General features: G+C 63.6%; 216 protein-coding genes, 5 tRNA genes, 1 other RNA gene and 1 riboswitch (2 of these 223 running past the window's edge). Of the genes, 106 read left to right on the top strand and 116 right to left on the bottom strand.

Features of this window, described 5'->3' with window-relative positions:
- The 3 genes in view from Q0J57_RS01890 to Q0J57_RS01880 are tightly spaced (at most 4 nt apart) and all read left to right on the top strand, a layout consistent with a single transcriptional unit that may run on beyond the window.
- Positions 1–475 carry the 3' portion of a sulfite exporter TauE/SafE family protein gene (locus Q0J57_RS01890; RefSeq protein ID WP_297216374.1) on the top strand. The gene continues 269 nt to the left of window position 1, outside the view, so 475 of the gene's 744 nt are visible here — the last part of the coding sequence; its start codon lies off the left edge, out of view; its stop codon occupies positions 473–475.
- Positions 476–479: 4 nt separating this feature from the next.
- Positions 480–3,611: an efflux RND transporter permease subunit gene (locus tag Q0J57_RS01885; RefSeq protein WP_297216371.1), complete on the top strand. Its 3,132-nt coding sequence runs from the start codon at positions 480–482 to the stop codon at positions 3,609–3,611.
- On the top strand, positions 3,604–4,260 hold the full coding sequence (locus tag Q0J57_RS01880; protein WP_297216368.1) for a YkgJ family cysteine cluster protein: 657 nt from the start codon (positions 3,604–3,606) through the stop codon (positions 4,258–4,260). The genes Q0J57_RS01885 and Q0J57_RS01880 overlap by 8 nt, the downstream gene beginning before the upstream one ends.
- Positions 4,261–4,334: 74 nt before the next feature.
- Here the strand turns inward: Q0J57_RS01880 and Q0J57_RS01875 are convergent, their stop codons facing one another.
- From Q0J57_RS01875 to Q0J57_RS01855, 5 genes are all read right to left on the bottom strand, one after another.
- A complete protein-coding gene (locus Q0J57_RS01875) occupies positions 4,335–4,655 on the bottom strand; it encodes a multidrug efflux SMR transporter (protein WP_297216365.1) in 321 nt (106 codons plus the stop codon).
- 55 nt (positions 4,656–4,710) lie between these two features.
- Positions 4,711–5,586, bottom strand: a complete 876-nt coding sequence (locus tag Q0J57_RS01870) for a tRNA (adenine-N1)-methyltransferase (protein ID WP_297216362.1) — start codon at positions 5,584–5,586, stop codon at positions 4,711–4,713.
- Positions 5,587–5,742: 156 nt separating this feature from the next.
- The gene (locus tag Q0J57_RS01865; RefSeq protein WP_297216359.1) at positions 5,743–8,196 is read right to left on the bottom strand and encodes a PBP1A family penicillin-binding protein; all 2,454 of its coding nucleotides are present in this window, start codon (positions 8,194–8,196) and stop codon (positions 5,743–5,745) included.
- Between the two features lie 138 nt (positions 8,197–8,334).
- Complete coding sequence (locus tag Q0J57_RS01860) at positions 8,335–8,652, bottom strand: TusE/DsrC/DsvC family sulfur relay protein (RefSeq protein ID WP_297216355.1); 318 nt, start codon at positions 8,650–8,652, stop codon at positions 8,335–8,337.
- 179 nt (positions 8,653–8,831) lie between these two features.
- Positions 8,832–9,503 carry a CBS and ACT domain-containing protein gene (locus Q0J57_RS01855; protein WP_297216352.1) on the bottom strand — a complete coding sequence of 224 codons (672 nt, stop codon included), beginning with the start codon at positions 9,501–9,503 and terminating at the stop codon, positions 8,832–8,834.
- Positions 9,504–9,654: 151 nt separating this feature from the next.
- Here Q0J57_RS01855 and Q0J57_RS01850 point away from each other — a divergent pair, with 151 nt between their 5' ends.
- On the top strand, positions 9,655–10,845 hold the full coding sequence (locus Q0J57_RS01850; RefSeq protein WP_297216349.1) for a LarC family nickel insertion protein: 1,191 nt from the start codon (positions 9,655–9,657) through the stop codon (positions 10,843–10,845).
- Positions 10,846–10,906: 61 nt separating this feature from the next.
- Here Q0J57_RS01850 and Q0J57_RS01845 read toward each other — a convergent pair whose 3' ends face one another.
- The 4 genes from Q0J57_RS01845 to Q0J57_RS01830 all read right to left on the bottom strand — a co-directional run bounded on the left by Q0J57_RS01845 (position 10,907) and on the right by Q0J57_RS01830 (position 14,104).
- Positions 10,907–12,112 (bottom strand): FprA family A-type flavoprotein, encoded by a 1,206-nt coding sequence (locus tag Q0J57_RS01845; protein ID WP_297216346.1) that lies wholly within the window; start codon positions 12,110–12,112, stop codon positions 10,907–10,909.
- Positions 12,113–12,203: 91 nt separating this feature from the next.
- Complete coding sequence (locus Q0J57_RS01840) at positions 12,204–12,344, bottom strand: rubredoxin (RefSeq protein ID WP_297216343.1); 141 nt, start codon at positions 12,342–12,344, stop codon at positions 12,204–12,206.
- 30 nt (positions 12,345–12,374) lie between these two features.
- On the bottom strand, positions 12,375–12,755 hold the full coding sequence (locus Q0J57_RS01835) for a desulfoferrodoxin (protein ID WP_297216341.1): 381 nt from the start codon (positions 12,753–12,755) through the stop codon (positions 12,375–12,377).
- Positions 12,756–12,871: 116 nt separating this feature from the next.
- The gene (locus tag Q0J57_RS01830; RefSeq protein WP_297216338.1) at positions 12,872–14,104 is read right to left on the bottom strand and encodes a phosphodiester glycosidase family protein; all 1,233 of its coding nucleotides are present in this window, start codon (positions 14,102–14,104) and stop codon (positions 12,872–12,874) included.
- A gap of 145 nt (positions 14,105–14,249) precedes the next feature.
- Here Q0J57_RS01830 and Q0J57_RS01825 point away from each other — a divergent pair, with 145 nt between their 5' ends.
- On the top strand, positions 14,250–15,122 hold the full coding sequence (locus tag Q0J57_RS01825) for a methylenetetrahydrofolate reductase (RefSeq protein ID WP_297216335.1): 873 nt from the start codon (positions 14,250–14,252) through the stop codon (positions 15,120–15,122).
- 84 nt (positions 15,123–15,206) lie between these two features.
- Here the strand turns inward: Q0J57_RS01825 and Q0J57_RS01820 are convergent, their stop codons facing one another.
- The 11 genes from Q0J57_RS01820 to rpmH form a co-directional block, all read right to left on the bottom strand.
- Positions 15,207–16,217, bottom strand: a complete 1,011-nt coding sequence (locus Q0J57_RS01820; protein ID WP_297216333.1) for an inorganic phosphate transporter — start codon at positions 16,215–16,217, stop codon at positions 15,207–15,209.
- Positions 16,210–16,839, bottom strand: a complete 630-nt coding sequence (locus tag Q0J57_RS01815) for a DUF47 family protein (RefSeq protein WP_297216329.1) — start codon at positions 16,837–16,839, stop codon at positions 16,210–16,212. The genes Q0J57_RS01820 and Q0J57_RS01815 overlap by 8 nt, the downstream gene beginning before the upstream one ends.
- A 70-nt stretch (positions 16,840–16,909) precedes the next feature.
- Complete coding sequence (locus Q0J57_RS01810) at positions 16,910–17,902, bottom strand: pseudouridine synthase (RefSeq protein ID WP_297216327.1); 993 nt, start codon at positions 17,900–17,902, stop codon at positions 16,910–16,912.
- A complete protein-coding gene (locus Q0J57_RS01805) occupies positions 17,902–19,050 on the bottom strand; it encodes a GAK system CofD-like protein (RefSeq protein WP_297216324.1) in 1,149 nt (382 codons plus the stop codon). The genes Q0J57_RS01810 and Q0J57_RS01805 overlap by 1 nt, the downstream gene beginning before the upstream one ends.
- A complete protein-coding gene (locus tag Q0J57_RS01800; RefSeq protein ID WP_297216321.1) occupies positions 19,047–19,652 on the bottom strand; it encodes a 3'-5' exonuclease in 606 nt (201 codons plus the stop codon). The genes Q0J57_RS01805 and Q0J57_RS01800 overlap by 4 nt, the downstream gene beginning before the upstream one ends.
- 39 nt (positions 19,653–19,691) lie before the next feature.
- The gene (mnmE, locus tag Q0J57_RS01795; RefSeq protein ID WP_297216318.1) at positions 19,692–21,089 is read right to left on the bottom strand and encodes a tRNA uridine-5-carboxymethylaminomethyl(34) synthesis GTPase MnmE; all 1,398 of its coding nucleotides are present in this window, start codon (positions 21,087–21,089) and stop codon (positions 19,692–19,694) included.
- Position 21,090: 1 nt separating this feature from the next.
- Positions 21,091–22,806 (bottom strand): R3H domain-containing nucleic acid-binding protein, encoded by a 1,716-nt coding sequence (locus tag Q0J57_RS01790; RefSeq protein WP_297216315.1) that lies wholly within the window; start codon positions 22,804–22,806, stop codon positions 21,091–21,093.
- 121 nt (positions 22,807–22,927) lie between these two features.
- Positions 22,928–24,586: a membrane protein insertase YidC gene (gene yidC / locus Q0J57_RS01785; RefSeq protein WP_297216311.1), complete on the bottom strand. Its 1,659-nt coding sequence runs from the start codon at positions 24,584–24,586 to the stop codon at positions 22,928–22,930.
- 32 nt (positions 24,587–24,618) lie between these two features.
- Positions 24,619–24,867: a membrane protein insertion efficiency factor YidD gene (yidD, locus tag Q0J57_RS01780; RefSeq protein ID WP_297216308.1), complete on the bottom strand. Its 249-nt coding sequence runs from the start codon at positions 24,865–24,867 to the stop codon at positions 24,619–24,621.
- Positions 24,861–25,247, bottom strand: a complete 387-nt coding sequence (gene rnpA, locus Q0J57_RS01775) for a ribonuclease P protein component (RefSeq protein ID WP_297216305.1) — start codon at positions 25,245–25,247, stop codon at positions 24,861–24,863. Before rnpA ends, yidD begins: the two co-directional genes overlap by 7 nt.
- A gap of 34 nt (positions 25,248–25,281) precedes the next feature.
- Positions 25,282–25,416, bottom strand: coding sequence for a 50S ribosomal protein L34 (gene rpmH, locus Q0J57_RS01770; protein WP_297216302.1), 135 nt, complete (start codon positions 25,414–25,416; stop codon positions 25,282–25,284).
- A gap of 267 nt (positions 25,417–25,683) precedes the next feature.
- On the opposite strand from rpmH, the gene thrB reads away from it, so the two are divergent.
- On the top strand, positions 25,684–26,229 hold the full coding sequence (thrB, locus tag Q0J57_RS01765; protein ID WP_297216300.1) for a homoserine kinase: 546 nt from the start codon (positions 25,684–25,686) through the stop codon (positions 26,227–26,229).
- A 62-nt stretch (positions 26,230–26,291) separates the two neighbouring features.
- Complete coding sequence (locus tag Q0J57_RS01760; protein WP_297216298.1) at positions 26,292–27,674, top strand: MFS transporter; 1,383 nt, start codon at positions 26,292–26,294, stop codon at positions 27,672–27,674.
- Between the two features lie 128 nt (positions 27,675–27,802).
- On the opposite strand, the gene ldhH is transcribed toward Q0J57_RS01760, so the two are convergent.
- The 5 genes from ldhH to Q0J57_RS01735 form a co-directional block, all read right to left on the bottom strand.
- Positions 27,803–29,977, bottom strand: a complete 2,175-nt coding sequence (gene ldhH, locus Q0J57_RS01755) for an L-lactate dehydrogenase (quinone) large subunit LdhH (RefSeq protein ID WP_297216295.1) — start codon at positions 29,975–29,977, stop codon at positions 27,803–27,805.
- Positions 29,967–30,608 (bottom strand): lactate utilization protein, encoded by a 642-nt coding sequence (locus Q0J57_RS01750; RefSeq protein ID WP_297216293.1) that lies wholly within the window; start codon positions 30,606–30,608, stop codon positions 29,967–29,969. The genes ldhH and Q0J57_RS01750 overlap by 11 nt, the downstream gene beginning before the upstream one ends.
- A gap of 16 nt (positions 30,609–30,624) precedes the next feature.
- A complete protein-coding gene (locus Q0J57_RS01745; RefSeq protein WP_297216291.1) occupies positions 30,625–31,935 on the bottom strand; it encodes a (Fe-S)-binding protein in 1,311 nt (436 codons plus the stop codon).
- A gap of 9 nt (positions 31,936–31,944) precedes the next feature.
- Positions 31,945–33,333, bottom strand: coding sequence for an FAD-linked oxidase C-terminal domain-containing protein (locus tag Q0J57_RS01740; protein ID WP_297216288.1), 1,389 nt, complete (start codon positions 33,331–33,333; stop codon positions 31,945–31,947).
- Positions 33,334–33,542: 209 nt separating this feature from the next.
- Positions 33,543–34,007: an EVE domain-containing protein gene (locus tag Q0J57_RS01735; protein ID WP_297216285.1), complete on the bottom strand. Its 465-nt coding sequence runs from the start codon at positions 34,005–34,007 to the stop codon at positions 33,543–33,545.
- 299 nt (positions 34,008–34,306) lie between these two features.
- On the opposite strand from Q0J57_RS01735, the gene Q0J57_RS01730 reads away from it, so the two are divergent.
- Positions 34,307–35,950, top strand: coding sequence for a lactate permease LctP family transporter (locus tag Q0J57_RS01730; RefSeq protein ID WP_297216281.1), 1,644 nt, complete (start codon positions 34,307–34,309; stop codon positions 35,948–35,950).
- Positions 35,951–36,187: 237 nt separating this feature from the next.
- On the opposite strand, the gene Q0J57_RS01725 is transcribed toward Q0J57_RS01730, so the two are convergent.
- Positions 36,188–36,730 (bottom strand): hypothetical protein, encoded by a 543-nt coding sequence (locus Q0J57_RS01725; protein WP_297216277.1) that lies wholly within the window; start codon positions 36,728–36,730, stop codon positions 36,188–36,190.
- Between the two features lie 130 nt (positions 36,731–36,860).
- Positions 36,861–38,009, bottom strand: coding sequence for a hypothetical protein (locus Q0J57_RS01720; RefSeq protein ID WP_297216274.1), 1,149 nt, complete (start codon positions 38,007–38,009; stop codon positions 36,861–36,863).
- Positions 38,010–38,130: 121 nt separating this feature from the next.
- On the opposite strand from Q0J57_RS01720, the gene Q0J57_RS01715 reads away from it, so the two are divergent.
- Entirely contained in the window at positions 38,131–38,820 is a 690-nt protein-coding gene (locus Q0J57_RS01715; protein ID WP_297216271.1) for a DedA family protein, read from the top strand.
- A gap of 95 nt (positions 38,821–38,915) precedes the next feature.
- Here the strand turns inward: Q0J57_RS01715 and Q0J57_RS01710 are convergent, their stop codons facing one another.
- From Q0J57_RS01710 to Q0J57_RS01690, 5 genes are all read right to left on the bottom strand, one after another.
- Positions 38,916–40,430: an ATP-binding cassette domain-containing protein gene (locus tag Q0J57_RS01710; RefSeq protein WP_297216268.1), complete on the bottom strand. Its 1,515-nt coding sequence runs from the start codon at positions 40,428–40,430 to the stop codon at positions 38,916–38,918.
- Between the two features lie 113 nt (positions 40,431–40,543).
- Entirely contained in the window at positions 40,544–41,374 is an 831-nt protein-coding gene (locus tag Q0J57_RS01705) for a histidinol-phosphatase (protein WP_297216265.1), read from the bottom strand.
- Positions 41,375–41,438: 64 nt separating this feature from the next.
- A complete protein-coding gene (gene gltA / locus Q0J57_RS01700; RefSeq protein WP_297216262.1) occupies positions 41,439–42,854 on the bottom strand; it encodes an NADPH-dependent glutamate synthase in 1,416 nt (471 codons plus the stop codon).
- The gene (locus Q0J57_RS01695) at positions 42,844–43,683 is read right to left on the bottom strand and encodes a sulfide/dihydroorotate dehydrogenase-like FAD/NAD-binding protein (RefSeq protein ID WP_297216260.1); all 840 of its coding nucleotides are present in this window, start codon (positions 43,681–43,683) and stop codon (positions 42,844–42,846) included. Before Q0J57_RS01695 ends, gltA begins: the two co-directional genes overlap by 11 nt.
- 243 nt (positions 43,684–43,926) lie before the next feature.
- Positions 43,927–44,778, bottom strand: coding sequence for a hypothetical protein (locus tag Q0J57_RS01690; protein WP_297216258.1), 852 nt, complete (start codon positions 44,776–44,778; stop codon positions 43,927–43,929).
- A 237-nt stretch (positions 44,779–45,015) separates the two neighbouring features.
- On the opposite strand from Q0J57_RS01690, the gene Q0J57_RS01685 reads away from it, so the two are divergent.
- Together Q0J57_RS01685 and Q0J57_RS01680 are read left to right on the top strand one after the other, a co-directional pair.
- A complete protein-coding gene (locus Q0J57_RS01685; RefSeq protein ID WP_297216254.1) occupies positions 45,016–46,011 on the top strand; it encodes an OmpA family protein in 996 nt (331 codons plus the stop codon).
- A gap of 85 nt (positions 46,012–46,096) precedes the next feature.
- A complete protein-coding gene (locus Q0J57_RS01680) occupies positions 46,097–46,609 on the top strand; it encodes a translation initiation factor 2 (RefSeq protein WP_297216252.1) in 513 nt (170 codons plus the stop codon).
- 377 nt (positions 46,610–46,986) lie between these two features.
- On the opposite strand, the gene Q0J57_RS01675 is transcribed toward Q0J57_RS01680, so the two are convergent.
- The 3 genes from Q0J57_RS01675 to dut form a co-directional block, all read right to left on the bottom strand.
- Positions 46,987–47,208 (bottom strand): TraR/DksA family transcriptional regulator, encoded by a 222-nt coding sequence (locus Q0J57_RS01675; RefSeq protein WP_297216249.1) that lies wholly within the window; start codon positions 47,206–47,208, stop codon positions 46,987–46,989.
- A gap of 111 nt (positions 47,209–47,319) precedes the next feature.
- Positions 47,320–48,519, bottom strand: coding sequence for an aspartate aminotransferase family protein (locus Q0J57_RS01670; protein ID WP_297216246.1), 1,200 nt, complete (start codon positions 48,517–48,519; stop codon positions 47,320–47,322).
- 185 nt (positions 48,520–48,704) lie between these two features.
- Entirely contained in the window at positions 48,705–49,187 is a 483-nt protein-coding gene (gene dut, locus Q0J57_RS01665; RefSeq protein ID WP_297216243.1) for a dUTP diphosphatase, read from the bottom strand.
- Positions 49,188–49,229: 42 nt separating this feature from the next.
- On the opposite strand from dut, the gene trmFO reads away from it, so the two are divergent.
- From trmFO to Q0J57_RS01600, 13 genes are all read left to right on the top strand, one after another.
- Positions 49,230–50,744: a methylenetetrahydrofolate--tRNA-(uracil(54)-C(5))-methyltransferase (FADH(2)-oxidizing) TrmFO gene (gene trmFO, locus Q0J57_RS01660; RefSeq protein WP_363315447.1), complete on the top strand. Its 1,515-nt coding sequence runs from the start codon at positions 49,230–49,232 to the stop codon at positions 50,742–50,744.
- Between the two features lie 19 nt (positions 50,745–50,763).
- A tRNA-Val gene (locus Q0J57_RS01655) sits at positions 50,764–50,840 on the top strand.
- Positions 50,841–50,994: 154 nt separating this feature from the next.
- The gene (thrS, locus tag Q0J57_RS01650) at positions 50,995–52,947 is read left to right on the top strand and encodes a threonine--tRNA ligase (RefSeq protein WP_297216238.1); all 1,953 of its coding nucleotides are present in this window, start codon (positions 50,995–50,997) and stop codon (positions 52,945–52,947) included.
- Position 52,948: 1 nt separating this feature from the next.
- Complete coding sequence (infC, locus tag Q0J57_RS01645) at positions 52,949–53,479, top strand: translation initiation factor IF-3 (protein ID WP_297216235.1); 531 nt, start codon at positions 52,949–52,951, stop codon at positions 53,477–53,479.
- A gap of 94 nt (positions 53,480–53,573) precedes the next feature.
- Complete coding sequence (gene rpmI, locus Q0J57_RS01640; RefSeq protein ID WP_297216233.1) at positions 53,574–53,771, top strand: 50S ribosomal protein L35; 198 nt, start codon at positions 53,574–53,576, stop codon at positions 53,769–53,771.
- Between the two features lie 276 nt (positions 53,772–54,047).
- Positions 54,048–54,398 (top strand): 50S ribosomal protein L20, encoded by a 351-nt coding sequence (gene rplT, locus Q0J57_RS01635; RefSeq protein WP_297216229.1) that lies wholly within the window; start codon positions 54,048–54,050, stop codon positions 54,396–54,398.
- Positions 54,399–54,539: 141 nt separating this feature from the next.
- Complete coding sequence (pheS, locus tag Q0J57_RS01630; protein WP_297216226.1) at positions 54,540–55,574, top strand: phenylalanine--tRNA ligase subunit alpha; 1,035 nt, start codon at positions 54,540–54,542, stop codon at positions 55,572–55,574.
- Between the two features lie 34 nt (positions 55,575–55,608).
- Entirely contained in the window at positions 55,609–55,962 is a 354-nt protein-coding gene (locus Q0J57_RS01625; RefSeq protein ID WP_297216223.1) for a translation initiation factor IF-2, read from the top strand.
- Between the two features lie 30 nt (positions 55,963–55,992).
- The gene (gene pheT / locus Q0J57_RS01620) at positions 55,993–58,404 is read left to right on the top strand and encodes a phenylalanine--tRNA ligase subunit beta (protein ID WP_297216220.1); all 2,412 of its coding nucleotides are present in this window, start codon (positions 55,993–55,995) and stop codon (positions 58,402–58,404) included.
- Positions 58,405–58,506: 102 nt separating this feature from the next.
- Positions 58,507–58,851 carry a MerR family transcriptional regulator gene (locus Q0J57_RS01615; protein ID WP_297216218.1) on the top strand — a complete coding sequence of 115 codons (345 nt, stop codon included), beginning with the start codon at positions 58,507–58,509 and terminating at the stop codon, positions 58,849–58,851.
- A gap of 21 nt (positions 58,852–58,872) precedes the next feature.
- Positions 58,873–59,592, top strand: a complete 720-nt coding sequence (gene rpe / locus Q0J57_RS01610; protein ID WP_297216216.1) for a ribulose-phosphate 3-epimerase — start codon at positions 58,873–58,875, stop codon at positions 59,590–59,592.
- A gap of 23 nt (positions 59,593–59,615) precedes the next feature.
- On the top strand, positions 59,616–61,622 hold the full coding sequence (gene tkt / locus Q0J57_RS01605) for a transketolase (RefSeq protein WP_297216213.1): 2,007 nt from the start codon (positions 59,616–59,618) through the stop codon (positions 61,620–61,622).
- A 129-nt stretch (positions 61,623–61,751) separates the two neighbouring features.
- Positions 61,752–62,918 carry a phosphoglycerate kinase gene (locus Q0J57_RS01600; protein WP_297216210.1) on the top strand — a complete coding sequence of 389 codons (1,167 nt, stop codon included), beginning with the start codon at positions 61,752–61,754 and terminating at the stop codon, positions 62,916–62,918.
- A 626-nt stretch (positions 62,919–63,544) separates the two neighbouring features.
- Here Q0J57_RS01600 and Q0J57_RS01595 read toward each other — a convergent pair.
- From Q0J57_RS01595 to Q0J57_RS01555, 9 genes are all read right to left on the bottom strand, one after another.
- On the bottom strand, positions 63,545–64,222 hold the full coding sequence (locus tag Q0J57_RS01595; RefSeq protein WP_297216208.1) for a dimethylmenaquinone methyltransferase: 678 nt from the start codon (positions 64,220–64,222) through the stop codon (positions 63,545–63,547).
- A gap of 147 nt (positions 64,223–64,369) precedes the next feature.
- Entirely contained in the window at positions 64,370–65,530 is a 1,161-nt protein-coding gene (locus Q0J57_RS01590; protein WP_297216205.1) for a UxaA family hydrolase, read from the bottom strand.
- Between the two features lie 5 nt (positions 65,531–65,535).
- Positions 65,536–65,820 carry a UxaA family hydrolase gene (locus Q0J57_RS01585; protein ID WP_297216202.1) on the bottom strand — a complete coding sequence of 95 codons (285 nt, stop codon included), beginning with the start codon at positions 65,818–65,820 and terminating at the stop codon, positions 65,536–65,538.
- An 86-nt stretch (positions 65,821–65,906) separates the two neighbouring features.
- A complete protein-coding gene (locus tag Q0J57_RS01580) occupies positions 65,907–66,500 on the bottom strand; it encodes a FumA C-terminus/TtdB family hydratase beta subunit (RefSeq protein WP_297216199.1) in 594 nt (197 codons plus the stop codon).
- An 11-nt stretch (positions 66,501–66,511) separates the two neighbouring features.
- Entirely contained in the window at positions 66,512–67,393 is an 882-nt protein-coding gene (locus Q0J57_RS01575; protein ID WP_297216196.1) for a fumarate hydratase, read from the bottom strand.
- A 13-nt stretch (positions 67,394–67,406) separates the two neighbouring features.
- Positions 67,407–68,849: a cytochrome b N-terminal domain-containing protein gene (locus Q0J57_RS01570; RefSeq protein WP_297216192.1), complete on the bottom strand. Its 1,443-nt coding sequence runs from the start codon at positions 68,847–68,849 to the stop codon at positions 67,407–67,409.
- A complete protein-coding gene (locus Q0J57_RS01565; RefSeq protein WP_297216190.1) occupies positions 68,850–70,118 on the bottom strand; it encodes a 2Fe-2S iron-sulfur cluster-binding protein in 1,269 nt (422 codons plus the stop codon).
- Between the two features lie 11 nt (positions 70,119–70,129).
- Positions 70,130–70,465 (bottom strand): succinate dehydrogenase, encoded by a 336-nt coding sequence (locus tag Q0J57_RS01560; protein WP_297216187.1) that lies wholly within the window; start codon positions 70,463–70,465, stop codon positions 70,130–70,132.
- Between the two features lie 25 nt (positions 70,466–70,490).
- Positions 70,491–72,218, bottom strand: coding sequence for an FAD-binding protein (locus Q0J57_RS01555; protein WP_297216183.1), 1,728 nt, complete (start codon positions 72,216–72,218; stop codon positions 70,491–70,493).
- A gap of 79 nt (positions 72,219–72,297) precedes the next feature.
- On the opposite strand from Q0J57_RS01555, the gene Q0J57_RS01550 reads away from it, so the two are divergent.
- The gene (locus tag Q0J57_RS01550; RefSeq protein WP_297216180.1) at positions 72,298–72,507 is read left to right on the top strand and encodes a hypothetical protein; all 210 of its coding nucleotides are present in this window, start codon (positions 72,298–72,300) and stop codon (positions 72,505–72,507) included.
- A gap of 319 nt (positions 72,508–72,826) precedes the next feature.
- Here Q0J57_RS01550 and Q0J57_RS01545 read toward each other — a convergent pair whose 3' ends face one another.
- The 3 genes from Q0J57_RS01545 to Q0J57_RS01535 all read right to left on the bottom strand — a co-directional run bounded on the left by Q0J57_RS01545 (position 72,827) and on the right by Q0J57_RS01535 (position 76,946).
- Positions 72,827–74,170, bottom strand: a complete 1,344-nt coding sequence (locus Q0J57_RS01545) for an SLC13 family permease (protein WP_297216179.1) — start codon at positions 74,168–74,170, stop codon at positions 72,827–72,829.
- Positions 74,171–74,785: 615 nt separating this feature from the next.
- Positions 74,786–76,036 carry an SLC13 family permease gene (locus Q0J57_RS01540; protein ID WP_363315446.1) on the bottom strand — a complete coding sequence of 417 codons (1,251 nt, stop codon included), beginning with the start codon at positions 76,034–76,036 and terminating at the stop codon, positions 74,786–74,788.
- A gap of 154 nt (positions 76,037–76,190) precedes the next feature.
- The gene (locus Q0J57_RS01535) at positions 76,191–76,946 is read right to left on the bottom strand and encodes a sulfite exporter TauE/SafE family protein (RefSeq protein ID WP_297216175.1); all 756 of its coding nucleotides are present in this window, start codon (positions 76,944–76,946) and stop codon (positions 76,191–76,193) included.
- Between the two features lie 316 nt (positions 76,947–77,262).
- On the opposite strand from Q0J57_RS01535, the gene Q0J57_RS01530 reads away from it, so the two are divergent.
- The gene (locus Q0J57_RS01530; protein WP_297216174.1) at positions 77,263–78,891 is read left to right on the top strand and encodes a sigma-54-dependent Fis family transcriptional regulator; all 1,629 of its coding nucleotides are present in this window, start codon (positions 77,263–77,265) and stop codon (positions 78,889–78,891) included.
- 174 nt (positions 78,892–79,065) lie between these two features.
- On the opposite strand, the gene Q0J57_RS01525 is transcribed toward Q0J57_RS01530, so the two are convergent.
- The 4 genes from Q0J57_RS01525 to Q0J57_RS01510 all read right to left on the bottom strand — a co-directional run bounded on the left by Q0J57_RS01525 (position 79,066) and on the right by Q0J57_RS01510 (position 82,043).
- Positions 79,066–79,743 (bottom strand): amino acid ABC transporter permease, encoded by a 678-nt coding sequence (locus Q0J57_RS01525; RefSeq protein ID WP_297216173.1) that lies wholly within the window; start codon positions 79,741–79,743, stop codon positions 79,066–79,068.
- Position 79,744: 1 nt separating this feature from the next.
- Positions 79,745–80,497, bottom strand: coding sequence for an amino acid ABC transporter ATP-binding protein (locus tag Q0J57_RS01520; protein WP_297216171.1), 753 nt, complete (start codon positions 80,495–80,497; stop codon positions 79,745–79,747).
- 3 nt (positions 80,498–80,500) lie between these two features.
- Positions 80,501–81,193 carry an amino acid ABC transporter permease gene (locus tag Q0J57_RS01515; RefSeq protein WP_297216168.1) on the bottom strand — a complete coding sequence of 231 codons (693 nt, stop codon included), beginning with the start codon at positions 81,191–81,193 and terminating at the stop codon, positions 80,501–80,503.
- Positions 81,194–81,302: 109 nt separating this feature from the next.
- A complete protein-coding gene (locus tag Q0J57_RS01510; RefSeq protein ID WP_297216165.1) occupies positions 81,303–82,043 on the bottom strand; it encodes an ABC transporter substrate-binding protein in 741 nt (246 codons plus the stop codon).
- Between the two features lie 161 nt (positions 82,044–82,204).
- Between Q0J57_RS01510 and wbaP the strand changes: the two genes are divergently transcribed.
- Positions 82,205–83,605: an undecaprenyl-phosphate galactose phosphotransferase WbaP gene (gene wbaP / locus Q0J57_RS01505; protein ID WP_297216163.1), complete on the top strand. Its 1,401-nt coding sequence runs from the start codon at positions 82,205–82,207 to the stop codon at positions 83,603–83,605.
- Between the two features lie 68 nt (positions 83,606–83,673).
- Here the strand turns inward: wbaP and Q0J57_RS01500 are convergent, their stop codons facing one another.
- From Q0J57_RS01500 to Q0J57_RS01475, 6 genes are all read right to left on the bottom strand, one after another.
- Positions 83,674–84,312: a DNA-3-methyladenine glycosylase 2 family protein gene (locus tag Q0J57_RS01500; protein WP_297216160.1), complete on the bottom strand. Its 639-nt coding sequence runs from the start codon at positions 84,310–84,312 to the stop codon at positions 83,674–83,676.
- A gap of 333 nt (positions 84,313–84,645) precedes the next feature.
- Complete coding sequence (locus Q0J57_RS01495) at positions 84,646–85,107, bottom strand: type III secretion system chaperone (protein WP_297216157.1); 462 nt, start codon at positions 85,105–85,107, stop codon at positions 84,646–84,648.
- A 30-nt stretch (positions 85,108–85,137) separates the two neighbouring features.
- Positions 85,138–86,898: a hypothetical protein gene (locus Q0J57_RS01490; RefSeq protein ID WP_297216156.1), complete on the bottom strand. Its 1,761-nt coding sequence runs from the start codon at positions 86,896–86,898 to the stop codon at positions 85,138–85,140.
- A 324-nt stretch (positions 86,899–87,222) separates the two neighbouring features.
- Positions 87,223–88,608, bottom strand: a complete 1,386-nt coding sequence (locus Q0J57_RS01485; protein ID WP_297216153.1) for a PFL family protein — start codon at positions 88,606–88,608, stop codon at positions 87,223–87,225.
- Positions 88,609–88,679: 71 nt separating this feature from the next.
- On the bottom strand, positions 88,680–89,534 hold the full coding sequence (locus Q0J57_RS01480; protein WP_297216150.1) for a hypothetical protein: 855 nt from the start codon (positions 89,532–89,534) through the stop codon (positions 88,680–88,682).
- Between the two features lie 9 nt (positions 89,535–89,543).
- A complete protein-coding gene (locus Q0J57_RS01475; protein WP_297216147.1) occupies positions 89,544–90,107 on the bottom strand; it encodes an ACT domain-containing protein in 564 nt (187 codons plus the stop codon).
- 302 nt (positions 90,108–90,409) lie between these two features.
- Here Q0J57_RS01475 and lysS point away from each other — a divergent pair, with 302 nt between their 5' ends.
- The 8 genes from lysS (at position 90,410) to Q0J57_RS01435 (ending at position 101,811) form a co-directional block, all read left to right on the top strand.
- Positions 90,410–91,915 carry a lysine--tRNA ligase gene (lysS, locus tag Q0J57_RS01470; RefSeq protein WP_297216789.1) on the top strand — a complete coding sequence of 502 codons (1,506 nt, stop codon included), beginning with the start codon at positions 90,410–90,412 and terminating at the stop codon, positions 91,913–91,915.
- Positions 91,916–91,921: 6 nt separating this feature from the next.
- The gene (locus Q0J57_RS01465) at positions 91,922–93,163 is read left to right on the top strand and encodes a lipoprotein-releasing ABC transporter permease subunit (protein WP_297216144.1); all 1,242 of its coding nucleotides are present in this window, start codon (positions 91,922–91,924) and stop codon (positions 93,161–93,163) included.
- Positions 93,164–93,169: 6 nt separating this feature from the next.
- Positions 93,170–93,853 (top strand): ABC transporter ATP-binding protein, encoded by a 684-nt coding sequence (locus tag Q0J57_RS01460; RefSeq protein ID WP_297216141.1) that lies wholly within the window; start codon positions 93,170–93,172, stop codon positions 93,851–93,853.
- Complete coding sequence (bamA, locus tag Q0J57_RS01455; RefSeq protein ID WP_297216139.1) at positions 93,834–96,608, top strand: outer membrane protein assembly factor BamA; 2,775 nt, start codon at positions 93,834–93,836, stop codon at positions 96,606–96,608. The genes Q0J57_RS01460 and bamA overlap by 20 nt, the downstream gene beginning before the upstream one ends.
- A 457-nt stretch (positions 96,609–97,065) precedes the next feature.
- Positions 97,066–99,405: an N-acetylmuramoyl-L-alanine amidase gene (locus Q0J57_RS01450; RefSeq protein ID WP_297216136.1), complete on the top strand. Its 2,340-nt coding sequence runs from the start codon at positions 97,066–97,068 to the stop codon at positions 99,403–99,405.
- A gap of 123 nt (positions 99,406–99,528) precedes the next feature.
- Positions 99,529–100,062, top strand: coding sequence for an OmpH family outer membrane protein (locus tag Q0J57_RS01445; RefSeq protein ID WP_297216133.1), 534 nt, complete (start codon positions 99,529–99,531; stop codon positions 100,060–100,062).
- Positions 100,063–100,237: 175 nt separating this feature from the next.
- Positions 100,238–100,705 carry a 3-hydroxyacyl-ACP dehydratase FabZ gene (fabZ, locus tag Q0J57_RS01440; RefSeq protein WP_297216130.1) on the top strand — a complete coding sequence of 156 codons (468 nt, stop codon included), beginning with the start codon at positions 100,238–100,240 and terminating at the stop codon, positions 100,703–100,705.
- A gap of 5 nt (positions 100,706–100,710) precedes the next feature.
- The gene (locus Q0J57_RS01435; protein WP_297216126.1) at positions 100,711–101,811 is read left to right on the top strand and encodes a glycosyltransferase; all 1,101 of its coding nucleotides are present in this window, start codon (positions 100,711–100,713) and stop codon (positions 101,809–101,811) included.
- Between the two features lie 135 nt (positions 101,812–101,946).
- On the opposite strand, the gene Q0J57_RS01430 is transcribed toward Q0J57_RS01435, so the two are convergent.
- A complete protein-coding gene (locus tag Q0J57_RS01430; protein ID WP_297216124.1) occupies positions 101,947–102,429 on the bottom strand; it encodes a heme-binding protein in 483 nt (160 codons plus the stop codon).
- 160 nt (positions 102,430–102,589) lie between these two features.
- Here Q0J57_RS01430 and Q0J57_RS01425 point away from each other — a divergent pair, with 160 nt between their 5' ends.
- Positions 102,590–103,573: a class I SAM-dependent methyltransferase gene (locus tag Q0J57_RS01425; protein ID WP_297216121.1), complete on the top strand. Its 984-nt coding sequence runs from the start codon at positions 102,590–102,592 to the stop codon at positions 103,571–103,573.
- Positions 103,574–103,818: 245 nt separating this feature from the next.
- Here the strand turns inward: Q0J57_RS01425 and Q0J57_RS01420 are convergent, their stop codons facing one another.
- The 6 genes from Q0J57_RS01420 to Q0J57_RS01395 form a co-directional block, all read right to left on the bottom strand.
- Positions 103,819–104,586 (bottom strand): TSUP family transporter, encoded by a 768-nt coding sequence (locus Q0J57_RS01420; protein WP_297216117.1) that lies wholly within the window; start codon positions 104,584–104,586, stop codon positions 103,819–103,821.
- 1 nt (position 104,587) lies between these two features.
- On the bottom strand, positions 104,588–104,935 hold the full coding sequence (locus tag Q0J57_RS01415) for a DMT family protein (RefSeq protein WP_297216115.1): 348 nt from the start codon (positions 104,933–104,935) through the stop codon (positions 104,588–104,590).
- A 56-nt stretch (positions 104,936–104,991) separates the two neighbouring features.
- Positions 104,992–105,067, bottom strand: a tRNA-Thr gene (locus Q0J57_RS01410).
- Between the two features lie 194 nt (positions 105,068–105,261).
- Complete coding sequence (gene yjgA, locus Q0J57_RS01405; RefSeq protein WP_297216112.1) at positions 105,262–105,801, bottom strand: ribosome biogenesis factor YjgA; 540 nt, start codon at positions 105,799–105,801, stop codon at positions 105,262–105,264.
- Positions 105,802–106,665: a 4-hydroxybenzoate octaprenyltransferase gene (locus Q0J57_RS01400; protein ID WP_297216108.1), complete on the bottom strand. Its 864-nt coding sequence runs from the start codon at positions 106,663–106,665 to the stop codon at positions 105,802–105,804.
- Positions 106,666–106,671: 6 nt separating this feature from the next.
- Positions 106,672–107,463: a MogA/MoaB family molybdenum cofactor biosynthesis protein gene (locus tag Q0J57_RS01395; protein ID WP_297216106.1), complete on the bottom strand. Its 792-nt coding sequence runs from the start codon at positions 107,461–107,463 to the stop codon at positions 106,672–106,674.
- 98 nt (positions 107,464–107,561) lie between these two features.
- Here Q0J57_RS01395 and queF point away from each other — a divergent pair, with 98 nt between their 5' ends.
- The 35 genes from queF (at position 107,562) to Q0J57_RS01220 (ending at position 129,677) form a co-directional block, all read left to right on the top strand.
- Positions 107,562–108,068, top strand: coding sequence for a preQ(1) synthase (gene queF, locus Q0J57_RS01390; protein ID WP_297216103.1), 507 nt, complete (start codon positions 107,562–107,564; stop codon positions 108,066–108,068).
- Between the two features lie 30 nt (positions 108,069–108,098).
- A complete protein-coding gene (murJ, locus tag Q0J57_RS01385) occupies positions 108,099–109,760 on the top strand; it encodes a murein biosynthesis integral membrane protein MurJ (RefSeq protein ID WP_297216100.1) in 1,662 nt (553 codons plus the stop codon).
- Positions 109,761–109,802: 42 nt separating this feature from the next.
- Entirely contained in the window at positions 109,803–110,840 is a 1,038-nt protein-coding gene (locus tag Q0J57_RS01380) for a hypothetical protein (protein ID WP_297216097.1), read from the top strand.
- A 441-nt stretch (positions 110,841–111,281) separates the two neighbouring features.
- Entirely contained in the window at positions 111,282–112,760 is a 1,479-nt protein-coding gene (ftsY, locus tag Q0J57_RS01375) for a signal recognition particle-docking protein FtsY (RefSeq protein ID WP_363315451.1), read from the top strand.
- Positions 112,761–113,522: 762 nt separating this feature from the next.
- A complete protein-coding gene (rpsJ, locus tag Q0J57_RS01370) occupies positions 113,523–113,840 on the top strand; it encodes a 30S ribosomal protein S10 (protein ID WP_297216090.1) in 318 nt (105 codons plus the stop codon).
- Positions 113,841–113,852: 12 nt separating this feature from the next.
- Positions 113,853–114,482, top strand: a complete 630-nt coding sequence (gene rplC, locus Q0J57_RS01365; RefSeq protein WP_297216088.1) for a 50S ribosomal protein L3 — start codon at positions 113,853–113,855, stop codon at positions 114,480–114,482.
- Positions 114,483–114,492: 10 nt separating this feature from the next.
- Positions 114,493–115,125: a 50S ribosomal protein L4 gene (rplD, locus tag Q0J57_RS01360; protein WP_297216085.1), complete on the top strand. Its 633-nt coding sequence runs from the start codon at positions 114,493–114,495 to the stop codon at positions 115,123–115,125.
- A 2-nt stretch (positions 115,126–115,127) separates the two neighbouring features.
- The gene (gene rplW, locus Q0J57_RS01355; RefSeq protein WP_297216083.1) at positions 115,128–115,418 is read left to right on the top strand and encodes a 50S ribosomal protein L23; all 291 of its coding nucleotides are present in this window, start codon (positions 115,128–115,130) and stop codon (positions 115,416–115,418) included.
- A gap of 2 nt (positions 115,419–115,420) precedes the next feature.
- The gene (gene rplB / locus Q0J57_RS01350; protein WP_297216080.1) at positions 115,421–116,251 is read left to right on the top strand and encodes a 50S ribosomal protein L2; all 831 of its coding nucleotides are present in this window, start codon (positions 115,421–115,423) and stop codon (positions 116,249–116,251) included.
- A 9-nt stretch (positions 116,252–116,260) separates the two neighbouring features.
- Complete coding sequence (gene rpsS / locus Q0J57_RS01345) at positions 116,261–116,545, top strand: 30S ribosomal protein S19 (RefSeq protein WP_297216077.1); 285 nt, start codon at positions 116,261–116,263, stop codon at positions 116,543–116,545.
- Positions 116,546–116,554: 9 nt separating this feature from the next.
- The gene (rplV, locus tag Q0J57_RS01340) at positions 116,555–116,893 is read left to right on the top strand and encodes a 50S ribosomal protein L22 (RefSeq protein ID WP_296304682.1); all 339 of its coding nucleotides are present in this window, start codon (positions 116,555–116,557) and stop codon (positions 116,891–116,893) included.
- A gap of 3 nt (positions 116,894–116,896) precedes the next feature.
- Complete coding sequence (gene rpsC, locus Q0J57_RS01335) at positions 116,897–117,538, top strand: 30S ribosomal protein S3 (protein ID WP_297216072.1); 642 nt, start codon at positions 116,897–116,899, stop codon at positions 117,536–117,538.
- On the top strand, positions 117,538–117,951 hold the full coding sequence (rplP, locus tag Q0J57_RS01330; protein ID WP_297216069.1) for a 50S ribosomal protein L16: 414 nt from the start codon (positions 117,538–117,540) through the stop codon (positions 117,949–117,951). The genes rpsC and rplP overlap by 1 nt, the downstream gene beginning before the upstream one ends.
- A gap of 32 nt (positions 117,952–117,983) precedes the next feature.
- Positions 117,984–118,172, top strand: coding sequence for a 50S ribosomal protein L29 (gene rpmC, locus Q0J57_RS01325; protein ID WP_297216785.1), 189 nt, complete (start codon positions 117,984–117,986; stop codon positions 118,170–118,172).
- 12 nt (positions 118,173–118,184) lie between these two features.
- A complete protein-coding gene (gene rpsQ / locus Q0J57_RS01320) occupies positions 118,185–118,448 on the top strand; it encodes a 30S ribosomal protein S17 (protein ID WP_297216065.1) in 264 nt (87 codons plus the stop codon).
- Between the two features lie 11 nt (positions 118,449–118,459).
- The gene (rplN, locus tag Q0J57_RS01315; RefSeq protein ID WP_297216062.1) at positions 118,460–118,828 is read left to right on the top strand and encodes a 50S ribosomal protein L14; all 369 of its coding nucleotides are present in this window, start codon (positions 118,460–118,462) and stop codon (positions 118,826–118,828) included.
- Between the two features lie 11 nt (positions 118,829–118,839).
- Positions 118,840–119,172 carry a 50S ribosomal protein L24 gene (gene rplX, locus Q0J57_RS01310; RefSeq protein WP_297216059.1) on the top strand — a complete coding sequence of 111 codons (333 nt, stop codon included), beginning with the start codon at positions 118,840–118,842 and terminating at the stop codon, positions 119,170–119,172.
- A gap of 9 nt (positions 119,173–119,181) precedes the next feature.
- Positions 119,182–119,721, top strand: a complete 540-nt coding sequence (gene rplE / locus Q0J57_RS01305; RefSeq protein ID WP_297216056.1) for a 50S ribosomal protein L5 — start codon at positions 119,182–119,184, stop codon at positions 119,719–119,721.
- 9 nt (positions 119,722–119,730) lie between these two features.
- Positions 119,731–119,916: a type Z 30S ribosomal protein S14 gene (locus Q0J57_RS01300; RefSeq protein WP_297216054.1), complete on the top strand. Its 186-nt coding sequence runs from the start codon at positions 119,731–119,733 to the stop codon at positions 119,914–119,916.
- Between the two features lie 344 nt (positions 119,917–120,260).
- Complete coding sequence (rpsH, locus tag Q0J57_RS01295) at positions 120,261–120,641, top strand: 30S ribosomal protein S8 (RefSeq protein WP_297216051.1); 381 nt, start codon at positions 120,261–120,263, stop codon at positions 120,639–120,641.
- Positions 120,642–120,651: 10 nt separating this feature from the next.
- A complete protein-coding gene (gene rplF / locus Q0J57_RS01290; protein WP_297216048.1) occupies positions 120,652–121,191 on the top strand; it encodes a 50S ribosomal protein L6 in 540 nt (179 codons plus the stop codon).
- A gap of 16 nt (positions 121,192–121,207) precedes the next feature.
- Positions 121,208–121,567: a 50S ribosomal protein L18 gene (rplR, locus tag Q0J57_RS01285; RefSeq protein WP_297216046.1), complete on the top strand. Its 360-nt coding sequence runs from the start codon at positions 121,208–121,210 to the stop codon at positions 121,565–121,567.
- A 1-nt stretch (position 121,568) separates the two neighbouring features.
- A complete protein-coding gene (rpsE, locus tag Q0J57_RS01280) occupies positions 121,569–122,078 on the top strand; it encodes a 30S ribosomal protein S5 (RefSeq protein ID WP_297216043.1) in 510 nt (169 codons plus the stop codon).
- A gap of 2 nt (positions 122,079–122,080) precedes the next feature.
- Positions 122,081–122,257: a 50S ribosomal protein L30 gene (gene rpmD, locus Q0J57_RS01275; RefSeq protein ID WP_297216040.1), complete on the top strand. Its 177-nt coding sequence runs from the start codon at positions 122,081–122,083 to the stop codon at positions 122,255–122,257.
- Positions 122,258–122,282: 25 nt separating this feature from the next.
- Positions 122,283–122,747, top strand: a complete 465-nt coding sequence (gene rplO / locus Q0J57_RS01270) for a 50S ribosomal protein L15 (RefSeq protein WP_297216037.1) — start codon at positions 122,283–122,285, stop codon at positions 122,745–122,747.
- 111 nt (positions 122,748–122,858) lie between these two features.
- Positions 122,859–124,172 (top strand): preprotein translocase subunit SecY, encoded by a 1,314-nt coding sequence (gene secY, locus Q0J57_RS01265; protein ID WP_297216034.1) that lies wholly within the window; start codon positions 122,859–122,861, stop codon positions 124,170–124,172.
- A 22-nt stretch (positions 124,173–124,194) separates the two neighbouring features.
- Positions 124,195–124,989 carry a type I methionyl aminopeptidase gene (gene map, locus Q0J57_RS01260; protein WP_297216031.1) on the top strand — a complete coding sequence of 265 codons (795 nt, stop codon included), beginning with the start codon at positions 124,195–124,197 and terminating at the stop codon, positions 124,987–124,989.
- Between the two features lie 145 nt (positions 124,990–125,134).
- A complete protein-coding gene (gene rpmJ / locus Q0J57_RS01255) occupies positions 125,135–125,248 on the top strand; it encodes a 50S ribosomal protein L36 (RefSeq protein ID WP_005027799.1) in 114 nt (37 codons plus the stop codon).
- A 15-nt stretch (positions 125,249–125,263) separates the two neighbouring features.
- Complete coding sequence (rpsM, locus tag Q0J57_RS01250) at positions 125,264–125,632, top strand: 30S ribosomal protein S13 (RefSeq protein WP_297216028.1); 369 nt, start codon at positions 125,264–125,266, stop codon at positions 125,630–125,632.
- A 39-nt stretch (positions 125,633–125,671) separates the two neighbouring features.
- Positions 125,672–126,061 (top strand): 30S ribosomal protein S11, encoded by a 390-nt coding sequence (rpsK, locus tag Q0J57_RS01245; protein ID WP_297216025.1) that lies wholly within the window; start codon positions 125,672–125,674, stop codon positions 126,059–126,061.
- 47 nt (positions 126,062–126,108) lie between these two features.
- Complete coding sequence (gene rpsD, locus Q0J57_RS01240; protein ID WP_297216020.1) at positions 126,109–126,735, top strand: 30S ribosomal protein S4; 627 nt, start codon at positions 126,109–126,111, stop codon at positions 126,733–126,735.
- Positions 126,736–126,747: 12 nt separating this feature from the next.
- Positions 126,748–127,791 carry a DNA-directed RNA polymerase subunit alpha gene (locus tag Q0J57_RS01235; RefSeq protein WP_297216016.1) on the top strand — a complete coding sequence of 348 codons (1,044 nt, stop codon included), beginning with the start codon at positions 126,748–126,750 and terminating at the stop codon, positions 127,789–127,791.
- Positions 127,781–128,176 carry a 50S ribosomal protein L17 gene (gene rplQ, locus Q0J57_RS01230; protein ID WP_297216013.1) on the top strand — a complete coding sequence of 132 codons (396 nt, stop codon included), beginning with the start codon at positions 127,781–127,783 and terminating at the stop codon, positions 128,174–128,176. The genes Q0J57_RS01235 and rplQ overlap by 11 nt, the downstream gene beginning before the upstream one ends.
- Positions 128,177–128,329: 153 nt before the next feature.
- The gene (gene selD / locus Q0J57_RS01225) at positions 128,330–129,388 is read left to right on the top strand and encodes a selenide, water dikinase SelD (protein WP_297216009.1); all 1,059 of its coding nucleotides are present in this window, start codon (positions 128,330–128,332) and stop codon (positions 129,386–129,388) included.
- Positions 129,389–129,593: 205 nt separating this feature from the next.
- Positions 129,594–129,677: transfer RNA gene (locus Q0J57_RS01220), tRNA-Leu, on the top strand.
- 180 nt (positions 129,678–129,857) lie between these two features.
- Here the strand turns inward: Q0J57_RS01220 and Q0J57_RS10145 are convergent.
- The 5 genes from Q0J57_RS10145 to Q0J57_RS01205 all read right to left on the bottom strand — a co-directional run bounded on the left by Q0J57_RS10145 (position 129,858) and on the right by Q0J57_RS01205 (position 132,757).
- The gene (locus Q0J57_RS10145) at positions 129,858–130,217 is read right to left on the bottom strand and encodes a tyrosine-type recombinase/integrase (RefSeq protein ID WP_363315450.1); all 360 of its coding nucleotides are present in this window, start codon (positions 130,215–130,217) and stop codon (positions 129,858–129,860) included.
- Complete coding sequence (locus tag Q0J57_RS10140; RefSeq protein WP_363315449.1) at positions 130,214–130,510, bottom strand: antirestriction protein ArdA; 297 nt, start codon at positions 130,508–130,510, stop codon at positions 130,214–130,216. Before Q0J57_RS10140 ends, Q0J57_RS10145 begins: the two co-directional genes overlap by 4 nt.
- Before the next feature lie 541 nt (positions 130,511–131,051).
- A complete protein-coding gene (gene terL / locus Q0J57_RS01215; RefSeq protein WP_297216007.1) occupies positions 131,052–131,747 on the bottom strand; it encodes a phage terminase large subunit in 696 nt (231 codons plus the stop codon).
- A gap of 82 nt (positions 131,748–131,829) precedes the next feature.
- Positions 131,830–132,087: a hypothetical protein gene (locus tag Q0J57_RS01210; protein ID WP_297216004.1), complete on the bottom strand. Its 258-nt coding sequence runs from the start codon at positions 132,085–132,087 to the stop codon at positions 131,830–131,832.
- 475 nt (positions 132,088–132,562) lie between these two features.
- Positions 132,563–132,757: a hypothetical protein gene (locus Q0J57_RS01205; protein ID WP_297216000.1), complete on the bottom strand. Its 195-nt coding sequence runs from the start codon at positions 132,755–132,757 to the stop codon at positions 132,563–132,565.
- A 191-nt stretch (positions 132,758–132,948) separates the two neighbouring features.
- Between Q0J57_RS01205 and tig the strand changes: the two genes are divergently transcribed.
- The 4 genes from tig (at position 132,949) to lon (ending at position 138,933) form a co-directional block, all read left to right on the top strand.
- Entirely contained in the window at positions 132,949–134,283 is a 1,335-nt protein-coding gene (gene tig, locus Q0J57_RS01200) for a trigger factor (RefSeq protein ID WP_297215997.1), read from the top strand.
- Positions 134,284–134,422: 139 nt separating this feature from the next.
- Positions 134,423–135,025, top strand: coding sequence for an ATP-dependent Clp endopeptidase proteolytic subunit ClpP (clpP, locus tag Q0J57_RS01195; protein WP_297215994.1), 603 nt, complete (start codon positions 134,423–134,425; stop codon positions 135,023–135,025).
- A 1-nt stretch (position 135,026) separates the two neighbouring features.
- Positions 135,027–136,307, top strand: a complete 1,281-nt coding sequence (gene clpX, locus Q0J57_RS01190) for an ATP-dependent Clp protease ATP-binding subunit ClpX (RefSeq protein ID WP_297215990.1) — start codon at positions 135,027–135,029, stop codon at positions 136,305–136,307.
- A gap of 187 nt (positions 136,308–136,494) precedes the next feature.
- Complete coding sequence (gene lon, locus Q0J57_RS01185) at positions 136,495–138,933, top strand: endopeptidase La (RefSeq protein ID WP_297215987.1); 2,439 nt, start codon at positions 136,495–136,497, stop codon at positions 138,931–138,933.
- A gap of 290 nt (positions 138,934–139,223) precedes the next feature.
- Here lon and Q0J57_RS01180 read toward each other — a convergent pair whose 3' ends face one another.
- From Q0J57_RS01180 to guaB, 9 genes are all read right to left on the bottom strand, one after another.
- Positions 139,224–139,547: an SMR family transporter gene (locus Q0J57_RS01180; protein ID WP_297215985.1), complete on the bottom strand. Its 324-nt coding sequence runs from the start codon at positions 139,545–139,547 to the stop codon at positions 139,224–139,226.
- Entirely contained in the window at positions 139,544–139,924 is a 381-nt protein-coding gene (locus Q0J57_RS01175; protein WP_297215983.1) for an SMR family transporter, read from the bottom strand. Before Q0J57_RS01175 ends, Q0J57_RS01180 begins: the two co-directional genes overlap by 4 nt.
- Positions 139,925–140,575: 651 nt before the next feature.
- The gene (gene hisA, locus Q0J57_RS01170) at positions 140,576–141,313 is read right to left on the bottom strand and encodes a 1-(5-phosphoribosyl)-5-[(5-phosphoribosylamino)methylideneamino]imidazole-4-carboxamide isomerase (protein WP_297215980.1); all 738 of its coding nucleotides are present in this window, start codon (positions 141,311–141,313) and stop codon (positions 140,576–140,578) included.
- Positions 141,310–141,972 (bottom strand): hypothetical protein, encoded by a 663-nt coding sequence (locus Q0J57_RS01165; RefSeq protein WP_297215977.1) that lies wholly within the window; start codon positions 141,970–141,972, stop codon positions 141,310–141,312. The genes hisA and Q0J57_RS01165 overlap by 4 nt, the downstream gene beginning before the upstream one ends.
- Positions 141,972–142,562, bottom strand: a complete 591-nt coding sequence (hisB, locus tag Q0J57_RS01160) for an imidazoleglycerol-phosphate dehydratase HisB (RefSeq protein ID WP_297216781.1) — start codon at positions 142,560–142,562, stop codon at positions 141,972–141,974. The genes Q0J57_RS01165 and hisB overlap by 1 nt, the downstream gene beginning before the upstream one ends.
- A 7-nt stretch (positions 142,563–142,569) precedes the next feature.
- On the bottom strand, positions 142,570–144,198 hold the full coding sequence (gene tatC, locus Q0J57_RS01155; RefSeq protein ID WP_297215974.1) for a twin-arginine translocase subunit TatC: 1,629 nt from the start codon (positions 144,196–144,198) through the stop codon (positions 142,570–142,572).
- The gene (locus tag Q0J57_RS01150) at positions 144,195–144,635 is read right to left on the bottom strand and encodes a twin-arginine translocase TatA/TatE family subunit (RefSeq protein WP_297215971.1); all 441 of its coding nucleotides are present in this window, start codon (positions 144,633–144,635) and stop codon (positions 144,195–144,197) included. Before Q0J57_RS01150 ends, tatC begins: the two co-directional genes overlap by 4 nt.
- Before the next feature lie 220 nt (positions 144,636–144,855).
- Positions 144,856–146,400: a glutamine-hydrolyzing GMP synthase gene (gene guaA / locus Q0J57_RS01145; RefSeq protein WP_297215968.1), complete on the bottom strand. Its 1,545-nt coding sequence runs from the start codon at positions 146,398–146,400 to the stop codon at positions 144,856–144,858.
- A 198-nt stretch (positions 146,401–146,598) separates the two neighbouring features.
- Positions 146,599–148,056 carry an IMP dehydrogenase gene (guaB, locus tag Q0J57_RS01140; RefSeq protein ID WP_297215964.1) on the bottom strand — a complete coding sequence of 486 codons (1,458 nt, stop codon included), beginning with the start codon at positions 148,054–148,056 and terminating at the stop codon, positions 146,599–146,601.
- A gap of 391 nt (positions 148,057–148,447) precedes the next feature.
- Here guaB and Q0J57_RS01135 point away from each other — a divergent pair, with 391 nt between their 5' ends.
- On the top strand, positions 148,448–149,944 hold the full coding sequence (locus Q0J57_RS01135) for an outer membrane homotrimeric porin (protein ID WP_297215960.1): 1,497 nt from the start codon (positions 148,448–148,450) through the stop codon (positions 149,942–149,944).
- A gap of 653 nt (positions 149,945–150,597) precedes the next feature.
- Here the strand turns inward: Q0J57_RS01135 and Q0J57_RS01130 are convergent.
- Both Q0J57_RS01130 and Q0J57_RS01125 read right to left on the bottom strand, forming a co-directional pair.
- Positions 150,598–152,661: an elongation factor G gene (locus Q0J57_RS01130; protein WP_297215957.1), complete on the bottom strand. Its 2,064-nt coding sequence runs from the start codon at positions 152,659–152,661 to the stop codon at positions 150,598–150,600.
- Between the two features lie 220 nt (positions 152,662–152,881).
- Positions 152,882–153,310: a thioesterase family protein gene (locus Q0J57_RS01125; protein ID WP_297215954.1), complete on the bottom strand. Its 429-nt coding sequence runs from the start codon at positions 153,308–153,310 to the stop codon at positions 152,882–152,884.
- Between the two features lie 48 nt (positions 153,311–153,358).
- Here Q0J57_RS01125 and Q0J57_RS01120 point away from each other — a divergent pair, with 48 nt between their 5' ends.
- The 4 genes from Q0J57_RS01120 to rbr all read left to right on the top strand — a co-directional run bounded on the left by Q0J57_RS01120 (position 153,359) and on the right by rbr (position 157,265).
- Positions 153,359–154,483 (top strand): MltA domain-containing protein, encoded by a 1,125-nt coding sequence (locus Q0J57_RS01120; RefSeq protein ID WP_297215951.1) that lies wholly within the window; start codon positions 153,359–153,361, stop codon positions 154,481–154,483.
- An 11-nt stretch (positions 154,484–154,494) separates the two neighbouring features.
- Positions 154,495–155,493 carry a UDP-glucose 4-epimerase GalE gene (galE, locus tag Q0J57_RS01115; RefSeq protein WP_297215948.1) on the top strand — a complete coding sequence of 333 codons (999 nt, stop codon included), beginning with the start codon at positions 154,495–154,497 and terminating at the stop codon, positions 155,491–155,493.
- An 86-nt stretch (positions 155,494–155,579) separates the two neighbouring features.
- Positions 155,580–156,608: a bifunctional methionine sulfoxide reductase B/A protein gene (locus Q0J57_RS01110; protein ID WP_297215945.1), complete on the top strand. Its 1,029-nt coding sequence runs from the start codon at positions 155,580–155,582 to the stop codon at positions 156,606–156,608.
- Positions 156,609–156,689: 81 nt separating this feature from the next.
- Positions 156,690–157,265, top strand: coding sequence for a rubrerythrin (gene rbr, locus Q0J57_RS01105; protein WP_297215942.1), 576 nt, complete (start codon positions 156,690–156,692; stop codon positions 157,263–157,265).
- Between the two features lie 327 nt (positions 157,266–157,592).
- Here rbr and Q0J57_RS01100 read toward each other — a convergent pair whose 3' ends face one another.
- From Q0J57_RS01100 to Q0J57_RS01090, 3 genes are all read right to left on the bottom strand, one after another.
- Positions 157,593–158,264 carry an adenylate kinase gene (locus Q0J57_RS01100; RefSeq protein WP_297216779.1) on the bottom strand — a complete coding sequence of 224 codons (672 nt, stop codon included), beginning with the start codon at positions 158,262–158,264 and terminating at the stop codon, positions 157,593–157,595.
- 140 nt (positions 158,265–158,404) lie between these two features.
- The gene (locus Q0J57_RS01095; protein ID WP_297215939.1) at positions 158,405–161,755 is read right to left on the bottom strand and encodes an AsmA-like C-terminal region-containing protein; all 3,351 of its coding nucleotides are present in this window, start codon (positions 161,753–161,755) and stop codon (positions 158,405–158,407) included.
- Between the two features lie 124 nt (positions 161,756–161,879).
- Positions 161,880–162,209 carry a hypothetical protein gene (locus Q0J57_RS01090; protein WP_297215936.1) on the bottom strand — a complete coding sequence of 110 codons (330 nt, stop codon included), beginning with the start codon at positions 162,207–162,209 and terminating at the stop codon, positions 161,880–161,882.
- A gap of 132 nt (positions 162,210–162,341) precedes the next feature.
- Here Q0J57_RS01090 and Q0J57_RS01085 point away from each other — a divergent pair, with 132 nt between their 5' ends.
- Positions 162,342–163,706: a radical SAM protein gene (locus Q0J57_RS01085; RefSeq protein ID WP_297215933.1), complete on the top strand. Its 1,365-nt coding sequence runs from the start codon at positions 162,342–162,344 to the stop codon at positions 163,704–163,706.
- Between the two features lie 229 nt (positions 163,707–163,935).
- A complete protein-coding gene (locus Q0J57_RS01080; RefSeq protein WP_297215931.1) occupies positions 163,936–164,382 on the top strand; it encodes a flavodoxin in 447 nt (148 codons plus the stop codon).
- Between the two features lie 282 nt (positions 164,383–164,664).
- On the opposite strand, the gene Q0J57_RS01075 is transcribed toward Q0J57_RS01080, so the two are convergent.
- Positions 164,665–165,357 carry a helix-turn-helix transcriptional regulator gene (locus Q0J57_RS01075; RefSeq protein WP_297215928.1) on the bottom strand — a complete coding sequence of 231 codons (693 nt, stop codon included), beginning with the start codon at positions 165,355–165,357 and terminating at the stop codon, positions 164,665–164,667.
- Positions 165,358–165,605: 248 nt separating this feature from the next.
- On the opposite strand from Q0J57_RS01075, the gene Q0J57_RS01070 reads away from it, so the two are divergent.
- The 6 genes from Q0J57_RS01070 to rny all read left to right on the top strand — a co-directional run bounded on the left by Q0J57_RS01070 (position 165,606) and on the right by rny (position 170,216).
- Complete coding sequence (locus Q0J57_RS01070; protein ID WP_297215925.1) at positions 165,606–165,845, top strand: molecular chaperone DnaJ; 240 nt, start codon at positions 165,606–165,608, stop codon at positions 165,843–165,845.
- Between the two features lie 345 nt (positions 165,846–166,190).
- Entirely contained in the window at positions 166,191–167,546 is a 1,356-nt protein-coding gene (gene glmU, locus Q0J57_RS01065) for a bifunctional UDP-N-acetylglucosamine diphosphorylase/glucosamine-1-phosphate N-acetyltransferase GlmU (protein WP_297215921.1), read from the top strand.
- A 133-nt stretch (positions 167,547–167,679) separates the two neighbouring features.
- On the top strand, positions 167,680–167,931 hold the full coding sequence (locus tag Q0J57_RS01060) for a cell division protein ZapB (RefSeq protein WP_297215918.1): 252 nt from the start codon (positions 167,680–167,682) through the stop codon (positions 167,929–167,931).
- Positions 167,928–168,209 carry a cell division protein ZapA gene (gene zapA, locus Q0J57_RS01055; protein ID WP_297215915.1) on the top strand — a complete coding sequence of 94 codons (282 nt, stop codon included), beginning with the start codon at positions 167,928–167,930 and terminating at the stop codon, positions 168,207–168,209. Before Q0J57_RS01060 ends, zapA begins: the two co-directional genes overlap by 4 nt.
- Positions 168,208–168,386, top strand: a non-coding RNA gene (gene ssrS, locus Q0J57_RS01050) — 6S RNA. The genes zapA and ssrS overlap by 2 nt, the downstream gene beginning before the upstream one ends.
- A gap of 270 nt (positions 168,387–168,656) precedes the next feature.
- Positions 168,657–170,216, top strand: coding sequence for a ribonuclease Y (gene rny / locus Q0J57_RS01045; RefSeq protein ID WP_297215913.1), 1,560 nt, complete (start codon positions 168,657–168,659; stop codon positions 170,214–170,216).
- A gap of 266 nt (positions 170,217–170,482) precedes the next feature.
- On the opposite strand, the gene pdxT is transcribed toward rny, so the two are convergent.
- The gene (gene pdxT / locus Q0J57_RS01040; RefSeq protein ID WP_297215911.1) at positions 170,483–171,076 is read right to left on the bottom strand and encodes a pyridoxal 5'-phosphate synthase glutaminase subunit PdxT; all 594 of its coding nucleotides are present in this window, start codon (positions 171,074–171,076) and stop codon (positions 170,483–170,485) included.
- Positions 171,076–171,957, bottom strand: coding sequence for a pyridoxal 5'-phosphate synthase lyase subunit PdxS (gene pdxS / locus Q0J57_RS01035; protein ID WP_297215907.1), 882 nt, complete (start codon positions 171,955–171,957; stop codon positions 171,076–171,078). The genes pdxT and pdxS overlap by 1 nt, the downstream gene beginning before the upstream one ends.
- A 254-nt stretch (positions 171,958–172,211) precedes the next feature.
- On the opposite strand from pdxS, the gene Q0J57_RS01030 reads away from it, so the two are divergent.
- The 7 genes from Q0J57_RS01030 to ilvC all read left to right on the top strand — a co-directional run bounded on the left by Q0J57_RS01030 (position 172,212) and on the right by ilvC (position 177,942).
- Positions 172,212–173,138 carry a hypothetical protein gene (locus Q0J57_RS01030; RefSeq protein ID WP_297215904.1) on the top strand — a complete coding sequence of 309 codons (927 nt, stop codon included), beginning with the start codon at positions 172,212–172,214 and terminating at the stop codon, positions 173,136–173,138.
- Positions 173,135–173,782, top strand: a complete 648-nt coding sequence (locus tag Q0J57_RS01025) for an HAD-IA family hydrolase (protein WP_297215901.1) — start codon at positions 173,135–173,137, stop codon at positions 173,780–173,782. Before Q0J57_RS01030 ends, Q0J57_RS01025 begins: the two co-directional genes overlap by 4 nt.
- A 2-nt stretch (positions 173,783–173,784) precedes the next feature.
- Positions 173,785–174,087, top strand: a complete 303-nt coding sequence (locus Q0J57_RS01020; RefSeq protein WP_297215898.1) for a YggT family protein — start codon at positions 173,785–173,787, stop codon at positions 174,085–174,087.
- Positions 174,088–174,136: 49 nt separating this feature from the next.
- On the top strand, positions 174,137–174,367 hold the full coding sequence (locus Q0J57_RS01015; RefSeq protein WP_297215895.1) for a YdcH family protein: 231 nt from the start codon (positions 174,137–174,139) through the stop codon (positions 174,365–174,367).
- 20 nt (positions 174,368–174,387) lie between these two features.
- On the top strand, positions 174,388–176,079 hold the full coding sequence (gene ilvB / locus Q0J57_RS01010) for a biosynthetic-type acetolactate synthase large subunit (RefSeq protein ID WP_297215892.1): 1,692 nt from the start codon (positions 174,388–174,390) through the stop codon (positions 176,077–176,079).
- A 145-nt stretch (positions 176,080–176,224) separates the two neighbouring features.
- A complete protein-coding gene (gene ilvN, locus Q0J57_RS01005) occupies positions 176,225–176,716 on the top strand; it encodes an acetolactate synthase small subunit (protein ID WP_297215889.1) in 492 nt (163 codons plus the stop codon).
- Positions 176,717–176,940: 224 nt separating this feature from the next.
- On the top strand, positions 176,941–177,942 hold the full coding sequence (gene ilvC / locus Q0J57_RS01000) for a ketol-acid reductoisomerase (RefSeq protein WP_297215886.1): 1,002 nt from the start codon (positions 176,941–176,943) through the stop codon (positions 177,940–177,942).
- A 323-nt stretch (positions 177,943–178,265) separates the two neighbouring features.
- Here ilvC and Q0J57_RS00995 read toward each other — a convergent pair whose 3' ends face one another.
- From Q0J57_RS00995 to Q0J57_RS00925, 15 genes are all read right to left on the bottom strand, one after another.
- Positions 178,266–179,231 (bottom strand): radical SAM protein, encoded by a 966-nt coding sequence (locus Q0J57_RS00995; protein WP_297215883.1) that lies wholly within the window; start codon positions 179,229–179,231, stop codon positions 178,266–178,268.
- 314 nt (positions 179,232–179,545) lie between these two features.
- Complete coding sequence (locus tag Q0J57_RS00990) at positions 179,546–180,049, bottom strand: cob(I)yrinic acid a,c-diamide adenosyltransferase (RefSeq protein WP_297215880.1); 504 nt, start codon at positions 180,047–180,049, stop codon at positions 179,546–179,548.
- 73 nt (positions 180,050–180,122) lie between these two features.
- Positions 180,123–180,722, bottom strand: coding sequence for a bifunctional adenosylcobinamide kinase/adenosylcobinamide-phosphate guanylyltransferase (locus tag Q0J57_RS00985; protein ID WP_297215878.1), 600 nt, complete (start codon positions 180,720–180,722; stop codon positions 180,123–180,125).
- Positions 180,709–181,623, bottom strand: a complete 915-nt coding sequence (gene cbiR / locus Q0J57_RS00980) for a cobamide remodeling phosphodiesterase CbiR (protein WP_297215875.1) — start codon at positions 181,621–181,623, stop codon at positions 180,709–180,711. The genes Q0J57_RS00985 and cbiR overlap by 14 nt, the downstream gene beginning before the upstream one ends.
- A gap of 29 nt (positions 181,624–181,652) precedes the next feature.
- Complete coding sequence (cobS, locus tag Q0J57_RS00975; RefSeq protein WP_297215872.1) at positions 181,653–182,396, bottom strand: adenosylcobinamide-GDP ribazoletransferase; 744 nt, start codon at positions 182,394–182,396, stop codon at positions 181,653–181,655.
- Positions 182,397–182,513: 117 nt separating this feature from the next.
- Positions 182,514–183,497, bottom strand: a complete 984-nt coding sequence (cbiB, locus tag Q0J57_RS00970) for an adenosylcobinamide-phosphate synthase CbiB (RefSeq protein WP_297215869.1) — start codon at positions 183,495–183,497, stop codon at positions 182,514–182,516.
- Positions 183,494–186,124, bottom strand: a complete 2,631-nt coding sequence (locus Q0J57_RS00965; RefSeq protein WP_297215865.1) for a cobyric acid synthase — start codon at positions 186,122–186,124, stop codon at positions 183,494–183,496. The genes cbiB and Q0J57_RS00965 overlap by 4 nt, the downstream gene beginning before the upstream one ends.
- On the bottom strand, positions 186,121–188,133 hold the full coding sequence (locus Q0J57_RS00960; RefSeq protein WP_297215862.1) for a cobyrinate a,c-diamide synthase: 2,013 nt from the start codon (positions 188,131–188,133) through the stop codon (positions 186,121–186,123). The genes Q0J57_RS00965 and Q0J57_RS00960 overlap by 4 nt, the downstream gene beginning before the upstream one ends.
- Positions 188,134–188,226: 93 nt before the next feature.
- Positions 188,227–190,839, bottom strand: a complete 2,613-nt coding sequence (cobM, locus tag Q0J57_RS00955) for a precorrin-4 C(11)-methyltransferase (RefSeq protein ID WP_297215859.1) — start codon at positions 190,837–190,839, stop codon at positions 188,227–188,229.
- Positions 190,823–193,366 (bottom strand): cobalt-precorrin-5B (C(1))-methyltransferase CbiD, encoded by a 2,544-nt coding sequence (gene cbiD / locus Q0J57_RS00950; RefSeq protein WP_297215856.1) that lies wholly within the window; start codon positions 193,364–193,366, stop codon positions 190,823–190,825. The genes cobM and cbiD overlap by 17 nt, the downstream gene beginning before the upstream one ends.
- A gap of 65 nt (positions 193,367–193,431) precedes the next feature.
- On the bottom strand, positions 193,432–194,073 hold the full coding sequence (locus Q0J57_RS00945) for a precorrin-8X methylmutase (protein WP_297215853.1): 642 nt from the start codon (positions 194,071–194,073) through the stop codon (positions 193,432–193,434).
- Between the two features lie 42 nt (positions 194,074–194,115).
- A complete protein-coding gene (locus tag Q0J57_RS00940) occupies positions 194,116–195,294 on the bottom strand; it encodes a hypothetical protein (RefSeq protein WP_297215850.1) in 1,179 nt (392 codons plus the stop codon).
- Positions 195,291–195,992, bottom strand: a complete 702-nt coding sequence (gene cobI / locus Q0J57_RS00935) for a precorrin-2 C(20)-methyltransferase (RefSeq protein ID WP_297215846.1) — start codon at positions 195,990–195,992, stop codon at positions 195,291–195,293. Before cobI ends, Q0J57_RS00940 begins: the two co-directional genes overlap by 4 nt.
- A 215-nt stretch (positions 195,993–196,207) precedes the next feature.
- Positions 196,208–197,098 carry a sirohydrochlorin cobaltochelatase gene (locus Q0J57_RS00930; RefSeq protein ID WP_297215843.1) on the bottom strand — a complete coding sequence of 297 codons (891 nt, stop codon included), beginning with the start codon at positions 197,096–197,098 and terminating at the stop codon, positions 196,208–196,210.
- Between the two features lie 509 nt (positions 197,099–197,607).
- A riboswitch (cobalamin riboswitch) is annotated at positions 197,608–197,796 on the bottom strand.
- A 70-nt stretch (positions 197,797–197,866) separates the two neighbouring features.
- Positions 197,867–197,942, bottom strand: a tRNA-Ala gene (locus tag Q0J57_RS00925).
- A 197-nt stretch (positions 197,943–198,139) separates the two neighbouring features.
- Between Q0J57_RS00925 and Q0J57_RS00920 the strand changes: the two genes are divergently transcribed.
- The 8 genes from Q0J57_RS00920 to Q0J57_RS00885 all read left to right on the top strand — a co-directional run bounded on the left by Q0J57_RS00920 (position 198,140) and on the right by Q0J57_RS00885 (position 203,633).
- Entirely contained in the window at positions 198,140–198,799 is a 660-nt protein-coding gene (locus Q0J57_RS00920; protein WP_297215840.1) for an RlmE family RNA methyltransferase, read from the top strand.
- A gap of 126 nt (positions 198,800–198,925) precedes the next feature.
- The gene (locus tag Q0J57_RS00915) at positions 198,926–199,657 is read left to right on the top strand and encodes a YebC/PmpR family DNA-binding transcriptional regulator (protein WP_297215837.1); all 732 of its coding nucleotides are present in this window, start codon (positions 198,926–198,928) and stop codon (positions 199,655–199,657) included.
- 229 nt (positions 199,658–199,886) lie between these two features.
- Positions 199,887–200,411: a crossover junction endodeoxyribonuclease RuvC gene (gene ruvC / locus Q0J57_RS00910; RefSeq protein ID WP_297215834.1), complete on the top strand. Its 525-nt coding sequence runs from the start codon at positions 199,887–199,889 to the stop codon at positions 200,409–200,411.
- A gap of 22 nt (positions 200,412–200,433) precedes the next feature.
- Positions 200,434–201,030, top strand: coding sequence for a manganese efflux pump MntP family protein (locus Q0J57_RS00905; RefSeq protein WP_297215831.1), 597 nt, complete (start codon positions 200,434–200,436; stop codon positions 201,028–201,030).
- 312 nt (positions 201,031–201,342) lie between these two features.
- Positions 201,343–201,594, top strand: coding sequence for a DUF4177 domain-containing protein (locus Q0J57_RS00900; protein WP_297215829.1), 252 nt, complete (start codon positions 201,343–201,345; stop codon positions 201,592–201,594).
- A 369-nt stretch (positions 201,595–201,963) separates the two neighbouring features.
- Entirely contained in the window at positions 201,964–202,374 is a 411-nt protein-coding gene (locus Q0J57_RS00895; protein ID WP_297215826.1) for an OsmC family protein, read from the top strand.
- Between the two features lie 319 nt (positions 202,375–202,693).
- Positions 202,694–203,104: an OsmC family protein gene (locus Q0J57_RS00890; RefSeq protein WP_297215823.1), complete on the top strand. Its 411-nt coding sequence runs from the start codon at positions 202,694–202,696 to the stop codon at positions 203,102–203,104.
- Between the two features lie 118 nt (positions 203,105–203,222).
- On the top strand, positions 203,223–203,633 hold the full coding sequence (locus Q0J57_RS00885) for an OsmC family protein (RefSeq protein ID WP_297215820.1): 411 nt from the start codon (positions 203,223–203,225) through the stop codon (positions 203,631–203,633).
- A 129-nt stretch (positions 203,634–203,762) separates the two neighbouring features.
- On the opposite strand, the gene Q0J57_RS00880 is transcribed toward Q0J57_RS00885, so the two are convergent.
- The 3 genes from Q0J57_RS00880 to Q0J57_RS00870 are packed head-to-tail and all read right to left on the bottom strand — an operon-like array spanning position 203,763 to position 207,786.
- Positions 203,763–205,163, bottom strand: coding sequence for an aminopeptidase (locus Q0J57_RS00880; RefSeq protein WP_297215818.1), 1,401 nt, complete (start codon positions 205,161–205,163; stop codon positions 203,763–203,765).
- Complete coding sequence (gene selA / locus Q0J57_RS00875; protein WP_297215815.1) at positions 205,160–206,572, bottom strand: L-seryl-tRNA(Sec) selenium transferase; 1,413 nt, start codon at positions 206,570–206,572, stop codon at positions 205,160–205,162. Before selA ends, Q0J57_RS00880 begins: the two co-directional genes overlap by 4 nt.
- On the bottom strand, positions 206,569–207,786 hold the full coding sequence (locus tag Q0J57_RS00870; RefSeq protein ID WP_297215813.1) for a cyanophycin synthetase: 1,218 nt from the start codon (positions 207,784–207,786) through the stop codon (positions 206,569–206,571). Before Q0J57_RS00870 ends, selA begins: the two co-directional genes overlap by 4 nt.
- Positions 207,787–208,196: 410 nt before the next feature.
- On the opposite strand from Q0J57_RS00870, the gene Q0J57_RS00865 reads away from it, so the two are divergent.
- Positions 208,197–209,219 carry an alpha-hydroxy-acid oxidizing protein gene (locus Q0J57_RS00865; RefSeq protein ID WP_297215811.1) on the top strand — a complete coding sequence of 341 codons (1,023 nt, stop codon included), beginning with the start codon at positions 208,197–208,199 and terminating at the stop codon, positions 209,217–209,219.
- A gap of 243 nt (positions 209,220–209,462) precedes the next feature.
- Here Q0J57_RS00865 and Q0J57_RS00860 read toward each other — a convergent pair.
- From Q0J57_RS00860 to hisD, 5 genes are all read right to left on the bottom strand, one after another.
- Positions 209,463–209,554 (bottom strand) — tRNA-Ser (locus tag Q0J57_RS00860).
- A gap of 87 nt (positions 209,555–209,641) precedes the next feature.
- Positions 209,642–209,878: a hypothetical protein gene (locus Q0J57_RS00855; protein ID WP_297215809.1), complete on the bottom strand. Its 237-nt coding sequence runs from the start codon at positions 209,876–209,878 to the stop codon at positions 209,642–209,644.
- Positions 209,879–210,108: 230 nt separating this feature from the next.
- A complete protein-coding gene (locus Q0J57_RS00850) occupies positions 210,109–210,873 on the bottom strand; it encodes an enoyl-ACP reductase (protein ID WP_297215808.1) in 765 nt (254 codons plus the stop codon).
- A 91-nt stretch (positions 210,874–210,964) separates the two neighbouring features.
- Positions 210,965–211,861 (bottom strand): phosphoribosylaminoimidazolesuccinocarboxamide synthase, encoded by an 897-nt coding sequence (locus Q0J57_RS00845; protein WP_297215807.1) that lies wholly within the window; start codon positions 211,859–211,861, stop codon positions 210,965–210,967.
- A gap of 23 nt (positions 211,862–211,884) precedes the next feature.
- Positions 211,885–213,189 carry a histidinol dehydrogenase gene (gene hisD, locus Q0J57_RS00840; RefSeq protein WP_297215805.1) on the bottom strand — a complete coding sequence of 435 codons (1,305 nt, stop codon included), beginning with the start codon at positions 213,187–213,189 and terminating at the stop codon, positions 211,885–211,887.
- A gap of 150 nt (positions 213,190–213,339) precedes the next feature.
- Here hisD and grpE point away from each other — a divergent pair, with 150 nt between their 5' ends.
- Positions 213,340–213,960, top strand: coding sequence for a nucleotide exchange factor GrpE (gene grpE / locus Q0J57_RS00835; RefSeq protein ID WP_363315445.1), 621 nt, complete (start codon positions 213,340–213,342; stop codon positions 213,958–213,960).
- 107 nt (positions 213,961–214,067) lie between these two features.
- Here grpE and Q0J57_RS00830 read toward each other — a convergent pair whose 3' ends face one another.
- The 4 genes from Q0J57_RS00830 to Q0J57_RS00815 are packed head-to-tail and all read right to left on the bottom strand — an operon-like array spanning position 214,068 to position 217,644.
- Entirely contained in the window at positions 214,068–214,718 is a 651-nt protein-coding gene (locus Q0J57_RS00830; protein WP_297215802.1) for a PqiC family protein, read from the bottom strand.
- A complete protein-coding gene (locus Q0J57_RS00825; RefSeq protein WP_297215799.1) occupies positions 214,715–215,668 on the bottom strand; it encodes an MlaD family protein in 954 nt (317 codons plus the stop codon). Before Q0J57_RS00825 ends, Q0J57_RS00830 begins: the two co-directional genes overlap by 4 nt.
- The gene (locus Q0J57_RS00820) at positions 215,665–216,513 is read right to left on the bottom strand and encodes an ATP-binding cassette domain-containing protein (protein ID WP_297215796.1); all 849 of its coding nucleotides are present in this window, start codon (positions 216,511–216,513) and stop codon (positions 215,665–215,667) included. The genes Q0J57_RS00825 and Q0J57_RS00820 overlap by 4 nt, the downstream gene beginning before the upstream one ends.
- 3 nt (positions 216,514–216,516) lie before the next feature.
- Entirely contained in the window at positions 216,517–217,644 is a 1,128-nt protein-coding gene (locus Q0J57_RS00815) for an ABC transporter permease (protein WP_297215794.1), read from the bottom strand.
- 78 nt (positions 217,645–217,722) lie between these two features.
- On the opposite strand from Q0J57_RS00815, the gene polA reads away from it, so the two are divergent.
- Positions 217,723–220,419: a DNA polymerase I gene (gene polA, locus Q0J57_RS00810; RefSeq protein ID WP_297215792.1), complete on the top strand. Its 2,697-nt coding sequence runs from the start codon at positions 217,723–217,725 to the stop codon at positions 220,417–220,419.
- A 154-nt stretch (positions 220,420–220,573) separates the two neighbouring features.
- Here the strand turns inward: polA and Q0J57_RS00805 are convergent, their stop codons facing one another.
- The 3 genes from Q0J57_RS00805 to rplM all read right to left on the bottom strand — a co-directional run.
- Positions 220,574–222,313, bottom strand: coding sequence for a YcaO-like family protein (locus Q0J57_RS00805; protein WP_297215790.1), 1,740 nt, complete (start codon positions 222,311–222,313; stop codon positions 220,574–220,576).
- Positions 222,314–222,409: 96 nt separating this feature from the next.
- Positions 222,410–222,802, bottom strand: a complete 393-nt coding sequence (gene rpsI, locus Q0J57_RS00800) for a 30S ribosomal protein S9 (RefSeq protein ID WP_297215788.1) — start codon at positions 222,800–222,802, stop codon at positions 222,410–222,412.
- A gap of 12 nt (positions 222,803–222,814) precedes the next feature.
- Positions 222,815–223,079, bottom strand: the 3' portion of a protein-coding gene (gene rplM / locus Q0J57_RS00795; protein WP_297215786.1) for a 50S ribosomal protein L13. The gene runs 170 nt beyond the window's last position; the window shows 265 of its 435 coding nt (coding positions 171–435); the start codon falls outside the window, past its right edge; the stop codon is at positions 222,815–222,817.

Here is a 223,079-nt window from a genome sequence, read left to right as displayed (position 1 = left end):
CTATGTGCCCGGCAAATGGCTGGTCTGTCTGCTGGCCTGCATCATCATCTTTGCCGGCGTGGCGGCCGTGCGTCCCCAGAAGGAGGAGGGCGGCACGCGTTATGCCTTCTGGCACCGGCGCCGCGGCCTGTTCTGCATCGGGGCCTTCACGGGCTTCATGGCCGGCATGACCGGCGCCGGCGGTGCCGTGCTGTCCATTCCGTGGATGGTGGCCGTGGGCTATTCGCCGTTGATTTCCATGGGCGCGGCCATGCTCATGCAGGTGGGCATCATTCTGACGGCCACGGTGGGCAATGCCATGGCCGGGCACATGCTGTGGGGCGCCCTGTTCTGGCTGACCGTGGCCCTTGTGCTGGGCTTCTGGATCGGCATGCGCATTGTCATGTATCTGCCGGTGCGCACGCTGCGCATCATCATCGGCGTACTCTGCGTGGGGCTGGGCTTCTTCCTGCTGTTCCGCAATCTGCTGGGCTGAGTTCATGAACATCACCGCCCTTTTCATCCGGCGTCCCGTGGCCACGGTGCTCATCATGCTGGGGCTGCTCTTTTTCGGCATCACGGGCTATGTGAATCTGCCCGTCAACCAGCTGCCCAACGTGGACTTTCCCACCATTCAGGTGACGGCCGATCTTTCCGGGGCAGACCCGGAGACCATGGCCGCCTCTGTGGCGACGCCGTTGGAAAAGGAATTTTTCACCATTGCGGGCATTGACTCCATCTCGTCGGTCAATGCCACGGGGCGCACGCGCATCACCATCCAGTTTGCCCTGGACAGGGACATTGATGCGGCGGCGCTGGATGTGCAGGCGGCCATCGGCCTGGCGGAACGCCGCCTGCCCACCAATATGACCAATTCGCCCAGTTTTCGTAAGGTCAATCCCGCGGACTGGCCCATTCTCTACCTGCGGGTCAGTTCTCCCACCCTGCCGCTGTACGAACTCAACGAATATGCGGACACGCTCATCGGTCAGCGCCTTTCCATGGTCAAGGGCGTGGCCCAGGTGGTGGTCTACGGACAGAAGAAATACGCCGTGCGCGTGCAGCTGGACCCGGATGCCCTGGCCTCGCGCGGCCTGGGCATTGACGAGGTGAGCGATGCCATCATGGCCGCCAACAGCAAGCTGCCCACGGGTTCGCTGGACGGGGCACAGCGCTCGCAATCCATCAAAGCTTCCGGCCAGCTGGAAAATGCCCGGGCCTTCCGTGATGTGGTGGTAGCCTATCGGGACGGTGCGCCGGTGCGCCTGCGTGACATCGGCACGGTAGTGGACAGTGTGGAGCAGGACAAGCAGCTTGCCTGGAGCAATGACGGCGTGCCCAGCATCTCCCTGGCCGTGGAGCGCCAGCCCGGCGCCAATACGGTAGAGGTGGTGGACGCCATTCGCGCCCTGCTGCCCGAATTGCAGCGCCAGCTGCCGCCCTCCGTGGGTGTGGAAATTTTCTATGACCGTTCCGAATCCATCCGCGAGTCCGTGGCCGAGGTCAAGTTTACCCTGGTGCTCACGGTCTTTCTGGTGGTTCTGGTCATCTTCATCTTTCTGCGCAATCTGCCGGCCACCATCATCCCCAGCCTGGCCCTGCCCATGTCCGTCATTTCCACCTTTGCGGTTATGTCCGTCATGGGCTTCAGCCTGGACAACCTTTCGCTCATGGCCCTGACGCTGGCCGTGGGCTTTGTGGTGGACGATGCCATCGTCATGCTGGAAAATATCGTGCGCCATCAGGAAATGGGCAAGGACCCGGTGACGGCCGCCTATGACGGTTCGCGCGAGATCGGCTTCACCATTCTTTCCATGACCGTTTCCCTGGCAGCGGTCTTCATTCCCGTGCTGTTCATGGGCGGCATTGTGGGGCGCCTGTTCTACGAATTTGCGGTGGTCATCATCACGGCCATCCTGTTTTCCGGGGTGGTTTCCCTGTCGCTCACGCCCATGCTCTGCGCCTACTTTCTGCGGGCACAGCGTCAGCACCGGGCAGGCTATGAGGGCCTTTACGGCAAGATGGAGCGGGCCTTTGACCTGCTGGCCCAGGCCTATGCCCGCTCGCTGGACGTGGTGCTGCGGCACCGCCGGCTGACCCTGCTGGCATCCGGCGTGCTGCTGCTGCTCACGGGCTGGCTGGCCGTGATCATTTCCAAGGGCTTTCTGCCCTCGGAGGACATGAGCTTCATTGGCGGCAATACCGAAGCGGAACAGGGCATTTCCTTTCAGGGCATGGTACAGGCCCAGCATGCCCTGGACGCCCTGCTGCGGGACGACCCGGACGTGGCCATGTTCAGTTCCGTGGTGGGTATTGTGGGCAGCAGCCAGAGCATGAGCAACGGTACGCTCATGATTCGCCTCAAGCCCTATGATCAGCGCGAAGGGATCAACCAGGTGGCCGAGCGCCTGCGGAAAAAGCTCAATGCCTCGCCGGCGTTGCGGGTCTTTCTGCGTGTGCCGCCGTCCATCAATATCGGGGGGCGCGCGTCCAAGGCGTTGTATCAGTATACGCTTTTCGGTCCCAATATGGCGGAGCTGTTTGACTGCGCCCAGAAGGTGGAGGATGCCCTGCGGCTGGTTCCGGAAATTCAGGACGTGAACAGCGACCTGCAACTGCGCAATCCCGAATTGCGGGTGAATATCGATCGTGACCGCGCCGCGGCGCTGGGGGTCAGCGCCAGCCAGATCGAGCTGGCGCTGCAATCGGCCTACGGCTCGCGGGAAATTTCCACCATCTATGCGCCCAGCAATGACTATACGGTCTTTGTGGAGCTGCTCAAATCCTTCCAGCAGTCGCCGGATGCCCTGTCGCGCCTCTATGTCCGCGCCTCGTCGGGCGACCTCATTCCCCTTTCCACCCTGGCGCGGGTGGAAGCCGGCGTGGGGCCGGTCTCGGTGAACCATTCCGGGCAGTTCCCGGCCGTGACCATTTCCTACAATCTGCGTCCGGGCGTGGCCCTGAGCGAGGGCCTGGCCGCCGTGGAACGCACGGCCCTGCCCCTGCTGCCCGATTCCGTGACGGCCGAATCGCAGGGCACGGCGCAGGCCTTTCAGGATTCCCTGACAGGCATGGGCTGGCTGTTGCTGCTGGCCATTGTGGTCATCTATCTGGTGCTGGGCATCCTGTACGAGAGCTTCATCCACCCCCTGACCATTCTGTCCGGCCTGCCGTCCGCCGGTTTCGGCGCTCTGGCCACGCTCTGGCTTTTCAATCAGCCGCTGGATCTCTACGGTTTTGTGGGGGTTATCATGCTGCTGGGCATTGTGAAGAAAAATGCCATCATGATGCTGGACTTTGCCCTGGAAATCCAGCGTCATGACCCTGACTGCACGCCATTGCAGGCCATCACGCAGGGCTGTCACGTGCGTTTCCGTCCCATCATGATGACCACCATGGCCGCGCTCATGGGCGCGCTGCCCATTGCCATCGGCATGGGCGCCGGGGCCGAGGCCCGCCGCCCGCTGGGCCTGGTGGTGGTGGGTGGTCTGTGCTTCTCGCAGCTGGTGACGCTCTACATTACGCCGGTGTACTACTATTACATGGAAAAGCTCTCCCGCTGGCTGGGGCGGCATTTTGGCGGCCGCTTCCATGACACGGGCAGGGCAGGCCAGGAGGATGCGCATGCCTGAGTGCCATCGCTGCGGTGAATGCTGCCGCCGGGGCGGCCCCACCCTCATGCAGGAGGACGCACCGCTGCTGCGGGAAGGCTGGCTGCCGCTGGACGCCGTGGTCTGCCTGCGGGCAGGCGAATGGGCGCGCCATGACGGCGGCGGCAGCCAGACGACGGCCTCTGTGCCCGGCAAGGACAATGTGGCCCCCCTGTCCGTGGAAATGCTCAAGCTGGCTGGCGCCGGCGACAGCCTGCATCCCTGGCGCTGCCGCTATCTGGACAGCGCAGACGGCGTGAGCGTGTGCGCCGTACATGCCCATCGCCCCCTGCAATGCCGTACCCTGTTCTGCCGGGATACGGCACCGCTGGAGCAGCTCATGGAGCGGGGGAATTTCCTGCATCGGGAACAGCTTTTTGCCCTGCTGGCGGAACGTGAACCACGGGCCGCCCTGTGGGCGCAGCTGGCCCGGGCGCATGAAGAGGCCTGTTCGGCGGTCGAGTATTTTCGCTGCTGCGCCGAGACCTCGGATACGGCCCGTGCCCGTCGGGCGGAAATGGAACGATATGACAGGGCATTCCGGGAACTGTGTGTGGAGCGGCAGGCCCTTGCGCCTGACCTTCTGCCGCTGGTGCTGGGCCGGCCGCTGGCCGCGTTGCCCCGCCCCTGAACATTTTGCGGATGCTGGCCGAAGACGCCAAGCAAAAAGGAGGCTCCCTGGGGAGCCTCCTTTTTTTGTCATTGTCAGGCGGAAAGTTTGAGGATGATGACCCCCGCAAGCACCAGGCTTACGCCCAGAATGCGGCCCAAATGGAGGGGGTCCCCAAAGAAGACCGCCCCGATGAGAACCGTGCCCACAGCGCCCATGCCTGTCCAGACCACATAGGCCGTTCCCAGGGGAATATGCCGCTGGGCCAGAAAGAGCAGATAGCCGCTGAGCGCCATGCTGACCACGGAAAAGAGGATGCCCGGCCAGCGCCAGGAAGGCTGCTGGGCCAGCTTGAAGCCCACGGGCCAGCCCATTTCCATGAGGCCGGCACAGATGAGGGTGAGCCACGGATTCATTGCGTCTCCGTTATTGCCACGGCGGGAGCGTTATCCCTTTGGTGCTGCCGGCCGGCTACTTGCCAGCGGCATAGGGGTCTGCGCCGGCTTCGGCCAGACGGGCCTGCCGGGCCGCTTCCTGCTTGCGCTGGCGGGTGCCCAGCGGCACAAAGGATTCAAAGGCTTCGCTGCGTTCCTGATGCCGGCAGAAGACCAGAAAGCCCGTGTGCGCTGTCATGCGGTCTTCAGGGCGCAGGCGGTCGGCAATGGGCTTCCAGCGGCGGATGAGAATTTCGCAGACTTCCACTTCGGCAAAGGAGCGCTGCTCGATGCCCAGCAGCAGCTTGCTCACCTGCTCCACCGTGGGCAGCAGAAAGCCGAACATGCCGCCGGGGCGCACGGCGGCAAGGGCCTGGTCCAGGTATTCCCAGGGCGTGCGCACATCCAGAAAGAGGGCGTCGGCATTGCTGACGCAGAAGCCGTCGGCAACGTCGCGGTGGTGGATGGTCACATTGTCGCCCAGGCCGGCCCAGTCCAGATTGCGGCGGGCGAGCTTGGCAAATTCCTCGCGGGCTTCATGGCTTTCCACACGGCCCGTGGGGCCGCAGAACCAGGAAAGACCACAGGTCATGCCGCCGGAACCGCAGCCGGCCTCGATGATGGTGCGGCCGGGGCCGGCGCCGAGGCGAAGGGCAATATAGGCAATGTCCTTGGCGTAGATGACCTGTGTCTGGCGCTTGAGGCCCTGAAGGCGATCCATCAGGGTCGCTTCCAGTACGCGGATGGGCACATCCAGGCTGGTGAGCACTTCGCTGCCGAAGTCCACGGCATGCACCTGCGCGGCTGTGAGCACGCCGTCATTGCTGTGCCAGTCGTTGCCTTCTTCCAGTCGTTTGATGTAGCGCTTGCCCTTGGGGGTGACATAGACAACCAGGGAGCCGTAGGGAATCATGATGCGTCCTTTGCGGGGCGTTGCAGGCCGCCGGACCTTGCCGTATCCGGCGGCGGGTGAATGAATACGGAAACGAGCGGGCACCGGATGCCCTGCCGGCCTCAGCTACGGGGCGGCGGGTTTTCCCGTCCGCCGTGCGGCGGGAGGCCGGAGGCGCTAGAACAGCTGCCGCATGAGGGCTTCCCCCCCTGAGGAGGTATCGACGCTGCCGCCGTCGGCGCTGCTGTCCACGGCGCTGCCGTCCACGGCGGAAAGTCCGGGAACGGCTTCGCCCTGAAAGGCCAGCCCGTCGACCACGGTGATGCCGGGCGGCATGACATAGTCCTGCGGGCTGTCCTTGTACAGGTCTTCCACCGCCGTGCGGTAGTAGCGGAAAATGGGGGCAGCGGTGCGTCCGCCCTGTTCGCGGCGGCCAAGGGAGCGCACCTGGTCAAAGCCCACGTAGACCCCAGTGGCCAGGTAGGGCGAAAAGCCCACAAACCAGGCGTCGCGTTCCTCATTGGTGGTGCCGGTCTTGCCGCCGATATTGTCATGCCCGGGAACGCGGGCGCGGCCGCCGGTTCCGGTATTGACCACTTCCTTGAGCAGCATGGCCATCTGGTAGGCATTCTGAGGACTGATGGCCTGCCAGTGCTCGGGGTCCTGCCGGTAGAGTTCGCGGCCCTCGGCGTCCTTGATGGAGGTGATGATGCGGGGGCGCACACCCATGCCGCCGTTGGCAAAGGCGGCATAGGCCTGGGTGAGGTTGAGGGGCGTCACGTCCACGGCGCCCAGGCAGATGGCCAGCTCGGCCGGGAAATTGGGTTCAAGGCCCAGGGCCTTGGCACGCTGGATGACATTTTCTATGCCGATGGTGCTGGCCACGCGCACCGTGGTGGTATTGCGGGAAAGGGCCAGGGCGCGGTGCAGGGGCATGATGCCCTTGTAGCTGCCCTCGTAGTTGGAGGGACGCCACACTTCATTGGTCTGCGGATTCACGTAGACAAAGGGGCCGTCCAGCAGCTCGGAAGTGGGGGTGAAGCCCAGGTCCAGCGCGGCCGAATAGACAATGGGCTTGAAGCTGGAACCGGGCTGACGGCGGGCCTGCGTGGCGCGGTTGAAGTGGCTGTTGCCAAACTGGTAGCCGCCGATGAGGGCCACCACATCGCCGCTTTGCGGCTCGATGGAGGCCAGGGCACCCTGGACTTCGGGGATTTGTTGCAGATACAGGGGGATGGGCGTGCCGGGACGCACCAGGGAAGAGTCATAGGCGACGGTCTGGCGGCTTTTCTTCTTGGTTTTGGCGTCGGTTACGGTTGTCGTGCTTTCGGCGGCAGAGACCCAGATGAGGTCGCCGGCGCTGAGCGCCTGACGCGAGGAACGGCCGGCGCCGGAGGCGGCGCGCGTCACCACCTTGTTGCGTGCCCAGGCCATGTTGGCCGGAGGAATGACGCCCACGTAGCCCCTGCCCAGGGCAACCTGCACGCCCTGGGCATTGGTGCCGGTCACCAGCGCCTTGACCCAGCGGCTGCCCAGCAGGTTTTCCGGCACAAAGTCGCTCTTGTCCAGAAAGGCCTTCTGATCGGCGGTGGAGAGGTGGGAGATGGGACCACGCCAGCCCTGGCGCTTGTCCAGCTCTTCCAGGCCGCGCCGCAGGGCCGCGCCGGCGGCATCCTGCTGCACAGGGTCCATGGCCGTTTGCACGGTCAGGCCGGCTTCATACACATAGTCTTCGCCATAGCGGGGCGTCTTGACCCCCAGGGCCTCGAGATTGCGTTCCGTAAAGAATTCGATGAGCAGGCGGCGCGCCTCTTCCAGGTACCATTCGGCGGCGCCGTCGCGCCCGTCGGGCATGCTCCAGTAGACCAGCGGCTCAGCCACGGCCTGCTGGTATTCTTCCTCGCTGATCCATTGCAGCACGCGCATGCGTTCCAGCACATGGCGCTGGCGGGCCTGGGCCGCTTCCGGGTGCCGGAACGGATTGTAGGCACTGGGGGCCTGGGGCAGGCCGGCAATGACGGCACATTCGGCCAGGGTCAGATCCGAGGCATGCTTGCCAAAATAGGTACGTGCCGCGGCCTCCACGCCATAGGCATGCTGGCCCAGATAAATATAGTTGAGATAGGTGAGCAGGATGTCATCCTTGCTCAGGCTCTGTTCCAGCTTGTAGGCCAGCAGGGCTTCCTTCATCTTGCGGGTATAGCTGCGCTCGGACGTCAGCAGCAGCTGCTTGATGATCTGCTGGGTAATGGTGCTGCCGCCCTGTCCGGTATGCCCCTGCTGGAAATTGTGGATGGCGGCACGGGCAATGGCCACCACATCCACACCGGGGTGCCGGTAGAAATTGTCATCCTCCACGGCCAGAAAGGCCATGGGCAGATAGCGGGACATGTCGCTGAGTTTGATATTGTAGCGCCGCTCGTGGGCCAGCGTTCCCAGGATGGAGCCGTCTCTGGCCAGCACCACGGTGGCCTGGGGCGCATCGTAATGAATGAGCCTGTCCAGGTCTGGCAGGTCGCGGGAAGCCCAGTAGAACAGCAGCACCACGCCGCCAACGGCAGCGACGCCGCCCAGAAAGATGAGCAGGAGAAACGAGAGCAGGACGTTCTTGACGAGGCGAGAAAATTTCATGTCTGGGCGATACCGTTTTTTTTTCGTCAGGTAAAGTCCGCATTGCAGGCGGCGCATCCTGTCGCTGGCAGAGGAAAGGCGCGGGCAATAAAAAAGGCGGGACCGAAGCCCCGCCTTTTATTGAAGACGCAGTGTGGACTACACGCAGCCGGTGGGCTTGGGCAGACCAGCCATCTTGCAGGCGCCCTTGCCGGGGCCGGAGGGGAAGAGTTCGTACACTTCCTTCAGCTTGTAGCCGGTGTTCTTGGACAGGATGCGCACCATGGGAGCGATGCCGTTCTTGCGGTAGTAGTCCTGGAGGAAGTCAAGGATCTTCTGGTGGTCGGCGTTCAGCTCGGTGATACCTTCGGATTCCTTCACATATTCCATCCACTCAGGGCACCATTCGTCGAAGTGCAGCAGGAAGCCGTCTTCGTCGACTTCGAAAGTTTTACCCTTATACGTAATTTCAGCCATCGTGTCCTCCTTGAACATCTATTGACACTCGCTCGGGGGCGACATGCCCCAAAGCCCGCCAGCCGAAGATCGGCCGATTTCCCGTAGTTGGTCAGGACAGGTACTCGTGTCCTGAAGAAAGCTATTGCCATAAATTCGTATTCTTGGCAAGTGTTGCCACCGGTTTTTGAAGCCCGCGTCTACTTCACGGGATCGCAGTGCGAGAAGTCAAGAACCTTGGCCACACTGCGCAGGGCATCAATGGTGGCAGCCTCCTGGGCGGTGCCGTTTTCCATGGGCATGGTGCGGATGAAGACCTGGCGCTTGCCGCCGGTTTCGGGGTTGCGACTGAGGACGGAGCTGATGCGTGCCCCCTGTTCGCGCAGGGTGTCGAAAACCGGGCGCATGGCGCCGGGCTTGTCGTCCACTTCCAGGGCCACGTAGAGGCCGCCCAGACGTGCGCCCGTGATGTCGATGAGCACCTTGAAGATGTCCTGGTCGGTGATGATGCCCACCAGACGGCCGTCATCATTGACAACGGGCAGGCCGCCGATCTTGCGGTCAACCATGAGCACGGCCGCATTTTCCACCGTGGTGTCGGGTTTGACCGTGACAGGGGAGGGTGTCATGATGTCCTTGGCCTTGATTTCAGCCAGAAGATACTGCATTTCATGCACTTCCAGCGCTGTGGCCTTGGAGGGCGAGGCGCCCTTCACGTCACGGTCGGAGATGATGCCGATGACATGATTGTCGTCATCTACCACCGGAACACGGCGAATGTTTTTTTCCTTCATGAGGCTGCGACACTTGAGCAGCGACGTGTCGGCCTTGACGGTGATGACGTCATTGGTCATCCAGTGCTTGACGGACATGCATCCTCCTCGGCGTATGGGCGAGTTATAATGGTGAAGCGGGAGCCGGATGCCCCAGGCAATTGTCTGTAGCATACACCAAGCAAAAGTCCTGTACAAGTCTTGCGCCGCAGGGAGGGCAGCTGCCGAAATTCGTTGATAAGGTATTGAGATGAAAGAACTTTATATTGATTGTTCTCAGGGGATCAGCGGGGATATGACCCTGGCGGCTCTCAGCCATCTGGGGGTGGATTTTTCGCCGCTGCCCGCGCTGCTGGACGCTGCCGGCGTGGCGTGCTCCCTGACGAGCTGGCAGGAAAACCGGGCCGGAGGCCCCGGCATGCGGGTGGAGGTGGACTGGAAGGCCGAGGCCCAGCCCCTGCGCCACCCTGCGGACATTGCCGCCATCTTCCGGCGGGTGCAGGTGAAGGAGCGGGTGCGCGGGCGGGCGCTGGCCGTGCTGGAAGCCCTCGCTCTGGCCGAGGCGCACGCGCACCAGATTGCGGTGGAGGACGTGCATTTTCATGAGGTGGGCGCCGTGGACACCCTGGTGGACATTCTGGGCGTTTGCTGGGGGCTGGAGCAGCTGGACTGCGCCAGGGTGACGGCCTCGCCCCTGCCGTGGTTCGGCGGCAGCATCCAGTGCGCCCACGGCACGCTGCCCCTGCCGGCGCCGGCCACGGCCTGGCTCATGCAGGGCAAGCCCGTGCAGCCCACCACGGCCACCACGGAGCTGGTCACGCCCACGGGGGCGGCGCTGGTGCATACGCTGGTGGATGCCTTTGAGGCGCCCTGCGGCCGGCTGGGGCGCCTGGGCACGGGCTATGGCTCGCGTCCGGCACCGGCAGGGCTGCGCATCTGGGAAATTCTGGAATCCCGGCGCGGCAGCGGGGCACAGGAGCAGGGCGGCAGGGAGTCTGTCTGCCAGCTGGAATGCCATCTGGACCATCTCAGCGGGGAAGAGCTGGGCATGGCGCTGGAAGTGCTGGCTGCCGCACCGGAAGTGCTGGATGTGCTCTGGCTACCCGGCGTGGGCAAGAAGAACCGTCCCTCCGGCGCCCTGCGTGTGCTCTGCGCCCCGGAGGATGAGGCAGCGGCCGTGGCGCTGGTGCTGCGCCACACGCATACGCTGGGGGTGCGCCGTGCCCTGATGCAGCGATATGTGCTGCCCCGTGGTCAGTCCTCCTGCCTGCTGGCAGGCTGCGAGGTGCCGGCCAAGGCCTATGTCCTGGAAGGACGCTCCTATGTGCGCCCCGAGGCCGATGCCGTGCGGGAACGCGCGGCGCAGCTGGAGCTGGGGGCACCGGCCCTGCGTTTCAGCCGCTCCGATGCCGGGGATGAAGGGCAGGACGGCCAGGCCTGAAAACACAGCGGGGGAATGCCGTGCGACATTCCCCCGCTGTGGATGATGATCGGGAAGACGACTAGGCTTCCTCGCACTTTTTGATCAGGGCTTCGGCCACGGCCTTGCCCAGGTCATAGCAGGCCTTGAGGGCATCATGACCGGGCGCCCAGTTGCACTTCACAAAGGGCACGGGCATGTCCATGCCCATGGAAGCCAGCTGCTCGTGGATGATCTTGGCGGATTCGCCGGACCAGCCATAGGAACCGAAGGCGCCGCCTACACGATTCTTGGGACGCAGGCCCTTCATATAGGTGAGCTGTGCGGCCACCAGGGGCATGATGGTGTTGTTGTGGGTGGGGGAGCCGGCCAGCACGGCGCCGCAGTCGGCCAGTTCGGTCATGACCTGGCTGTGATGATTGCTCTTCACGGACATGATGCGGGTGGGCACGCCGGCATCTTCCAGGCCGCTGCAGGCAGCATAGGCCATCTTTTCCGTGGATTTCCACATGGTGTCATAGAAGATGAGGGCGCGCTTCTGGGGCTTCTGCTCAGCCAGAGTGCGGTAGAGGTCCACAATGCGGCGCACGGCAGCTTCGCCGCGGTGGATGAGGCCGTGGTCCGGGGCGATCATGTCGATGTCCAGCTTTTCCACCACGGGCAGGGTGGCCAGCACCTGCGGAGAATAGGGCAGGACGATGTTGTAGTAGTATTCCTTCACCGCGCGCAGGAAGTCGGCATCGTCATGCTCGTCCACAAAGCGGGCGGTGCTGGCAATGTTCTGGCCGAAGGCATCATTGCTGATGAGCAGCTTGTCCTGCGGGATGTAGGAGACCATGCTGTCGGGCCAGTGCAGCATGCGGGTTTCCTGAAACACGATGGTGCGCTTGCCGATTTCCAGCGTATCGCCGCTTTTCACCGCCACCACGGGCCAGTTCGAAATGTCATAGTAGCCCTGCATGGACTTGAGGCCGAGCGTGGAGCAGAAAATCTTTTCCGGCTTGCAGCGTTCCACCAGTTCGGCCAGGCAGCCGGCGTGGTCCAGCTCCATGTGGTTGCAGACGATGTAGTCGATTTTTTCCGGCGGCATAATCTTGGCAATGCGGCAGAGCATGCTGCCGGCCAGACCGGGAGAAACCGTGTCCATGAGGACGTTCTTTTCGTCCTTGATGAGATAGGCATTGTAGGTGGTGCCTTCGGGGGAGCGGGAATAGCCGTGAAAATCACGGTGGTCATAGTCGACATAGCCGACCCAGTAGATATCTTTTTTCAGTTCGACGGGCTGCATGGTGTCTCCGGCAGGCTAGGGTGGAAATGGAAATAGGAAACGCCTGCCCCGCAGCAGCGGGGCAGGCGGAGAATCCGGGTTTTTCTCCTGCTTATTCAGCGGGGGTGAACTGGTCCTTGCTCACACCGCACACGGGACACGTCCAGTCGTCGGGCAGCTGATCAAAGGGAACATTATCATTTTCGGCAGGATCATACTCATAGCCGCACACGCCGCAAACGTACTTCTGCATGGGATATTCTCCTTGAAGGTTGAAATGTCGTTAGTTTTCCGCTTTCCAGTGGCCGTGCAGGTTGCAGTATTCGCGGGCCGTCACCTTGGCGGCATCGGTCTTGAACACGGCTTCCGGCTTGTCCCCGGGCTTGAGGAAACAGGTCAGCACCTGGTTGTCGGCAATGAGTTCGATCCATTCCACATAGTGCTCTTCCTGCATGGGATGGGGCACGCTGCCCACGCTGACCTTGTAGCCGCCATCAATCTTTTCAATGACGGGCACATGCTTTTCCAGGGCACCGTCGGTGGAACCTTCGGCCATGAGCTTCATGGCTTCGCCACAGCACTGCAGCGGCGCTGCGCCGGCATGGAAGACTTCAACAATATTGCCGCAATGCGTGCACTTATAAATTTCGAGCTGCTTGGGCATGGCATCCTCGCTTGATCGTTATGGTGTTGCAGGCGTGTTTGCCTGTGAGAAATCTCTTCGCAACGGGCACAGTGTGTCCTATTCCCGGCGCGCTGTAAAGGGGTTTTGCGCGCTTATCAGTAATTTTTTTTATTAGAAATGTCGTCAGGGGCCGGCGTCTGCCCGGCGGCATCCGGCGTCTGTTCCCGAGGGCAGCGCCGCCGTGCGCCCAGCACATTGGGCAGGGGGGAGCGCAGATTGCCGGTGGCCAGAAAATCCGTGGCCTTGCGGCCGGCCAGCTCCCGGCGCAGCAGGCGGGAGCGCAGCAGCAGTCCGGCCTGTCCGCCGCCTTCCACATACATGACCGTGCGGACATCCAGCGGCATTTCCAGAAGGCCCCGGGCAAAGGTGGCGGCCTCTATGGGTTCGCGGCAGTGCAGAAAAAGGATATTGCCCTGGCCGTCCTGTCCGATGGCCGAAATGGAGTACCATGGCCCGCCCCGGTTCCAGAGCACCTGACGGTTGGCATCCACCAGGCGGTAGTTCTGGATGACCAGCCGGTAGTGCGACAGCATTTCCTTCCAGTCCGGGCGGGTCTTGTCAATGACGGTGGCGCGGGGCAGATCCTCCCTGTCGGGACCGGCCAGAAAGAAGGCGCCAAAGCGTTTTACCAGGCGGCCGTTATTGGTATAATCGCCATCACGCATGTAGCCGGTACTGGTGGTGCCGTCGGGCAGGTACATGCTGGCATTGATGGCTGCCACCAGATTCTTGCGTTCGCCCCATTCGCTGAGGGTCAGCGCCTGGTGCCCCTCCCGCCCGATGGCGCAGAGCAGAAAGTCCACCTTGTCGGGATGCAGGCGCAGCATGGCGATCTGCGGGCCTTCCTCCTCTCGGGGAAGCGGAAGGGGCAGCGAGGCATATTCCACGCCATCTTCCATACTGCGCCAGGGGGCGGTCTGCGCTGCGGGCGTCTGGCCTGGCGTGTCGTCCGTTGCCGGTGCTGCCGGCGGGGCCGGCTGTGCCGATGGGGGCGGTGTCGCTGCGGATGCCGCCGGCGGCTGCCCGGCGTCAGGCTTTGGCGAAGCCGTGGTGCTGCGCCGGTGCTGCGTGAGCGGCAGTCGCGAGGACTGGGGAGCGGCGTCATAGCCAAAGAGCGCGCTTTCGTCCAGACTGTCTTCGGGCCGGTTTTCCGAACGGACGGCCTCGGCACAGTCCCGCACGTGCAGGGAGCAGGTCGCCCCGGCCTGACAAGGGGCCGCAGGGTATGCCAGCAGCAGTGCCGCAAGGCAGCAGACCGGCAGCACGGCAGCAAGCACGAGGCGCAGAAAAAGGGCGGGCGTGGCGTGTCGGGCGGAGAAAAGGGGCATGTCCCAAAATAAAATGCCTGCCGGGCGAAGGCAAGGGTGCAGTGGGCGAAGGATGCAGCACGTCAGCGTGAACCAGGATATATTGACATATCAAGTTATATTGATATAAGCTGTGTTCAGCACATTTCGCCAGGAGGATCCCGTCATGACCATAGGTAATGCCCTGCGGCAGCGGCAGAAACCCTTTCTGTCCTTTGAATTCTTTCCCCCGTCCGATCCGGCGCATCTGCCGGCGTTTTACGCCACGGTGGACCGCCTTCGTGCGGTCAACCCGCTGTTTGCGTCGGTAACCTATGGCGCGGGCGGAAAAAAGCAGCAGAATACGCTGAATGTGACCACAGAGCTGGTCCGGCGCGGCTATCAGGTCATGGCGCATCTTACCTGTGTGGGGGCCTCGCCGGAGCGCATCACGGCCTTTTTGGATGACCTGCGTGCCGGCGGCGTGACGGACGTGCTGGCCCTGCGTGGCGATCCTCCGGCCGGCGATCCGAACTGGGACTGGAACGCCGGGCACTTCCGGCACGCGCTGGACCTGGTGCGTTTCATCCGCCAGCAGGCGCCCGACATGGGAGTGGCGGTGGCCGGCTATCCCTGTCCGCATCCCGAATCGCCGACCTTTGCCGACGACAGGCACCATCTGGCGGCCAAGATTGCGGCCGGGGCCGATTTTGTGGTCACCCAGCTTTTCTTTGATGTGCGCGAATACGTGGACCTGGTGCGCGGCCTGCGGGCGCAGGGTTTTACCACGCCGGTCATTCCCGGCATTCTGCCCATCCAGAGCTTTGAATCCCTGCGGCGGGTGCTCAGCCTTTGCGGCGCCAATATTCCCGGCAAGCTCTACCTCCAGCTGGAAGAGGCAGACCGGCAGGGCGGGGCCGAGGCCGTGCGCGAAGCAGGGCTGCGCTTTGCCGTGCGCCAGATTCGCCGCCTGCTGGACGAGGGGGCGCCCGGCATTCATCTGTACACGCTCAACAAGGCCGATCTCTGCCTGCGCCTGCGCCAGGAAACCGGCCTGTAACGCATACCTCAACACGGGCAACGAGAACGGGCATTTCCCCAGAGGGGAAATGCCCGTTCGCTTGTCATGCGTGACGGCTGCCGCTCAGCTCCAGATCAGATGCAGCAGCAGGTAGGAGAGAAAGCCCACCACGGCAGCAGCCGGCAGGGTGAGCACCCAGGCGGTCACCAGCTGTCCGGCCACGGTCCAGCGCACCGCGCTCAGGCGCTTGGTGGAACCGACCCCGAAGATGCAGGCCGAAATGGTGTGGGTGGTGCTGACCGGGGCGCCCAGCATGGACGCACCGGCAATGACGAGGGAGGCCGAGGACTCGGCGGCAAAGCCGTGCACCGGCTCCAGCTTGAAGATGCGGTGCCCCATGGTCTTGACGATCTTCCAGCCGCCGATGGCCGTGCCCAGAGCCATGGCGCCGGCGCAGCTGAGCTTGACCCAGAGGGGCACCTCCACGCTGCTGCTGTCAAGATAGCCGAAGATCATGAGGGCAAGGGTCACGATGCCCATGGTCTTCTGGGCATCGTTGAGGCCGTGGCTGGTGGCCATGAAGCCCGCCGACAGCAGTTGCAGCTTGCGGAAGGTTCTGTTGACGGTCTTGCGGGAAACGCGGGCAAAGGTCCAGTAGATGATCCACATGATCAGAAAACCCACCAGATAGCCGGACAGGGGGGAAACCACAAGGGGAATCAGCACCTTGCTTACAATGCCGCCCAGATTGAGGCCCTCCAGACCGGAATTGGCCAGCGCCGCGCCGATGAGGCCGCCGATGAGCGCATGGGACGAGGATGAGGGAATGCCGAAATACCAGGTGATGCAGTTCCAGGTAATGGCCCCCACTAGGGCCGCCAGCACCAGCACATGACTTCCCTCCACCACGGCGGGCAGCACAATGCCGCTGCCCAGGGTCTTGGCCACCTCGGTGCCCAGCAGGGCGCCCACAAGGTTGAGCAGCGCCGCGCAGCCCACGGCAAAGCGGGGGGTGACCACCTTGGTGGAGACCACGGTGGCAATGGCATTGGCACAGTCGTGCGCCCCGTTGGTAAAGTCGAAAACCAGGGCCACCACAACAATGAGAATAAGGAGCAGAGGTATCTCAAACATTTTTGAGGACCGCTTCTTCAAGGGTTTCTGCCAGGCTGTTCACGTTTTCCAGCAGCATGCTGATGCGGTCGTAGGCCTGGCTCCATTTGAGGATGTCCATGATGTCCCGGGCAGAGATGTTTTCCGGCTGGTCCATGAGTTCCGCCAGGCCCACGGCCAGCACCATGTCGCATTCATCGCGCAGCAGGCGGAAGGCATGGGTCTTGTGACAGTCCTGCCGGTGCGAGAGACCGTCCAGCATAAGCGACGTCAGTTCCAGCATGGAGCGGATGGCCCGGCTCATTTGCAGCATGGGAAAGCGCACTTCGTCAAATTCAAAGATGTGCAGCCGGGTGGTCAGGGTGTGGATGCCGTCCATGGCCTCTTCCTGCATCTGGTTGATGCGCAGGATGTCCTCGCGGTCAATGGGCGTGATAAAGGTCTGGGACAGGGCGCGGATGATGCGCACATGCAGGGCATCCCCCTGTTCTTCCAGCAGGGATATGCGCTTGTGGGCATCATCCATGCCGGTGGTTCTGTCCAGCATTTCCACCAGCAGGCCGGCCATGTGGCGCAACAGCTGATTCTGCTCCTGAAGCATTTCAAAGAAGGGGGCCGATTTCGGTAACAGGGCTGCGAACATGCGATCTCCTCGGGGCAGCGGAAAGGGTTGTGGGCCGGAAGGGCGGCGCGGGCCGCCCGTCATGTTGACGTTATTGGACAGGGGTTTCAAGCCAGTTGACAAGCAGAGAATGCTGTTGCGGGGAAAGATTCCAGTGCGGCGGCAGCGTCCAGTGCCCCCACGGGGTATGCAGCATGCCGTGGTGCAGCAGAAAGGACAGGGGAGACTGCTGGCGGAAGGCCGGATTATAGAGAGGGTCCCCCCAGAGCGGAAAGCCCAGCCATGCGGCATGGGCGCGTATCTGATGCCGTGCGCCGCACTGGATGCAGCAGCCGGCCAGGGTCAGGTCCGGTACGGAAGCGGGCAGGGCCACGCCGGGATACAGGGCCTGCAACAGGGCAGCGGCCTCCGGGCCGCGCAGCAGCAGCAGAGGGGTGAAGCGGGTCTGGCGCAGGCGCGGGGCGGGCCGGTCCAGCACGCGGCTTTGACGACGGTGGCAGGTATCCAGCAGGCGGTCTGCCGTCCGCTGTTCGGGCAGGGCGCCGTGCAGCAGGGCCACATAGCGCTTCTGGCACTGCCCCTGGGCCTCGGCCTGGCGAAAGGCCGTGGCTGCGCTTTCGTTCAGGGCAGCACAGACCAGGCCTGACGTGTCCCGGTCCAGACGCTGGAGCAGCACGGCCTGTGCGGCAGGGGCCGGCAGGGCCGCCAGCAGGGGCCGGCAGCAGTGGTCCAGGCTGGGGGCGGCATCGCCGGCCAGGGAAACGCTGTGCAGGCCGGCGGGCTTGCTGAGGCAGACGTAATCGCCCTGCCGCGACAGCAGGCGTACCTGGCGGCAGGCCGTCTTGTCCGCATCCGGCTGCCGGTCCGCCTGCGGCAGGCTGATGATCTGCCCCTGGCGCAGGCGCGTGGCGGCAGGGGCCGGTCTGTCGTTCAGCAGGATGCTGCCGCGCTGGATGGCGCGGCGGGCGGCGCGCAGGCTCAGCCCGGGGCAGAGGCGGCGCAGGGCCGTGTCCAGCCGTTCCCCTGCCAGTGCGTCATCCACGGTGTGGAGGGTTCTTTCCGGCGAAAGGAACGGGGCGTCCATCAGCGTTCTCCGCTACAGATGCGCATGAGAGCCAGGGCAACCTTGTCCGGGTCATGGCGCTCCGGGCAGTCGGCCCGCACCATGTCCACGTCAATGACCCGCAGGCCCATGTCGGCCAGTTCGGTGGAATTGCAGCCGCCTTCATAGTAGCCGTGCTGCCGGTCCACAAGCACGGCATGCAGCAGGTCCCGGGTGGGAGCGTCGGGGCAGTCCTCACGCAGGGTTTGCAGAATCATGCGGGCCTGGCCGGCCACGGACAGACCGAAGACTTCCTTGTCCTGTCCGGAATTGGGAATGAATATCTTGGGGCAGCGGGCCGCGCGTATGGCCTGTCCCACGCCGGCCGGCAGCAGATTGGCCAGCACGCTGGTGAAGAAGCTGCCCATGGGATAGCAGATGGCCCCGGCGCTTTGCAGATAGGCTGCCGCCGAGACGGACAGGGGCGGCCGGCACGGCGTGCGGTCCACGCAGTGGCGGTCCGGCTCATGCACGGTCAGATACAGGCGGCGGATGGGCTGCTCCAGACTGCTGAAAAGGTGCTGGCCCACGACGCGGCTGCCGTCATGCAGTTCGGCGGCCAGGTGCAGGCTTTCGTCCACAACGGGCATGACAACGCCACGGATTTGCAGCAGGCGGGAGAAAAAGGCCAGCACCGGCCCGAAGTCGCGCCGGTGCTCCAGATAGCCGCCGGCCAGCAGCAGATTGCCCAGGCAGGCCACCCGGGGGTCAAAATCGCGGGGCATGCGCCGCAGGAAAAAGGAAAGATACAGACGCATGGGAGCGGCAAAGACTTCGGGCATCTGCCGCCAGCAGGGATGGGCGCTCTGGCCCATGCGGAGCAGCTCCTGGCGCAGCTCCTGGGGGTCGCCCTCCTGCGGCAGGCGGTATTCCCAGAAGGCCAGCACCTCGGCCGGAACAATGTCCGTGTCGGCCAGCGCGGCAAGGCGGTTGCGCAGGTCGCCCACGGCGGGCATGGCAAAGGCGCGGCGCAGCGTGGCGGTGCTGCCGCCGGAATCAAAGGGGGTGACCAGATGGACGGAATTGTGGGTCAGGCGGGTAAGGCTGCGGCTGACGCCGCGCAGGGCCGTTCCGCCAGTAAAGAAGGCCAGTCTGGCTCCCAGTGCAGGCGGCGGCAGCGAGGGTATCATGCCGGCTCTCCGGTGAGTCCCAGTTCTTCCATGCGCAGATAGAGGGCGCGGCCCACCCAGGCGTCAGTGGCGGCATAGACGATCTGCCGCTGGCTCAGTTCCATGAGTCCCCAGTTGGAGCACTGCGGCCCCTTGGAAATGCGCCAGCCGAAAAGATGGGCGGCCAGGGTGCGCAGGCCCTGGCTGTTCATGTGATGGGCGCGGGCCAGCTGCCCCAGGTCTACCTGCCCGGCCGGGGCGAAGTCGTGCAGCTTGATCAGTTCCCGCATGTCGTCGCCAATGCCCACGCCTACCTTGAGCCGGCGCTCGTCAGCCAGCAGTTCGGCCAGATATTCCCCGAAAGGCAGCCAGGCCAGCTGCACCAGAAAAACGGCATCGGCCGTGGCCAGCTGCACCAGCGACGGGGCATTGAGCCGCCCCTTGCGGAAGGTGGGGCGGGTTTCCGTATCAAAGCCGATGATGCGCTCCTCCCGCAGGCGGGGCAGGGCCTCGCGCCATTGGGCTTCGGTGCGCACAAGATGGATTGGCCCCTCGTAATGGCGCAGGGGGAGGGCATTGATCTCGTCGCTGCTCAGGCGACGGCGCAGGTATTCCTGATTCATGATATGCGTGGTTTTGGGATCCTGGCTGCGGGCGGAAGATTACTTGCCGATGCAGAAATGTTCAAAGACGGCGTTCAGTACCTCGTCAGGACTGTTGCTGCCGGTTACCTCATCCAGATGGGCCGTTGCCGTGTCCAGACGTACGGAGCAGCAGTCATAGGGGCAGCCTGTCTCTATGTCCTGCCGCAGACGGCGCAGTTCGTCAAGGGCACGTTCCAGGGCCAGGGCCTGCCGGGCATTGGGCGCCAGGCCGTCTTCGGGGGGCAGCGCCTCGGCATCGTGCAGCAGCAGGTCGCGGAGCTGGCGCGTCAGCTCCTCCAGTCCCTCGCCGGAGCGTGCGCACAGGCGCACGGCCACATGTCCGGCGGCCCAGCGGGGCGGGAAAATTGCCGGATCGCAGCAGTCCACCTTGTTCCAGACCACCAGCAGTGGACAACGCCCGGCATGGGCCAGCACTTCGGCGGCAGCCGGGTCCGGACAGGTCGCTGCTGCGGCGCCGGTCTGGCCCAGACGCTCTCCGTCCAGCATGAGGACAATGGCATCGGCCCGGTCCAGCTGCTCGCGGCTCAGGGCCACGCCCAGCTCTTCCACGTGTTCAGGGCTTTCCCGCAGGCCCGCCGTATCCACCAGACGGACGGGCAGGCCGTCCAGGTCGCAGCCTTCCTCGATGAAGTCGCGCGTGGTGCCGGGAATGTCGGTGACCAGAGCGCGATTGCGCCCCAGCAGAGCATTCATGAGGCTGGACTTGCCCGCATTGACCGGCCCGGCCAGGACCACCAGCGCGCCCTGCTGCATGAGGCGGGCACGTTTCGTGCCGCGCAGCAGGAGCGTCACGGCATCTTCCACCTGACGGACTGCGGCGGCAAAGGCGGCGGGTGGCAGACTTTCCACTTCCTCGTCGGGAAAATCCACGGCCAGGCACATCTGTCCGCGCAGCGCTTCCAGCTGCTGGCGCAGATGGCTGATCCGGCGTCCCAGGAGACCGTCCAGGCGGTTGAGGCTCAGGCGCACGGCTTCGCGGGAAGGGGCGGCAATGAGTTCCGCCACGGCCTCGGCCTGGCTCAGGTCCATGCGTCCGTTGCAGAAGGCCCGGCGGGAAAATTCGCCGCGCTGTGCCGGACGGGCGCCCCGGCGCAGGGCGCTTTGCAGTACGGCCTGCACAAGAAAGGGGCCGCCGTGGCAGTGTATTTCGGCCACATCCTCACCCGTGAAGGTGCGGGGACCGGGCATGAAGACCACCAGGGCATCATCCAGCCGCTGCCCGTCGCCATCCAGCACATGCCCCCGGTGCAGTGTCCAGGGGCGGAAGCCGGCAAAGCTGGCGGACGACGGCCGGAACAGGCTTTCCAGAATGGCGCGGGACTGCGGCCCGGACAGACGGACGATGCCGATGCCGCCGGCTCCGGGCGGGGTGGCAATGGCGGCGATGGTCTCCATGTCAGTTCCGGGCTTCGCCGGACAGGGCATCGGGACGGGTGTCGTCAGCAGCAGGGACATGGGGCAGGGCATCCGTGGTGCTGTCCGGGGCCTGCTGCTCGGAAGCCCGGGTATCTGCCGGACAGGCGGCGGTGCTCCCGTCGGTGTCCGAAGCCTCGGCCGGGCAGGGCAAAGGCGGTTCACAGGGGGCAGCAGGCACGGGAGCGGGGGACGGGCTGTCCGCCGCCACGGTTGCCACCGGCGTGGCAGGAGGAGGTGTCATGCCGGGCATGGCCGGCGTCTCCACCGCTGTTTCCACCGGCCTGTCCGCCGGCATATCCGCAGTCATAAGCGGTGTCGGCACGACCGCCGGTGCAGCCTGAACCGGCGCGGGTCCGGCCGGGGACGGAACCTCGGCATCTGCCGTCTGTGTCGGCAGGGCGGCGTCCGCCGTGTTGCGCGGCCGCGATTCGCGGGGGGCGCGCCGGGAAGAACGCTCCTGCGGCGCCTCCTGCGGGTTCTGCCGGTCGGGCCGACGGCGCAGGATGACCACCCGCTTCATGGGACCGTCGCCTGTGCTGCGGGTTTGAATATCTTCCATCTCTTGCAGGCAGAGATGCACGATGCGGCGATGGTAGGAACTGAGGGGTCTGGTGGAATAGGAACGTCCGCTCTGGCGCACCTTGTCCGCCAGGGCCAGGGCCATGTCGCGCAGCTTTTCTTCCTGGCGCTGGCGGTAGCGGCCTGCGTCCAGTTGTACGCGCACAGCGGCATCCATGCCGCGCGAGACAATGCGCGAGGCAAGATACTGCAGGGCGGCCAGGGTCTGGCCTTCGCGGTCGATGAGCAGGCCGGAATCGTCGCCGCAGTCCACGGCCACACGAAGGCGGCCGTCCACAATGCTCACTTCCGGCGGGGCGGCCAGATCGCCCACCACGGGACGCACCAGAGCCGTCACGCACTGGCGGGCCAGCTCTTCCAGGCGTGCTCTGTCCAGTTCTTCCAGGGAACGGCTGGGCAGACCTTCTTCGGCCTCGTCCATCATGTCCTCGTCCAGGGATGCCGGACGGACCGACGTTTCCTGATCGGCCTCCGGTCGCGTTTCCTGGGCGGAACGGCGGCTGCGGGAGGAGCGGCGTTCCCGTTCCTGCCTGCCCGCGTTCTGCCGGGGGGCCTGGTCTTCCTGCCTGGGGCTATGTTCGTCGCCGTCGGGCGTGGTCAGAGGGGCGTTGTCCCGGCTTTCCGCAGCCTTGCGCTGGGGGCGCTGGGCCGTGGCGCGGCGCTCTTCCCGGCGGGAACGGTGTTCGCGCTTTTCGCCGTCATGCGGGGCAGCCTCGTCGTCCTTCTTTTCGTTCTTGCTGCGTTCGGCACGTTCGCTGCGTTCGGCACGGGGAGCACGTTCGCCAGCGGGCTTTTCCTGCCGGCGTTCCGCGCGGTCACGCTCCGTCCGTTCGCGTTCCGGCCTGTCAGATTTTTCCGGCGCAGGGCCGTCGCCCTCTTCGCGCAGGTGCATGCTGAGGCGGGTGCTCCGGCCCAGCACGCTTTCCACGGTTTCGCGCAGCGCTGCCCGGCGGGCGCGTATCTTGGCCTTGCGGGCGCCGACGATGCCGAAGATGCCGGACTTGGCATCCTGCACGATTTCGATTTCCAGCTTTTCGCGGGACGTATTGAAGTAGTCGCAGGCCTCGATGATGGCGGCATCGAGGCTCTTGCCCTGAAATTCCTTGAAACCTTCCATAACAACCCCGATAAGGCGGACGGCTTGCGCCGTCCGCCCGGTTGGGAACGCGTGACTGACCGGGCGGACCGGTCAGCAGGGAGGGATGCCGCGGCGGCAGGCGCTGCCGCGGCTGTCCGGCCTAGCCGTTGTCATCCAGCCGCTTGTTCTTGCGGTGCATGAGCCACTGCTGGGCAATGGACAGAATGTTGTTCACCAGCCAGTAGACCACCAGACCCGAGGGGAAGTTGATGAACAGTACCGTGAAGATGAGCGGCAGGAACATCATGATCTTCTGCTGGGTGGGATCCGTGGGCGGCGGGCTGAGCCGCTGCTGGATGAACATGGTGATGCCCATGATGATGGGCGTGATGTAGTAGGGGTCCTTGGTGGACAGGTCGGCCAGCCAGAGATGGTCCGTGAAGGGCAGATACTTGATGAGCACGGCGTGGCGCAGTTCAATGGAGGCCAGCAGCGCCTGATACAGGCCGAAGAAGACGGGAAGCTGGATGAGAATGGGCAGACAGCCGCTGGCGGGATTCACGCCATAGGTCTTGTACAGCGCCATGGCTTCCTTGTTCATCTTCTCCTTGTCATCCTTGTACTTTTCCCGGATGGCCGTCATCATGGGCTGGAGTTTCTTCATCTTTTCCATGGAGGCATAGCTCTTGGCCGTGAGGGGCCAGAAGACGGCCTTGATGAGCAGGGTCAGCAGGATGATGGCCAGACCCCAGTTGCCCACAAAGGAATAGAAGAATTCCAGCAGCCAGAGCAGGGCCTTGGCAATGATGCTGAAGGTGCCCAGGTCCACGCTGCTGGCCAGCGGTTCGGAAACGGCGCTGAGCAGCTTGCGCACCTTGGGACCCATCCAGTAGGAAACGCCCAGTTCCGTGCTCTGACCGGGAGTGAGCTGCACGTCCTGCTGTTCCAGGGCCACGCGGTACACGCCGCCGCGCAGCACGGCCTTGGCCGTGATGCCCTCCGGCTGCGCGGGCAGGGCCGCCGACAGGAAGTAGGTGCTCATGGGGCCGGCCCAGTTGATGTCGCCGGTGGCCGTCAGCCCCTTGGTCAGGTCTTCGGCATCGCTTTCCTGCGCCAGGGAGCCGTTGTTGTACCAGGCAATGCGCATGGCGTCATACTGGCCGCCGCCGGCATTGCTGGCATCGCTGGCAATGGTGTAGGCCACCCGCGCGGTGCGGGACTGTTCGTTGACAGGCGCAAGCTGAATCTTTTCCTGGATCAGGTAGCTGTCGGCACGGAATTGCAGCTCGCGCCGGATGCGCAGCCCGTTGACCTCGCCCACCAGCACAAGGCTGGTGCTCTGCCCGGCTTCCAGGGTGGTGCTGGGTTCCGTTTCCACGGCCCACTTGCCCAGGCTCCAGGTGGCGGCGCCGTCAATGACCAGACCCCAGGGAGCGGACGTGGCCGTGGTGTCATCCACCAGATTGACCAGGGGGGCATCGGGCTGGATGGTGGTGCGGTACTTCTTCAGCTTGAAGGAGCGCACAAAGCCCCCGCCGGTGTGGACGACAGCCTCGTACAGCGGCGTGGAAATGGTGATGTCGCGCCCCGGAACAGGTTCAAAGACCGTGAGGGGCATGGAGGTCTTTGCCTTTTCGGCGGCTTTCTCTGCCTTGGCCTGCTTTTCGGCCTCGGCCTGCTGCTGGGCCGTCACTTCCGGATCGGGCTTGGGCGTCCAGCCCATGTATTCGGAAAGATAGCTCCAGCCCACCAGAATGGCGAGGCACAGAGCGATGGCCAGGAGGAGATTAAGGGAACTGTTGTCTTTCTCTTGTTGCATCGGCGGAATTCTCCCGAGACGAAAAAACGGCGCTAGTGATGCTGCCGGGACGCCGGAACAGGCGGAACGGGATCATAGCCCGAACCGCCCCAGGGATGGCAGCGTGCCAGACGACGGAGAGTCAGCCAGCCCCCGCGCAGTACGCCGTGGCGGGTGATGGCTTCTATGGCATAGGCAGAACAGGTGGGAACAAAGCGACAGGACGGGGGCAGAAGGGGAGACAGGCAGTACTGGTACAGCCGGATGGGAAAAATGACCAGCGCGCGCAGCAGCTTCAGCATGCCGGGCACCCCGCCTGTCCAGGGAAACGCCGAAGACGCCGGAAGAGCGGCTCCAGCTCCCGGCCCACGGGACCAAGACAGAGGCCCGCCCCCCCGGCGTGTTTCTTGGCCACAATGACCACATCGCTTTCATGCGGCAAAAGAGCCTGATGCAGGCGATAAAATTCCCGCAACAGGCGCTTTATGCGATTGCGCACAACAGCCTTGCCCACCTTGCGCGAAACGGCCATGCCCATACGCAAGCAGGCCCCATGTTCACGGGGCCGGACAAAAACGAGGAAATGCTCGGTATGGTAACGCCTGCCCTGCGCGTAGCAGAGCGCATAGTCCGCATGGCGGCGGAGACGGCTCTGCTGCGGCAATGACTGGTCGGAATACATGGCGTTTGGCGGTAACGGGTTCCCCCGTGAAAACCTAGGCGCTCAGCTGCTTGCGGCCCTTGGCACGACGGCGGCGCAGCACGGCACGACCGCTGGGGGTGGCCATGCGGGCGCGGAAGCCATGAGTACGGGCACGACGAATCTTGCTGGGCTGGTACGTTCTTTTCATGGAAAAATCTCCTTCGTTGGGGACGGTGGCGGACTGGGCGCTCGGCCCTGCGCGAAAACGGCGCGACTACCGGGAGAGTGTCCGCCCGGCAGAAAGGCTGCTGCGGAAAGGATTCCGTCCGACAATAAATTGGGAAAATGCTTCATACATGGCGAAAGGCGCTTCGTCAAGTCCTGAAGGCCCTTTCCTGCCGGCAGGGCGGCGCACGGACCCGCCCCTGCTTGACAGAGCTGCGGCGCTTGTGCAAGCTGGCGCAAAGGAGATGCCATGTCCACATTCACTCCCTGTGCGGGAGATGCCAGAAAAATGCCGGCCATCACCCTTATCGGCATGGCCGGCGCGGGCAAGTCCACCGTGGGGCAGGCCCTGGCCCAGCTGCTGGGCTGGGCATTCATGGACGGCGACTACCTTATGGAGGCTCTCTACGCCAGCCGCCTGCAGGGCGTGACCGAGGCCCTGGACAAGGAGACCTTTCTGGACCTGGAAGGGACGGTGATCAGTCATATCCAGGCCTGCCGCACGGTCATCGCCACCGGCGGCAGCGTGGTCTACCGGGAAGGCGCCATGCGGCATCTGGCATCGCTGGGGACGGTGGTTTATCTGGAGGTCCCCTTTGCCCTCATCGAGGAGCGCATTGCGCGCAATCCCGACAGGGGCCTGGCCATTGCTCCAGGGCAGACCCTCGAGGGCCTGTTCCGCGAGCGGGAGGCCCTGTACCGGCAGTATGCCGACCTCGTCTGCCCGGCCGGAGAAATGGGGCCGGCGCAGTGCGCCCTGTGGATACGCGAGCATCTGCCGTTTGTGCCGTCCTGATCCCGGCCGGGACGGGCGCGTGAAGGCGCGCTTCCCCATACGCAGCCGCAGAGGTGTTGTCCATGTCCATGACTGTTCTCAAGGAGCACCGGCTTCTTGTACTGGCCATGTGTGCAGCCCAGTTCTTCATGCCGTTCATGATGGCCGGTGTGCATGCCGTGCTGCCGCCGCTGGGCGAAACCCTTCATGCCAGTGCCCGGCAGCTCAGCCTGATCGGTGCCGTCTACTCGCTGGGGCTGGTGCTCTTTCAGATGGCCGGCGGAACCCTGGGCGACATCTTCGGCAGCCGCCGTGTCTTTCTGGTGGGCATTTCCGTCTTTGGCAGCACCACCATCCTGCTGGGCTTCGTCAACGACATCAATCTCTTCATCTTCCTGCGTCTCATCCAGGCATCGGGCTGCGCCACCTTCAGCGCCAGCAGTCTGGCCCTGCTGGCTTCGGCGGCTCCCCCGGCGCTGCGGGCCAACTATCTGGGCTTCAGCGGCATTGCCGTCTATTCGGGCATGGCCTGCGGGCCGCCCGTGGGGGGCTTCATCGCGGGGGTGCTGGGCTGGCGCTGGCTGTTCTGGATTACCGGCGCGCTGGCCCTGTGCGCCATGCTCATCACCATCTTCGGCGTCAAGATGGAGCGGCGTCCGGCGCAGGGGCAGCATTTTGATACCCGCGGCTTCCTTATTTACACCCTGGCCATGACCGGCCTCACCGTGGGCGCTTCCGAGCTGGCGGACTATCCCCTGCTGGGCGGGGCGGCGCTGCTGCTCTGGATTCTGCTGACCGTGGTGCTGTGCCTGTATGAACGGGGCATTGCCTTCCCCCTGCTGGATGTGCACATGCTGGCCCACAGCCGTGTCATGCGGCTGTCGCTCATTGCGGCCTTTGTCAACTACTGCGCCCTGTTCGGCATGGTCTTTTTCTTCAGCCTCTATCTCCAGGTGGGACGCGGCATGAGTGTGGACCAGGCAGGACTCATCCTTTCGGTGCAGGCCGTGGTGCAGGCCCTGTCCAATCCCCTGGCTGCCACGCTGTGCACGCGCTGGAACGAGGGCTACGTGAGCACGCTGGGCTGTGTGCTGTGCGGCGTGGGCCTGCTCCTGCTGGCGTTTCTGGACCTGGACCCCACGCTGACGCTGATTTTCCTTTCGCAGGTTCTGCTGGGCGTGGGCGTGAGCTTTTTCGTGCTGCCCAATACGTCCATCATCATCGGCAGCGCCGGCGAAAACAACGTGGGCCGGGCCTCCGGCCTGGTGGGCACCATGCGGACGGCGGGCATCCTGTGCAATATGGTCATCATTACCCTGACCATGAGCTTCTTCCTGGGGCATGAGCCGGTGACCACGGGCAATATGGAGCGCTTCATGCTGGCCATGCGGACGGACCTGGTCCTTTTCGGGCTGCTGACCCTGCTGTCCGTGGGCTGTACCATGGTGCGCAGCCGGGTGCGCTGAGGCGTCCGGCACGGTCAAGGGCGGGCGGTCTCCCTGCGGAGGCCGTTGCTGTGGCATGATGGCAAAAGGGCGGCTCCCTGTTGGGTACAGGGAGCCGCCCTTCATGGTTTGTGGCGGGGAGGGGCTGGCTAGCTGCGGGGCTTCACGGTTTCAGCCAGCAGCTCCACCAGGTGGCTGACCCGTATCGGCAGCTCATGCTTCCGGGCGCCGCCGCGGATTTGCAGCACGCAGCCGGGGCAGTCGGTCACCAGGCGCTGTGCGCCGGTTTCGCGCACGTGGGCGATCTTGTTTTCCAGCAGCTGGGCGGCCACTTCCGGGAACTTCATGGAATAGCTGCCGCCAAAGCCGCAGCAGACGTCCTCTTCGGCGCAGGGAACAAAGCTGGCCGCGTAGTTCACCAGGTCGTGAGGCTGTTCCGTGACCCCGCAGCCGCGGCAGAGGTGGCAGGGGGCGTGGAAGGTGACGGTTTCCTCCGTCCTGGCGAAGTCGTCGGCCGTCACGCCCAGCGTATCGTGCATGAACAGGCTGAAGGGCTGGGTCTTTTCCGCCATGGCCCTGGCGCCCTGGGACAGGGCGTCGCCGTCAAGCAGTTCGGGATAGACATTGCGGATATGCGAGGCGCAGCTGGCGCACAGGGTGACAATGGCGTCATAGCCGCCCCGGGCAAAGGCCTCCACATTCTGCCGGGCCACGGCCACAGCCGTGGGGCGCTGCCCCATCACATCCAGCGGCAGCCCGCAGCAGGTCTGTTCCAGCGGAAAGTCCACGGCCACGTTGAGCGCGGTCATGAGCTTCACAAAGGCTTCCAGCTGCTCGGGATAGATGAAGTCCTGCGCGCAGCCGCTGAACAGGGCGATGCGCATGCGCGGCGCGGGCAGGCTGGGCCGGATGCGCTGCCAGCGGTCGCGGAAGGACTCCGCGGCAATGGCGGGCAGGGCCTTGTACTGATGCTTGCCCATGAAGATGGCCGGCAGGTGGCGCAGGTAGGTGGTGCCGTCCTGATTGCCGGTGACAAAGGGCCGCTGGGCAAAGCTGGCAAACTTGATGAGGTTGTGGAACAGCTTGCGGTTTTTCATGACCGCGGCCAGCAGGGTTTCGGGCGCGCCGGCGCCGTCCTGCTTCACCAGGCGTGCCCGGACCTCGCGGATGAGCCGCGGCAGGTCAATGCCGCCGGCGCAGACATCCTTGCAGGCTTCGCAGCCGATGCAGTTCTGGCTGAGGATGGCAGCCTTGTCATGGCCGTGGAAGAAGTAGGTCAGAATGAGGCCGATGGCCCCGATGTAGACATAGCCCATGCGGTGCCCGCCCACCAGGCGGAAAACCGGGCAGACATTGGCGCAGGCTCCGCAGCGCACGCAGCGGAAAATCTGCGAAAAAAGCGGATCCTTGGCAATGGCGCTGCGGCCGTTGTCCAGAAAGACGATGTGCAGCTGCTTTTTGCCCGTCGGGTCTGCGGCGCAGGCCGTGGCCCCGTCGATGAAGGTCACGTAGGAGGTGATGCGCTGGGCCGTGGCGTTGCGGGGCAGCACCTGCAGGGCCGTGAGGGCCACGTCCAGCGTGGGCACCAGCTTGTCCAGACCCACCAGCACCACATGCACACGGGGCAGGGTGGTGACCATTTCGGCATTGCCCTCATTGGTCACCAGGGTCACGGCGCCGTTTTCGGCCACGGCAAAGTTGCAGCCGCTCACGCCCATGTCGGCCGAGATGAACTTGCGGCGCAGCTGCACGCGGGCCACCTTCACCAGGCGCTGGATGTCGGTATCCTGGGCTTCGCCGGTGGCCCGGGCAAAGTCGTCGGCCACCTGCTGGCGGGAAAGGTGGATGGCGGGCAGCACCATGTGCGACGGCCCCTCGTGCCGCAGCTGGATGATCCATTCGCCCAGGTCGGTTTCGTCCACCACCAGACCGTCTTCTTCCAGGCGCTTGTTGAGGCGGATTTCCTCCGCCGTCATGGACTTGGACTTGATGACGCGATGCACGTCATTGTCCCGGGCGATGCGGGCAATGATCTCGTTGGCATCGGCCGCCGTGGCCGCGCGGTGCACCACGGCGCCGCGCTTCTGGGCCTCTTCCCGGAACTGGGCGTAAAGTTCCTCCATGTGCTGGCAGGCCTGGTCCTTGGCATCGGCAATCTGGCGGATGAGGCCGCGTTCGTCCACTTCGCTGAAGATGGCCTTGCGGCCGGCGCGGTAGGAGATGGCAAAGGTGTCCAGCGTGCGGCGCAGGAAGGCGTCGTCCAGGGCGCTGTCAATGGACTTGTGGTAGCTGGACGGGCTGTCGAACCTATCATTACTGGGCATGGGCGTCCTCCAGAAGAATCACATGCAGTTGCAGCGGGCCATGCACGCCGATGGCGCCCACCCGTTCGATATCGGCGGTGCGGCTGGGACCGGTAATAAGCGTGGTATACGAGCCGGGGCGCTCCGCCAGGCGCTGGCGCAGGGGGCCGGCAATGGCCGGCAGGTCGGCATAGATGGCCGAGGGGGACAGCAGCATGATGTGGATTTCACTGATCATGCCGGCCAGGCGGGTATCTTCCTCGTCGCCTACGGCCAGGCAGGTTCCTGTGGTGGCCACGGCCAGGCGGGCCGTGGTCAGGCCCACGTCGATGCCGGCCAGGTGCTGGCGCAGGCCGTGGCGCAGGCAGCGTATGCCCTGGGCCTGGCAGGCGGCGGACAGGGTGGCAAAGTCGGCCTCGTCCACATCGGGAGCGGCCACTACCTTCTGGACGCGGGTGGGAACTCTGTTGGGACCGTCGGGACCCTTTTCCACATCCTCATCGGCCAGCAGTTCGCAGGGAGCCTTCTGGGCACAGACATCCAGCACATATTGCAGGGCCGCGGCCCGGGTGGGCAGCTGCTGCACCACGGCGCCCGCTGCCTGAGCGCGGGAAATGAACAGGTCAAGAATTTCCTGATTCACAGGGGGCATGTGTTCTCCTTTGGCATTACGTCCTGTCCGTGCTGCCCAGCCCCAGACTGGCGGCATAGAGCTGCACGGGATGGCGGACGGTAACATCGTCCTTGTTTTGCGAGAGCACGTCTTCCAGCTGCATCATGCAGGCCGGACAGGCCGTGGCCACGATCTGTGCGCCGGACGCGATGACGTTGTCACGCTTGCGCTGTCCGATGCGGCGGGAAAGGTCGTAGTGGGCCAGATTGAAGGAGCCACCGCAGCCGCAGCAGCGGTCGGCCTCATTCATTTCCACCAGACGGCAGTCCGGCGAAGCCTCGATGAGCGTGCGCGGCTGCTGCCGCACGCCCAGTCCCTTGGCCAGATGGCAGGGATCATGACAGGTGACGCGGCGGGCGTTTTCTCCGCCGGGCTGGGCCTGCACGCCCAGCACATCCACCAGAAAGGCCGTGATGTCCATGGTCCGGTCGGCCAGGGCGTTTACGGCTTCCTGTTCCAGGCGGCCCAGCCGCCGGGCATGGCGGGGCCAGAGGTGGGCTATGGTGACGGCACAGGTGGGGCAGGGGGTGATCAGATAGTCGAAGTCCCCGCGCAGCAGCGGCAGATTGACGCTCATCTGGCGCAGGAAGCTGTCGGCATCACCGGAGGCCAGGGCCGGAATGCCGCAGCAGGCCAGACCGGCGGGCATGAAGACCGCTACGCCGTGATGATGCAGCACCTTGAGGCAGTCCTGCGCCACATCCACATAGAGCTTGTCACCCAGGCAGCCGGGGAAAAAGGCCACCCTGATGCCGCCCTGGGGGCGCGGCTCATCCAGCGGCCCCGTGCATTGCAGCAGGGAACGGGAGGGCAGCTGGCGCACATGGCGGTTACCCAGCAGAAAGCTGAGCATGGGGGCGCAGGCCGTGTCCTGCACGTCATGGTTGCGACGGAAGACCAGGCGCTGCAAGGGCGCCCCTACGCGCACGGCCATGTCGAACAGGTCCGTCCGGGGCAGCAGGTAGCGGAAGATCATTTTCTTGATGGGGGGAAGGCCCAGATAGGTGTAGACGATTTCCCGCGCCTCAAAGAAGATTTCCGTGATTTTCACCCCGGAGGGGCAGGCCGCTTCGCAGGATCCGCACAGCAGGCAGCGGTCCAGCTTGCCGGCCACGGCCTGGGGATCGCAGATCAGCTCGTGGGCCAGATTGCTTACCAGGGCCAGCTTGCCGCGCGCCACGTCGGCTTCCTTCATGGTGGCGCCGTACACGGGGCAGACGGCCTGACACATGCCGCAGCGCATGCAGGCGGCAAGGCGGTCGTCCAGCTTCATGAGGCGCCGGGCAAGGGAATGCAGCGTGCTCATGATGCCCTCCTAACGGATGCTCACCAGCTTGGTGGGATTGAGCAGGCCCTTGGGATCAAGGGCGCGGCGCAGGCGCTGCGAAAAGAGAATGGTGCCGCGCGAGGTTTCCTTTTCCATCCACCGGGCCTTGGCCGTCCCGATGCCGTGTTCGCCGGAGAGAGTGCCGTGCAGGCTGAGGGCCGTGTCGAACATTTCGTCAATGGCCGCTTCCACCCGGGCGAATTCCTCGGCATTGCGCTTGTCGCAGAGGAAGGTGGGGTGCAGGTTGCCGTCCCCGGCATGGCCGAAGGTACCCACTTCCACCTGATACTTGGCGGCAATGCTGGTCACGGCGTGCATCATGGCCGGAATCTGCGAGCGGGGCACGGTGGCGTCTTCCAGAATGGTGGTGGGCCGGGCACGGGCCAGCACGGGCAGGGCCATGCGGCGGGCCTCCCAGAGGGTATTCTTTTCGGCGGCATCGCGGGCCACATGCACGGCCGTGGCGCCCGAGGCCCTGAGCACGCGTTCCACGGCCTCGGCATCGTCGGCTACCTGGGCGGGGTGACCGTCCACCTCGATGAGCAGGATGGCGGCCGCGTCGCGCGGCAGGCCCGCATGGGTGAAGTCGTCCACGCGCACGATGGTGTTGTTGTCCAGAAATTCCAGGGTGCAGGGAACCACATGGGCGGCAATGATGCCGGCCACGGCCTCGGCAGCCTTCTGCATGTCGTCAAAGACGGCCATGAGCGCCTTGGAAGCCTGCGGCGGCGGCACCAGCTTGAGAATGGCCTGGGAGATGATGCCCAGGGTGCCTTCGCTCTGGCTGAGCATGCCGGCCAGATTGTAGCCGGTGACGCACTTGACCGTGCGCGAGCCGCTTCTGACCAGGGCGCCCGTGGCATCGAAAAATTCCACGCCCATGACGTAGTCCCGGGTCACGCCGTATTTGAGGCCGCGCAGCCCGCCCGCATTTTCGGCAATATTGCCGCCCAGGGTGGACACGGCCTGCGAACCCGGGTCCGGGGGATAGAAGAGGCCCTTCTTTTCCACCGCGGCGGCAAAGGTGGCCGTGACCACGCCCGGTTCCACCACGGCATAGAGGTCGTTTTCGTTGATTTCCAGAATGCGGTTGAGACCGTTGGTAAGGATGACCACACTGTCCTGATCGTCGGGAATGACGCCGCCGGAAAGATTGGTGCCGGCGCCGCGCACGGTCATGGGAATGCCGGCATCATAGAGCTTTTTGACAGACTGCCCCAGCTGTTCGCCGGTGGTGGGGCGGATGACCAGCGTGGGCACGATGGGCGGCAGCACGGCCGAATCGTAGGAATAGCTCTGGCGGTCAGCTTCGGAGCTGAAGACATTTTCGGGACCAAGCAGGTTTTCGAAGTCCCGGATCAGGGATTTGTTTGCCATGGGAATCCTCGCAGAGACAAAGGGGCAAGAAAGACGGTCCCCGCCGGAAGGAAGGGACAGGGATGCGCTCATACGCCAGTGAGGGCCGACTGTAAAGGGGTGGTGGCACAGAAGTGCCCCTGCCCGTTGCCCACAGGCTCGGCAGCGCCGAAAACAGGGGGCAGCGTCCCCTGGGGAGCGCCATTGCACTGGGCCGCGGGCACGCGGTGCTAGCCGGGGGCGTTGCTCAGGGCCAGAATGTAGTGAAAGGCAGCCTCATCCACGGGCTGCACGGAAAGGCGGCTGCCCTTGCGCATGAGTTCCATATGAGCCAGGCCAGCATGGCCGGACAGCTCCCGCCGGCTCAGCGGACGGGGAAGGGCCTGCCGCAGGCGCACATCCACCATTTCCCAGATGGGTTTCTGGGGCGTGGCCCGCGGGTCAAAGTGGGGATTTTCCGGGTCCAGCGCCGTATGGTCGGGGTAGGCGGCGCGTACCACCTCCACCACGCCCACGATGGCGGGCGTTTGGCCGCTGTGGTAAAAAAAGCCCAGGTCTCCCACCTGCATGGCCTTCATGAAGTTGCGGGCCTGGTAGTTGCGCACCCCATCCCACGAGGTCGTCTGTCCCGGGGCGGCGGCAAGATCCTGCCAGGAGAAACAGCCGGGTTCGGACTTGAAGAGCCAGTATTGCATAGCATTCCTGATTTTTTGTGAAATAATACTTTTATAATAAAGTTCATATGTTACTGTAAAATCCTGCCGGGATGTCCCGCAGGGGGCATCCGGAACGCTGGCACGTTACTACATGTTGTCTCCCATGACAACAGGCAGTTTTTTTTGGAAATTTGTGAGGAAATCACTTGCCTGTACGGAAAGACGGCGCTAAAGGTTCCCGGTTGCCGGCAAAGGCGCACGGCGACTTCGTGCCTGGTGTCACAGCTGCCGCACCCTGCACGATCATCCGGCAGCACCGCCTGTCAAGAGGAGTCCTCATGCCCTGGACCCAGGTTTACGACCCTGCGGGAAGTCCCGTGCTTTCCGCGCTGGTGGCCGGCATTCCCCTGCTGGTTCTGTTCTACATGCTGGCCTTCCGCCGCTCCAAGGGGCATTATGCCGCCTTTGTGGGCCTTGCCATTTCCTTTCTGCTGGCAGTCCTTGTGTGGACCATGCCCGTCATGACGGCGGTCAATGCCGTCATCTACGGGGCGGCCAACGGCATCTTTCCCATTATCTGGATCGTGGTCACGGCTGTCTGGATCTACAACCTCACCGTGGAATCCGGCGATTTCGACATCATCAAGCAGTCGCTGGCCCGCCTGACGGACGACCGGCGCCTGCAGGCCATCTTCATTGCCTTTGCCTTCGGTTCCTTCATCGAGGGCACGGCGGGCTTCGGCACGCCGGTGGCCATCACGGCGGCCATGCTCATGGGACTGGGTTTCAAGCCCATCTATGCGGCCGGCATCTGCCTTATTGCCAATACCGCCCCCGTGGCCTTCGGGGCCATTGGCGTACCCGTGCTGGTGGCCGCACAGGTGTCCGGCTTTTCCGACCTCACGGTAAGCCAGATCGTGGGGCGGCAGCTGCTGCTGCTGGCCTTTGTGGTGCCGCTGTGGCTGAGCATCACCATGTGCGGCATCCGCCGTTCCCTGGAAGTGCTGCCCGCCGTGCTGCTGGCCGGGGCCGTTTTTGCCGGCACGCAGTTCCTCTTTTCCAACTATCACGGCCCCACGCTGCCCAATATCATTTCCGCGCCGGCCACCCTGGTGGCCCTGGTGGTCCTGCTGCGCTTCTGGAAGCCCGCGCGCGTCTTCCGCTTTGCCGATGACAGCGAGGAGGCGCAGAACGGTCCCGCGCCGGCGGCCGGTCTGGTCCTTCGGGCCTGGCTGCCCTATATCATCCTGGCCATCATGGTCTTTCTGTGGGGGCTGCCGTCGGTGAAGGCCGTGCTGGATTCCGTGTCCGGCGCTGTGGCCACGCAGGGCATTGCCTGGCCGGGGCTGGAAGGGGCCGTGGCCCGCACCGTGCCCATCGTGAGCGAAACCACGCCCTATGCTGCCATCTTCAAGTTCAACTGGCTGTCCTCCGGCGGTACGGCCATTCTCCTGGCGGGCTTCCTGTCCGTGCCCTTCATGCGCAACTACTCCCTGGGTCGTGCGGTTTCCTGCTTCTTCCGCACCTGGTACCAGCTGCGCTTTCCCGTGCTCACCATTGCCATGATTCTTGGCCTGGCCTATCTCATGAACTACGCGGGCATGAGTTCCACCCTGGGTATCGGCTTTACCCTCACGGGCAGTCTTTTCCCGCTCTTTTCGCCTCTGCTGGGCTGGGTGGGCGTCTTTCTGACGGGATCCGACACCTCGTCCAATGCGCTGTTCTGCGGCATGCAGCGTTCCACCGCCGAGGTGGTGGGCATGCCGCCGGAGCTGGCCGTGGCCTCCAATTCGGCCGGCGGCGTCACCGGCAAGATGATCTCGCCGCAGACCATCAGCGTGGCCACGGCGGCCACGGGCATGGTGGGGCAGGAGGGCAACCTCTTCCGCTTTGCGCTGGGACACAGCATTGCCATGACCATTGTCATCTGCCTGCTGACCTGGCTCATGGCCGGTCCGCTGCGTTGGACTCTGCCGGGCTAGGCTGCCGTCCAGAGAAGGCATGCGGGGGGAGGAAACCACGGGGTTTCCTCCCCCTTTGTCGTTGCCGGGCGGAAAAACGCGGGACAAAGGGAACGGGGCGGCATGCCCGGAATGGTCACGCAGGGGCAGGTGCGCCGGACCGCCTGGCGGCCGTGACGTGCGGCATGGGCAGGCAGGGGGCTGTCTGGCCTGTGCGCGGCGCTGCCGGTGGGCGCTGCGGCATGTCGGGAAGGGCGGCTAGCTGTCGGAGCGGCGGGGCTGGAGATACTGCGGATCAAGGGTGAGGCGGTGGAGCCTGTCGGGCGAGGGCTGGTCCGGCAGGCGGATGCTGCCCTCCACATAGAGCGGCGTGGCGGACAGGCCGAAGGGCACCAGATCGTTCATGGGCACGTTGGTGCGGCTGGCGCCGTCCCCCACGATATAGAAGACAAGCATGCTGCGGTCCGCATTGCCCGTGAGCAGCAGGGTGGTGGCGGAAGAGCCGCTGCCGGCCCGGCTGGTGGCATTGTTGAGCAGAGACGGCATACGGATGTCCGTGCGGTGCAGGATTTCCAGAAAGTCATTGCCCGTGCGGCCCACAAAACTCACCAGGGCCGTGCCGTCCTGATTGATGAGCAGGCTCACGGGAACGGTGCCCCCGTGGATGCCGATATAGGTGGGCCGTGCGCCGGCAGGCATGATCTGCCAGCCATCGTCGGCATCGGCTGGCGCGGTCAGAGCCGTCCGGGCCGGGAGCAGAACGGACAGCAGGGCAAGAAGGCAGAGAAGCAGACGAAACATGGACGCTTCCTCAACAAGCCGTTCCCGTGCGGGGCGGGTGGTGGGGGAAACAGCTGTGCGATATGACAGGGAATTCTTGGCCTCTAGCCATTCGGCGCGTCCTTGTCAAGGCGGCATGCCCGGCGGGAAGTCAGCGCCGTATCCGGCGCTGGTTCTCGCGAGCGGCCGGAGCGTACGGCGGCGGGGGCGGCGTCAGGTCCGGCGGATCGGGAATGGCCGGCACGGCGCCGCTCCGGCCCAGCCACTGCAGAAAGAAGGACAGCAGGCCCCGGCGCAGCTTTTCCTGCTCCTGCAGGCGTTCTTCGGCGGTGACGCTGCGGCAGAGTTCCGGCAGGTCTTCGCTGAGGGCCGGCGGGCAGGGCGCCATGAAGGCTCCCTGGTCAGCGCGGGGCAGATGCAGATACTGCGGCGGGGTGGGAAAGTGACGGGCCAGCTCGGCAGTAAGGCGGCTGTCGCTGTTGTCATGCAGGCCGGCACTGACCAGGAGCAGGCGGGGATAGAAGTGGCGCAGGGCCGAGGGCGGAAACAGCATGGCATGACTGGGGTTGACGGCCGCCACCACCCGGATGCGGGGATCGGCCAGACTGGCCGTGAGCGGCAGATGGGCGCAGAGCTTGTCCAGCTGACGGCGGGACCAGACGTTGCAGTAGTCATCCTGGATGCCGGCAACCCGGCAGTGGGCATCCAGCGGTGCGCAGTCGGGCAGGGCGCCTCCCATGAGCAGGCCCGTGGTGCCGCCCGAACCGAAGCCCAGAATGCCCACGCGCTGCGGGTCAATGCAGGCGCCGAGCTGTTCATGTTGCAGCAGGCGGTCCAGCAGGGTGCGCAGTTCGCGTACCCGGGTGGAAAACTGCGCCCAGGTGTGGAGCTGGTCCATATTGCGCATGCAGTCATGGGCATGGGTGGGGGCTGCCACCACAAAGCCGTGTTCGGCCAGCCAGGTGCCTGTGTCATGATAGGAAAAGCGCGTTCCCGACGAGGGGTGCGACAGCAGGATAAGCGGAAAGCGCCCCGGTGCCGGGGTGCTGTTGGGCGCTGCCTGAAGGCGCCATGGCGCATAGTGCAGCTCCCGCGGCGTCCAGGTGGTGGGATACCACACATTGACATCCAGACGCACGGCAGATTCTGGCAGCCAGTAGCCCAGGGTGCGCATGCCCACACGGTAGGTGCCCTCGGCACGCAGGCCGTGGGGCAGGGCCAGCAGCACAAGGGCGGCGCAGAGCAGGAAAAGGGAAAAACGGCGCGCCGTCTGCCTCGGGCGGGGAAGGGGATGCGGCATGAACGTGGTCCTCGCAGGTGTGTTCCCTGTTGTGCCACAAGCCCGGCTGGGGTACAAGGGCGTCATGGCGCCAGGCGTCCGCGCCGGCGTGGCATGCCATTCAGGAAACCAAAGGAAGACCATGGAACTGCTTTCCCATCTTGTGGATTTCATTCTGCATATTGACGCCCACCTGTTCGAGCTGGTGGCAAATTACGGCATCTGGATCTATGCCATTCTCTTTGTCATCATTTTCTGCGAAACCGGCCTGGTGGTAACGCCCTTTCTGCCCGGTGATTCCCTGCTTTTTGCCGCCGGCGTGGTGGCCGGTACCGGCCACATGAGCTACCCCACGGTCATGCTGGTCATGCTGGCCGCCGGAACCCTGGGAGATGCCACCAACTATACCATAGGCCGCCACGTGGGGCCGGCCATCTTTTCCCGTGATTCCCGGCTGATCAAGAAGGAACATCTGCTCAAGGCCCATGCCTTTTACCAGCGCCACGGCGGCAAGGCCATTGTGCTGGCCCGCTTTGTGCCCATTGTGCGAACCTTTGCGCCCTTTGTGGCCGGGGTGGCCCTCATGTGTCCGCGTCAGTTCTTTTCCTTCAATGTGCTGGGCTGTGTCCTGTGGGTGGGCGGCCTGGTGTCGTCGGGCTTTTTCCTGGGCAATCTGCCGTGGGTGCGGGCCAATTTCAGCATCATTGTCTACGGCATTGTGCTTGTTTCCCTGCTGCCCGTGGCCATCGAGCTTGTCCGTGCGCGTCTGGGGCGGGGCAAGCCGGCGGAACCGCTGGAAAATCCCTTTGAAAAGGAACGCCACGAGTCGTAGGCCAGGCCGGCGGCACAGCCGGGATCAGGTCCACAGAAAAAAACGGGATGTCCGCAGGCGGGCATCCCGTTTTTTGAGAAATGCTGCCAGAGGCCCTAGGACACGATGCGCAGGCGGCCGTCTTCCATATGTGCCGTGCGGTTGAGGCAGGATGGTCCGTCGCTGGCCAGATGGGAGACAAAGACAAAGTGGATGCCCTGCGTGGCCAGGCGGTCCAGCAGGGCAAGGTACTGATGCCGGCCGTGCTCGTCCAGCCCGGAGCAGGGTTCGTCCAGCAGCAGGATGTCGGGACCGCCCAGCAGGGCGCGGGCCAGAAAGAGACGGCGCAGCTGGCCCGTGGACAGCAGGCGGATGGAGGTTTCCGCCAGGGACAGACAGTCCAGGCGGCGCATGACGGCGCGGGCTTCTTCCAGCTCGGCGGCGGAATAGTCCCGATAGTTGCCTACCGTATTGTCCCAGCCGGAGCAGACCAGCTCCAGGGCCGAAAGATTGTAGCCGTACAGGGCCTGTGACAGGTCGCTGACCAGGCGCACCGCCTTGCGGATGTCGGAAAGTACCACGGTTTTTCCACCCTGTCCGGGTAGAAAGCGGCTGATGCTGCCACCATCGGCCACAAATTCGTCACCGGCCAGCATGCGCAGAAAGGTGGACTTGCCCGAACCATTGGCCCCGGTGATGCGCCAGTGCTCGCCCCGGCGGAGCTGCCAGCAGATGTCGTGCAGCACTTCCTTGCGGTCGATGAAGACCGTGGCATGGCGCACGTCCAGCAGAACGTCTGCCCCGTCGTCAGTCTTGCCGCCGGTTTCGCCGCCAGTTTTGCCGCTGGTCTTGTTGCCGGCGGGGCCGCGGGCACAGCGGGGCAGGGGAGAAGGTGGAGTGTCCGCGTCGCCATCGTCGTCATCGTCGTGCGGCGGCTGCCAGTCCGGGGGCATGAGGCACCCGGCATCCACCCAGCGAATGCGGCGGCACCAGGCCGGCAGCTGATCCGGGCGGTGGGTGCTCATGATGATGGTGCTGTCTTCCCTGACCTCGTCGAGCAGCGCAAGAAAACGCTGGCGGTGGTCATCGTCCAGACCGTCGGTGCATTCGTCCAGCAGCAGCAGGGCCGGGCGCCGTACCAGGGCGCGGCCCAGCAGCAGCAGGCGCAGCTGCCCCTGCGAAACCTCGGGCACCAGCCTGTCCAGCAGCGGCAGGGCATCCAGGCGGCGAGCCATGTCCGCCACCAGCTGTTCGCGCTGGGTCTGCGAATAGCTGTAGAGCAGGGGGGTGTCTTCAAAGCCGGTGAGCAGCAGTTCCCGGCCCGTGATGTACCAGGCATGGCGCTGGTACTGCTCCTGCTGGCCGGGGGAAACCAGGGCGCTCATGGCCCGGCCGGCCAGCGGGGCCTCTTCCGGCCCATCGGGGCCGTTCCAGACGACGCGGCCCTGGGCGGGCCACAGTTCCCCCCGCAGCAGACGCAGCAGGGTGGATTTGCCCGCGCCGTTGGCGCCCATGAGGGCGCAGTGCTCGCCCCGGCCGATGTGCCAGCTGATATGGCGCAAGGCCCATTCGTGCGCAGGATCCCCCGGCAGAAACAGGCTGACATTGTCCACGAAAACAAGATCGTTCATTCCGGTCTCCTTGCGGAGGGCAGAACGGGGAGAAGGCGGCCCTTCTCCCCAGAGCGGTGCGGGCCGGTGCGGGGCAGTGTGCCCGTGACGGACCGCAGAATGGTTGCCGGCGTCTAGAATGCCTGACGGTGCATGGTGCCGTTATCAAACCAGACGCTTTCCTGGAAGCCGAAGGCCCGGGCATAGTTTGCCAGCTGCGGGAAGGCATAGGCCATGTCGTCCACGCTGTGGGCGTCGGAAGCGAAGGTGACGGGCAGTTCCAGCTCGGCGGCCAGGCGCATGATGGTGGGGCAGGGGTAGATTTCGCGGCAGGGCTTGCGCAGGCCGGCGGAGGAGATTTCCATGGCCATGCCGGCATCGCGCAGTTCGCCAAGGGCCGTGCGCACCAGGGCCACGCTGTCGGGACGGGCCAGCCAGGTATGGAACTTTTGCACGCTGAAAATCTTGATGAGGTCGGGATGGGCGGCAATGTCAAACAGGCCGGAGGCAATCATGGCCCGCCAGGCGGCGAAATAGGCTTCATAATGGCGGTCGCAGGCATCCTGCGACAGGTCCCAGTCTTCTGCCTTGTCGTCAAAGCCCCAGGTCTGGAGATAGTGGACACTGCCCAGGCGGTAGTCAAAGTTCTGCGAGGCGGCAGCCTGGCGCACGAAGTCCTCTGCGCCGCTCAGCCAGTCGAATTCCATGCCGAAGAGCACCTGGCAACGGGCGGGATCGGCGGCGGCGCGGGTCTTGAGGGCCTGCACCTCACGCACATAGTCGGGCAGATGGGCCGCGAGCTGTTCGCGGTATTCCTTGCTGTAGTTGTAGCCCAGCGGGCGGGGGGAATGTTCGCTGAAGCCGTACAGACGCAGGCCGGCGGCTTCGGCGGCGGCATACATTTCATCCGGCGTATTGCGGCCGTGGGAGTAGCGGGTATGGGTATGCAGGTCAATGGTGATCATGGATTCATCCTGAAAAAAGCGGGGAGGAATACTTCCTCCCCGCTGTGGTGGTACGGGAGCGGCCCTAGGCCGTAAGACGCTTCACGATTTCCTGCCCGGCCCGGCGGCCGGCACCCATGGCCAGAATGACCGTGGCTGCCCCGGTAACGATGTCGCCGCCGGCAAAGACATTGGGCAGAGAGGTTTCGCCCGTTTCCTCATTGACCTTGATGTAGCCGCGTTCGGTCTTTTCCAGCCCTTCGGTGGCATCCAGCAGGATGGGATTGGAGCGCGTGCCCAGGGCCACGATGGCCAGGTCCGTTTCCAGGTCAAAGGTTTCGCCTTCCACCGGCACGGGGCGGCGGCGGCCGGAGGCATCCGGTTCGCCCAGGCGCATGCGCTGGAGGGTCACGGACGTGAGGCGCAGCTCGTCATTGCCGTTGAAGCGCAGCGGCGCGGCCAGCATTTCGAATTTCACGCCCTCTTCCTCGGCATGTTCCACTTCCTCGCGGCGGGCGGGCATTTCGGCCTTGGTGCGGCGGTAGACGATGTGCACGCTTTCCGCGCCCATGCGCAGGGCGGTGCGGGCGGCGTCCATGGCCACGTTGCCGGCGCCGAAGACGGTCACCTGCTTGCCGGGGAAGGCCGGCGTGTCATACTTGGGGAATTCGTAGGCGCGGCCAAGATTGACGCGGGTCAGGTATTCGTTGGCCGAAAAGACGCCGATGAGGTTTTCGCCGGGAACCCCCAGGAAGATGGGCAGACCGGCGCCCACGCCGATGAAGACGGCATCGTATTCCTTGGAAAGTTCCGCCACGTTCACGGTGCGGCCGCCCACATGGTTGAGGTGAAAATCCACCCCGGTCTGGCGCAGGCCGTTGACTTCCGTGGCCACCACATTCTTGGGCAGACGGAAGGCCGGAATGCCGTAAATGAGCACGCCGCCCGGCTCGTGCAGGGCCTCGAACACATCCACCTTGAGGCCGGCGGAGGAACACACCCCGGCGCAGGTGAGGGACGAGGGGCCGGAACCGATGCAGGCCACCTTCTTGCCGCCCAGGGGCATGGCACAGGAATTGGTGCCGGTGACCTGCTCGCAGGCGGAAGACGCGATGTGGTTATCGGCCACAAAGCGTTCCAGACGGCCGATGGCAACGGGCTGCCCCTTGGCCTTGAGGATACAGTTGCCTTCGCACTGGTTTTCCTGCGGGCACACGCGGCCGCAGACGGCGGGCAGACTGTTGGTGGACTTGATGATGCGGTAGGCGGCGTCGAAGTTGCCCCGGGCCACTTCGCCGATAAAGTCACGGATGGGCACTTCCACAGGGCAGCCCTTCACGCAGCGGGGGCTTTTGCACTGCAGGCAGCGGGAGGCCTCCTGCATGGCCATTTCCTTGGTATAGCCCAGTGCCACTTCATTGAAATTGTGGGCGCGCACGTCGGCGGGCTGGCAGGGCATGTCCACGCGGGGGGCGATGCCTTTCTTTTCCTTAGTTTCCATAGCTGCTCCTGTACTGATCGATGGAAATCTTTTCCTGCTCGCGGAAGGCGCCCAGGCGGCGGCGCAGTTCCGCAAAGTCCACCTGGTGACCGTCAAATTCGGGACCGTCCACACAGGCAAACTTGGTCTTACCGCCGACGGTCACGCGGCAGGCGCCGCACATGCCGATGCCGTCCACCATGATGGGATTGAGGCTGACGGTGGTGCGCACGCCGAAGGGGCGGGTGGTTTCGGCCACGGCAGCCATCATGGGCACGGGACCCACGGCCACCACTTCAAAGACGTTCTTGTCCTTTTCCAGACGATCGCGCAGCAGGTCTGTCACAAGGCCCTTGTGGCCGTAGCTGCCGTCGTCCGTGGAGATGAGCAGCTCATGGGCAAAGCTGGAGAGTTCCTTTTCAAAGAGCAGCAGGTCCTTGGTACGTGCCCCGATGACACCGACAACGCGATTGCCCGCGCGCCAGTGTCCCTTGGCAATGTGGTGCATGGCGGCAATGCCCGTGCCGCCGCCCACACAGATCACGGTGCCGCTTTTTTCAATGTGGGTGGGCCGGCCCAGGGGACCACAGACATCAAGAATGCTGTCGCCCACGTTGAGGGCCTCCAGAAGCGCCGTGCTCTTGCCCATGACCAGGTAGACGATGGTGATGGTGCCCTTTTCGGCATCGGCATCGGCAATGGTCAGGGGAAAGCGTTCCCCCGTGGGGCTGAGGCGCAGCATGACGAAATGGCCGGGCCGTGCATTGCGCGCAATCTGCGGCGCATGCAGCACCAGTTTGCTGGTTCTGCCCGGAATGAGATTTTCCTTTTCCAGAATGGGTGTCGGCATGGGGCTACTCCTGCAAAAAAATATAAGACGGGTGGCATGATAGCCGAGCAGGGGCCGGGGTGCAAGCACAGGCAGGATGCCTTTGTGAATGCTGAAAAAAAAAGCCCGCCGGAGGCCTGAAGACGGCATAACCGGGCGGACAGACGGCAGCGGGCAGCCCACGGCTGGGAGCGCCCGGAAGGGAAGCCGCCCGACCCGGGCGGCACGGGCCGGCGTGGGAAGGTGCCGCGGGCGGAACGGGCCTCAGCGGTTTTTGTCCGGCAGCCAGAGGCGTCCCTGTGCCACAAGCTGTACCGGGCCGTCCACCGTGGCCCGGGCCTCTGTGGCGCGGCGGTCCACATGCACGTCCAGCAGGCCGCCGGGCTGGCGGATGGCAAGGCGCCGCTGTTCGCCCGCCGGGCAGTGGCGCAGGCCCAGGGCCAGGGAGCCGGAGCCGCAGGCATTTTCCAGAAAGGTGGTGCCGGCATCGCGCACATGCACCACGGGCATCATCTCCAGCTGCTGCTGCACCTGTCGCCACCAGATGATGCCGCAGGCCGGCAGGGTATCCAGGGAAAATTCCTGCCGCAGCAGCGACGAGGCTGCCAGGTAGTCATCGGGAAAGGGGTGACTGGCATCCAGCAGCAGGTGGGCAATGCCGGGCAGGCGCACCAGCACAGCCCCCGGAGCCACCTGCTGCACAGGACAGTTCGGCAGTATCAGATCGGCCGCCACCTGCCACACGGGCATCCGGCCGCGCACCCGCAGGTGCACGGGAGTCTGCCAGCCGGAAACCTGCACGTCATACTGGTATTCGTCCCGGGCAGCCGGGGTGACGGGCCTGCCGTCCATGTCCAGCTCGCGTGCCACGGCGGGTTCGCCGCTGGCCAGCAGGGCGCCCAGGGCGCGGGTGGCATTGACGCAGAATTCCCCGCCGGACATGCGCAGACGGCGTGCCTTCAGATCATGGAAGCCGGCCTGTTCTCCCCCCAGCACCTGGCATTGCAGGGCCTGGCCGGCCACGTCTGCCTGGGCGGCGACGGGCACGGCCTCGGCAGGGAAAAGCAGGGTGGTATTGCCGCTGGGACTCCATTTGGAAAAAGACAACGAGGGCATGGCGCTTCCTGTGCGTGAATGGTATTATATAATGATACACCAGCGGCAAGTATGCCTCAGGCCGCGCATGCCTGTCCAGTGCAGGAGAGGATGACGATATGGAATAATCTCTTGCAGTTTGATTTCCGAACGGGTATACAGAAATGAAGCCGTACCCCAAACGTCAGGAGCGGGAGGGGACTTCGGGCGGGTATGTTTCCTGGCTGTCAGGAATAATTTCATTTTATGGGAGGCTTTATGAAGTCCGTTCGTCTTCTGGTGCTGGCTGCCGCCCTCGTGCTCAGCTATGCCGTTGCCGCTGCTGCGGCGCCTGTCTGCAACAAGAAAATCGAAAGCTTTGATTTCGTCGTGGACTATTCCGGTTCCATGATGATGCAGAATGCGCAGCTCAAGAAAGTCAAGATGGAAGTGGCCAAGACCGCGCTGAAGCGCGTCAATGCCGCCATCCCGGCCCTTGACTACTACGGTGGTCTGCACACCATCAGCCCCAACGGGACCATCATCGAACAGGGTCCCTGGAACCGCGCCGATATGGATGCCGGTATTTCCAAGCTGAAGTCCAATTTTGACACCTTTGGCCGCATGACCAGCATGGGCGACGGCCTGCAGGTGTACACCCCCTTCTTCAACGCCATGAAGAAGCCCGGCGCCGTCATTCTGGTGACCGACGGTGACAACAACCGCGGCCTCAACCTCGTGGACATCGCTCGCGAACTCTATGCCGCCCAGCGCGGTGTGACCCTGCACATCATCTCCCTGGCGGATACCCCCACCGGTGAAGCCAACATCAAGGCCCTGGCTGCCCTGAACCCCGACACCGTGGTGGTGCGCGCTGAAGAACTGGCCACCAGCGATGCCGCTGTGGAACGCTTCGTGCTGGCCGTCTACTGCCAGGAAGAAACCGTCATCGTGCTGCGTGGCGTCAACTTCGCCTTTGACTCCTATGCTCTGGACGGCAAGGCCATGGGCATCCTCAACGAAGCCGCCGAAATCATCAAGTCCAACCCCAACAAGCGCGTGATCCTCACCGGTTGGACCGACTCCAAGGGCACGGATGCCTACAATGCCAAGCTTTCGCAGAATCGTGCCAATTCCGTGAAGAGCTACCTGGCCAAGCAGGGCATTCCCGCCAGCCGCATGACGGCCATCGGCAAGGGCAAGTCCTTCAAGTATGACAACAATACCGAAGAAGGCCGCTACATGAACCGCCGCACCGAGCTGTCGTTCAAGTAAGCGCACACCCTGCACTCTTTTGCCATGATTAGAACCCGGCGGATGGTTCCGCCGGGTTCTCGCAATTCCTGATACAGGAGATACCATGAAACGTGTATGTGTTCTCGTTCTGGCCTGCGGTCTGATGTTTTCCGGCGGATGCGCCCTGTTCGGCGGGGACGACAAGGACAGCGGGGTGGAAAGCCCTGCCCCGGCGCAGGCGGAGGCGGCCAGTCCCGCCAAGGCGGACAAGCCCGCGGCGAGCACGTCTTCCCTCAAGGGAGAAGCGCGCATCCGTGCCGATCTGGAAGTAACCGGGCGGGAACTGGTGGGGCGCGCTGCCAGGACGGTCATGCCCTCCAAGGCGCAGAAGTCCGTGCGCAAGCAGGGCGGAGAATACGTGGCCACCTATGTGGAAGTGGATCAGAACAATGTTTCCACCGACATGCGTCCGGGCAAGAGCGGGCAGTATGTGGGCTTTATCCGCTACAGCGAGTATGAATACGAATGCCGCGGCAAGAGCCGTCAGGATGCCCTCAAGGGCAGCCAGTGCGAGCGCGTGCGCACCCGCAATCTCAATGAAATGATCCGTTACGACGGCAAGAAGTGGCAGTTCTGATGTGAACAGCCGGCATGATGCCGGTCATATACCCGCGGTATACCGGAAGGCTCCCTGCGCAGGCAGGGGGCCTTTTTTTGTCTGGAAAGGCCGCTTTCGCGGGACTGACAGTGCGGCGCACCATGAGGAATCATCTGTACCGCGACAGCTCGGAAGCGGGGCCGGGAGTCGGCCGGAGCGTGGGCGGACAGTGGATGACACGGGCGGCAGGAAAGCGACGGGGAGAAAAGACCCGTATGCTGCCGTACGGCAGCGGAAGAACGCAGCGGGGAAATCTTCCGGCGACGGCAGAGCAAAAACGCCCGCCCGGGCATGTCTCCCGGACGGGGCGTCCTGTGGGCGGAGCCTTTGGCGCTGCGCGGCGTCAGCTGGCAGTATCAGTGATGACCGGCTTCGCGTTCTTCCTGACAGCTGCGGCACAGCCCCACGCCGGGCAGGGCAGCAAGACGCTTGGGCGGAATGGGGTCGCCGCATTCACGGCAGCAGGCCACGCCATCGATCCAGTCGGGGCCGCCCTGATCTAGCTGGGCGCGGGCGCGCAGCAGGGCGGATTCCCTGTCCAGTCGTTCCAGTTCGGTGGCCTGATCAAAAACGTCCATGCTTTTCTCCTTGGTAAAGCAAGCGGCAACCCCGCACTGTTGCGGGGTTGCCGTAAGAGGAATTCAGCTTCATTAGCACAGGACTGTGCGTCTGTAAACAGCAAAGGCGTCCTAGCGGCCCTGCAAAATGTCTTCCAATGTCTGCAGGAAGGCATCCAGATCTTCCTGGGCAATGGTCAGGGGCGGCAGCAGGCGCAGGGTTACACCGTGGCTCAGGTTGCAGATGAAGCCGCGCTGGATGAGTTCCTTCCAGACGCGGGTGCCGTCTTCCATCAGCTCGATGCCGATCATGAGGCCCAGACCGCGCACTTCGCGAATCTTGCCGGGCAGGCGCTGCTGCAGGGCCGTGGCCGCCTCCAGCACATGGGCGCCCAGGGCGGCCGCCCGCTCAGGCAGGTGATCGCGCAGGATGATTTCCACGGTCTTGCAGGCAACGGCGCTGACCAGGGCACTGCCGCCAAAGGTGGTGGCATGGCTGCCGGCCACAAAGCCGCGGGCAGCTTCGCTGGTGGCCAGCATGGCGCCCATGGGCAGACCATTGGCCAGGGACTTGGCTACGCTGATGGCGTCAGGGGTCAGGCCGTAGTTCTGGAAGGCCCAGAACTTGCCGGTGCGGCCCATGCCGGCCTGCACTTCGTCGCAGAGGAAGAGGATGTCCTTTTCCCGGCACAGGGCTTCCACGCCCTGCAGGTAGGCTGCCGGCAGGGGCAGGACACCCCCTTCGCCCTGAACGCATTCCACCAGCACGGCGGCGGTCTTGGGGCTGATGGCCGCGCGCAGGGCATCCAGATCGCCGGCAGGCACCTGGGCAAAGCCGTCGGGCAGGGGGGTAAAGCCATTGCTCAGGCTGTCGCGCCCCGTGGCCGCCAGGGTGCCCAGCGTGCGCCCGTGGAAGCAGTTGCCCAGGGTGATGATTTCGTAGGCATCGCGCTGCTTCACCGTGCGCATGTAGCGGCGGGCCAGCTTGATGCAGGCTTCATTGGCCTCGGCCCCGGAATTGCAGAAAAAGGCCTTTTCGTGATGCGTGGTGGAAAGGAGCACCTTGGCCAGGTCCAGCTGTTCCTGCTGATAGAAGAGGTTGCTCACATGCCAGAGCTTGTGACTCTGGGCAGCCAGCGTCTGGCAGACTTCGTCATGGCAATGGCCCAGACCGATGACGGCGATGCCGGCCAGCAGGTCCACATATTCCTTGCCGTCCACGTCCCACAGGCGGGACCCTTTGCCGCGGGCAATGGCCAGCGGATAACGACTGTAGGAACGGCAGAGCAGGTTTTCTTCCTGGGCCACAATGGCGTCAAAAGCTTCCGACATGGTTTTCCTCCCCGCAGGGATGCCGCAAGGCGGCAGTAAGATGTGAACAGGCGCCTGTTCACGCAAGGGCGTGTCCGCCCCTCGTGCAGGCGCCGCAGGCGCGGCAGTGCGCGGGCTTGCCGGAACCGGGGGCTTGTCGTGTGCCCGTGATCCCTTCGGCATGGCGGCAGCGCGGCCGCACAGGGCTAGCGCCCGGTATGCCCGAAACCGCCGCTGCCGCGCTCCGTGGTCTCGAGGTGATCCACCACGTCCCAGCAGGGGCGCACAACGGGTTGAAAGATCAGCTGGGCCATGCGCTCGCCCCGGCGCAGGATGCGTTCCTCGCCGGAGGTATTGAGCAGCACCACAAGAATTTCGCCGGTATAGTCCGGATCAATGACCCCCACGCCCTGGGCCACCGTGAGGCCGTCGCGGGCGCCGAGGCCGCTGCGCGAATAGAGAAAGCCCGCCAGCGAGGGCGAGGCGGGCTGCACGCTGATGCCGGACGGCACGCAGCAGCGGGCGCCGGGCGCGATGTGCACCTCGGCCGTATCCAGGCAGGCGCGCAGGTCCATGCCGGCGGAATGCCGGGTGGCCGGTTGCAGCGCACCCGCATAGAGCGCGCGGGCCTCCGGCCGCACAAAGGCAATGCGCACCGGACAGTGAGAGAGAAGAGGTGAGGTTTGCATACAGCCTTTCCCTAGCGCACAAGGCCGCATCCGGCAAGGGGCATGGGGCTGCCCTGTCCGGGAAATGTGCGCCCGCGCAAAGTCCTTGCCAAGGGGCACGCACTTGGGCAACATGCGGACATCTTTCTTCAAGGAGTCCCTGTGTCGCATCATCGTTTTGCTGTGGTCGGCGGCGGGCTGGCGGGCTGCGAATGTGCCCTCCGGCTGGCGCGCGCCGGCCTGGACGTGACCCTTTTCGAGCAGAAGCCCGGCAGCATGTCGGCCGCACATGTCAGCCCCTATCTGGCGGAACTGGTCTGCTCCAATTCCCTGCGTTCTGACGAGCTGACTTCCGGTATCGGTCTGCTCAAGGCCGAAATGCGCGCGCTGGGCAGCGATTTCATGCAGGCCGCCGATGCGCATCGTGTTCCGGCGGGCAAGGCCCTGGCTGTGGACCGCGAAGCCTTTGCCGCGGACATGACGGCCCGCGTGGCAGCCCAGGCAACGCTCCAGCGGGTGGAGGCCCGCGTGGACAGTCTGGACGACAGCCGCCTGCAGGGCTTCCATACCCTGATCATTGCGGCCGGTCCCATGGCCGGCGAGTCCCTGTCCGCCTCGCTGGCCGACGTGATGGGGGCCGGGCACTGCTATTTTTATGATGCCATCGCGCCCATTGTCTGGACCCATTCCCTGGACATGTCCGTGGTGTTCCGGGCCTCCCGCTACGGGCAGGAAAAGGGCGAGGTAGGGGGCGACTACCTCAACTGCCCCTTTGAGCGCGACGAATACATGGCCTTTTATGAAGCCCTGCTGGCGGCGGACAAGGTGGCTGCCCGCGGTTTCGAGAAGGAACGGCATTTCGAGGGCTGCATGCCCATCGAGGCCCTGGCCGAGCGCGGCCCCCGCACCCTCACCTTCGGGCCGCTCAAGCCCGTGGGCTTTGTGGACCCGCGCACCGGGCGGCGCCCCTGGGCTGTTCTGCAACTGCGCGCCGAAACCAGCAATGGCGAGGCCTGCAATCTGGTGGGGTGCCAGACCAAGCTGACCTACGGCGAGCAGGCCCGCGTCTTTCGCCTGGTGCCCGGCCTGCAACGGGCCGAATTTGCCCGCTTCGGCAGCATGCACCGCAATACCTATGTCAATGCCCCGCAGGCCCTGGCCCCGGACCTTTCCCTGCGTGCCCGGCCGCAGGTTTTTCTGGCCGGGCAGATCACGGGCGTGGAAGGCTATGTGGAGTCGGCGGCCAGCGGCCTCTGGCTGGGTCTCTGGCTGGTGGCCCGCGAGCAGGGTCGTGACCTGCCGCTGCCGCCCCAGGAATGCGCGCTGGGGGCGCTGCTCAATCACCTGCGCACCCCGGCCAAGCATTTTCAGCCGTCCAATGCCCATTTCGGCCTCATGCCCGAACTGGGAGAGCGGGCCAGAAAGAAGGATCGCAAGGCCCTGTACAGCGCCCGTGCGCAGGCCGCCTTTGCCGACTGGTGCCGACAGGCCGGCCTGGCCGCTGACTGGGCCGCGGCAACGGGAGATTTTTTGCCCTCGCCGCAAAAAGAACTTGACGGAAGCCGGAAGGAAATATAAAAGAACTCTTGCCTCACGTAGGAGCGTAGCTCAGGTGGCTAGAGCGCTTCCTTGACACGGAAGAGGTCAGCAGTTCAAGTCTGCTCGTTCCTACCAAACGTGATGATTCGGGGAGTGATTCCCTTCAGGCGAAAGGGCCATGTGCCCGCCATTATAGCCGCGCTGCGGTAATTTTCAGGATGGGGAGGTTTCGCCTCCCCATTTCTTTTTGCATCATGCGCCCCGGGCCATGAGAGAAGGAGTTTTTTGCATGAGCATCCTTGTGGAAGGAAAGGCCGTTGCGGCCGCCGCTGATGCCACCGTTGCCGCTGTGCTCCAGGAAGCGCTGAGCGGCAAGAAGTTCAAGTCGCTGGTTGCCGCCCGGGCCATCTGTGCCGATGATGCCGAGGGCCGCCTTGTGGACCTTTCGGCCCCTGTGCCCGCCGGCTGCACGGAGCTGCGCCCCGTGCCCGCCGATTCCCCGGAAGGACTGACCATTCTCCGGCACTCCACGGCCCATGTCATGGCTGCGGCGGTGAAAAAACTCTATCCCCAGGCCAAGGTGACCATCGGTCCCGCCATCGAAAACGGCTTCTATTACGACTTCTTTGTGGAAAAGCCCTTTTCCAGCGATGACTTCGAGGCCATCGAAGCCGAAATGCAGAAGCTGGTGGCCGCGCAGCTGCCCTTCACCTGCCAGCGCGTCAGCAAGGCCGATGCCATTGCCCGCTTCAGCGCCATGGGCGAAACCTTCAAGGTGGAAATCCTCGAGGGCATCGATGCGGACGAGGTGACCCTGTATACCTGCGGCGACTTCTGCGACCTCTGCCGCGGCCCTCACGTGCCGCATACCGGCTTCTCCCGGGCGTCCAAGCTGCTGTCCGTGGCCGGGGCCTACTGGCGCGGCGACGAAAAGAATCCCATGCTGTCCCGTCTGTACGGAACGGCCTTTGCCGATGAAAAGGGTCTCAAGGCCTATCTGCAGCAGCTGGAGGAAGCCAAGCGCCGCGATCACCGCAAGCTGGGCCGCGAGCTGGGCCTGTTCACCTTCCATGAGGATGTGGCGCCGGGCATGGTGTTCTGGCTGCCCAAGGGCATGCTCATGCGCACCATCCTCGAGGACTTCTGGCGGCGCGAACACCTGAAGCGCGATTACGACATGGTGCAGGGGCCGCAGCTGCTGCGCGTGGAAACCTGGCAGCGCTCCGGCCACTATGACCACTATCGCCAGAACATGTATTTCACGCAGATCGAGGATGATGCCTACGGCATCAAGCCCATGAACTGCATTTCGCACATGCTCATCTTCAAGAACGAGCTGCGCAGCTACCGCGACATGCCGCAGCGCTACTTCGAGCTGGGCGTGGTGCACCGCCACGAAAAGAGCGGCACCCTGCACGGGCTGCTGCGCGTGCGCCAGTTCACGCAGGACGATGCGCACATCCTCTGCACGCCCGAGCAGCTGGAAGATGAAATTCTCGGCGTCATTCACCTGATCCGCGACCTCATGAACCTGTTTGACTTCCAGTTCAAAGTGGCCATCTCCACCCGGCCGGAAGACAGCATCGGTACCGACGAGGCCTGGGAACTGGCCACCAATGCCCTGATCAGCGCCGTGCAGAAGGCCGGCCTGCCCTATGAGATCAACGAGGGCGACGGGGCCTTCTACGGTCCCAAGATCGACGTGCGCCTGCTGGACTGCATCGGCCGCGAGTGGCAGTGCTCCACCATTCAGGTAGACTTTACCCTGCCCGAGCGTTTCGACCTCACCTACGTGGGGCAGGATGGCGAACGCCACCGCCCGGTCATGGTGCATCGCGCCATCATGGGATCGGTGGAACGCTTCATCGGTGTGCTCATCGAGCAGTACGCCGGGGCCATGCCCACCTGGCTGGCGCCCGAACAGGCCCGCATTCTCACGGTTACCGAAGCCGGAGACGAGGCCGCGGCGCAGGCTCTGAAGGAGCTGAAAGCCCAGGGCATCCGGGCAACGGCGGATCTGCGCAACGAAAAGCTCGGCTTCAAGGTGCGCGAGGCGCAGCTGGCCAAGATTCCGTATATTCTGGTCATTGGGGAGAAGGAGGCGCAGGCCGGCGGCGTCAACGTGCGTCTGCGCAGTGGGGAGAACGTGGGGCTTAAGTCCGTGGCGGAAGTGGCCGCCATGATCCGCACGGACGGGGAAGAGCCTTTCAAACGTGGAGGGATGAGCTATAGCTTCGCCTAACATGAGACCGCGCCGCGACGTTCCGCAGGACGGCGTGCGGCGCAACGAGATGATCCGCGCACGGGAGGTGCGCGTCATCGGTGCCGACGGGGAACAGCTGGGCATCCTGCAGCGCAATGAGGCCGTGGCCCTTGCCAAGGAAGCGGGAATGGATCTGGTGGAAGTGGCTGCCACGTCGGAGCCGCCTGTCTGCCGTATCATGGACTACGGCAAGTTCAAGTACGAGCAGCAGAAGAAGAAGCAGGAAGCCAAGAAGCGGCAGTCCGTGGTGCAGATCAAGGAAATCAAGGTCCGGCCCAAGACGGATGACCATGACTTTGAAACCAAGGTGCGCCATATCCGCCGCTTCCTCGAGGAGGGAGACCGCTGCAAGGTGACGGTGTTCTTCCGCGGCCGCGAAATTGTCCACAAGGATCGTGGCCTCAGCATTCTGGAGCGCGTGGTGCAGGACCTGGCCGATGTGGCCAAGGTGGATCAGGAACCCCGCGCCGAGGGCCGCACATTGCAGATGCTGCTGGTGCCCAAGAAGTAGCGCAGAAAATGCGCTTGCGCATGGCTGCCTTTTAGGGCACTATACCTTTTCCGTCCAGAGACGGACCGTTCGATTACCGCGCAAGGAGTATATCATGCCTAAGATCAAAACCCGGCGTGCCGCCGCCAAGCGTTTTCAGCTCACCGGCAGCGGCAAGTTCAAGCGTCGTCGCCAGAACCTGCGCCACATCCTGACCAAGAAGGCCCCCGGCCGCAAGATGCGTCTGGGCCAGGTCACCCTTGTGGACAAGACCAACGAAAAGGCTGTGCGCCGCATGCTTCCCAACGGCTAGGTGCCGTTGTTCTGCCTCGCGTGGCTGCGGCGGTGGTGACTGCGGCAGCGGAAAGCGGGCAGCATGTGCCGGAAGCGCAAGCGCATGCGCCTACCGGCAGGGCAATATGCCCGGACAGGCGCCCAGACGGGCACAGGCCCACAGGGCCGGCGGCCGACGGAAGCCGCGACACAGGGCTGTTCAATTCCGTCCCGCGCCAGGCGCGGAAAGTGTGGATATTTTACTCCCCGGCGGGCTTATGCCTCCGCCTCTGCCGGGTGAAAGGAGGGTTCCCCCATGCGTGTGAAGAGAGGTCTTGCCGCCCATCGTCGGCACAAAAAGTATCTGAGCGCTGCCAAGGGCTTTCGCGGCGGCCGCAGCCGTCTGTACCGTACCGCCCGCGAGGCCGTGGAACGTGCGCTCCAGTATTCCTTCATCGGTCGCAAGCACCGCAAGCGCGATTTCCGCACCCTGTGGATTCTGCGCATCAACGCCGGTGCGCGCCTGAACGGTCTGTCCTACAGCCGTCTGATGCATGGCCTCAACAAGGCCGGCATCACGCTCAACCGCAAGGTCCTCGCCGATCTGGCCGTTTTCCACAAGGATGATTTCGCCAAGGTGGTGGAACTGGCCAAGGCCGCGCTGTAGCAGGCGTTGTCGGACGGTTTGCTGTGTGACGCGGCACGCCCTGCAGGCAAGACCTGTTTCGGCGTGCCGCGTATGTTTTTGTGAAGGCACGGGAAGTTTCCGTGCCGCATCGTGCCGCCCTGCGGCAGTGGGAAGAACTGCATGGATCTGATTACCGCATTGGAAGGTCTGGTGCCGGAACTCGAATCGGGTTTGGCCCAGGCTTCTTCGTTGGAGGCGCTGGAAGTCCTGCGCGTGGATTTTCTGGGTCGCAAGGGGCGTCTGGCCCATATCATGAGCGCCCTGCCGCAGCTGGCGCCGGCTGACAGGCCGGCCGCCGGGCAGAAGGCCAACGCCGTGAAGGAACAGCTTTCCGCCCTGTTCGAGCAGCACAAAAGCGCGCTGGAACAGGCCCGCGAGGCCGAGGCCCTGCGCCGCTTTGACCCCACCATCCCCGGTCGCCTGCCCTGGCGCGGTTCCCTGCATCCCGACACGCTGGTCATCGAGGAAATCTGCGATGTGCTGCGCGGCCTGGGCTTTGACGTGGCCTCCGGCCCGGAAGTGGAAAACGACTTCTACAATTTCGAATCTCTCAACATGCCGCCGGAGCATCCTGCCCGCGACATGCAGGATACCCTGTATGTCAGCGACAAGGTGGTCATGCGCACCCATACCTCGCCTGTGCAGGTGCGCACCATGCTTTCCCGCAAGCCGCCCCTGGCGGTCATCTGCCCCGGCAAGGTCTATCGCCGCGACTCCGACCTCACCCATACGCCCATGTTCCATCAGATCGAGGGCCTCATGGTGGGCCACGGCATCAGCATGGCCCATCTGCGCGGCATTCTCACCGCCTTTGTGCGCGAGATTTTCGGCAGCGCCACCCAGGTGCGCTTCCGTCCCAGCTTCTTTCCCTTCACGGAACCTTCCGCCGAAGTGGACATCTCCTGCTGCATGTGCGGCGGCAAGGGCCATGTGAACGGCGAACCCTGCCGCGTGTGCAAGACCACGGGCTGGGTGGAAATCCTGGGCTGCGGCATGGTGGACCCCGCGGTCTATGCGGCGGTGGGCTATCCGTCCGACGTGAGCGGCTTTGCCTTTGGCCTGGGTGTGGAACGTGTGGCCATGCTTAAGTACGGCATTGGCGATTTGCGGATGTTCTTTGAAAATGACGCGCGTTTCCTTGGCCAGTTCGCCTAGCAGGGCCGCTGCGCCGGTGTGGCGCCGGCTGCGCATGCTGCTGCTGGTTCTTGCCCTGTGCGGCACGGCAGGCACGCTGATGTGGCATGCCTGCGCAGAGAGCGTCCTGGCGGCATCCGCCTTCAGCCCGCGGCGTTCCGGTCTGGAACCGCCGGGGGGCCCCCGCCCCCTGGAGGGACTGCCCGGGCGCGATGTGAGCCGTACGGATCAAGGCGGCATGGGCTATACCGATGCCTACGGTCGCGTGCTGGAAGACCGTCCTCCCCCGGAAGCAAAGCCCCGGCACCGCCCCGGGCCGGGCGCCTATGGCGGCTATGGCCGCGAGGCGAAGCCGGTACGGCCCCTGCCTGAGGTGCAGGAATCCAGGCCCGCATGGAATTTCAACTGATAATCGGCCTCACGGCCAGCGAGAGATATTATGCTGCTTTCCCTGTCTTGGTTGCGTGAATTTGTCCCCTATGAAGGGTCGGCGCAGGAACTGGGCGACCGACTGACCATGCTGGGACTGGAACTGGAAGAAATCCTCCGTCCCTATGATGCCATTTCCTCCATTGTGGTGGGACACGTGGTGGAATGCACGGATCATCCCCAATCGGATCACCTGCACCTCTGCAAGGTGGATGCCGGGCAGGGCGAGCTGCTGGACATCGTCTGCGGGGCACCCAATGTGGCCGCCGGGCAGAAGGTTCCCGTGGCTCTGGTGGGTACCACCATGCCCGGGGGACTGGTCATCAAGAAGGCCAAGCTGCGCGGCGCGCCCAGCTGCGGCATGATCTGTTCCGAGCGGGAACTGGGCCTGACCGAGGATCATACGGGCATCATGGTGCTGCCTGACAGCGCCGTCCCCGGCGCCAGGCTGGTGGATACCCTGGACCTGGACAGCGAGGTGCTGGACATTTCCATCACGCCCAACCGCGCCGACTGTCTCTCCGTGCTGGGGCTGGCCCGGGAAACGGCCCAGGCCTTTCATCTGCCCCTGACCATTCCCCAGCATACCCTGGTGGAGGATGGCCCGGCCGTGCCCCTTCCCCCGGTGGATATTCGCGATCCCGATCTCTGCTGGCTGTATGCGGGGCGTGTCATCACGGGCAGCAAGATTGCCCCTTCGCCCATGCGCATCCGGCATCGTCTGCATGCCGTGGGCGTGCGGCCCATTTCCAATATTGTGGACGTGACCAACTACATCCTCATGGAATGCGGGCAGCCGCTGCACTCCTTTGACCTGGACAAGCTGGCCGGGGGGCGCATCGTGGTGTCCCGCGCGGCAGACGGCGAGAAGTTCGTGACCCTGGACGGGCAGGAACGTACCCTTGATGCGCGCGACCTCTGCATTCGCGATGCCGAGCGCGCCGTGGGCCTGGCCGGCGTCATGGGCGGCCTGAATACGGAAATCGACGATAACAGCACCAATGTCTTTCTGGAAAGCGCGGTCTTCCGGCCGGGCACCATCCGCAAGACCTCGCGCCGCCTGGGCCTGTCTTCCGAGGCGTCCTACCGCTTCGAGCGCGGCATCGACCAGTGCCGCAGCCGCTGGGCGCTGGACCGCGCCTGCGCCATGATGGCCGAACTGGCTGGCGGCAAGGTCTGCCCCGGCGTGGTGGTGGCCGAACCGCGGCCCTTTGTGCCGGTGGTGATGGATTTCCGCCCGGCCCGGGCCGACGAGCTGCTGGGCGTGCATCTGGGCGAGGACTTTGACCGCCAGGTGCTGGAAGGTCTCGGCTGCCATGTGGAAACGGGCGCCGACGGCTGGAAGGTGACTCAGCCCAGCTGGCGCCCTGACCTGACCCGCGAGGCCGACCTGGTGGAGGAAGTGGGCCGCATGTATGGTCTGGACACCATTCCGCCGGCGCTGCCGTCCTTTACGCAGGACCTGGACCGGGCCGGCGAGCCGGAATCCCGCTATGCCTTCTGGTCGCGCATCAAGCGCTGGGGAGCGGGGCTGGGCCTCAACGAGGCCGTGAACTACAGCTTTGTGGGCCACAAGGACCTGGACCATCTGCATCTGCCCGTGGAAGGGCGCATTTCCATCAAGAATCCCCTGTCGGCGGAACAGGACGTGCTGCGCACCTGGCTTGCGCCGGGGCTGCTGCATGACCTGCGCAACAACCTGGCCCAGGGCGCGCAGGGGCTGCGCCTCTTTGAGCTGGCCCACGTCTTCCATGCCCGTCCCATGACGGATGCGCACGATACCGGCGCCCTGGAAACGGGCAAGCTGGGCGTGCTGTTGTACGGCTCGCGCTATGACACGGCCTGGCCGCAGGTGGACGGGGATATGGACTATGCGGACCTCAAGGGCATTGTGGAGCATTTCCTGGCCTTCCTGCACCTGTCTGCCCCGGTGTGCCGCCAGTGTGCGGACCATCCCTTCCTGCTGCCCTGCGTCAGCGTGTGCGTCCCCTCGGCGGACGGCGAAACGGAGGTGGGGGTCATGGGGCGCGTGCGTCCCGACATGGCCGATGCCTTCCACGCCCGCAAGGATGTCTGGCTGGCAGAGCTGGACCTGGATGTGCTGCGCACCCTGCACGATGCGGCGCGGGTGCGCTTCCGCTCCCTGCCCGTGTATCCGCCGGTGCGCCGCGACATCACGGTGGTTGCACCTGCCGGCTTGCAGGTGGGCGCTGTGCTGGAGCATGTGCGCGGCATGCACCTGCCCCTGCTGGAAGACGTGGTGCTGCTGGACTGCTTTGAACCCGAGGGCAGCGAGGAACGCAACCTCACCTTCCGCCTCACCTTCCGTCATGCCCAGCGCACCCTCAAGGATGCGGAAGTGGACAAGGAGCGGGAAAAGGTGGCACAATCGCTGGTGCAGCAGCTGGGCGTGCGCATCTAGGGCACTGTTAGGGCACTGTGCCCGGCGGCTGTGCCGGGCTGAGCTTATCCGGTCATGCCCTGTGGCCCGCGGGCCGCAGGGCATGCTGCACGGGCTGGGAAGATGGAACAACGGACCTATCGCATCGGCGAAGCGGCGGAGCTTTTGCAGCTCAAGACCCATGTGCTCCGTTTCTGGGAATCGGAGTTTCCGCAGCTTGCGCCCCTGCGTACCGAAAAGGGCCAGCGCCTGTATACCGACGAGCATCTGGCCCTGCTGCGGCGCATCCGTCAGCTGCTGCACGAGCAGGGCATGACCATCGAGGGTGCCCGCCGCGTGCTGGAAGGCGCTCCCCCGCCGGAGGATATCCCGCCGGCGGCTGCCCCTGCTTCCGGCACCGATACGGCCTTTCTGCATCATCTGCAAACGGAACTGCGGGAAATTCGTCGCCTGCTGGACAAACCCTGAGCTGCTCAAGGAGGGTTGTGCATGATCCTGTCCCCTTCGCTGCTTTCTGCCGATTTTGCCCGTCTGGGCGAGGAGCTGACCGCGCTGGAGCAGGCGGGCATTTCCTGGCTGCATCTTGATGTCATGGACGGGGCCTTTGTGCCCAACATCACCTTTGGTCCGCCCCTCATCAAAAGCCTGCGCGCACGCTCCCGCCTCTTCTTTGATGTGCACCTCATGATTGAGGAGCCGGCCAGGCACGTGGCCGCCTTTCGCGATGCCGGTGCCGACATGCTGGTCATCCATCTGGAGGCAGACAGGCACCCGCAGCGCACGCTCACCGAAATTCGCCGCCTGGGCTGCCGGGCCGGTGTGGCCCTGAATCCGGGTACCGATGTGGCGGCCTTGCGCTGGCTGGCGCCGGACTGCGACATGGTGCTGGTCATGAGCGTCAATCCCGGCTTTTCCGGGCAGAAATTCATTCCCCAGAGCCTGGCCAAGGTGCGCGCCGTGCGCGAGCTGCTGGATGCCTGCGGCGGGGAATCGGTCCTGATCCAGGTGGATGGCGGGGCCTGCCCCCAGAATGCCGCCGCCCTGGTGAAAGCCGGCGCCGATGTGCTGGTGTCCGGCTCGGCCTTTTTCAATCATCCCCCCTATGCGGCATGTCATGCCGCCTTTCAGGATGCCGTGCGTTGTGCGGCCTCCGCCGCCGGCACGGCCCGCTGTGCCGCCGCAGCCAGCTGGCAGCCCATCAACCGTTAACCCCCACACGAGGAAGTTTCATCATGCCTACCCGCAGGCAATGCGCCAATGCGCTGCGCGCTCTTGCCATTGATGCCATTGAACAATCCCGTTCCGGCCATCCCGGCGCCCCGCTGGGCATGGCCGACATGGCCGAAGCCCTCTGGCGCCATGTGCTCAAGCACAACCCCGCCGATCCCCGGTGGGTGGATCGCGACCGCTTTGTGCTGTCCAACGGCCATGCCTCCATGCTGCTGTACGGCCTGCTGCATCTTACGGGCTATGCCCTGAGCATGGAGGACATCCGCCAGTTCCGGCAGTGGGCGTCGCTGACGCCGGGGCATCCGGAATATCGCCATACCCCTGGTGTGGAAATGACCACAGGACCGTTGGGGCAGGGCATTTCCTCGGCCGTGGGCATGGCGCTGGCCGAAAAGATGCTGGCAGCCCGCTTTAACCGGCCCGGCCACGAAATCGTGAATCACCACACCTATGTGTTTCTGGGCGACGGCTGCCTTATGGAAGGCGTGTCGCACGAGGCCTGCTCCCTGGCCGGTGTCTGGGGGCTGGGCAAGCTCATTGCCCTGTACGATGACAACGGCATTTCCATTGACGGCAAGGTCACGGGCTGGTTCACCGAAGACGTGGCTGCCCGCTATGGCGCCTATGGCTGGCAGGTTATCGGCCCGGTGGACGGGCATGATGCGGCGGCCCTGGATGCGGCCCTGGCCGAGGCCCGTGCCGACACGGCCCGCCCCAGCCTGGTGATATGCAGGACCCACATCGGCTTTGGTTCGCCGCATAAGGCGGACAGCGCAGCCTGCCACGGTTCCCCTCTGGGGCCGGAAGAAGCGGCCGCCACGCGCGCCGCTCTGGACTGGCAGGCACCCCCCTTCACCATCCCGGCGGACATTGCGGCGGCCTGGGATGGCCGCTCGCAGGGCAGGGCCGTGCAGGCGGCGTGGGAGGCGCGTTTTGCGGCCTATCGTGTGGCCTATCCTGAACTGGCGGCCGAATTCGAGCGCCGCATGGCCGGGGAACTGCCCGAAGACTGGGCTGCCATTGCTGCCGAAACCGTGCAGCAGGCCCTGGACAGGGCAGAAGGCGTCGCCTCCCGCGTGGCCAGCCAGCGGGCGCTGGAAATTCTGACGGCACGCCTGCCCGAGCTGCTGGGCGGTTCTGCGGACCTCACCGGCTCGGTGGGCACCAAGACGGCCGCGTCCGTGCCGCTGGTGCCTGCGGAGGGCAACTGGGACAGCGCCAATTACATTTCCTATGGCGTGCGTGAATTCGGTATGAGTGCCATCATGAACGGCGTGACCCTGCATGGCGGCTTCATTCCCTATGCGGGGACCTTCATGGTCTTTTCCGATTATGCCAAGAATGCCGTGCGTCTGGCGGCGCTCATGGGCATTCGCGTCATCTGGGTTTTCACCCATGATTCCATCGGCGTGGGCGAGGATGGTCCGACACATCAGCCCGTGGAACAGGTGCCTGCCCTGCGGCTGACGCCCAATGTGGAGGTGTGGCGGCCCTGCGATACGGTGGAAAGCGCCGTGGCCTGGCAGTGCGCCCTGGAAAGTGACCGTCATCCCAGTGTGCTGTCCCTGTCGCGTCAGGGCGTGCCCTTTGTGGAGCGCCAGGCGGCGCAGCTGGAACATATCGCCCGGGGCGGCTATGTGCTGCGGGACTGCGAGGGACTGCCGGAACTGATCTTCCTGGCCACAGGCTCGGAAGTGGGCTGCACCCTGGAGGCTGCCCGCCTGCTGACCGAGGCGGGGCGGCGCGTGCGCGTGGTCTCCATGCCCTGCTGTGAACGCTTTGATGCGCAGGATGCGGCCTATCGGGAACAGGTTCTGCCCTCTGCCGTGCGGGCGCGTGTGGCCGTGGAAGCGGCGGCGGCGGATTACTGGCGCAAGTACGTGGGGCTGGATGGCGCTGTGGTCGGCATGGAAGGCTATGGCGCCTCGGCGCCGGGCAAGGTGCTGGCCGCACAATTCGGCTTTACGGCCGAGCATCTGGCAGACGTGGCCAGCCGTCTGCTGGCATAGTTTTGTGGCTCCCGCGTTTGTCGGCGGCTGTCCGGCAGAAGGGGAGAAGGCCGTTTTTCGCCCGGGGCGGATGACGGCAGCGTAAATCGCATACTAATCCGGGGCTGCGGCCCCACAAGGAGAAGGCTCATGGCCATCAAACAGCTGAAGGATGTGGATTGCGCGGGAAAGACCGTGGTGATCCGCCAGGACCTCAATGTGCCCATGAAGGACGGTCATATCACCAATGACAAGCGCATCCGCGCTGCCCTGCCCGGTATCCAGATGGCGCTGGAAAAGGGTGCCGGGGTCATCCTGCTTTCCCATCTGGGACGCCCCACGGAGGGCGAGTTCGATCCCAAGTTTTCGCTGGCGCCGGTGGCCGAGCACCTTTCCGGCCTGCTGGGCAAGCCGGTGCGTCTGGCCAAAACCCTGGAAGAAGCCAAGGTGGCTCCCGGCGACGTGGTGCTGCTGGAAAATATCCGCTTCTTCAAGGGAGAAAAGAAGAATGATCCCGATCTGGCCGCGCGTCTGGCCGGTCTGGGCGATGTCTATGTCATGGATGCCTTTGGGGCGGCGCATCGTGGCCATGCCTCCACGGACGGGGCCATCCGTGCCGCCAAGGTGGGCTGTGCCGGTCCGCTCATGATGGCGGAACTCAATGCCTTTGCCAAGGTGCTGGATGCCCCGGCTCGTCCCCTGGTGGCCATCATTGGCGGTTCCAAGGTTTCCAGCAAGCTGGGGCTGCTGGAAAATCTGCTGGACAAGGTGGACTGCCTCATCGTGGGAGGCGGCATTGCCAATACCTTCCTGGCCGCCGAAGGGCACAAGGTGGGCAAGTCCCTGTATGAAGCGGAACTGATGGATGATGCCCGGCGCATCATGCAGAAGGCCCGCGATCTGGGCAAGATGATGCCCCTGCCTGTGGATGTGGTCACGGCGCCGAAACTGGCCCCCGGGCAGACGGCCAGCGTGCATGGCCTTGACGATGTCCCGGCGGACGAAATGATTCTGGACATCGGCCCCAAGACCGTGGAAGCCTATACCAAGCTGCTCAATGACGCGGCGACCGTGGTCTGGAACGGGCCTGTGGGCGCCTTTGAAATCGACCCCTTTGGCAAGGGGACTCGCGCCATTGCCGAAGCCCTGGCCGCGGCCAAGGCCTTTGTGGTGGTGGGCGGCGGTGACTCGGTGGCTGCCGTGGAAAGCTATGGTCTGGCCGACAAGATGGGCTATATCTCCACCGGTGGCGGCGCGTCGCTGGAACTGCTGGAAGGCATCAAGCTGCCTGCTGTGGCGGCGCTGGAAAGCTGCTAGGCGTATACAGACAGGGGAAGTCCAGGCGGATTCTCCCTTATCAGATAACAACAAACGGGCCGCTCCCCTGGGGAGCGGCCCGTTTGTGCTTTTTTTTGCCGAGGACGGTGAGAAACAGGCAGAGCGCCGCAGCGACGATGCGAACGTGCCGCTTTCTGGCATGCGGATGGTGTGGATTGTCCGGCCGGTACGAGGGCGAGGCGGAAGGGCTGGCGGAAGGGGAGACAGCACACATAGGACGCCTGCCAGCAGTTGCCAGCATATTGGCAGCGTATGGCGATACTGGCAGCTTATGCCGTGTGGAGCGTCGTTGCGGCACGGTGCAGGACGGCAGAAATACTGTCCACAGTTCCGGGCGCGGGGGCGTCACTGGTGGCCGGTGCGGCGGTATGGGGGCCCAGCGCGTCAGGGCGTAGGGGCGGCTGGGCGGACAGGCAAAAAGCACGCTGCGCAGTGCAGACAGAGAGGGCAGGCGTGCATGCTCTGCTGTTCGCTGCGGCGTCGGCAAGCGACGTGGCGTGTGCCTGTGTGTCTGCCGACAAAAAACGGGCTGTCTCCCAGGGGAAACAGCCCGTTTTTTGTCCATGTCGTGCGGCATTCAAGCGTCGCCGCTGTGCCGGGGAAAGCTACTTGATGGCACAGCCCGTGCTTTCCAGTTTCTTGTACAGCCAGCTGTAGTCCAGGCGGCCCTGTTCCGCAATGGTCCTGATCTGCTGCTGTCCCTTTTCCGCAATGGCCCGGGCACCGGCAGCGGCTGCTTCGGCCTCGTCTGGAGCAATGGCCACCAGGCCGTCCGCATCGCCCACAATGATGTCGCCCGGGCGAATGCAGACATTGCCCATGACCACAGGCACATTGACTTCACCGCAAGCGTCCTTGTACGGCCCGTTGGGCGAGATGGCCCGGCAATATACCGGGAAATCCAGCTCCCGCAGTGCGGCGGCATCGCGCACCGCACCGTCCACCACAAAGCCGGCCAGGCCCCGCTTGATGGCCAGGTTGGCCATGATTTCCCCACAGACGGCGCGTTCTGTATAGCCGGCGCAGGAAACCACCAGCACATCCCCGGGCCGGGCATTGTCCAGCGCATAATAGAGCAGAAGGTTTTCACTGGCAGGCAGATTGACGGTATAGGCCGTTCCCAGCAGGCGCGCCGTCCCAAGGGGCTTGAGCGCTGACGGCAGGGCGGCATTGCGCCCCAGCGCATCACAGATGTCCGACACAGCCAGGTCTGTAAACAGATTGCGCAGTGCAGCGGGAGCAGGCTCGGCAGGGGGCAGAATTCGATAACGTACGGGATTCATGGCGTCTCCAGTGTCTGGCGGTGGCCGTCAGGCGTTTTGTGCAGAGTAAAAAGAAAGCCCCGCACCCGCTTTCGCGGATGCGGGGCAAAACCGAGCACTGCTGTCATCGTGCGAAACGGTGACGTGCAGTGCCGCGGTCAAACGCCACTAGGCGCTTTCGTACAGACGGGTCATGACGATTTCGCGATGGCCCAGGGATTCGGCGGCGGTCAGGCGGCCGTTGCAGGTGCGAATCATCATTTCCAGCAGCTTGTCGCCGGCAGCGTCCAGGTTGTATTCACGCTGCAGCAGGCCGGTCACGTCCACGTCGATGTGTTCGCTCATGGTGCGCACGGTGCGGGGGTTGGCGGACAGCTTGATCACGGGCAGCACGGGGTTGCCGATGACGTTGCCCTGGCCGGTGGGGAAGAAGTGCACCACATAGCCAGCAGCGCAGGCCAGGGTCACCATTTCGGCGGCGGCGGAGGAGGAGTCCATGAACCACAGGCCGGGGCCGGTGGGGCTTTCGGCCTTGTCAAGGGCGCCAACCACGGGGGCTTCGCGGCCGATCTTCTGGATGTTGCCCAGGGCCTTTTCTTCGATGGTGGTCAGGCCGCCTTCGATGTTACCCTTGGTGGGCTGGGAGTCGCAGAGGTCGGTGGTCTTGTGGTCGTCGATGACCTTGGCATAACGATCGAAGAAGGCCTGGAACTTGGCGCGCACTTCGTCGTTGATGCAGCGGGCGGCCACCAGGTGTTCGCCACCGGTGAGTTCGGTGGTTTCACCGAACAGGGTGGTGGCACCGGCCTTCCACAGCTTGTCGAAGGCGTTACCCACGGTGGGGTTGGCGGCGATGCCGGAGGTGGTGTCGGATTCACCGCACTTGGTGGAGACCCACAGGTCCTTCACATCGCATTCCACACGCTGGTATTCGGTGGCAATCTGCAGGAATTCCTTGGCCTTGCGGGCAGCGGCAGCGATGGTGGCGATGTCGCCGTTCTTTTCGATGGAGAAGCCGGCCACGGGCTTACCGGTCTTGGCAATGCCGTCCACGATGCGGTTGGTCCATTCGGGTTCGATACCGATGACCACCACAGCAGCAACGTTGGGGTTGCTGCCCACGCCGATCAGCGTGCGGAAGTGCAGTTCCAGGTCTTCACCGAACTGCAGACGACCGTAGTGGTGAGGCAGGGCCATGGTGCCCTTGATGTTGTTTTCGACGGCCAGGCAAGCGGCGTTGGAAAGGTCGTCGAGGGGAAGCAGCACCACGTGGTTACGGATGCCGACACGGCCATTTTCTCTCTTGTAGCCCCAGAATTTATTCATCATATCAATTACCACCTTTTGGTCTTAACATTGTGCACGTGGAGATGTTCACCCTGCTTGATGGGCTTCACAACCTTGCCGATGTCGATGCCGTACTTGATCACGGTGTCACCGACATTGAAGTCGTGCAGGGCAACCTTGTGGCCGATCGGAATGTCGTCGAGGATCTTGAACGTGATCAGCTCGTCTTCCTTCATGATCCAGCCGGTGCAGTCCTGGCCTTTCTTCAGGCCTTCAACGACTACCACGCCGACGCCGTCGCCTTTTTCGTGAACAACAAAATCAATGCCCATATGTCCTCCAAAGGGTTTTGCATGTCTCCGGCCCATGCGCATGCCGTACTCAGAAAATACCTTGGCCGGAAAGGCTAAGTTACTACCTAAAGCACACCGAGCTTTTTGTAGATCTCGGGCAGGCGTTCTTTCACGCGAGCCGTCACCTGATCATACAGGTGAACGCCATAGCTGTCCATGGCTACGGTCAGAGGACCAAAGTCCTTGACGCGGAAGCGGTACAGCGCTTCGGGGTGCAGTTCGGGGAAGTAGACAGCCTCAACTTCTTCGATCTGTTCGGTTTCGGCAGCAGCGGTACCGCCCACGATGGCCAGGTACACGGCGCCGAACTTCTTCATGGCTTCCAGGCTGCCCTGGTACAGGCCGCCCTTACCGATGATGGCACGCACGCCATACTGTTCGATCAGCAGGGGCGAGAAGCGTTCCATACGGGTACTGGTCGTGGTACCGACGCAGATCTTTTCCCACTTGTCGCCATTGCGGCGCAGGCTGGGAGCGGTATGGATGCAGGGCATGCCTTCCAGGCTCACCGGCGGAGGATTGCCATGGTCGAAGATATGGATCTGGGTCAGGTCGCGGATGCCGAACAGGGGACCGTCAAAGTAGACGGTATCGCCGGCATGCAGGCTGCGGATGACTTCTTCCGTAAAGGGCGACGTGAGATGATGAACCTTGCTCATGATTTTTCCTCCTAGTAGCCGTAGGTCACTTCGCCGGAAGGCTTGATGATGGCGCGGGCACGGCGAGCGGGCCAGCACTGGGTGTTCACGGCCACAGGATTCTGGGTGATGTGGGTATAGGCGCTTTCAATGTGCACCGCAAGGCAGGACACGTCGCCGCCCAGGCCCATGGGGCCACGACCCGTGGCGTTGATGGCTTCTTCCAGTTCGACTTCCATTTCAGCCAGCATGGGATCGGGGTTGCGCTGACCCACGGGGCGGGCAATGGCGTCCTTGGCCAGCTTCATGACCAGGTCGGCCGTGCCGCCCAGGCCCACACCGATGATGCCGGGAGGGCAGGGGTTGGCGCTGCTTTCCACCACGGCGTCAAGGATGAACTTCTTGACGGCCTTGATGCCGTGCTGGGGGTAGAACATCTTCATCTGGCTCATGTTTTCGGAGCCGGAACCCTTGGGGATCATGAGGATGTTCAGGGTGTCGTCACCTTCGTCAAAGTCGAAGTAGGTCACGGGCAGGCCGGGGCCAACGGACGTCTGGGGGTTGACGCGGGTGATGTCATGGGTCGCGCTGCTGCGGAACGGGAATTCGATGGTAGCGCGCTTGGCACCTTCATAGAGGGCTTTTTTGATCTTGGCGCCATTCCAGGCGTAGTCGGAACCCACATGCACCTTGTAGATGGGCAGGCCGGTGTCCTGGCACAGCAGAGTCTTCTTGCGGTCGGCCACTTCAATGGCCTTGAACATGGCTTCGAAGATGCTGCGGGCAGAGGGCTGGGTTTCGCGTTCGTAGGCCTTCTTCAGGGCGTCGCGCACATCCGGGGGCAGGTCGCAGAGGGCCTTGATGTAGAGCTGCTTGGCCGCTTCTTCGACGATGGAATAATCAAAGTTATCCATAACACTCTCCTTCTTATTTAGCCGCCGCAGGCTGGGCAGCCGGCTGGGGCTGCTGCGCAGCGATCATTTCGCGAATCTCGTCCTGGGACTTCACGATAGGCTTGGCATCGCTGAAATCTAGGAACATGAGGAAGGCAGCGAGGTCTCTGAGCTGGTTGGGCTTCAGGTCGTAAGCAGGCATGACGGTACCGCTGTACATCTCAGCAGGCGTCTTGATGTAGTTCATCAGGTAGTCGGCGTCGCGGTCCTTCTTGACCATGTTGCTCATGTCAGGACCGGTGCGATGGCCGCCCTTGCCCAGAATGTTGTGGCAGTAGGAGCATTCGCGTTCCACGAAGAGCTGCATACCGCGTTCCACCTGAGCGCTCATGGGCTTGTCCGGCACCACGATGATGTTCCGGTAGGAGGAAACTTCAGCGTAGGCCATGGCCGTCAGGTAGATGATGCACACGGCGAAGGTGGCGGCGACGGCAACGGACACGGGGCGGTTGGCAAAGCCCTTGAGGCGGCTTTCACTCCAGAAAGGCACACCGAAGAGCAGGATGATGCCACCGACGAAGATGATCAGGCTGCCGATCATTTCCCAGGAGCCGGTGAAGTACGTCAGCAGCTGGAAGAGCCACATGTAGTACCATTCAGGACGCGGCAGGTAGTCGGGAATGATGGTGCCAGCCTTGGCTTCCATGTGGGGCGGCATATTGATGGCCAGCAGGAGCAGACCAAGGAACACGACGCCGAAAGCCAGCATGGAGCGGTTCATGTGTTCGGGGTAGAAGCGATAGGGCTTGCCGGTCCACGGGGGCAGTTCTTCGCCGGCCAGACGTTCACGCGGGTCGGAGATGTTGTGCACGCGGATCAGGTAGATGTGCATGGCCATGACGAGCACCAGACAGGCCGGCAGCACCAGGGTATGCACAGAGAAGAAGCGCGACAGCGTGAAACCGGAAACGTCGGGACCACCCAGGATGAAGCGGGTGATGACGTCACCCACCACAGGATACTGGCTGGGCATGTTGGCGCCCACCACGGTGGCCCAGTAGGCCTTCATATCCCAGGGCAGCAGGTAACCGGTGAAGCCCAGGCCCAGGGTGATGAGCAGCAGGCACACGCCGGTGATCCAGGTCAGGTGACGCGGACGGTTATAGGAACCGTGGATATAGGTTACAAACAGGTGACAGAAGACCAGCAGGACCATGAGGCCGGCGCTCCAGTGATGGAGGCCGCGCAGCACACCACCCAGAGGAACTTCCTTGCTGATGTACTGAACGGAATCCCAGGCCTTGTCCGGATCCGGAACATAGTAGAACGCCAGGAACATACCCGTCACCACCAGGACCATGAAGGTCATGGCGCACAGGGTGCCAAGAACCGCAGTCCAGCCGGTATTATCGGGAAGCCTTTTGCTGAGGAACGGCTGGATATACTTTTCCCAACCAATGTCGTGCAGGAAACTCATTTAGACCACCTCCACCTTAAGAATGCCGTTTTCCAGCTTCCAGGGCAGACGGATCAAGGGCTTTGGCGGCGGCCCGGCAATGACTTTGCCATCCTTGTCGAATGCCCCACCATGACATGCGCACTTGAAGCGCTGGGAAAGTTCATCCCAGTGCACGGAGCAGCCCAGATGCGTGCAAACGCTGCTGAAGCAGATGAAATCCTGTTCGGAGTCGCGACGAATCAGAATCGGGAACTCCACATTTTCCTTATGGAACGCGTTGGTGCGGGTGTACTTCAGCACGACACTGCTGATGCTGCCCACGGGCAGGCTCTTCAGGGCACCAGCGTCAACCCACTGCTTGGGCTGATCGTTCAGCGTGGGGGCCACCGAGCTGACACCGAGAATGGTACCGAGGGACAGCACCACACCGGCGCCCACCAGGCAGGTGGCACTCTTCAGGAAGGCGCGGCGACCATTGCAGGCCTCGTTGTTCTGCGGCGCGGTGCAGGTGGCAGCGGGCTTCTTTTCTTCGGCGGCAGCTTCCGCCGGATGCGGCGGCAGAGGCTTGAGGGACTTGAGGTTCTTCAGCGCCAGACGCTGAATGTACTTGATGGCCCGGGTGCCGCTGATGTTCTTGGGGCAGACTTCCGTACAGTTGAATTCGGTACGGCAGTTGTAGCAGCTTTCCAGAGCCCTGGTCAGACGAGGCTCGAACAGGCCGTCGCGCACGTCAGCCAGCAGGGTGAAGGCACGGTTCAGGGAAGCGGGACCGCAGTAGCTGTCATGGTAGTTGACCATGGTGCAGCTGGACACGCAGCAGCCGCAGGCGATGCAGTCCGTGGCCATGCCGATGTCGATGCGTTCCTGGGAATCGGGCTTGATGATATAGGGTTCTTCGCGATGTTCCTTCGGCTCGAAGAAGGGCAGGCCCGCTTCGTACTTATCGAAGAAGGGTCCCATGTCCACAACCAGGTCCTTGACAATGGGGAAGTGGTTGAGCGGACGAATGGTGATGTCCTGGCCGGCCGGCAGGTCGCAGACGTTGGTCTTACAGGCCAGGCCTTCCTGACCGTTGATGACCATACCGCAGGAACCGCACATGTTGACGCGGCAGGCAAAGCGGAAGGAAAGGGAGGAGTCCTGTTCCTTCTGAATGCGGAGCAGAACGTCCAGAATCGTCGTTACCTTGGGATCGGGAATGTCCAGAGTATAGCTCTGAAAGCTACCCTCTCCCCCTTTTTCCGGATCATATCGGAAAATTTTAACTGTGTGCAGAGTGCTAGACATAACGTTCTCCGTTAGTAAATGGCGAGCCAAGCGAGCAGAATGGCGCCAATGCCAATGCCGAGCATCCAGGGCACGAGACGGCGAGCGGAGGTAATTTTGGCGAGGTCAAAGTCCAGCAGGATAACACGAATACCCAGAGAAGCATGCAGAGCCACACAGAGAAGCAGCAGGAACTGGATATAGGGTTTGTAGGTGAAGCACAGGTGCAGGATGAGCAGAAGGACAATCAGGACGGCGCTGACGCGCTGCAGCAGCCAGGCCCACATACCCACATGGGTACGGCCGCGGCGGTAAGGATCGATTTCTCCCCACTGCAAGGGCTTTCTGTATTCGAGTTCAGACTTCATCTTTTCCCCCAATATTTTTTAATGTTTACTTCTTGTATTTCTGACAGGCTTCCAGAGACTTGTACTTGAAGACGACATCGCGCTTTTCGAAGATGGGCATGCCGTCATCACCGCGCCACATGAACGTGTTGAACAGACCGTAGTCGTCACGCTGCTTGGGGAAGTCTTCACGGGTGTGGGCACCGCGGGTTTCGTCACGCTGCAGGGCGGAGACAGCCGCCATGATGGAAACGTCCATCATGCTCAGGGTGTCCAGATACGTGTTGAACATCATGTTGTAAGCGCCATCGCCGTCGACCTTGCTGTTTTCCACGTCCTTGCGCAGAGAGGCAAAGTCGCTGAGGGCCTTTTCCAGACGGTCCTTCTTGCGCACCACGCCCACGTTGACCCAGTTGGTTTCCTGGATTTCGCGACGGTTGACGAAGGGAGAAGTCCCGGTCTTGCGGGTAAGGGGAGCCGAAAGACGAGCAATGATGTCCTTGACCATGCCAGGAGCGGTTTCCTTGATGGTGCGGTTTTCCGGCTTGGACAGGTAGGCGGCAAGGGACTTACCGGCCAGACGACCGTACACGCAGGATTCACCGATACCATTACCACCGAGGCGGTTGGCACCATGCACGCCGCCGGCATCTTCACCGGCCACGAAGAGCTTTTCGAGGGAGGTGTGGCAGCCAGGATCAATGGCAGCACCACCCATGAAGAAGTGGGCGGAGGGAGACACGGGCACCATGCCGTGAGCCAGGTCGAAACCGAACTGGGCACAGCGTTCGGCCATACCGGGGAAATTCTTGAGCACGAAGTCAGCGCCCATGTGGGCGGCATCGATGCGCACGCCACCTTCCGGACAGGCGCGGCCGGCCATCATTTCCAGATAGGCGGAGCGGCTCACCACGTCACGGGTGGCACGTTCGGCCACGTCGGGAGCATAGCGGAGCATGTAGCGTTCGCCTTCGCCGTTGTACAGGTGGGCACCGGCGCCGCGCAGGCCTTCTTCAAGCAGAGCACCGGCAACAACGCTGCCGGGGATGATGAGGCCGGTGGGGTGGAACTGGATCATTTCCATGTCGCGCATGATGACGCCAGCGCGATAGAGCATGGCGATACCGTCGGCCGACTTTTCCGGGCCAGGCGCATGGAAGCGGTACTGGGTAGGACCGCCACCGGTGGCCACCAGGGTGGCAGCGGCTTCCACAGTGATGAAGGCGCCATTACGCATGTTGTACAGCAGGGCACCGGTAACGGTCTTGCCCGTGCTGTCCAGCAGCAGTTCCACGGCACGGGTTTCTTCCAGCACCGGGATGCGACGCTTCATGACCTGTTCCGTGGTACGGCTGATGATTTCGATACCCGTCAGGTCGCCCTTGTGCACAGTACGGTCAAAGCACTGACCGGCAAAGGGCTTCTGGTGGATGCGTCCATCGGGACGACGGTCGAAGAAACAGCCGCAGACGGTTTCCAGTTCCTTGACCGTGGGGGTAGCCTGTTCCACCAGGTTCTTGGCCAGGTCCTGGTCGTTGATGTACTGCCCGCCCTTGAGCGTATCCATGAGGTGTTTTTCATGGGAGTCGCCGGGATCGAGCACCACGTTGAAACCGCCCTGCACCATACGGCTGCATCCACCCTTGCCTTTCAGTGCCTTGGTGGCAATGAGGATGTTCAGGTCAGGATCGGCGTCGTGGGCATAGATGGCCGCTAGTTGCGCCGCGGCACCCATGCCCAGAATCAGTAAATCTACTTTGTAATCCGCTGTCATAAGCCTTACCTCAGTAAAAGATTGGGCAACTGACCTCTCTTAAGCAATAAGAGTGCCAATTGTACGATGTTTTTGTAATATGCTGAAAAACAAGGGAATTTTTTTAAAAAAAATCGCCGAACTTTTTTTTGCCCAAATCAGGGCAGATTTTTTGCCCAAATCAGGGCAGTTTCCTTCAGGGGAGCTGACGGTCCGCGCAGCTTCCCGGACAGCCGCTCGGCAGGGGGGAAGCGGTCCCTGCCGCAGCAGTCACGGCAGCCCGCAGAGGATGCTGCTGGTGCGGCAGTAGCATCCATGCTCCATCCTCTGCCGATTGCGCCATGCCCGTACGTGGTCTCTGCTGCTTCCGCCCGTGTCGGCGCAGCGGGGCATACCGGCTGGCTGTCTTTCGCATATCGCCTTTTTCCTCTGTCGGGAAGCAGGCTCTTCTTCCGGCATGCAGGGATGAACAGGCAAAGAGAGCATGCGTCAGACGCATGCCCTCTACCTTATACTATATGCGCGTGTCTGGTGCCTGTCATGGTCAGCGGGAAACGCTGTTGCCCATGGCAGACCCTGCCGTTATCCACGCGGAGCAGCGGCAGGAGACGCTTGCGATCGTCATCACCCTAGGGCTGGAAAGGCCACACCGTGGGAATGATGGCCAGCGACAGGGCATAGGCCACAATCTGCCAGGGCAGACCATAGCGTACATAGTCACCGAAGGAATAGTTACCAGGCTTCATGACCAGGGTGTTACTGGGGGTAGCGATGGGCGTCATGAAGCAGGCCGCAGCATTCATGGCAATACCCATGACAAAGGGCAGCGGGCTGAGGTTGAGGCCCAGGGCAATGGGAATGACCAGCGGCACCATGATGGCGGTGGTGGCCGTATTGGACATGATGTTGGTCAGGATGGCCGTGATGAGCAGCAGCATGCAGAAGAGCACATAGGGATCCTGGAAGTAGCTCACCACGAAGTCGGCAATGAGCTTGGCGGCGCCGCTCTTGTTCATGGCAAAGCTCATGGAGAGCATGCCGGCAAACAGCCACACCGTGGTCCAGTCAATGCCGGCCTGGGCCTGCTTGAGGCTCATGCAGCGGGTGATGATGCAGAGCATGGCACCCAGCATGGCGGCGGAGGTCAGGGGCACAAGGCCGGTGGCCATGGCGATGATGACGAAGAAGTAGATGCCACCGGCAATCCACATGCGAATGCCGCCGTCGGGAACTTCCACATCCTTGAGTTCCGCGGTGTCTTCACGCGCCGGCGGCACCAGGAGCTTGGGGAAGAGCATAAACAGAATGGCGCCAACAATGGTCAGCGGCAGGCCATACCAGGCAAATTCAAAGAAGGCGAACTGCCCCCATTCCGGCGCCATTTTGGCCAGAATGCCGTTGGCGACCATGGACGGCGCCTGACCCACCAGAGAAATACAGCCACCGAAGGACGCGGCGTAGGCCGTGGGCAGCAGAATGCGCGAGGGGGACAGATGCGCCTTGCGCGCAATGGAGATAATCATGGGCAGGGTGATGGCCGTCACGCCCGCATTGTTCAGGAAGGCGGACATGAAGGCAATGAGCAGGATGGAGAAGACCAGGAGGCGGGTTTCGCTCTTGCCGGCCTTGTTGATGATGGATGTGGCCACACGCTGGGCAAAGCCCGTGGCAAAGGTGGCTTCGCCAAGCATGAACAGGCCCACGATGGTCAGGATGCTGGTATCACCAAAGCTGATCCAGGCCTCCTTGACGGTAATGACGCCGAACGTGGACAGGGCGCAGGGCACAAGGATGGAGGTTACGGCCAGCGGCAGCCATTCCGTGAAGAAAAGTACGCCGGCGACAATGAGAATGCCAAACGTGATGTACACATGCGGCATATTGATTTCCTGCGGCGTGGCCGGTGCTGCGCTGGCCAGATCAGGAAGCGCAATGGCAACCAGAAGCAGTAAGAGGGACAGCCACTTTTTCATAACCTTCTCCTTGCGTTGGTAATTGTGTCCACATGTCATGAATGGACATGGTTTGTTACATTTGTTGTGATAAAAATGCACAGATCGACTACTGCGGGATCTGCGCTGTCTCTCCCTGAGGTGCGATTATTCGGGGCCATCCCGTATAATCATAAAATGAAATAGCTATAAAATGAACGACATAGAATGCTTTTGTGGGCAGGACACTGCCAGCCGACATTTTCCCGGAACCTTCCCCAAGGTTTGCCCTCCGGGAAAATTGTGCTTCATAGATGTCTCCTTAGGTTATGGTTTGTTTCAAAAAACATATAGAAGGATACAGTTTGTTACACACATAGGGAAAAAAAAACGCACAGACCGCTTCGGGTATTGATCTGATGCACGACATTCATGAGAAGCCCGGCTTTCCGGAGCTTTCATCCAAAGATCAAACAGCCACTGTGTATTTCAATACTCTCTGCGACGCCGGCAGATGTGCTGCCTTGTCCCAGCGGAATCCGAAACCCTTCGGCATTCCCTCTGCTGCTCCCTTTCCCGTACCGAGGTTTTCCCGATACGGGAAAGGGAGGCACATTCTTATCTGTTTACTTGTGTGTCAGGGGCTATTACCATTTCCTACGGATTGAAGGGCCACACCGTGGGAATGATGGCCAGCGACAGGGCATAGGCCACAATCTGCCAGGGCAGACCATAGCGTACGTAGTCACCGAAGGAGTAGTTACCTGGCTTCATGACCAGGGTGTTACTGGGGGTGGCGATGGGCGTCATGAAGCAGGCCGCGGCGTTCATGGCAATACCCATGACGAAGGGCAGCGGGCTGAGGTTGAGGCCCAGGGCAATGGGAATGACCAGCGGCACCATGATGGCGGTGGTGGCCGTATTGGACATGATGTTGGTCAGCACGCCGGTGACGAGCAGCAGCACGCAGAAGAGCATGTAGGGGTCCTGGAAGTAGCCGGTCACGAAGTCGGCGATGAGCTTGGCGGCGCCGCTCTTGTTCATGGCGAAGCTCATGGAGAGCATGCCGGCAAACAGCCACACCGTGGTCCAGTCGATGCCAGCCTGGGCCTGCTTGAGGGTCATGCAGCGGGTGATGATGCAGAGCATGGCGCCCAGCATGGCGGCGGAGGTCAGAGGCACAAGGTCGGTGGCCATGGCAATGATGACGAAGAAGTAGATACCGCCAGCAATCCACATGTGGATGCCGCCGTCGGGCACGTCTTCTTCCTTGAGTTCGGCGGTATCTTCACGCGCCGGGGGAATGAGGAACTTGGGGAAGAGGCCGAAGAGGATGGTGGCGATGATGGTCAGCGGCAGACCGTACCAGGCAAATTCAAAGAAGGCGAACTGGCCCCATTCCGGCGCCATCTTGGCCAGAATGCCGTTGGCGACCATGGACGGAGCCTGACCCACCAGAGAAATACAGCCGCCGAAGGACGCGGCGTAAGCCGTGGGCAGCAGGATGCGCGAGGGAGACATGTGTGCCTTGCGCGCAATGGAAATGAGCATGGGCAGGGTGATGGCCGTCACACCCGCATTGTTCAGGAAGGCGGACATGAAGCCGATGAGCAGGATGGAGAAGACCAGCAGGCGGGTTTCGCTTTTGCCGGCCTTGGAAATGATGATCGTGGCTACGCGCTGGGCAAAGCCTGTGGCGAAGGTGGCTTCACCAAGCATGAACAGGCCCACGATGGTCAGGATGCTGGTATCACCGAAGCTTACCCAGGCTTCCTTGACAGTGATGACGCCAAAAGTGGACAGAGCGCAGGGCACCAGGATGGAGGTTACGGCCAGAGGCAGCCATTCCGTAAAGAAGAGAACACCGGCAACAATAAGAATACCAAACGTAATATACACATGGGTCATATTGATTTCTTGAGGGGCACCCGGCGCGGCGAGGGCCAGATCAGGGAGCGCCACTGCGAGAATGAGTAAAAGGATTGACAGCCAATTTTTCATAAACCTTCTCCTTGGGGTATTGGTTATGCCCCCGGCACGACCGGGGGCATTGGGCACAATATTAGAGGCACAGGGAGATAGAGAGGAAGAGAATGACACAGAGAACAATCTTCCTGAACAGGGCGCTGTCACACCGCTTGTTCATGATGTTGCCAAGGTAGGATCCCAGAAAAACCATGGGAATGGCCGGCAGCACGCTGAGCAGATTATCCCAGGGCAGCAGGTCGATGTAGATGTAGGAGGCTACCTTGTAAATATTTGTTACAAAGAACATGATGACGGTGGTGCCCACGAAGATGCGACGGTCAGGAGCCGCCTTGATGAGGTACAGGGACCACACAATCCCCCCGGCATGGGCCATGACCGTGGAAGCACCACCCAGAAAACCGAAAACATAGGCGCTGGTCTTGCCACTGCCTTCACTAAGGCCCTTGAAGAGGCGCCGCAGGACGACAGCCACGGGAAATTCATGCCACAGCATGCTCAGGGCATAGAGCGAACCGAAAATGCCCACGCACACCCGGAAAACGTGCCCGGGAATTATGGGCAGCAGCACAGCCCCCAGGATCAGACCCGGCACGGCGGAAAACATGATGCGGCGCAGTTCGGGCCAGGCCAGCCACTGGCGCCAGTAGAAACGCAGGCCGAGCACATCCGAGGCCAGCATAAGCGGAGCACCCAGGCCAAGCGCCAGCTTGGCAGGGAATGCAATGGACAGAGTGGGAAGCAAAAAGATGCCGGCACCAACTCCGACGCCTGTCTTGATGATGCCAGAAAAAAAGCCAGCGATAGCAATGACGATGATATCAGAAAGCATGATGGACCCTCCTACAACTGAGAATTTGAGTAGATACAGAGTGCAGCAGTTCTATGTCGATTCCGAGCCAGTTATTTTTGGGGGAGGTATCTGCTTATGGGTCCAAATGAGAGGGGGGGGTCCCATCATGGGCCTGCCGTTATTTTATTCTGCAAAATCCATGCTAGCAGGAGCCGATTTGAGAATTTTTTAACTAAGCCTCTGTTATCCTACAAAAAAAATTGCAAGGTAGGATTGTTCGTTCGTTTGTTGCATATTGTAATATGCTGAATTATAGGTTAATTTGCCCAAATACGGGTAAAAATAGGGAGGAGCCATGCTGCAAGAAGAGACCCTTGGTCTGGATGATCCCGTCCGCGCTGCCGCACAATCCATCCGCCGGCTGTCCGCCATGGTGGGGGGGACCATCGACCGGAGCCAGCTTTTTCTGAATATTTCCCGGGAGTTCAAAAACGCATTTCATTATGACCGGTTCAGTATTTATTTGTATGATGCCAATCGCGAATTTCTGAACGCCTTTGCCAATGCCGACGGCACCATCGTGGAGCGTTTTTCCAATACGCGCATAGCCCAGGATACGGTGGCCTGGCACGTCATCCAGAGCCGCAAGCCCATTGTGGTCAGCGATCTGGCCTCCACCGGCTGGAATGGGGCCACTTCGCTGGCATCGGCCGGCCTCAACGTGTCCATTGCCTTTCCGCTCATTCTTGGGGACAAGGTTATCGGCACGCTGCACGTTTCCTTTGTGGAGCAGCCGGACAATATTGCGGCCATCCAGACCTTTCTGCTGGAGCTGTGTCCGGTGCTGACCATGCTGCTTTTTGTGGTGTTGTCCGATGAACGTGAATTTCGGTCCAAGGCCATGCAGAAGGGCAGCATGTACAGTCCGCCGGAGCAGGGGGACGAGAGCATCCTCCAGCTGGAAAGCCGCCTGCTGGAAACGGGCGACATGGCGCCGGTCATGTCGCTGGCGCGCAAGGTGGCCAAGCTGCACATTCCCGTGCTCATCACCGGTGAAACCGGCACGGGCAAAAGCATGATGGCCCGCTGGCTGCACCGGCACAGTCCGCGCCGGTCCGCACCCTTTATCAAGGTCAACTGTCCTTCCCTGGCGCCGACCCTGTTTGAAAGTGAAATGTTTGGCTATGCCAAGGGGGCCTTTACCGGCGCCCATGCCAAGCGCATCGGGCGTATTGAAATGGCCCAGAACGGCACCCTGTTTCTGGATGAAATCGGGGAACTTTCGCCCGATATGCAAAGCAAACTCCTGCAGGTCATGGAGGAAAGCTGCTTTGAACGCGTGGGCGAGGCCCAGTCCATCAGCGTGGATATTCGCGTGGTGTCCGCCACCAACATTGATCTGAAGGACGCCCTGGACAACGGCCGGCTGCGCCGGGACCTGTTCTATCGTCTGGCGCCCGTGGTTCTGCGCCTGCCCCCCCTGCGGCAGCGCAAGAACGACATTGCCATCATGGTGGAATATTTCACCAAGGTCTTTTCGCGCCAGTGGGACCTGCGTCCCCCCAATCTGTCCAAGCGGGTGCTCAACAGTCTGTATGACCACGACTGGCCGGGGAATATCCGCGAGCTGCGCAACGTGGTGAGCCGCATGCTTCTGCATTCGCTGGACGGGACCGTGACGGATGCCTTTGTGCGCGAGGCGCTGCACGAATGGAAGGAACTGACAGGTGTCCCCACTCCGCGCGAACTGCCGGTGGAACCCTATTCTCCGCCCTTGCAGGCATCTTCGGAAAACCGGGCGCAGGCCCGATGTACGGAATCCAGCGGGCTGTCCTCGCTGGAAGAAAACGAGCGCGCGCACATTCTGGAAGCGCTGCGCCAGACCGGGGGGCGGGTATCCGGCCCGCGCGGCGCAGCTGCCCTGCTGGGTATTCCCCGCTCCACCCTGCAGCACAAGCTGCACAAGCTGGGTATCACGCCGTAGGGGCGGCCGGCATGTTCTCCGGGCAACGGCATTGCTCCGGGGTGCGGCATGGCCGCCGCGAGATTGCCTGAAGGGGCTGCGGCAGAGGATGCCGGCGATGGCCGATGTCATGAAAAAGGGCATTTCCCGCCACGGGAAATGCCCTTTCTGGTGTTCGGTAAGGGGAATTGGGGATCAGCTTGCCTGCCGGGTCCCAAAGCCCGGAATGTAGTAGCGCTTTTCCAGCCAGTGCAGCAGCCAGGTGGCCAGAGAGACCATGACAAGATAGTAGGCGCCCACGGCCAGGAACACTTCGGTAAAACGGAAGGTATCCGAGGCCAGGACCTTGCCCTCGCCCATGAGTTCCATGCAGGTAACCAGATAGGCCAAGGAGCTGTACTTGATAAGATAGATGATTTCATTGCCGCAGCCGGGCAGGGCGCGGCGGGCGGCCTGGGGAACCACAATCCAGATGACGGTCTGCAGGGTGCTCATGCCCAGGGCCTGCGCCGCCCGGATCTGTCCCTGCCGGATGGAAAGCAGGGCGCCCCGGACATATTCGGACTGGTAGGCGCCGCTGCACAGGGTGAAGCTCAGCAGGGACGCACCGTACGGCTCAAAATAGATGCCCAGCTTGGGCAGGGCAAAGTAGATCATCATGAGCTGCACGGCCAGCGGCACCCCTCGGATGATGGCGGTAAAGCCGTCGCCCAGGCGGCGCACCAGCGGCGAACCGAAAACCCGCAGGCAGCCCAGCACAATGCCGCCCAGAAACCCCAGGATGCTCGACGGCACGATGAGGGCTATGCTGACCAGGAGGCCGCGGTTGAGGGCGGGCAGCAGCTCCTGACTCACGAAGGCCGGATCAAACACGCTAGGCTCCCCCCATTTCCAGCAGCCGGGTGCAGAAATCGCGGGTGCGCGTACCACTGCCTTCGGCCAGCAGCACGTCGGGAGCGCCCTGTTCGATGATGACGCCCTGTTCCATGAACAGGATTTCGTGGGCCAGGGCGCGGGCAAAGTCCATCTGATGGGTTGCCATGAGCATGGTCATGCCGCCGCTGGCCAGGTCCTTGATGACGGCCAGCACTTCACCCACCAGCTCGGGGTCCAGGGCAGAGGTGGGTTCGTCCAGCAGAATGACCTTGGGGTCCATGGCCAGCGCCCGGGCAATGGCCACGCGCTGCTTTTGTCCGCCTGACAGCTGGGCCGGATACAGGGCCGCACGCCGGGCCATGCCCACGCGCCCCAGCTCTTCCTGGGCGCGACGCCGGGCATCCTGACGGCTCATGCCGCGCACCTTGCACAGGGCAATGGCCACATTGGCCTCGGCGGTCAGGTGGTCAAACAGATTGAAATCCTGAAAAATCATGCCGACCTGGGCGCGAAAGTCGCAGAGTGCGCGCTTGTCCTGCCGGTCAAGCACCTTGCCTTCCAGGGAAATTTTCCCGCTGTCAGGCGGAATAAGACAGTTGATGCACTGCAGCAGGGTGCTTTTTCCCGCTCCGGACGGGCCGATGAGCACCTTGAGTTCCCCGCGGGCGATGGAAAGGCTGCAATCCTGCAGAATGGGCCGGCCGCCCAGGTTCTTGGAAAGATGGGATACCTGTAATACGCATTCGCTCATAGCTTACCCCGCAGCTCCCATGCCGTCCATGCCGCTGGTGGAGTAGCCGGGTATCCGCACCCGATTTTCCAGTGCGCGCAAAAGCTTCAGCACCACGAGCGTGAGTAGGAAGTAGATGATGCCGGCAAGGGCAAAGAGGGCCAGATGTTCATGCGTCCGCTGGGCCACGGCCGTGGCACGGGACATGATTTCCTGCGTGCCCAGCACGTAGCAGACGGCCGAGTCCTTGAGCAGGATGGAAAATTCGTTGGCCCAGCCGGGAATGGAAAGACGCAGGGCCTGGGGCAGGATGATGGTGCGTATGGCTGTGCCGTCGGTCATGCCCAGGGCGCGGGCGGCACGCAGCTGCCCCTGGGGCAGGCTTTCGATGGCGCCGCGGAAAATCTGTGACTGATAGGCCGTGCTGATGCAGCCCATGACGATGCAGGATGCCAGAAAGGGGGGCAGGGTCAGCCCCGCATTGAGACAGAGGCCGTAGCTGAGAAAGAGAAGCACAAGAATGGGAACGCCGCGGAAAAACCAGACATACAGCCCGATGAGGAAGCGCAGCACCGGTCCGCCATAGGCCTGGCCCACGGCCATGGGCACGCCCAGAACAAGGCCCATGCTCAGTGCCAGGGCAACGGCGGAAACCGTTGTCAGCGTTCCCCCCAGGATAAAGGGGAGGGCGTCCCAGATGACCTGCAAAGAATTCATGTATCGCCGTCGGGTAAGAGTGCAGCGCCAGATGGCGCAAACAAGGTTCGGGCCGCCGCAGCTGCGGCGGCCCTGCCGTCATGTCGGAAGCGGCGCGGGCCGCTCCGTTTTACTTCTTGAGGTACTTGGCCTGGAGTTCCTGCCAGTAGGGATCGGCCTTCAGCTTGCGGTAGCCTTCTTCAATGAGGGCGCGCAGTTCCTTGTCGCCCTTGCGGATGGCCACGCCGAACTGGTCGGGTTCACCGTGGGTGCCGGCCTTCTTCACGGCCTTGCCCTTGGCGATGGAGTCATCGGCGGGCAGCTGGTCCATGAGGGCGGCATCAATGCGGCCATTGAGCAGGTCTTCCACAGCCAGGGGGCAGGATTCATAGAAACGCAGTTCAAAGGGATAGCCCTTTTCCTTCTGTTCCTGCTTGATGGCATCGGCTTCGGAGGTGCCGCGCTGCACGCCGAGCTTGATCTTCTTGCTCAGGATGTCAGCGGGCGTCAGCTTGGAATCGTTCCTGACCAGGAAAACGCGGGAAACCGTCCAGTAAGGTTCGGTGAAGTCCACCATCTGGCGGCGCTTTTCGGTGATGCTCATGCCGGAAGCGATCATGTCGATCTGCTTGTTGGCCAGCGCGGGCACAATGCCGTCCCAGGCCACGGCCTTGTGTTCGACCTTGAAGCCCATGGTTTTGGCAATCCAGTTGATGGAGTCCACATCGAAGCCGGCGGGCTTGCCCGTCTTTTCGTCAATGTAGCCAAAGGGCGGATAGTTGGCGTCAATGCCGTTCACATAGGTTTTGGCAAAGGCAGGCACGGCAGCCAGCAGCCCCAGCAGCAGCGTGCAGACAAAGAGCTTTTTCATGATCGTCCTCTCACTCTTGGAAAATATGATTGCCGCCGGATGACAGCAGTATCGAACATCAGTAGCAGATGCCGCCGGAAGGCGCAAGCCCTTGCCCTTGTCCCTTGCCATGCTGGGCGGAAAAGGCTACGTTCTGTGGCCCCAAATGGAAGAAATGTGCCATGTATCATGAATCCCCCCTCACGTTTTTTCTGCGCAGCATCGGTCTGCCGCCGCAGCAGCTTCTGCTCTGCATGGGCGATACGCTGACCCTGGTGCTTGTTTCCACGCTGGCCCTGTGTCTGCGTGCCCTGTTCGGCAACGTGAATATGGACATGTATATCTGGATGCTGCCCATTATTCTTTGCCTCACGCCGCTGCTGGGCTTTCTGTTCGGCCTGTACCAGACGCTGCCCCTGCCGCCGCATCGCGAGCTGCGCTCGCTGTGCCTGACCAGCAGCCTGGTCTTCGGCCTGCTGCTGCTCTATCTGTTCATGAGCAAGAGCAGCGGCAGCTATTCGCGCCTTGCCATTCTGGGCGCCTGGCTGCTTTCCCTGCTGGCGCTGCCCTGCTGGCGCTATGCCTGCCGGCGTCTGCTCTGTCGTGCCCGCTGGTGGGGCGCCCCGCTCATCATTCTGGACCAGAGCCGGCGCGGCAAGGATTTCTGGCATTACCTGCGCCGCAATCCCCAGTACGGCTTGTCGCCGCGGCATATCCTGTCCCTGCCCCGTGAACGGAATGCGCTGGTGGCGGTGCTGTCCGACAGGGCGCGCCGCACCCCCAATGCCATTGCCCTGTTTCTGCAATCCAACGACAGAACCAGTATCGAATATCTGGCACACATCAACCGATTTTTCAGCAAGACGCTGGTGGTGCCGCACTTTGGCGGCCAGTTTCAGCATTTCTGGCTCACGCCCTGTGATCTGGGCCTGCACACCGGCCTGCTGCTGCGCCAGAATCTGCGCAGCCGCTGGCGGCAGCGGCTCAAGCGGCTGGTGGACATGAGCATCTGCGTGCCGCTGGCGGCGCTGCTGCTCTTGCCCGGCCTGCTGCTGGGTCTGGCCATACGTCTGGACAGTCCCGGTCCGGCCCTGTACCGGCAGCGTCGTCTGGGCAAGGGCGGCCGGACCATCTTCATCTACAAGTTCCGCACCATGGTCAGCAATGCGGATGCGGTGCTGCACGACTATCTGGAAACGCAGCCGGAACTGCGCGCAGAATGGGAAAGGGACCAGAAGCTGCGCCATGATCCCCGGATCACCCGCATGGGACGCTTTCTGCGCAAGACCAGCCTGGACGAGCTGCCGCAGCTGCTCAATGTGCTGCGCGGCGAAATGAGCCTGGTGGGACCGCGCCCCATTGTGGACAGCGAGAAGGAAAAGTACGGCCTTGTCTACGAAAACTACTGCCGTGTGCGTCCTGGCATCACCGGCCTGTGGCAGGTTTCCGGTCGCAACAATACCACCTATGAGGAGCGGGTCTCCATGGATAATTATTATGTGACCAACTGGTCCGTGTGGATGGATCTCTGGATTCTGGGCAAGACGCCGCTGGTGGTGCTGACCGGCTACGGCGCCTATTGAGCGGCTTGCACGACACGCCCTGCCGGCGGTTCTGCTGTCTCCCGGAGGCAGCGGAACCGCTTTTTTTTTCAGCGCCCGGCTGCGGGATCGGACAGTTCGGGCAGGGCACCGCCGGCCACGGCCCAGAGATAGAGGGAGGCTGTGCTGCCGTAGGGAGAAAAGCGGCGTCGGTAGCGTTCAAAGCGTGTTCTGTCCACCTCCCGGTGGCGATAGAGCATGCGCAGGCCGCGCCGTATGCCGAGGTCGTCGTAGCTGAAGATATTCTGCCGTTGCAGGGAAAAGAGCATGAGCATTTCCGCAGTCCAGACGCCCACACCGTGCAGGCGGCAGAGGGTGTGACAGACCTGGCTGTCGTCCATGCGGCGCAGAGCGTCCACGTCCAGACTGCCCTGGACAATGGCCTGTGCCGCCTGGCGGATGAAGTCTTCCTTGCGGCTGGAAAGTCCCAGTGCCCGCAGGCTGCCGTGGGGCAGGGCCAGCACGCCGGCCGGTGTCACCTGCCCCAGCAGGCGCTCCACCCGCTGCCAGAGGGTGCGCTGCACGGCGGTGGAAACCTGCTGCCCCACAATGCTGTGCACCAGGGCGGCAAAGAAGTCGGGCATCACTTCCCGTTGCAGCGGGCCAAGGCGGGCTATGACACGGGCCAGCCGTTTGTCCCGCCGGGAAAGACAGGTCAGGGCCTGTGGCGCAAGAGGAAAAAAGGGCATTGTGGTTTCACCGTATCAGGATGTGCTGCCGCTAGGGCACATGACAGGTGCCCCTTCTTTATACATGCGGGGCAGGGTCCGGCGGCGGCACGGGGCCAGTGTGGGACCTCCCCGTGCCAGAGCGCGCATGGCTGCCGCAGCAGGACGCCGTCATGGGGCGATGCTCCCGAATCGGGGCAGCATGGGCACGGCAGCATGCCGCCAGCCCGCACAGGCCGCGCCGGGGCCGCGACAGGGGGCATGCAACAGGGGCACGACAGCGGCAGCCCGCAGCGGCTCTGCCGCGCGAACGGCCTGCCAGCTTCCCCCGGCGGTACTGCCTGCGGGCAGGCTCTAGACGCGCATCATGCCGGTCAGCATGGCCGGATCAAGGGCATCAGCCGCAGGGGCCGACGGGTCTTCCGCCCCGTCGCAGGCCAGGCAGACTTCCTGCCAGTGGGCGGCCACGCTGACGAAATTGCCCACCCAGACCCCTATATTGGCGTCATGAAGCGTGGAGAGCGGCAGCACTCCCTGCAGGGTCACGCCCGTATCCTCACGCGCTGCCAGGGTAAAGCCCTGGGTCCGGTGAAAGAAGGTATTGGCATCCAGCAGCCGGGCATACAGGGCGTCCCGTTTACGGGCGGGCAGGGGAGCCACCACGGTAAAGATCATGATCTGTTCCCCAAGACAGCGCAGGCTGACTTCAAAGTCGTCAAGCACCAGAAGGCAGGAGTCATCGTCGCGCGTACTGATGCCGGGCAGGTTCAGTTCCCTGGCCAGGGCGGCCAGCAGGCTGGTAAAGGCGGGATTCATGGTGGTCAGGCTCCTTTATGAAGGATGGTATCAGGCGTTCTGCGGCTGGCGGGCCTGTATGCGGCAGGCCGTGAGCACGCCCTGTCCGTCCGGGGTGATGGTATAGGTAAAGTCCGCATCCATGCGGGACTGGAGCGGCGTGTGATAGCGCATGGTCACATTGCCGTTGACTTCGCGGCGAACGTCGATATCCAGCGGCGAATGCTCGTCCTGGAGGACGCCGGTTATCTGGCTGACGGAGCGCATGAGGAAGGCTCCCGCCTGCCCCATGTTGAGGATGACCTGGCGGGCCTGGACATCATTGCCGCCGCAGAGCTGCCGTGCCCGGGTAGCCAGATTGGCTGACATGGAGGAAGGCTTGCCCGCATCGAAGTTCTGGCGGTCTTCAGGCGTCATGTTGCCTGTGGCCTGAATGTACACCGTCCCCACGGCGTCCGCGGGAACGCCGTAGCCGCCAAAGCTGATGGTGGGCGAATAGCCGGGCACAGCATACTGGGTGCCGCGTCGGCAAAGGTCAATGGCAAGCATATTTTCCACTTGCTGCATATCGCCCAGCCGCGTCAGCTCCGTGAGCCGTGGCGGAATGGCAAAGTCCCGGAAGGTCAGCGGCATGGGATTGCCCACGCTGGCCAGGGCCGTTTCCAGCGATACGCCGGCACAGAGCAGCAGCATGCCGTTGAAGGCCTTGGCGGGATCAGCCGAGCGTGCCATGAACATATCCTGGAGCTTGTTGCTCATGGCCCAGTTGAAGTCGGGCTGATCGGCATCGGCCAGATTCTGCGGCATGGCTTCATGAAAGCAGCCCTGCCACAGGGTTTCACGGCTGAGAGGCCCCTGGGGCTGCTGGTTGCGCATTTCCGGCAGGCGCTGCATGGCTGTCATCAAAAGGCCGAGATTGCCCTTTACTTGCAGCTGGGAGGCCAGCATGGCCATGTCCACCGCATGCTCGTGCGGAACAACGCTCATGGCATCTCTGAGCGTGGCGTCCTGTAACGCAGCCTTGTCATAGGCAGCGGCAAAGCATTGCAGGGGGAGCGGGTCCGCAGAGGAAAGCTCCTGGAAGAGGGCGGCAGGGGTGATCTGTCGTCCGCTGGCGCTTTCTTCCTCCAGCATCCTGTCCATAAGCTGTCCCAGCTGATTCTTGATGTCGCCCGCAATGCCCAGCTTGGCGGCGCAGGCATCCAGTGCGCTGTCGCGATTGATCTGCGGGTCAATGCCACAGCGCAGATAGTCCGCCGGGTGGGATTGCAGGGTCTGCATGCTCACGGTCTGGGCCAGGTCCGTATAGGTCAGGAGCTTCTGCGAGCCGGCGGCCAGCTGGGTGATGGCCCGCTCGAAACTTTGCCGCAGGGCCGGCGAGGGCTGAAGATGGTTGGCCGTGCAGAACTGGTCCAGGGCATGGTCCAGAGTGCGGGTGTCCCCCTGGACAGGGCTACCCAGCAGAAAGTGTCGCGCCAGGTCGGCATTGGCCCGGCTCATCTCCTGGGAGAGGGTGGCCGCCTGTTGCAGAATATCACGGGCATTGCGTGCCTTGAGCGATCGGCCATGCTCTCTCACGGTGCGCAGCTGGGGCGACAGGGAGTCGGCAATGGTATCGCCATAGGTGGCGCGGATGGAGCCAAGAAAGGCTTCGGCCGAGGCCCGGCAGGTGGCCTTGCTGGTAAAAAGGCTGCCGAACCTGCCCACGGTCTTGAACGTGCCGTCCTGATTGGCAACAATTCTGTCATGCTTGCCGGCAACGTTCATCATCTGGGTCAGAGAGGCAACACTGTTGTCAATGGAGCGGACCATGGTTTTCCTCCAGAAAGGCCTCGCAGGGGCTTTTGCAGCGCGGCACGGCGTGCCGGCGGGAGTGGAAGAAGCTGGCAGCGGGAAACGGGCGGGCCGTTGTGCGGCGTTCGGCCTGTTTCTTCGCAGACCAGACGGAATGTCTTGTCTTTACCCCTGCAAACCGCATGCCATGCTGACCCGGCACAGGGATGCCGCCCCGGAGCAGACGCCGGCCTACTGCCCGGCGATGTTCGGTACGGGAAGAGGGCTTGCGGCAAAGGACCTGCCGGAGGGGAAAGCCGCGGGGAACAGGGAACGCCGGGGCGGCCTGTTCCCCGCAGGGGATCAGTTCTTCAGGCTGTGGATGGGCGCCGGAATGCGGCCGCCAAGGCCGATGAAGGCCGTGGCATCGCCGCGCGGTACGGGAATGATGGCTGCCTTGCCCAGCAGACCGCCGAAGGAGACTTCCTCGCCCACACCCTTGCCGGGCACGGGGATGACGCGCACGGCCGTGGTCTTGTGATTGATCATGCCGATGGCCATTTCATCGGCAATGATGCCCGAGATGCTGGCTGCGGGCGTATCGCCGGGGATGGCGATCATGTCCAGCCCCACGGAGCAGACGCTGGTCATGGCTTCCAGCTTTTCAAGGCTGAGCAGGCCGGAGGTGGCCGCAGCCTCGATGCTGGAGTCTTCGGAAACGGGGATGAAGGCGCCGGACAGGCCGCCCACGGAGGAGGAGGCAAAGGCGCCGCCCTTTTTCACCGCATCATTGAGCATGGCCAGCACCGCCGTGGTGCCGGGGGCGCCGATGCTGGAAAGTCCCACGGACTGGAAGATTTCCCCCACGCTGTCGCCCACGGCCGGCGTGGGCGCCAGGGAAAGGTCCGCCACGCCAAAGGGCAGGTTGAGGCGATGGGCCACCTCGGTACCGATCATTTCGCCCACGCGGGTCACCTTGTAGGCCGTGCGCTTGATGACTTCGGCCACATCCAGCAGGGTCATGGGCTGGCCGCGTTCGTTGCGGCCGTGTTCCAGGGCGCGGTCAATGGCCTTCTTGACCACGCCGGGGCCGGAGACACCCACATTGATGACCACGTCGGGTTCGCCCACGCCCAGATAGGCCCCGGCCATGAAGGGCACATCCTGCGGAATGTTGGCAAAGACCACCAGCTTGGCGCAGCCGATGCCGCCGCGGTCGCGGGTGGCTTCCGCCACCTTCAGAATCTGCTGTCCCATGAGGGCCACGGCGTCCATGTTGATGCCGCTGCGGGACGAGGCCACGTTGATGGAGGAGCAGATGCGGTCCGTGCAGGCCAGGGCTTCGGGCAGGGCTTCGATGAGGGCGCGGTCGCCCCGGGCAAAGCCCTTTTCCACCAGGGCGGAAAAGCCGCCCAGAAAGTCCACGCCGGCGTCCTTGGCCGCCTCGTCCAGGGCACGGCAGATGCGCACCATGCCGTCCGGGCCGAAGGGGGCGCCCACCACGGCAATGGGGCTGACACTGATGCGCTTGTTGACCACCGGAATGCCGTACTTGTCGCCCACCTCGTCGCAGACGCTCACCAGCTGGGCGGCGTAGCGGCGCAGTTTGGCGCGTACATTGTCGGTGAACAGGCCCAGGTCATGGCTCACGCAGTCAAAAAGACTCACGCCCAGCGTGACGGTGCGCACATCCAGGTGTTCGTTGCGGAGCATGTTCAGGGTACTGGTGACTTCGCGTTCGGAAAGCATGGTATCTCCCACGGGGCGTCATAAGGACGCCGCTGGTTTCTGTTGTCTGTGTGGAGCCGTGCGGGCTGGCGCTACCACACAAAGGGGGAAAGGTCCCGCATGGCCTGATGCATCCCCGCTGCGGCGCCGGGCGGGCTGCCGCTGACGCAGATGAGCAGGCAGAGCGCCCGGCCGTCAGCGGCCAGGGCCAGATGATGGTCCGCATCGGCTTTCCAGTGCTGCCCCTCCCGGAAGAGGTCTCCCCAGAGGGTCGTCATGACGGCATGCAGGCTTGCTGCATCCAGCCAGGCTTCGCTGCGGGGCAGAATGGTCACGAGCAGTTTTTCCCGACGGTCTCCCACGGTCACGGTGCGAAAATAGGCGGTGCAGCCCAGTTCCTCGGCCTTGGTCCGCCCCTCGGGAGAAAAGCTGCCCAGATAGCGGGACGGGGCCGCCGGCGCCGCCAGCAGCGCTTCGGGGATGGCAAAGCGGCCGGCCAGGGCCGCCAGCATGGGGGCTGCCTCCTGCCGGCGCAGCGTGCCCAGAGCACTGTCCGCCGTCAGGGTGAACAGGGCCGCTTCCGTGCCATGTCTGCCGGGCGCGAGCAGCACAAGGGCCTGTGCGCTGCTGTGTACCTGCGCCTGGTCCATGCGGCGCCAGCCGTCGGGAAGGCGGCGGCTGTCAGGGGCCGCGGCAGGGCAGACCGTGAGGCGAAACTGTCCGTCCGTCCGGCCGTAGCGCCGGCAGTTCCGGGGCAGATCGCCGGCCGGCTCCGTCTGCCAGCCCGCCGGTGGCGTCACATCCAGCGCCGAAAGCTGCTTCGGGGCGCCAGGGGCCGCGTCCGGGACTGCGGTGCCCGCCGGGACGGCCCGCCCCGGGCCGGGCAGCAACAGGCCCAGAAACAGCCCCAGAAGCAGGCCCGGCAGCAGCGGAACAGCATGCCGCATGCGCGTGCTCTAGAAGGGCGCCACGCGGTGCACGGCCTCGAAAATATCGCGGTGCTGCACGCTGACACGCAGGTCGTGATTGCGGCCCTCCACCACCAGTTCGCGGCGCAGGCGGCCCAGGTCCACATCCTCCGGCACCATGACCTCAAAGACAAAGAGGGCATGCTGGCTGCCCCCCTCGCCCAGAATGGCCTTGAGGCTTTCGATATTGATGCTGTGCTGGGCAAAGATGCGGCTCATGGCCGCGATCTGTCCGGGATGGTCCGGGCCGTCGGCCGAGACCACAAAGGGCTGGCAGGCAATGCCCGTGCCCCATTGGCCTTCCACGGCCGGACGCACCAGGACGGAAAGGTCCAGGCCGGCGTCCTTCAGGCCGGCGAGCATGCGCTGGCGCAGGTCCTCCTGCTCGAGGTCTTCCGGGGCCAGCACAATGAAGATGGCGGCAAATTCTCCGCAGAGAATGGTCTGCGTCACTTCCACGATGTTGCAGCCGCTCTGGCCGAGAATCTGGCTGACGGTCGATACGGCGCCGGGGCAGTCCCGGCCCAGAAAGGAAATGGTCAGTTTTTTCATGTGATCCTCTGATAAATGATGGAAACAGGGACACTATGGCGTATAGACTCGATAAAGACAAGCGTACACACGGCCTGCCGGGCCGCAGAAGACGCCGTTGGCAGGGGACAGCCCCGTTCCGGCCGGCCGGACGCACGCCTTGACGGATGCCTGGCCTTGGACTAGGCTGCTGCTTCATTTATTCTGACGCGAGTTCTGCCCGCCTGTTGAGGAGATGTGCTGTGGAAGAGAGGGAAAAGAGCCTTCGCAAGCCGAAGGTCAAGCTGAACACCAAGTCTGCCCATGCGGCCTATTTCATGCCCATGCTTGAAGGTCTCGCCAGCCGTGACGACCTGAACGAGGTGGTGAAAAACCGCGTGGTCAAAGCCTGTGACCTGCTGGACGCCGGCGTGCCGCTTTTTCCCAATGATTTCCGCAAGGAACACGCCGTCATTGAAGTGCTGGACCGCTTCGGCTCCCTGGAAGGGGAGGCTCTGGACAGAAGCGGGGATGTCTTTGCCCTGGCCGGCCGCATTGTTTCGCTGCGCAGTTTCGGCAAGGTGGTCTTCTTTCATCTCCAGGATCAGACGGGGCGCATCCAGTGCTATGCCAGCCGTCAGGAGCTGCCGGAAGAGGTCTTTCTGGTGGTGCGCAAGCTGGATGTGGGCGACATTGTGGGGGTGTCCGGGCATCTGTTCCGCACCAAGACCGGCGAGCTGACCATCTCCTGTCGTCAGCTCAAGCTCATCACGCGCTCCATGCGGCCCCTGCCGGAAAAGTATCACGGCCTCAAGGACATGGAAACGCGCTATCGCCAGCGCTATGTGGACCTGACCGTCAATGAGCGCGCGCGGGACATTTTCCGCAAGCGCAGCCTCATTGTCAGCGAGTTCCGCAATTTCCTGCAGGAAAAGGGCTTCATGGAAGTGGAAACGCCCATGATGCAGCCCCTGCCCGGCGGTGCCACGGCGCGGCCCTTCATTACCCATCACAATGCCCTGGACTTGCAGCTCTACATGCGCATCGCGCCGGAACTGTACCTCAAGCGGCTGCTGGTGGGCGGTTTTGAAAAGGTTTTTGAACTGAGCCGCAACTTCCGCAATGAAGGCATTGATACCCGCCACAATCCCGAATTCACCATGTGCGAATTCTACTGGGCCTATGCCACCTTCCACGATCTCATGGATCTGACCGAAGAGCTGTTTTCCCGCCTGGCCCAGAAGGTCTGCGGCAGCACCATCATCACCTATCAGGGCCAGGAAATCGACCTGACTCCCGGCCACTGGAAGCGCATGACCTTCCACGAGTCGCTGGAACAGGTGGGTGGTCACAGCCCCGCATTCTATACCGATTACGGCAAGGTCAAGGCCTACCTCAAGGAGCACGGCGAAAAGGTGGCCGAGGGCGAGGAGCTGGGCAAGATGCAGGCCAAGCTCTTTGACCTTGACGTGGAGGAAAAGCTCATCCAGCCCCATTTCATCTATCACTACCCCACGGCCATTTCGCCCCTGTCGCGCCGCAATGACCAGAACCCGGACATTACCGACCGCTTCGAGCTGTTCATGACCGGTCGGGAAATGGCCAATGCCTTTTCGGAACTCAATGACCCCATGGATCAGCGCAGCCGCTTCGAGGCGCAGGTGCGCGAAAAGGAAGCCGGGGACGACGAGGCCCACTGCATGGACGAAGATTATCTGCGTGCCCTGGAATACGGCATGCCGCCTGCGGCGGGGCAGGGCGTGGGCATCGACCGCCTGGTCATGCTGCTTACGGACTGTGCCTCCATCCGCGAGGTCATTCTCTTTCCGCTGCTGCGGCCGGAGTACTAGGCGACGATGGCATCCTCCTTTGCCCTTTTCGTGGCGCGCCGTTACCTCTTTTCGCGCCGCAAGCAGACCTTCATTTCCGTCATCTCCGTCATGTCCATTCTGGGCGTGGCCCTGGGAGTGGGGGCGCTGGTGGTGGTGCTGGGGGTCTACAACGGTCTGACCACTGATATGCGCGACAAGATTCTGGGGGCCAATGCCCACGGCATCATCATGTCCTATCAGCCGTCGGCCTTTCAGAATACGCCGGATCTGCGCCAGCAGGCCCTTGCCGTGCCCCATGTGACCGGAGCCACGCCCTTCATCTACACCGAGTGCATGGTGTCGGCCAATGGCGGCGTCAAGGGCGTGGTGCTGCGCGGGATTGATCCCGATACGGCCCCGGAGGTGGTCACCATGCTGGGCAAGCTGCGCAAGGGCAGCGTGCAGGCCCTGCGGCCCTCCGGCGAGGATGACCTGCCCGGCATCATCATCGGCGAGGAGCTGGCCAAGCGCATCAATGTGCTCATGGGCAGCCGCCTCAATCTGCTCACGCCATCGGGCAAGAAGGGCAGTGCCGGCTACCAGCCCAACATCAAGCCCTTCAAGGTGGTGGGCACCTTCAAGACCGGCATGTTCGAATACGATTCCTCCCTGGCCTTCATTGACCTGGACGAGGCGCGCGCGGTACTGGGCCTGCCGGACGGCTTTCTGACGGGCATGGAAATCACGGTGGATGATCTTTTCCGGGCCGATGCCATTGCCGCCGACCTGGCGGAACAGATCGGCCCCCCCTTCTACGTGCGCCACTGGATGGAGATGAATGCCAATCTCTTTGCGGCTCTCAAGCTGGAAAAGGTGGGCATGTTCATCCTGCTGGCCATGGTGGTGCTTATCGGTTCCTTTTCCATTGTCACCTCCCTGGTCATGCTTGTCATGGAAAAGACACGGGACATTGCCATCATGATGTCCATGGGCGCCACGCGCCGCATGATCCGCAACATCTTCATGCTGCAGGGCACCATCATCGGCGCCGTGGGCACCCTGCTGGGCTATGCCATGGGCCTTTCGCTGGGCTGGGCACTGCGCGAATACCGCTTCATCAAGCTGCCCGAAAATGTCTACACGCTGGACCACCTGCCCATCATCATCACCTGGTCCGACGTGCTCCTTGTGGGGGCCAGCGCCATGCTGCTCTGCTTCCTGGCCACGCTCTATCCGGCACGGCAGGCATCCCGCCTTGTTCCGGCCGAAGCCCTGCGCTACGAATAAAACATCATGTCCGAATTGTATCAGTTTGTGGGAGTGGCCAAGCGTTTCAGCGGCCCGGAAAATCTAGAGATTTTCAAGGATATCAATCTGCTTGTCCATGAGGGGGAGTCTCTGGCCATCGTGGGGGCCTCCGGTTCGGGCAAGTCCACCCTCTTGCATCTTATGGGCGCTCTTGATAGTCCAACAGAGGGAAAAGTCCTCTTTGATGGCAGGGATATGGCCTGCATGACACCTGACGAAAAGGCCCGCTTCCGCAACAAGACGCTGGGCTTTGTCTTTCAGTTTCACCATCTCCTGCCCGAATTTACTGCCGAGGAAAACGTAGCCATGCCTGCCCTGGTGGCCGGCCGCGACCGTGGCGAAGCCCTGTCGGAAGCCCGCATCATGCTGGAGCGTGTGGGCCTGGGGCATCGCTGCGGCAGTTCGGTGCCCACCATGTCCGGGGGCGAGCGGCAGCGCGTGGCCATTGCGCGTGCCGTGCTCATGCGTCCGCGGGTTCTGCTGGCGGATGAACCCACGGGCAATCTGGATGAAGCCACCGGGGCACAGGTGGGCGCACTGCTGACGGAATTGAACAGAGAACTGGGAATGACTCTCGTGGTGGTCACGCACAATAACGAGCTTGCGGCCACCATGAACCGCAGTTTGGAACTCAGAGCGGGGATACTGTATGAAAAAACGTTTGCGTAACCTGCTGGCGCCGGTCTGGGTGCTGGCCTTCATGCTGACAGTGGCTGTCGTGCCGGTCCATGCGGCCGGGCAGACGGTGCTGGTTTTGCCCTTCCAGGCCCATGCCGGGCCGGAAATGCCCAATGCCGCGCAGGATGTTCCGCAGCTCATCTGTGATCAGCTGGCCCAGAACGGCTTGCAGGTCATTCCCATGGACAAGTCCCGAGCGCTCTTTACCCGGGGCGGCACAGGCTCCATCGACCTGGCGGAAGCCCGGCGCCTGGGGCGTGCGGCCGGGGCGGACATGGTGGTGTACGGCAGCTTCAATCAGCTGGGGGACGGTTTTTCCCTGGATACCCGCCTGGTTCCGGTGAAGCAGGGGGAGGCCGTTCCGGCCACCTTTGAACGGGATTCCCTGCTGGCGCTGGGTGAATGTGCCGGCACGCTGGCCAGCCGTGCGGTGGGTGTGCTGCAGGGCGGTACGGCGCTTCCGGCCACGGGACAGGCGGCAGCGCCTGCGGCGGCGCCCCTGTCCGGCAATGACACGCCGGACTTTGTGCCCATGCAGGGGGGCGGACGCATGATCAGCGATGTGCAGGTACGCGGCCTGCAGGTGCTGGACCCTGATGTGGTGCTCATGCGGCTGACCGTCCGCAAGGGCGACAGCCCCGACGCCAATGCCATCAACGAAGAAGTGAAGCGCATCTGGGAGATGGGCTATTTCAATGACGTGCAGGCCACCATGGAAGGCAGCGTACTCGTCTTTACCGTCAGCGAAAAGCCGCGCATCGAGAACATCATCGTGGAAGGTTCCGACGAGGTGGATGCCGATGACGTGCTGGCTGCCATGGGTACCAAGAGCGGCAATGTGCTCAACGAGCAGCTCATTTCCGACGACCTGCAGAAAATCAACGAACTGTACCGCAAGGAAGGCTATTATCTGGCCAAGGCCAGCTACCGCCTGGAAGAACGCCGGGGCGGCAAGGGCGCCGTGCTGGTCATTTCCGTGAAGGAGGGCAACAAGCTCTACATCAAGGAAGTGAAGATCGACGGCGCCAAGGAACTGGACCTGGACGAGCTGGACAAATACATGGCCCTCAAGCCGCGGGGCATTCTTTCCTGGTTCACCGGTTCCGGGGTGCTCAAGGACGAGTATCTGGAACGTGATACCAATGCCATTGCCGCCTTCGGGCTGAGCAAGGGCTTTGTGGACATTCAGGTTTCCGCGCCGGATGTGGAATACCGGGATGACGGCATCTACATCACCTTCCTGGTGAGCGAGGGCAAGCGTTACAAGGTGCGCGACGTCAAGTTTGGCGGCGATGTCATCGACAGCGAAGAAAACATGCTCAAGCAGGTGCAGATGGATGACTGGCGTGACGATGAGGGCTATTTCTCCGTCACGGTCATGCAGGAAGACAGCAAGCGCCTGACCAATTTCTATGCCGATCAGGGCTATGCCTTTGCCGAGGTGGATACCCGCATCCTCAAGGTGGATGGCGAGGAACCCCTGGTTGATGTGGGCTATCAGGTCAACAAGAAGCAGAAGGTCTTCATTCGGCGCATGACCGTGGAAGGCAATGTGAAGACCCGCGACAACGTCATCCTTCGCGAAATGCGCCTGGGTGACGGTGATATGTACGAAGGCGCCAAGTTGCGCCGCTCTACCGAACGCCTGAACCGCCTGCGCTACTTCTCTGCCGTGGACATGGAACTCATCCCCACGGATAAGGAAGACGAGGTGGACCTCAAGGTCAAGGTCAAGGAGGCCAATACCGGCGCACTCATGGCCGGCATCGGCTATTCCACCTATTATGACGTGGGTGTGTCCGCATCCATCATGGAACGCAACCTCTTCGGGCGCGGCTACTGGTTGCAGTTGCAGGGCTTCTTCTCCTGGCGCCGCACGTCGGGCACCCTGTCCTTCACCAATCCCCGCGTCTACGATACGGACCTGAGCATCGGCAACGACCTGTACTACATCTATGACTACTGGGATGACTTCACCAAGGAAACCGTAGGCGATACTATCCGCCTGTCCTATCCCATCGGCGAATATACCTCCGTGGGCCTGGGCTACCGTCTGGAACGCTACTATCTGTCCGACGTGGAAGAAGATGCCTCGCCCTACATCCGGGACTACAAGGGGACCAACTGGACCAGCGCCATCAGCGCCCGCATCCTGCGTGATACCACGGACGCCCGCGACCGGCCCACCAAGGGTACCATTGCCCGTCTCTGGGCGGAATACGGCGGCGGTGGCCTGGGCGGCACGGACAACTTCATCAAGGCCGTGGCCGACTGGCAGGGCTTCTGGTCCATCACGCCCGAGCACACCTTCCATGTGCGGGCGCGCGTGGGCGGCGTTTTCCAGAATACCGACAGCCGGGTGCCCGTCTTTGAACGCTTCTGGATCGGCGGTATGGATACCATCCGCGGCTTCTCCTATACGGACCTGTCCCCCCGCGACAAGGACTATGGCGATGACCACATCGGTGGTGACCGCATGGGGGTGCTCAACCTGGAATACGTGTGGACCTTCCAGAAGGATATGGGCCTTGCCCTGGTGCCCTTCATTGATGCGGGCTTCAATATTGACCAGAAGACGCAGGGCAATGATATCTATGACAAGATCGCCTATTCTGCGGGCCTGGAACTGCGCTGGCGTTCGCCCATGGGTGACCTGCGCATTGCCTACGGTATCCCGCTCAGCGAAGACTACGATGGTGAACGAGAGCCGGGACGGCTTGAATTCAGCATGGGGCAGTTCTTCTAGGCTGTAGTGATCTGCTGTGTCGCAGGGCGCCTCCGCAAGGGGGCGCCCTTTTTGTATGTGGGCTGAACCGCAGGCTGTCCACCGTATGAGGAGTGCAGAAGAAATTATTCTCTAGAAAAACTTTAGAAAATGACAAAATCTCTTCTAAATACTGTAGTGCTGCAAAAATATCTGTTGTCGCTGCCATTTTATGGCAGCAAAAAATGCGTATAACAGCAGATTAAAAATCCTCATAAAAAAATTTTTTATATATCACGCCACCTTGCCAATTCCCCTGCGAGACATGCTGGACAGAGCTGTCCCTTCTGCTTTATGTTTTCCAAAACAGTACATATTCTGGAATGCGTGGCGCCCTGTCGCGGAACAGCCCCGGCAGCAGCCCGTCCGCAACGTTCAGGCAGGCCGTGCCCGTTATTTCCTACCTGTATCCGCCGTTTCCCAGGGAGCAGAAGATTCTATGAGCCGCAGCCGTCAATCCCACCCGGCATCCGCCGCACGAGTCCGTTCCCGCGCCCCGCTGACGCCGCTGCGTCGTCTGGCGCCGCCGCTGGCCTTTATGTGTGCCCTCATGGCGCTGGTGCTGCTGTGCTACGATGCCGGCTACAGCGCGCTGCCGCCCGTGGAGAAACGCTATGCCGATGCCAAGAGCCGGGGGGAAAGCCTGCTGCTGGATGCGCGGCGTTCACAGCAGCGGGAGCCCTGGGAAAAACTGGCGGAGGAATTTTCGGCCATTTACCAGAGTGATACCGACTGGCCCAACCGTCCCGCAGCCTTGTATCGTTCGGCGGAGAGTCTGGAGCAGCTGGCGCGGCGTTCCTTTGCGGGCAGGGATGCCCGCCGGGCCGTGGAGCGTTACGAGGAACTTGCGCTGCGTCATGCCGACAGCCGACTGGCCGATGATGCCCTGTACCGGTCAGCGCTTGTGCATGCGGAACTGCTCCGGGACAGGAAGGGCGCACGGGCGGTCCTGGATCGCCTGCTGCGGCAGTATCCGCGTGGCGACATGGCGGGAAAGGCCGGCAGCCTGCGCGACAGGCTGACGGCAGCTGCGGAAGACAGCACAACTATAGCAGAGTCCGGCAGGACTGCCGCCACGGCGACGGAAGAACCTGCGGCGCCGTCTCCGCGTCCGGCGGTGACGGCCGCAGCAGACCCCATGCGCGACTATGCGGCAGCCAAGGAAGACATGGCGGCCCTGCAGAAGGACGAGCAGCGGGCCTGCTGGCGCGAACCCTGGGAAAAGCTGGAGGCACGCTTCCGTGCCGTGCATGCGGCCCGGCCTGCGGACACCATTCGTGCCGGTGCGCTGTATCGCGCGGCCTTCTGCCGCGAGGCGCTGGCGCGTTGTTCCCATCTCGGGCGCGAATATCGCGAGGCCGTGGCCATGTATCGGCAGGTGGCGCAGGAATTCCCGCGCAGCGCGCTGGCCGATGATGCCCTGTATCAGGCCGCCGTGCTGGCCGCGCACCGCCTTGACGATGTGCCGCTGGCCCTGGAGCTGCTGACCACTCAGGGCCGGAAGTATCCCCACGGCGACATGACCGCCAGGGGGCGGGAACTGCTGGCCGAGCTGGACCAGACCGGCCATGATAGCCGGCGATCTTCCGGTCGCCAGGCGGCTTCCCGGCCGGAATTGCAGATGCTGTCCTGGGATTCCGTGAGCAAGAACAGCGTGCGCGTGGTGCTGGAACTCAACGGTCCGGCCCGCTATGAAACGCGCCTCATCCGGGCGGGGAAAGATACGCCGGCCCGGTTGGTGCTGGAAGTGAGCGATATTGACGTGGTGCAGGATGTGCGCCGTGGTGTGAAGGTCAATGGCAGTCTGCTCAGCAATGTGCAGGTCCGGCCCCACGGACGCGGTGCGCGCATCGAGCTGACCTTCCGGGAGGTGGCCCGCTTCGATACCTCGCTGGAAGAAAACCCCTACCGCATCGTGGTCAGCGTGGCTGCCGGAAAAAGCCGCCTGCCGCGCATGGACGCGGGTGGCACCGACGTGGCCGAGGCCCCTTCCGGGCAGCAGGCGCCGGCGCGCCGGGTCCGCTCCCTGCAGGTCTGCAATATGGCCAGCCAGCTGGGACTCACGGTGCGGCGCGTCTTCATCGATGCCGGGCATGGTGGCAAGGATCCCGGCACGTCGCACAACAAGGTGGTGGAACGCGCCATTACCCTGGACATTGCCCAGCGCCTGGGGCGCCTGTTGCAGGCCAATGGCCTGGAGGTCAGCTACAGCCGCACCGACAATACCAGTGTGGGACTGGCCCAGCGTACCCAGCTGGCCAACCGCCGGGAAAGCGACATCTTTGTGTCCATTCATGTCAATGCGCATGACAATGCCTCGGCGCGCGGTTTTGAAACCTATTTTCTGGATTTTGCCAGCAATCCCGAAGCGGCCCGCGTGGCTGCCCTGGAAAATGCCCGCAGCGACCGCCGTCTGGGCAATATGCAGAACATGCTGGCCGATGTCATGCTTAATGTGCGGCAGGACGAGTCACGGCGTCTGGCCGGGGACATTCAGCGCCTGACCATTTTCCGGCTCAAGCGGCGCGGCTATACCGTGCGCAACAATGGCACGCGGTCCGCTCCCTTTCATGTGCTGCTGGGGGCCTGCATGCCTGCCGTGCTGGTGGAGGTGGGCTACTGTACCAATCCCGATGAGGCCACCCGCCTGCGCAGCGAGAAATACCGGCATGCCATTGCCGAGGGACTGGCCGAGGGCATCCTTGCCTATCGTGACCGGCTGTCCAAGCGGCATACGGCGCACAATGCGTTGACGGACGAGCAAACAGGTGCTATGTGATAACCGCTCTCAGCCCGCATATCACGCGGGATGCGGGCCTGTACTGTGCACAGGACAAAGGCGACCTGCCGGTCGTGCTGCGTAGACATAGTTGACCTTATATTACTCACCGGGGAGTTTCTCATGCGTAAAGTCCTTTTTCTGTCCCTTGCTCTCAGCCTTCTTCTGCTGGGTACGGCCTTTGCCGCTGACACTGCTGCACCGCTGACCACCAAGATCGGTGTGGTGGACATGCAGGCCGTGGCCACCCAGAGCGAACCGGCCAAGGCGGCCAAGGCCCAGATGGAAAAGAAGTTCGGCAAGGAAAAGGAAGAGCTGGAAAAACAGGGTGAAGCCCTGAAGAAAAAGGCCGAAAGCCTCAAGGGACCCAAGGTCGGCGATGACAAGAAGCTGGCCTTCATCAAGTCCAAGCAGGAACTGGACCAGAAGACCCGCAACTTCATGCGCAAGGTGGAGCAGGAAGAAGTGAAGCTGCGCCAGGACATGGTGACCATGGTCTTCAATGCCACCTATGAAGTGGCCAAGCGCAAGGGCTATACCTTTGTGGTGGACATCACCGCCGGTGGCGTGCTGTACGCTGATCAGTCCATGGACCTCACGGCCGACGTTCTGGCCGAAGTGAACAAGATTTACAAGGAAAAGGGCGCGGCCAAGTAGGGCGCTGCTCCGCTATCGTCATGTCATGGCCCCCGCCTGTCGGGGGCCTTTTTTATGGCCGCGGGCCGGCGCTTGTCTCGCTGTGCGGCAGGGAGTATACTCGCCCCGTCATACCCGCCGTGGCGTCTGCCAGAAGCCGCCATGGGCAATTTTTTCCTGACCAAAGGAGACAGCAATGTCCGAAGAAAGCCAGACTCCCATTACCATGGACATACAGCGCATCCTCAGCATCTTGCCCCATCGCTATCCTTTTCTGCTGGTGGATCGCGTGGTGGAGTGCGTGCCCCATTCCCATATCCGCGCCTACAAGAATGTGACCATGAACGAGCCGTTCTTTCAGGGGCATTTCCCCGGTGTGCCCATCATGCCCGGTGTGCTCATTCTGGAGGCGCTGGCGCAGACCGGCGGCCTGCTGGCCGCATCCGGCCTGGGCGATCTGACGGACAAGCTCTTTCTGTTCACGGGGCTGGACGGGGTGAAGTTCCGGCGTCAGGTGGTGCCCGGCGACCGTCTGGACCTGGAATGCAGCAATCCGCGCATGAAGCTGCGCCTGTGCAAGATGGACGCCCGTGCCTATGTTGACGGCAAGCTGGCTGCCGAAGCGCAGATTACCGCCGCCATCGGCGACCGTCCGAAGGCCTGACACCCGTGCGCGTCGCGCTTGTTCACTACTGGCTCGTCACCATGGGGGGCGGGGAAAAGGTGCTGGAAGCCCTGTGCCGCCTCTATCCGCAGGCGGACATCTTCACGCATGTGGTCCGTCCGGAAACGCTGCTGCCGGAATTTCGGCGTCATGCCCTGCACACCACCTTCATCAACGCCCTGCCATACAGCCAGCGCCTCTACCAGAAGTATCTGCCGCTCATGCCGCTGGCACTGGAACAGCTGGATCTTACGGGCTACGATCTGGTCATTTCCAGTGAATCCGGCCCGGCCAAGGGGGTCATCACCCGGCCTGATGCCCTGCACGTCTGCTACTGTCACTCGCCCATGCGCTACCTCTGGGACAACTGGCCCGTCTACCTCCGGAATGCCGGCCCGGCGACGCGCGCCCTTTCCCGTTTGCTGCTGCCGCGTCTGCGGCAATGGGATGTGCTCAGTGCCCAGCGCGTGGATCACGTGCTGGCCAATTCGCGGCACGTGGCCCGGCGCATACGCAAATATTGGCGCCGCGAGGCCCAGGTGGTCCATCCGCCGGTGGATACGGAAACCTTCACACCCCGCAGCGCTCCCGGAGGGGAGCACTTTCTCTGCTTTGGCCGGCTCACCGCGTACAAGCGGGTGGATCTGGCCGTGCGCGTCTGCACGCGGATGCATCTGCCGCTGGTGGTCATCGGCGATGGCGAAATGCGCCGCCGGCTGCAAGCCGAGGCCGGACCGACGGTCCGCTTTCTGGGACGGCAGGAGACGGACAGGGTCCGCGAGGTCATGGCCCGCAGCCGCGCGCTGCTTTTTCCCGGCGAGGAGGACTTCGGCATCGTTCCGGTGGAGGCCATGTCCGCCGGCGTGCCGGTCATTGCCTACGGACGGGGAGGGGCGGCCGAGACCGTACTGCCCGGGCAGACGGGCCTGCTCTTTGCCGAACAGACCGAGGATGCCCTGCAGGCGGCCATAGAGGAATTCCTCCAGCGGGAGCAGGATTTTGATCCGCAGCGCCTGCATGCGCACGCCAGCAGGTTTTCCACACAGCACTTTCTGGACGCCTTTGCCGCACAGGTGGAAGCCGGCTGGCAGGCGTTGCGCGCCTGAGTCCGGGACTGTTCCGGGCTGGTGCGTTCCTCCGTGCGCCGGTAGGCCCTGTACGGGAGGCGACAGCCCGTCCATACACAAAAGCGCCCGTCTTCTGCCGAAGGCGGGCGCTGGGCTTGCCGGGAGACAGCGGCGCTACTTGATGGCTGCGGCGCCGGCCTTGGCCACGTTGGTATCTTCCGCCACACTGCCGCCGCTGACGCCGATGGCGCCCACAATGACATTGTTGCGGATGAGCAGCTCGCCGCCACCGAAAATGACCAGACCGTCGTTGGTGGCTTCAATGCCGAACAGTTCCTTGCCGGGCTGCGCGGCGGCACCCAGCGCGGAGGTGGGCATGTTGAAGTAGCGGGCCGTGATGGCCTTCTTGGTGGAAACATCGATGCTGCCGAGGAAGGCGCCGTCCTGGCGCACAAAGGCCTTGAGGTTGCCGCCGGCGTCCACCACGGCAATGTTCATGGGCACGCCCTGCGCACGGGCCTTGACCAGCGCGGCATCAATGACGGTGCGCGCTTCTTCCAGCGTGAGATCGCCGGGCAGCTGCTTCTGCACATCGTTGGCAAAGGCCGTGGAAGACAGCAGCAGAAGACCCAGGGCCAGCATGATGATACGTTTCATTGTGCACCTCCTGCATTATCCCGCCGGAGCGGAATTGCTCCTTTCGGGAACAGAACAAGAATAGCACTGCGGCCCTGCGGCGGCAACTGTGTCCCGGCCGGGAAAACGGGCAGGGCGGCGGGCCGCAGCAGCGCCCGTGCGGCGGAAAGGGGAAGGAAATATGGACTGGTCATATCTGAAGGAACACTGGGTGCGCGGGGTATCGCCCCGCCGTCAGGAGGACCTCTGGAATCGCGAGGCCCGGAACCATGCCCGACGTCCGCTGCCGACGGCAGCGAGCAGCGGTTTCTTGCAGCAGCTGGCACAGTGGCAGCTGCCGGAGGAGCAGGCGTCGGTGCTGGACATCGGCTGTGGCGCCGGCGGCTATGCGCTGGCGCTGGCCGGGCGCGTACGCTCGGTAACGGGCTGCGATATTTCGCCGGCCATGATTCAGGCCGCCCGTGAGCGGGCCGCGGCCCTCTCGTGCCGCAATGCCACATTTGTGTGCGAGGACTGGGCCACGGCGGATGTGGACGCCCCGCCTTTCCGGCAGGGCTTTGATCTGGTCATGGCCCGCAAGACGCCGGCCATTGCCGATCTGGACAGTTTTCTGAAGCTGCTGCGCTGCGCACGGCGGCACTGCGTGTGGGAAGGCTGTGTCCGCCGGCACAACAATCTGCTGGAGCAGGTGCGTCCCCTGGTGGAAGGAGAGGACCAGCGCCCGGCCGCGGCAGGCGGGCAGGACGCCCAGGTCGCCTACATCTTCAGCTGTCTGTGGCAGCTGGGTTTCTGTCCGCGCATTGCCTATCGCGAGGAACGCTGGCACTGGGAGCTGCCGCCCGATGAGGCGGCGGACTGGTGCCTTGGGCGCATGGCCCTGTATCGGGAGGTGCCCGCGCAGCGGGCGGCGGTTGTGCGGCAGGCCATCCGGGACATGAGCAACGGGCAGGCCATGGTCATGACCATGACGGACACGGCCGTTACCCTGTACTGGGACATGCGTGACCGTGCGGACGCGGCCGGCGGCACTCGCCCCTGGAAGCCGTTTTCTCTGGAGGGCGGGGCAGCAGACCGGGTGCAGCCGGGCATGGCGCATCCCGTGCATGAGGTCACCGGCAGCGGCGACCGGACGGAAGGCGGGAAAAGCGCAGCACCAGAGGACTAGGGGGACGAAATCGTTTTTCCGGGGGGAAGGAAACCCCCTTGGCTAGCGCGCAAGGGCTGTTTCCTTCCCCCCAGGCCCCCCATCCTTCCCCCAACGCGCTTTTTTAGGGAAGACACGGGCCATGCGGCAAGTATCTTTCAAAGGGGATGTGTAGTCTGTATTTTTATCTATTTGAAATAAATAGATAAATTGTGCTGACTGGCCATGGGGCAGGGAGAAAGGGCACGCCCCTGCCGTGGACCGTCCTAGCGGACCACAAAGAATTCGTAGAGCAGGGTGCAGAAGAGCAGACCCAGGGAGATGGTGAGAAAGCGGCGCACGGCCTGCGGTCCCACGCGGATGGCCGTGCGGCTGCCCAGCCAGTTGCCGAGGATGGAGCCTGCGGCCATGGGCAGGGCCAGCGTCCAGGCGACCTTGCCGGCCAGCACAAAGACCACGGCCGCCGAGGAATTGGAGGACAGGTTGAGCACCTTGGCCGTGGCCGAGGCCTGAATCAGGCCCACACGCACAATGAAGTGCAGGGCAAGGATGAGGAAACTGCCTGTACCGGGGCCATAAAAGCCGTCATAGGCCCCGATGCAGAAGCAGACCAGGGGCGTGAGCAGCCAGAGACGCAGGCCGTGCTCCACCTGCACATTGTGGGTCAGGTCCTTCTTGGGCAGCAGGGTGGCCAGCATGCCCAGGGGCAGCAGGCAGACAAGAATCTTGCTCAGGATGGCATTGTCAAAAAGAAAGGTCAGGCGGGAACCGACCACCGATCCCCCCAGGCAAAAGACCACCCCCACCAGGGCCAGGCGCCAGAGCACCAGTCCGCTGCGGGCAAAGGTACCCAGAGCCATGCAGGTACCCAGCGCGGCGCTGACCTTGTTGGATCCAAGGGCCACATGGGCCGGCACATTGGTCAGCAGCAGGGCCGGCAGGGTAATGAGGCCGCCACCCCCGGCGATGGAGTCGACAAAACCGGCCACCAACGCCGCACCGGTGCAGATGATGATGGTGCCAAGGCTGATCACGTTACCACTCCTTGAAAATGACCCAGCAGGCCAGCACGATGAGGCCAAAGCCCACAAGATGGTTCCAGCGCAGGGATTCGTGCAGATAGAAGACGGAAAAAACGGAGAACACCGTCAGGGAGATGAGTTCCTGGATGGTTTTCAGCTCCGCGGCGGAGAAGTAGCCGTGCCCGATGCGATTGGCCGGTACCTGGAGCATGTATTCAAACAGGGCAATGCCCCAGCTGGACAGAATGACAATGGGCAGGGCCAGACTCTTGTAGCGCAGGTGCCCGTACCAGGCAAAGGTCATGAAGACGTTGGAAAGAAGCAGCAGGCCTACGGTCATTACGGGAACAGGGATATTCATGACAATCACCGGGCATAAAAAAACGCCTATCGGAGATAGGCGTTCTCTTTTTTTTCTGGAGCCCTTGACCAGGATTGAACTGGTGACCTCATCCTTACCAAGGATGCACTCTACCGACTGAGCTACAAGGGCGTTCCGTCGTTGACGAAGATGTTTCTACGCGGCTTGTCCGTTTTGGTCAAGAAGATTTTTACGAAAAAATGGCCGTCCGGAAAAATTTGTGCATCGGCAACCGCCAGGCGTCAGGACTGCCGGGGCGTCTGTCCCGGGGACCATGCGTATTCCCGGGCAGACAGGGCAGGGGACGCCTGGCCGAAGCCGCCCGTTCAGCCGCGCAGGCAGTCCATGATGCGGCGAAACAGGGCGCGATGGGCATGGGGGGCGCCCTGCTCCTGGCGGGCGGCGTGTATCAGGTCCTCCAGCTGGTCGCGCTGCGCAGCCGCGGCGGGGCAGTTGTCCACAAAGGCATCCAGCAGGGCAGCAAGGCGCGGGGGCGTTTCCTCAAGAAAGCGGCTGCGCCATTGCTCTGCCCGGTGAAACAGGGCCGTATCGGCCCGGTGTCCCGCGGCCAGGGCATCCAGTGCCTCCCGGATGGCCGGAGCGTCCTGCTCGCGCATGAGCCGCCCAATGAACTGCATCTGGCGGCGGCGGCCTTCATGATCGGTGATGCGCTTGAGCAGGTGCAGTTCCTGGCGCAGGTCCGGGGTCAGGGGCATGGCGTCCAGAGCAGTAAGAGACAGGGCGGCCAGTTCCTCGCCCATCTTCTGCAGGGCCGTGCTGCGCCGCTTCATTTCCGAACGACTGGGAGGGGCTTCCGCCTCTGCCGGGGCGCCGTTCTGCCATTGATAACGCTGTTTCCTGGCCATTTACAGCACCAGCCCCAGCACCACCCCCACCAGAATCAGGGGCGCAATGATGCCGTTGAGGGTGAAGAAGGCCATGTTCACACGGCTCAGATCGCGGCTGCGCATGATGCGGTGCTCCACCAGCAGCAGCAGGGAAATGCCCAGCCAGAAGGCGTACCATACCAGCGAAAGACCGGCAGCCAGGCCCAGCAGCAGCAGGAAGATGGAGGTCATGATATGCGAAAAGCCGGCAATGGTCAGGGCCGTGTCCGGGCCGTAGGCGGCGGGGATGGAATGCAGGCCGGCTTCCGTATCAAAGTCCAGGTCCTGAAAGGCATAGTAGATGTCAAAGGCCCCCACCCACAGGGTCACGGCAAAGAACAGCAGAATGGCCGGAAGGCCCAGATTCTGGGGGGAGACGCTGAGCCAGCCGGCCAGCGGCGCAAGCCCCAGGGTGGCGCCCAGCCAGTAGTGGCACAGGGGCGTGAAGCGCTTGAGCAGACTGTAGGCGCCGGCAAAGAGCAGGGCAGGTACGGACAGCCACAGGCAGATGCTGTTGATGCAGGCGCAGGCCGCCACGAAAACCAGGGCCGAAATGCCGCACAGCAGCCATGCCCGGCCCAGGGTGATTTCTCCAGTCACCAGGGGGCGGCCGCTGGTGCGCGGATTGGCGCGGTCAAAGGGCAGGTCCGCAATGCGGTTGAAGCCCATGGCAAAGGAGCGGATGCCCACCATGGCAATGGTCAGGAAGAGCACGGGCAGCACGGGCGGCATGCCGCCGGCGGCAAGCACGGCACCGGCCCAGGCCCAGGGCAGGGCAAAGATGGAATGCTCGATTTTGACCATGCGGCAGAAAAGCGCTGCCGTATGCAGACAGGATGACATGGCTGTTTAACCTCCGCAGTCGGCGGGATCGCCGTGCAGCTTGTCCAGGGCATGACCAAGGGCAGGCAGAACGGCGGCCAGGTTTTCCCGGACGGCCTTGAGGCTGCCCGGCAGGTTGATGATGATGCTTTGCCCCAGTACGCCGGCCACGGCACGGGAAATGGCCGCGCGCGGCGTCACGGCCAGGCTGGCCGTAAGCATGGCCACGCTGAAGCCCGGCAGCGGGTAGTCCAGCACGGCGGCCGTGGTCTGCGGCGAAATGTCGCGCGGACTGATGCCCGTGCCGCCGCTGGTCAGAATAAGGTCATAGCCCTGTCCCAGAGCCAGTTCCGTCAGCAGGGCGCGCAGGGGGGCCGGTTCGTCAGGCAGCAGAAAGCCCTGGGTATGGCAGAGGGGCAGGGCCTCGGCCACCATCTGGGCCAGGGCGGGGCCGCTGGTATCCGTGCGCAGGCCCAGGGACCCCTTGTCCGACAGGGTGATCCAGGCCAGGCTGCGCCCTGTCTTGGTCGGCGTCAGCAGCACGTCGCCCACGGGCAGATCCGTGAGGGCGGTGAGCAGGGGGCAGCGCAGGGCGTGGCCGTCGCCGCAGGCAGGCAGCCAGACATGGCCGGTGACGCGCGCCAGCCCGGGGCCGTCTTCCTGGTGGAAAACCGTGCCCACCGGCAGAAAGGGAACGTCACGCAGGGCAGGGTCCTGCAGAAGGTGGGCCGGCAGGCCGGCGGGGCCGCCGGTAGCGGCAGGGGCCAGGGGCAGGCTGTCGCCGGCGGAACAGGCACGCAGGGAAAGTTTCCAGTTCATGATGATCTCCCGCAGGGTGATTGGAACAGGCTATTGTAGCCGCAAGCACATTGGGTTACAAGTCTGCGGCGCGGCCTTCCGCGCCAGGAGGAGAGAGCATGACCCAGACCACCCACAGCCAGGACCAGACGGCGCACCTGCATGCCCTGGGCACGGGCAAGCTGCCCACACCTCAGGGCGGCCCCAGTCTTGCCCAGCTGGAGGCCTTTCCCAATCGTTTTCCCGGTCGTCCCTACGTCATCAGTATCAGCTTTCCGGAATTTACTTCCCTCTGTCCGGTGACGGGGCAGCCGGACATGGGCACCATCAGCGTGGAGTACATTCCCGACGAACGCTGCGTGGAATCCAAGAGCTTCAAGCTCTACATGTTTGCCTTCCGCAATCATCAGTCCTTCATGGAAACCATCACCAATACGGTGCTGGATGATCTCAATGCTCTGCTGGAACCCTGCTGGATCCGCGTCAAGGGCCTGTTTGCGCCGCGCGGCGCCACGCGCCTGCATGTCTTTGCCGAGCATTACAAGGACCTGCCCGCCGAGCGCGCCGCCCTTGTGCGTGCCGTGGTCCAGGACTGGAAGCACGAACCGGACCCGCACCGTCCCTAGAGCAAGGGGCACGGGGCGCTGTTTTTGGGCATGACCACGTCTTTCCCTCGTGAACGTGCTGCCGGCAGCGGCTTTTTGTCCACAGCGGCGCTGCTGGCGGCATGCACCCTGCTGTCACGTGTGCTGGGGCTGCTGCGGGACGCCATGACCGCCTGGCTGCTGGGCACCGGCCCCATGGCAGATGTGCTGGTGGCCGCCATGCGCCTGCCGCATCTGTTCCGGCGCATGCTGGCGGACGGCAGTCTGTCCATGACGCTGACGGCCGGGCTGGTGCGCGGCGAGGGCGGCCGTAGCGACGGGACAGCCCTGACGCTGCGCCAGGCCGTGCATGCGCTGGGTCTGCGGCTGGCGCTGGCCCTGCTGCTGCTATGCCTGGTGCTGGGGCTGGCGGCTGTTCCCCTCATGGGGCTGCTGGCGCCGGGGCTGGAGGCCGCGGCACGCGAGCAGGCCGCCACGCTGCTGCGCTGCTGCCTGCCCTATGTGTTCACGGCCGGTCTGGCCGGGCTGGGCATGGCCGTGCTGCACGGGCTGGGGCGCTTTGGTGTGCCGGCCCTTTCGCCTGTTCTGTTCAATCTTACGTTTCTGGCCGTGGCGCTGGTGGCGCTGGTGCGCCGGCCGGATCCCTGGATGGTGGCGCTGCTGCTGGCATCGGCCATGAGTCTGGGGGGCTGCGCGCAATGGGCCTTGCAGGACTGGGCGGCCCGCCGGGCGCTGCGGGCGCAGGTCGGGGCAGGCCGGGCAAAAGCTGTCAGCGGCGGCAGTGCCGCCGTCACGGGGCCATGGCGCCTGCTGGCCCGCGTTCCCCTGGGGGTACTGGGGGCCACCGCGCCGCAGCTGGCCATGCTGGCGGCCATGCTGCCGGCCTCCCTGTGTGGTGACGGCGAGGTCTCGGCCCTCTATTATGCGGAACGTCTGCTGGAACTGCCGCTGGGACTGGTGGGCGTCTGTCTGGGCATGGCCAGCCTGCCACGCCTGAGCGCTCTGGTGCGGGACCGCAACGGGGAAGATTTTCACCGGCTGCTGGCCGAGGCCCTGCGCTGGAGTCTGCGTTGCTGCCTGCCGGCCATGGTGGGGCTGATGGTTATTGCCAAACCCCTGGTGGGCGCGCTCTTCGGGCATGGCGCCTTTCAGGACCAGGCCGTGGGGGCGGCCAGCCTTGCCCTGTGCGCCTATGCCTGCTGCCTGCCGGCTTGCGCCATGAGCCGGACCCTGCTGGCGGGCTGTCATGCCCTAGGCCTGCAACGTGCTGCGGCCTTGACCGCGCTTCCTGTGCTGGTGCTGACGCTTGCGGTGGGCGGCATTCTGATTCATAGTCTGCCGGAGGCCCGGCAGGGCTGGATGGCGGCTGCGGCGGCCAGTGCGGCGCTCTGCGTGCAGACAGGGCTGCTGTGGCGCCTGCTGCGCCGGGCAAGCCGTGCCCATGTGGACGGGGAACCGTCCTGGCTGGGCGCAGGCTTCTGCGGCATGCAGCTGCTGGGGGCACTGGCGGCTGGTGGTGCGGCCTGGGGCGTGCAGGAATTGTGCGCCGGGCTGCCTGTTGCCTGCTGTCTGCTGCTGTCCGTTGCCGGCGGCGGGCTGGCCTGGGGCGGCACCCTGTTGCTGCTGGGGGATGCGGACCTGTGGCGGCTGGCAGACCGTCTGCGCCGTTTCTGCCCCGGGACGGGCCGGAAGATGGGCCGCCGGAAGCCCTAAACGAGTCACAGCGGGACACTGTCCATGAAGGAAAGAAGGAAGATGCGTCGCCTGTCCGCCCTGGGGGTCTGGGCAGCGGGCCTTGTGCTGGTGATATTGCAGCTTGTGCTGAGCACGGCGTCCATCCGTCATGAGGTGGAAGGCCGCCTTATCGGCGATGCGGGCCATGCCGCAGCTCTGGCGGCCGGCCTGCTGGCGCTGCCTGCCTGGGACGGCGACGAGCCGGGCATGCACACGGTGGTCATGAGCCTCATGGAAGACGAGCGCATCTACGGGATCATGGTGCAGACCCGGCAGGGCTTTTTTGACGGCATACGGCGCAATCATCTGTGGGAACCCGTTCCCTGGGATGACGAGATCACCGAGCATGCGGTGCAGGGCATGAGCCAGCTCTCCATGGAGGGCCAGGTCATCGGCAAGGTGGAGGTCTACCTTTCCCGCCGTTCGGCCGAGGCGGAAGTGGCCCAGGGGGTGCGCCATGTGCGCTTGCAGGCCTGCCTCTGGCTGGTCTATCTGAGCGGTGCCCTTCTTTTGCTGCTCTGGTACTGGGGTGACACGCAACGCCTGTACGTCTGGCTTGCGGCATGCTGGCAGCGGCTGCGTGACCGCCGCCGGGAGGCCGCGCCCGGTCCTGCCCCCAATCTGCGGCGCTATGCCAGCCTGGTACGGCGCTTTGCCGACAGTGCGCAGACGCTGGCAGGCAGGCCCGCCGCGGTGGTGCCGCCGCAGGAAGAGCGGCCGCCCGCCATTGACGAGGCGCGCGGGCGCGCCCACTTGCAGGCCCATCCCGATGCCTGGCTGGTGACGGCCGGTCTGTTCCGGCAGACCTTTGAGCGCGGACCGCTGGTGCTGACGCGACTTTTTGAGGATAACGAGCTGACAGGGCTGCGCCATCTGGGCCGCATGCTGGAAAAGGCGGCGCCCTGCCTGGGGGCTGACCGGCTGGGTGCAGCTGCCAGAGACATGGGGGAAGCCCTGCGTGATTCCGGCAGTGCCGCCCGGGCCATGAGCGTGGAACGCTGCGCCGTGGCCCTGCGCGAAGTGCTTGAGGCACTGGGCAGCCGGCAGAGCGGAAAGTGAGGATATATGGGATTCTTTTCAGCAGTCAAAAAATGGTTCGGCGGCGGCGCTGCCGATGAGGAAACGAAGAACAAAAAGGCCGGCGCGCCTGAAGAGGCGCCGGACGCTGCCCCGCAGGCGGAGTCTCCGGAAGGGGATGCTGCCCGGGAGGGAGCGGCTGACAGCGCGCCCGCACCCGGGGCTGTTCCCCCGGCGCCGGCGGACGATGCGCCTGCGGCACAGGCCGGCGAGCCGGCGGAGATGTCCCCGGCGGAGAGCGGGGCAGACGCGCACCCCGCATGCGCTGCGGAACAGGGCGGGGAAGGCCCGCTGGATGCTCCCGCGGCTGCGGTGGCCGAAGAGGAACCTGTCGGTCCGTCTTCCCTGACGTCGGAAGAGGCGCAGGCGGATTCCGGGCAGGCGGCGTCCACGGAACCGGTTGCGGAACCGGTTGCGGAAGCGGTGCTGGCGCAGGTCGAGGAGCCGGCTTCGTCGGAACAGGCGGTGGAACCGGCAGCGGCAGAGGGCCGGGCAGAAGAGACGCCCTGTGCCACGGACGAGGCACAGGCGGCAACGCAGGCGGCCCGGGAGCAGGCACCGGAAGAAAGCCGGGAGCAGGCAACGGTCCGGGAGCCGGACGGCGCACAGCAAGTGTCTTCTGCTGCGCCGGAGGCGCCCGAGGACGTGCCGCCGGCAGAAACCTTTGGTCTGGATGCCCAGGAGGCCGCATCCCTGACCCTGCGCCTGCGCGAGGCCGAGCCGCGCCTTTCCGCCTGGCTGGCCATCATTCTTGATGGTGTGGAAGAGGCCGGCGATGCCCTGTGGCAGCGCCTGACCTTTCTGCTGCGCGCTCTGGAGGCCCCGCCGGAGGAAACGCAGGCCTTTGTGGACGATTTCCGCCAGTGGGCCGAGCGCATGGATTACCGCTATGTGGCGGACTTCCGCTCCGAATTGCAGTACCGTCTGGCTCTGGCCCTGGACATGGAAGACGAAGAGGACGAGCGCAGCCGGCTTTTCCTCAAGATTTCGCAGGGCCTTGCCCGTACCCGCGAGCAGTTCTCGCGCGGGCTGGACGCGCTCTTTTCCAGTCATGGCGAACTGAACGAGGCCTTCTGGGAAGAGCTGGAAGAACTCTTTATCATGGCAGATCTGGGCTATGATGCCTCGCTGGAGCTGGTGCAGCGCCTCCGCGAGCGTGCCCGCAAGGCCGGCGTGACCCGTGCGGAGAACGTGCGCGAGCTGCTCATGGCCGAACTGGCCGAGATTTTCCAGACCACGCGGCGCATCACGGCCGTCAACCCGCCGGAAGTGGTGCTCTTCATCGGCGTCAACGGCGTGGGCAAGACCACCACCATTGCCAAGCTGGCGCACCGTGCCCGCATGCAGGGCAAGAAGGTCATGATTGCGGCGGCGGATACCTTCCGGGCGGCAGCCATCGAGCAGCTTCAGGTCTGGGCCGAGCGCGTGGGCGCCCTGTTCCACAGTCGTCCTGCCGGTTCTGATCCGGCCTCCGTGGCGTACGAGGCCATGGACCGCGCCCTTGCCGAAAAGGTGGACATTCTCTTTGTGGATACGGCCGGCCGTCTCCAGACCAAGACCAATCTCATGGAGGAGCTGACCAAGATACGGCAGGTGCTGGGCAAGAAGCATGCCGGTGCGCCGCATCGCACCGTTCTGGTCATTGATGCCACCACGGGACAGAATGCCCTGTCGCAGGCCAAGCTCTTCAAGGAGGCCGCCGGCGTGGACGAGCTTATCCTCACCAAGCTGGACGGTACCGCTAAGGGCGGCGTGGCCATCGCCGTGGCCATGCAGGAGCATCTGCCCATCACCTTTGTGGGTCTGGGGGAAAAACTGGAAGACCTGCGCCCCTTCAGCGGCGAGGACTATGCCCGCGCCCTGCTGGGGCAGAGTACCCCGGTGGGCAGCCGCACGGCCTGACGGGCATCAGGTGCGGTCTGGCAGCGGGCACTTGCGCATGGTACGGGTCGCGGAACGGGGAGCCTTCCTGCGGCCCTGTCCCGTGCCGCCTGTGCCGCCCGGGACGGCTCGGGCGCATGACCGCGGCGCCCGGCCGGCGAGGCGGACGGACCAAGAAAGGGCTTGCATCCTGCGGGCGTCTCGGCTATACAGCTCCCACACGGCCACAGGCAGCGGCAGTCAGGCAGAAAAGGCTTGACGGTCGCTGGTCATATGGCTATAGTTTACCACTACCTCAATCGAGGTAATCCCTGGACGGCAGGGAAGGGCAGATCGAGTCTGTCCTGCTGTATCTCCGCATGGCGGAGACTTTGACATGTGCAGGCGTTACCAGATGCCGGACAATGTCGAGCCGTTCCAGCCCGAAGACGGATCCCGTCGCAAGGTGCGACGCCCCGGGGCTGTAAGGTACGGGGGAGGGTTTCCCCCATTTGGTGACCCTGCGGGACCACCTCGTCATCGCTTCAGCCGATGACAGGCCTGGGCTGCGCCGGGGAGCATCACACGGATGATGCAGGCACGCTCAGGCGTCCACACTCCTCCGATTTGCCGGTTCGCCGGCTCCTGTGATGCGCGCTGCATGAAGCGCCCCCCTTACGTTGCCCAAATGATGTCCGCCGGGGTAGGCGGCCCATCGGGCCTCTTCTGGCTCGTGTGTGTTTGTGAAGGAACCTGCGTTGCACCCAACCGGCGCGGGATGTTTTTTCAAACGGAGTAGGCAACATGACGACAGTTGGCAGCGATCGCATTCGGATCAAGCTCAAGGCCTACGATTACCGCATTCTGGACAAAGCCGTTGCGGAAATCGTGGACACGGCGCGCAATACCGGTGCTGGTGTGGCGGGACCCATTCCTCTGCCCACCAACATCCATAAGTACACCATCCAGCGCTCCGTGCACGTGGACAAAAAGTCCCGTGAGCAGTTTGAAATGCGCATCCACAAGCGGCTTATGGATATTCTTGAACCCACGCAGCAGACCGTCGACGCGCTTGGCAAGCTTTCTCTGCCCGCTGGCGTGGACGTTGAAATCAAGCTCTAGTGAGAGGCAGTCATGGCTGAGAAAATGGGAATTTTGGGTCGCAAGCTTGGCATGACCCGTATTTTCGCCGGTGACGGTGCCGCTGTGCCCGTGACCGTGATTCAGGCTGGCCCCTGCCCCGTCACCCAGGTGAAAACGGTGGAAAAGGACGGCTACAACGCGCTGCAGATCGCGCTGACCGACGCCAAGGAAAAGCACGTGAGCAAGGCCATGCGCGGTCATTTCGCCAAGGCCGGCACGGGCCTGTACCGCCACCTGCGCGAAATCCGCCTCGAGGGCGCGCCGGAAATGGAAGCCGGGCAGCAGCTCACCGTGGAAATGTTCGCCGCCGGCGACAAGGTGAAGGTGACCGGCACCAGCATCGGTAAGGGCTATCAGGGCCGTATGCGCCGTTGGAACTTTGCCGGTTCCAAGGACACCCACGGCTGCGAAAAGGTGCACCGTAACAATGGTTCCGTGGGTAACAACACGTTCCCCGGCCACGTCTTCAAGGGCCGCAAGATGGCTGGCCACTGGGGCGATGAAACCGTGACGGAAATGGGCCTTATGATTGTTGACGTGCGTCCCGAAGACAACGTCATTCTGGTCAAAGGTTCCGTGCCCGGCCCCAAGAACGGGCTGGTGCTGATCCGCAAGCAGTAGGAGAAGCAGCATGGCTACCATTAAAGTCTATGACCAGAACAAGGTGGAAGCCGGCGAAGTGACGCTGGCTCCCGAAGTGTTTGAAGTGGAGGCCCGCCCCGAGATTCTCAATCTCGTGGTCCGTGCCCAGATGGCTGCCAAGCGCGCCGGCACCCACATGGCCAAGACCCGCGCCTTTGTGTCCGGCGGCGGCAACAAGCCCTGGAAGCAGAAGGGCACCGGTCGTGCGCGTTCCGGTTCCAATCGTTCGCCCGTGTGGCGCGGCGGTGCCATTGTGTTTGGCCCCCAGCCCCGCGACTACAGCTTCAAGGTCAACAGCAAGGTGCGCGCCCTGGCGCTGAAGATGGCGCTTTCCAGCCGTCTGGCCAATGAAAGCCTGCTGGTGGTCAAGGGCATCGAGCTGCCCGAAGCCAAGACCAAGCATTTTGCCAAGGTGGCTGACACCCTGGGCCTGACCAAGGCGCTCATCGTGACCCCCGAGGCCGACGAAACGCTGAGCCGTTCGGCCCGCAACATCCCCGGTCTCACCCTGACCACTCCGGATCGCCTCAGCGTTCTGGAAGTGCTGCGTCACAAGCAGCTGGTGCTGCTGGAAGGCGCCGTCAGCCCGGTGCAGGCCCGCTTCGAGAAGAAAGGGGCGTAGTCATGGAATACACTCAGGTTCTTATCAAGCCCCTGCTGACCGAAAAGACCACCCTGCTCAAGGACGTGTCCGGTCAGGTGGCTTTTTACGTTCATCCCGGCGCTAACAAGCTGGAAATCAAGCAGGCCGTGGAAAAGGCGTTCAATGTGAAAGTGGAATCCGTCAACGTGGTGCGCAAGGCTCCGGGCAACCGTGAGCGCCAGGGCCGCGTGGTGGGTCGTACGCCCGGCTACAAGAAGGCCTATGTGACCCTGCGTCAGGGCGATAAAATCGAGTTCTTCGAGGGAGTGTAACCATGGCTGTCCGCAAGCTGAAACCGACCTCCGCCGGGCGTCGTTTCCAGACGGTTTCCGATTTCGAGGAAATCACCCGGTCGACCTCCGAGAAGTCGCTCACTGTCGGCCTGACCAAGAAGGCCGGTCGTAACAATCGCGGCCGCGTGACCAGCCGTCGCCGTGGCGGCGGTGTGAAGCGCCTGTACCGCATCATCGACTTCAAGCGCAACAAGCTGGGCATCCAGGCCACGGTTGCGCATATTGAATATGACCCCAACCGTACCGCCCGCATTGCCCTGCTGCATTATGCCGACGGCGAAAAGCGCTACATCATCGCGCCGGTGGGTCTCAACCAGGGTGACGTGATCGTTGCCGGCGAAGGCGCCGACATCAAGCCCGGCAATGCCATGCAGATGGCCCGCATTCCCGTGGGTACGGTCATCCACAATGTGGAACTGTATCCCGGCAAGGGCGGCCAGCTCTGCCGCGCCGCCGGCACCTATGCCCAGCTCATCGCCAAGGAAGGCAAGTATGCCCTGCTGCGCCTGCCCTCCGGCGAAGTGCGCAAGGTGCTTGCCTCCTGCACGGCCACCGTGGGCCAGGTGGGCAACATCCAGCATGAAAACATCTCCCTGGGCAAGGCCGGCCGCAACCGCTGGCTGGGCCGTCGTCCCAAGGTGCGTGGTGTTGCCATGAACCCCATCGACCACCCGCTGGGTGGTGGCGAAGGCCGCAGTTCCGGTGGTCGTCATCCTGTGTCGCCCTGGGGTATGCCTGCCAAGGGCTTCAAGACTCGCGACCGCAACAAGGCCTCCAGCCGCCTCATCATCAAGCGCCGCGGCCAGAAGTAGGAGTAGCACATGCCCAGATCGCTGAAAAAAGGGCCGTTCATTGACGGCCATCTGATGAAGAAGGTTGACGCTGCCGTGGCCAGCAATGACCGCCGCGTGGTGAAGACCTGGTCGCGCCGCTCGACCATCCTGCCCGAAATGGTGGGACTGACCTTTGCGGTGCACAATGGCAAGAAGTTTGTGCCGGTGTTCGTGACCGAAAACATGGTGGGCCACAAGCTGGGCGAATTTTCGCCCACCCGCACCTTCCATGGTCACGCTGCCGACAAGAAGGCCAAGGCCGGCAAGAAGTAGGGTAGGGATATGGAATCGAAAGCTATTGCAAAGTTCCAGCGCGTGTCGCCCCGCAAGACCCGTCTTGTGGCCAAGAACGTGCAGGGCCGCGGTGTGGAAGAAGCGCTCAATATTCTGCGCTTTACCCCCAACAAGCCCGCGGGTGTGCTGCTCAACGTGCTGAAAAGCGCGCTGGCCAACGCCTCCCAGCTGGGTGGCGTGAATGTGGACGCCATGGTGGTGAAGGAAGTCATCGTGAACGAAGGACCGACCTGGAAGCGCTTCATGCCCCGCGCTCAGGGCCGCGCCACCAAGATTCACAAGCGTACCAGTCACGTCACCGTCATACTTGCAGAAGGGCAGGAATAGGCTATGGGTCAGAAAGTACATCCGTTTGGATTCCGGCTTGGGTACAACAAGAACTGGCAGTCCCGCTGGTTCAGCAAGAAGGAATACCCTGCCTTTGTGTACGAAGACAGCAAGATTCGCTCTTTCGTCAAGAAGCTCCTCTATCATGCGGGCCTGGCGAAGATCGAAATCGAACGCGCCGGCGGCAAGGTGCGCCTCATTCTTTCCACGGCCCGTCCCGGCATTGTCATCGGCCGCAAGGGCGTGGAAATCGAAAAGCTGCGCAATGACCTGCGCCAGAAGTTCGGCCGCGAATTCTCGCTGGAAGTGAACGAAATCCGCCGCCCCGAAATCGAGGCCCAGCTGGTGGCCGAAAACATCGCCCAGCAGCTGGAACGCCGTGTGGCCTTCCGCCGTGCCATGAAGCGCACGGTGACCATGGCCCGCAAGTTCGGCGGCGAAGGCATCAAGGTGACCTGCTCCGGCCGTCTGGCGGGGGCGGAAATCGCCCGCACCGAATGGTACCGCGACGGTCGCGTGCCGTTGCAGACCCTGCGCGCCGACATCGATTACGGCTTTGCCGAAGCCCGTACCACCTACGGCATCATCGGTGTGAAGGTGTGGATCTACAAGGGTGAAATCCTTGACAAAGAGGTTGATCAGTAATGCTCGCGCCCAAGAAAGTTAAATTCCGTAAATGGCAAAAGGGCCGTCTGCGCGGCCTCGCCACCCGTGGCGCCACCATTGCCTTTGGTGACATCGGCCTCAAGGCCGTGCAGCACGGTCAGCTGTCCAGCCAGCAGATCGAAGCCGCCCGTATCGCCATGATGCGTCACATCAAGCGCGGCGGTAAGGTGTGGATCCGCGTCTTCCCCGACCGTCCGGTCACCGCCAAGCCCCTGGAAACCCGTCAGGGTTCCGGTAAGGGTGCGCCGGTGGGCTGGTGCGCTCCGGTGAAGCCCGGCCGCGTGCTCTATGAAATCAAGGGCGTCAGCCTGGATCTGGCTCGTGAAGCTCTGACCCGTGCCGCCCACAAGCTGCCCGTGAAGACCATCATTGTGGTGAGGGAGGGCCTCTAATGGCTGCCAAGAAGACCGATAACAAGGCCGAAATGCCCAAGGCTGCCGACCTGCGCAAGCTCAGCGCCGAAGAACTGCGCGCCAAGCTGGCCGAGCAGCGCGAGGCCCTGATGACGGCTCGTTTCAAGCATGCCACCGCGCAGCTTGAAAAGACCTCCGAACTGAAGGCGACCCGTCGTCTGGTGGCTCGCATTTCCACCGTACTGAACGAAAAGGACTAGAGGGCCTGAACCATGCAAGCTCTGGAAGATCGCAAGGGCAGAATGCTGACGGGCGTCGTGGTCAGCGACAAGAACGACAAGACCATTGTCGTTCGCGTTGAGACGCTGGTGAAGCACCCCCTGCTCAAGAAGTATGTGAGGCGCCGCAAGAAGTTCACGGCTCATGATCCCATGAACGAATGCGGTATCGGCGACAAGGTAAAAATCGTGGAGTTCCGTCCCCTGTCGCGCAACAAGCGCTGGCACCTGGTCTCCATCATTGAAAAGGCTGTGTAAGGGTACTCGCCATGATCCAGGTAGAATCGACGCTTCAGGTGGCCGACAATTCCGGCGCCAAAAAGGTGGCCTGCATCAAGGTGCTGGGCGGTTCGCACCGTCGTTACGCTTCCGTGGGCGACATCATTGTGGTGTCCGTCAAGGAAGCCATGCCCCACAGCAAGGTCAAGAAGGGTGATGTGATGAAGGCCGTCATCGTGCGTACCGCCAAGGAAGTGCGCCGCATGGATGGCAGCTACATCAAGTTTGACGGCAATGCCGCGGTGCTGCTCTCCAACCAGGGCGAACCCGTGGGGACCCGCATCTTCGGGCCTGTGGCCCGTGAGCTGCGTGCCGCCAACTTCATGAAGATCGTTTCCCTTGCCCCCGAAGTGCTTTAGGAGAGATGCTCATGAATACGTATCGCATCCGCAAGGACGACAAGGTGATGGTGATCACCGGCAAGGACAAGGGCAAGATTGGCAAGGTGCTGAAGATCCTGCGCAAGAAGGATCGTGTGCTGGTGGAAAAGGTCAATGTGGCCAAGCGCCACATGCGCCCCAATCCCTATGCGCAGCAGCCCGGCGGCATCGTGGAAAAGGAAATGCCCATCCACGTGTCCAATGTGATGGTAGTCTGCTCGGCCTGCGCCAAGCCTACCCGTGTGGGCTACAAGTACATTGAGTCCGAGGGCAAAACCAAGAAAGTGCGCTTCTGCAAAGAGTGCAACGAAGTCATGGAATAAGGTGATACGATGACCCGCCTTGAAAAGATTTATCGGGAGAAGGTGGTTCCGGTACTGCAGAAGGAGTTCAATTACAGCTCCTCCATGCAACTGCCCGGGATTCAGAAGGTCTCTCTGAATATCGGTCTGGGCGCCGCCAGCCAGAACAACAAGCTGATGGAAGAAGCCGTGGCCGAACTGAGCGCCATCGCCGGCCAGAAGGCCGTGGTGACCCGCGCCAAGAAGTCCATTGCTTCCTTCAAGGTGCGCGAAGGCATGCCCATCGGCGTTCGCGTCACCCTGCGCAAGGATCGCATGTGGGACTTCCTGGACAAGCTGATGAACTTTGCCCTGCCCCGCGTGCGTGACTTCCGTGGCATTCCGGATCGCGGTTTTGACGGTCGCGGCAATTTCACCCTGGGTATCAAGGAACACACCATCTTCCCCGAACTGGAAGTGGACCGTGTGGAAAATCCCAAGGGCATGAACATCACCATCGTCACCACTGCCAGCACGGACAAGGAAGGCAAGTTCCTTCTGGACCAGCTGGGCATGCCCTTCCGCAAGTAGGAGTAAGCCATGTCGCGCACCTCTCTTGAAGTCAAAGCCAGCCGCAAGGCCAAGTTCAGCTCGCGCGCTTACAACCGCTGCCCCATCTGCGGGCGTCCCCGGGCCTTCATGCGTCAGTTCGGCATCTGCCGTATCTGCTTCCGCAACATGGCCCTGCGCGGTGAGCTGCCCGGCGTTCGCAAGTCCAGCTGGTAAGCCGTAGAAACTCCCTGTGCGGAATCCCGTATTCCGCCCAGTGCACAACTTCAGGCCCGGTGATGCCCCAGGTGGCGTCGCCGGGCCTGCCTTTTCCTCCCCTGGGCCGGGCAGGTGCCGTGTCCGCCGTGTCCGCTGTACCCCGGCGGAGGCGCGGACGGGCGGTTGTGCCGGCAGGTCCGTGCCGATGTATCCGCGCCGGGCAGGGCAGGGGGGCGAGAAGCCGCGCGCCGGCAGGGGACTTGCTTTTTATCGCCTGCCGGTGTAAGAACGACAGATTCATCGCGGGAAGTGCCGGCATGGGGCCGGTAACCCCCAAGACAAACAGTAGTTAGGAGCTATCGATGATGACAGATCCTATTGCGGATATGCTGACCCGTATCCGCAACGCACATTTGGCCCTGCACAAGGAAGTGAATGTGCCGCGCTCGAAGATGAAAGTGGCGCTTGCCGACATCCTCAAGCGGGAAGGTTACGTCGAAGACGTGGCCATGGATGAGCGGAACATCACCATCACCCTGAAGTACCAGAAGGGCAAGGCCGCCATCAGCGGCCTGAAGCGTGTGAGCACCCCCGGCCGTCGCGTGTACGTGGGCGCCCACAACATCCCCAAGGTGCAGAACGGCCTCGGCATTTGCATTCTGTCCACGTCCAGCGGCGTGCTGGACGGCATGACCGCGCACGAAAAGAAGGTGGGCGGCGAACTTCTGTGTGAAATCTGGTAGGCGGTGCACCATGTCTCGAATTGGAAAACAGCCTATTGCCGTGCCCAACGGCGTCGACGTCAAGATCGGCACGGATGTCGTGGAAGTGAAGGGACCCAAGGGTTCCATCAGCACTCCGGTGTGCAGCCTGCTCAAGTATGAACTGACCGATGGCCATGTGGTCATCACCCGCCAGGAAGAAAGCCGTCAGAGCCGCGCGCAGCACGGCCTGCGCCGTACCCTGCTGGCCAACTGCATTGAAGGCGTGACCAAGGGCTTTTCCAAGTCCCTGGAAGTCATCGGCGTTGGTTACCGTGTGGCGGTAAAGGGCAATATGGTGGAAATGGCGCTGGGCTTTTCGCACCCCGTCATTATGGAACTGCCCGAAGGCATCAAGGCCAGCGTGGATGGCCAGGTGCTGACCCTCAGCGGTGTGGACAAGGAACTGGTGGGCGAAACCGCTGCCCGTATCCGTCGTCTCCGCAAGCCTGAACCCTACAAGGGCAAGGGCATCAAGTACACCACCGAGACCATTCGCCGCAAGGTCGGCAAGTCCGGCGGCAAGAAGTAGCAGGTAGGGTGCGCAAATGAAACTTTCCAAGAATGAATCTCGTCAGCGCCGCAAGATCCGCATCCGCAAGAAGGTGAACGGCACTGCCGACCGTCCGCGTCTGGTGGTGTATCGTTCCAACATGCACATCTATGCGCAGATCGTGAACGATCTTGAAGGCGCCACCCTGGTGTCCGCTTCCACCCTGCAGCTTGCCAAGACCGAAGCCGGTGTGCACTGCAATCTGGATGGGGCGAACAAGGTGGGCAAGGAAATCGCCCGTCTGGCCAAGGAAAAGAATATCAGCCAGGTGGTGTTCGATCGCAATGGGTACCTTTACCATGGCCGCGTGAAAGCCGTGGCTGACGGCGCGCGCGAAGGCGGCCTGGAGTTCTAATATGCGTGAAAATACCGAAACCCCCATCAACGAACTGGGCGAGATCGAAAAGGTCGTTGCCCTGAACCGTGTGGCCAAGGTGGTGAAGGGCGGTCGCCGTTTCAGCTTCAGCGCTCTGGTGGTCGTCGGTGACGGCAAGGGTGGCGTGGGCTTTGGCCTGGGCAAGGCCCAGGAAGTGCCCGAAGCCCTGCGCAAGGCCACCGAGCGTGCCCGCAAGAGCCGCGTGCAGATTCCCCTGGTGGACGGTACCCTGCCCTATGAAGTGCTGGGTCGCTTCGGCGCCGGTCGCGTCATGCTCAAGCCGGCCTCCGAAGGTACCGGCATCATTGCCGGCGGTGCTGTGCGTGCCATCATGGAAGCCGTGGGCGTGCGTGACGTTCTGGCCAAGGCCATCGGCACCAATAATCCCCATAACGTGCTGCGTGCCACCATGCAGGGCCTCATCTCCCTGCGCAGCGCGGACGAAGTGTCCGAACTGCGTGGCAAGAAGCTGGAAGCCCCGAGGAAGTAGTCATGGCTGAAATCAAGGTCAAACTCGTGCGCTCGCGCATCGGCTCCACGCCCGCGCAGCGCAAGCTGTTGGACTCCCTTGGCCTCAAGCGTCGCGAAAAGGTCAAGACGTTCCAGGACACCCCGGCCATCCGGGGCATCATTGCCAAAGTTTCGCACCTGGTGGCCGTGGTTGACTAACCGCGTCGCCGGAGGAGTATAGATCATGCAACTGCACAATCTCTTTCCCTTCCCGGAAGAGCGCAAAACGCGTCGTCGCGTGGGCCGCGGTGCCGGTTCCGGTCTGGGCTGCACGGCGGGCAAGGGCCACAAGGGCCAGAATGCCCGTGCCGGCGGCGGTGTGCGTCCCGGCTTTGAGGGCGGCCAGATGCCTCTCCAGCGTCGTCTGCCCAAGCACGGCTTCAAGAACTTCCTGTTCAAGGTGACCTATGATGTGGTTAATCTGGACCGCCTGCTGGAAGCCTTTGAAGGCAAGAATGAAATCAGCCTTGACGATATCTACGCCCGCGGGCTTGCCCGCATGGGTGCGCCGGTGAAGGTGCTTTCCCGTGGCGAAGTGGCCCGGGCCGTCAAGGTGGAAGCTCACAAGTTCAGTCAGGCTGCCGCGGAAAAGATCCGCAATGCCGGTGGTGAAGTGAGTGAGCTGGAAGCGGCTCCTGCTGCGGAATAAGAAGCGTATGACCGTGCGCTGCGCGGTCTTTGCGGCCTTGTCCTCCGCCTGGTCGGAGGGCAAGGCATTGCGCGCATACTGCCCCCAGGGGCATAACGAAAAGAGTATTGCATGGCATCTGGAACCGTGAACAATATGGACGGGCAGCGTTCGCTCGTCAAACGTCTCGGTTGGACGTTCCTGCTTCTGTGCTGCTACCGCATCGGCGTCCATGTGCCGGTGCCCGGTGTGAACACCGAAGCGCTCAAGGCCTTTGTGGACAGCATGGCGGGCACGCTTTTCGGCATGTTCGACATGTTCTCGGGGGGGGCGCTGTCCAACGTTTCCGTCTTTGCCCTCGGCGTCATGCCCTATATCTCGGCGTCCATCATCATGCAGCTGCTGCAGGTGGTCAGCCCGGACATCAAGCGCATGGCCAAGGAAGAAGGGCAGGCGGGGCGCCGCAAGATCACCCAGTATACCCGTTACCTGACAGTGCTCATCACCCTGGTGCAGGGGCTGGGCATTGCCGTGGGTCTCGAGTCCATGAGCAGCCCCACCGGCGCGTCCATCGTGCTTGATCCGGGCTGGAACTTCCGCATGATGACCATGATCACCTTTACCACCGGCTCCATGCTGGTCATGTGGTTTGGTGAACAGATCACGGAGCGCGGTATCGGCAACGGTATCTCGCTGATCATCTTCTGCGGTATTGTGGTGGGGATTCCGCGCGGCATCATGCAGTCCATCGAGCTTATCCGCTCGGGCAGCATGTCCATCTTCATTGCCATCTGCGTGGTGCTGCTCATGGCCGTGGTGCTGACTGCCATCGTCTTCATTGAACGGGCGCAGCGCCGCATCCCCGTGAGCTATGCCAAGCGCCAGATCGGCCGCAAGATGTACGGCGGGCAGAATACCCATCTGCCTCTGCGGCTCAATACCGCCGGGGTTATTCCGCCCATCTTCGCCTCGTCGCTGCTGCTTTTCCCGGCAACGGTGGGGCAGTTCGCCACCAATGAATACGTGAAGCGCGCGGCAGACTTCTTTGCCCCGCATTCCGTGATGTATAACGTTCTCTATGTGGCCCTCATCTTCTTCTTCTGCTACTTCTACACGGCCATCATCTTTGATCCCAAGGACATGGCCGAAAACCTGAAGAAGAACGGCGGCTTCATTCCGGGCATTCGTCCCGGGGAGAGAACGCAGGAGTATATTGACACGGTGCTTTCCCGCCTGACCCTGTCCGGCGGTGTCTACATTGCCATCGTGTCCGTCCTGCCCATGCTCATGTACAGCTGGTTCAATGTGCCGTTCTATTTCGGCGGCACCAGCCTGCTCATCCTCGTGGGCGTGGCCATGGACTTCATGAATCAGATTGAGTCTCACATGATTTCCAGTCAGTATCAGGGTCTCATGAACAAGGCCCGCAAGAGCGGCCGAATGTAAGACCGAAAGGATCTGACGGCATATGAAAAAGTATCAGGGTGCATTCATCAAGAACGAGCATGAAATTGCCCGCCTGCGCGAAGCCAATCGCATGGTGGCCAACATTCTCGATGCCATCGGCGACGAAGTCGCCCCTGGCCTGACGACGATGCGCTTTGAAGAGATAGCCCGCGACATGTGCGCGGACTACAAGGTGAAACCGGCCTTTCTCGGTTATTGCGGCTACCCCTATGCCACCTGCTGTTCCGTCAATGAGCAGGTTGTTCACGGTTTTCCTTCCCCGCGGCTGCTTGAGGAAGGCGATATCGTGAGCGTGGATATGGGCGTGGTGTTCGAGGGCTTCGTGGGCGATGCCGCGCGCACCTTTCCGGTGGGCAAGGTAAGCGACGAAGTCCGCCGGCTCATGCAGGTCACCGAGGAAAGTCTGTACGTGGGCATTGAACAGGCCCGCGCCGGGAATGATGTCTTTGCCATCGGCCGGGCGGTGCAGGCTCATGTGGAAGCGGCCGGTTTCGGAGTTGTGCGGCGCTTTGTCGGCCATGGTGTCGGCTCGCGCATGCACGAAAAGCCGGAAGTGCCCAACTTCAATCCGGGCATGCGGGGCCTGACCCTGCAGAACGGTATGGTCATCGCCATTGAACCCATGGTGACCATGGGAACCTATGAAGTGGACATTCTGGATGACGACTGGACAGCTGTGACACGGGACGGCAAGTGGGCTGCCCATTTTGAGCACAGCGTCGCCATCACGCATGACGGACCGCGCATCCTCAGCATCTCGGATCGCGGCCTGAACAAGCGGACGATAGGCAGTTGACAGAGTTATGAAAGATGGATAAAGGTTTCTGTTCCTGCCCGGATGCGGGCGTGAACAGCCCACAGGGCCCGGATTGCCGGCGCTTGTTGTGGCGCGAAAATTCGGGCTTGCAAGGTTCGACCTTGCCGCTAACTGGAGACGAATTATGAAAGTCAGACCTTCCGTCAAGAAAATATGCCCCAAGTGCAAGGTGATCCGGCGCAAGGGTGTGCTTCGAGTTATCTGCGAAAACCCCCGGCACAAGCAGCGCCAGGGCTAGGGCAGGAGACGTACTGTGGCGAGAATTGCAGGTGTTGATTTGCCTCGCGGCAAACGGGTGGACATTGCGCTCACCTATATTTATGGCATTGGCCGCACCACGGCCCTCAAGATTCTGGATACCACCGGGGTCAACTGGGAACGCAGCATTGACGACCTTTCCGCTGATGAAGTGAACGAGATCCGTAAGGAACTCGAACAGAACTACAAGGTGGAAGGCGATCTTCGTCGCGAAGTTTCCAGCAATATCAAGCGCCTCATGGATATCGGCTGCTACCGTGGCCTTCGTCATCGCCGCGGCCTGCCCGTGCATGGTCAGCGCACCCACACCAACGCCCGTACCCGCAAGGGTCCCCGTCGTGGCGCTGTGGGCAAGAAGAAGTAGCCTTTTACCGCTCCTTAGCGAGATTGAGGGATAGTAGTCATGGCCAGACCCAAGAAAGCGGTCAAGAAAAGAGAAAAGAAGAACGTGCCTGTGGGCATTGCCCATATCCAGGCCTCGTTCAACAATACCATCATTACCTTTACCGATACCCGTGGCAATGCCGTGAGCTGGGCCTCTTCCGGCCAGAGCGGCTTCAAGGGTTCGCGTAAATCCACGCCCTTTGCCGCTCAGGTGGCTGCCGAAACCGCTGCCCGCAAGGCGCAGGACAACGGCATGCGCACCGTGGGCATCTATGTGAAGGGTCCCGGTTCCGGTCGTGAAGCCGCCATGCGCGCCATTGCCGCCGTGGGCTTCCGTGTGGCTTTCATTCGTGATGTGACGCCCATTCCGCACAACGGCTGCCGGCCGCCCAAGCGCCGCCGCGTCTAGTGCCCTCCTTCAGGAAGTGGCATTTACCCAAGCAAGAGGATTCATAAATGGCCAAATATACTGAAGCCAAGTGTCGCATTTGCCGTCGTGAAGGCTGCAAGCTCTTCCTCAAGGGGGACCGTTGCTTTACCGACAAATGCGCCCAGGATCGTCGCCCCTATGCTCCCGGCCAGCATGGCCGTGCCCGCAAGAAGGTGAGCGAATATGCGGTGCAGCTGCGTGAAAAGCAGAAGACCCGCCGCAGCTACGGCATTCTCGAGCGCCAGTTCCGTGGCTACTTCGAGAAGGCCGAAATGCAGAAAGGCGTGACCGGCACCAACCTGCTGGTCATCCTTGAGCGTCGTCTGGACAACGTGGTGTACCGCATGGGCTTTGCCAATTCGCGCAACCAGGCCCGTCAGCTGGTCCGCCACGGCATCTTCACCCTCAACGGCCGCAAGGTGAACATTCCCTCCCTGCAGGTCCGTGTGGGCGATACCGTTGAAGTTCCCGAAAAGAACCGCAAGATTCCCGTGATTGCCGAAGCTCAGGAAGTGCTGGCCCGTCGTGGTTGCCCGGCCTGGCTGGAAGCGGACGGTGCGGCGTTCAAGGGTACCGTCAAGGCCCTGCCGCAGCGTGACGACATCCAGTTCCCGGTCAACGAGCAGCTGATCGTCGAACTGTACTCGAAATAAGGCGGGTGAGCCATGCTTAACAGACAGGGCGAACGCCTTATCAATTCGCGCAACTGGAACGAGCTGGTCAAGCCCGATCAGATTGTGCGTGATGATGATACGGCCAGCAGTACGCATGGCAAGTTCGTTTGCGAACCGCTGGAGCGCGGTTATGGCACCACCATCGGCAATGCCATGCGCCGCGTCTTGCTGGCCTCCCTCCAGGGTGCGGCCTTCGTGGCGGTGAAAATGAGCGGCGTGCAGCACGAGTTCACCACCATCCACGGCGTCCTGGAAGACGTGACCGATGTGGTGCTGAACCTCAAGCAGGTTCGCCTCTGCATGGATACCGACGAGCCGCAGCGTCTCACCCTTCGCGTGGATAAGAAGGGTGCTGTCACCGCTGCCGACATCGTGGAAAATCAGCACGTCACCGTGCTGAATCCCGAACAGCACATTGCCACTCTGACCGAGGACATTGTGTTCGAGATGGAGCTTGAAGTGCGTATGGGCAAGGGCTACGTGCCCGCCGATATGCACGATGGTCTGCCCGATGAAATCGGACTGATCAAGCTGGATTCCAGCTTCTCGCCGGTGCGCAAGGTGGCGTACACGGTGGAACAGGCCCGTGTTGGCCAGATGACCAATTACGACCGCCTCATTCTTGAAGTATGGACCGACGGCTCCGTCACCCCGGAAGATGCCATCGCCTACAGCGCCAAGATCATCAAGGACCAGATTTCGGTCTTTATCAATTTTGATGAACGCGTTTCCGGCGACAGTCATTCCGGCAGCAGCGACAACGGTGAGCTGAACGAACATCTGTTCAAGAACATTGACGATCTCGAATTGTCGGTTCGCGCGACCAACTGTCTGCGCAGCGCCAACATCTCGCTTGTGGGCGAGCTGGTGCAGCGCAGCGAGGCCGAAATGCTCAAGACCAAGAACTTTGGCCGCAAGTCTCTTGATGAAATCAAGAGCGTGCTGCTGGACATGGGTCTTGATTTCGGCATGCGCGTCGACAATTTTGAAAAGAAATACCAGGAATGGAAAAGGAAGCAGCAAAATGAGGCATAGCAACTCCGGCAGAAAACTTTCGCGCACGCCGTCGCACCGCAAGGCCCTGCTCCACAATCTCGCCAAGGCGCTCCTCATCCATGGCCGCATCCGTACCACGGAAATGAAGGCCAAGGAACTGCGCGGCGTGGTGGAACCTCTCATTACCCTTGCCAAGCGTAACGACCTGCATGCCCGTCGTCAGGCCTACCGCGTGCTGTGCGATCACGCGCTGGTGAAGCGTCTGTTTGACGAAATCGGACCCCTGTTCGCTGGCGTGCCCGGCGGCTACACCCGGATCATGAAGCTTGCCCTGCCCCGCAAGGGCGACAATGCTCCCATGGTCATCATCGAGTTCTCCCGTCAGGCCGACGCTGCCGCGCCTGCCGAAAAGACCGAAGCCTAGTTGTGTGCGCCTTGCGCACATGAACAGGGAAATCATGCGGGAGGGGCCGTCACGGTCCCTCCCCTTTTTTATGGCCCACGGGCATATCTTTTGTGCCTGGGACTGCAGCGCCCGGCGCGGGCGCGGCTCCCGGCAGCTGCACAAGGAGGGAACATGGAACTGCTGAGCAAGGCTCGTGCCGCTGGTTGAGCGGCCAAGGTGGCTCCAGGGGCCCTGGAGCGTATCATCAGCGCTGTTGCCGCGGGAATTCCCCCGCATCTGGAACGCCGCGTGCTGGCAGGGCGTGCCCGCAACGAGGATGCCGTGGTGCTCAGCGTGCCGGCGGGCAAGGCCCTTGTGCAGACCGTGGATGTGCTGGCACCTGTGGTCAATGATGCCTATGCCTTTGGCCGCATTGCCGCCGCCAATGCCCTGTCGGACGTCTATGCGCTGGGGGGTGAGCCGTGGTCGGCCATGAATATTTGTTGTTTTCCGCCGGAGCTGGCGCGCGAGGATCCAGAAGGCATTCTTTCCGGCGTGCTCCAGGGCGGACTGGATACGCTGGTGGAAGCCGGCGCCGTGCTGGCCGGCGGGCATACGGTGCAGGACGAGGAGCTGAAGTACGGTCTGGCGGTAACAGGCATCATTGATCCTGCACATATTGCCGTCAATTCCGGCCTGGCCCCGGGGCAACGCCTGGTGCTCACCAAGCCCGTGGGCACGGGCGTACTGTCCACTGGCGTCAAGGCGCACTGGGAGGACTGGGAGGAAAGCGAGGCCCTGCTGCGCCAGTGGTGTGGCAGGCTCAACCGCACCGGCGGCCGGATCATTGCCAGCCAGCGCCTGACGGCGGCCACGGATGTCACGGGCTTTGGCCTGGGCGGTCATGCGCTGGAAATGGCCCGGGCCTCGGGGGTATGCGTGGCCCTGGATGTGGAGCGTATCCCGCTGCTGCCGCATGCCGTGGACTATGCCCGCATGGGTCTCATTCCTTCCGGCAGCCATCAGAACCGGCAGTACTGTGCCTGCGACACCCGCAAGCTCCGTCCCCTGGACGAGGCGCTGGAAAGTCTGGTGTTTGATGCCCAGACTTCCGGCGGCCTGCTGCTGGCCGTATGGCCGGAACAGCTGGCCACGGTATGCCGGCAGCTGGAGGAGGCCGGCGATCTGGCCGCCTGTGTGGGCGAGGTGCTGCCGCTTGCGCCGGACGGGGCGCATCTGCTGCTGCGCTGACAGGGCGCGACTGACGGTCCGGGCGAGCAGGGGAACGTGAGGTGCTGGACAGCCTGGGGCACGGCGTCAGTCTGACGGTCCAGACGGGTAGGGAAACCTGCCTTGCCTTGCCTGGCATTTTACGGTAGTGTAATAAGACGGAGTATTTCGGGCATGAAGGTAGGAGCGCCGGCTTCGGCAGGCGTCCCGCACATGCCCTGACCATGCGAGAGTGGCGGAATTGGTAGACGCACTGGACTTAGAATCCAGCGGTTTATCCATACGGGTTCAAGTCCCGTCTCTCGCACCAGCACAATTATATCAACACCTTATACAAGACCAAGGCCCATTGGAGCATGGCTGCTATACCTCTCTGGGTAAGCAACCATCTGCAACCAATGGGCCTCTTGTTATACAAGGTGTACCACACCTCATACCACAGGCTTCGTCTGACAGTCTTCTCCAATGCTATTCTTCCACGTAGTGCAACCTAATCCCCTAGAAGGGTGGCTGCATGGCGTAAATCAGAGGGCGAGAAGTGTGCGTAACGCGCTGTGGTCGTTATGCTCGTGTGACCCATCCACTCTTTGATGATAGGCATGGACACCCCCGCCTGTGACAAGCGGGTGGCGCATGTGTGGCGGAGCATATGGGGAACGAACTGTGGGTCATCATCCATTCCCATATGATAACGGAGGATGCCCCACGGACGGCGCAACCAATCGTTGCTGCCCATGGGGAACAGCCTCCCGGTCCCGCCGCAGGTCAGCATCCTGCGCTCGATGATGGGACGTATCCGGGCCACGATGGGGACCGTGCGCGGATGGTGGTTCTTGGTCTTCCATCTCAATAGCCATGTATGGCAAGCGGGAGAGTAGTTGTTACGCAATTCCGACAGGATTTCATAAGCAAGCCAGAGTCCTGCGGGTACCCGTGCACGTCTATTTTAAAACCGCACCAGCCCTCATAGTCATGGAGTGCCCATTCTTCGGCGGGCAGGCCGCTTTCCTTGGCAGTAGGGGAAGCGTCAAGCATGGCGAAAATGGCAGGCAGTATGTCGTCAATGCTGGAAAGACGGTCAAAGTCAATCCAGGCACCATGCAGGACACCAATGTTGTAATCAGACAGAGAATCAACATAGATGCAAAAGATTTAATATTCAGAGTTAGAAGCGGAAGCAGAGGAAGCGATAGGCATGTCATTTCTCCTTAAAACAGAAAAGCCCGCCTGGGATGAAACCTAGACGGGCTTATGGTTTTGTGTTTACTGGTTATCTAGCTAGCGGGATGAAAGATAGCCCGCTGCGATACCAATTATTCCAACAACAAAAATGAAGATGAAAACAGCGGTCATATTATTTTCCTTTGGTGAACAGGTTTGCAATTGCTCCAAAAACAAAAGAACATACCGCTGCGCTTAAAGATGCCGTTAAGTCTTCTTTTTGGAAAATTGTCAAGCCAACACCCACAACAGCGAGATTTGAAAGGAAACCAGCAGAATAGTTTGCCAGTTTCTCAAGTGTCCTTTTGTATTTTTCCTACATGCTTTTCTTTTCTCTCCTGTCTGTTTCATGTTCCAATACTTTTTTCCCTGTGTCAATTTTACCTTTGTGTCCCTATGGCCACACGGCAGAGGCTCCAGACAGGCCGGAATTGGCCTCCAGAGTCTTCACAATGAAGTGGGTTCACCAACTGCTCGTCAGAAGGGAACCTGGCGGGCCAGACGGGACGCTGTAGTCACGGTTGGGCAGGGCGTTATAGAGGCTCTGCTCGGTCTGCGGGGTACCCAGGTAGATGATGCGCCCGCCGGGCTTGAGGATGGCGTCAAACTCCTTGACGGCCTCGGAGAGCTTGTCGCGCATCATCTGGGTGTAGGCGTTGTTGGGCACCTCGATGTCGTCGGCGATGATGATGTCGGCGCGGCCTCCGGTAATCTGGCTGAAGATGCCCTTGCTGGTGACGCTGGGGGCCTGGTCTGGCTTGGCCGGGGCCACGTCGAAGGAGAGCTTGGAGCAGCGCTGCTCTGCCCTGGGGATGAGGCATTGCAGGATGGGGATGTCGTTGATGAGCCGCAGGCAAAACGAGGTGAAGTTGTCGGCCCGGTCCTTGGAGGCCGAGAGCACCATGAACTTGCACTGCGGGTCCCTGCGCAGGCTCCAGACCACGAAGGCCGCCGTAATCCAGCTTTTGCCCACGCCACGGAAGGCTTCGGTCACGCTGCGGCGGGGGCCATACTGGAGCCAGCGGGCGATGTCGAGCTGGACAGGGGTGGGGTCAGGCAGGCCGAGGTGCCGCCAGACCAGGACGAGAAAGGTGCGGAAATCCCGGAGCTTGTCCGGCAGGGGAGGGAACTGGGGGGATAGGCTGTTGCTGCTTGCCATGGTTCGTGACCTCAAAAAAAAAATCCCCGCAGGTGCCGCAAGGACACCCACGGGGATGGTCGAAGGTTCTGGGGGATGGTCGCTAGTTGAGCAGACCGGTGCTGTCCTGCCCGTCTGCGTCGTCATCGAAGGAGGGCAGGTTTTTGGTGATGTCGTTGATGACGGGGTTCTCGCTGCCCACGCAGTCGATGCCATTGTCCTTCAGGAATTGCCTGATGACATTCAGCTCGCTGGAGGTGAGAGGCTCCCCGGAAGTGAGGCGGGCACTGAAGTTTTGGGACAGCAGGCCGTGAAGGCCCGCCAGCTCGGCTTCGGTGCCGCGTTTGGTTTGTTCGGACATGGTGGTCGTTCCTTGGTCGTGGTCGTCGTATGTTGTGGAATCGGGAAGGAGGGACGATGAACGCCCCGCCTTTCCTTCGTTTGCTTGAAAGGAGCGGGGCCTTGCTGTAGGGTGATTCTTGGTATGTCGTTCCCTTGCTGTGTGTTCAAAGGCAGAGAGACACCAGTGCAAAGGAGAGATGCCCATGAATCAGACGTTCGTGGATTTTTGCATCCAGGTCCTCGCGAACCTGTTTGCTGAAGTCCTGAAGCGGCTGCTCATGATGGAGTTCTAGCCGTCATACGGATATGGAAAGGCCCCTGACGGCGGGGCAACGCTATCAGGGGCTGTCCTTAATTGACCCTAACCGGCAAGGGACGGCTCCCGTAGTGGGAGAACATACCCACAATCTTTGCCGGGGCGAAGGGTGTTAGCAGCACTCTTCGCCTTTTTCTTGGAAAAGCATAGACACCACTTGGCAAAAAGGCAACTATTTTCACATCCGCAGACTTAGCGCCTCGGTTCCGCCAAGGGCAGCCGAGGTGATGGCCCAGAGTATCCTGTCTGTCCATTTACTGTTGCTCCAGCTCTTGGCCTGTTCCAGTTCCACGGTGCGGAGGCGTTCGCTGATTTCCTTGAGGGAATTGCGAGTGATGATGGCCTGCTCCCGTAACGGCAACAGGGAGGGCATGCCTTGGCAGGGGCAAAGGGCCGCCGCAATGGTGCTGCCGGCTTCGGGGCAGAAGGGGCCTGTCTGCTCTTGTATTGAACGGCCCTTTGTGGTAGCAGTGACGGTTACCTTCACGAAGGACCGGCAGGCCCGCGTCTGCTGTGGCGCCGGGGTCGTGCGGAAGGAAGCAAAAAACGCCAAAGGAGCGCCCTGTGGAATATACCATTGAAGAACTTTCGCCGGTAAAGAGGAAACTCAGCATCACAGCTGATGCCAAGGATGTGGACGCCGCCATTGATGCGGCTGTCGCCCGGTACCGCACCTCCATCCAGATTGACGGTTTCCGCAAGGGCAAGGTTCCGGCTTCCGTCGTGGAAAAGCGCTATAAGGATCATATCTACATGGAAGCCCGGCAGGATATGATCAACGGCCAGGTGGCCGATACGCTGGTGCAGCTGCATCTGGAGCCGGTTTCCGGCATTCAGTTTACCGAAGAGGCCGCCGATATGGTGCGCGGCAGCGGCCTGAGCTATACGGTGGAATTTGAAGTGCTGCCGGCCTTTGACCTGCCTGCCTATGAGGGCATGGAAGTGGAAAAGGACAAGGTGGTGGTCAAGGATGAGGAAGTGGATGCCGTGCTGGAACGCATCCGCCGTGACCGCGCCGAGCTGATCCCCGTGGAAGGCGAAGGCCCGGCCACCGACGGCCAGATTGCCACCATCAGCTTTGAGGCCTTCGAGGACGGCAAGCCCGTGGAAGACCTCAAGACCGAAAATTTCGACCTGCCTCTGGGTGAAGGGCAGGCCATGGACGATTTCGAAAACCTGGTCAAGAGCGTCAAGGTGGGGTGCACCGGCGAAAAGGACATCACCTTCCCGGACAATTTCCCGGCCCGCAATCTGGCCGGCAAGACCCTTTCCATCAAGGTCACCGTGCATGCCATCAAGGACCGCAAGCTGCCTGAACTGACGGACGAACTGTTCAAGAGCATGGGGGTGGAAAGCGTGGACAAGATGCGCACCTCCATTCGCGAAAGCTATGCCCGCAGCCGCGAAAATACGGCGCGCAGCGCTGCGCAGAAAAAGATGCTGGATACCATGCTCAAGGGGCTGGAATTTGCCCTGCCCGAAAGCCTGCTGGACTTCCAGGAACGTACCCTCATTGCCGAAATGAGCGCCCGCATGGAAGCGCAGGGCCAGAAGCTGTCTGACCTTGGCAAGAGCGAGGAAGAGCTGCGCAAGGACGTGCGGAAGCAGGCCGAGCAGCTGACCCGCATGCAGGTGCTGCTCCTGGCCATTGCGCACAAGGAAGGCCTGCGGGTGACCCAGCCGGAACTGGACAACCATCTGTACCGCATCTGCCTGCAGAATGGGGAAGACTTCCACAAGGTGCGCGAAGCCTACGAGCGTTCCGGCATGATGAGCGCCATGCGCGACCGCCTGCTGGCTGACAAGGCCATGGAAGCCGCCTATGCCAAGGCTTCTGTCAAGGAAGTGGAACCCCTGGAAGAGCTGAAGCCCACCCACAAGGTGCCGGCTGCCCAGTAACGGGACGCACGCATTCCCTTGCCGTCTGACGCCGCGTCCGAAAACGGGCGCGGCGTTATTGGATTTTTTCGGCCGGCCGCGCGGCATGCCGCCGCGTGCAGGGCCACGCCCTTCTTACCGGAGAACACGAGGTCAGCCCATGTCCTACGTCCCCTATGTTGTCGAAAATACGGGCCGCTCGGAACGCACGTACGATATCTATTCCCGCCTGCTCAAGGACCGCATCATCCTGTTGAGCACGGAAGTGACCGATGCCGTGGCATCGAGCATCTGCGCCCAGCTGCTCTTCCTGGAATCGCAGGACCCGGAGCAGGAGATCAATCTGTACATCAATTCTCCCGGCGGTTCCGTGACAGCCGGTCTGGCCATCTATGATACCATGCGCTATATCACCTCCCCGGTGACCACGGTCTGCATGGGCCGGGCGGCCAGCATGGGGGCCTTTTTGCTGGCCGCCGGCAGGAAGGGCATGCGCTTTGCCCTGCCCAACAGCCAGATCATGATTCATCAGCCGCTGGGCGGCTATCAGGGGCAGGCCTCGGACATTGAAATCCATGCCCGCGAAATTCTGCGCCTCAAGGAGAACCTCAATCGCATGCTGGCCGAGAATACGGGCCAGCCTTACGAGGCCATTGTGGCCGCCACGGAACGCGACAACTTCCTGACTTCCGAAGAGGCCCGGAAGCTGGGCATCATCGACCGCGTGCTGACTTCCCGCCGCGATCTCGAGGAAATGAAATAAGATGGCAAATGACACCACTTCCCGCACTGACGAGCCGCTGCGCTGCTCGTTCTGCGGTCGCTCCGAGCATGAAGTCAAGAACCTCATCGTGCAGGACAATGCCCGTATCTGCGACCAGTGCATCAAGGCATGCAGCGATATCATCGCCCGTGACCAGCTGCATAACGATGACTCGCCGGACCGTCTGCTTTCGCCGCAGGAGATCAAGGAACGACTGGACGAATACGTCATCGGCCAGCACGAGGCCAAGAAGATTCTGTCCGTGGCGGTGCACAACCACTACAAGCGCGTCTTCTTTGCCGATGCCCTCGGCGATGACGTGGAGCTGGAAAAGAGCAATATCCTGCTGGTGGGGCCTTCCGGCAGTGGCAAGACCCTGCTGGCCAAGACCCTGGCCAGGATTCTGCGCGTGCCCTTTGCCATTGCCGATGCCACGACCCTGACCGAGGCCGGCTACGTGGGCGAGGATGTGGAAAACATCCTGGTGCAGCTGCTCCAGAATGCGGACTACGATCTGGAAGCCGCCAGCAAGGGCATCATCTACATTGACGAAATCGACAAGATTTCCCGCAAGAGCGACGGCCCCTCCATCACCCGCGACGTTTCGGGAGAAGGGGTGCAGCAGGCCCTGCTCAAGATCATTGAAGGCACGGAGGCCAATATCCCGCCCAAGGGGGGGCGCAAGCATCCCCAGCAGGAATTCATCCGCATGAACACCAGCAATATTCTGTTCATTGTGGGCGGGGCCTTTGTGGGACTGGACAAGATTGTGGAATCACGCATGTCCGGCGGGTCCATGGGCTTTGGCGCCCATGTGCATCACAGCAAGAACATGCCCCTGTCCGAGCTGCTGGACAAGATCCATCCGCAGGACCTGGTGCAGTTCGGCCTCATTCCCGAATTTGTGGGCCGCATTCCCATCATCACCCATGTGGATGAACTGGATGAACCCGACCTCATACGCATCCTCACCGAACCCAAGAATGCCCTGGTGCGGCAGTACCAGAAGCTCTTTGAGCTGGACAACGTGCACCTGCGCTTTACGCCCAATGCGCTCAAGGCCATTGCCCACAAGGCCATCGAGCGCAAGACCGGTGCCCGCGGCCTGCGCAATGTGATGGAGCGCATCATGCTGGACATCATGTTCCGTCTGCCATCCATGCCCAATGTGAAGGAATGCCTTATCAATCAGGCTGTCATTGAAAAAGGCAAGGAACCTGTGCTGCTCTATGGCGAAGACGGGGCGCCCGCAGCGGCCGGCGGAGACGGGCAGGCATCCTAGGCCAAGGGCGGCGGGGCAGGCCCGTCTGCCCCGTGACGGCATGCTCAGAAGAACCGGGCGCGCCATGCTGCGGCATGGACGCGCCCTCTGGTACCGGAGACGTTTCCGGTCATGATTTTGTGGTTGCGGTCGCCCCGGCGGCTGCGATACGGCGCCCGGTTCTGGCCCGGGCGCGGAGGAATCTCCTATGTCCGAATCCGTACGCGCTGCCAAGGTGCAGATATTGCCACTGATGCCCCTGCGGGAAGTGGTCATGTTTCCGCGTTCCATCATGCCGCTCTTTGTGGGGCGAGAGGCGTCCATCAAGGCCATCGAGGCCGCGCAGAGCGCCTACGGAAAAAGCATTTTTCTGGTGACGCAGCGCGAGGCCGATGTGGAGCGCCCCGGTGCGCAGGACCTGTTCCCCGTGGGGGTGGTCTGCCGGCTGCTCCAGATGCTGCGTCTGCCCGACGGCACCATCAAGGTCCTGTTCGAGGGCCTGCACCGCGCCGCGTGGACCGCGCTGGAAACGGACGGCCCCTGCCCGCTGGTGCAGATCAGCTCCGTGCAGGAAAGCGAGAGCCGCCCCGAGGAGCGCGAGGCCCTGGTGCGCGCCGTGCATGAGGCTGTGGAGGAATTTGCCAAAGCCAACAAGAAGATGTCGCCGGAGGCCGTACAGGCCATCAGCGCCCTGAAGGACGCCGGCGCGCTGGCCGATGCGGTGCTGCCCCATCTCAAGGTGGAGTATCGCAAGAAGCAGGAAGTGCTGGAAGAGACGGACGTGACGGCCCGCCTGGAAAAGGTCTATGCCTTTTTACAGGGTGAAGTGGCCGTGGCCAGCATGGAAAAGCGCATCAAGAATCGCGTCAAGGTGCAGATGGAGCGCAACCAGCGCGAGTACTATCTCAATGAGCAGATCAAGGCCATCAACAAGGAAATGGGCCGGGAAGATGATCCGCAGGCCGAGATGGACGAGCTGGAAAAAAAGCTGAAGGCACGCAACATGCCCGCAGAGGCCAGCGAACGGGCGCTTTCCGAAATCAAGAAGCTGCGCGTCATTCCCCCGTCTGCCGCGGAATATACGGTGGTGCGCAACTATGTGGACTGGCTGCTGGACCTGCCCTGGAATGACCTCAAGGAAGTGGATATCGATATCCACAAGGCCAGGGCCATTCTGGACGGCGATCACTACGGGCTGGAAAAGCCCAAGGAGCGCATCCTCGAATATCTGGCCGTGCAGAAGCTCTCCAACGGCCTGCGCGGTCCCATTCTCTGCTTTGTGGGGCCGCCCGGCGTGGGCAAGACCTCCCTGGCCCGCTCCGTGGCCCGCGCCACAGGGCGCGAATACGTGCGTCTGTCCCTGGGCGGCGTGCGGGACGAGGCCGAAATCCGCGGGCATCGGCGTACCTATGTGGGGGCGCTGCCGGGCAAGATCATCCAGTCGCTCAAGCGGGTGAAGTTCAACAATCCCCTGTTCTGCCTGGATGAAGTGGACAAGATGAGTTCCGACTTTCGCGGCGACCCGGCGTCGGCGCTGCTGGAGGTGCTGGACCCGGAACAGAACAATGCCTTCATGGATCATTATCTGGACCTGGACTATGATCTGTCCAAGGTCTTCTTCATCACCACGGCCAATTCCCTGGACGCCATCCCCATGCCCCTGCTGGACCGCATGGAGATTATCGAGCTGAACAGCTACCTGGAAACGGAAAAGCTGCACATCGCCCGGAATTTCCTGCTGCCGCGACAGATCGAGGAACATGGGCTGCGGGACTTCAATATCCGCCTTTCCGACAATGCTCTGCTGGAAATCATTCGTTCCTATACCTGGGAGGCCGGGGTCCGCAATCTGGAACGGGAAATTGCTGCCCTGTGCCGCAAGACGGCCATTCGCCTGGTGGAGGAAAAGGACCACAACAAGTGCGTGACCATATCCCGTCAGAGCCTTCCCTCGCTGCTGGGCGTCAAGCGCTACCGGCACGAGGAGCGCGAGAATGAATCGCAGGTGGGCGTCTGTGCCGGCCTGGCCTACAATCAGCGCGGCGGTGAAATTCTGCTGGTGGAAACCAGCCTCATGAGCGGCAGCGGGCAGGTGGTGACCACCGGCCATCTGGGCGATGTCATGAAGGAATCTGCCCGTGCGGCCCTGAGCTATGTGCGCTCCCGTGCGGACATCCTGGGGCTGGACCCGCATTTCCACAGCAAGGTGGACATTCATGTGCATGTGCCGTCCGGCGCCACCCCCAAGGACGGGCCGTCTGCGGGCATCACACTGGCCACCTCCATCACCTCGGCCCTGCTGGGCATTGCCGTGCGCAACGATGTGGCCATGACCGGCGAAATTTCCCTGCGCGGCCGGGTGCTGCCCATCGGCGGCCTGCGGGAAAAGCTGCTGGCCGCCCGGCGCAGCGGCATCAAGCGGGTCATCATGCCGCGCGATAATGAAAAGGACCTGCGGGACGTGCCGGACGAGGTCCTGCGGGACCTGGAAATCCTCTTTGTGGACCATGTGGACGAGGTGCTGCCCCTGGCCCTGGACGCGCCGGAGGACGTCATCTTTTCCGGCCGGGACACGGCGCGCCCCCTGTATCTTTCCCTGCGTGCCGGCGCAAGCGCGCCGGAAGAGGCGGCCTCGGCCACGCATTAGGGCGCGTTGACACCAGGCTTGCCTACTAGTCCACGGCAATACCCCATAGCGGCAACGCCTGTTCTGTGATGCAGGTCTGCCGGGCGCTTCCGTGCGCCCTGGACACGCGCGCCGGGGAAGGGGAATGTTTCTTTCCTGGAAGCGCGGCTGCGAGCCAGGAATGTTCTGGGCATGCCGAAAAATCTGCACAGCGCACGGCCATGTGGCCAGCGAGGGGCGCGGTCCGTTCCTGAAGAGCGGACCGCGCCCCTCGTTTTGTGACGGGAGAACGGGCAAAAGGCCGGAGCAGCCTAGGACAGTTGCAGGAGCAGCATGCCGCAGATCAGCAGCGCCATGCCCGCAAAGGCGCAGGGACGCAGCGTCTGCCGGAAGAAGAACCAGCCTCCCAGAGAGGTGCCCAGTATGCCAAAGCTGCCCCACATGGCATAGGCCACGGAAAGGTCCATCCAGCGCACCACTTCGGACAGGCAGAAAAAGGCCAGTCCCACGCAGAGCAGGGCGCCCACACCGTAAAGCCGCCGGCGAAAGCCGTCACTGTGGGCCAGCAGCAGATTGGCCAGCACATCCAGCGCCGCGGCGCCAATGAGCAGGAGAACAGGCAGAAGCATGCTCATGACCTGTTCTCCTTCTGCGTCGTTGTGCCCTGGCTGGTTCCGTGATGGACCAGCATGGCACCGCCCAGGACGCAGCAGAGGCCCAGCAGGCGCTGCGCCGACAGATGTTCCCCCAGCACAAGTATGCCGGACAGGGTTACCAGGGTCAGGCCCATGGCTTCCCAGAAGGCAAAGGCCACGCCCACGGGCAGGCCGGTGGTGGACAGGGACAGGCAGTAGTAGGACAGGCCGATGCACAGCCACATGAGCACCAGCCCCAGCAGAGAGGCATGGGCAAAGGCCCAGTCATGGGAAAGTTTCATGAGGGTGGATCCGCCCACTTCCAGCACAATAGCTGCCAGCAGGCACATCCAGTGATAGGGACGTACAGGAGACATGATGACCTCGCGTTGCAGGAGACGGCCCGCACCGTAAGCGCGGGCATGACGGTATGCGGCGCATGCCATGGCATGCGCCCTGAGGAGCTGTCAGTACGCGGGGACGACTAGAGGAAGGAACGCCAGTAGCGTTCACGATGACAGGCCAGAACGGCCCGGAAAAGGGGGAAAAATCTGCCGGAAAGCATGGATGTGAGCATAGGGGGACTGCCTTTTTCCGTCAAGCCTCCTGCGCGGTCGGCGCCTCATGGCGTGGTGTGCTGTGCGTTTGCGGCGGACCGGTGCGGGGAGAAGGCGGCGGTGCGTGCTGGCCCCTCCCTGCGGGTGTGTGCCGTGACGCAGCAGAACGGGGGAAAGGCGCGCTCGTACAGGTGCGTCCTTTCCCCCGAAAGCGTTTGTGGTGTGATCCGGGAATGCGCCCGGCCTGGGGCCTGTTACCCCTCTTCGCTGCCTGTTTGGGGGAAGGGAAAGCCCTCCGCCGGCGCGGGAGCGGGTTTCCCTTCCCCCAACCCCCCATCCCTTCCCCAGCGCACTTTTACCGGGGGAAGAGCTTGGGACACAAGGACTCTCTCCCCTAAAGGCACGCGGAGTGTATACGGGATATTTGCTTTATCTGTTGAAATTATTTGTAAAATTCGTTGTTAACAAACGTTAGTCCTGTTGTGCGGCAAGCCAGCGGTTGGCCTCGGCCAGATTCAGGGTGCCTTCATACAGGGCGCGGCCGCTGATGGCGCCCTGCAGATGGGCCGTGCGGCTGAGAGGGTAGAGGGCCTGCACATCGGCCAGCGTGGCCACGCCGCCGGCCGCGATGACCGGCACGGAGGAGGCCCGGGCCAGATGCTCCAGGGCCGTCAGGTTGACCCCGCTCTGCATGCCGTCACGCTCGATGTCCGTATAGATGATGAAGGCTGCGCCGTCGCCCAGCAGGCGGGGCAGAACGTCGTCCACGGTCATGCCGGCATCGGCCACCCAGCCCTTGGTCTTGAGGCGTCCGCCCTCGGCATCCAGCGAAACGCCAATGCGCCCCGGAAAGCGGGCGCAAAGCGCGGCAAAGGCCTGAGGCTGTTCCAGAGCCAGGGTGCCGATGATGAGGCGTTCCACCCCGGCATCCAGATAGGCCTGGGCGATGTTCTGGTCACGGATGCCTCCGCCAAGCTGCACGGGAATGCTCAGGGCCTCGCAGATGCGTTGCACGATGTGGCGGCTTCTGGGCAGGCCGTCAAAGGCGCCGTCCAGGTCCACCACGTGCAGCCAGCGTGCGCCCTGGTCCTGCCAGTGGCGCGCGGCGGCCACAGGGTCCGGAGAAAAGACCGTGCTGTCATGGGCACGGCCCTGACGCAGGCGGACGGCCTTGCCGTCCTGAATGTCCACAGCGGGAAAGATGATCATAGGGTAAAGTCCTTTACAGCCTTGAGCATGGCTTCGCGGGCCAGTTCCTCGGCCGTGGCCCAGCCGCCCTTGCGCTTGAAGAAGTCGCCGATTTCCAGCAGGTTGCTGGTCAGTCCCGACTGTTCCACATCATAGACGGAACGGGCGGTAACAGCGCCTTGCTTGATGTTGAGCAGGAAGAATTCGCAGCGCACATGCGCCGCCCGGGTAACGCCGGCGCGGGAGCCTTCGCGCTGATGCCAGTCCAGAATCTGGGGGATGATGAGCAGGTCGGCATCAAGGGTGCGGGCAAAACTGATCCAGTGGGGCAGTGCCTGCGGCTGGTTTGAGGTATGAAAGCGCATCTTGTCGGGCAGGTTCTTGCCCGGCGGAATGAAGAGATACTGGCGCTTGGTTTGGGTCAGGAGCACATCCCGCATGGTCCGGTCCATTTCTGCCAGCAGGTCCGGGGCAATGCGGCCCTGGGGTTCGGGCAGATAGCCCATGATGAGCTGACTGGTGCTGGTGGGCTGGGAGAAGGGGGCCACCGCAATGCGATAGGTCTGGGACAGGGTGCGGGGAACATCGGCCGTGCTGCGGGGCTTGCGGGCACAGGCCGTGAGGGCCAGAGCCAGGCAGAGCACAAGCAGGGTCGTCAGGGTGATGAAACGGGATCGCATCAGTCTAAACCTCCCTTGGTGCTGCGCACAACGGCGCCGGTTCGGGCAACGGCCTGGCGCAGGGCAAGCCCCAGCCCCTTGGCAACGGATTCCAGCAGATGGTGCCCGTTCTTGCCGTACAGAAAGGATACGTGCAGATTGCAGCGGGCGCTGCCGGCAAAGGCCTTGTAGTATTCCCGCCACAGGTCCTTTTCCTCGCCGCCCAGCACAGGGGGCAGCAGTTCGTCGCCACGCCATTCCAGCCAGGCGCGCCCGGAAAGGTCCAGGGTCACTTCCGTGAGGGCCTCGTCCATGGGAACCCGGCCAAAGCCCACACGCTCGATGCCTTTGCGGTCCCCCAGGGCTTCCAGAACGGCCTGCCCCAGCACGATGCCCACATCCTCGGCGCTGTGGTGGGCATCAATGTGCAGGTCTCCCTTGCAGCGCAGGGTCAGGTCCATGCCGGCCCAGAAGAAGGTCAGCGTCAGCATGTGATCCAGCAGGCCGAAGCCGGTGGCAATGTCGGTCTGGCCGGTGCCGTCCAGGCAGAGTTCCAGCCGGATGTCGGTTTCGGCGCTCTGACGGCTGCGGGCAGCCGTGCGCGGCGGCAGAGGCGGATTAGTCATGGGGCTTCTCGCTGCGGCTGGTGTCTGGCGTTCCGGCATCCCCGTCCGGGGTGCGCTTGTCCGCCGGGGCGGTGTCAGGGCTGTCATCCGCCGGCGTATCCGGTGTTTCCGCGGCAGCGGGCACGTCATTCCACGTGCCGTCGGGCATGCGGGAAACCTTCTTGGGATTGCTGGGGGTGAACACGCTGGGCCAGGGTTCCGGCTCGCTGCTGGCGGCGGGTTCGGGAGTGTCTTCCGCTTCGGCGGCGGGCTTCGGCTTTTTGCCGAAGGTAGCTGCCACCAGCACGCTGAACTCATAGAGAATCAGCATGGGAATGGCCATGAGCAGCTGCGACACCACGTCCGGCGGCGTGAGAATGGCCGCCACAATGAAGATGCCCAGAATGGCGTAGCGGCGGGCCTGCCGCATGCGGGCTGCGGTGAGCACACCCATGCGGGCAAGAAAGAAGGAGAACAGCGGCATCTCGAAAATGACGCCAAAGGCCACAAGCAGCTTGAGCACAAAGTCCACGTAATCGCTGATACGAGGGGTGACCTGTATCATGTCTGTGGAATAGCTCATGAAGAACTGGAAGGCAAAGGGGAAGACGATGTAATAGCAGAACAGCGCCCCACCCACAAAGAAGACCGCCGAAATGACAGCCACAGGCACAATGAAGAGTTTTTCCTCCTCATAGAGACCCGGTGAGATGAAGGCCCATACTTGATAGAAAATAAAGGGGCTTGCCACAAAGAGGCCGGCCACAAAGGCCACGAACATGCGGATGAAGAAGGCTTCGGGCATGCTGGTGTAGATGGCGTTGCCGCCGGCGGGCAGGGCAGCCAGGAGCGGTTTGACCAGAACGCCGAAGATGGGTTCCACAAAGGCCCAGCAGACGCAGAAGCCCAGAGCCGCGGCAATGAAGCAGCGCACCAGGCGCCAGCGCATTTCATTGAGATGATCCAGGAGGCCCATGGGCTTTTCCGCATCATCTTCCTGCGCCGTTTCGTCCGCAGGCGGCACGGGCGGCTCGCTGCCGCCATTACCGTCAGCGGGCACAGCGGCTGACGCGGCCGCAGCGGCCGGCACATCAGTCCCGGCGGTATCTTCTGCCGCGGGAGCGGTCCGGTCGTCGCTGTCGTCGTGGTCGGCCCGGTCGGCCCGGTCAGGATGGTCGGCATGATCGGCGTCGTGCTCCGCTTCGTCCGCGGCCGCTGTGTCGTCGGACAGGGAAGGATCGATGGCCTCTTCTGTCTCCGTGGTCACGGCATCAGAGGAGGTCGGGGGCTTGCTGTCCTCCGGGGCGGTCTCTGTCGTGCTGTCCTGTACAGCGTGGGGGTCAGGCGTGGCAGCCGCGTCATGCCCAGGCGCTTCCAGGGCATCATCGCCGGCCGCGGGTGCGTCGGCCGGGGATTCATCCGGGGTTTCGGCTGTGGCCTCGGCCGGGGATTCCGCCTCGGGCTGGTGTTCGTCCTGTTGTGCATCGCTCCGCCCCAGGGCACTCATGGCTTCCGTGGCCGAGCGGATGGCCGCATAGTCAATATCCGGGCCTTCCGTGTCCCGGGACGGCGCCGAAGCCGTCGGAGACGCCGTTTCGTCCTCCCGGGCCGGAGGCGTCAGCAGGGAATCCTTGGTGCTCATGCCTGCTCCTTGCCGGCAGGGGCCGCCGTCTGCGTGCTGTTGCCTTCGGCGGCGGCCTTGGTGCGGGCCACGCTCTGCGCCAGCGGACTGTCAGCCGGTGCCTCCTGGCCCTGGCCGGCCGGCGTGGCCGTGGTTTCCAGGGTTTCCGTTGCGGGCCTGCTGGCGGTGGTCGTGGCGGAAGTGCTTCCGGCCTGGGGCCCTGTGCCGGCAGCGGCCTGGGAGGGCGTGGTATTGTCAGCGCTCGAGCGCTGCTTTTCCTCTTCTTCCTCGCGGGCTACTTCCGCATTGAGGGTGCGCTGAAAATCGGTGGAGACGCGGCGGAACTCGCCAAGCGCCTTGCCCAGCGAGCGACTGACCCCGCTGAGGCTTTTGGGACCAAGCACCACCAGTGCCACCAGCAGGATCACCAGAAGTTCCGTGCTGCCGATGCCGAACATGTAACCCCCTTATGATGTATGCAATCAGAATGAATATCTGTCAGAAACGGGCCGCCCGTGCGCTGTCATACCAGCCGGCGGAGACCATACAGGGCTAACAGGTTAGCCCAGCCGGGGCATGTTGTAAAGCCGGCTGTCCGGCGGACAGGTCTCCTTGCGGCAGGGCAGGGCGCAGCACGCAAAACGGCCCCCCGGAAACGGAGGGCCGTGTCATGCGGTTTTATTCCCACTCGATGGTGCTCGGCGGTTTGGAGGACACGTCGTAGACCACGCGGTTGACGCCCTTGACTTCATTGATGATGCGGCCGGACATGCGGGCAATGAGGTCCGCTGGCAGGCGTGCCCAGTCGGCGGTCATGGCATCCACGCTGTCCACCACGCGCAGGGCGATGACGTGTTCGTAGGTGCGGCCATCGCCCATGACGCCCACGGTCTTGAGGGGCAGCAGCACGGCAAAGCCCTGCCAGACCTTGCGGTACCAGCCCGATTCGCGCAGTTCTTCCTGCACGATCTTGTCGGCCTGGCGTAGGATGTTCAGGCGGTCTTCGGTGATCTCGCCCAGCACACGGATGGCCAGACCGGGGCCAGGGAAGGGATGGCGCCAGACAATGGAGTCGGGCATGCCCAGCTCGGCGGCCACTTTGCGCACCTCGTCCTTGAAGAGTTCGCGCAGGGGTTCCACCAGTTTGAGATTCATGGTTTCGGGCAGGCCGCCCACGTTGTGGTGGCTCTTGATGACCGCGCTGGGACCCTTGTGCGAAACGGATTCGATGACATCGGGATAGAGGGTGCCCTGGGCCAGAAATTCCACTTCGGGCAGTTTTTTGGCCTCTTCATCAAAGATGTCAATGAAGGTGTGGCCGATGATCTTGCGCTTCTTTTCCGGGTCTTCCACGCCCTTGAGCAGATCAAGGAAGCGCTTCTGGGCCTGCACAAAGGTCAGGTTCAGGTCGAAATGTTCGCGCAGGTAGCTCACCACCTGTTCGCCCTCATTGAGGCGCAGCAGGCCGTTATCCACAAAGATGCAGTGCAGACGGTGGCCGATGGCCTTGTGCAGCAGCACGGCCACCACGGTGGAGTCGATGCCGCCGGAAAGGGCGCAGACCACATGCTTGTTGCCGATTTTTTCGGCCATTTCCTTGACCACGCGCTCCACAAAGGAGGACATGCTCCAGTCCGGCGTGATGCGGCAGATCTTGAAGAGGAAATTGCGCAGCATGCGTTCGCCGTCCACACTGTGGTGCACTTCGGGATGGAACTGCACGGCGTAGATGCGGCGCTTTTCATCCGCCATGGCTGCCACATCGAGGGTGGGCGTGCGCCCGGTGACCGTAAAGCCGGGGGGCGGCGCCATGACCTTGTCCCCGTGGCTCATCCAGACCCGGCTGGGGACTGCGGGATTCAGACCGTCCCAGAGGGCGCAGGGCGCCGTGAGGGTCAGATCGGCCGGGCCGTATTCCCGGGTTTCGGACTGGGCCAGACAGCCGCCAAGATTCTGGGCCAGCAGCTGCATGCCGTAGCAGATGCCCAGCACCGGCACGCCCAGTTCCAGCAGCCCCCTGTCCAGGGTGGGGGCGTCCGCTTCGCCCACACTGGCCGGGCCGCCGGACAGAATGACGGCCTGCGGCTGCATGGCCGCCACCTGGGCAGCCGTGACATTGCAGGCATGAATTTCGGAATAGACGCCGGCTTCGCGCACGCGGCGGGCGATGAGCTGCGTTACCTGTGAGCCGTAGTCAATGATGATAACCTTGCTGTGGGCCATGCTGGAACCTCGGCTGGTTGAAGGCTGGTGATGGTGAGGGAAACTCCCGTGCTGCCGCCGGCATGCTGCGGGAAAACCCGCAGCCGTGCCGGAACGGCGCCGCAGCGGACAGGGCCGGGGCCGCGGGGCCGCCTGCGGTCCCGCCCGCTGCGCAGTCAGTGCATCGGCCGCCACGGCGCTGCCATGGCGTCCGCACGCCTAGTTGTCAATGCGATAGTTGGGCGCTTCCTTGATGATGACCACATCATGCACATGGCTTTCACGCAGACCTGCCGGCGAAATTTCGCAGAAGGTGGTATTTGCGTGCAGATCGGCAAGCGTATGCGCGCCCACATACCCCATGCCGGAACGCAGACCGCCCATGAGCTGATAGATGGCTTCCATGACCGGCCCGCGGTAGGGCACGCGCCCCACGATGCCTTCGGGCACCAGCTTCTTGCTGCGTTCCTGGAAATAGCGGTCGGAGCTGCCTTCCTTCATGGCGTCGATGGATCCCATGCCGCGATAGACCTTATAGGTACGGCCCTGATAGAGGATGGTCTCGCCCGGGCTTTCTTCGGTCCCGGCAAAGAGGGAACCGATCATCACCGAATGGGCACCCACCACCAGGGCCTTCACAATGTCGCCGGAGAACTTGATGCCGCCGTCGGCAATGCAGCAGCGGTCCATTTCGCGGGCGGCACGGCTGCCGTCCATGATGGCCGTCACCTGCGGCACACCCACACCGGCCACGATGCGCGTGGTGCAGATGGAGCCGGGGCCGATGCCCACCTTGACCGTATCTGCCCCGGCCTCGAGAACGGCCCGCGCCCCTTCATAGGTGGCCACATTGCCCGCAATGAGCTGGCAGTTGGGGAAGGCGGACTTGACCTTGCGGATGGCATTGAGCACGTTCACCGAATGCCCGTGGGCAGAGTCCAGCACCAGCACGTCGGCGCCGGCGGCAAGCAGCATCTCGGCCCTGGCGTCACAGTCCTTGCCGATGCCGATGGCCGCGCCCACGCGCAGGCGGCCCTTGTCGTCCTTGCAGGCATTGGGGTACTTCTGCACCTTGTCGATGTCCTTCATGGTGATGAGGCCACGCAGGCGGTTGTTGTCATCCACCACCAGCAGCTTTTCGATGCGGTGCTCATGCAGATGCCGCTTGGATTCTTCCAGCGAGGTGCCCATGGGAACAGTGACCAGGTTTTCCTTGGTCATGTAGTCGGCCACAAGGGCCGTGTCGGCATTTTCCACAAAACGCACGTCGCGGTTGGTGAGGATGCCCACAAGCCTGTCATCGTCCACCACGGGCAGGCCGGAAACCCGGAAGTCCGCCATGAGGTCCAGCGCTTCCTGCACCGTATTGCGGGAAGAAACGGTCACCGGGTCCAGAATCATGCCGCTTTCGCTTTTCTTGACACGCTCCACTTCCAGGCGCTGCCGCTCCGGCGGCATGTTCTTGTGGATGATGCCGATGCCGCCCATGCGGGCCATGCTGATGGCCATGGCGGATTCGGTTACCGTATCCATGGCGGCGGACATGATCGGAATGCGCAGGGGAATGGTGGGAGTAAGCCAGGTGGAAAGGTCCACCGCGTCGGGCGTTACTTCCGAATAGCTGGGAACGAGCAGGATATCATCAAAGGTCAGAGCCTTGCCGCGGTTCGTAAACATGGAATGCCTCGCAATATGCTGGGATTACATGATAAAATTTGAATAGAGTATGATAGGCCATAAGCCTTTTTCTGTCAAATGACCGTTTGGGCGCAGCCGTTGCTCCGCGCGGGCAACGGGCTGTTTTTCCATCGGAATGCCACCATGGTAAAAATTTTTTTATCAAAAGGGCATTTTTTGCTTTGACATGCGCGAGAGGAGAGTATAAAAATTTTTACACAAGGCGGGAGAAGTCGGAACCTGTCCGTGCTGCCGCTGCCCCTCATGGCGTTTTCCCCCACTGCGGTGGGTGGTTTTTGATCCCGGTTCTGCAGGGAATGAAAAACAGGGGTCCCTTCGGGGAGTTTGACCGCAAGGTCGCATGGCAGAAAACAAAGAAGGAAGGACTATCATGAAGAAGCTTATGACGCTCGCTCTGGCTGCCGGCATGCTCTTTGGCATTGCTACCGGTGCCAGCGCTATCGATTTCAAGGCCAAGGGTCAGTGGTTGATGGGCTTTGGCGTGGGTGAAGACAGCCTGGTGCAGGATGAAGGCGATCACGATGCCGACACCGACGACATGTTCTACGCCCGTCAGCGTATCCGCCTGCAGTTGGATGCCGTGGCCTCCGAAGCCCTGTCCGGTACCGTGTACTTCGAAATCGGCACCACCGACTGGGGCAAGGCTGACAACGGCGGCGCCCTGGGTGCTGACGCCAACGACATCATCAAGGTGAAGCGCGCCTACATCGACTGGCTGGTGCCCAATACCGACCTCAAGTTCCGCATGGGTCTGCAGGGCGTGCAGCTGCCCAACAAGGCCGGCGGCTCCGCTGTGATGGATACCGATGTGGCCGGCATCACCGCTTCCTATGCCTTCAATGAAAACGTGGCCCTCACCGCTCTGTGGGCGCGTCCCTTCAATGACAACTATGCTGGCTACAATAAGAATGGTGTGTCCGACACCTATCGTGCCAACTATCTGGACAACATGGACCTGTTTGCCCTGATGGTCGACCTGAAGTTCGACGGCGTGCAGGCCACCCCCTGGATCATGTACGGCATGGCCGGCAAGAACGTGTGGGAGAATATGCCTGCTAATGATGGTAACCCCTACACCACCATGGGTGTTTTTGGTCCCCAGTATGACTTCAATTATTCCTCTAACGCCTACGGCTCCATGTTCTGGGCCGGCCTGCCTGTGGCCATCACCCTGTGGGATCCGCTGAACATCGAGTTCGACATCAACTACGGTTACGTGGAAAGCTACGGCCGTGCTAGTTTCGAAAATGCCAAGAACAACGCCTGGAAGCGCGGCAACACCCAGCGTCAGGGCTGGCTGGCCAAGGCCCTGGTGGAATACAAGATGGACTGGGGCGTTCCCGGCATCTTCGGCTGGTATGCCTCCGGTGACGACGGCGATGTGAAGAACGGTTCCGAACGCATGCCCTCCGTTGTCCCCTGCGGCAACTTCACCTCCTTCATGGGCGATGGCAACTACGGCTGGACCATGCAGGACTACAACCTGAGCTACGCCGGCACCTGGGGCATCGGTCTGCAGATCCGCGACATGAGCTTCATCGAAGACCTGAAGCACACCTTCCGCGTGGCCTACTGGGGCGGCACTAACAGCACGTCCATGGTTAAGTACAGCGGTTCTTCCATTGCTTGGAACTATGGTGGCGATGTTTACCCCACCGGTCCTTATCTGACCACCAACGACGGTCTGCTGGAATTCAACCTGGTGAACAACTACCAGATCTACGAAAACCTGGAAGCCAACCTGGAACTGAGCTACATCGTGAACATGATGGATCAGGACACCTGGCGTCATTCCACCTGGAACAACAAGGAATTCTCCAAGCAGGACATGTGGAAGGCTCAGGTGACCTTCGCCTACAGCTTCTAGTCCGCTGCGGGAAAACCGCCTAGGATACTCATGGGGGAGCGTCGCAAGACGCTCCCCTTTTTGTCTGTGTTGTATCCGCGGTATCTCCCTTGGAGGGAGGGAAAAGTGTTGTCTGCTGCCTGTGGCAGCATCATCTTTTTCTACATGGTTCGGAAAGGTGTTGCCCCGCGGCCGGGCAACAGCATTGCCCAAGACTTCCCCGGCTCGTGTGCTGTGAAAAACGGCACTGTCTTGCCGGTGGTACGCGAAGGCGTCTATTGCTGAAGGGGAAAAAAACCTTGTTTCCTTGTCCGGCGGGCGCATGCGGTCCGGGATCAGGGCATGCCAGAGATGACAGTGCTGGCCGACTGGTTCGTCTGTGCCTGAGCGGTAACGCCGGTACAGAGGGACGGGCAGCCTCAGCCTCGGGAACGGCAGCAGGGCAGGCCGTAGAGTGGTATGCTGATATGCCGGTCTGCACAGCGGAGCGGCAGGCCATGCGGCGCGGGGGGACATGTCTGAGCGCGTTGTCTGCCGGGCAGCGATGAGCAAGCAGCGGGAAGGCGCGCACGACTTTCCCGCAGATAGGGGCAGTAGCTGCCCTGTCTCTGCCGGACAGACAAACAAAAGGCCCGCCGAAGCGGGCCGTTTTGTTTGTTCATGAAACGGCCGGGCTATTCCTGACCGCTGTGTTCCTTGTATTCGGCAATGACACGTTCCACAATGGGCTGGGGCGCTTCCTCATAATGGGCAAATTCCATGGTGAAGAAGCCCTGACCGCCGGTCATGGAGCGCAGGTCCGGGGCATAGCGCAGCACTTCGCTCATGGGAACATGCGCCTTGATTTCGGTGACGCCGGCGCGGGAGTCGGAGCCGAGCACCTTGCCGCGGCGGGAGGACAGGTCGCCGATGACATCGCCCATATTTTCATCAGGCACAGAAACCGTCAGCAGCACAATGGGTTCCAGCAGAACAGGCTTGAGGCTTTCCATGGCCTTCTTGAACGCCAGGGAGCCGGCCACCTTGAAGGCCATTTCCGACGAGTCCACGGTGTGGTAGCTGCCGTCATAGACCTTGACGCGGAAGTCCACCACCTGGCAGCCGGCCAGATAGCCGCGGGCGGCGGCTTCCTGAATGCCCTTGTCAATGGCCGGAATGTACTGGCGGGGGATGACGCCGCCCACGATGGCATCTTCAAAGACATAGCCGGAGCCGCGGGGCAGGCCCTCCATCTCGATCCAGCAGTCGCCGAACTGCCCGCGTCCGCCGGACTGCTTCTTGTGGCGGCCCTGCACCTGGCACTTGCCACGCACCGTTTCCCGATAGGGGACCTTGGGGGTTTTCAGCACCATATCCACCTTGTAGCGGCGGCGGGCCTTTTCCACCGAGAGTTCGATATGCAGCTGTCCCATGCCGGAAAGCAGAATGTCGCCCGTTTCCTCGTCCCGGCCCAGGCGGAGGGTGATGTCTTCATCCAGCAGGCGCTGGATGGCGGCATAGACCTTGTCTTCATCGCCCTTTTCCTTGGGGGCCAGGGCATAGGTGATGAGCTGCGGGGGCAGCTCGGGCAGCGCCAGGGAGAAGGGGGCCTTTTCATCGCACAGCGTGTCGCCCGTGCGGGTGTTCTTCAGCTTGGCCACGGCCACGATGGCGCCGGGGCCGAGAACGTCCTTGCAGGGCGTCTGATTCTTGCCCACCATGTACTGGAGATTGCCCAGGCGTTCATTTTCCCCGGTGCGGCTGTTTCTGGCCACGGTATCCCCGTTGATGCTGCCCGAAAGAATGCGCAGGAAGGACAACTGCCCGGTGAAGGGGTCGGCCAGGGTCTTGAAGACAAAGGCCGCCAGCGGGCCGTCGGGGTCAGGCACCAGTTCATTGGCTTCATTGTCCAGGAAGGCCGGGCGTTCCAGCGGCGAGGGCAGCAGGGTCTGGACGGCATTGAGCACGGCGGCGCCGCCCTTGTTTTCCAGGGCGGAGCAGACCACCACCGGGGCCAGATCGCCGCGCAGAACACCATTGCGCAGGCCGACGGCCAGCTCTTCGGCGGGCAGGCTGCCTTCCTCAAGGTATTTTTCCATGAGGGCTTCGTCGCTTTCGGCGATATTTTCCACCGTCACATCGTGCAGCAGCGCCACGTCATCGGCCGCTTCCGGCGGCAGGGGCACTTCGGCCACGGCGCCGTCCGGGCCGAAGGCATAGGCCTTGCCGGAGAGAATGTCCACATAGCCGGTGAAGGCATCTCCGCTGCGGAGGGGGAAATGCAGGGCCACGGGGCGGGTACCCAGGCTGCTCAGGCCGTCAAAGGCCATCTGAAAGTCGGCGCGGTCGCGATCCAGCTTGTTGATGACAAAGATGGCGGGCAGGCCCGCTCCCTTCACGGCATTCCAGAGTTTCTTGGTCAGCGGGCGCACACCGTCTACGGCATCCAGCACAAAAAGCACGCTGTCCACACTCTGCAGCAGGTAGCCCATGTCCCCGGTAAAATTGCCGTCACCGGGAATATCAAGCAGAAAATGGCGATTCTTGTTCCAGAGCCACGTGGCAACGGCCGGCTGGATGGAACCGCGCCGACGAACTTCTTCTGGTTCGTAGTCGAGGCTGGTTGTGCCTTCTTCAATGGCGCCCATACGGGTGATGGCGCCAGCGGTGAAGAGCAGCATTTCCGCCAGGGACGTTTTGCCGCAGCCGCCGGTGCCGACGAGCGCGAACGTGCGTTGAGCATCTACCGGGTTGGACATAGGATACTCCCTTAGTAATCGGTGTGACATGTGCCGTGGTGGCCTCTGCCAGAAAAAAGGGGCATGGCGAGGCCGTGCCTTGGCCTTATGCCCGTATTTTAACCATAGCGCGTCACTGCCCAAAAGGGAAGTCCCCCTGCCAAGAATGCCCTCTTGACAGACGGACGGGCAAGAGGGACTATAAAACGATGCATTTCATGCCGCCTGCTCCGCCGCGTCCTCAGGACGGCAGCACGCTGAAGAGGGCGCGGAACCAGTCGGGCATGGCCACGGGGCGGCCCTCGCGGTTGACCAGCGCGTGCTGCGTACTGCCGGTGGCCAGCAGGTGCGACTTGTCCTCATTCCACAACTCATATACAAAGCGGAGTGACGCTCTTCCCATCTCGCTGATGCCTGCGTGCACCTGCACCAGGTCGTCATAGCGGGCGGGAGCGCGGTAGCGGCACTGCGCCTCGCGCACGGGCAGCAGGATGCCGCGCTCTTCCACATCCCGGTAGCTCATGCCGCGACAGCGGATGTACTCACTGCGGGCGCGTTCAAACACATGCAGATATTCCGCGTAGTAGAGCACCCCCATGGTATCGGTTTCGCCGTACGAGACCCTGTGGGCAAGCCAGACGTCGGAAGTGGGAAAATTCGTATGCACCATTCTGCTCCTTTTCTGTGCCGGACACGGCGCAGGGCACCGGCCGCCGGCATGGCCCGGTGGCTGTGCGCCGGTCTGATTCTTGTGCTGTGCCTGTGTGCCGCCTGCGCCAGGCAGGCGCCCCGGTCCGAGGCCGCGCGGCAGCGCCCCCAGGGGCCGCCCGTGGTCCTGCAGGAGTCGCAGGAAGAGTTTGTCCGCTGGCTGCATCCCCGCAATCAGGACCTGGAGTCCTGGTCGGACATGGCTCCTACGGTGCGGAAGTCCCTGCGCTATGTCAAGGGCAAGCCCCAGAAGGCACTGGCCGTGAGCCGGCCCGGCCTGCGGCTTACCTGGGGGGACATGCGCCGGACTCTGGAACGTCTGGAAGCGCTGCTGCCTCGTCTGGATGCCGAGCCGGAACTGTTTCTGGCCAACTTCACCTGGGTGCCCGTGGACGACGGCATCAAGTATTCCGGCTATTACGAGCCGCAGGTCCGGGCCAGCCGCCAGCGCAAGCCCGGCTATACGCAGGCCATCTACAGCCTGCCGCCGGATATGGCCGTCGTCAAGCGCCGCAACCGCGGCCGCTACTATGACCGCCGCACCATCGAGGAAAAGCAGGTGCTGGCCGGGCGCAATCTGGAACTGGCCTGGGCGGCGGACCCGGTGGACGTGTTCTTTCTGGAAATTCAGGGGTCGGGGCGCCTTATCTTTGACGACGGCACGCAGGCCTTCATCAACTATGCCGGCCAGAACGGGCACAAGTACAAGAGTTCCGGCCGCATCATGCGGGAAAAGGGCCTGCTCAGCGAGGGGCATATCTTTGAGCAGCGCCAGTGGTTCAAGGACCACCCCGACCGGGTGCGCGAGATCCTCAACGAAAATCCCAGCTATGTCTTTTTCCGCTTCGGCAACCGGGGGCCTACGGGCGCCATGGGCTATGTGGTGGATGACTGGATGTCCCTGGCCACGGACCGTGCCTTTCTGCCGCTGGGGTCCATCGTGGCCTACGGCGTCAACGCGCCTGACCCGGATTTCGGCGTCATTCCCCTGCGCGGCATAGGGCTGGCGCAGGATGTGGGCGGCGCCATCAAGCGCAATCGCATCGATATTTTCTGCGGTGGCGGCTATCGGGGCAATTACGTGGCCAGCCACCTGGACGCTAGCGGGCCGGCCTGGGTGCTGGTGGCCAGATAGGGAGGACAGGCATGCGCATTCTGGTATGTGGCGGTGCGGGCTATATCGGCTCGCACGCGGTGCGGGCGCTGCTGGCCCGCGGGGACCAGCCCGTGGTACTGGACAATCTGCGTACCGGGCACAGGGAATCCCTGCCCCCGGCGGTGCCCTTTGTGCAGGGCGACATGCGCGATGCCGCCCTCATGGACCGGGTCATGCAGGAACATGCCGTGCAGGCCGTGCTGCATTTTGCGGCCCTTTCCCTGGTGGGAGAAAGCATGCAGCAGCCGCTGCCGTACTTCAGCAACAATGTGCAGGGCATGCAGGTGCTGCTGGAGGCCATGCTGCGCAACGGGGTGCGCCACATTGTCTTTTCCTCGTCTGCGGCTGTCTATGGTGAACCGGATGCGCTGCCCATTCCCGAGGATGCCCCCCTGCGTCCCGGCAATCCCTACGGCGAAAGCAAGCGCATGATGGAAGCCATGATGCGCTGGGCGGCCGCGGCGCATGACCTGCGCTATGTTTCCCTGCGCTATTTCAATGTGGCCGGCGCCCATGCCGATGGCAGCATCGGCGAGGACCATGCGCCGGAAACCCATCTCATTCCCCTGGTGCTTCAGGTGGCGCTGGGCCGCCGGCCGCAGATTACGGTGTTCGGACAGGATTACGATACCCCGGACGGCACCTGCATCCGGGATTATATCGGGGTGGACGATCTGGCCGATGCCCATCTGCGTGCCCTGGATCATCTGCTGTCCGGCGGGGAGAGCAGCGTCTTCAATCTGGGCAACGGGCAGGGCTTTTCGGTGCGGCAGATTATCGACACGGCCCGGCGCGTCACCGGACGAGACATTCCCGAGGTGACCGGTCCCCGGCGTCCCGGCGATCCGGCCCGGCTGGTGGCCTCTGCCGGCAGGGCGCGCGAGGTGCTGGGCTGGCAGCCGCGGCAGGATGTGGAAGCCATCATTGCTTCGGCCTGGCGCTGGCACAGCGGGCACCCGCAGGGCTTTTCCGGCCCGCGCAGGGGGTAGGGCGTCTCGCCGGGCCTTGCCTGCGGGCGGGACCGTGCTTATGTGAGAGATGGGGAGTTTTTCCCCTGAAAACATAGGAGAATACTATGAAATTGACCAGTTCTCCCCGTATGTGGCAGAAAGGACTTCTGTCGCTGGCTCTGCTGGCCGGAATCCTGTGCAGTGCTTTTTCCGTGGAGGCCCGCATGACCGAACCCTCTCCCATGCCGCCCCTGTCGTCCCAGGAAGCGGACGTTCTGTTGCGCAAGGCAACGGAAGCGCCCTTCAGCGGCAAATACTATCATCATGACAAACCGGGCACCTATCTTTGCCGTCAGTGCGGCATGCCCCTCTACAGCAGCCGGGACAAGTTTGCCTCCGGCTGCGGCTGGCCCAGTTTTGATGCAGAGCTGCCTGGCGCCGTGCGCCGTCTGCCTGATGCCGACGGGCAGCGGACGGAAATTGTCTGCGCCCACTGCGGCGGTCACCTGGGGCACGTGTTCGAGGGAGAAGGATTTACGGAAAAGAATACGCGCCACTGCGTCAATTCGCTGTCCATGGCCTTTGTGGATGCCGGCAGCCCGGAGGAAAAGGCGGCCTTTGCCCGGCGGGAAGCAGCGGCCTGCACGGCCACGGCCATTGTGGCCGGGGGCTGCTTCTGGGGCGTCGAGGATGCCTTTGAACACCTGCCCGGCGTCTGCTCGGCGGTTTCCGGCTATACCGGCGGCACGGTGCCTTCCCCCACATATGAGGATGTCTGCACCGGCCGGACCGGCCATGCCGAGGCGGTGCTCATCCGGTACGATCCGTCAAAGATCAGCTATGCGCAGATATTGCGGCGTTTTTTTGAAATCCATGATCCCACGCAGCTGAATCGCCAGGGACCCGACGTGGGCACCCAGTACCGTTCGGCCATTTTCTATGCCAATGCCCAGGAGAAGGCCGTGGCCGAAGGGCTGATAGCGCGACTGAAGGAGCTGGGCTATGCGGTGCAGACCCGTCTGGAAAAGGCGGCTCCCTTCTACGAGGCCGAGGACTGGCACCAGAACTTCACGGCCCGTACCGGTCGCGGTGGCTGCCATGTGCCAGTACCGCGCTTTGCGCAGCGGGCAGACGGCAGTCCGGTAAACGAGTAAAAAAAGGCTTGACCTTTTTATCAGGAATATTTACTGCTATTTTGCTAACGACAACAAGACGGCCCAGCCGCAGGAGGAACCATGAAGTCTCTTAAGGGAACTCAGACCGAAAAGAATATCCTCACCGCTTTTGCCGGGGAATCACAGGCCCGTAACCGTTATGACTTCTTTGCCGGCGCGGCCAAGAAGGACGGCTTTGCCCTGGTGAGCGACATTTTCACGGAAACGGCCCTGCAGGAAAAGGAGCATGCCAAGCGCCTGTTCAAATTCCTGGAAGGGGGCGAAGTGGAAATCGCGGCCGCTTTCCCGGCCGGCATCATTGGCGACAGCCATGCCAATCTGCTGGCCTCTGCGGCAGGTGAAAATCATGAACACACGGAAATGTATCCTTCCTTTGCCGCCACGGCCGAAAAGGAAGGCTTCAGCGAGGTGGCTGCCGTCATGCGCAATATTGCCGTGGCCGAAGCCTACCACGAGCGCCGCTTCCTGGCCCTGGCCCGCGACATCAAGGAAGGTCGCATGTTCCTGCGCGAAAAGCCGGTGATCTGGCGCTGCCGCAACTGCGGCTGCCTGGTGGAAGGCACCTCCGCGCCGGATGTGTGCCCGGCCTGTGCCCATCCCAAGGCCTACTTTGAAGAGCTGCATTACAGCTTCTAATCCGGCAGCTCTCCGGCGGTGAGGCATCTTTTCAGCACGATGCTTCCCGCGCCCGTATTTGCCGGGGCTTGTCCCCTCTCTCCCCGGCAACGTGTTCCGGCTGCGACATGGCAGGGACAGCCCATGCCACGGAACGGAACCCATACCAGAAAAAAGGGCGGAACCCAGCGGTTCCGCCCTTTTGTCATTGTGGGAGTGGTGCGGCATCGATGATGCGTTTGCCCGTAATACCGCGCCTCGTTCACGCGCACGCAGGGGTGCGGGGAAGGAACGCCGTGCGCGCTGGCACAGGACAGACCTCCCCACGGGCTGCCTGCGGGGCGCAGCCTAGTGCAGGCGGGAAAGCAGCGTTTCCTTGATGGCGTCGATGCTGCCCGAACCGTCCAGCTCGATATAGGTGGTCTTGCCCTCGTCGGCCAGTTTCTTGAAGAAGTGGGCCGCGGCCAGGGTGCCGTCCACGTCATTGTAGTAAATGTCATGGCGCTTGTTGATGGCGGCCTCGTCCTGGTCGTCGCTGCGCACCGTGAGTTCCCCGCCACAGACGCGGCAGACATTGCCAGCGGGCTTGATGGCATCGATATAGATATTGTTGGGATGGTTGTTGTTGTTCTTGCAGAGGCGGCGGCCCATGATGCGGTTTTTGGCCGTTTCGCGGGCAAGCTGGATTTCAATGACGTAGTCCAGCTTCAGACCTTCCTGCTGCAGGGCTTCCCACAGCTTTTCGGCCTGCACCATATTGCGGGGAAAACCGTCCAGCAGCCAGCCGTCCTTGCCCCGGGTCTTGAGGGTTTCCAGCACCATGGGGATGGTGATGTCGTCAGGCACAAGGTCGCCGCGGTCAATGTAGGCCTTGGCCTTCTTGCCCAGTTCCGTTCCTCCGCCGATGTGTTCGCGGAAGATGGCGCCGGATTCAATGTGGGCCAGATGGTACTTCTGCTTGACCAGATCGCCCTGCGTGCCCTTGCCGCTGCCGTTGGGGCCGAAAATAAGAATGTTCATCATGTACTCCTTGAGCGGAACGCGCCTTTCGGACGTGGTGTGCTCTGGCGGCGCCGTTGCGCACGGATGTTGAAGATATGCCTCACGGAGTACCCCGACAGGCCTACGCTGTCAACGCCCGGCGGGGAAGGGGCACTGCCTCAGCGCAGGATGCGCCAGGTGCCTTCCAGCAGGCCGCCGATGATGTCGATGAGTCCCTGTGTAATGCCGGAAAGGGCATAGAGCAGAACCGTGCCGGCGCCGATGCTGGTCTGGGGCTGATGCAGACTGCCATGCACGCGCACGGGAATGTCGCTCAGTCTGGGGGTGTTCACGTGCAGCGTGCAGTCCAGCATTTCGCTGTTCAGGTCTATCCAGCCGCCGCCTGTCACATCCATTTCCTGGCTGCGCAGGGTCAGATTGCTGCTGCGGGCCACGCCGTGTTGCAGGGTGCCCGATCCGCTCACCAGGGAAAAGCGGGTGGGGCTGCCCTTGGGGCTGCCATCCTCCCGGCGATTCTGGTAGGCGCCGTCCCGCACGGTAAACTGCCAGTGCCCGTTGAGCTGCCGCGGCATCTGGCTCGAGGCCGTCAGCGCCGCACTGAGGGTGGCCCGAACCGTGGCCAGGCCGAACAGGGCGGTCTTGCCTCCGCGGGCGGCGCTGGCCGCCCCCAGATTGAAATTGTCCACCGAAAGGCTGTTTTCAAAGCGCAGGCCCCGGTCAAACTGCACATGACCTGTGCTGTGCAGGGGCGCACCGTAGAAGCGGGCCGTCACAGGGCCGTAATCCAGCCGGCCCCCGGCCAGACGGAAGGGCAGGGTTATGTCATCCAGACGCACGCGCCACGAGGCGAGCTGCGCTACCGTCAGGGAGCCTTCGGCCGAGAAGGTCTGCATGAAGCGCAGGTCCCACGGCGGTCCCTGGGGCGTGGGCGCGGCAGGGGGAATCGTGCCGCCCCGCCGGATGGCCTCGCGTTGTGCTGCCTCGGCCCGTTCCGCAGCGGCGGCGCCCTGCGGGTCCAGCAGGCGGCGCACACGGTCCAGATCAAGGCGGGGGGTGTGCAGCTGGAGTTGCAGATGCGGCGGATTGCGCCATGCCACACGGCACTGTCCGCTGAGGGCCGTATCCAGCAGCCGGGTGGACACATTGCGCAGTTGCAGGGTCTGCGGGCTGATGTCCATATCGGCAGCAAGCTCCACGGATTTCAGGGCCGCGGGCAGCGGCGGACGTTTGCCCGTGACCAGCTCCATCGTGCGGGCCAGGTCAGGGCAGCGCAGGCTGCCCGTGCCTTGCAGGCTGAGGGCCTTGTCCGCGGTCAGCCGCAGGGAGCCGGCATAGGCGGCATCCAGCGCCCGCAGCCGGGCCTGTTCCAGGCGCAGGCCGGGGGGGCTGGCCTGGGCGCTCAGCTGGCCGTCCGCCGTCAGTTCCAGACCATGCGGCAGCGAAAACAGCCCTGCGTCCGCCGTCAGACGCAGCCGGGTCCGGGCATCGTCCAGCGCCAGGAGGGGGCGCCCCCCCAGCCAGAGTATGCCGTCAAGGCGCGCGCTGCCCGCATAGCCCTGTCCGGTCTGGGCAAGGGTCCAGGCACCGTCAAGTCCTGCCCGGCCCTGTTTCCAGCGTCCGTTGTGCAGGTCCAGGTCCAGGGTCAGGCTGCTGAAGCGTTGCAGGGCAGAGGGGGCGGCACGCAGGCTGCCGCCGGTGGCGCGCAGGCCCGCCTTCCCCGACAGGTTGGTCATGAAGGCGGGAATGCTGCTGCCGCGGCTGTGCACATCCACCGTGGCGGCAAGGCGGCCGTCGCGCAGGGGCAGCAGAGGAAGACGCTTGCCCAGCGCTGCCGCCTGTATGTCCCTGGCTTGCAGAGCAATGTCGAATTCGGTCTTGTCGGGGCCGCCGCCGATGACTGCCTGGCCGCGGATGCTGCCGGCGCAAGTGGTGGTCTGCACGTCGATATTGGCCCTTCCGCGTCCTGTGGAGGCCGGTTTGCCCGGTGTGATGACCACCTGTGCCTGGTGCAGGTCCAGCGGGCCGTACTGCACGGCATCGGCGCCCAGGCGGATGTCGTAGCCCAGATTGTCCGTGCCTCCTGCCGTTGTGGCCGCGGCATCCGGCGGCGGAGACGGCGGCAGACTGTGCTGCCGGGCAGGGTCCCAGGCCTCGGGGCGGGGATCAAAGGAGGTCAGCGGGGCATAAGCATAGCGGGGGGCGTCCGGCAGCTGGCCCACGGATTCCGGGATGGCCCGGCCCAGCGACACCTGCGGGGCATGCAGGTCCAGGGCCACCACCGGCTGTTTCCAGCTGGCCACGCCGCCGGTGCCGGAAAAGGCGCTGCCCGCCGCCGTGGCCGCCACATGGGGCGCCCGCAGGCCTTGAGCGTCCAGCTGAAAACGCACGCTGACTCCGGTGAGATCATCCAGTGCCCATTGCAGGCCCGGCGCCAGGTCTCGCGCAAAGCCCAGCCAGCGGGTCAGGCTCAGGTGCTGCATGCGCAGGGTACCGTCCAGGCGGGGACCGTTTTCCGTCTGGAGATGCAGCGTGCCGTTGAAGACGCCGCTGTCCTGGTCCAGGGCCAGCTGGAGATCGTGCAGCGTGAGGGGGGCATCCTTGGCCGGAGGCCGAAGCATGCGCCCTGCCAGGGACAGGGGGATGGCCTGCCCGTTTTGTATAAGGCTGCCGTGGAGGCGGGCGTGCAGGCTGCGCTGCCCGTCATGCTGCTGCCAGCGCAGTTCGCTGTTCAGCTGGCGCAGCCAGTGGCCGCAGGACAGGCTGCCCAGCAGCGAGATGTCCGCAGGCTGTTGCAGGGGGGCCTGGAGGTTGCCCTGGCCGTGCATGCGCACGGCGCGCGCCGCAAGCTGGGGAAGGCCTTCCCGGTCGTGCAGGGTCAGATTGCCCCAGGACAGCTGCCCCTTCAGGCTGCCGTCCCTGTGCAGGCGCAGGGAGCAGTCCAGGTTGTCCAGCACCAGGCGGCTGCCGTCCCCGGCCCGGAGATCGGCATGGCCCTGCCGGATGTCCAGGGTACAGGACCAGGGCAGGGCAGGCAGCGGGGAGGCGGCGGCTGCCGGGGCCGGCGGCAGCGCAAGCAGACTTTCCAGGGGCAGGCTGCCCTCTACCTGGGGCCGCAGCAGCTCCACATGGCCGGGGGCCAGATCGCCCGTAAGCAGGGCGGAAAAGTCCGGGCGCAGGGTGGCATAGGCCACCTGGACGGAACCGGTCCTGCCGCTAAGGCGCAGATGGCTCACTGTTGCCGAGGGAACGGGCAGCAGGATCACGTCCACGGAGGAGGCGGCAACCTGCATGCCCGTGGCGCTGGCAATGCTCGCCAGGACCTTGTCGGTGAAGTCCTGCTGGTGGCGTTGCAGCAGCAGAAAGAGCGCCACCAGCAGGACGGCTGCCAGCAGAAGGCCGAGAATGCAGAGTCGTGCCGCCATGCGCAGGCCTGACAGCAGGCGGGTGCGGCGGGGGCTTGCTTGACGCTGGCAGGCGTCAGACGCTAGGGTGGCGCGATCTTGCTGCATGTTCGTGGAAGGGCGGGCCTGTCCCGCATAGTGCGGAAGGCAGGCACGGAGCGGGCTTTCCTCTTGTCAAAAAAAGCCTGCGCGAAGGAGTTCGGCAGGCAGAAAGGCGGGACGCGGCGGCGTGTCAGCGCGCCACGGCCCCACGAGAAAGATTTTCGTCAGGATCAAAGTGCAGATCAAGGCCGGGGTCCACGGCCGGCGTGCGGGGGGCAGGCGCCGGTGCATCAAAGCTCAGGCGCAGCAGCGGGTCCTGCCGGGAGGCATCCGCCCCGTCCCGGGACGAGGCCGTGGGCTGCTCGTCCGGGCAGCCCACGCTGCGTTCCAGCCGCGATTCCAGGGCGCGCAGCAGCAGGCGCGTCTGCGCATGTTCTTCGCGCAGGGTCTGGCACATTTTTTCCTGGTTGCGCAGCATGTAGAAAAACATGCCCAGCATGCCCAGAAAACAGAGAAACATGAAAAGCATCAAGGAAAGCATGGCGGCCTCTGTGGCGCAGGATTCCGCCGCTGTCCGGCAATGCGCAGGCAGCGGCGGGAGCGTTGCTGTCACATCTATATACTTTCAGTCCCAGCGGGGCAAGGATGATTTATGGCACAGCATATCCAGCCGCATATGGTCATGGCCGACAGTCAGGGCAATATTTATGATGATCCCGATCTGCTCATGGTTTGCCGGCGTGGGGCGCAGTGGGGCGTGCCCAGACCCGACGAACTCATGCCCCTGCCCGAGGAAAGCGAGCTTTTTCTGCTGCCGGGACGTCAGGCCGTGGGGCTGGACCCGGAATCCGGCGAGATTGTGACCAGCCCGGATGTGGCGGTGGCGGCTTTTGCCGCGCCTGCGCATACCCTGTCGGCACATCCGGCTTATGTTTCCGCCGACGATGCACCTCTGCTGCCCCTGTTTGCCTACGGTGCCGTGGGTTTTGCCCGCGGGCGCTTCTATATCTGTGCCCGCCGGGTGGATGATGACCAGCGGCAGCAGTTCCGCAAGGTGCCGCGTGCCCGCATCGAAAAGAATGTGCGCGAGCTGCTGCGGCGCTTTCCCAAGAACCGCCTGGTGCGGCATATCCTGCAAAACTGCGTCATGCGCTATGACTGCCCGGCGGCGCGCAATTTTGCCCTGGGGCGCTTCGAGGCCCCGCTGCCGTCCTCCCGTTCCTGCAATGCCCGCTGCGTGGGCTGCATTTCCGAGCAGGACAAGGACTCTCCCGTGGCAGTGACCCCGCAGTGCCGGCTGGCCTTTGTGCCCACACCGGACGAACTGGTGGAGGTCATGCGCTTTCACCAGAGCCGCGAGACCGTCTGCCCGGTCTATTCCTTCGGCCAGGGCTGCGAGGGCGACCCCCTCATGAATCCCGACCTGCTGGTGGAAAGCGTCAGGCGCTTTCGCGCCGAGGGCGGACACGGCACGGTGAACTGCAATACCAATGCCTCGCGCCCGGAGGCCGTGGCGCGTCTGGCCGAGGCCGGCTTCAGCAGCATCCGCGTGAGTCTCAACAGCAGCCGGCCGGACCTCTACCAGCGCTATTACCGCCCCCACGGCTATGACTTTGCGGACGTGCGCCGCTCCATGGAAATTGCCCGGCGCGACGGTCTGTGGGTTTCCCTCAATCTGCTGTTCTTCCCCGGCATCACGGACAGCGAGGCGGAGCTGGCCTCCCTGGTGGAGCTGGTGACGCACTGCGGGGTGAGCATGATCCAGTGGCGCAATCTGAACATTGACCCCGAATGGTACCTGCGGCTCATGGCAGGGCTGGACGACTCGCCCAGCATGGGGCTGGGCGCCTTCATGAAGCGCCTGCACCGGGCCTGTCCGTGGCTGCGCTTCGGCTATTTCAATCCCTACGTGGGTGACAGGGCGCAGCTCACCGCCCCGTTGCCCGGCGAGGCCCAGGTGCCGCAGGTTCACTGCCAGGACCTGCCGGACCCGGCCGGGGACGGAACAGACGCCTGAGCGCGCCGGGCGGCGCGTTTTCGTTCTGCCGGGGCAGGCTGCCGTATGCTGGCGGTATCTTGGCCCCCGCAGGGCGGCTGCCGGGGCCTGCCGTGGGCGACCGCCTGGCGCGCCGCGGGGCAGTGCGCTTTTTCTTGACGCCGGGGCGCAGGCCGTGTAGATATGCTTTGAAAGTGAAATTCATTTTCTACATAGACACACAACCGGCCTTGCGCCAAAGGAGTTCAGCATGAGCAGGATTCTCATCGTCTACGGGTCAAGCACCGGCAATACGGAAGGCATCGCGCAGAAGCTGCGGGACTATCTGACGGCAGCCGGCCACGAGGTGGACCTGCGCAACGCGGCGGAGGTTTCCGCTCCCGGTCTGGCAGACGGCTTTGATGCCGTGCTGCTGGGTTGCTCCGCCTGGGGTATGGAAGAGCTGGAACTGCAGGACGATTTTGCGCCGCTCTTTGCCGAAATGGACAGCATGGGCCTGGCAGGGCGAAAGCTGGCGGCCTTTGCCTCCGGCGACAGCAGCTACGAGCACTTTTGCGGCGCCGTGGATGCCATCGAGGCCCGCGGGCGCGAGCTGGGCGCCATCATCATGACCGAAGGTCTCAAGGTGGATGGCGATGTTTCGTCAGCCCCGGATGATGTGAAGGCCTTTGCCGAGGCGGTGCAGCAGCAGCTCTAGCCCCGTGGTCCCCCGGTCGGTCCGGGCCTGTTTCCTGTGGAAGCGCTCCGGGGGCGCTTCCACAACGCATGCCGCATGCCCGGACCGCTACCCCCCGTGTGCGGGAAGCACCGTAGCGCGGGGTGCCCGCTGCCGGCAGGGGGGCAGGAAATCCCGCATGGCCGCTGCACCGGTGCCGACAGCAAAAAAATGGACCGCACCGGGCAGGAGAGGGACGTCCGGCACGGTCCGTGCGGGGGCAGGAAAGGGCGGCCAGACGGCCGGCGGGCCTGGTCAGCGGGCCTATTTGTATTCGCGGCCGGACCAGAGCACCCGGCCGATGACCCGGAACTGGTCGGCACAGTCGCCGCGCAGGTCCAGGGTTACGGGCGGGTAGGCCGGATTGACGCTGCGCAGGATGACCTGGCCCGGCAGCTTGTCGATCCGCTTGATATAGATGGCATCCTCAAAGCCGACGGCATAGAGGCGCCCCGGGGTGATCTCCTTCTGGCCCTGATCCAGCAGCACCAGGTCATTGTCAAAGATTTCCGGCTCCATGCTGTCTCCGGAAACGCGCATGAGCACCATGCGCTTGGGATTGCCCTTGCGGTGCAGAAAGTCGCTGCGGAAGGCATGGCCGCCGCCGCGCTCGCTGCTCACCTCCATGCTGCCGGTTCCGGCAGAAAGGCGGGCCTCCACCAGCGGCACCGTGATCATGTCCACGCTGTCCGCCGGGGCCGTGGCCTCCGGCGGCAGACCGTCCCGGCCGGCGGGCAGAAACATGGGGCCTTTGCCAAAAAAGAGCCAGTGGGCATTGCAGCCCGTTTTTTCGGCACAGAGCTGAACCCAGGAGGGCGGTACCTCGCCCCGCCGCCGCGCCCCGTGGACGGACTGGGGGCTGATGTCCAGTGCGCGGGCCAGTTCAGCGTCGCTGTGGGCATTGAGGGCACGCATGAGGCGTGCAATCATGTCGGTAAAAGCCGGTGAAGCAGACATGGTACCTCCTTTGTCACCCTCCGTTTATCAACAAAAAATTTAGATAGCAAGTTTTTTGTTTGCATCGCGGGCACTCTATCCGTGTTTTGTGTGGTGCGCTGACAACGTCAGGCGAGGGACACTGCCGCGCGGACAGGCAGATGCCCGGTTGACGGCGGAAGGGGGGCCAGTCTACCGTGATACGGCCGTCATCTTTCCCCATCCGGCAGACGGCCATGGCCGTATGGCTCTTTCTCAGGAGAAAACAGATGAGTACCTGTCCCCAGTGTGAAGGTGTGGGTCGCGTGACCTGCGGCGTATGCTGGAACCATCAGCTGCGCGTCCGTTGTCCCGAATGTCTTGGTGCCGGTACGGTGAAAACCGAAACAGGCGAGGAAACCTGTCCCCGCTGCGGCGGACGGACCACCATTCTGCCCGGCAGCTGCTTCCGCTGCGGGAACAATGTGCCCTGCCCCGTGTGTCACGGCAGCGGCGTTGTTCCCGACTAGCCTCTGCCGGCACAGCAGATACGTTCCGGGAGGAGACCGCGCTGCCGGTGTCAGCGGGTCTCCTCCGCTCTCCCAGGCCCTTTTCCGCAGGGCTGACGTATTGTCCGCCCGCTTCAGGGAAGGAGCGGCCCCCTTGTCCGGGCTGGTCAAGTGTTTTTCGGGCGGGGCGGCCCGCCGGCAGCGCTGCCGCGCTGCGCCTGCCGCTTCGGAGGCTGCCTGTGTGCCCCTGGCAGCGTCCTGTCTGTGGCGGAGTTTTCGCGCATTCTTCACCTGTTTGTCGCTTGCCTTGGCCGGGGGAGGTGACTATCGTATCGCCCACATATTCCGAGAAGAAGGAGAATGATCATGCCCAAAGAGGCAGCTCTCATACTGGCGGCGGGCAAGGGAACCCGCATGCATTCGCTGCGTCCCAAGGTTTTGCAGACCCTGCTGGGGGAAACCATGCTGTGCCATGTGCGCGAGGCCCTGCGCCCGGTCTTTGGCGATGACGTGTGGATCGTGGTGGGCCACGGGGCGGACATGGTGCGGGAAGCCTTTCCCCAGGAGCATTTTGTGCAGCAGGAAGAGCAGCTCGGTACCGGCCATGCCCTGCAAACGGCCATGCCGTCCCTGGAGGCCGCCGGGGTGGACCGCCTGCTGGTGGTCAATGGGGATACGCCGCTGCTGACGGCGGAGGTGGTGCGCCACTTCCTGCAGGGGGCGGGGCATGCCCCGCTGGCCTTTGCCACCATTTCCCTGGATGATCCGGCCGCCTACGGCCGCGTGGTGCGCCATGACGACGGCAGCGTGCAGGCCATTGTGGAGGCCAAGGATTATGATCTGGAGCGCTATGGCGCTGCCACGGGCGAAGTGAATGCGGGCATGTATCTTCTGGATATGGCCTGTGCCCGTGCCCTGCTGCCCCGCATCACCAATGCCAACCGCAGCGGGGAATACTACATCACCGATCTGGTGGGGCTGGCCGTCAGCGAGGGCATGCAGGTCGTGGGGGTGCAGTGCGGCAACGACACCAGCCTGCTGGGCATCAATTCTCCCCTGGAGCTGGCCGCCTGCGAGCGCCTCATGCAGGACATGGTGAACCAGCGGCTCATGGCGTCCGGGGTCATGCTGCACGCGCCGGAAAGCGTGCGCATCAGCCCGCTGGCCCAGGTGGAACCCGGGGCGGAAATCACCGGTCCCTGCGAAATTTACGGCGCCTCCTTTGTGGGCAGCAATGCCCGCATTGCCTCCCACTGCGTCCTTGACAACAGCCGGGTGGAAGGGGGCGCGCAGCTGCGTCCCTTCTGCCATCTGGAAAAGGCCCATGTGGGGCCGCAGGCCCTGGTAGGCCCCTATGCCCGCCTGCGCCCCGGCGCGGAACTGGAAGAAGGCTCCCATGTGGGCAATTTCGTGGAGCTGAAGAAAACCCGCCTGGGAAAGGGCGCCAAGGCCAATCATCTTTCCTATCTGGGCGACAGCGTCATCGGCGCCCATGCCAATATCGGGGCAGGCACCATTACCTGTAATTACGACGGGCAGCACAAGTACCAGACGCACATCGGCGAGCGGGCCTTCATCGGCAGCAATACGGCCCTGGTGGCCCCCGTGCGGGTGGGGGACGGCGCCCTGGTGGGGGCCGGTTCGGTCATCACCAAGGATGTCCCCGACAAGACCATGGGCATAGCCCGTGGCCGGCAGAAAAATCTGCCCCGCCGCGGCTAGGCAGGCAGCATTCCGGCATACAGGGGGAAGGGCGCAGGCCCTTCCCCTTTTTGTTTGTCCGGGGAAGCGCTTTTCGGCAGAAGGCTCTGCCGGTGTCTTGCCTTCATTCCGCCACAATGCTATACAAAAAACCATGGAAGTTCTCGAACAGCTTGAAGTCCGGGTTTCGGAAATGCTGCGCAAACTGGATGCCCTGGTGGCAGAACGGAAGCGCCTGCAGGAAGAACGGGAACAGGCTGTACGGGACAAGGAAGCTCTGGAAGTGGAGAATCATGCGCTGCTGGAGGCTCTTGCCCAGGAAAAGGCCCTGCGGGCTGAAGTCCTGCAACGTCTGGACGCCCTGCTGCGGGCCGTGGAAGAGCATGACAGCACCAGCGTAGAATGAGCCAGGGAAATGTGCACAGGCTGACCATTCTGGGGCGGGAGATCGCCTTTCGCCCGGGAGCGGACATGGAACGCATCCAGGCGACCATCGATCTGCTGGAAGAACGGTACGCCGACTTGAAACTGAGGTCCCACGGCGCGCAGAGCAAGGATATTTTGCTGACGTTCCTTGCCCTTGGGCTGGCGGATGATTTACTGCAAGCGCAGAAAAAGCAGGAGGATGTGCAGAATCGCATCCAGAACCTGCTTACGCAAATAGAAGAGTCGCAACCTCTTTAATTCCCTGGGGTGTGCGTGATTTATGTCTCGGTGCTGACCTTACAAGCATAAAAAAAGGGAGTCTACCCGTTTCCGGTGTGCAAGCCTGCAAAGGGAAGCCTGAAGGAAACGACGCGGCACCCACCCTGGGAGACCAGGTTCTGCACCGAAGTCATGACACGGCTCCTTGGGGAAATTTGTCCCGGCAGTGCCGGGTGTGCCTTGTCGTGCGCCCTTTCGGGCGCATTTTTGCCTGCCCCCTTTTTCGCCGTGGTCGGGAGCATGTTCCGAGAAAAATGCTCCGGCCAGCTCACGATTGCCCGCCGTGCAGGCGCTCTGCCGAGCGCCCTGTACTGTTGCGGGTATCGTTTCGTTTGCCGCCGTGGCGCGAAGAACGAATGGTTCCAGCTGACCGCCGCGCAGGAACGCGACGTTTTGACGGCAGGGCCGTCACATATCGGGGGGGTTATGGATAGTATGGCTGTGGTAATGATTGTTCTGGCGCTGGCGGCTGGTGGAGCCATCGGGATTTTTTTCCAGCAGCGTGCCACGACCAGACGCATCGGCGATGCCGAAGACCTGGCCAGGCGCATTGTGGAAGAGGCCCGCAAGGAAGCCCAGGCGCAGAAAAAGGAAATTCTCCTGCAGGGGCAGGACGATCTCTATAATCAGAAGCGCGAACTGGAAAACGAATTCAAGGAGCGGGAGCGCGAAGCCAAGCTGCGCGAGCGCAAGCTGGAGGAAATGGGCACCCGCTTGGAAGAAAAGCTGGAAAAGGCCACCGCCAGGGAACACGAGCTGCTGGCCAGCGAAAAGGACCTGGCCCGCAAGGAACGCCAGCTGGCGGAAAACGAGGAATATCTCCAGACGCGCATCGAGGAACAGGAAAATCGCCTGGCCGAAATTGCCGGCCTCACGGCCGAGGAGGCCCGCGAACGCCTGCTGGCCGAAGTGGAGGCCCGCACCCGCCACGAATCCGCCCGCATGATCCGCCAGATCGAGACGGAAGCCAGGGAAACGGCGGACCGCAAGGCCAAGGAAATCCTGTGCAATGTGATCCAGCGCTATGCCGGCGACTATGTGAACGAACAGACCGTCACAGCCGTCAGCCTGCCCAGCGAAGACATGAAGGGCCGCATCATCGGCCGGGAAGGGCGCAATATCCGTGCCCTGGAGGCGGCCACCGGCGTTGACCTCATCATTGACGACACGCCGGAAACGGTCATTCTTTCCGCTTACAGCCCGCTGCGGCGCCAGGTGGCCAAGATGGCCCTGGAGCGCCTCATCCAGGACGGCCGCATCCATCCCGCCCGTATTGAGGATGTGGTGCAGAAATGCGAGCAGGAACTGGACGCCCAGGTGCGCGAGGTGGGCGAACAGGCCACCTTTGATGCCGGCGTGCACGGTATCCATCCCGAAATCGTGCGCCTGCTGGGGCAGCTGCGTTACCGGACATCCTTTACGCAGAACGTCCTGCAGCATTCGCTGGAAGTGTCTGCCCTGTGCGGCATGATGGCCGCCGAACTGGGCATGGACGTGAAAAAGGCCAAACGCGCCGGCCTGCTGCATGATATCGGCAAGGCCGTGGACCATGAGGTGGAAGGCCCCCACGCCATCATCGGTGCGGACATTGCCAAGAAGTACAATGAAAGCAAGGAAATCGTGCACGCCATTGCCGCACATCACGAGGATCAGCGGCCGTCCACGGCGCTGGCCGTGCTGGTGCAGGCGGCGGACTCCATTTCCGGGGCACGGCCAGGCGCCCGCAAGGAACTGCTGGAAAATTACGTCAAGCGCCTGGAAGACCTGGAAAATATTGCCAATTCCTTTGAAGGCGTCTCCAAGGCCTATGCCATTCAGGCCGGTCGCGAAATCCGCGTCATGGTCAATCCCGAAAGCGTGGACGACGATGCCACCTATTTGCTCTGCAAGGACATTGCGGACAAGATCGAGAAGAACCTGACCTATCCGGGACAGATTCGGGTGACGGTCATCCGGGAGCGCCGGGCTTCCGGCTTTGCCAAGTAGGGTACCGGCACGCAGGCAGGAAGCATCGGGCGCCGTTCCGCAGGGAACGGCGCCCGTTTTTTTTTATTGTGGTGATGAATTGATACGGACCGGCCGGACTGATGCGGACAGGTGGACTGGCACGGACCGGCATGAACCGGCACGGGCAGGGGGCCAGCGTGCCGCCGCATGCGCCGCGAACGGCCGGGGAGCGGCCGGACCGTCTTCCGTCCGGGCCGCAGCGGATGCGCGGCCCTGCGGGGGCCTGGACCGCTCCCCGGCGGCGGCTAGGCGGCCACCATTTGCAGGAAGCTGGCGTGCAGGCGCGTGTCCGGCGTCAGTTCAGGGTGAAAGGACGTGGCCAGAATGTTCCCCTGCCGCACGGCCACGATGCTGTGCCCTGTACCGCCATGGCGGCACATGTCCTCGCGGGCCAGCACCTCCACCTGCGGGCCTACGGCCGTGATGAGGGGCGCCCGGATGAAGACCGCCTGCAACGGGGCATCCAGGCCCTTGACGTGCAGCAGGGTTTCAAAGCTGTCCACCTGCCGGCCGAAGGCATTGCGGCGCACCGTGGCGTCCAGCAGACCGATGCGCGGCTGGTCCGATGCCTCGATGTTCCGGCAGAGCAGGATCAGGCCGGCGCAGCTGCCGTAAACCGGCATGCCGCCGGCAATGCGCTGCCGCAGCGGTTCCATCATGTCCAGGGCCAGCAGAAGCCGGCCCATGGTGGTACTTTCGCCACCGGGGATAACCAGGGCATCCACGCCGTCCAGATGACGGCGCTGGCGCAGCTCGCGGACATCGGCGCCCAGCTGCCGCAGTACCCGGACATGCTCGCGGAAGGCCCCCTGCAGGGCCAGTACGCCTATGCAGGCCATTACCAGCCCCGTTCCTGCATGCGCTGTTCCGCCGGAATGGCACTGATGTCAATGCCGACCATGGGTTCGCCGAGGTCCTTGGAAATCTCGGCCAGCAGGGCATAGTCCTGGTAATTGGTCACGGCCTGGACAATGGCTCTGGCCCGCCGGGCCGGATCGCCGGACTTGAAGATGCCGGAGCCCACAAAAACGCCGTCGCAGCCCAGCTGCATCATGAGCGCCGCATCGGCCGGGGTGGCAATGCCCCCGGCGGCAAAGTTCACCACGGGCAGACGGCCCTGGCTGCGCACCAGCTGGCAGATTTCCAGGGGCGCTCCCATTTCCTTGGCGTAGTTGGGCACCTCGTCCTCGGGCAGCACGCACAGGCGGCGGATGTCGTCCAGTACCTGGCGGCAGTGGCGCACGGCCTCGATGACGTTGCCGGTGCCCGGTTCGCCCTTGGTGCGGATCATGGCTGCGCCTTCGGCAATGCGGCGCAGGGCCTCGCCCAGGTTGCGGCAGCCGCACACAAAGGGCACGGTGAAGTCCCGCTTGTTGATGTGGTAGCGGTCATCGGCCGGGGTAAGCACCTCGCTTTCGTCAATGTAGTCCACGCCCAGGGCTTCCAGAATGCGGGCTTCCACAAAATGCCCGATGCGCGCCTTGGCCATGACCGGAATGGTGACCGCCTGCATGATGCGCTCTACCACGGTGGGATCCGCCATGCGGGCCACGCCGCCGGCGGCGCGGATGTCCGCCGGCACCCGTTCCAGGGCCATGACGGCGCAGGCGCCGGCCTCCTGGGCAATGACGGCCTGTTCGGGGGTGGTAACGTCCATGATCACGCCGCCCTTGAGCATTTCGGCCAGACCGGTCTTGAGGCGAAGGGTTCCCTGTTCCATGTGCATTGCTCCAATTCCTTAGTATAATAGTATGATTCAAGGGGGCCGGACGCCATCGGTGATGGCGCCCGGCCGGCCATGTCCAGAAGCCTGCTGCCCGGGCAGACAACGGCAATGCCGGAGGCTACAGACTGCCGTATACACGGCTGCACACTTTTTGACAAGATTTTTTGAAAAAAAGGGGAAAACATTTGCCGGCTTGCTTTTGGCGATGGTCATGGCTATCTTTGTGAGCAGCAAAGGAACTGACCGCAATGCCTTCTTTTCTTCTTCGCCTGCCTGCCGTGCGCGGGCCGCTTGATGCCACGTCGCCGGCGGCGCTGGCCGCCGTGCCCCGCCTCTGGCCTGGACTGCCCCTGAGCATGCGGGCGCCTTCTCGTCTTGCCCTGGGGCGGAACCGCTGGCTGGAAACGCCTGCCCCGCAGGGGCCGTGGTTCACGCCGCCCCACCTGCCCTATACTCCTGAAGAGGCGGCTGCCTGCCTGGAAGACATGCGCCGCCTGGGCCAGGCCGCGCTTTCCGGCGTACCGCTGGAAACGCTGGGCCAGCTGGCCGGGCGCGAGGACGCGCTGCGCCGGCAGAGCGAGGCCGCGGCGCGACAGGCCTTTGCCGCATGCGGCGGCGGGGAGGACGGGGCAGCACACGCTGCCCGGGCGGCGGAGCAGGCAGAGCAGGAGGAACTGACCCGCGCAGCCCAGCGCATGCTGCTCTGGAGCTGGTTGCAGGAGGAACGCCTGGCGGAGATGGCGGCGCTGGACCGTCACATGCGCGCCGGGCAGGACGCGCTGGCCGCCATGCTGGGCGAAGCGGCAGAGGACGCCGAAGTGCCGGCTATGGCCGCCCGCCTGCCGGGGCATGGCCCCGGCGCGGAAGCCGCTGCGCTGGATGCGGCGGACATGTCCCTGTTGCCGCCGTGGGAGCGTGTGCTGGATGCGGCGGCCGTCTTTCTGCCGGAAGGGGCCGTGCTGCTGGCCGAAGGGGCCATGCGGCAGGCGCTGCTGGAACGGGAGGACCTGCGCCCCCTGACGGCTGCGGAGCAGGCGCTTTTTCCCGCAGACGGGCCGGCGCTGTGCGGGGTACGCGCCCCGTTGTGGCAGCTGTTGCGGCGGCCGCGTGCGCTGCGCTGCCGTGTCCACTGGCAGCGGGAATTTCTGCTGGTCACATGGGGGCGGGAGGCATGAACGCCTTTCCCGGAAGACTCCGGGGGGTCATTTTCGACTGTGACGGGGTCATCATCGATTCCTGCGCCACCAACGGCATTTTCTACAATCGCATTCTGGCCTATTTCGGCCTGCCGCCCATGACGCCGGAACAGGAGCAGTATTGCTTCATGGCCACGGCGCTGGAGTCGCTGCGCTATCTGCTGCCGCCGGAGCTGCACAGCCAGATTGACTATGTGACACGCCACGTGGTCAACTATCAGCGGGACATCATGCCGCTGCTGGTGCTGTATCCGGGCTTTCGCGACATGGCCCTGTGGCTGCACGGCCATGGTGTGCGCATGGCGGTGGATACCAACCGCACACAGAAAGGCATAGAAAGGGTTCTGGACATTTTTGGTATGTCTCCCTATTTTAATCCTGTAGTCGGGGCAGATAGGGGAATGCCTCCCAAGCCCTGCCCGGACGGGGCAAAGTATATCCTCAAGCAGTGGGGGCTGGCGCCGGAAGCCGTGCTTTTTGTGGGCGACAGCCAGCATGATCGCGATGCCGCCGTGGGGGCGGGCATTCCCTTTGCCGCTTTTGGAAACAGGAGCCTGTCCGGTGATGTGGTGGCGGCAGACTATGCCGCCCTGCGCGAGATTCTCGGACCGAGCGTGGAGTAAGCATGTTTTTGTTGCAAAATATCATTGTTGCCGTTGCCAGCCTGCTGGGAACGCTGCTCAATCTGTATTTCTGGGTCGTGATTGTGGCCACTGTGGTGACGTGGGTGCGTCCCGATCCGTATAACCCCGTGGTGCGCGCCCTGCGTGTCATGACGGAACCTGTTTTTTACCGTGTCCGCAAATGGATGCCCTTTACCTACTGCCGGGGGCTGGACTTTTCCCCGGTGGTGGTGCTTCTGGCCATCCAGCTCTTTAATCAGATTGTGGTGCGTTCGCTTGTGCAGTACGCCGCCACTCTGGCATGAGCACTATGGCGCCCACGGGCGCAGAACCCTGTAACACTGGAGATTTCTTATGGATCAGCATGAAATTGAACTGCTCGAGAAGATGGCCCCCACTGATCCGGAGCTGAAATCCCTCTGGGAAGACCACGTGCTGTACGAAAAGCAGGTGGAAAAGCTGGAAGCCAAGGCCTATCGTACGCCCACCGAAGATCAGACCCTCAAGCAGCTGAAGAAGCAGAAGCTGGAAGGCAAGACCAAACTCATGGAATTGCTTGATAAATATCGCGCGGCAAACAACTAGCGCGCAGGAGCCTTATTGATATGGAACTCACAGGTGCACAGATTCTCCTTGAATCCTTGAAAAAGGAAGGCGTGGATGTGCTGTTCGGCTATCCGGGCGGTGCTGTTCTTGACATCTATGACGAGCTGCCACGCCACCCTGAGCTAAAGCACATTCTGGTACGGCATGAGCAAGGGGCTGTGCATGCGGCCGATGGCTATGCCCGTGCGTCCGGCAAGGTCGGCGTCTGTCTGGTAACGTCCGGACCCGGCGCCACCAATACCGTGACGGGCATAGCCACGGCCTACTGTGATTCCATTCCGCTGGTGGTGCTCACCGGGCAGGTGCCCACCAAACTCATCGGCAATGATGCCTTTCAGGAAGTGGACATCGTGGGCATCACCCGGCCGTGCACCAAACACAATTTTTTGGTCAAGGACATCCGCAAGCTGGCCAAGACCATCCGCCAGGCCTTTTATCTGGCCCGTTCCGGGCGGCCCGGCCCCGTGCTGGTGGACCTGCCCAAGGATGTCATGCAGGCCCATGCCGAATTTGTCTGGCCCGAAGACATCTACATGCGCAGCTACAATCCCACCTACAAGCCCAATCTGAATCAGCTGCGCCGGGCCATGGAGGTTCTGGCCCAGGCCCGTCGTCCCCTCATTCTGGCCGGCGGCGGGGTCATCATGGCCGATGCCGCCACGGTGCTGGGCGAGCTGGCCCACGAGATGCATGTGCCCGTGGCCTGCACACTCATGGGGCTGGGCGGCTTTCCGGCCACAGATGCCCTGTGGCTGGGGATGGTGGGCATGCACGGTTCCTATGCCGCCAATATGGCCATCAATAATGCCGATGTGCTGCTCTGCGTGGGGGCGCGCTTCGATGACCGCGTCACAGGCAAGATTTCGGCCTTTGCCTCGCATGCGCGCATTATCCACATCGACATTGACCCCACCTCCATCCGCAAGAATGTGGAAGTGCATGTTCCCGTGGTGGGGGACTGCCGTCAGGCCCTGTCCGGCATGCTGGAAATCGCCCGCAGCAAGATGGCCAATGTGGACTGGGCCGGGGAGCATGCCGTCTGGTTGCAGACGGCCGAGCAGTGGAAGGAAAGCAAGCCCCTCTGCTATCATCCCAACGACCATATCAAGCCGCAGCACGTCATCGAGGAACTGTACCAGCTCACCAAGGGTGAAGCCATTGTTACCACCGAGGTGGGCCAGAATCAGATGTGGGCGGCGCAGTTCTATTCCTTTACCCGGCCGCGTACCCTGCTGACCAGCGGCGGCCTGGGCACCATGGGCTACGGCTTTCCGGCCGCCATCGGGGCACAGTGTGCCTTCCCCGACAAAAAGGTCATTGCCGTGGCCGGTGACGGTTCCATTCAGATGAATATTCAGGAACTGGCCACCGTGGTGCAGTACAGACTGCCCATCAAGGTCATCATTCTCAACAATCGCTACCTTGGCATGGTGCGCCAGTGGCAGGAACTGTTCTACAACCATAACTACAGCTTCACCAATATGGAGGCCCAGCCCGATTTCGTCAGGCTGGCCGAGGCCTACGGGGCCGAAGGCTACCGCATCACCGATCCGGCGCAGCTGCATGCCGTGCTGGAAACGGCCCTCAATTCGCCCAATCCGGCCTTTGTGGACATATCCGTGGAGCGTGAAGAAAACGTCTATCCCATGGTGCCCGCCGGGGCAGCCCTGGATGAGATGCTCCTGGTCTAGGGTATCTGCTGTGAAAACATGCTGTTTTTGCGGGGGCGGAAGCCGCCGCACGTCCCCCGTGGCGGAAAGGTCCAGCCTTTCCCGCGCGGGGTGGCGCAGCCATTGAAACCCTGTTTCAATGCCAATCTGCTCTGGGAGGAGCGCCATGGAACGACATGTGCTTTCTGTGCTGGTGGAAAATGAACCCGGTGTGCTTTCGCGGGTGGCCGGCCTGTTCAGCGGACGCGGCTTCAACATTGATTCCCTCAACGTGGCGCCCACGCTGGAGGAAGGCGTTTCGCACATGACCATCACCACCTACGGTGACAGTCAGATTCTGGAGCAGATCATGAAGCAGCTCCACAAGATCGTTTCTGTCATCAAGGTCATGGATTATGCCGGCATTCCGGCCGTGGAACGCGAGATGATGTTTGTGAAGGTGCAGGCCGAAGGCGCCATGCGCGGAGAAATCCTGCGCACGGTGGAGATTTTCCGCTGCAAGGTCATTGACGTGAGCGCCACGGAAATGACCATTGAGGCCACCGGCGATCATGACAAGCTGGAAGCCATCATCAGCATGCTGCACCGCTTCGGCATCAAGGAGCTGGCCCGTACCGGCTCCGTGGCCATGCGCCGGGCCAAGCGGCAGATGGACTGAGACGCCGCCGGATACCACAGCGGCATTGCGGCGGGGGAGCACATCCTTTTGGGAAAGGAGGCTCTCCCCCGTTTTGCTTTTGCCGGAAAATGGCCCCCGGCACGGCGGGCGGGCAGATCTGCCGCAAGTTATTCCGAGCACGAGACTTGACTTTTTGGCGGAACCGGCACAACAATTTTTTTCCCGCTTCATGCGGAGTTTCACAACGACAGAAGGAAACCACTATGAAAGTCTACTATGATCAGGATGCGGACCTCAATGTCCTCAAGGGCAAGACCGTTGCTGTCATCGGCTACGGGAGCCAGGGCCATGCCCATGCGCAGAACCTGCGCGACTCCGGTGTGAATGTGGTCGTGGGCCAGCGCCCCGGCGGTCCCAACTACGAACTGGCCAAGGAACATGGCTTCAGCCCTGTTTCTGCCTCCGAAGCGGCTGCCCAGGCCGACCTGATCATGATTCTGCTGCCCGACGAAGTGCAGGCTGCTGTCTATGAAAGCGACATCAAGCCGCATCTCAAGGCCGGCAAGGCTCTGCTCTTCGCCCATGGTTTCAACATCCACTTCAATCAGATCATCCCGCCCAAGGATGTGGATGTTTACCTCATCGCGCCCAAGGGTCCCGGCCATCTGGTGCGCCGTACCTTCACCGAAGGCGGCGGCGTGCCCTGCCTGGTGGCCATTGAACAGGACGCTTCCGGCAATGCCCTGAAGAACGCCCTGGCCTATGCCAAGGGTATCGGCGGCACCCGTTCCGGCGTCATCGAAACCTCGTTCCGCGAAGAAACGGAAACGGACCTCTTTGGCGAACAGGCCGTGCTGTGCGGCGGTATTTCCGCCCTCATCAAGGCCGGCTTTGAAACCCTGGTGGAAGCCGGCTACCAGCCCGAAATGGCCTACTTTGAGTGCATGCACGAAATGAAGCTCATTGTGGACCTCATGTATGAAGGCGGCCTCTCCCGCATGCGCTACTCCATCAGCAATACCGCTGAATATGGCGACTATGTGACCGGCCCCCGCCTGATCACCGATGAGGTGAAGAAGGAAATGAAGAACGTGCTCAAGGACATCCAGAGCGGCAAGTTTGCCCGTGACTTCATTCTGGAAGCCCGTGCCAAGTATCCCATGTTCCTCGCCACCCGCCGCAACGAAGCCAACCACCAGATCGAAAAGGTGGGCAAGGAACTGCGCGGCATGATGAGCTGGCTCAAGAAGGACAAGAAGGACTAGTTCCTTTTTCCTGATTCCGCCTGTGTAAAGACCGCCTGCATGTGCGTGCAGGCGGTCTTTTTTTTTGCGGCAATCAGTCCCGGCAGCATGGGGCAAGGGGCTTTTTGCGCGCCGGGGTCGAAGAAAAGGAGCTGTCGTTTTGGTGCAGACTCCGGGTATGGCGCGGGTCAGAATGGCGCCCGGATGGCGCCCGGGAAGCGTTCGGGACTTCCGGGCCGTTCCCGGCGCCTTGGCACGGGGACGACAAGGGCAGGATGCCCTGCGTCTGGATGGCGCCCTGGAAGGCGCGCCCGCTGTGTCAGAGGGCGGCCTGTCCCTGCCGGCTAGACCGTGCGCAGCTCACAGGCGGAATAGAAGACCTCGCCGTCCTGGGGCAGGGTGACGGCCTTGCCGTCAGCCACCAGCAGTTCCAGATGCTTGATGGCTTCGGTCACATGGATATTGAGGCCGGCCGCCACGCCCGCCGCCGTACAGGGGCGGCGTTCGATGAGGGCCAGAATGTCCTCGTCCCGAATCTGGGTGCGGAAGGTGGTGTGCGCCATGTCATCAAGATGTTCGGCAATGATTTCCACCGGGCAGGGCAGGGCGGCGGCAAGGCGCTGCCGGATTTCCAGCAGCCGCGGGGCGGGCACGGGTCTGGCCCAGCTTTCCGCCGGGGGGCGGCAGACACTGTTGACCTGCACCTTGTGCGGACGGATGCGCACGGCATGGGCCGCAATGGCGTCCACGGCATCGTTTCCATCGCTGATGCCGCCCAGCAGCATGACTTCCAGCCATATCTGCCCGGCGTAGTGATCACGGAAGGCATAGAGTCCGTCCAGGATCTGTTCAAAGGTCAGGGGGGCCACGTAGCGGTTCACCCGGTTCAGCAGGGCGGCATCGCCGCCATCCAGCGAGGGGATGACCACATCGGCCTGGGCCAGGTCCTCGCAGACCTCGGGCATCCAGAGCAGCGAACCATTGGTGAAGACCGCCACGGGCACATCGCTCATGGCCTTGATGCCCCGGATGATGTCGCCCAGGCCGGCATGCAGGGTGGGTTCGCCGGAACCGGCAAAGCTGATATAGTCCGGCCGGTCTCCCGTGGCCAGCTTGCGGCGGATTTCGTCAAGAATGGCCGCGGTGGGCACGTATTCCCGGCGCTGGATGGTGTGGGTGGTGGTATGCCCGAGCTGGCAGTACACACAGTCAAAGGAACAGGTCTTGAAGGTCAGGCCGTCCACACCCAGCGAGCGCCCGAGGCGGCGGGAGGGCACCGGTCCGTAGACATGGTGAAAGGCAGTCGTCATGGTTTTCTCCCTGCGGTGGCAGATGGTTTGCGGCAATGCCCGGCGTACCCGACAAGCGGTTTTGCTGCGGGGTGCGCCACGGGAAAAGGCGCGGCGCAAGCCTAGTCTTCCCCTGAAGCGCTGTCAACGCGGCCCGGGGCTGCCGCTGCGGTCTAGGCATGACCTCCGTGGCCGTGCGTGTGCGCTGTGGCGTCCGGGGCAGGGTCCGCTGCGGGCTGTACGTGCCGCCGGGGACAGAGCATCCGGCCGCACCGGCCTTTCCCGCGCCGGGCCGGCGCGGGGACGCATGGCGGGAGCCTGTGGCGCTGCCTGTGCTAGAATTCGATGCCGCGCTGGGCCGTGATGCCCTTTTGCCAGGGGTGCTTTACCTCGCCCATGTCCGTCACCAGATCGGCGCGCTGCACCAGCCAGTCCGGGGCATCGCGCCCGGAAAGCACAAGATGGCAGGCGGCGCGGCCGGCGGCGTCCATGAGCGCTTCCAGCTCGTCCCGGCGCAGCAGGCCGGCACGCAGGGCATAGAGGCTTTCGTCCAAAATCAGCATATCCAGGCGGTCCAGCCTGTCCATGGCCCAGACCAGCACCTGCTCGGCCGCGCGGCGATGGGCAGGGACGTCTTCTTCCCTGCGCAGAAAGCCTTTGCCGCCGGCAAGAAAGTCGGCCCCCAGCAGACGGGCAAGCATGACCTGTTCCCCTGCGCCCACGTCCTTTTTCATGAACTGGCCAAAGGCCACGCGCATGTTCTGCCCCAGGGCGCGCAGGGCCTGCCCCACGCAGGCCGAGGTCTTGCCCTTGCCCGTGCCGGTATAGACAAGAATCATGACAACTCCTTTGGGGCGGCAGTGTCCGGCCGCCTCGTCAGTATCCTGTAGTGTCCCGTATGCCCCCAGGTGCTCATGCCGGCGGCAGGCCCGGTTCCAGAGGCAGCAGGCGTCCGGCCAGCACCAGCCAGGCCGTGCCGGCATGGGTGCCCAGCAGCTGATTGGCCAGCCCCAGGCCATCGGCATACTGCCGGCTCAGGGCATCGGCGGCCACGCCGCCCAGGCCCACTTCGCCGGATACCACAATCCACTGGCAGGGCAGGCGCTGCATGAGGTGCAGCAGGTCCCGGACATCCGCTGTCACGGCCTGCTCAAAGGCGGTCTGATCCGGCGGATTGGGCAGGGAAAACAGCAGATTGCATACCCACAGGGTCACGCAGTCCAGCAAAACCGTGGGGCGCGCCGTCCGGGACGGCAGGCTGGTATGCAGCGCCGCAAGGGCGCGTTCAATGGCCGGCGCCGGATGCAGAGGGCATTCCAGCGTGTGCCAGTGTGCCGGGCGGCGCTCACGATGCCGGCGGATGCGTTCACACATGGCCGGGTCTTCCGGCCGGGCCTCGGCTGTGGCCACATAGAGCACCGGCCCGCCGGTGCGCAGGGCCTGTGCTTCGGCCAGCGCGCTCTTGCCGCTGCGCGTGCCGCCGAGGTAAAGGGTCAGATCAGGCAGGAGCATGGCAGGTCTCCGTATGGCAATAGCGTTTCCAGGAGCGCAGCAGCACAGCGCGGGAACGGAGAAATTCCGTCAGGGAAAAGACCTCAAGGGTCAGCACGCCCCGGTACGCGCTGCGCCACAGCCGGTGCATGACGGCATCGATGCAGGCTGTCGGCATGGCATCCAGCGCCCCGTGGTCCCGCGGCTGCGGACCGAAGTCGCTCAGGCTGCGGACCGGGACGGCAAAGGGCGGCGTCGTGTGCCGGGGCCGCAGGCCATGCAGATGGATGACCCGCAGGCGCGGCAGCCAGCGTTCCAGCCAGGGAACGGGATTTTCATGGTCCTTCCAGAGGTGGCCGATGTCGGCACAGCGGGAAAACGGCCGGTCCTCCAGCCACTGATCCCAGAAGTCCGGGCAGAAGCCTTCCAAATTTTCGATGGCCAGCTGTCGCGGGTCCGGCAGCAGGTCCGCAATCTGGTCCAGGGCATCGCGGGTCCGGAGACGCTGTTCCGCCGTGAGCATGGCAGGTTCCATCCGCCTGTTACGCCGCTTTCCCGTGCGATGCTGCCGCAGGCAGGCAAAGTCCACGTGCAGCACAAAGCTGTGCGGCTGCAAGGGAGCGGAGCGCGCAACGGCCATGCGGACCGCGCGCACCAGACGCCGGGTACTTTCGGCGCTGCTGCAATCGCTTGCCGTGGGCAGATGCACATGCAGGCGGCTGCCCGTGGCCTCAAGAACGGCCGCCATCTGGTCCACATCCTGTGCAGCGGGAAGATATTCGCCCTGGGCGCCGCATTCCAGCAGGAGCAGGGCAATATCCTCGCAGAGGGGGGCGGCAAAGCGCAGGGCCGGCACATAGTCCGCCGGCAGCAGAAAGGAGGTGGCGCCCAGAGTCATTCCGGGCAGGGCAAGGCGCTTCATGAACGGCTCCTGTGCAGCGGTCTGCGCCCTCAGGCGCAGCAGACCAGCAGTATGACGGCTTCGCACACTTCCACCAGACAGCCGAAAACATCCCCTGTCATGCCGCCGATGCGCCGTCTGGCCGTGCGCAGCAGCAGAACTGCCGTCAGCAGGGCCAGCAGCAGGGCCAGCAGCCCCTGCCAGCCATTGCTCAGGCTGAGCGCCAGCGTCAGCAGCAGGGCCAGCAGATAGTGCCGGCCACGGATGCCGTGATACATGGCGCTGCCCAGTCCGCCGGGACGGGCACAGGGCAGGCGCAGCCCCAGAAAGGTGAGGCTGCGGGCCACGGTGCTTGCCATGCAGCAGACAGCCAGCAGGGACCAGAAGCCGCCGGGGCCGTCAGCCTGCCGGGCCAGGGACGCAAGGGCGGCAATCTTCAGGGCCAGGACCAGAAACAGGGCCGTGCCGCCGAAGGTTCCCAGGCGGGAATCCTTCATGATTTCCAGGCGTCGGGCCGGGGGCGCCTCCACCAGCAGACCGTCGCCACAGTCCGCCACGCCGTCAAGATGCAGACCGCCGGTGAGGGCCACCCAGGCCAGACAGGTCAGCACCCCGCAGGGCAGGGGGGGCAGCAGCTGCATGGTGACCCAGAGCACGCAGGCCAGCAGCGTACCCAGCACCAGACCCACAGCGGGAAAGCAGGCAAGAAGGCCGTTCAGCGTGGGCGGCAGCGGCGCAGAGCCTACGGGCAACCGGGTAAAGAAGGCCAGAGCGGCACGAAAACAGGATAGCATGGCATCTCCATGGGCAGACTACAGGGGCAGGAAGTCTTCCGGCCACCGGGAAAAACGGGCATCTGACGGATGGCGGCCCCCGCACAGCAGGGTCTGCCGCAGCCTGTGGCCGACAGCCTAGGCCGTCAGCCCCAGGCAGATACCGCCCGCCAGGGCAAAAAGGACCGTGGCCGTCCACATGAGCCGCACGGCCCGGTGGATATGGCGGGGCGTGACCTGCGTTGTGCCCTGCCCCAGCCACGGATGGGGCACATACAGGCTGCCGTAGGTGGCCGGACCGCCCAGCCGCAGGCCCAGCGCGCCGGCAAAGGCGGCTTCGCTCCAGGCCGAATTGGGACTTTCATGGGCATGCCGGTGGCGCCACCCCTGAACAAGAGCCTGGCAGGCGCTGGCGCCGGGCACCAGCAGGGCGGCCAGCACCACGCAGGGCAGGGCCAGGCGGGCGGGCAGCCAGTTGAGCACATCATCCAGCCGGGCCGCGGCGGTACCGAAATTCCGGTAGACAGCATTGCGCTTGCCCCACATGGCGTCCAGCACATTGGCGGCCCGGTGCATGACGGCACAGGCCGCAGCGCCGGTTTCCCCCCAGAGCAACAGGCCAAGCCCGGCCCAGAACAGCGTGCCCAGCACGCCGTCGGTAAGATTTTCGGCCACACTTTCCACGCAGGCCCGCCCCACACCAGCGGTATCCAGGGTTTCCGTCCGTCGTCCCACCAGCAGGGAAACGGCCCGGCGGGCCTGTGGCAGGTCCTGGCGGCGCAGGGGGGCAGCCACGCGCAGGGCGTGTTCCGCCAGGCTGCGTGGCGCCAGACAAAAATAGACCAGCAGCACGCCGGCGGCCCAGGCCGGCCATGTCCCGGCCAGGGAGGCCAGCCGCACCGCCAGACAGGCCGGCAGCAGGCAGGCCGCGAGAACCAGCAGACAGGCCAGCAGGCCGCGCAGGGTCATGCCCGGCCCGCTGTCGCCCCGCCGGAGGCCTTCTTCCATGCGCAGGGCCAGCCAGCCCATGCCGCAGACAGGGTGCCAGCGGGAGGGAGCTTCCCCCAGCAGCCTGTCCAGCAGCAGGCTTGCGGGCAGAAAGAGCAGGGCTGCCGTACTCATTTCAGCCCCATGGTACGGTAGATGGCTGCCATGTCGCACTGTTCCCGTACCACGTCCGCCAGGCGGTCCAGCTCCTTTTCCAGATCATAGCTGGCAAGCTGCCGTCCCTGGGGCGCAAGGCCCACCTGGGCACGCACATGGTCCAGCCAGGCCCGGCGAAAGGCGTCATCGTCAAAGACGCCGTGCAGATAGGTGGCCCAGCTCTGCCGGCAACCATAGCCGCAGACGTGATCCTCCGGGTTGCCGGCGTCGCAGCGCACAAAGAGCGGCCGGACCTCAGGACCGGGAATGGTGCGGCCGTGGTGAATCTCGTAGCCGCCGGTGGGAACGCCCAGCGGGCTGTGCACCCGCAAAACGCGCTTCAGCGTCTTGCGGGCGGCAAAGGTGGTGTGCAGGTCCAGAATGCCCAGACCGCGGGTCTCTGCTGCGGCGGATTCCACGCCGTCCGGGTCGCTCAGGGTCCGGCCCATGATTTGCAAGCCGCCGCAGATGCCGAACAGCCATTTTCCCTGTGCGGCATGGTCCAGGATTTTCTGGTCCAGCCCCAGCTGCCGCAGGTGCAGCAGGTCGTTCACCACGCTTTTGGAGCCGGGCAGCATGACCACATGCGGATGGCCCCAGTCCTCCACCTGGCGCACGGGGCGCAGGCGCACGTCCGGCTCCATGGCCAGCGGCGCAAAGTCCGTAAAGTTGGATACATGCGGCAGCATGATCACGGCAATGTCCAGCACGCCCTGCGGAGCCGGTCCGGGGTCCGCCTTTTCCCAGGAGAAGCCCGCCATGTCCTCTTCGGGAATGCGCAGCCGGGGAATGTAGGGAATGACGCCCAGGACGGGAACCCCGGTCTGCTGGAGCATGAAGTCATGCGCCGGGGCCAGCAGACTGGCATCGCCCCGGAAGCGGTTGACCACATAGCCGTGCAGCAGGCGGCGTTCCTCTGCCGTGAAGGTGAGCCAGGTGCCCAGGAAGGCGGCATAGACGCCACCCCGGTCAATGTCGCCCACCAGCAGCACAGAAGCGCCGGCATGGCGGGCCATGCGCATGTTCACCATATCGTGCTGCTTGAGGTTGATTTCGCCGGGGCTGCCTGCGCCTTCCAGCACCATGACCTGATGTTCGGCGGCCAGGCTGTCATAGGCGCTGGCGACATGCTGCCACAGCGCATTCCTGCGGCAGAAATAGTCCCGCACGCCCATGTGCCCCAGGGGTTTGCCCAGCAGAATCACCTGTGATCCGGTCTGGGAGTGGGGCTTGAGCAGCAGGGGATTCATGCGGGCATCGGGGTCCACGCCGGCAGCCTGGGCCTGGACGATCTGGGCGCGGCCCATTTCCTCCCCCCGGGCCGTGACGCCGGAATTGAGCGACATGTTCTGCGCCTTGAAGGGCGCCACGTCATAGCCGTCCTGCCGGAGAATGCGGCAGAAGGCCGCGGCCAGCAGGCTCTTGCCCGCACTGGAGGATGTGCCCTGCACCATGAGGGCCGGTGTCTGCCGGCGGGAAGGGGCGAGAGCCGCAGGGGCCGGTCGGCCGCCGGGCAGGATGGCTGCCAGTGCCCTGGCCAGCCGGGCATGCTCCTGCGGAAAGCGCACGGCAGCGCGAAACCAGCCGCCCTTTTCCATGCCGTGATAGTTGGCGCAGTCCCGCACGGCCATACCGTAGCGGCGCAGCAACTGGTCGTTGAGGTCAGCGGGGGCCTGTGCACAGCGAAAAAGCACGTAATTGGCTGCCGAGGGCAGCACCTCCACCCCGGGCAGGGCGGAAAGCGCCGTCACCAGGTCCTGGCGGCGGGCGGCATTCCGGGCACGGGTTTCTGCCGCAAAGGAAGAGGTGTCATCCAGCGCGGCCACGGCGGCGGCCAGGGCCAGGGCATTGACATTCCAGGCCGGCAGCTCTTCCTGCACGGCGGCCGCCAGCTCGCGCGGCGCAGCCAGATAGCCCAGGCGCAGACCGGGCAGGGCATGAAATTTGGTGAGGGAACGCAGCACCACCACATGCTCCGGCAGCCGGGCCAGCAGGGAAACCTCCTCATCCGGCCCCGCGTATTCGATGAAGGCCTCGTCAATGATCCAGAGCAGGTCGGGCCGCTGTTCCAGCAGGCGGCACATGACTTCCCGCGGGCGGAACAGGCCGGAGGGATTGCCTGGATTGGCCAGAAAAAGGGCGCTGCCGCGGGGCACGCTTGCAAGGGCCGCATCCAGCGCCGGCCCGTCACAGGGGCGGCCCGGCAGGCACAGGGCAGCATGGTCCTGTATGCGCGTCAGGGCAATGCCCGCCCGCCGGCAGGCCAGGGCATATTCGCTGAAGGCCGGTTCCACCACGCAGGCCTGCGTCAGGCCGCGCCGTTTGAGCGCGCGGGCCAGGGCGTGAATGAGTTCATTGCTGCCGTTGCCGAAGACAAAGCGGTCTGCGGGCAGGCCATGACGCCTGGCGGCGGCATCGCGGGCTTCTTCGGCATGGGGGGAAGGATAGGCTCCCAGGTCCTCGGCATGGCGCAGCAGGGCGCCCTGCAGAAAGGCCGGCATGCCTTCCGGGCGCACGTTGACGCTGAAATCCAGCAGGCTGGAAGCGTCCCTGCCTGCGGTGCGGCTCATGGCGTGGCGGTCGCCGCCGTGGGCATCGGCCTTCATGGCGTACCTCGTTTGTCTGCAAGGGGAAAGGGGGGTGTGTGGCGGGCAAGGAGAACCGCCAGCACGCAGGCGGCGCACTGTCGGGGCGTGGTTCGCGTGGTATCCACCCGGACATCCGCCCGCAGGGCGGCATGAATCTGTCGGGCCTGCCGGGCGGCGTGGGGCCAGTCCGGGCTGCGGTCGCGGCGGTGCAGTTCCCGGCGGCGCAGTTCCTGAGGGGCACATTCCACCTGTACCGCAAGCACGGGCAGGCCGTGAAGGCGGTGAAAAAGGTCGTCCACCCAGCGGGGACTTTCGCCGATGACATGGTCCGCGATGACCCAGGCCCCGGCCCGGGCCGCGGCGGCAATGGCCGCGTGAAAGGTTTCGATGAGCGGCAGGCCCGTTTTGTCCAGAGCGGCCAGCACCGATTCCTGGCCGCCCGTGGCCGCCCGCAACAGCTGATCCATGGACAGCACCAGGCTGTGCTGCCCGTGCTCTTCCAGAAGCAGGGCTTGCAGGGCACGGGAAAGGCTGCTCTTGCCGGCGCTGGATGGGCCGTTGAGCAGGATGACCTGCCCCCCTGCCCCGGCGGGGCTGGTGCAGGGGCTGGCCGGTGCGGCGTGGCACGGGGCGGCACGGTCTGGTGCGGCGGGGACGGCATCTGCCGCCGGCGTGTCCGTTCCCCAGTACAGATGAATGTAGCCGGCACGGACATTGCCGTGCACTACGCCCCGGGGCTGCTGGCCCTGCCGGCTGTGCACCGTGTACAGGGGGGCGTAGGGCCGGTGCAGCTCGATGCGCGACCAGTGGAACTCGTGCCCCCGCAACCGGCGGCAGGGCAGGCCAAAGGGCGCCTCGGCCAGCAGGTCCACCTCGCGGTAGCCCAGGGAACGCAGCCGGCCTTCCATGTGGGCCGTGGCCTCAAGAACGCCGCACATGGGCCAGCGCCGCAGCGCTGTTTGCCCGTCGCCGGGGGCGCCGTGCGCGGTGGGGGCGGTCCACAGCTCCTGGCACAGGTAGATGAAGCCGCCGCATTCGGCATAGATTTCGCCGCCCTGTGCGGCAAAGTCCCGGATGGCCCGGCGCATGGCCGTATTGGCGGACAGGCGGTCCGCAAAGACTTCGGGATAGCCCCCGCCCAGATAGATGGCGTCAAGGGCCGGCGGCAGGGCCGTATCTGCCAGCGGAGAAAAGGGCAGCAGTTCCCAGCCGTGCGCCTGGAGGGCACGCTGGTTGGCCTCGTAATAAAAGCAGAAGGCATGATCCCTGGCCACGGCCATGCGCCGGACAGGGGCCGGCAGCGGCGTTGCCGCCGGCGGGGCGGGCCGGGGCATCCGGGTGCGGTCCAGCAGCGCATCCAGCTCCAGATGACGTGCGGCGGCCTGGCCCAGGCTGTCCAGCCACTGCGGGGAGCGGGCCGCTTCGGGGGCCGGCAGCAGACCCAGCTGGCGCTGCGGCAGCACCCAGTCCGCATGACGCGGCAGGGCGCCCAGCAGGGGCGGCAGATGGGCCTGTTCCAGCGCGCGGCGCAGCAGGTCCGCATGGCGGGGGCTGCCCACATTATTGGCGATGACGCCGGCCATGCGCACGCCCAGATGGGCGGCATGCCAGGCAAAGCCTTGCACCAGCGCAGCCAGGGACTGGGCCATGCCCCGGACATTGCAGACCAGAACGACCGGCAGGCCCAGCGCGCGGGCGCAGTCCACGCTGCTGCCCGCCAGGTCTCCGGGGTCGCGGCCGTCCAGAAGTCCCATGACGCCTTCACAGATGGCCACATCCGCATCCTGGACATGCCTGTCCCAGAGCTGACGCACGCCCTGCTGTCCCATCATCCAGGTATCCACATTCCAGGAAGGGCGGCCTGTGGCCTGGGTGTGGAAGGTGGGATCCACATAGTCCGGGCCGCACTTGAAGCCCTGCACGCGCAGGCCGCGCAGCACCAGTGCCCGCATGATGGCCGTGCAGAGCGTGGTCTTGCCCTCGCCGGAGCGGGGAGCCGCCAGACAGAACGCATGAAAATCCGTCATGACAACGACCTTCCTGCCGGGGCGGTCCCACGGCTGCGGAAACGATATCTGCCCGGAGGGACGCAGACCGCCGCCCAGAGCCGCCGCATGCCCTCAGCAATCGCGGGACAGGTATTTTTCCGCATAGCCGCGAGCCTCATAGAGCACGTCTCCTTCACGAATGGTGCGCGCACTGCCCAGGATAACCAGGGTGGACATGTCCACCTCCTGGACGGGAAAGTCGGCCAGCCGGCCGATCCAGCGCTGTTCCTGCGGACGTCCCGCATGCTTGACCCAGGCACAGAGCAGATCCTTGCCGCGTTCCTCCCGGAAAATGTCCAGCGCTTCCCCGAGCAGCTGGCGGCGCTTGCGGCCTGCCGGATTGTACAGGACAGCGGGCAGGGCGGAACGGGCCGCGGCACGGAGGTTGCGGCGCACCTCGTCGGCGGGCACCAGCAGGTCCGAAAGGCTGATCAGCGAAAAGCCGTTCTGCAGGGGGGCGCCCAGCGATGCCGCGGCGATGCTGGCCGCCGTGATGCCCGGCAGTACCGTGATGGGTACCGTGCGGAAGGCCTCTTCGCGGGAACGCAGCTCGTACAGCAGGCCCGCCATGGCCAGAATGCCGGGGTCGCCGGAACAGACCATGCAGACCGTATGCCCGGCGGCGGCACATTCCAGGGTGCGGCGGCAGCGTTCCACCTCGCCCCGCATGCCGTTCTGGATCACGTCCCGGTTGCCGATGCGCTGCCGGATGAAATCCAGGTAGGGGCCGTAACCGGCAATGACATCGCTTTGTTCCAGGGCGGCCAGGACCTGCGGGGTGATGTGCTCCGGCGCGCCGGAGCCGAGTCCCACCACCCAGACCCGGCCGCATTGCTGTGCGGGGGCTGCCGTATGGGGCAGGCGGGCCAGGGCCAGCGTCACGTCCTGTCCCACATGCTTGGGCCGGACAAGGCGGCCCCCCTTGCCGGCAGAGAGCAGGCAGGCCGCTTCACATACCGAGGCCGTGCCCACCCGTGCTCGCACGGTTTCCGAAGGCGTGGGCACGGGCACGGCATCCAGGGCGGCGGCCGTGTGCAGGTCCAGGGGAACCTGCCAGCGGGCGGCAAGCTGGCCTATGGCCTCGTCATGGGCCTTGATGTCGCAGGTGGCCAGGCGGGCAATCTGGCGGGGCGTCAGCCCCAGACCGGCCAGAAAGTCCTCGGCCTGCCGGTGCAGACTTGCCGGAGACAGGCCGCGGCGGCAGCCCAGACCCAGCACATAGGCCCGGCTGGTAATGTCCAGATGTTCCACGCCGGGGGGCAGGCTGCCCTCCGCATCCCAGAGAACGGCACGCGGCGTGTGGACCTCGTCGGCCCGCCGGGCAAAGACAAGCTGGTCCGTATTGGCGAAATGCTGGTCATAGATGGCGCGCGGCCCGCAGAAGGTCATGCGCTCGCCGCGCAGCAGGGCCGCGTTGAAAGAGCGAAGGGCATTGGTGGTGAGCACCCGCGCCCGGTGCAGGGCCGCCACGTCGTCAAAGGCCGGCAGGCCGTTCACATCCGTGGCCGTGCTCACCACGGCCTGTCCGCCGGTGATGCGGGCCACGCGGCGGGCCAGCCGGTTGGCGCCGCCCAGATGCCCGGAAGTGAGGCTGATGACATGGCTGCCGTTTTCCGGGCAGGCCAGCACGGCGGGGTCCGTGGTCTTGTCTTCCAGCAGTGGCGCTATCTTGCGCACGGCAATGCCCGTGGCGCTGATGAAGATATGGGCAGCAAACTGGTGCCAGCTGGCGCGCAGGGTCGCGTCCAGTTCCTGGCTGCGCAGCAGCACCACATTGTCCGCCGGGGCGCCATTGCCGTCCGGCGCACAGGTGCTGTGGATCACCGCCGGCAGGCCGAGGCCCGCGACAATGTCCCTGGCGCGGGCAAGGCCGCCGGGAGTGAAGGCGTACAGGGCGCAGCGTCCGTCAAAGAATTCGTCAGGCAGCTGGTTGCGGTAACCGTGGGAAAAGGGCGCGGCATACAGGCAGGACTGTCCGTCGCCGGCCTGGAGCGCCTGCCCCACCAGAATGAGGGCCTGCCGGCCCAGGCCGGCCTCCTGCACCTGGCGGGCAAGGGTGTCCACACGGCCGCGCAGGATGCGCTGGTCCGGCCAGGAGGCCCGATAGACCACAGCCGCCGGCGTATGGGGGGGCAGGCCCCCTTCCTGCATGAGCCGGTCCATGAGTGACGCCACCTTGCCCGTGCTGAGAAAGAAGACCAGGGTGGCGCCGGTACGGGCAAAGGCGGCGGCATCTTCGGACGCGGGCATGGGCGTGCGCCCGGGCGTGCGGGTCAGCACCACGCTCTGGCTGCCGCCAGGGCTGGTCAGCTCGCAGCCCAGCGCGGCGGCTGCGGCAAAGACGCTGCTTACGCCGGGCACCATGCGGCAGGCGATGCCGTGCGCTTCCAGGGCGCGCATCTGTTCCTGAATGGCGCCGTACAGGCTGGGGTCGCCGGTATGCAGGCGCACCACCTTCTGGCCGGCTTCGGCGGCTTCGCGCAGGCAGCGTACCTGTTCCTCCAGGGTCATGGAGGCGCTGTCGCGGCACTGGCAGCCGGCCTTGCAGCAGGTCAGCAGGGCGGTATTGACCAGCGAACCGGCATAGAGAACAAGGTCCGCCTCTTCAAGAAGGCGCCTGCCGCGCAGGGTGATGAGGTCTTCCGCGCCAGGTCCGGCGCCCACAAAGCTAACGTGAGGATACATCCCGTGCCTCTTTCTGGAAGATGACGATGTGAATGGTATTGTGCGGCTTCAGATAACGATGCATGCGGGCAATGCTGTCTTCTTCGGCCACGTCAAGGCGGCAAATCCCCGTGCGATGTTCCGGCTGCCAGGTCAGCAGGGCATTCAGGCTTTGCAGGGTGACGGAACTGGCCGCCAGCAGTCCCCCCGGCCGCAGGCGGGCCATGCAGGCCGTGAGCAGTTGCGGCAGTTCCTGGCCGCCGCCGCCAAGAAAGATGCGGTCGGGATCGGGCAGCGCCTCCGCCGCACCGGCCGGCAGGCGGACGAGTGGCAGGGCCTCGCCCGTGCGGACGTGGTAGTTGCCCACCCCGAGCCGGGAGGCATTGCGGACCATCATGGCCGCCCGCGCGGCCTGACGTTCCACCCCGATGACACGCAGCCCGGGGCAGAGGGCCGCGGCCTCCAGCCCCACGGAGCCGCTGCCCGCCCCCAGGTCCCAGAGGGTGCCCCAGTGCGGCAGGCGCAGGCGGGACAGGATGACGGCCCGCACATCCGGGGCGGTGATGAGCCGGGCCTCGTGCTCGTAGGTATCGACAGGCAGGCCCAGGGCCAGCAGGGGCGGTGCTGCCGGGCGCTGGGGGGCGTCGGCCTCATGCTCCAGCAGCACCAGCATCGAGGTGGGGCCGCAGGGCGTGGCGGCAATGTCCCGCAGGGGCGCACACAGCAGGCGCTCGTCCGCGCTGCCCAGGCGTTCGGCCATGACGGCGGCACGGCTGCCGGCGGCGGGGTGTACCGCCAGCACGGCGCGGGCAATGGCATCGGCCGTATGGCGGCTACCGGCATAGGTCACGCTAAGGGGCCACTGGACGATTTGCCGGGCCGGGATGGCCTCGCCGGCATGGACGCAGAACAGTCTGGCCTCCTGCCACGGGCGTCCCAGGCGGTGGAACAGGGCCTGAAAGGCCGTGATGCCGGCATGGTAGATGATGTGGTCACCGGGCCGGGCCAGCGAGGCCAGCGTGCCGCCGATGCCGTGATACAGGGCATCACCCGATGCCAGCACCGCGATGTGCTGGCCGGTGCGGCTGCGTTGCAGCAGGTCTTCGGCCTGCTGGCGGGCATGCCCTGCAAGAATCTGCCGTTCCCGCAGGGGCAGGGGGCAGGCGTCCAGCAGGTGGCGCGCTCCGTAGACGGCATGGGCCTGGACCAGCAGGTCCCGCGTGGGGCGGTCTTCCGGAAAGGAGATGCCGCAGGAAATGACATCCACCTGTCCGTTGCACTGGTGTTCCGCCTGCATGAAATAGGTCTCTCCCACCTGTTCCAGAGCATCGGCCAGGCGGACGGCAGGCTGCGGCTTTTCGTCCGGGGGCAGGGCTTCCGTGGCGGGCGGCGTGGCTGCCGGCAGCGTGGACGGGCCGGCCGGCCGCATGTCCTCAAGAAGCAGGCGGCCGTCCGCAGCAAAAACCAGCAGACGCAGGAGCATGGGGGAGGCACAGTGGGCCGCCAGCTGTTCCAGCGCCAGATGCGCCAGGCGGCGCAGCAGGGCCTTTTGCGTGGTGTCCGGCAGGAGAAGCAGGGCCTCGCGCACGGATGCGCAGTGCGCCAGGCGGCGTTTCAGGGCCGTGTCCTCGGCCGTGTCTCCAGACAGCAGGCGGCATGCCTCGTCGCACAGCAGGGCCATGTCCTGCCGGCCTTCGCGGGCGTGGGTATTGCGGAAGCCCGCGGCGTACTTGCAGAGCTTGCCGGCCATGCAGGCAATGGTCACGTCCTGCATCCGTTGCCGGCAGGCGGCGTCCAGGCTGGCGGCAATGAAGTCGCCGATGCAGACAAAGGCGCTTTCGGGAAGCTGCGGCAGGTGGCCTCGCGCTCCCCTAAGGGTGCGGCCGCCGGTGCAGAAGACCATGCTGCTGCCGCCGCTGCGGGCATGGCCGGCCACGCACAGGCGGATGGTGGCCAGATAGGCGGCATGGCTGTAGGGACGCACCAGGCCCGTGGTACCCAGGATGGACAGGCCGTCCCTTATGCCCAGCTGGGGATTGAGGGTATGCACGGCCAGTGCCCTGCCTTCGGGAATGGCAATTTCCAGCAGCCAGCAGCCGCTGCGCAGCCCTGCCCGCTGCACATTGTCCACAATCATGTGCCGGGGGCCGCTGTTGATGGCCCAGTGCCCCGGCAGACAGTCCAGACCGGGGCGGGTGCAGAGGCCCACGCCCGTGCCGCCGCGCAGGATGAGCATCCCCTCGGCCAGCGGCAGGCAGTAGTCCTCCGGGCGGGCTTCTGCCGGTGTGGCGGCACGCAGGCAGGCGCAGACCGTGGCCCCGTGGGTGCAGTCCGGATCGTCGCCGCCATTCTTGCGGATGGCCGCCAGATAGGGCGGGGGCGGCGTCAGCAGGGGCAGTTCGCGCACCTTGCCGTCCGGGAAATGCAGGCGCACGCTGGCGGGGGCCTGCCGGTGGCGCAGGCGCAGCCAGGCGGCCACGGCCACGGCCGCGGCGCAGGCTCCCGTGGAATAGCCCCAGCGCAGGCGGGTATGCTCGTTGTTGTTCATGGCAAAAAGGGGGCGACAGGTTTGTTCCGCCGGGGCGGCATCACGCCGTGCGGCCCGTCGGCGTTTCAGGCGCTTTCCATGATGGCATGCAGGGTGGCAACGGCCAGGGCGCTGCCGCCGCGCCGGCCTTCCAGCACAATCTGCGGCACGGGACAGCGGGCCAGCAGTTCCTTGGCTTCCACCACATTCACAAAGCCCACGGGCATGCCCACCACCAGGGCCGGGCGGATGTCCTCTTCCAGAATATAGCGGGCAATGCGCGCCAGGGCCAGCGGGGCATTGCCGATGAGCACGATGCTTCCCGGCAGCATGGGGCGGGCCTTTTCGGCGCTGCACAGGGCACGGGCGCATCCTTCGGCACGGGCGCGGGCCGCCACGTCCAGATCGCCGATGTGGCAGTGCAGGTCATCTGCGCTGTAGTCCGGATGCAGGCGGCGCAGCCGCTCCAGGGACAGGCCGGACCGCAGCATGCGCGAATCCGTGAAGATGGGGGCATGCCGCCGCAGGGCGCGCAGCCCGGCATGGATGGCATCATGCCGGAAAACCAGGTTGTCCGCCACTGTCAGATCGGCGGTGGTATGGATGAGGCGGCGGGCCACGCGCCATTCTTCCACGGGCAGGGTGGCACAGAGCGGGCTTTCCGCCTCGATGCGGCGGAAACTTTCCTGCTCTATTTCCGCAGCGCTGAGATGCCAGCGAATTTCCATGACAGTTTCCTTGCTGTGTGCCGATGTGCGCACAGACGCGGGCTAAGAGGTACAGAGCATGGCGCCGATGACAAGCGCCATGCCCGCCAGGGTCACCAGAAAACGGGAAAGCTGCATGCCCAGCACAATGGTGAGGGCCACGGGTACCGGAAAGATGCCCATGGCCGTGGGCAGATTGCGCCGCAGCGTGCGAAAGGGATTGCCCACGGCACTGCCCGCCAGCATGGCCAGCAGAATCTGGGCATTGTCAATGAGTCCCTGGGCGTGCAGATGGGCCGCCACGGCCGAGGACTGGACAAGGCCCCCCATCTGTGCCGCCACAATGGAAAGCAGCTCCACGGGAAAGATGGCCGTCACGCTGGCCGGCAGGCGCTGTTCCCAGATGTCCAGCGCGCCGCTCTTGAGCAGCCATTCCATACCCAGCATGAGGGGAACCGTCAGGCAGAGCATGCGGAAAAGCAGGGAAAACATGCGCTCCAGGGCCTTGCTGACGGCCCGTTTCCAGCTCAGGGCCGGCTGTTCCGGCAGGGAATCCTCCAGGCAGCAGACATCACCATGGCCGGCCACATACCAGCGGTTCCAGAGCAGCACCCCCAGCAGCACCAGAAAGCCGCCCGTGAACTGGATGCCGAAATAGAGCAGCCCCGGCAGGCCGATGGCCCCCACTACGGGATACATGACCCGCAGGGAATGGGAGACATAGGCCAGATAGCTGTTGGCCATGCCGCCGGCAATGAGGGCCGAGGTCTGGATATGGCCCTCGGCATGACTGCTGACCAGCATGCTGTTGGCAGCCGCATTGGAACACAGGGCACTGGGCATGGCCAGTCCCACGATTTCGGGCAGCCGGGCCATGCGGCTCAGGCGGCGCATGACGCGGGCAAAGCACAGGTGCCAGCGCCGGGCCTCGATGAGGCCGCCCAGAAAGGCGGCTGTTCCCACAATGGCAAACAGGCGGGCAAAGCCGAGCAGCCTGGCCGCCACCGGCGAGCGACTGCCCGCATGGTGCCGCCGGGAGGGCACGGCAGGGGCGGACTGAACAGCGCGCTCCGCAAGAACGGGCTGCCGGGCAGGTGCCGCCTGCCCCGTGACCGGGGGGCTGGCCGTATGCGGTCGCCCGGCGGGCATGGTGAGCATGAGCCAGGTGGAAAGCCCTGTGGCCAGCACCAGGCAGACAAGCCACCCGGGGCGCTTCCAGGGAGGGCCATGCCGCTTGTTCATTGTTTTTTGACCATGATGAGCGAAAGATAGGCTTCGGGGCGCTGCTCAATGGCCGCGGCATCGCGAAGGATGACCTCGTCCGGCATGGCGAGGTGTTCGCCATAGAGAATATCCACCTGCTCCTCGCGGGCCAGCCTGTCCAGAAGGGCCTTGCGGCTGCGATAGGTCTTGAGCAGCACCGTGGTGGAGCCGGGGGGAAAGGTGATCTCTTCGGCCATTTCTGGACGGAACGAGGGGATGACGCGCAGCTCCTGGCCGTTTTCCACCAGGACGGTTCCGGCTCTGGCGGCAATGGTGACAAAGGAGGTGATGCCCGGCACGATTTCCACGGCAAGTTCGGGCAGCCGGGCACGGAGCAGGGGCAGCACATAGCCGAAGGTGCTGTAGGTCATGGCATCGCCCAGGGTGGCAAAGGCGCAGTTCCGGCCGGCACGCAGCTCGTCCAGGATGGCGGCGGCATTGGCTTCCACCTGCGCCTGGCGTTCGGCCGTCCGGCGGGACATGCTGAAGACAAGCTGGCGTATTTCGCCCCGGGGCGACAGGGATTCCACCACGCTGCGGGAGACGCTGTCCGTGGCATGCGCAGAAATGACGGTGAAGATGACGTCCACACTGCGCAGAACTTCCGCCGCACGGAGTGTCAGGTACCGGGGATCGCCGGGGCCGATGCCCACGCCGTACAGGTTGCCGAGCTTCATGCTGCCATCCTTTTCAGAAAGAGCTGGGGTGACGCGGGCCGTGAGCAGGCCAGCGGAAAATGCGTGGCAGTGCAGGTTGGCGGGAAAGGGCGCACGCGCCGCTTCGCCTTCACGCACAGGCCAGCGCAGGGTAATCCTTTTTCCGTTTGAAAAAAAGTCCGGCTTCCGGTATGCCGCAGCGGCCCTGCACCGTGGCGGCGCAGGGCCGTGGTCCGTTAGGGCTTTACCGGTTCCCGTACCAGATCATCCCGGCTTTCACGGGCGTGGCGCACGAATACGGCCCGCACGCCGGCAATCTCGCCCAGGCCCAGCAGGCGGCTCTTCACGGTATAGCCCGCGTGCCGCAGGCGGGACGCCCAGCTGTCTTCCTCGCTGCCGGCAAGGTCATTGCGGGCGTGGTCGCCGGCCACCACCATGAAGGGTTGCAGCCAGAGTGTGCCGGCGCCACGTTTTTTCAGGTCCGCGCACACGGCCGCAAAGTCCCGGCTGCCTTCCACCGTGCCCATGACCACCAGCGGGTCTTCCTCGGCAAACATGGCCCGGACGCCTTCAAGCGCCACGTCGGCGCGGCCGTGCTCCTGGCCGTGCCCCATGAGCACAAGGGCTTCGCCGGGCCTGCGTTGCGAGGCCGCGCTGTCCAGGACGGCACGGATCACGTCATGGGCATCCTGGCGGGAATCCAGCAGGGGGCGCCCGAAGTAGACGGCGTCAAAGCGGCCGGCATGCGCCTTGACATCCAGCAGCACGGCCCGTTCCAGGGCCGAAAATTCTTCCCCTGCCAGCACGTGCAGGGACTGTACCCGCACCACCCGCACGCCCTTGCGGGCAAGGGCTTCCAGCCCCTGGCCGATGCTGCCCACGGGCTGTCCCTGCTCTGCCAGCTTTTTGCGGATAATCTGGGAGGTATAGGCCCATTCCACCGGCGCCTGGGGAAAGGCTGCCCGAAAATCCCTGTCCAGGGCGGTCAGGGCCGCACGAGCTTCCGGTACGGTGGTGCCAAAGGCCACAAGCAGAATGCCCTCGCGCGGGGCGGCGTCGACCCGGGCCTGGAACAGGCAGCAGAGCAGCAGGGCCGTGAGAAGGATGCCAGAGGTTTTGCGCAGCATAGGTTCTCCTTTTGCAGTACGGGTAACGGGCAGCACACTGCCCGGAAAGGAAGGACCCCGGCGGAACGCGGAAGGCAGAAGACTGTCGCCGCGGCAAAGGCTGCATGCAGGAACAAGCCGCAGGCGTATGCCCCCGCCCCCGGGAGCACGGACCGGGATCATGCCGGCAGACGGCGTGCTGCCGTCAGCAGAGCACGGATGACAGAGACAACGCAGGCGGCAGGGACCGCCACGTCATGGGCAGGGGAGAAAGGGGCCGTGCCCGCAGCGGGTGCTGCTTCCGGGCGTAAGGGCAGAAGCGCAGCAGCCGCAGGAGGGCAGCAGCATGAAGGGGAAGCAAAACGGGAAGCGAAGCGTCCGCCGCCTGGGGCAGACGCCCGCGGCGGGCAGACAGGGCAGGGCGCGGGAAAAAGGGTACGGTCTTGCCGTACCGCCACCGGCAGCGCGGGAAAGGATACATGGCAACCTCCTGTTCAGACCTCGTGAACATGTTGCAGAAATGCCCCTGCGGGGGCAGCAACGATTCGGGCTGGCTTCCCGGCTTAAGGTTCATCCTTCCCCGCGCCTTCCCGCGACAGTATGTCGCAGTGGCATGATGCGGAGTCGTCCCCTATCACGGTTGCGGGCCAGCGTCGGCTTTTCACCGAACTTTCCAATTCTTCCGACCGGCGTCGGACACCCGAATCGTCCAGGCTGCGGCAACGGGGCCGCATGCCTGCCGTAAACGGCAGGAGGCATGACCATTGTCATGCCTCCCGTTATGTTCTTTGGTGGAGAAGAGGAGACTTGAACTCCCGGCCCCCGCCTTGCGAAGGCGATGCTCTCCCAGCTGAGCTACTTCCCCACGGGGCACAATTGCTTGCGCAGGTTCGTTTTCTATCCCCGTGGCCGGCCGCTGTCAAGCGCTTTCTGCCGGGGGCGGGAAATCCTTCCGGCGGCGCCCTGTGCCCGGCGGGCGGGGTGGCGTTCTTCTGCGGAAAGGCGCGTTTCGGGGCTTGGCCTTTGCACGGAAAAAGGCTATGCTTGCCCTCCGGCAAAACTATGAAAGAATATCGCGATCATTATTTTCTGAAAGCCAAGCGGGAAAACTACCCGGCGCGCTCCGTCTACAAGCTCAAGGAGCTGGATGCCAAGTTCAGGCTGTTTCGCCAGGGGATGCGCGTGCTGGACCTCGGGGCCGCTCCGGGGTCATGGTCTCTGGGCGCAGCGGAGAAGATCGGCCCGCGTGGCCGGGTGCTAGGCTGTGACATCCAGACCACGGAAACGGCCTTCCCGCCGCAGGTGACCTTTCTGCAGGAAGATGTCTTTCAGCGTTCCGCAGCGTTCGAAGATCTGCTCCGGCAGACGGGGCCGTTTGATGTGGTGATGAGCGACATGGCGCCGCGCACCACGGGCACCAAGTTCACGGATCAGGCCCGCTCGCTGGAACTGGCCTGCGAGGCGCTCAACGTGGCCTGCCTGTACCTGCGGCCCGGGGGCAGCTTTGTGGTCAAGATATTCATGGGGCCTGACGTGCAGGAGCTGTTGCAGCCCATGCGCAGGGCCTTTCGTTCGGTCAAGTCCTTCAAGCCCAAGAGTTCCCGTGCCGAAAGCAAGGAAACCTTCTTTGTGGGCATGGACTTCCGGGCCGAAGCTGCCGTGCGTCCGCAGGACGCCGCGGGGGGCGCCGTTCCGGCTGCCCCTGATCCCGTCACGGAATAAGCGGACCATGCCGGCGGGGCGCCGGCATGCGATCCGGGTATTTTGGCGCATCGCCTGTGCGGTGAGCCTGTTTTTTTATCATGAGCCGCCGCAGGGCGGCCGAACGTAGCGAGTTTCGGAGGTTGTATGTCTGGGCATAGCAAATGGGCCAATATCCAGCACCGCAAGGGCCGTCAGGACGCCAAGCGCGGCAAGGTCTTTACCAAGGCCGCCAAGGAAATCATCATTGCTGCCAAGAACGGTGGCGATCCGGCGGGCAATCCCCGTCTGCGCGCGGCCATTGCGGCGGCCAAGGCCGTCAACCTGCCCAAGGACAAGATCGAGGCGGCTATCCGCAAGGGGACTGGCGAGGATGCCGGCGGCGACCTCACCGAATGCTTTTACGAAGGCTACGGCCCCGCGGGCATTGCCATCATGGTGGAAGTGGCCACGGACAACAAGAACCGCACCGTGGCCGAAGTGCGCCACCTCTTCACCAAGCACGGCGGCAGCCTGGGCACCGACGGCAGCGTGAGCTGGATGTTTGACCGCAAGGGCGTCATCACGGTGGACAAGGCCGCCTACAGCGAAGATCAGATCATGGAAGTGGCCATGGAAGCCGGCGCCGATGACGTGATCGACGATGAAGACGTGTGGACCCTGCAAACGGCCATGGCCGATTTTGCCGCTGTGCGCGATGCGCTGGAAAGCGCCGGTGTGGCCATGCAGTCCGCCGAACTGGCCATGGTGCCCCAGAATCTGGTGCCCGTGGATGCTGACGCCGCCCAGAAGGTGCTGCGCCTCATGGACGCCCTGGACGATAACGACGACGTGCAGAACGTCTATGCCAACGCCGACTTCCCGGACGACGTGGAATAGTCGTTGCCGACGGCCTTCCGCAAGGAGGGCCGGGCGCCGGCCGGAGCAAGACGTCTGTCTGTCCGCCTGCGGCACGGCCGCGGGGAAGGGCATGCCACAGGGCGTTCCCTCCGTGCCGTGAATGGTTTTACAGGGGAGGAGTGCGGGTGTTCTCTGGAACATCGCCTCTTCCCCTTGCTGTTTTCTGGTATCCGGCCTGCGGGCCGCAGTCATGCCGGGAGGATGAATCATGCCCGCTTCTGTCAGTCATGCTCCCGTGACGGTCATGGGAATCGATCCCGGTTCGCAGCGTACCGGCTGGGGCATTGTGCGCGAGGTTTCCGGGGTGCTGCACCTGGTGGACTGCGGCATCATCCGTACCACGGCCGGGGGCGACACGGCCTTTTCCCAGCGGCTGGCCTGCATCTACCGCGAGCTGGTGGCGGTGCTGCGGCGCTGCTCTCCCGCGGAAGCCGCCATCGAGCAGGTGTTCACGGCCCGCAATGCGGCCAGCGCCCTCAAGCTGGGGCAGGCCCGTGGCGTGGCCGTGGCGGCCTGCGCGGCCTGCGGCATTCCCGTGAGCGACTATGAACCCACGCTGATCAAGAAGACGCTGGTGGGGACGGGCCGGGCGGAAAAGGAACAGGTGGCCTTCATGGTGCGCCGCCTGCTCAATGTGCGCGGCGAAGGCTGGGCGCTGGATACCTCCGATGCCCTGGGGGTGGCCATCTGCCATCTGACCATGCGCCGTTTTGCCCTGCTGCAACAACGCTGACGCCTGCGGTTTTGAGGTGTGCATGTCATTTCTTACGGTTTTTCTGCTGGCTGTGGCTCTTTCGCTGGATGCCTTCACCGTGGCCGTGGCTTCCGGCTGTGCCCTGCGGGATGTGCAGATGCGGCACTACCTGCGCGTGGGAGGGGCCTTTGGCTTCTTTCAGTTTGCCATGCCGGTGCTGGGCTGGATGCTGGGACAGTCCGTGCATCAGTACATCGCGGCCTGGGATCACTGGGTGGCCTTTGTCCTGCTGGCCTGGGTGGGCGGCAATATGCTGTACGGCGCCTGGAAGGACTTCCGCCATGGTGATACCGACGCCGAGGACTGCCACGGCGACGGCAGCGATCCCACGGCATGGCGCAATCTGCTGGTGCTGGGCGTGGCCACCAGCATTGACGCACTGGCTGTGGGCCTGACCTTTGCCATGACGGATACCCCCGTGCTCTGGCCGTCGCTAGTCATTGGCGGCGTCTGTTTTGTCATTTCCGCCGTGGGGCTTCATCTGGGCCGGCTGCTTGCCGGCCTGGCCGTGTTGCAGCGCTGGGCCGGCCTGCTGGGCGGGCTGGTGCTGCTGGGCATCGGCCTGCGCGTGCTCTGGCAGGACGGGGTTTTCGGCTAGTGCGCTAATATAAATGGTATATCCAAGGCATTTTTTGGCTGCTGATGATGGGCTATGCTAGTCTATTGCTCTTCTTCGTGCCCCGTTCATGTGACGGAGAGGCAGGAGAGCATGCCTCTGCGTCCAGGATGGATTGAGCTTGGTGAAATTCGTTTATCCCTCTGTAATATAATGTAATTTTTTGATAAAAATATATAAACACATATTGACAATCAATTTTATATATAATAAATGCATTTATATAAAATAGTTGAAATATGTTGGGTTTGCATGCCTTAGTAAGGTCTCAGGCATGAGATAATGGAGGGAAAAATGACAGAAAATTTAATTGTACGTGTGGCGTTGTCTGGTGGTCTTATTGGTCTACTTTTTACCAATCCCAGTCGTGCGCTGCAAAACGTGATAGATGAGCATAACAAGGCCGGTTGGCGCGTCCATCAGATCCTTCCACATTCCACCCGCAATATTTTTATGATGCTTTTAAGCCTCTTGGTTTTGGTAGTTACGCTTGGTATATGGACTTTTGGAGCTGGGTATATCATTCTCCTCGAAAGGCAGAAATAGGTTTGCTTTGTGACTGGTAAATCAGGATAAAACAATATTCTTTTTTATATTATCTATTATCTCACAACATTATAAGAGTCCAGCTGTGCGCATACGATAGCGATAGCTGGACTTTTTTGATTGTTGGCAATTGTTATATATATTTATCATAGAATAGGTTTGCTTTGTAAATATGATTAGGAAGCTCTATGAACGTATTATTGGATATTTTCCTCTTCTCCCGTGCTGCGGGAACGGGCGTTGCCTGCCCGTGAGCGGGGGACCGCTCCTGCCTGTGGCAAAGGTGGCGGGAATCTGCTATGGCCTGCATGAGGTCCTGCCGGCGCCATCCGGCACGGCAGGGCGCCACGGTCTAACCAAGGAGGACATATGGCAACGGTGACAGGAACCTATTGCGGCGATCTGCGTGTCGAGTGCCGTCACGAGCAGAGCGGCGCCACGCTGATGACCGATGCGCCGGTGGACAATTGCGGCAAGGGGCAGGCCTTTTCGCCCACGGACCTGGTGGGGGCGGCCCTGGGCGCCTGCGCCATGACCATCATCGGCATTTATGCCCAGAACCACGGACTGGATGTGACCGGCATGACCATGGAGGTGACCAAGACCATGAGTGCCAATCCTCGCCGCATCGGCAGGCTGGAAGTGGTCTTTACCATGCCCCGGCGGGCCTATTCGGACAAGGAACGGGCCAGCATAGAACGGGCCGCTCATACCTGCCCCGTGCACATGAGCCTTTCGGCGGACATGGAACAGGTGTTTACCTTTGTCTGGCCGGACTAGGGCCTGCTAACACGCATTGAAAATACAGACTGCACATACCGTTTGAACGGTGCGTGCCGCATGGCCCTTGTCCTTCCTGAAAAAGCGCGTTGGGGGAAGGATGGGGGGCCTGGGGGGAAGGAAACACCCCTTGCGCGCTAGCCAAGGGGGTTTCCTTCCCCCCCAGAAGAACAATTTCGTTTCGCGCTAACGCGCCCTGGCCGGCCGCAGGGAAACAGGACGGCCGTGCCCCCGCAGGGGGCGCCGGCACCGTGCGGCAATGCCATGGACGGGCAAAGGGCGCCGGCAGCGCCTGCCCCTGCCCTGTAAAGGAGGAAGTATGCCCACGCTGACAGGAATCTATCGCGGTGGTCTGCGCGTGGAATGTCGCCACCAGCAGAGCGGCGCCACGCTGGTGACCGATGGCCCGGCGGACAGTGGCGGCAGAGGACAGAGCTTTTCGCCCACGGACCTGGTGGCGGCAGCGCTGGCTGCCTGCGCCAGCACCGTCATCGGCATCTATGCCCAGAACCACGGGGTGGATGTGAGTGGCATGTCCGTGGCGGTAAACGAGACCATGAGCACCACACCTCACCGCATCGGCAGGCTGGAGGTGGTCTTTACCATGCCCCGGCGGGCCTATTCGGCCAAGGAAAAGATCAGCATTGAACGGGCTGCGCACAGCTGTGCCGTGCACAGAAGTCTGCATGACAGCGTGGAGCAGGTCTTTACCTTTGTCTGGCCCGAATAGCCGGGGAGGGGCTGCCCGTCTCCCCGCGGCGGGGAATGCCGGGCCGTTTTCCAAACGTCATTTCCGGTGGCCAGCCAGCGGTCAGCGCCTGTCTGTGGCCGCCAGAGGGAGAGAATACATGACCACGGCAACAGGAACCTATCTTGGGGATTTGCGGATAGCCTGCCGGCATGAGCGGAGCGGAACCGTCATCATGGCCGAGGCGCCTGAGGAAAATGGCGGCAGGGGGCAGTCCTTTTCCCCTTCCGATCTGGTGTGCATGGGGCTGGGCGCCTGCGCCATGAATCTCATCGGCCGGTACGCCAGGGACAGGCACATTGATGTGCAGGGCATGACCGTGAGCGTGACCAAGCACATGGCGGCGCAGGGAAAGCGCATCGAGCGGGTGGAGCTGCTTTTCACCATGCCTGCCCGGTCCTATACGGAAGAGCAGAAGGCCGCCATGGAGCATGCAGCCCATACCTGCCCTGTGCATCAGAGCCTGCATCCTGACATGAAGAAGGATGTCCGTTTTCTCTGGCAGGACTGATAGTTTTGACAATACGGTAACGACGGCGGTGCCTGACAGGCACCGCCGTCGTGCATTCATGGGTTGTGCGCCGTTTTTCGTCAGGGAAGCATGCCGCGGAAGCATCGCCCGTTTCCGCGGCATGCGGCATCAGCCTTCCAGAAAGGCGCGGTAAGCCTCGGCAGTGGCAAAGACATCCACGCTACTGGACAGTTCAAAGGGGCTGTGCATGGACAGCAGGGCCGGGCCGCAGTCGATGACCTGCATGCCGTAGGCAGCCAGGAAGAGGGCCACGGTTCCGCCGCCGCCCACATCAACCTTGCCCAGTTCGGCAATCTGCCAGGGGATGTTGCGGGCATTGAGCAGGCCGCGCAGTTCGCCCACAAATTCGGCATCGGCTTCGCTGGCGCCGTATTTGCCGCGGGAGCCGCCGCATTTGCTGAAGCAGGGGCCGTAGCCCAGCTGGGCGGCATTCTGCTTTTCGTGCACTTCGGGAAAATCCGGGTCAAAGGCGCCGGTCACATCGGCAGAGATGGCACGGCTGTTCAGAAACACCTGCGAAACGGGCAGGGTGCCGGCCCAGGCGCGGGTAATGTCCTCCACGCAGAATTGCAGGAAGCGGGAAGACGCACCGGTGGCGCCGTCGGAGCCGATTTCTTCCTTGTCCCAGAACATGATGGCCGTATTGGGGGCATTGCGGCCGGTCTTGGCCGTCAGGAAGGCTTCCAGCGCTGTGAAGACGCAGATGCGGTCATCCTGCCCGTATCCGCCGATGAGGGCACGGTCCAGACCCACAAAGCGGGCCGGACCGGCGGGAACGGCCTGCATGTCCGCCGAAATGAAGTCTTCTTCGCGCACGCCGTATTTTTCGTTGAGCAGCTGGAGCAGATAGGCTTTCAGGGGTTCCTTTTCCTCGTCCTGGCGGCTGCGGGCGCTGCCGGGAGCCGGCGCATGGGAAAGGATGATATTGAGCTTTTCGGCTTCAAAGGCTTCACTGACGGGCTGGCCGGCCTGCTTCTGCGCCAGATGGGGCAGCAGGTCGGCAATGGTAAAGACCGGATCGCCGGGGCGGTCGCCAATGGCAATGGCAAGATTCTTGCCGTTTTCCAGGGCCACCACGCCGCGCAGGGAAAGGGGGCGGGCCAGCCACTGGTACTTGCGGATGCCCCCGTAATAATGGGTCTTGGCCTGGGTGACGCCGGGCTGTTCGATGAAGGGGCGCTGCTTGAAGTCCAGGCGCGGCGTGTCCGCATGGGCGGCAATGAGGCGCAGTCCCTGGGCCAGGGGCGCCTTGCCCCGTCTGGCCGCAAACAGGGCCTTGCCCCGCAGGGGCCGCATGAACAGGCCGTCACGGGGATTTTCGGTAAAGCCCTTTTCCGCAAGGCGGCGCTGCACGTAGGCAATGGTTTCGCGTTCGGTCTTGCAGGCGGAAAGAAAGTCGATATAGCGCTTGGCCAGGCTTTCCAGCTCCTTGCGGCGGGTGGCCGTGGCGGCATAGTCCTTCCAGGCGCTTTGCGGCGAATAGGCAATTTCGCAGGTTTTGGTTTTCATTCAGCATTCCTTTCCGGAAGCGCGGCCCGCACAAGGGCCGGAATCCGGCTGTAATCGGCCTCCTGCAGGGTGCGGGTATCCAGACAGAAGCAGCTGTCTTCCAGCCGCCCCAGCAGCGGGGGGTCAGTCTCGAGAAGGGCCTGCTTCAGCGCCGTGGCGCTGCCATGGGCAGGCTCCAGACAAACAAGCGTGGTGGGCAGGTCATATTGCGGAAAGGCGCCGCCTCCCACGCGGGAAACGTCAGGGCGCAGATGCACCCGGCAGAGCGGGCCGAGGGCGCGGCGCAGCCGGGTGGCCAGGCGCCGTGCCTGGCGTTCCAGCTCTGCGGCGGAAAGATGGATCATGCGCAGGGTGGGAATGCGCTGGCGGGCGCTTTCCGGGTCGCAGTACAGGCGCAGGGTGGCTTCCAGCGCGGCCAGCGTCAGCTTGTCGCAGCGCAGGGCGCGGGTGAGCTGATTGGCCTTGAGGGCCTCGATGTAGGACCGCTTTCCGGCCAGGATGCCCGCCTGCGGGCCGCCCAGGACCTTGTCGCCGGAAAATGTCACCACATCGGCGCCGGCGGCCAGAACAGAGGGGACTGTGGGCTCGTTGGGCAGACCGCAGGGGCTGAAGTCCGTGAGGCTGCCGCTGCCCAGGTCCTCGAAAACGGGCAGACCGTGCCGGCTGGCCAGGGCTGCCAGCTCCGGCAGGGCCACGGCGCTGTGAAAGCCCACAATGCGGTAATTGGAGGTATGCACGCGCATGAGCGCGCGCGTATTTTCAGTAATGGCCGCTTCATAGTCACGCAGGTGGGTGCGGTTGGTGGCTCCCACCTCGCGCAGGATGGCGCCGCTCCGGCGCATGACTTCGGGGATGCGGAAGCTGCCGCCGATTTCCACCAGTTCCCCGCGGGAGACAATGACCTCGCCGTCCCGGCAGAAGGTGTCCAGCAGCAGCAGTACCGCCGCGGCATTGTTGTTGACCACCATGCCCGCTTCGGCGCCCGTCAGGCGGCAGATGAGGTCTTCCACCACCTTGTGACGGCTGCCGCGTCCGCCCGTGCGCATGTCCAGCTCCAGGGTGGAGTAGCCCCGTGCCGCCCGCAGCACGGCCTCGCAGGCTTCCGGCGCCAGGACGGACCGCCCCATATTGGTATGCACCACCACGCCCGTGGCATTGATGGCTTCCCGCAGGCGGGGCCGCAGGGCTGCCCGCACATGGGCCAGCAGATGAGGCAGATGGGCCTGCATGTCCAGCTGGGACGTCTCCTGTATCTGGCCGGAGCGTATCCGGTCGCGGCAGCCGTCCCAGTAGGCCACCACAGCCTCGCGAAGAAGGGGGCGCGGCTCGCGGGCCAGCTGGGGAGCCTCGTGCAGCAGGGCCGTCAGGCTGTTGTCCACCGAGGGAATGGCGCGAAAAAGATGCTTCATGCGGTCTCCGTCCGCGTGGGGGCAGGGCAGGGCCTGTCCAGATAGCGGGGAAAAAGAGTAAAGAATTCCGACAGCAAATACAAGGAACCGCTCATGATCACCGGCGAGGACCCCGCACCGGCGCAGTTGGCGGCAGCCTGCAGGGCCGCCTGCACATGGGGCAGGGCGCTGGCCACGGGGGCCGTGGCGCCCCGGTTCAGGACGGCGGCCACCTCGGCAGCGTCGGCGGCCCGTTCGTTATGCAGCTGGGGAATGAATATGGGCGCACCGGCAAGGGTCCGGCGCAGCAGCATGGCCGCGGGCTGCCAGTCCTTGTCCTTGAGGCAGGAAAAGATGGCACAGGGCGGCCTGTGGTCGTGATGCGCCAGGTAGTGCGTCAGGGCCTGCATGCCGTGGGGATTGTGGGCGCCGTCCAGCAGCAGCGCCGGATGGTCCGGGCAGGCGGGCAGGTATTGCAGGCGTCCGGGAATAAAGGCCGTTTGCAGACCCAGGGCCTGCCGCGTGCTGTCCTGGGCGCTGACCCCGCAGCGCGGAGCCACGCTCTGCCAGGCCCGCAGGGCCACGGCGGCATTGATGTGCTGATGTTCGCCGGCCAGGCCCAGTGGTACGGATGCGGGCAGCGGCGTCGTCAGGCTCAGGGGAGCGCCCTGCCGGGCGGCTGCCTGGGCCAGTATGCGCTGCACCACGGGGAATTGCGGGGCGCTGATGACCGGTACGGCGGCCCGGATGGCATCGGCCTTGTCGCGGGCAATGTCTTCCAGGCGAGGGCCGAGAATGGCGGCATGGTCCAGCGCCACGGGCGCGTAGCAGAGCGCATCCGCCGCCGTGGCGGTGGTGGCGTCGTGGCGGCCGCCCAGGCCGGCTTCCAGAATGGCCAGCTGCACGCCCAGCTGGCGAAAGGCCAGCAGGGCCAGCACGGTCAGAAACTCAAAATAGGTCAGGTCCGGGCAGGCCGCGTCCACCTGGCAGGCCAGGTCCGGCCAGAGGTCCGCGTGCAGGGGACGTCCGTCGATGCGGATGCGCTCGGCGGGCGAGACAAAATGCGGGGAGGTATACAGCCCCGTGTGCAGCCCGTGGGCACGGGCCAGGGAGTCCAGAAAGGAGGCGGTGGATCCTTTGCCGTTGGTGCCCAGCACCTGCACCACCACAAAGGGGGCGCGTTGCAGGTGCAGGGCCGTCAGCGCCCGGTGCATGCGGTCGAGGCTGAGATCCATGTGGAAAAAACCTCGGCGATCAAGCTGTTCCACAATCCGGGAAAAGGAGGAGAAGGCGGCATTCATGCCCTGACGGTAGCAGAAAGCCACAGCGTTGTCAGCGGGAGAAGCAACAGCACAGCAGCGTGCTGGCATGGCCGGCAGCACGGGCATGGGGGCGCCGGTTTTTTTGCCGGGAACGACCGGCAGGGCGGGCACAGCTCTTGCGGCTCATGGCAAGGCGTGGCAGAACGGGAGCCGGAGACGAAGCGGTGACGCCGCAGGCACGTGGCCGGCTGCGGGACAGGTTCGTCCGTTTTTTTGCTGACAGGCATGGCCCGGCATGTGCCGTGCGCCGGTGCAGCGCCGGGCCGCAGTTTTTTTTGCAGTTTCAGGGGGCGGCCAGCAGCCGCCATGCAAGGAGCAGTAGCATGAATGACGTACGCACGCTTGCGCGTGAGCGCATGAAGGGCTTTTGCCGTGTTTGTCCCGTTTGTGACGGCCGTGCCTGTGCCGGCGAGGTGCCCGGTATGGGCGGCCTGGTGACCGGGGCGTCCTTCCGCAACAATGTAACGGCCCTGGCTGCCCAGCGCCTGAACATGACGGCGCTGCACGATGCGCGGGAACCCAGGACCGCCTGTTCGCTGCTGGGCTTTGATCTGGCTCTGCCCGTGCTGGCGGCCCCCATTGGCGGGGTTTCCTTCAATATGGGCGAAAGCATGAGCGAGGCGGACTACATCCACGCCGTTGTTTCGGGCAGCCGTGCCGCTGGTGCGCTGGGCTGCACGGGCGATGGTGTGCCGCCGTTCATCATTGACGGTGCCGAGGCGGCCCTGAAGGCGGAGAAGGGCTACGGCATTCCTTTTGTGAAACCCTGGGAAGGCGCGGAACTGTACGACAAGGCCGAGCGCCTGCTGGCGCCGGGCTGCCCTGTGCTGGGGGTGGATGTGGATGCCGCCGGCCTGATTACCCTGCGCAAGATGGGCCGCCCCGTGGCGCCCATGTCCCAGAAGGCGCTGGAAGATCTGGTGGCCTTTGTGCACGATGCCGGGCGCAAGCTCATGATCAAGGGCATCATGACGCCTGAAGCCGCCCGGCGCGCGGTGGATGCCGGCGTTGACGCCATTGTGGTTTCCAACCATGGCGGGCGCGTGCTGGATCACTGCCCCGGTACGGCCGAAGTGCTGCCGGCCATTGCGGAAGCCGTGCGCGGACAGATTCATATTCTGGTGGACGGCGGCGTGCGCACCGGGGTGGATGTGCTCAAGATGCTGGCCCTGGGCGCGGAGGCCGTGCTCATCGGCCGGCCGGTGTCCATTGCCGCCATTGGCGGCGGGCGCGAAGGCGTGACGGCTTACTTTACGGAAATCAAAAGCCAGCTTGAGCAGGCCATGCTGCTCACCGGCTGCGCCACGCTGAGCGACATCAGCGAGCGCATCCTGTATCGCGGTTAGCCGGCGGAAAATGCCTGCCGCCCGTTCCGCACGGCACGGGCGGCAGGCCGCGCGGCGCTGTGCCGGGCAGGCCGATGCCGGCAGTCGTCAGTTGCGTCGCCCAGGGCGGCGGCGGGAAGGCCGCCGGCACTGCCGGACTGGTCACAAGACAGAGCAGGCCGGCAGAGAGCACCGGCAGCGCCAGGGGCGTTTTTTCTGCACAAAAAGAAAAACCCGCCGGGAAACCGGCGGGTCATGTTTTTGTGGCGGAGAGGAAGAGATTCGAACTCTTGGTACGCTGTTAACGTACACACGATTTCCAATCGTGCTCCTTCGACCAACTCGGACACCTCTCCGTGTCGAAGCGAAAATTTTTATATCCGTTCTTCTGCCCGCTGGCAAGGAAAAAATGCCGGTTCGGGCAGATTTTTCCGCAGCGGCCGTTATTTTTCCTGCGGTGGCGCGGCAGGGGCGGCGGCTGGTGTGTCGGCGGTGTTCACGCTGGCGGCCGCAGGGTCTGACGGGGGATGATTGGCGGTGTCAGGCGGCGGGGAACAGGCCGGCGGGGCGTCCGCCTCGTCCCGCTGCTGTTGCCGCAGGGCGCTGCGGCGCAGAAACCAGAGGAAGGCCAGGGCCGCCATGCCCATGCCAAGCAGGTTAAGAAGCGCAATGGTATCCACAGGAGGCTCCGCGGGCGGGACCGCTGGTCAGAAAAAACTGCCTGCCGGGGAAGGAACAACAGGGTTCCTTCCCCGGACCGGCGGAACGAAGGCAGGGATGCAGAGCAGGCGGAAATCCTCTGTCATTGCGCGGTGTGGCGTTTTTCCCGCAGGGCTGCGGGCAACGGGCGCAGCGGATGGCAGGTGCTTGCCGTCTGTTCCGGTGCAGGAGGCAGGCCCTCCCGCCTGTCTTAGATGCCCATCTGGCTGAAGCCGCTGTCGGTGTAGATCACCTGACCGGTGACGCCATGGGCCAGATCGGAAGCCAGGAAGCTGGCTACGCCGCCCACATCGAGGGTGGTCACATTGCGGCGCAGGGGGGAGTGCTCTTCCACATGGGCAAAGATGTTCTTCATGCCCGAAACGGCCGAAGCGGCCAGGGTCTTGATGGGGCCGGCGCTGATGGCATTGATGCGCACGCCCTTTTCCCCCAGTTCATAGGCCAGATAGCGTACCGAGGCTTCCAGGGCGGCCTTGGCCACGCCCATGACGTTGTAACCGGGAATGACCTTGGTGGAGCCGTAATAGGTCATGCTGATGATGGAAGAGCCGTCATGCAGCAGGGGTTCAAAGGCCCGGCAGATGCCCGTGAGAGAATAGGCGGAAATGTCCAGCGCCAGCTTGAAGCCGTCGCGGCTGGTGTCCAGAAAGCGCCCGCTGAGGTCTTCGCGGTTGGCAAAGGCAATGGAATGCACCAGCACGTCCACCTGGCCCCACTTTTCCTTGACCAGTTCGGCGGCGGCGGCGATCTGGGCGTCGTCCGTCACATCGCACTGAAAGGTGAATTCGCCGCCCAGTTCTTCGCTGAGCGGTTCCACCCGCTTCTTGATGGCATCGCCGACATAGTTGAAGGCCAGCCGGGCGCCCTGTTCCTTGAAACAGGAGGAAATGCCGTAGGCAATGCTTTTGTTATTGGCCAGACCAAGAATAAGTGCCTTTTTACCTTGCAAGAGCATGTGTAACTCTCCTTACATCAGGGCGGCGCGGGGCTGCCCGGCGGGAATGTGGCCGGAAGAGCGGTGCACGGAGATATTCCGGCCCATGAAATTAGATGGCAAGGGTCTTGCCGGTCAGGGTTTCGTAGGCTTCCCGATAGCGGGCCGCCGTGGCATCGATGATTTCCTGCGGCAGGGCCGGAGCCGGGGGCTGCATGTTCCACGACTGCCGGGCCAGCCAGTCACGCAGGAACTGCTTGTCGTAACTGGGCTGGCTCTGCCCCGGAACGTAGCGGTCAGCGGGCCAGAAACGGGAGGAGTCGGGCGTCAGCACCTCGTCGATGAGGTGCAGGCGGCCGTCAATGAGACCGAATTCAAACTTGGTGTCCGCCACAATGATACCCCGCCCGGCGGCATGGCGGCTGCCGGCATTGTAGAGGCGCAGGGCCACGTCCTCCAGCTGGCGGGCCATGTCAGCTCCCAGCAGTTTGGCGGCAGCATCCCGGCTGATGTTTTCGTCATGCTGGCCCAGGGCTGCCTTGGTGGACGGGGTGAAGATGGCCGGTTCCAGCTTGTCCGATTCGCGCAGGCCGGCCGGCAGGTCATAGCCGCAGAGGCGGCCTGTGGCCTTGTAGTCCTTCCAGCCGGAACCGCTGAGATAGCCGCGGACAATGCACTCCACCGGCAGGGCGGCCGCCTTGCGCACCATGACGGCGCGGCCTTCCAGCTCATCGGCCCAGGGCGCCAGCTGCTGGGGGAAGCGGTTCACATCGCTTTCCACCAGATGGTTGGGGATGATGTCGCGGAACATGTCCATCCAGAACAGGGTGATTTGATTGAGGATGACCCCCTTGTAGGGAATGGGTTCGCCCATGATGACATCAAAGGCCGACATGCGGTCAGTGGTGACGATGAGCAGGGTGTTCTCGTCCAGGTCGTAGATGTCGCGGACCTTGCCGCGGGAATGCAGCGGGCAGCAGGTGATATTGGTCTGGGTAACGATACGCATGAGTGTGAATCCTCTGAAGCGGGCTAGCCCTGACGGCGGATTTCCACAGAGCGGGCATGTGCCTCCAGGCCCTCCAGTCGGGCCAGGGCGGCAATGGCATCGATGCTCTGTTGCAGGAAGGTGGCCGATGTGGCCACAATACTGGTTTTCTTGCAGAATGTCTGCACCGAAAGGGCGGAAGAAAAGCGCGCCGTGCCCAACGTGGGCAGGACGTGGTTGGGGCCGGCATAATAGTCGCCCACGGGTTCGGGGCAGTAATGCCCCATGAAGATGGCGCCGGCGTTGCGGATGGCGGGCAGCAGCGCCCACGGATCCCGGACGCACAGTTCCAGATGCTCGGGCGCCACCATATTGGCCACGGCCGTGGCAACGGTCATATTGGGAACCGTGACCACCGCCCCCCAGTCCAGCAGGGACTTGCCCGCCGTCTGGGCCTTGGGCAGGGCGGCGCACTGCTTGTCCAGCTCTTCGCGCAGGCGTTCGGCCAGTTCGTCATTGTCCGTGATGCAGATGGCCGAGGCCAGGGCATCGTGCTCGGCCTGCGACAGCAGGTCGGCCGCCAGCCAGTCCACACGGGCCGAGCTGTCGGCAATGACCAGCACCTCGCTGGGGCCGGCAATCATGTCGATGCCCACCGTGCCCTGTACCAGGCGCTTGGCCGTGGCCACAAAGATATTGCCCGGCCCGGCGATGACATCCACCGGGGCGATGCTCTGCGTGCCGTAGGCCAGCGCCGCAATGGCCCAGGCGCTGCCCACGCGGTAGATTTCGTCAATGTCCAGCAGATGGGCCGCGGCCAGAATGTGCGGATCGATGCTGCCGTCCTTGCGGGGCGGCGTGCAGATGGCGATGCGCTGCACACCGGCCACCTGGGCGGGAATGGCATTCATGAGCAGGCTGGAGAGCAGGGGCGTATTGCCGCCCTGGCCGCCGGGCACGTACAGGCCCACGCATTCCACGGGCAGCACGCGCTGGCCGAGGATGCTGCCGTCGGGGCGGGTTTCAAACCAGGATTTTTCCTTCTGGGCTTCGTGAAAAAGGCGGATATTGTGGGCAGCATCCACCATGTGTTCGCGATTTTCGGGAGAAACGGTGGCCGCACCGCGGGCAATGTCCGCCTCGGGCACACGCAGCGGCGGGGCAAAGTCCGGGCAGTCAAAACGGCGGGTATAGTCCAGCAGGGCCGCGTCGCCGCGCTGGCGCACCTCGGCGATGATGTCGCGCACGGCGCTTTCCACGTTATTGCCGGGGTTGCGGCGTTCTTCAAGCCATTTGGCGGCCTTGGGCCAGTCCTGTGCATTCTGCAGCGAAATGGAACGGCAGGTCATGCTCATCCTCCCTTTGAAACGGGTAATATAGCCAAGGTCGCCGCGAATGTCGAGGCATGGAAATGCGCTCTCCTCCCTTGACAGGTGCCGGGGCTGACCTTACCCAATATGGCAGCCGATGCCAAATCGGCAGCTTGCCGGGAGGACACCATGCAACACACCAATGAAAATGATATGTATCAGCGGAACGCCGCACATGCGCAGAACCGGGCCGCTGACACCACCCTGCCGGAAGATGGCGCGGGAAACGAAGGCGCCGTGGAAGAACAGGGGCTTCCCGAAGAGCAGCCCCTGCCGGAAAATCTGGAGACCCTCTGCCGGGAGCACATCTGTCCGCAGTGTGCGGAAAAGGCCGCCGCCGAGGAGGCCCGCCTGCGTGCCGCTGCGGAAATGGACAATTTCAAGAAGCGCCTGACCCGTGAGCACGAGGAGCAGGTTCGCTACGCCGCGGAAAAGATTCTGCGGGACATTCTGCCCGGGCTGGACAATCTTGAACTGGCCATGCAGTACGGCAGCCGTGACGAGGCCTGCCGCGACATGCTCACGGGCGTGACCATGACGCACAAACTTATGATGGAGGCCCTGGCCCGTCACGGGCTGACCTCTGTGGGCGCCGAAGGCGAACCCTTTACCCCGGAACTGCACGAGGCCGTCGGCTTTGCCGATCGCCCGGACCTGGAGGCCAATACCGTGGCCCAGGTGCTGCAACGTGGCTACAAGCTGGGCGACCGTCTGCTGCGGCCGGCCAGGGTCATGGTCAGCCAGGGGTAGTTTTCCCGTTGTTGTCAATATCCCCTCTCGCGGACAGGGCAGTGCCCTGATCCGAAAAAAGCCCCCGTCACCAGCGTGACGGGGGCTTTTTGTGCAAAGGGACCGGTTCAGCGGGCGGCCACGCCCCGGGCCGGGGCAGCCGCCCGGGCGATCTGCGGCGCCAGGGCGCGGCCCATGCGTTGCAGCAGCTGGCTCTGGGTGTTTACCAGGGCGGACGGGCTGCCGTCTCCGCCGCTTTGGGCGGGGCAGTCCAGGCTGTCCGCGTAGTTGCCCCCGGCCAGGATGCGGCCGGCAGTATCCTGCACGCTCCAGCGGGCCTCCAGGTGGGCGGTCTGGCCCGGTGCGCCGTCCAGCCGCAGAATGTTCAGCACAAGCACGCTGTCCCAGCCGTCATTGCCGTTGCCGCAGTCCACGGTGATGCCGCAGGGCAGCAGGCGCGGCCAGAGCACTTCGCGCAGGACACGGCGGATACCCTGATCCAGGGGTTCGGCCCAGATATCGAAATTGTCCACCCGCAGGCGGGGGCTGTCCGGGCGGCGGCTGACAATGCCCTGGCGGTCAAGATAGCCGGGAATGCCCACCTGGGCGATGCGCAGCACGGTGGGGGGCAGGCTGTCGGCGGCAAGGGGCGTTTCGCCGCTGTCCAGCATGTAGTAGTGGGTGGGGGCGCTCGGCCCGCAGGCCGTGCACAGCGGCAGCAGCCCCAGCAGGGCACACATGGTCAGCAGGGGCATCAGACGGGTGAAGCAAGGGGTCATCGGCGGCCTCCGTGTCGGCCCAGAAGCAGGGATTCGGGATTGCGTTGCAGGGTTTCGGCCAGGGCGCGCAGGGCGCGCATGGCGGCATTGGCTTCGCGCAGCAGGCTTTGCAGCTCATTGACGGCCGGCGCATTGCGTCCCACCAGTGCCTGGGTGGAGAGGGCCACCTGCCGGTAGGCTTCCAAGGTCTGGGAAAGGCTGGTGAGGCTGGCGGGCAGGCTGCCGGCGGCCTGGGCGGAAAGCCGGGAAAGATCGGTGGCTGCCATGGTGATGGCCTGCTGAGTTTCCCGGCTGGCCAGCAGCAGGTGGTGCGCTTCGCCGAAGGTGTCGGCAAAGTTTTTGAGGCCGCGTTCGATATCGCTGGACGCCAGGATGTCGGACAGGCGCGTCAGCACATCCTGGAGCGAAAGGGTCATCTCCTTGAGCGGCAGCGAGGCCAGGCTGCGTTGCAGCTGGTCGATGGGCGAGGTCATGGTGGGGATTTCCGTCCGCGGGTCATTGGAACGGTACTTGGCCGGGGCATTGGGGTAGAAATCCAGCTCCACGCGATACTGGCCGGTGATGAGGCTCTGGAGTTGCAGGCGCGCCCGCAGGCCGCGCTGCACCAGCTTGCCCAGCACTGCGATGCGCTCCTCGTCCGTAAAGTGCTCCCGCGGGCGGGAAGTGCCGATGGCACGTTCGTTGATGCGGATGTGTACGGGAATGGTGACGCTGCCATCGCGGGGATTGGCTTCCAGACTGATATGCGTCACGCTGCCCAGGGGCACCCCGCGAAAGACCACGGGCGCGCCCACGGAAAGGCCGCTTACCGAGCCGTCGAAATACAGCCGGTATTCCAGATCGTCGCTCAGAAGATTGCCGCCCCCCAGAAGGGCAATGCCCAGCACAAGCAGGGCCAGGGCACCGAGAACAAAGCTGCCTACGGCCACTTTGGAACGGGATTGACTCATGCGGTAGTCCTTGTGGTCCCGCCGGTTCTGTCCGGTGACGGGGCTTGGCCTGACGCGCCGCGGGTAAGAAAGCGCATGGCTTGTTCTTCCGTGTGGGGGTCGCGTACCAGCAGGCTTGGATTGCCCGACGCCGTGACCCGGCGCGTCTGCGCATCCAGAAAGATGCTGTTGCTGGCCACGGTGAAGATGCTGGCCAGCTCGTGGGAAACGATGACAAAGGTGGTGCCCAGCGAGTCGCGCAGCTCGAGGATGAGATCATCCAGCAGGCGCGAGCTGACCGGGTCCAGCCCGGCGGAAGGCTCATCCAGAAAAAGGATTTCCGGGTCCAGGGCCAGGGCACGGGCCAGGCCGGCACGCTTGCGCATGCCGCCGCTGATTTCCGAGGGATAGTAATCCTCGAAGCCCGCCAGACCCGCCAGCGCCAGCTTGAGGGCGGCCTGATCCCGGATTTCAGCGGGAGAGAGCGTGGTATACTGTTGCAGGGGCAGGCCCACGTTCTCGGCCAGCGTCATGGAACTCCACAGCGCCCCGCCCTGAAAGAGCACGCCCGTGCGTTGCAGCAGGCGGCGGCGCTCCTGTTCCGTACAGGCCCAGAGGTCCGTTTCGCCGTAGAAGACGTGTCCGGACTGCGGGGCCTTGAGACCCATGAGCACGCGCAGCAGCGAGCTTTTGCCGCAGCCCGATCCGCCCATGATGAGAAAGACGTCGTCTTCGGCCACGTCGAAATTCACGTCCTGCATGAGCACAAAGGAGCCGTAGCCCACGGTGAGGTCACGCACGCGCAGGCGCGGCGGCCTGTGCTGTGCCGGGGGGGTCTGCGGGGAGGCGGCCGGTGCGCTGTCCATGATCTAGACCCCCAGCACGTTGCAGAGAACGGTAATGACAGAGGTGGCCACAATGATGCCCACAATGCCGTGCACCACCGCCGTGGTGGTGGCCTGGCCCACGGCCTGGGCGCTGCGGCCGCAGCGCATGCCCTGATAGCAGCCCGTCAGGGCAATGATGACCCCGAAGACGGCCGCATAGACCAGGCCGATGATGCCGTGGCGGAAAGATACCATGGTGACGGTGGCGCTGAGGTATTCCAGCGGGTTGAGGTCCAGCATGCCCACGCCCACCACAAAGCCGCCCAGAATGCCCATGAGATCGGCATAGAGGGTGAGCAGGGGAATCATGGCCGTGAGGGCCAGCATGCGCGGCAGCACCAGAAAGTCCATGGGCGAGATTCCCAGGGTGACCAGGGCATCCACCTCTTCATTGACCTGCATGGTGCCGATGAGGGCCGCAAAGGAGGCCCCCACCCGGCCGGCCATGACCACACCCACCATGATGGCGCCCATGACGCGCAGCATGCCGATGCCCACCAGCCCCGCCACATAGATCTGGGCGCCGAACTGCGTGAGCTGCACCGCGCCCACAAAGGCCAGGATAAGGCCGAACAGCAGACTGGTCAGGGAAATGATGGGCAGGGCCAGCACGCCGCATTCGTACATGGCGGCCATGAGGTCCTGCATGCGCATGTGCGAGCGTCCGGTGCAGAAGCGCAGGATGGCCAGGGTGGCATCGCCCACAAAGGCGGTGAATTCGCGGAGCTTGCCGGGCAGGGCCAGCACTGCCCCGCCCAGGCGGGCCACTGGGCCTTCCTGCTCCTTGCTGCGGGAGGCGCCCTGCTTGGCCGGCACGGCAAAGGCCAGATGGACCAGGCGTTCCAGGCCGTGGGGCAGGTCGCGCTGCACAGGCAGGCCGTGCTCCTGGGCAGCCCGGATGCACCGCACCAAAAAAACCAGCAGACTGGAATCCCAGTGTTTCAGGTCCTCGCAGCGCAGGGTCAGGCCGGTCGTATGCGGCTGGGCCATGGCCCGCAGGGAAGCGTCAGCCGACGGGGGCCATGGGGCGCCCATCTTCCAGCAGCCGCCCACGCTGATGGTCAGGCGGTCCTGCGTCCTGGCAAAGCTGACTTGCGGACTTGCTTCCATCCTTTTATCATACCGCTTGCCGGCCTGCCCTGCAAGCATCGGCCGGCCGTTTTTCGTGCACCTCAACCCCGTCATGCCATGTCACTGCAAGAACGTCTTGGTCTTGATACGGCGCCCCTTTTGCTGATGGACGGTTCAGCCTTCATCTTCCGGGGCTTTTTTGCCAATCGCAACATGCAGCGTTCCGACGGCTTTCCCACCAATGCCCTGGTGGTGGTCAGCCGGGTGCTGCTGCGCATTTTGCGCGACGAGGCGCCCAGCCATTTTGTTTTTGTGCAGGACGGCCGGGGCAAGAACTTCCGGCATGAGCGCTACCCCCTCTACAAGGCCAACCGGGATGCCACCCCCGAAGACCTGGTGCGGCAGATTGATCCCATTCAGCGCATGGTGCGGGCACTGGGGCTGCCGCTGGTGGTTTCGCAGGGTTGCGAGGCCGACGACTGCATTGCTTCGCTGGCGGCGCGCCTTTCGCCGCAGCGCCCCGTGGTCATTGTCAGCGGCGACAAGGACCTCAAGCAGTGCCTCAGCCCCCGTGTGAGCTTGTGGGACCCCGGATCCCGCGAGGAAAAGCTGCTGACGCTGGATGATTTTGTGAACGAGAGCGGCGTCAGGCCCGAGCAGTGGCCCGATGTGCAGGCGCTCATCGGCGACAGCAGTGACAATATCCCCGGCGTGCCGGGCATCGGTCCCAAGAAGGCGCAGCAGATTTTCGAGCACTGTTCCTCGCTGGAGGATATCCGCGATCATTTTGACAAGGTGCCGGCCAAGTTGCAGGACAAGTTGCGGGAGCATCTGGAGGCCATGTTTGTCTGGAGAGACCTGACCACCCTGCGCCGGGACTTCTGCACGGAGCTGACCCTGGATGACCTGGCCGTGCGGCCGCCCGATGTGGCGGCCTGCCGTGAGCTGGCAGCGGAATTCGAGCTGTTTGCCCTGCGCCGTGATCTGGAAGCCTACCTGAAGCGCCGCAGTGCGGCGACGGCGGCGCCTGTGCCCGTACCGGCAGCCGGCGGCACGCAGACGGGCGAGCAGGGCGATCCTGCCCCCGTGCGCAGTGCCGGTACCCAGCTCAGCCTGCTGGACATGGCTGCCCCGTCTCTGGAACCGGTGCTGCCGCCCATCCGCTGCCAGGCAGAGGACCTGCCGGACAGCCGCGGCGCGCGCGTGGCCATCATCTGGGCGCAGGGGCCGGACATGCCGCCTCATCTGGCCCTGGACAGCGGCGGGGGCACGTGCTGGTCTGCCCGCTGGAGCGGCAGCCAGGCCGTGCTGCTGCGCTGGTTGCAGGCCGCGGACGCCATTGTGACCGAAGATGCCAAGCCCCTGCTGGGACGGAGCCATGCCCTGCCGCCCGAGGTGCTGCCGCGTCTCTTTGATCTGAGCCTGGCCTCCTACTTGCTGGACCCGGAAGAGAATGACCACGGCTGGCCCAAGCTGGTCGTGCGCTGGGGCGCGGCGCTGCCCGGCGGGCAGGAGCAGGGGGCGGCTGGTCTGGCGCTGGGCATGGCCGGCCTGCTGGAAAACCGGCTGGCCCGTGACGGCCTGCTGGACCTGTACCGGCATCTGGAAATGCCGCTGGTTCCGGTGTTGGCCCGCATGGAAGCCCGGGGCATTGCCATTGATGCGGCAGCCTTTCAGAGTTTTCTGGCAGATGTGCAGAAGGAGCTGGATGCGCTGACGGCCACGGTATATGCCGCGGCCGGCCGGCAGTTCAATATCCGTTCGGCGCAGCAGCTGGGCGAGGTGCTGTTCGGTACGCTGGCGCTGCCGTCCCCCCGCAAGACGCGCGGCGGTCAGGCCTCCACCAGCCAGGCCACGCTGGAAAAGCTGGCCGGCCGGCATCCCGTGGTGGACAGCATTCTGCAGTACCGCAAGCTGGAAAAGATGCGCTCCACCTATCTGGACCCGCTGCCGCGGCTGGTGGACGCCAACGGGCGCCTGCACACCACCTTCAATCAGAAGGCCACGGCCACGGGGCGCCTTTCGTCCAGCAATCCCAACCTCCAGAACATTCCGGTGCGCGGTCCGCTGGGCAAGCGCATGCGGGCCTGCTTCATCGCCGGACCGGGCAATGCCCTGGTCTCTGCCGACTATTCGCAGGTGGAGCTGCGCGTGCTGGCCCACATGTCGCAGGATGCCGTCCTGCTGGAGGCCTTTCGCCACGGCGCGGACATTCATGCCCGCACGGCGGCCCTGATCTATGACTGCGCGCCCGAAGCGGTCAGCCCGGACCAGCGGCGCAACGCCAAGACCATCAATTTCGGCCTCATCTACGGCATGGGGGCGCAGAAACTGGCCCAGGAACTGAAGATCAGCCTTGCTGAGGCCAAGGACTTCATTGCCCGCTACTTTGAGCACCTCACCGGCCTCAAGGCCTTTTACGAGGCTGTGGAGGCCGCAGCCCGTCGCCAGGGCTTTGTGACAACTCTGGGCGGACGCCGCCGCCTGCTGCCGGACATTCATTCCGCCAACGGCCAGGCCGCGGCACTGGCCCGCCGTCAGGCCATCAATACGGTGATTCAGGGGTCCGCCGCGGACATCATCAAGCTGGCCATGCTTGCCGTGGATGCGGACCCGGAGCTGGCGCGCATGGATGCCCGCCTGTTGTTGCAGGTGCATGACGAACTGCTGCTGGAAGTGCCGCAGGAGGCTGCGCAGGATGCTGCCCGGCAGGTGACCCGACTCATGGCCTCGGTGGCGCCCGGCGGCACGCCCCTGTCCATCCCGCTGGTGGTGGATGCCGGCGTGGGGCATGACTGGGGAACGGCCCATTAGGCCCTGCCCGTCGATAAGGCGCCATGCGCCACAGGAACAGAAAACGGCACGTTCTGCGGAACGTGCCGTTTTTGCATGCGTTCTTCCCCTGGCGGCGGGGCATTCTGCCGCAGGGGCATGGGGCGGGCGGCGGGTGCGCCGTGGGGTGGGCCTCTTAGCCCCCCAGATAGCGGGCCATGAGGCGGCGCGATGGCCGCGAAAAGGCGTCCAGTTCGGCAGTCAGTTCCAGATCGGGAATGATGGCCCGCACCACGGGAATGCCCAGATCGGCACGGGTCAGTTCCACGTAGAGGGGCGCGTGCCCCTGGGCCTGGAGCAGGGATTCCAGCAGGCGCACATTGGCTGCCGGCGAGGGCAGGCTGTAGTCCGGCAGCTCTTCCAGGCAGCGCTGGGGCAGAGCGGCCAGCGCCGGACCGGTCGGCTCGCCGTAGGGATAGGGCCAGGGGGTTTCCGTCAGGGCGGCCAGCGCCGCCCGGGCACCGCACAGACCGGCCCCGGTGGCCCGCACCACGGCGCCGCGGCGGCTCATGACAAAGGCCTGATACACCGGCAGGCCGGCTTCGGTGGTCATGTCCTGGAATTGCAGGCGGATGCCGCGTGCCGCGTAATCGTCCAGCAGGGCCTGCAGGCGGGCGTCGCGGGAATACAGGGTAAAGCAGCCCTGCCGCCGGAAAGGTGTGGTGGCTTCGGCGTCACGTTCCAGAATTTCGGTGAGGGCGGCCAGCTTGGCCTCGTCCAGGGTATTGCCTGATGCCAGGCCCGTGGAGCCGGCCGCCAGAAAGAGGGAGGGTTCCGCCAGATTGCAGAACAGAAAGACCGCCTGGGCAGGTACCAGCACTTCGTTCCCCTGGGCATCGCGGGCCGGAACCCAGTGCAGGGGTGTGCCGGGGCACAGGGGGGCCTCCAGGGGCAGGCGTTCCGGCGCAAGAAAGGGCCGGCCTTCGGCCTGAAGTTCCTGACAGGAGCGCCGCAGCAGGGGCAGGGGACGCAGGCGGTTGCTGACCTCGCCCTGACCAAAGGCGCCCCCCTGCCGGCTGATGCTCACATAGGCGCTGCAACGCTCCACGATTTCCATGCTGTAGGAGGCTCTGGCCTGGGGCAGGGACAGGCCGCGTCCGTAGGCCGTGGCCTGACCGCGCAGGGTATAGCGCAGCAGGGCGTCGTCGGTGCCGCTTTCCACGTGCATGTCCACATGCCAGGCCCGCAGCAGGGCAATGGGCGAGAGCGATGCCTGGTGGCGCATTTCCTGTCCGGCCAGCACGCCGGCCCGGCCAAGGGCCTGCACGGCCGTGTCATAGGTTTCCTCCGCCGGGGGGCGCTGCCAGGCAGGAAGGTTTTCCGCAGCCACGGCCTCCCGCAGCCGCGGCAGCATGCCGGCCCCGGCCTGCATGGCCTCCTGTTCCCGGTGCAGGGCCGCCGCATCATACAGCGGGGGCAGGTCCACGTCTTCCGGGCAGGGCAGCATGTGATGCTCCGTGATGTTTTCCCGGAAGATCTCGCTCCACTGCCGGGCCAGGGCGTGATCGGGCAGCATGGCCGCCCGCAGGTAGACCAGGGGCGAGGCCGCATCCAGGCGCGCCGGCGCATCGGGCGGAAAGGCCGCGGTGACTGCCGCTGCACCGGGCTGGAGCAGGGCGCCTTCCAGCAGCAGGGCAGCCAGGGCAGGGCGGGGAAAACGGTCGGCAGCGGCATCATAGGCCTGATCGGCCAGCTGGCGCAGGGCTGCCGGCGAGAGGCGGCCCAGGGCACGCAGACAGTGCAGATGCAGAAAATCGTCCAGCGGACAGGCTTCCAGCTGATGCAGGGCCGCTTCCAGCGTAAGGGAGGCAGGCGGTTCGCAGGAAAAGTAGCCGGTGGTGGCCTGTGTCTGGCTGTGGGTATAGGTATACTCCATGGCGTGATCCATGCTGTCAGGGGAACGGTGTGGCGGGGCAGATACGAAAAGGGGCAGGCCCGAAGGCCTGCCCCTGAACAGACATCCCCAAGGATATTAACGCTTGGAGTACTGGTAGCGGGCACGAGCGGCACGCAGACCGTACTTTTTGCGTTCCTTCTTGCGGGCATCGCGGGTGAGGAAACCGGCCTTCTTCAGCACCGGGCGCAGGGCGGGATCCACCACCAGCAGGGCACGGGAAATGCCGTGACGCACGGCTTCGGCCTGGCCGCTCACGCCGCCGCCGGCCACGTTGACGCGCACGTCCAGCTTTTCGGCCAGCTTGGCCAACACCAGGGGCTGACGGATGATCATCTGGAGGGTCTTGCGGGGAAAATACTCCTCAAAGGAGCGACCGTTGACCGTGATGTTGCCGGAACCGGCATAAATGCGGGTACGAGCGGTAGCCGTCTTGCGGCGGCCGGTACCGTAATCAAATTTCTCGCTCATAGCGTGCACTCCTTAGTAGGGCAGGGTCAGCGGCTGCGGGTTCTGGGCGGCATGGGGATGCTCGGCGCCAGCATAGACCTTGAGCTTCTTCAGCATGGCGCGGCCCAGACGATTCTTGGGCAGCATGCCGCGCACGGCGGCCATGAGCACGCGCTCCGGCTTGTCGGCGAGGACATCGGCAAGGCTGGTGGTCTTCAGACCGCCGACCCAGCCGGAATGCCGGTAGTACTTCTTGTCATGCATCTTCTTGCCGGTAACCTTCACCTTGTCGCAGTTG

Origin of the sequence: uncultured Desulfovibrio sp. (assembly GCF_944324505.1) — a bacterium.
Taxonomy (GTDB): Bacteria; Desulfobacterota; Desulfovibrionia; order Desulfovibrionales; family Desulfovibrionaceae; genus Desulfovibrio.
This window is presented reverse-complemented; position numbering and strand designations above follow the sequence as displayed.

Coding starts and splice junctions, on each gene's coding strand:
- Q0J57_RS01125 (WP_297215954.1), bottom strand. CDS start 153,310: ATGGTGCATACGAATTTTCCCACTTCCGACGTCTGGCTTGCCCACAGG.
- cbiD (WP_297215856.1), bottom strand. CDS start 193,366: ATGAACAACAACGAGCATACCCGCCTGCGCTGGGGCTATTCCACGGGA.
- zapA (WP_297215915.1), top strand. CDS start 167,928: ATGAGCCAGGGAAATGTGCACAGGCTGACCATTCTGGGGCGGGAGATC.
- rpsQ (WP_297216065.1), top strand. CDS start 118,185: ATGCAAGCTCTGGAAGATCGCAAGGGCAGAATGCTGACGGGCGTCGTG.
- rplN (WP_297216062.1), top strand. CDS start 118,460: ATGATCCAGGTAGAATCGACGCTTCAGGTGGCCGACAATTCCGGCGCC.
- Q0J57_RS01750 (WP_297216293.1), bottom strand. CDS start 30,608: ATGCCCCCTGTGAATCAGGAAATTCTTGACCTGTTCATTTCCCGCGCT.
- murJ (WP_297216100.1), top strand. CDS start 108,099: ATGACCACGTCTTTCCCTCGTGAACGTGCTGCCGGCAGCGGCTTTTTG.
- Q0J57_RS01845 (WP_297216346.1), bottom strand. CDS start 12,112: ATGCAGCCCGTCGAACTGAAAAAAGATATCTACTGGGTCGGCTATGTC.
- Q0J57_RS01805 (WP_297216324.1), bottom strand. CDS start 19,050: ATGATACCCTCGCTGCCGCCGCCTGCACTGGGAGCCAGACTGGCCTTC.
- Q0J57_RS01460 (WP_297216141.1), top strand. CDS start 93,170: ATGTCCGAATTGTATCAGTTTGTGGGAGTGGCCAAGCGTTTCAGCGGC.
- Q0J57_RS00805 (WP_297215790.1), bottom strand. CDS start 222,313: ATGGAGTATACCTATACCCACAGCCAGACACAGGCCACCACCGGCTAC.
- Q0J57_RS01080 (WP_297215931.1), top strand. CDS start 163,936: ATGAGCAGGATTCTCATCGTCTACGGGTCAAGCACCGGCAATACGGAA.
- rplQ (WP_297216013.1), top strand. CDS start 127,781: ATGAGGCATAGCAACTCCGGCAGAAAACTTTCGCGCACGCCGTCGCAC.
- Q0J57_RS01840 (WP_297216343.1), bottom strand. CDS start 12,344: ATGCAGAAGTACGTTTGCGGCGTGTGCGGCTATGAGTATGATCCTGCC.
- Q0J57_RS00845 (WP_297215807.1), bottom strand. CDS start 211,861: ATGCGTATCGTTACCCAGACCAATATCACCTGCTGCCCGCTGCATTCC.
- Q0J57_RS01510 (WP_297216165.1), bottom strand. CDS start 82,043: ATGAAAAAGCTCTTTGTCTGCACGCTGCTGCTGGGGCTGCTGGCTGCC.
- Q0J57_RS01555 (WP_297216183.1), bottom strand. CDS start 72,218: ATGACAGCGGATTACAAAGTAGATTTACTGATTCTGGGCATGGGTGCC.
- Q0J57_RS01730 (WP_297216281.1), top strand. CDS start 34,307: ATGCCCTGGACCCAGGTTTACGACCCTGCGGGAAGTCCCGTGCTTTCC.
- Q0J57_RS01165 (WP_297215977.1), bottom strand. CDS start 141,972: ATGCGATCCCGTTTCATCACCCTGACGACCCTGCTTGTGCTCTGCCTG.
- Q0J57_RS00995 (WP_297215883.1), bottom strand. CDS start 179,231: ATGACGACTGCCTTTCACCATGTCTACGGACCGGTGCCCTCCCGCCGC.
- Q0J57_RS01855 (WP_297216352.1), bottom strand. CDS start 9,503: ATGTCCGTCAAGCACTGGATGACCAATGACGTCATCACCGTCAAGGCC.
- Q0J57_RS01820 (WP_297216333.1), bottom strand. CDS start 16,217: ATGTTTGAGATACCTCTGCTCCTTATTCTCATTGTTGTGGTGGCCCTG.
- rpsC (WP_297216072.1), top strand. CDS start 116,897: ATGGGTCAGAAAGTACATCCGTTTGGATTCCGGCTTGGGTACAACAAG.
- rplP (WP_297216069.1), top strand. CDS start 117,538: ATGCTCGCGCCCAAGAAAGTTAAATTCCGTAAATGGCAAAAGGGCCGT.
- Q0J57_RS01740 (WP_297216288.1), bottom strand. CDS start 33,333: ATGGCAAACAAATCCCTGATCCGGGACTTCGAAAACCTGCTTGGTCCC.
- Q0J57_RS01690 (WP_297216258.1), bottom strand. CDS start 44,778: ATGCCCTCGTTGTCTTTTTCCAAATGGAGTCCCAGCGGCAATACCACC.
- Q0J57_RS01540 (WP_363315446.1), bottom strand. CDS start 76,036: ATGACCCATGTGTATATTACGTTTGGTATTCTTATTGTTGCCGGTGTT.
- Q0J57_RS01415 (WP_297216115.1), bottom strand. CDS start 104,935: ATGAATATCCCTGTTCCCGTAATGACCGTAGGCCTGCTGCTTCTTTCC.
- rbr (WP_297215942.1), top strand. CDS start 156,690: ATGAAGTCTCTTAAGGGAACTCAGACCGAAAAGAATATCCTCACCGCT.
- galE (WP_297215948.1), top strand. CDS start 154,495: ATGCGCATTCTGGTATGTGGCGGTGCGGGCTATATCGGCTCGCACGCG.
- rnpA (WP_297216305.1), bottom strand. CDS start 25,247: ATGTATTCCGACCAGTCATTGCCGCAGCAGAGCCGTCTCCGCCGCCAT.
- rpmC (WP_297216785.1), top strand. CDS start 117,984: ATGCCCAAGGCTGCCGACCTGCGCAAGCTCAGCGCCGAAGAACTGCGC.
- Q0J57_RS01095 (WP_297215939.1), bottom strand. CDS start 161,755: ATGCAGCAAGATCGCGCCACCCTAGCGTCTGACGCCTGCCAGCGTCAA.
- Q0J57_RS01150 (WP_297215971.1), bottom strand. CDS start 144,635: ATGTTCGGCATCGGCAGCACGGAACTTCTGGTGATCCTGCTGGTGGCA.
- Q0J57_RS00945 (WP_297215853.1), bottom strand. CDS start 194,073: ATGGAAATTCGCTGGCATCTCAGCGCTGCGGAAATAGAGCAGGAAAGT.
- Q0J57_RS01530 (WP_297216174.1), top strand. CDS start 77,263: ATGCTGCAAGAAGAGACCCTTGGTCTGGATGATCCCGTCCGCGCTGCC.
- selA (WP_297215815.1), bottom strand. CDS start 206,572: ATGAAGCATCTTTTTCGCGCCATTCCCTCGGTGGACAACAGCCTGACG.
- bamA (WP_297216139.1), top strand. CDS start 93,834: ATGAAAAAACGTTTGCGTAACCTGCTGGCGCCGGTCTGGGTGCTGGCC.
- Q0J57_RS01490 (WP_297216156.1), bottom strand. CDS start 86,898: ATGGTCCGCTCCATTGACAACAGTGTTGCCTCTCTGACCCAGATGATG.
- yidD (WP_297216308.1), bottom strand. CDS start 24,867: ATGCTGAAGCTGCTGCGCGCGCTGGTCATTTTTCCCATCCGGCTGTAC.
- Q0J57_RS01030 (WP_297215904.1), top strand. CDS start 172,212: ATGCCTTCTTTTCTTCTTCGCCTGCCTGCCGTGCGCGGGCCGCTTGAT.
- rplR (WP_297216046.1), top strand. CDS start 121,208: ATGAAACTTTCCAAGAATGAATCTCGTCAGCGCCGCAAGATCCGCATC.
- Q0J57_RS01790 (WP_297216315.1), bottom strand. CDS start 22,806: ATGGAAGGTTTCAAGGAATTTCAGGGCAAGAGCCTCGATGCCGCCATC.
- guaB (WP_297215964.1), bottom strand. CDS start 148,056: ATGTTTACGAACCGCGGCAAGGCTCTGACCTTTGATGATATCCTGCTC.
- rplE (WP_297216056.1), top strand. CDS start 119,182: ATGACCCGCCTTGAAAAGATTTATCGGGAGAAGGTGGTTCCGGTACTG.
- Q0J57_RS01830 (WP_297216338.1), bottom strand. CDS start 14,104: ATGCCCCTTTTCTCCGCCCGACACGCCACGCCCGCCCTTTTTCTGCGC.
- Q0J57_RS01545 (WP_297216179.1), bottom strand. CDS start 74,170: ATGAAAAAGTGGCTGTCCCTCTTACTGCTTCTGGTTGCCATTGCGCTT.
- Q0J57_RS01870 (WP_297216362.1), bottom strand. CDS start 5,586: ATGATTCCCTACGGCTCCCTGGTTGTCTATGTCACCCCCAAGGGCAAG.
- Q0J57_RS01595 (WP_297216208.1), bottom strand. CDS start 64,222: ATGAATCCCGTACGTTATCGAATTCTGCCCCCTGCCGAGCCTGCTCCC.
- Q0J57_RS01090 (WP_297215936.1), bottom strand. CDS start 162,209: ATGTTTCTCTGTTTTCTGGGCATGCTGGGCATGTTTTTCTACATGCTG.
- Q0J57_RS01735 (WP_297216285.1), bottom strand. CDS start 34,007: ATGCAATACTGGCTCTTCAAGTCCGAACCCGGCTGTTTCTCCTGGCAG.
- Q0J57_RS01575 (WP_297216196.1), bottom strand. CDS start 67,393: ATGGATAACTTTGATTATTCCATCGTCGAAGAAGCGGCCAAGCAGCTC.
- rplC (WP_297216088.1), top strand. CDS start 113,853: ATGGCTGAGAAAATGGGAATTTTGGGTCGCAAGCTTGGCATGACCCGT.
- Q0J57_RS01715 (WP_297216271.1), top strand. CDS start 38,131: ATGGAACTGCTTTCCCATCTTGTGGATTTCATTCTGCATATTGACGCC.
- Q0J57_RS01120 (WP_297215951.1), top strand. CDS start 153,359: ATGGCCCGGTGGCTGTGCGCCGGTCTGATTCTTGTGCTGTGCCTGTGT.
- rpe (WP_297216216.1), top strand. CDS start 58,873: ATGATCCTGTCCCCTTCGCTGCTTTCTGCCGATTTTGCCCGTCTGGGC.
- Q0J57_RS01135 (WP_297215960.1), top strand. CDS start 148,448: ATGAAGAAGCTTATGACGCTCGCTCTGGCTGCCGGCATGCTCTTTGGC.
- Q0J57_RS00905 (WP_297215831.1), top strand. CDS start 200,434: ATGTCATTTCTTACGGTTTTTCTGCTGGCTGTGGCTCTTTCGCTGGAT.
- hisA (WP_297215980.1), bottom strand. CDS start 141,313: ATGATCATCTTTCCCGCTGTGGACATTCAGGACGGCAAGGCCGTCCGC.
- Q0J57_RS00960 (WP_297215862.1), bottom strand. CDS start 188,133: ATGACGGATTTTCATGCGTTCTGTCTGGCGGCTCCCCGCTCCGGCGAG.
- Q0J57_RS01550 (WP_297216180.1), top strand. CDS start 72,298: ATGCTGAAAAACAAGGGAATTTTTTTAAAAAAAATCGCCGAACTTTTT.
- rpsS (WP_297216077.1), top strand. CDS start 116,261: ATGCCCAGATCGCTGAAAAAAGGGCCGTTCATTGACGGCCATCTGATG.
- clpP (WP_297215994.1), top strand. CDS start 134,423: ATGTCCTACGTCCCCTATGTTGTCGAAAATACGGGCCGCTCGGAACGC.
- cobM (WP_297215859.1), bottom strand. CDS start 190,839: ATGTATCCTCACGTTAGCTTTGTGGGCGCCGGACCTGGCGCGGAAGAC.
- Q0J57_RS01515 (WP_297216168.1), bottom strand. CDS start 81,193: ATGAATTCTTTGCAGGTCATCTGGGACGCCCTCCCCTTTATCCTGGGG.
- Q0J57_RS00940 (WP_297215850.1), bottom strand. CDS start 195,294: ATGAACAAGCGGCATGGCCCTCCCTGGAAGCGCCCCGGGTGGCTTGTC.
- wbaP (WP_297216163.1), top strand. CDS start 82,205: ATGTATCATGAATCCCCCCTCACGTTTTTTCTGCGCAGCATCGGTCTG.
- Q0J57_RS01025 (WP_297215901.1), top strand. CDS start 173,135: ATGAACGCCTTTCCCGGAAGACTCCGGGGGGTCATTTTCGACTGTGAC.
- pdxT (WP_297215911.1), bottom strand. CDS start 171,076: ATGGCCTGCATAGGCGTACTGGCCCTGCAGGGGGCCTTCCGCGAGCAT.
- clpX (WP_297215990.1), top strand. CDS start 135,027: ATGGCAAATGACACCACTTCCCGCACTGACGAGCCGCTGCGCTGCTCG.
- Q0J57_RS01625 (WP_297216223.1), top strand. CDS start 55,609: ATGCTGCTGCTGGTTCTTGCCCTGTGCGGCACGGCAGGCACGCTGATG.
- rplF (WP_297216048.1), top strand. CDS start 120,652: ATGTCTCGAATTGGAAAACAGCCTATTGCCGTGCCCAACGGCGTCGAC.
- secY (WP_297216034.1), top strand. CDS start 122,859: ATGGCATCTGGAACCGTGAACAATATGGACGGGCAGCGTTCGCTCGTC.
- Q0J57_RS01400 (WP_297216108.1), bottom strand. CDS start 106,665: ATGTCATCCTGTCTGCATACGGCAGCGCTTTTCTGCCGCATGGTCAAA.
- Q0J57_RS01445 (WP_297216133.1), top strand. CDS start 99,529: ATGCGTAAAGTCCTTTTTCTGTCCCTTGCTCTCAGCCTTCTTCTGCTG.
- rpmD (WP_297216040.1), top strand. CDS start 122,081: ATGGCTGAAATCAAGGTCAAACTCGTGCGCTCGCGCATCGGCTCCACG.
- rpsI (WP_297215788.1), bottom strand. CDS start 222,802: ATGAGCGAGAAATTTGATTACGGTACCGGCCGCCGCAAGACGGCTACC.
- Q0J57_RS01615 (WP_297216218.1), top strand. CDS start 58,507: ATGGAACAACGGACCTATCGCATCGGCGAAGCGGCGGAGCTTTTGCAG.
- Q0J57_RS01020 (WP_297215898.1), top strand. CDS start 173,785: ATGTTTTTGTTGCAAAATATCATTGTTGCCGTTGCCAGCCTGCTGGGA.
- pheS (WP_297216226.1), top strand. CDS start 54,540: ATGGATCTGATTACCGCATTGGAAGGTCTGGTGCCGGAACTCGAATCG.
- Q0J57_RS01130 (WP_297215957.1), bottom strand. CDS start 152,661: ATGTCCAACCCGGTAGATGCTCAACGCACGTTCGCGCTCGTCGGCACC.
- Q0J57_RS00815 (WP_297215794.1), bottom strand. CDS start 217,644: ATGGAAGCAAGTCCGCAAGTCAGCTTTGCCAGGACGCAGGACCGCCTG.
- Q0J57_RS00820 (WP_297215796.1), bottom strand. CDS start 216,513: ATGGACAGCGCACCGGCCGCCTCCCCGCAGACCCCCCCGGCACAGCAC.
- Q0J57_RS01810 (WP_297216327.1), bottom strand. CDS start 17,902: ATGGACGCCCCGTTCCTTTCGCCGGAAAGAACCCTCCACACCGTGGAT.
- rplB (WP_297216080.1), top strand. CDS start 115,421: ATGGCTGTCCGCAAGCTGAAACCGACCTCCGCCGGGCGTCGTTTCCAG.
- yidC (WP_297216311.1), bottom strand. CDS start 24,586: ATGCAACAAGAGAAAGACAACAGTTCCCTTAATCTCCTCCTGGCCATC.
- Q0J57_RS01060 (WP_297215918.1), top strand. CDS start 167,680: ATGGAAGTTCTCGAACAGCTTGAAGTCCGGGTTTCGGAAATGCTGCGC.
- yjgA (WP_297216112.1), bottom strand. CDS start 105,801: ATGGCCAGGAAACAGCGTTATCAATGGCAGAACGGCGCCCCGGCAGAG.
- Q0J57_RS01570 (WP_297216192.1), bottom strand. CDS start 68,849: ATGAGTTTCCTGCACGACATTGGTTGGGAAAAGTATATCCAGCCGTTC.
- Q0J57_RS01480 (WP_297216150.1), bottom strand. CDS start 89,534: ATGCGGCATGCTGTTCCGCTGCTGCCGGGCCTGCTTCTGGGGCTGTTT.
- Q0J57_RS01885 (WP_297216371.1), top strand. CDS start 480: ATGAACATCACCGCCCTTTTCATCCGGCGTCCCGTGGCCACGGTGCTC.
- rplD (WP_297216085.1), top strand. CDS start 114,493: ATGGCTACCATTAAAGTCTATGACCAGAACAAGGTGGAAGCCGGCGAA.
- lon (WP_297215987.1), top strand. CDS start 136,495: ATGTCCGAATCCGTACGCGCTGCCAAGGTGCAGATATTGCCACTGATG.
- Q0J57_RS01500 (WP_297216160.1), bottom strand. CDS start 84,312: ATGCCCTTTTTTCCTCTTGCGCCACAGGCCCTGACCTGTCTTTCCCGG.
- Q0J57_RS01430 (WP_297216124.1), bottom strand. CDS start 102,429: ATGAAACGTATCATCATGCTGGCCCTGGGTCTTCTGCTGCTGTCTTCC.
- pheT (WP_297216220.1), top strand. CDS start 55,993: ATGCTGCTTTCCCTGTCTTGGTTGCGTGAATTTGTCCCCTATGAAGGG.
- Q0J57_RS01580 (WP_297216199.1), bottom strand. CDS start 66,500: ATGAGCAAGGTTCATCATCTCACGTCGCCCTTTACGGAAGAAGTCATC.
- Q0J57_RS01380 (WP_297216097.1), top strand. CDS start 109,803: ATGCGTCGCCTGTCCGCCCTGGGGGTCTGGGCAGCGGGCCTTGTGCTG.
- rpsD (WP_297216020.1), top strand. CDS start 126,109: ATGGCCAAATATACTGAAGCCAAGTGTCGCATTTGCCGTCGTGAAGGC.
- tkt (WP_297216213.1), top strand. CDS start 59,616: ATGCCTACCCGCAGGCAATGCGCCAATGCGCTGCGCGCTCTTGCCATT.
- ruvC (WP_297215834.1), top strand. CDS start 199,887: ATGCCCGCTTCTGTCAGTCATGCTCCCGTGACGGTCATGGGAATCGAT.
- cobI (WP_297215846.1), bottom strand. CDS start 195,992: ATGAAGCTCGGCAACCTGTACGGCGTGGGCATCGGCCCCGGCGATCCC.
- Q0J57_RS01680 (WP_297216252.1), top strand. CDS start 46,097: ATGAAACGTGTATGTGTTCTCGTTCTGGCCTGCGGTCTGATGTTTTCC.
- lysS (WP_297216789.1), top strand. CDS start 90,410: ATGCTTGAAGGTCTCGCCAGCCGTGACGACCTGAACGAGGTGGTGAAA.
- Q0J57_RS01835 (WP_297216341.1), bottom strand. CDS start 12,755: ATGCCCAAGCAGCTCGAAATTTATAAGTGCACGCATTGCGGCAATATT.
- Q0J57_RS01175 (WP_297215983.1), bottom strand. CDS start 139,924: ATGTCTCCTGTACGTCCCTATCACTGGATGTGCCTGCTGGCAGCTATT.
- glmU (WP_297215921.1), top strand. CDS start 166,191: ATGCCCAAAGAGGCAGCTCTCATACTGGCGGCGGGCAAGGGAACCCGC.
- Q0J57_RS00880 (WP_297215818.1), bottom strand. CDS start 205,163: ATGAAAACCAAAACCTGCGAAATTGCCTATTCGCCGCAAAGCGCCTGG.
- Q0J57_RS01205 (WP_297216000.1), bottom strand. CDS start 132,757: ATGCCCTCCCTGTTGCCGTTACGGGAGCAGGCCATCATCACTCGCAAT.
- Q0J57_RS01395 (WP_297216106.1), bottom strand. CDS start 107,463: ATGAACTGGAAACTTTCCCTGCGTGCCTGTTCCGCCGGCGACAGCCTG.
- Q0J57_RS01865 (WP_297216359.1), bottom strand. CDS start 8,196: ATGAAATTTTCTCGCCTCGTCAAGAACGTCCTGCTCTCGTTTCTCCTG.
- Q0J57_RS01565 (WP_297216190.1), bottom strand. CDS start 70,118: ATGTCTAGCACTCTGCACACAGTTAAAATTTTCCGATATGATCCGGAA.
- Q0J57_RS00890 (WP_297215823.1), top strand. CDS start 202,694: ATGCCCACGCTGACAGGAATCTATCGCGGTGGTCTGCGCGTGGAATGT.
- Q0J57_RS00915 (WP_297215837.1), top strand. CDS start 198,926: ATGTCTGGGCATAGCAAATGGGCCAATATCCAGCACCGCAAGGGCCGT.
- cbiR (WP_297215875.1), bottom strand. CDS start 181,623: ATGAAGCGCCTTGCCCTGCCCGGAATGACTCTGGGCGCCACCTCCTTT.
- Q0J57_RS01695 (WP_297216260.1), bottom strand. CDS start 43,683: ATGCCGACACCCATTCTGGAAAAGGAAAATCTCATTCCGGGCAGAACC.
- Q0J57_RS01670 (WP_297216246.1), bottom strand. CDS start 48,519: ATGTCGGAAGCTTTTGACGCCATTGTGGCCCAGGAAGAAAACCTGCTC.
- ldhH (WP_297216295.1), bottom strand. CDS start 29,977: ATGCCCAGTAATGATAGGTTCGACAGCCCGTCCAGCTACCACAAGTCC.
- Q0J57_RS01465 (WP_297216144.1), top strand. CDS start 91,922: ATGGCATCCTCCTTTGCCCTTTTCGTGGCGCGCCGTTACCTCTTTTCG.
- Q0J57_RS01875 (WP_297216365.1), bottom strand. CDS start 4,655: ATGAATCCGTGGCTCACCCTCATCTGTGCCGGCCTCATGGAAATGGGC.
- Q0J57_RS01235 (WP_297216016.1), top strand. CDS start 126,748: ATGCTTAACAGACAGGGCGAACGCCTTATCAATTCGCGCAACTGGAAC.
- rplX (WP_297216059.1), top strand. CDS start 118,840: ATGAATACGTATCGCATCCGCAAGGACGACAAGGTGATGGTGATCACC.
- Q0J57_RS01710 (WP_297216268.1), bottom strand. CDS start 40,430: ATGAACGATCTTGTTTTCGTGGACAATGTCAGCCTGTTTCTGCCGGGG.
- rpsK (WP_297216025.1), top strand. CDS start 125,672: ATGGCCAGACCCAAGAAAGCGGTCAAGAAAAGAGAAAAGAAGAACGTG.
- Q0J57_RS01495 (WP_297216157.1), bottom strand. CDS start 85,107: ATGAATCCCGCCTTTACCAGCCTGCTGGCCGCCCTGGCCAGGGAACTG.
- Q0J57_RS01520 (WP_297216171.1), bottom strand. CDS start 80,497: ATGAGCGAATGCGTATTACAGGTATCCCATCTTTCCAAGAACCTGGGC.
- Q0J57_RS01485 (WP_297216153.1), bottom strand. CDS start 88,608: ATGCTTTCCGAACGCGAAGTCACCAGTACCCTGAACATGCTCCGCAAC.
- mnmE (WP_297216318.1), bottom strand. CDS start 21,089: ATGGAGACCATCGCCGCCATTGCCACCCCGCCCGGAGCCGGCGGCATC.
- Q0J57_RS00850 (WP_297215808.1), bottom strand. CDS start 210,873: ATGCTCTTGCAAGGTAAAAAGGCACTTATTCTTGGTCTGGCCAATAAC.
- cobS (WP_297215872.1), bottom strand. CDS start 182,396: ATGCTATCCTGTTTTCGTGCCGCTCTGGCCTTCTTTACCCGGTTGCCC.
- Q0J57_RS01720 (WP_297216274.1), bottom strand. CDS start 38,009: ATGCCGCATCCCCTTCCCCGCCCGAGGCAGACGGCGCGCCGTTTTTCC.
- thrB (WP_297216300.1), top strand. CDS start 25,684: ATGTCCACATTCACTCCCTGTGCGGGAGATGCCAGAAAAATGCCGGCC.
- Q0J57_RS01070 (WP_297215925.1), top strand. CDS start 165,606: ATGAGTACCTGTCCCCAGTGTGAAGGTGTGGGTCGCGTGACCTGCGGC.
- Q0J57_RS01535 (WP_297216175.1), bottom strand. CDS start 76,946: ATGCTTTCTGATATCATCGTCATTGCTATCGCTGGCTTTTTTTCTGGC.
- polA (WP_297215792.1), top strand. CDS start 217,723: ATGTCACTGCAAGAACGTCTTGGTCTTGATACGGCGCCCCTTTTGCTG.
- Q0J57_RS01450 (WP_297216136.1), top strand. CDS start 97,066: ATGAGCCGCAGCCGTCAATCCCACCCGGCATCCGCCGCACGAGTCCGT.
- rplO (WP_297216037.1), top strand. CDS start 122,283: ATGCAACTGCACAATCTCTTTCCCTTCCCGGAAGAGCGCAAAACGCGT.
- Q0J57_RS01725 (WP_297216277.1), bottom strand. CDS start 36,730: ATGTTTCGTCTGCTTCTCTGCCTTCTTGCCCTGCTGTCCGTTCTGCTC.
- Q0J57_RS00930 (WP_297215843.1), bottom strand. CDS start 197,098: ATGCTGCGCAAAACCTCTGGCATCCTTCTCACGGCCCTGCTGCTCTGC.
- rpsJ (WP_297216090.1), top strand. CDS start 113,523: ATGACGACAGTTGGCAGCGATCGCATTCGGATCAAGCTCAAGGCCTAC.
- rny (WP_297215913.1), top strand. CDS start 168,657: ATGGATAGTATGGCTGTGGTAATGATTGTTCTGGCGCTGGCGGCTGGT.
- Q0J57_RS00870 (WP_297215813.1), bottom strand. CDS start 207,786: ATGGATCTCAGCCTCGACCGCATGCACCGGGCGCTGACGGCCCTGCAC.
- cbiB (WP_297215869.1), bottom strand. CDS start 183,497: ATGAGTACGGCAGCCCTGCTCTTTCTGCCCGCAAGCCTGCTGCTGGAC.
- Q0J57_RS00985 (WP_297215878.1), bottom strand. CDS start 180,722: ATGCTCCTGCCTGATCTGACCCTTTACCTCGGCGGCACGCGCAGCGGC.
- Q0J57_RS01300 (WP_297216054.1), top strand. CDS start 119,731: ATGTCGCGCACCTCTCTTGAAGTCAAAGCCAGCCGCAAGGCCAAGTTC.
- Q0J57_RS01085 (WP_297215933.1), top strand. CDS start 162,342: ATGGCACAGCATATCCAGCCGCATATGGTCATGGCCGACAGTCAGGGC.
- rpsE (WP_297216043.1), top strand. CDS start 121,569: ATGCGTGAAAATACCGAAACCCCCATCAACGAACTGGGCGAGATCGAA.
- ilvN (WP_297215889.1), top strand. CDS start 176,225: ATGGAACGACATGTGCTTTCTGTGCTGGTGGAAAATGAACCCGGTGTG.
- Q0J57_RS00885 (WP_297215820.1), top strand. CDS start 203,223: ATGACCACGGCAACAGGAACCTATCTTGGGGATTTGCGGATAGCCTGC.
- Q0J57_RS01585 (WP_297216202.1), bottom strand. CDS start 65,820: ATGGGCATTGATTTTGTTGTTCACGAAAAAGGCGACGGCGTCGGCGTG.
- Q0J57_RS01850 (WP_297216349.1), top strand. CDS start 9,655: ATGAAAGAACTTTATATTGATTGTTCTCAGGGGATCAGCGGGGATATG.
- ilvC (WP_297215886.1), top strand. CDS start 176,941: ATGAAAGTCTACTATGATCAGGATGCGGACCTCAATGTCCTCAAGGGC.
- Q0J57_RS01815 (WP_297216329.1), bottom strand. CDS start 16,839: ATGTTCGCAGCCCTGTTACCGAAATCGGCCCCCTTCTTTGAAATGCTT.
- rpmI (WP_297216233.1), top strand. CDS start 53,574: ATGCCTAAGATCAAAACCCGGCGTGCCGCCGCCAAGCGTTTTCAGCTC.
- grpE (WP_363315445.1), top strand. CDS start 213,340: ATGCAACACACCAATGAAAATGATATGTATCAGCGGAACGCCGCACAT.
- Q0J57_RS01745 (WP_297216291.1), bottom strand. CDS start 31,935: ATGAGCACGCTGCATTCCCTTGCCCGGCGCCTCATGAAGCTGGACGAC.
- hisD (WP_297215805.1), bottom strand. CDS start 213,189: ATGACCTGCCGTTCCATTTCGCTGCAGAATGCACAGGACTGGCCCAAG.
- Q0J57_RS01880 (WP_297216368.1), top strand. CDS start 3,604: ATGCCTGAGTGCCATCGCTGCGGTGAATGCTGCCGCCGGGGCGGCCCC.
- rplV (WP_296304682.1), top strand. CDS start 116,555: ATGGAATCGAAAGCTATTGCAAAGTTCCAGCGCGTGTCGCCCCGCAAG.
- Q0J57_RS01015 (WP_297215895.1), top strand. CDS start 174,137: ATGGATCAGCATGAAATTGAACTGCTCGAGAAGATGGCCCCCACTGAT.
- Q0J57_RS01675 (WP_297216249.1), bottom strand. CDS start 47,208: ATGGACGTTTTTGATCAGGCCACCGAACTGGAACGACTGGACAGGGAA.
- Q0J57_RS00965 (WP_297215865.1), bottom strand. CDS start 186,124: ATGAAGGCCGATGCCCACGGCGGCGACCGCCACGCCATGAGCCGCACC.
- map (WP_297216031.1), top strand. CDS start 124,195: ATGAAAAAGTATCAGGGTGCATTCATCAAGAACGAGCATGAAATTGCC.
- Q0J57_RS01860 (WP_297216355.1), bottom strand. CDS start 8,652: ATGGCTGAAATTACGTATAAGGGTAAAACTTTCGAAGTCGACGAAGAC.
- fabZ (WP_297216130.1), top strand. CDS start 100,238: ATGTCCGAAGAAAGCCAGACTCCCATTACCATGGACATACAGCGCATC.
- queF (WP_297216103.1), top strand. CDS start 107,562: ATGACCCAGACCACCCACAGCCAGGACCAGACGGCGCACCTGCATGCC.
- Q0J57_RS01560 (WP_297216187.1), bottom strand. CDS start 70,465: ATGAAGTCTGAACTCGAATACAGAAAGCCCTTGCAGTGGGGAGAAATC.
- Q0J57_RS01705 (WP_297216265.1), bottom strand. CDS start 41,374: ATGATCACCATTGACCTGCATACCCATACCCGCTACTCCCACGGCCGC.
- Q0J57_RS01100 (WP_297216779.1), bottom strand. CDS start 158,264: ATGAACATTCTTATTTTCGGCCCCAACGGCAGCGGCAAGGGCACGCAG.
- Q0J57_RS00900 (WP_297215829.1), top strand. CDS start 201,343: ATGACAGAAAATTTAATTGTACGTGTGGCGTTGTCTGGTGGTCTTATT.
- Q0J57_RS01600 (WP_297216210.1), top strand. CDS start 61,752: ATGGCCATCAAACAGCTGAAGGATGTGGATTGCGCGGGAAAGACCGTG.
- gltA (WP_297216262.1), bottom strand. CDS start 42,854: ATGGAAACTAAGGAAAAGAAAGGCATCGCCCCCCGCGTGGACATGCCC.
- tatC (WP_297215974.1), bottom strand. CDS start 144,198: ATGAGCACCAAGGATTCCCTGCTGACGCCTCCGGCCCGGGAGGACGAA.
- Q0J57_RS00865 (WP_297215811.1), top strand. CDS start 208,197: ATGAATGACGTACGCACGCTTGCGCGTGAGCGCATGAAGGGCTTTTGC.
- rpmJ (WP_005027799.1), top strand. CDS start 125,135: ATGAAAGTCAGACCTTCCGTCAAGAAAATATGCCCCAAGTGCAAGGTG.
- Q0J57_RS01590 (WP_297216205.1), bottom strand. CDS start 65,530: ATGATGAATAAATTCTGGGGCTACAAGAGAGAAAATGGCCGTGTCGGC.
- Q0J57_RS01685 (WP_297216254.1), top strand. CDS start 45,016: ATGAAGTCCGTTCGTCTTCTGGTGCTGGCTGCCGCCCTCGTGCTCAGC.
- Q0J57_RS00990 (WP_297215880.1), bottom strand. CDS start 180,049: ATGATTCTTGTCTATACCGGCACGGGCAAGGGCAAGACCTCGGCCTGC.
- Q0J57_RS01800 (WP_297216321.1), bottom strand. CDS start 19,652: ATGAATCAGGAATACCTGCGCCGTCGCCTGAGCAGCGACGAGATCAAT.
- Q0J57_RS01110 (WP_297215945.1), top strand. CDS start 155,580: ATGAAATTGACCAGTTCTCCCCGTATGTGGCAGAAAGGACTTCTGTCG.
- Q0J57_RS00825 (WP_297215799.1), bottom strand. CDS start 215,668: ATGAGTCAATCCCGTTCCAAAGTGGCCGTAGGCAGCTTTGTTCTCGGT.
- Q0J57_RS01425 (WP_297216121.1), top strand. CDS start 102,590: ATGGACTGGTCATATCTGAAGGAACACTGGGTGCGCGGGGTATCGCCC.
- Q0J57_RS01180 (WP_297215985.1), bottom strand. CDS start 139,547: ATGAGCATGCTTCTGCCTGTTCTCCTGCTCATTGGCGCCGCGGCGCTG.
- Q0J57_RS01075 (WP_297215928.1), bottom strand. CDS start 165,357: ATGTCTGCTTCACCGGCTTTTACCGACATGATTGCACGCCTCATGCGT.
- Q0J57_RS01760 (WP_297216298.1), top strand. CDS start 26,292: ATGTCCATGACTGTTCTCAAGGAGCACCGGCTTCTTGTACTGGCCATG.
- Q0J57_RS01825 (WP_297216335.1), top strand. CDS start 14,250: ATGACCATAGGTAATGCCCTGCGGCAGCGGCAGAAACCCTTTCTGTCC.
- infC (WP_297216235.1), top strand. CDS start 52,949: ATGAGACCGCGCCGCGACGTTCCGCAGGACGGCGTGCGGCGCAACGAG.
- Q0J57_RS01475 (WP_297216147.1), bottom strand. CDS start 90,107: ATGAAAAAACTGACCATTTCCTTTCTGGGCCGGGACTGCCCCGGCGCC.
- pdxS (WP_297215907.1), bottom strand. CDS start 171,957: ATGGAACAGGGAACCCTTCGCCTCAAGACCGGTCTGGCCGAAATGCTC.
- Q0J57_RS00830 (WP_297215802.1), bottom strand. CDS start 214,718: ATGACCCCTTGCTTCACCCGTCTGATGCCCCTGCTGACCATGTGTGCC.
- thrS (WP_297216238.1), top strand. CDS start 50,995: ATGAGCATCCTTGTGGAAGGAAAGGCCGTTGCGGCCGCCGCTGATGCC.
- guaA (WP_297215968.1), bottom strand. CDS start 146,400: ATGGCCCACAGCAAGGTTATCATCATTGACTACGGCTCACAGGTAACG.
- dut (WP_297216243.1), bottom strand. CDS start 49,187: ATGCAAACCTCACCTCTTCTCTCTCACTGTCCGGTGCGCATTGCCTTT.
- rpmH (WP_297216302.1), bottom strand. CDS start 25,416: ATGAAAAGAACGTACCAGCCCAGCAAGATTCGTCGTGCCCGTACTCAT.
- Q0J57_RS01210 (WP_297216004.1), bottom strand. CDS start 132,087: ATGTCCGAACAAACCAAACGCGGCACCGAAGCCGAGCTGGCGGGCCTT.
- trmFO (WP_363315447.1), top strand. CDS start 49,230: ATGGGGCTGCCCTGTCCGGGAAATGTGCGCCCGCGCAAAGTCCTTGCC.
- rplT (WP_297216229.1), top strand. CDS start 54,048: ATGCGTGTGAAGAGAGGTCTTGCCGCCCATCGTCGGCACAAAAAGTAT.
- rplW (WP_297216083.1), top strand. CDS start 115,128: ATGGAATACACTCAGGTTCTTATCAAGCCCCTGCTGACCGAAAAGACC.
- rpsH (WP_297216051.1), top strand. CDS start 120,261: ATGATGACAGATCCTATTGCGGATATGCTGACCCGTATCCGCAACGCA.
- ilvB (WP_297215892.1), top strand. CDS start 174,388: ATGGAACTCACAGGTGCACAGATTCTCCTTGAATCCTTGAAAAAGGAA.
- Q0J57_RS00920 (WP_297215840.1), top strand. CDS start 198,140: ATGAAAGAATATCGCGATCATTATTTTCTGAAAGCCAAGCGGGAAAAC.
- Q0J57_RS00895 (WP_297215826.1), top strand. CDS start 201,964: ATGGCAACGGTGACAGGAACCTATTGCGGCGATCTGCGTGTCGAGTGC.
- terL (WP_297216007.1), bottom strand. CDS start 131,747: ATGGCAAGCAGCAACAGCCTATCCCCCCAGTTCCCTCCCCTGCCGGAC.